The following is a 195,448-nucleotide window of genomic DNA, read 5'->3' as shown; positions in this document are numbered from 1 at the left end:
CGAGCAGCGGCCCCACCTGTCCCTAGAATACAAAACGCCCGATGCGGTGCACCGGGCGTCTCTTGCAAGCCAATTACGGCTAGGGTTCAGTCCCGCATAGGTGTCAACCTATTCCAGGACGGGTCACACCCACCCGCCATTTTTCGAACCACAAGGCGGAATCCCACTACCCATGCGAAGCCGAGCCCCAGGCATGCGAATGTCTTTTCATATTGCGAAATCATCTGAAACATTGGCGACACGCCGCACCGTTTGTCCCCTGTTTCTGCCGCACCGCCTTGGGGCAAGCCCGCAGCGCAACGACGACAACGCCTACACTCGACCCTTTGCCTCCGAAGTCACCCCCATGACGTATTGCGTCGCCATCAAGCTCAACGCCGGACTGGTTTTCCTGTCCGATTCCCGCACCAACGCGGGCCTGGACCAGATCAGCTCCTTTCGCAAGATGATGATCTACGAGAAGGCGGGCGACCGATTCATGGTGCTGCTGTCCGCCGGCAACCTGAGCATCTCCCAGTCGGTGCGCGAGATCCTGCAGTCCGAGCAGCTCACCGACCGCGAGGGCGGCGAGCCGATGACGATCTGGAACGCCAAGAGCATGTTCGACGCCGCCCGCGTGCTGGGCGCCGCCGTGCGCCACGTGCATGAACGCGACGGCGCTGCGCTCAAGCGCTCGGGTGTGGACTTCAATGTCTCGCTGGTGTTCGGCGGGCAGATCCAGGGCGAGGGCATGCGGCTCTTTCAGGTGTACTCGGCGGGCAACTTCATCGAGGCCACGTCCGAGACGCCGTACTTCCAGGTGGGCGAATCCAAATACGGCAAGCCCGTGCTCGACCGCGTGCTGACGCCCGACACGCCGCTCGACGAGGCCGCCAAGTGCGCGCTGGTGTCCATGGACAGCACGCTCAAGTCCAACCTGTCGGTGGGCCTGCCGCTGGACCTGGTGGTGTATGAGGTGGGCCAGTTCGCCACCGACAAGATCGTCTGCATCGACGAGCACAACCCCTACTTCCGCATGCTGCACAACAGCTGGGGCGAGAAGCTGCGCGAGGTGTTCGACAGCATCGAAGACCCCGCATGGCACGGCGGCCTGACCGAGGTGCCGATCAAGGTCGAACCGTCGCGCAGCCGCCCGATCAAGAAGATCACCAACCCACGCGACAAGCTCGTCTGACGTCCCTGGCGGCACGCCACCACGGCAGCAGCCACTGAAGCCCCATGCTCCCCATCGTCTTCTCGCACGCCAACAGCTTTCCGGCGGGCACCTACTCGGTGCTGTTTCGCCACCTGAAGGACCGGGGTTTCGATGTCAGCGCCCTGGACCGCTACGGGCATGCGCCGGAGTACCCGGTCACCAACAACTGGCCACACCTGGTGCAGCAGCTGGCCGACTTCGCGCAGGAGCAGGTGCAGCGCGTGGGCGGGCCGGTGTTCTTCGTGGGCCATTCGCTGGGCGGCTTCCTGAGCGTGATGGCCGCCGCACGCCACCCCGAACTGGCGCGCGGTGTGCTGATGATCGACTCGCCCCTCATCAGCGGCTGGCGCGCCAGTGCGCTGGGCATGGCCAAGCAGACGCAGCTGGTGGGTGCCGTGTCGCCCGGCAAGGTCAGCCGGGCCCGGCGCAACGCGTGGGCCAGCCCCGACGAGGCGCTGGAGCATTTCCGCAAGAAGAAGGCCTTCGCGCAGTGGGACGGCGAGGTACTGCGCGACTACATCCAGCACGGCCTGCGCGAGCAGGAGGGCCGGCACATGCTGCATTTCGACCGGGCCGTGGAGACCGCCATCTACAACACCCTGCCGCACAACCTGTCGCAGCTGCTGCGAGCGCACCCGCTGCGCTGTCCTGCGGCGTTCATCGGCGGGCGCTCATCGGCCGAGGTTCGACAGGTGGGCATGGCGATGACGCTGAGCATCACCCAGGGGCGGGTGACGGTGCTCGACGGAAGCCACCTCTTCCCGATGGAACAGCCCAAGACCACGGCCGCCGCCATCGAGGCCGCGCTGCTGAATCTCATGGCGGTCCGGACCGCCTGAGCCTCTTACCCCCTGGTCGCGCTGCGCCCGCACGGCTTCCATTCCGCGCAGAGCCAAAGTGCCGCTGAGCGAGCGCCGAGAAGCACGTTAAAGGCTGCAACGCGCATCCCGCGCCCGAAGGGAGCGCCATGGGCACTTGCCGCAGCACGGCCACCCGCTGCAGCATGGCAACCGCCTTTCGTGTGGCCAACGCACCGCATTCATCAAAAAAATGGAATCTGCGGAGAAAGTTCTCATACACTGCGGCAGCGTTACAACGTGATACAGCATGCCTTATCCCGACACAATCCGCCCCCGCTGCGTTGCTCTCGAGTCCAGCCAGGCCCCCTGCCCGCCCTGCGGCGGCCTGCGCACATGACACGTCGCCCGGCACCTCCCGGCGGGCGGTGCGCCCGCCATTCGCGCACGGTGCGCTAACGCACAAGCCGCCGCGTCGCCCCCATTGCCACTGCTGCCATGCGCCTGTTCTCCCGCCTGCATCCGTGGTCCCCAGCCTTCCTGCGGTGCTGGTCGCGCCGCCTTCTGCGTGGCTGGGTGGTGATGGTGGCCGCATTGCTCGCCCCTGCGGCCCAGGCGGCACCACCGCTGGTGCTGCACGATGGCATGCCGCCCGCGAACCTGTGGCAAGCCTTCACGGTGCTGGCCGACCGCACCGCCGCACTGACCGCCGAAGAAGCCCTGGCAAGCCCTGGCGCATTCGCCGCGCCGGCCCACACGGGCGGATCGCTCGGAGTGCACACGGGCGCCCTGTGGCTGCGCGCCACGCTGGTCAACCAGGCGGGGGCGAACACGGAGTGGGTCGTGAACATCGACTACCCCGTCCTGCACCAGGTGGACCTCTACCTGGCGCAGGGCGGCCGCATCGTGCAGCAGGCCGCCATGGGCAACATGCGTCCCTTCAGCCAGCGCCCCTGGCAATCACGCACCCCGGCAATGGGCCTGGAGATGGCCGCCGGAGTGCCCTACGAACTGCTGGTGCGCGTGCGCACGGGCGGCAGCATGGTCCTGCCCGCCACCGTGGCGCAGGCGCCGCAATTTCTCTCGGGCGCACTCGCCGAGCAGATGCTGCAGGGCCTGTTCGCGGGACTGGCCCTTTGCCTGCTGATCTACAGCCTGGGCCAATGGATCGGGGGGAGCGAGCGGCTCTTTCTGCACTACGCGCTGCTGGTCGCTGCCAGCACGGGCTTTTGCCTGCAACTCTTCGGGATCGGGGCGCAATACCTCTGGCGCGACCAGCTCTGGATCGAACTGCACATCGCCACCCTGTGCGGCTTCGCGGCACTGGCGACCACCTTCCTGTTCCTCGGGCAAGCCCTGCTGGAGGGCAAGGCGCGTGGCGGTTTCTTTCGTGCCATGCAGGGCGGCGCCGCGGTCAGCGCGGTGCTGGGCGCCGCCTTTCTGGTGGACGGGATCGACACGCGCACGGCCATGGTGCTGCTCACCGCCCTGGGTCCCCTGCCCTGGCTGATGAGCGTGCCGGTGGCCTGGGCCCGCGCGCGGCGCCGCGATCCGCTGGGTGCCACGCTGCTGCTGGCCGCCGCCGCGTTCTTCATCGCGGCGGCCACCATGGCCGGCCTGTCGCAAGGCCTGCTGCCGGCCAACGGCTGGACACTGCATGCCCTGCAGATCGGCACGGTGGTGGACATGCTGCTGTTCATGCGCGTGCTGGGGCTGCGCACGGCGGCGCTGGGCCGGGCCGCGCGCGATGCCCGCCGCGAGCGCGACGCCATGCGCTCGCTCGCGCACACCGACCCGCTCACCGGCCTGGCGAACCGGCGCGGGCTCGACCTGGCGCTGGCGGCCGCGATGGCCCGGTGCACGCCGGAGCATCTGGCGGCCGTGTACATGCTCGACCTGGACGGCTTCAAGCCGGTGAACGACAGCCACGGGCACGACGTGGGCGACCAGCTGCTGGTGGCGGTGACGGCGCGCCTGCACGAACACCTGCGCCACACCGACACGGTCGCCCGCATCGGCGGCGACGAGTTCGTGGTGATGGCCAACGACCTGGCCAGTCCCGAGCAGGCGCATGCGCTCGGCAACCAGTTGCTCGATGCGTTTCGCACCCCCATCGTGCTGGGCGATCTCGAACTGCACGTGGGCCTGACCATCGGCTACGCCCTGGCGCCGCTGGACTCCACCGAGCCGGCCCTGTTGATCAAGCTGGCCGATGCCGCCATGTACACCGGCAAGCAGAGCGGCAAGTTCTGCGTGCGGCGCAACACCGGGGACCTGGCGCTGTTGTCCTCCTGATGCCTCGCCACCCGGTCCCCACAGCCCATCCGCCCCAAACCCCTTTTTTTTCCTTCCATCGTCCAACCACCCAAGGAGCTTCACCCCATGGCCCACCGCAAGAGTCCCGCCCGCATTGCCAAGGACGCCCGCGTCGCCCACCTGAACGCACTGGCCGCCAACCAGCCCGCAGACGATCCCACGCCATGGCAGGCGCTGGCCGCGCTGGAAGACGGCCTGCTCGGGCGCATCATCGTGCCCGGCGATCCGAGATACGAAAACGACCGCCAGGAGTCCAACCCGGCCTTCCAGTCCTATCCGTGGGTCATCGTGTACTGCGCTTGCGAGACCGACGTGGCGCTGTGCCTGGCCTACGCCCGCACCTTCAACGCCTGGGTGGCCGTGCGCTCGGGCGGCCACAGCACCGCTGGCTACTCGGTCAACAGCGGCATGGTGATCGACCTCAGCCTGATGAGCGGCGTGGTGCTGGATCGCGCCCAGGCGCTCGTGCATGTGCTGCCCGGCACCCAATTCGAACAGTTCAATGCCGCGATGAACAACACCGGCTGGCACGTTCCCACCGGCGCCTGCGGCAACGTGTGCGTGGGGGGCTTCGTGCAGGGGGGCGGCTACGGCTACACCTCGCGCGCCTTCGGCATCCAGAGCGACCTGGTGGATTCGATGCGCGTGATGCTGGCCGACGGCACCACCGTGACGGCCAGCAAAACGGAGAACCCGGACCTCTTTTGGGCGCTGCGCGGCGGCACGGGGGGCAACTTCGGCGTGGTGCTGCAGGTGACCTACCGCATGGTGCCGCTCGACCAGGTGTGGGCCTGGTCCATCAGCTGGGATGCGGCGCACGCCGCGCAGGTGCTGGAGCTGTTCCAGACCAGCTACATGAAGGTGGGCGCGCCCGACACGCTCGGCTACATGATGAATCTGGGCTACCTGAACGGCAAGCCCGTGTACATGGTGCAGGGCATGTTCTGCGGTTCGCGCGAGGACGGCATGCACGCCATCGCCTCCCTGTTGGCCGTGCCGAGCGCGAAGCTGCTGGTGGACAAGACGGGCACCTACCCGGACATGAACAGCTACCTGGAGGACGAGCCCTACACGTTGCCCGACAACCTGCCCCCCCACATCTGCGAATCCAAGGCCAGCGCGTACATCGCGCAGCCGGTCACCCAGGCGCAGTGGCAGCAGCTGGTGGACTATTTCAGCACCTCGCCCAACACCTGGTCGCTCGCGTACCTGGAGCCCTATGGCGGCGCCATCAACCGCTACCCCGCGGCCGACAGCGCCTTCATCCACCGCCACATGGACTGCGACCTGGTGGTGGACGTGTTCTGGCGCGACGAAGAAGAGCGCGCCCACATGGAGCTGTGGCTGGCGGGCCTGATGGAACTGGTCAAGCCGTGGCTGTGCGGTGCCGTGTACCAGAACTACCCCGATGCCACGCTGGAGAACTTCGCCGACGCCTACTGGGATGCCCCCACGTACGCCAAGCTGCAGCAGGTCAAGCTGCAGTACGACCCGACGAACTTCTTCCACTACGCGCAGAGCATCGCGTTGCCGCCGCCTCCGAAAGACTGATCCGGCGCATGAAGCCGCGCATGCCACTCGCACGCAAGGGCGGGCGGCATGCCGGCCAGGCCGCCGGCCCGGTCAAGTCCGGTCGGCAGGCGGCTCAGCGTAGCGCACGCAGCCCGAGCCCGCGCGCTTGGCGGCATACATGGCCTGGTCCGCCCGGCCCATGAGCACCTCGATATCGCCCTCGATGGGCGGATACGTCGCCACGCCGATGCTGGCGCCCACGCGCACGTCGCGCCCCTCCACCCGCATCGGCTGGCCCAGCGCATCGATGATGCGGTGGCCCAGGCTGTTGGGGGCGCCATGGTCCACGTCGGTGTCCAGCATCACCAGGAACTCGTCGCCTCCCAGCCGGGCCACGGTGTCCTGCGCCCGCACCACGTTGCCCAGGCGCTTGGCCACGAGCCGCAGCACCTCGTCGCCCACCTTGTGGCCCTGCTCGTCGTTGATCTTCTTGAAGCCGTCCAAGTCGATGAACAGCAGCGCCACCGTGCCGGCCTGGTGGCGCGCGGCCTCCAGCGACCGTTCGCAGCGGCGGTGGAAGGCCGAGCGGTTGTACAGGCCGGTGAGCGAGTCGTGATTGGCCAGGTACTGCTGCTGGCGCGAGATCTCGATCTTGGAAGAAACGTCCTGCACCAGCGACATGATCGAGGTCACCCGGCCTTCCGCGTCGGTGAGCGCGGAGTTGAACCACTCGCAGTGCATCTCGGTGCCGTCGCCGCGCAGGAAGCAGGTTTCCACGCGGTTCTGCGATTCGCGGCCCGATTGCAGGCTGGCCAGGGCCTGGGTGAGGTTCTCGTCCATGGCCGCCGTGCCCGGCAGCGCCAGCAGCGACCGCGCCTCGACCTGCACCACATCTTCCCAGCCCATCAGCTGGATGGCGCGGCGCGAGCAGTGCAGCAGCCGCAATTCGTGGTCCATCTCCAGCACGGCCAGGGGGCTGTTGTCCATGTGCGAAGACAACCGCTGGTTGGCCGCGCGCAAGGCGTTCATGGTCACCTGCAGTTCATGCACATCCAGGGCCGTGGTGACGAATCCGTCGATCTCGCCCTGCGCGTTGCGCCAGGGCGCAAGGCAGATGGTGCGCCATTCCTCGAAGCCTTCGGGGTTGTGCACCAGGCGCTGGTAGTTCAGCCGCTCGCCGCGCAACACCCGCTCCACGAACGGCATGAAGCGCGAATGGTTGTAGTCGCCGTACAGTTCCAGCAGCGTCTTGCCGACGAGCTCCGAGGCGGGCGCGCCGAACCAGCGGGCGTATTCGTCGTTCACGTACACGACGCGCTGCTGCCGGTTCACCGCCGCCACGGTGGCGCCCACGCTGCGTGTGAGCAACCCCAGCATCTCTTCGGCTGAAAACTCGGCGGCCGCCCTCGACGCGGGCAGCGTGCGAAATCCCGGCAGCTCGTTTGGCGTCATACGGCGGGAACCTTTGACTGTTGTCGTTGGCGGCGTGGGCAACCGGGGCTAAAAGGGGCGCTGCGGCAGCCTGCCGCCGCCATCCCCCGGCATTCCGGCTTGCGCGGGGCAGCTTATCACTTTCTGTTACCAATGCCTCAGCGGATGGGCTGGCAAGCCGCCACTGGCGCGAGTGGCCGGCGCCGCGTCAATCCGCCCAGGTCACCCACCCGGTCCAGGCAGTCACCAGCACCACGATGCCGAAGCCGATGCGGTAGTACGCGAACGGCACGAAGCTGTGCGTGCTGATGTAGCGCAGCAGCCAGCGCACGCAGAGCCACGCGCTGATGAACGAGAACACCAGCCCGACCGAGAACAGGGGCACGTCGCCCACCGTCAGCAGGTGCCGCTCCTTGTACAGGCTGTAGACCCCCGCACCGATCAGCGTCGGGATGGCCAGGAAAAACGAGAAGTCGGTGGCGGCCTTGCGAGACAGCCCCAGCAGCATGCCGCCGATGATGGTGGCGCCGCTGCGGCTCGTGCCCGGCACCATCGCCAGACACTGCGCCAGCCCCACCTTGAGGGCATCGAGCGGCGTCATGTCGTCCACCTCGTGAACGCGCACCGCGCGGGGCGAACGGCGCTCGGCCCACAGGATGACGAAGCCGCCCAGGATGAACGTGCTGGCCACCACCACGGGCGTGAACAGGTGCTCCTTGATGAGCTTGCCGAAGATCAGCGCCAGCACCACGGCGGGCAGGAATCCGATGATCACGTTGAGTGCGAAGCGCCGCGCCTGCCGCTGCGTGGGCAGCGCCACCACGGTGGCCCGGATCTTCTGCCAATAGACCAGGATCACCGCGAAGATCGCCCCGGTCTGGATGGCGATGTCGAAGACCTTGGCCTTGGCATCGTCGAACCCGAGCAATGAACCCGCCAGGATCAGATGCCCGGTGGAAGAGATGGGAAGAAACTCGGTCAGGCCCTCGACCACCCCCATGATGGCGGCCTTGACCAACAATACAACGTCCACTGGCGCTCCTTGAAATGACAGCCGGGATTATCGGCGCGCCGCAACAGCGGCGGCCGGTTCCGGGGGCCGATCGCACGAAGGCCGTTTCACCTCGGCGCGAGCATCAATTCAATTGGTGGTCAGCAAGAAGATATATCGTTTTCGGTTATGCGTGTTGTTTTCTAAAGTCTGGGTCATGTCGAACTTCCACACCACGACGACGCCATGACAAACACCCCTGCACGCATTCCTTTCCATCTTGCTTTTCCCGTCCGCGACATCGCGCAAGCCCGCGCTTTCTACGGGCAGCTTCTGGGCTGTCCTGAAGGCCGAAGCGCTCCGGAGTGGGTCGATTTCGACTTCTACGGCCATCAGATCGTCGCCCACCTGGCCCCCGAAGAATGCGGCCACAGGGCGAGCAGCGCCGTGGACGGGCATGACGTACCCGTTCGGCATTTCGGCGCCATCTTGCCCATGGACACATGGCAGGCCCTGGCAGACAAGCTGGCTGCAGTGCAAACAAAATTCGTCATCGAGCCGTACATCCGCTTCAAAGGCGAACCTGGCGAGCAGGCAACCATGTTCTTCCTGGACCCCTCGGGCAATGCCATCGAGATGAAGGCCTTCGCAGACCTGGGTTCGCTCTTCGCCAAGTGAGAACGCGATGAACCCTTTCCTCACCACCCGCGCCGGCGTGGCTGCGGTGCTCATGGCGCTTGCAGCTTCGGCCTCTGCGCAAACCGATACCTTGAAAAAGATCAGGGAGTCGGCGACGGTCACGATGGGCGTTCGCGATGCATCCGGCGCCATGTCGTTCACGACGGGGCCGGGCAAATACACCGGCTTCCATGTGGAGATCTGCGAACGCGTCATTGCCGACCTCAAGAAGGCCGTGCAACTCGACCGGCTGGAGGTGAAGTACCAGCTGGTGACACCACAGAACCGCATTGCGCTCGTTCAAAACGGCACGGTGGACCTTGAATGCGGCACCACGACCAACAACCTCGCACGCCAAAAAGACGTGGCATTCGCCCCAACGCTCTATGTCGAGGGGGTTCGCATCGCGGTCAGGTCGGGCTCCACCATCCAGTCGACGGCCCAGTTGGCGGGCAAGACGATCGCGGCCACCTCGGGCAGCACCTCGGTTCAGGTGCTGCGAAAGCTCAAGAGCGACGCCTCGGAACTCCTGGCCAAGGACAACAGCGAAGGATTCCTGCTGCTGGAGACTGGCCGCGCCGACGGTTTCGCGGCGGACGGGCAGATTCTTGCAACGCTGATCTCCAAGAGCAAAACCCCCGGGCAATACAAGCTGCTGGACCAGGTTCTGAGCACCGAACCCATCGCCATCATGTTGCCCAAGGGGGATCCGGCATTCAAGAAGGTGGTCGATCAGAGCATCGTGTCACTCGCCAGGAGCGGGGAAGTGGCGCGCCTCTTTGACAAATGGTTCATGAAACCGATCCCGCCGCAGAACGCCACTGTCGGGCTGCCAGCGACCGAAATGACCCGAGCCGCCTGGGCCGACCCCAACGACAAACCCATGGAAGAGTACGAGGCACGCTGAATGCGTGAGCACCCTATGACACAAAACAGCAAATCGGTTCCGACCCGCGACTATCACGCCGTGGTGGCGGTCGCACAGAAATACGTTGATGGCCTGCGGATCGGCAGCATCGAGGCGATTGCCCAGGCCTTCCACCAGGACGCGGTGATGTACGGCTTCACCCATGGTGAACTGCTCGGAGGCCCGGTGGCCAACCTGTTCGACTTCGTGCAGAAGAATGGAAAGGCCCCGGAGATCGCGGCCCGACTGGACGTTCTGGCCATCACGCCCACCACGGCCGTGATCCGGGTCGACATGGAAAAGGATGCCATCGGTGCCGACTACAACGACTATCTCACGCTCATCAAGATCGGGGGCGATTGGAAAGTCATCGCAAAGGTTTACCACCAGTTCGGCTGAGACTCAACGGATGCCGCGCCACCGCGGCATTCACGCTATGGCGTTTTAGGGCGACGGGAGGCCTGGATGTGTGCCTTGGTCCCGGCCGGCGCCTTCACGCGGCCGATCTGCGAAGCCTCTGCCAGGCTCCGCGAGAAGTGGGCCACGACCGGCGAACCGGTCTGGGCCCGACGCTGGAGCAACCCGATCTCCCGATAGAAGGTGTGTTCCTGCAGCGAGATCACACGCACGCCATCGGGCAACGGCAGATGGGCTTCCACCAGCGGAACCACCGCAACGCCCACCCCTTTCGATGCGAGATGAATGAGTCCGGGAATCTCATCCAGTTCGATGGCCTCATTGACCGCCAAGCCCTGGCGCCGCAGGAAACCTTCGACCATGCGGCCACCGAACGAGGCCCGGTCGTAGCGAAGAAATGGCCGCTCCTGGATCAGGGTGCGCCAATCCTTGCGGGCCGTCCCCTCCTTCGGACCGACCAGCACGAAGGGCTCGTGGACCAGCGCTTGCCACGCCATGTCGGAGGGCATGCCGAAGGGAGGGCGGATCATCACCGCCGCATCGATTTTTCCCGCATCGAGATCGTCCATCAACCGCATGGAAACACCGGGCGAGACGTGCACGCGGACCAGAGGAAACAGACGCCTCAGGCCCTCCAGCGCACGTGCCACGAGCGTCGGCTGCGCCGAGGCAATGGAGCCGATGCGCAGAACCCCTTGCGTGACGCTTTCATCGGAGGGATCGCCGAGCTTTGAAAAGAGCGCGCAGATGACCTCCGCACGCTCGACAGTCGTTTGTCCGGCCGCATTCAGCGTTGCAGAGCGGCCGGTCCTGTCGAACAGGGGAAATCCCAACGCGTCTTCGAGCCGCTTGATCTGGCTGCTGACGGCCGACTGGGTCAGTCCGATCTGCTCCCCCGCTGAAGCGAAGGTTCCGTACTTGCAGACCGCGATGAGGGTCTTGAGTTCAGGGATCATCGACGAAGCATCCCAGAAATCGATGGAAATCCAAAGAATTCGATGATTTTTTTGTGGCTCAGATAGAAGGCCGCGGCAAGGCTCTCCTAAAAGTAGCCGTGCGATGGCACCTGCACCTCTTCGTCGTTCGCCGCACTGCCGGCCCCCACGGGCTCCTGCACCACCACCTGGTTTCGCCCGCCTTGCTTGGCCATGTACATCGCGGCATCGGCGCGGGCGAAGAACTCGAGGGCGGTTTCGCCCAGCACGTACTGGGTGACACCGATCGACACCGTCACCCGGCCCCGCAGACGGGGGTTTTCCCAAGCGTGCGACTCCACCTGCACGCGGATGCGCTCGCAGGTGTTCAGCGCGGGCAGCAAGGGCGTCGCGGGAAAGATCACCAGGAATTCTTCGCCGCCGTACCGGCCGAAGTAATCGTCGGCCCGCACGGCGCCCTGCCCCAGCTTGGCAAAGGTGCGAAGCACTTCATCCCCTTCCAGGTGGCCCATTTCGTCGTTGATCCGCTTGAAGTGATCCAGATCCACCACGGCCATGCAAAGCGGAATGCCGCTTTCGTCCGCCAACTGCTTTTGCTCTTCGAGGGCGGCCAGGACGGACCGCCGGTTCAGGCATCCCGCCAGAGCGTCGCGGCGCGCGCTTTCGGTAATGGAGCGCACTTCGCTGCTTTTCTTTTGCAGCAACCGGTGCAACATGCGCACACGCCCCATCAACAGCACATAGGCGGGTAATGCCAGTGCCAGCGACACGATATGCAGCACTTCCAGGCGCAGCAAGGCGGTATTTTCGTTCTGGGCATAGTGCAGACCGCTGATCGCGCCGTAGACCGCGAGGATACCGACGCACACCGCCAGTGCCATGTTGCGCGACAGGGTGAACAGGCCATAGGCCATGACCACGAACAAAAACGGCGCCAGGGCGATCTGCGTGACGGGCTCCAGATAAAAAACCAGAAGCAATGCGCCCGCCGAGCCGATCACGATGGGCAACCGCATTTGGCGGTCGGCGAAATGCTCGTGGACACCCAAATAGAAAAGGCCCATGAAAGCGACCACCAGCAATGCGATGAGGGCCGCGACCATCAGCACCGTGGAAAAACCCACCACGCCCAAGGCAAAGTAAACCAGCACGCAAGCCAGATACAGCAAGCACAGCAGGACCGGCACCATCCGCGTGCGGGGGCGGTCCATGCGCCGCCGCAGCATCAAGGCAACCCCCAGCTCCGATTGGGGTGAATGCGTGGAGGGCTCGAGCTCGTGCAACTCTTCGCTCATTGGAAACGCATCCGTATTTTCAAAGCGCATGCGCCGGCGGGCACGTAACGTGTCCCATAAATCCCTAAAACCCATGGAAGTGTTTCCTTACGATCGAACCGATGCTCGCGCCTTGACCAGTGATAAGCAAAATTTCATTGCCAATATTACATATTGGTTCATTCAGGACAATAGTCGAAGCGCAATAGATAGGCTTTCTTGATGTCCCATTCAGGAAATCGAGAGTGTGGGCGGTTTAAAACGGACCTTGCATACAAGCCTTTACCCAATAAGGCAGTAAGACAGCAGCCCGTCGCACGGCAACGCGCCCCCGGCGCGGGCTCCGAGCCTAACCGGGTCGCGCGTTCTCATTTCAGCGAATGCGAACCGAATTGCGCGGTAAACACCCGTTGGCGCTTGGAAAGAACGGCAGCTTAAAGGCCAAAGGAGGTTGCTTGGTTTCCCCCGTCAGCGGTTCCAACCGGTGAGAAGCGGTCAAAAACCATATGAAAAATATATACTTCACATACGTTTCGTATAGAGGTGACCGATGGGAATCGTCAAAATTTCGGATCTGATGCATGAAAACCTGCGCGTCGCAGGCAACGCACTCAGCCGATCGATCAATGCGCAGGCCGAGCATTGGATGCGCGTCGGCATGCTCACCGAGCTGTATCCGGAGTTGAACCACCGGGAAATCTGCCAGCTGCTGATCCGCGCCGAGCTCGCCGGGGGACTGGACATCTCGGTGGCTGCCACGGCCTCCTCGGGCAAGCCCGCCCCCTCCTCGCCCGGGCAACACTGATGGCCCGCGACATTCGCATCAAGTCGGCCGAGCAGATCGCGATGGCCCGGCAGGCCGGGCAACTGGCCGCGGAGGTGCTCAGCATGGTGGCACCCCACGTCGTGCCCGGCGTGAGCACCGAAGCGCTTGACCGCATCTGCCATGACCACATCGTGAATGTCCAGGGCGCCATTCCAGCCAATGTGGGCTACCAGGGGTACCCCAAGACCATCCTGACCTCCGTCAACCAGGTGGTTTGCCATGGCATTCCCTCGGCCGACAAGATCCTGAAGCGGGGCGACATCATCAACATCGATGTCGCCGTCATCAAGGATGGCTGGTTCGGCGACACCAGCCGCATGTACTTCGTCGGTGCCCCCAGCACCTTGGCGCGGCGCCTGGTGGACACGACCTACGAAGCCCTGCGGGCAGGCATCCAGCAAGTCCGGCCCGGAGCGACGCTGGGCGATATCGGCCATGCCATCCAGTCAGTCGCCCACCGGGAGCATTTCAGCGTGGTGCGCGAATACTGCGGACACGGAATCGGTCAGGTCTATCACGAAGACCTGCAAGTGCTGCACTACGGCCGGCGCGGAGAGGGGCTGCGGCTCGAGCCGGGCATGGTGTTCACCATCGAGCCGATGCTCAACGCCGGCCAGCGGGAGACCCGGCAACTGTCCGACGGGTGGACCGTGGTGACGAAGGACCGATCCCTGTCCGCCCAGTGGGAGCACATGGTGGCGGTCACGCCCGAGGGGTACGAGGTGCTCACCGCCTGGCCCGACGGGACTGGCACCTACCCGCCGCTGGTGGCCGGCGAACGAGCCCCTTGATCCCAGGCCTGCAGCGGCTTACCTCAGGATGGGCGTGACGCCGGGCAACTCGCAGGCGTAGATCGCATTGCGCAGGGCGGCGATGACCTCATAGCGTGGAAAGCTCCTGCGCCAGGCCAGCACGATCCGGCGCACGGGTGGCGGCTGGCCGGTCTCCTGCTGGATGGGCAGGTAGCGGATCTGGCTGTCGTCGTTGCGGCGGCGTTTTTCGGCAGGATGCTCGTCATCCTTGCGCCGTTTGTAGCCCGAATGCATCTGGTCCTGCGGCACCGACAGCCGCGGCACGAGGGTGATGCCCATGCCGCGCGAGACCATGTGCTTGATGGTCTCCAGCGAGTAGCCTTCGAAGGTGTGGCTCACCCCTTCTGCGTCGCCCAGCGCTGGCGCGGCCTCGGGGCTCAAAGCCTCCAGATGTTCCCGCAAACTCTCGTCGGCCTCCAGCAGCAGCAGGGTCTCGCCCTGCAGCTCGGTCGTGGAGACGCTTTCACGCCCGGCCAGGATGTGCGAGGCAGGCACCGCGGCGATCAGGGGTTCGTCGTACAGGGCCGCCTTGGCCAGGCCGGTGGAGCGAAAGGGCTCGGCCATGATGGCGCAATCGATCTCCCCCGTGCCCAGCATTTCGATCAGCCGCTCCGTGAAGCTGCCCTTGAGAATGAGCTCCATCTGCGGCGTGCGGGCCTTGGAGTGGTGCACCAGCTCGGGCAGCAGATACGGACCGACGGTATAGGACACGCCGATCTTGATCGTGCCGGCCAGCGGGTCCTTGCCGCGCTGGGCGATTTTCTGAATGGCGGCCGCATGCTCGAGGATCCGCCGGGCTTCGTAGACGATCTCCTCGCCCACCGGCGTGACCGACACCTGTCCCGCCGTGCGCTCGAACAGCTTGAGTTCCAGTTCCTCTTCCAGCTTCTTGATGGCCATCGACAGCGAGGGCTGGGAGACATTGCAAAGGTGGGCTGCGCGGCTGAAACGCTTTTCCTGCGCAAGGGCGACGATGTACTTGAGTTCGGTGAGCGTCATTGTCTGGGGCGAAAAAGGAACGGCGACGGGGTGGCACGGTTTAACACCAATCCATGAAGCAAGTATTACGCCGATTTCATTACGCCGACTGAATACACCGATCCGGGTACCGCGCCATTGCCTGAGCCAGGACCAGGGGTGTGCCGGGGAGAGGGCCGTACCTTCCTGACCACCGCCGGTTTCCCACCGCTTCGCCGTGCGCTCACAGCGCGCTCACTGCGCCTCTGCCCCACCCTCCCAGGGGGCCTGCCATCCGCCACCCAGCGCCTGCACCAGCGTGGCGGCCGCCAGTTGGCGGTTCACCTGCAGCTGCAGCAGCGCGCGCCGTGCCGACAGCGCGGTGACCTGCGCCGTCACCACCTCGGTGTAGCTCACCTGGCCCTCGCGGTAGCGGTTCAGCAGTTGCTGCTCGGTGAGGTTGGCGGCCGACACGGCCTCCTGGCGCAGGGGCTCCTGCGCCTGCAGCGTGCGCAGCACGGTCAACTGGTCCTCCACGGCCTGGAAGGCGGTCAGCACCGTCTGGCGATAGGTGGCGGCGCGGGCGTCTCGGGCGGCCTCGGCCCCGTCCACCCGGGCGGCGATGGCGCCGCCGTCGAACACCGTCTGCGCCACCGACAGCCCCAGCGACCACAGCGCGCCGGAGGCGCTGAACAGATCGCCCACGCTGGTGCCGCTGCGGCCCAGCGAGGCCGTGAGGCTCAGGCTGGGGTAATAGGCCGAGCGCTGCACGCCGATCTGCGCATTGGCCGCGGCCACTGCGCGCTCGGCCGCGGCGATGTCGGGGCGGCGCTGCAGCAGGGTCGACGGAATGCCTGCGGGCACCTCGGGGGCCCGCATGTTCCAGGGCGCGGGTGGCAGCGTGAACGAGGCCGGTGCCACGCCCGTCAACACGGCGATGGCGTGTTCGTAGCGGGCGCGGTTTTGCTGCATGGTGGCGAGGTCCGCGCGCGCGTTGGCCAGTTGGGTGCGGGCCTGCAGTACGTCGGAGTTGGCCACCACGCCAGCGGCGTAGCGGTTCTGGGCGATCTGCAGACTGCGCTCGTAGCCCTGCACGGTGGCCTGCAGCAGGTCGATTTCGGCATCGGCTTCGCGCAGCTGGAAATAGGCCGACACCAGCGAGCCCACGGCAGACAGCCGGGCAGAAGCCAGATCGGCTTCGCTGGCCTGGGCATTGGCGCTGGCGTTGTCCACTGCACCGCCCAGGCGCCCCCACAGGTCGGGTGCCCAGTCCGCACCCAGTGCCGCCTGGGTGGTGGTACCGCGGCGGGTGGAGCCCTCGCCGCCCGCGCGCGAGCCGCTGCCCGACAGGCTGACCGAGGGCAACAGGCCGGCGCGCTGCTCGCGCACCAGCGCCTGCGCCTGGGCGTAGGCCGCCACGGCGGCAGCGATGTTCTGGTTGGACAGTTGCACCTGCGAGGCGAGGCGGTTCAGGTCGTCGTCCTGGAACAGCGTCCACCAGTCGCCGCGGTCGATCGCATCGGCGGGCGCGGCGGGCTGCCAAACCGCCCCCGCTTCCTTGAAGGCGGTGGGCAGGGGCAGTTCGGGGCGCTGGTACACGGGCGCCACGGAGCAGGCGGCCAAGGGCAGCAGCGCGCCCAGGCAGGCCACGCGCACGGCGCGGGGTGCCCAGGCAAGGGAAGGAAAAGCGGATTTCATGGTTGTTGCAGTGGAGACGCAGCGGCACCTGCAGGCGGGGCCGCGCGGCTCAGTTGGTGTTCGTTGGCGGAGCGGCGGCGCAGCTTGTCCAGCAGCACGTAGACCACCGGGGTGGTGAGCAAGGTCAGCAGTTGGCTGGCGATCAGGCCGCCGATGATGGCCACTCCCAGCGGCTGGCGCAACTCGGAGCCCTGCCCGAAGCCGATGGCCAGCGGCAAGGCGCCCAGCGCGGCCGCCAGCGTGGTCATTAGGATGGGACGAAAGCGCAGCATGCAGGCCTCACGCACCGCCTCCAGCGCCGACAGGCCCCGGGCGCGCTCGGCCTCCAGCGCGAAGTCGATGATGAGGATGGCGTTCTTCTTCACGATGCCGATCAGCAAGAAAACACCGATGAGCGCGATGATGGTGAACTGCATGTTGAACAGCAGCAGCGCCAGCACCGCCCCCACGCCGGCCGAGGGCAAGGTGGTCAGCACGGTGATGGGGTGGATCAGGCTTTCGTACAGCACGCCCAGCACAATGTAGATCACCACGATGGCCGCCAGGATCAGGAAGAACTGCTGCGACTGCGATTGCTGGAAACCGAGCGCCGTGCCCTGGAAACTGCCGCGCACGTTGGTGGGCATGGCGATGTCGGCCTCCGCCTGCTCGATGACCTGCCGCGCCTGGCTCAGCGAGGTGTTCCCGTCCAGGTTGAACGAGATCGTCGTGGCCAGTTCGCCGTCCTGGTGGTTGATGGAGGTGGGCGAGGCCCGCTCCACCACCTTGGCGATGGCGCTCAACGGAACCATGGTCGATGCCGTGTTGCTCAGCACCTGCCCCGTGGAGGCGCCGCGCTGGCCCGGATTGGCGGCCGTGCCGGTGGCCCCGGTCGGGTTGGACACCACGAAGATGTCGGCCAGCGCCGGCGGGCCCTTGGTGTATTCCGGCGCCCACTCCATGATGACCGAGTACTGGTTCAGCTCGCCGTAGATGGTCGCCACCGAGCGCTGGCCGAAGGCGTTGTAGAGCGCGCTGTCGATGGCCGATGCGCTCACGCCCAGGCGCGAGGCGCTGGCCCGGTCCACCTCCACATAGGTCTCCACGCCGTTGTCGGCCTGGTCGGTGTCCACGTCGGTCAGCAGTTCTTCCTGCTTCAGGCGCTCGGCCAGGCGCGTGGCCCACAGCCGCATGTCGGCCAGGTTGTCGCTCTTGAGGGTGTACTGGTAGGTCGAATTGCTGGAGCGCCCGCCCATGCGCAGGTCCTGCACCGGGCTCAGGAACACCTGCAGGCCGGTGATCTGCGCCAGCTGCGGCCGCAGGCGGCCGATCACGGCGTTGCTGCTGTCGGCGCGTTCACCCACGGGCTTCAGGTTCACGAACAGAAAGCCCCCGCCCGCCCGCCCGCCACCGGAAAAGCCCACCACCGTGTCCACCGCCGGATCGTTGCGGATGATGCCCACCGCCTGGCGCAGCTTGCGCGCCAGGGCGTCGGAGGAGATGCTCTGGTCGGCCCGCAAGCCGCCGTTGAGCTGGCCGTTGTCCTGCTGCGGAAAGTAGCCCTTGGGAATCTTGGTGAACAGGTACACGTTGAGCCCGATCACCGCCAGCAGCACCAGCATGACCAGCGCCTTGCTCGCCAGCGCCCAGTCCAGGCTGTGGGCGTAGCCGCGCAGCATGCCGTCGTAGCCCCGCTCGGCCCAGCGCGCGAAGCGGCCGGGGGGCTTGGCCTGGGCGGGGTCTTCCGAGCGCAGCAGCCACGCGCACATCATCGGCGTGGTGGTGAGCGAGATCACCAGCGAGATCGCCACCGCCACCGACAGCGTGACCGCGAATTCGCGAAAGAGGCGCCCCACCTGCCCGTCCATGAACAGCAGCGGGATGAACACCGCCACCAGCGACAGGCTGATCGACAGCACCGTGAAGCCCACCTCGCGCGCGCCCAGCAGCGCCGCGGCCATGCGGTCCATGCCGGCCTCGATGTGGCGGCTGGTGTTCTCCAGCACCACGATGGCATCGTCCACCACGAAGCCGGTGGCCACCGTGAGGGCCATCAGGCTGAGGTTGTTCAGGCTGAAGCCCAGAAAATACATGATGCCGAAAGTGCCCAGCAGCGACACCACCGTGGCCACCGCCGGAATGACCGTGGCGCGCGCCTTGCGCAGGAACAGGCCCACCACCAGCACCACCAGCGCGATGGAGACCATGAGCGTGAACTCGATCTCGCGCAGCGACGAGCGGATGGAATTGGTGCTGTCCGACGCCACCGATACCTGGATGTCCTGCGGCAGCTGCGCCTGCAGGTCGGGCAGCAGCGCACGCACGCCGTCCACCGTGTCGATGATGTTGGCGCCCGGCTGGCGCGTGATGAGCACGATGATGGCCGGGTCGCCGTTGAACAGGCCCAGCGTGCGCGTGTTCTCCACGCCATCGACCACGCGCGCCACGTCGCCCAGGCGCACTGCGGCGTTGTTGCGCCAGGCGATCACCAGCGAGGCGTAGTCGGACGCCTTGCGCGACGGCGAAGGCGTGTAGATCTGCAGGCGCTTGCCGTCGCCTTCGATGGCGCCCTTGGGGCGGTTGGCGTTGGAGGCCTGGATGGCTGCGCGCACGTCTTCGGTGCTGATGCCGTAGCGGTTGAGCGCGAACGGCAGCAGTTCCACGCGCACCGCGGGCAACGAGCCTCCGCCGATCTCGACCTCGCCCACGCCCGCCACCTGCGAGATGCGCTGGCTCACCACGTTGGAAACCGCGTCGTAAATCTCGCCCGGCGTGCGCGTCTTGGAGGTCAGCGTGAGGATGATGACGGGCGCATCCGCCGGATTGCGCTTGCGGTAGGTCGGGTTGCTGCGCAGCGTGGCCGGCAGGTCCACGCGCGATGCGTTGATGGCCGCCTGCACCTCGCGCGCGGCGCTGTCGATGTTGCGGCTCAGGTCGAACTGCAGGCTCACGCGGGCCGAGCCGGTCGAGCTGCTGGACGTCATTTCGTTCACCCCCGCGATCACGCCCAGCCGGCGCTCCAGCGGCGTGGCCACGCTGGTGGCCATGGTCTCGGGGCTGGCGCCCGCGAGGCTGGCCGACACCGAGATGGCCGGATAGTCCACCTGCGGCAGCGGGGCCACCGGCAGCACGAAGAACGCGGCGATGCCCGCCAGCGCCATGCCGATGGTCAGCAGCACGGTGGCGACCGGGCGCTCGACGAAGGGGCGCGACAGGTTCATGGCGTGGGCCCGGAGGGCGCCGCGCCGGACTGCGCGGGCGCGGCGGCCGTGCCCCGGCCCGTCCAGCGGCGGCCCAGCCGGTCGAAGGCCAGGTAGATCACCGGCGTGGTGAACAGCGTGAGCATCTGGCTCAGCACCAGGCCGCCGAAGATGGCCAGGCCCAGCGGCCGGCGCAGCTCGGCCCCCTCGCCCCAGCCCAGCATGAGCGGCAACGCGGCGAACAGCGCGGCCAGCGTGGTCATCAGGATCGGGCGAAAGCGCAGCAGCGCCGCCTGGTGGATGGCCTCTTGCGGGGCCATGCCTTGCTGGCGCTCGGCGTCGATGGCGAAGTCGATCATCATGATCGCGTTCTTCTTGACGATGCCGATCAGCAGGATGATGCCGATGATGCCGATCACCCCCAGGTCGTTGCCCGTCACCATGAGCATCAGCAAGGCCCCCACGCCGGCCGAGGGCAGCGTGGACAGGATGGTCAGCGGGTGGATGTAGCTCTCATACAGCACGCCCAGCACGATGTACACGCACACCATGGCCGCGAGGATGAGCCACAGCTGGCTGGACAGCGACTTTTCGTAGGCGCCCGCTGCCCCGAGGAACTGCATCGACAGCCCCGCCGGCACGCCGATCTCCTGCGCCGCCGCGCGGATGGCATCGACCGCGTTGCCCAGCGACACGCCCTCGGCCCGGTCGAAGCCCAGCGTGGCGGCCGGGTACTGCGCCACGCGGGTGACCTGCAGCGGCGCGAGCTGCTCGCGGATGGTGGCCACGGCGGACAGCGGCGTGGGCGTGCCGCCGCCCGTGCGCAGCTGCAGGGTGCCCAGCGCCTCGGGGCTGTCCAGATGCTCCTGCTGCGCCTCCAGGATCACGCGGTACTGGTTGGTCTCGGTGAAGATGGTGGAGACGATGCGTTGGCCGAACGCGCTGTAGAGCGTGTCGTCCACCGAACTGGCCGTGACCGACAGGCGTGAGGCCGTGTTGCGGTCGATGTCCACGTAGGCCGACAGGCCCTGCGCGCCCGCATCCGACGTGGCGTTGCGCACCTGGGGCACCGTGCGCAGGCGATCCACCAGCTTGTTCGTCCATTCGTTGACCTGCGCCGAATCCACCCCGCCGATCGACAGGCGGTACTCGGTGGGCCCGGTCTCGGCGTCGATGGTCAGGTCCTGCGTGGGCTGCAGGTACAGCGTCACGCCGGCCACGGCGCGCACCCGGTCGCGCAGGCGCTGCATGACGGCCTCCTGCCCGTCGCGGTCGGCCTTCAGGTTGATGAGCATGCGCCCGGCGTTCAGCATGGTGTTGTTGGCCGCGTCCACCCCGATGAAAGAGCTGAGCGACTGCACGTTCGGGTCGGCCAGGATGGCGCGGGCCGCGGCCTGCTGCAACTCGCTCATGCGGGCGTACGACACGTCCTGCGAAGCCTCCACGCGCGCCTGCAGCTGGCCCGTGTCCTGCGTGGGAAAGAGCCCTTTGGGAATCACCACGTACAGCAGCGCCGTGAGCGCCATGGTGAGCAGCGCCACCACCAGTGTGGCGCCCTGGCGGCGCAGCACCCACTGCAGCCAGATGTCATAGCGCGCGATCACGCGGTCGAAGCCGCGCTGCACTGCGCCGCCAAAGCCGCGCCGCTCGCCGTGCGGCGGCTCGGGCTTCAGCCAGCGCGCGGACATCATGGGCACGAGCGTGAGCGACACCACGGCCGAGATCAGGATGGTGAGCGCCAGGGTCACCGCGAACTCGCGGAACAGCCGCCCCACCACGTCGCTCATGAACAGCAGCGGAATCAGCACCGCGATCAGCGACACCGTGAGCGAGATGATGGTGAAGCCGATCTGCGTGGCGCCCTTGAGCGCGGCCTGGAACGGCGGCTCGCCCTCCTCGATGTAGCGGGCGATGTTCTCGATCATCACGATGGCGTCGTCCACCACGAACCCGGTGGCGATGGTGAGCGCCATCAGGCTCAGGTTGTTCAGGCTGTAGCCCAGCAGGTACATCACGCCGCAGGTGCCGATGAGCGAGATCGGCACCGCCAGGCTGGCGATCACCGTGGCGCGCAGGCTGTGCAGGAAAAAGAAGATCACCAGCACCACCATCAGCACGGCCAGCACCAGTTCCATCTCCACGTGGTGCACCGATGCGCGGATGCCGGTGGTGCGGTCCGACAGCACCTCCACCTTCAGCGAGGCGGGCAGCCCGGCCTGCAGCTCGGGCAGCTGCTTCTTGATGTTGTCCACCGTGGCGATCACGTTGGCGCCCGGCTGGCGCTGCACGTTCAGGATGATGGCCGGGGTCTCGTTGGCCCAGGCGCCCAGGCGGTTGTTCTCGGCGCTGTCCACCACGCGGGCCACGTCGGTCATGCGCACGGGCGCGCCGTTCTTCCAGGTGACGATGAGGTTCTTGTAGTCGGCCACCGTCACCAGCTGGTCGTTGGCGTTGATGCTGTAGGAGCGCTGCGGCCCGTCGAAGCTGCCCTTGGCACTGTTGGCGTTGGCCGAGGTGATGGCCGTGCGCAAGGTGTCGAGCCCGATGCCGTACGAGGCCAGCGCCTTGGTGTCGGCCTGGATGCGCACGGCCGGCCGCTGCCCGCCGGCCAGGCTGACCAAGCCCACGCCGGGCACCTGGCTCATCTTCTGCGCCAGGCGCGTGTTCACGAGGTTCTGCACCTCGGTGAGCGGCAGCGTGTCGGAGCTGACGGCCAGCGTGAGCACCGGCGCATCGGCCGGGTTCACCTTGGCGTATACCGGCGGCGCGGGCAGGTCGGTGGGCAGCAGCGACGATCCGGCGTTGATGGCGGCCTGCACCTCCTGCTCGGCCACGTCGAGCGCCAGCCCCAGGCCGAACTGCAGCGTGACGATGGACACGCCCGAGGCGCTGGTGGACGACATGCGCGCCAGCCCCGGCATCTGCCCGAACTGGCGCTCCAGCGGCGCACTCACGGTGCGGCTCATGACCTCGGGGCTGGCCCCGGGGTAGAGGGTCTGCACCTGGATGGTGGGGTAGTCCACCTCCGGCAGCGCCGACAGGGGCAGCAGCTTGAAGCCGACCAGACCGGCCAGCACGATGGCCACCATCAGCAGCGCAGTGGCGACGGGTCTTTCGATGAACGGACGCGACGGACTCATGGGTGGGGCCGGGCGGTCATCAAGGGGTCTGCGGGGCGGAGGCCCCGGGCTGGGCGCCCTCCTGCGGCGGGCGCTGGCGGCGCTCGCCTTCCGGTCCACGGCCCTCGCCACGGGGGCCGAAGCCCCGGGCCTCGCCCTCCCCGCGCGGACCCGAGGCCCGTGCGCGGCGCGGCTGGGCGCCCGCGGCGCCGCTGGCCGCGGAGGCAGGGCCGCGCGCGCCCTGCAGCTGCACGGTGGCACCGTCCTTCAAACGGTCGCCGCCTTCGGTCACCACGCGCTCGCCGGCCTTCAGGCCCTCGGTGACGGCCATCAGCCCCACCGTCGCCTGGCCACGCTTGACCTTGCGCAGCGACACCGTGCGGTCTTCGTTGATGACATAGACGAAGTCGCCATTGGCGCCCGTGCGCACCGCCGTCACCGGCACCACCACGGCCGGCACCTCGCGCAGCAGGAGCTGCACGTTCACGAACTGGTTGGGAAACAACGCACCGTTGGCGTTCTCGAACCGGGCCTTGGCCTTGACCGTGCCCGTGGTGGTGTCCACCAGATTGTCCAGCGTGGAGAACTGCCCCTTGCCCACCTCGGTGGTGCGGGTGCGGTCGAACGCCGTCACAGCCAGCGGCTGCGCGCCCTGCTGCGAGGCCTGCACGTCGGTCACGCGGTCCTGGGGCACCGAGAACTGCACGTCGATCGGCGTCATCTGCGTGATGGTGGCGATGCCCGTGGCCTCGCCGGCACTCACGTAGTTGCCGGCGTCCACCGTGCGCAGGCCGATGCGGCCGGTGGCGGGCGAGGTGACGCGAGTGTAGTCGAGGTTCAGGCGCGCGGTCTTCTCCTGGGCGAGGTCGGTCATCACCGTGCCCTGCAGCTGCTTGACCAGCGCGGCCTGCGTGTCCACATCCTGGCGCGCGATCGAGTCCTGCGACAGCAGCGTGCGGTAGCGCTCCAGGGTGATGCGGGCATTGTCGAGCTGCGCCTCATCGCGCTGGCGCGTGCCCTGCGCCTGCATCAGGGCCTGCTCGTAGGGACGCGGGTCGATCTGCGCCAGCACCTGGCCCTTCTTGACCATCTGCCCTTCGGTGAACAGCACCTGGGTGAGCACGCCCGACACCTGCGGGCGCAGGGTGACCGTGGTGACCGGCGTGACCGTCCCTAGCGCGTCGATGACCACCGGCAGCGACGCCTGCCGTGCCGTGGCCTCGCCCACCGTGACCATGGCCCGCCCACCGCCGCCGAAACCGGGCCCGCCCGGTCCTCCGGGGCCGCCAGGGCCCGCCGGTGCGCCTGGCCCCCCGGGACCGCCCGCGCCCCGCATCGCTCCCGCCGGGGCGGTGCTGCGCTGCACCAGATACCAGGCGCCGCCGCCCAGCAGGGCCACCACGGCCAGCATCAGCAGCGTGCCGAGCCAGCGCGACCGCCGCGAGGGCGACCGGTGGGCGGAAGGCGGCGGGTTGGGAACGGGCGCGTCGTGTGGTTGTGGATTCATGGAAATGGCTGGCGTGGCGTGTCGCGGAAAAGGTCCGTCCCGGGCTGCGGGCGGGGCAGCACGGGGGGCACGCCGAATCGTAGGGGCTCTGCGTACCGATTGTCTGGCTGCTGTGCGAAGAAAGGTAAATCTGTCGCCCGGCGCAGCGGTTCGCGCCGCGCGGCGGGCGGTTCGTCGCATGGCGCTGGCCGGACCGGGCGGCCGGGCGCACAGTGCGGCCATCCCTTCCCACCCCGATCCCCAAGGAGCCTCCATGCCCGCTTTCCACACCCCCGACGATCTCGCCCCCCTGGACGGCTTGGACGACCTGGACCGCCTGGCCCGCAAGCGGGCCGGCGCCAAGATGGGCTGGCTGCTGCACGCCTGCGTATACCTGTGCGTCAACCTGGCGCTGGCCGCCCTCGCCGCCTACCAGGGGCGCCACTGGGCAGTGTTTCCCGCACTGGGCTGGGGCCTGGGCCTGGCGATCCATGGCGCGGCCGTGTGGCTGGCGCTGCCGGGCGGGCGGCTGCACGCTCGCCTGCTGGAGCGCGAGCGCGCCGCCCTGCGCCAGGCCCTGCAGCGGCGCTAACCGGGCGCACGGCCGCCGCCAGGAGTGCCCCCACAATCGGCCCACCAGAAGCTTTTCCTTTCTCCAGCGCCGCCATGCAGCACTTCAGCCTTCGCCAATCCATTCGCCACGGGCTGGTGATCGCCGCGTTCTGCGCCGCCATCGCCGGCATCCAGCTCGCCTACGGCCGGGGACCGTGGGACGTGCAGCTCGTGTACTCCCTGGCCATCGGCCTGCCGAGCTGGCTGCTGATCGACATCGGCCGCCTGTGGCTCTCGCGCCATAGCCCCATCCCGTGGCCCCTGGGCTGGCGCGGCTGGGCGCTGGTCGCGGTGGGCGGCTCCATCGGCTTTCAGTTCGGCTCGGCCCTGGGCGATGCCTACCGCGAGAGCATGCATCCCGGCCTGACCCTGGCGTCGGCAGGCGGCCCCAGTTCGGCCATGGTGACGACGGTGCTGGCGTGCCTGGCGCTGTCGTTCTTCTTCTACGCCCAGGGAAAATCGCGCTTTCTGGAAGGCAAGATCGCCGAGGTCGAACGCGACGCCGCCGAGGCGCGCCTCAAACTGCTGGAGGCGCAGCTGGAGCCGCACATGATGTTCAACACCCTGTCCAACCTGCGCGTGCTGATCGCCGCCGACCCGCCCCGCGCCCAGGCCATGCTGGACCACCTGATCGACTACCTGCGCGCCACACTCGGCGCCTCGCGCGCCACGCTGCACCCGCTGGCCGACGAATTCGCCCGGCTGCGCGACTACCTGGAACTGATGTCGGTGCGCATGGGCCCGCGCCTGGCCTACACGCTCGACCTGCCCGAGGCGCTCGCCCGCGTGCCCGTGCCGCCGCTGCTGCTGCAGCCGCTGGTGGAAAACGCCATCCGCCACGGCCTGGAGCCGAAGGTGGAAGGCGGCAGCATCCACATCGCCGCCCGGCCATTGCCCGACGGCCTGCTGGAACTGCGGGTGCAGGATTCGGGCGCCGGGCTGGCCTCGGGCAGCACCGCACCGCCCGGGCCACCCGGACCAGTGCGCCAGAGCTTCGGGCTGCAGCAGGTGCGCGAGCGGCTGCACACGCTGTACGGCGAGCAAGGTACTATTAATTTGATAGCACAACGCCCTAGTGGAACATGTGCCAGGGCCGTATTTCCCTTGAATCCCCCGCTGCCATGAACCTGCCGCTCTCCCGCGCCCCCCGCGCCCTGATCGCCGAAGACGAACCGCTGCTGGCCGCCGCCCTGCGCCAGGAGCTGGCCCAGGCCTGGCCGGACCTTCAGATCGCCGCCACCGTGGGCGACGGGCTCGCGGCCGTGCAGCAGGCGCTGGACCTGCGGCCCGACGTGCTCCTGTTCGACATCCGCATGCCGGGCCAGAGCGGCCTGGAGGCAGCCGCCGAGCTGGCCGATGCCTGGCCTGCCGACACGCCCTTTCCCGCGCTGGTGTTCGTGACCGCCTACGACCAGTACGCCGTGCAGGCCTTCGAGGCCCAGGCCGTGGACTACCTGCTCAAGCCCGTGCAGCCCGAGCGGCTGCGCAAAGCCGTCCAGAAGCTGCAGTCCACCCTCGCACGGCAGGCCGCACCTGCCGCGCTGGACTTCGAGGCCACGCTGGCCCGCCTGCGCGCACTGGTGGCGCTGCCCGGGGCCGCCGCGCCGGGCGTGGCCGGGGCGGCGGCGCACCCCGCCCCGCTCACCGTCATCCAGGCCAGCAGCGGCGCGCAAATCCACCTGGTGCCGGTGACGGACGTGGTGGTTTTCGAGGCGGCCGACAAGTACGTGCGTGTGCTGACCGCCACGCAGGAGTACCTGATCCGCACGCCCCTCAAGGAACTGGCCGCCCAGCTCGACGCGAGCACCTTCTGGCAGGTGCACCGTGGCACCCTGGTGCGCGCCAGCGGCATCGCCAGTGCCGTGCGCGACGAATCGGGCCGGTTGCACCTGCGCCTGCGCGAGCGGCCCGAAACCCTGGCGGTGAGCCGGCTCTACGCCCACCGCTTCAAGGCGATGTAGCGCCCGAACGCCACGGAAGCCGAGGCGAAGCGACCCGGCAGCAAGCGCAGCCGGCCCGCCGAATCAAAAAGTCAGCGGTTGGCCGCGAGCAGCAGCCCGCCAGCGCCCATGAAGAATCCGCCCGTCGCCTTGTTCAGCCGCACCACGCCGCGCTGCGAGCGGATCACCCGGCGGATCTGCCGCCCGCCCGTGGCGTACACGGCGGTGGAGACGAACTCGGCCATCAGGTACACCGAGCCCAGCACCAGGAACTGGTGCGCCGCGGGCTGGGCGGGGTCGATGAACTGGGGAAACACCGCGGCGAACAGGATGATCGCCTTGGGATTGGTGATGCCCAGCAGGAACTCCTGCAGGATCAGCGAGCGGATCGGCACCGCAGCCGCCGAGGGCGCGGCCTCGCTGCCCTCCACCAGTTCCAGCCCGCCGAACTCCCGGCTGCGCCACGCCTTCCAGCCCAGCCAGAACAGGTAACACGCCCCCACCCATTTCACGACCGTGAAGGCCGCCTCGGAGGCCAGCAGCATCGCGCCCAGACCCACGGCGGACACCGTCAAAAAGATGGCGAACGCCGCCGCACGACCGATGGTGGCCACCAGCGCCGTGCCCACACCGGCCCGGATGCCGTTGTTCAGGCCGCAGAAATTGTTGGGGCCGGGCGTGAGCGCGATCGCCACAGCCACGGGTGCGAAAAGAAGGGCGTCCATACCAGGCTCCTGAATGGCAACGGAAGGGAAAGAAACAAGCAGGAAAAGTGCGCAGAAGGATCGCAGTGTAGGCCGGGAAGGCCCCGGCTGCGAGCCCGCGCGGCGGCGGGCGGTGCACGGCGTTGCCGGGCCCCCTCAGGGCAAATCGATGACCGCGTTCCACGGCACGCCCGCGAGCGCATCGTAGTGCGCCACCAGCACGGTGCCCGGCCCGCCCTGCGCCGCCCGCTGCGCCAGCACCTGCTGCAGGTACTGCACCGACGGGCGGTCCAGGCCGGCCACCGGCTCGTCCACCAGCACCAGCGGCGCCCCGCACGCGAAAGCGGCCGCCAAAAGCGCCTTGCGCCGCGTGCCGGTGGACAGCTGCTCCATCGCCTTGGGCAGGTGGCTCTCCAGCCCGAACCCCGCCACATGCGCCTGCAGCGCCGAGGCGTCCCACGCCGGATGGCGGCTGGCCAGCGCACCGAACCATGCCGCCGGGCTGGTGCCATCGAGCGCCGTCGCGCGCGGGTCGGCCCAGAACACCGCGCCCACCTCCTTCTCGGCCCGGTCGCTGCACACTCGCCCGCTCCGCCAGACGGTGCCGCCCTGGGGTTGCAGCTCCCCGGCCAGCAGGCGCAGCAGCGTGGTCTTGCCCGAGCCCTCGTCGCCCCGCACCAGCGTCGCGCCCGGCGCGGCATGGGCGGTGAAGCCGTCGAATACGGCCGGGCCCTGCGCGTGGGCAAAGCGCAGGCCGTCGCACAGCAAGGTGGCAGAGGGTGTCGTCGAGTCGGGCATGGCGGGGTTCACAGGAGCGAAGGGTGATCGAGGGAGCCGCCCACGTGCGTGGGCGCTGCACATTCTGTGGCAAAGCGCGGCTGAACCTGCCCGAAAATGCCCCCTGCCGCGCCGCGCCCGGCGCTTCCTTCCAAGAACCTGAAACCCCATGACCCTGCGCTACCTGGAATTCGACTACAGCGAGGACGACGAAGGCACCGGCACCTGGGATGCCATGGCCAGCGTGACCGAAGAGCACTTGCAGGCCCTGCACGCGGAGATCGCACAGGTGCTGGGCTGGGCCCACGCCACTTTCCCGAACCAGAACGGCGCCATCGAGGACGGCGCCGCCTGGGACTACGACCTGCAGGCCGTGCGGGAGGTCTCCACCGTGCAGTCCCTGGTTTTCGACGAGGCCACCTTGCGCCTCGTGTCCACCGCCGGCACGCCCGCGGCACCGCGGCATACGGTGACGCTCTCGATCAGCGGGAACGCGGCGTTCTGCGAGGAATTCCGACCGCGCTTCGGAGGCGAGTGAGCACCCGATGAAGCCGTGGGCGCGGGCCAGCGATCCCCGGCCGCCATCCCCATTGCGCATGCCGCTATCATCCCGCGGCCTGCGAAGACGGGCAGAAAAAAAGGGAGGTGAATCGTGAGCGTGGCATTCAAAGACCCGTGCGGTTCGCCATGTCACGGCATCACGAATCGAATTTCAATGACATGGAAACAATGGCTGCGGAGCGAGCCCGCAGAACCCGTGGTCAACGGGCGAATGCAATATGGACCAGGAAAGGGAATGATCAAACAGGTCTTCGAAGGCCTCGATGCTTCGCAAAAGAGGGTCCGAAAAATCGCGACCATCGACCCGATCAGGAAGAAGATCATCCTGATCCAGCCCGGGGATAAGGTGCTCTATCAATCCGGACTCAGGGAAAAGGGTGTTGCGGGTTATGTGTATGTATTTGCCCATGCCACAGCAAAAAGCATTCAGGGAATGATCCATGGCATGGAAGTGGCCGACACGATCCGGCGCAGCGGCCTCTGGCACGGAGAGCCGGTTTTGATCGACGCATGCAATGCGGGAGCCACGTCCGATGGCATCGCAAGTGAATTGGCCCAAGTGTTGCGAACGCAAGTCACGGCGCCCACGACAACCACCTGGAATTACCCGCTGGGCGGTTCTGCGGTGGGGCAAGGGGCCTTCGAGAAGCTCCCGGGCGTATTGGCGATGCTCCCCATGCCCGACCTGTTGCGTCCAGGCGTATGGCGAACCTGGGGGCCCGATGGACAACCCATTGCAACGGCCCCGACCTCTCCGCGCGATACCGGCGATCTGCTGAAAGGGGCATTGATGCAGGAAATGAGGAAGCGCCGATGATTCGCCGGTGGAAAAAATGGGGGGCAGGCACCCGAATCGCTCTGGTCCTTTCCTTGCTGGTCGGCGCCTGGACCGCGTGGTGGTGGATCGATAGCGCCGTCACCTGCGACCAGCAGGATGAATACTCGTATCACGGCTTTTGCCTGATGGAGTTGCAACGCCGCGCCGAAAGCGGCGACAACCCGGCGCAGTGGGCTTACGGCAATTACCTGGCAGGCATTCCGCCCTTCGACCAAGCCTACGAGTGGCATCTGAAAGCCATGCACGGCGCGCGCATCGGCCTGGAGTTGCGTCGCAGCATGGACGCCTACTGCGACAAGGTTTCCGGCTTCGACGCGCGCGCGGTGGAGTCCGTCATGCAGCGCGTGGTCCGCACCAGTCCCGATGCCCATTTGCGGCTGTTCCAGTTGTATCTTTCCCCGCCCCCCTGCAGCGCGTTCAGCCTGGATCAAGCCAGCGCACAGATCCCCTTGCTCACCCAATGCGCCCACCTCACCCTGGCCGAATACTTCCGGGCCGTGGAGCGGGAGCGCTACACCCTTTCGGCGGCAACGCGGGCGGCCATCCGGGGCAACCTGGATCGCTGCGAAAACGAACTCGCCCACCCCCCGCCGGAAGCCCCCACGGTGCGTGAGTTCATGCCATTGCAGCCGAATGACATCGAGGCGCTTCGGCGCAGCCTGGACAAGACTGCTCCGTGACCCGGGCCTAGTCGAAATTCGGTCACCCCGTGACGGCCAGCACCACGGCCGACTCGTCCACCGCCATCGCCACGCGTGCACGGGCCCGCAGGCCGCTCGACGGGGGCGCGAACCCCACCATGTGCACCCCGGCATCGAGCGTGGCCGAGACCTCGTCGCCTGCCGGCCCGCGCGACACGCGCGATGCCCTGGCCGGCCAGGCGTTGTCGGCAGCCGATGCCGGCAAACCGGCCTGAACGCGCACGGCCGCGGCCTTGCACAGCGCGAGCACGGGCAGGCCCGGACGCAGCGCCAGCAGCTCGGCGCTTTCTCGCGTGATGCGCGCGCGCAGCGCCAGGCCGGGCGCCGCCTCGCCCTGCAGGTGCACACGCACCAAGGGTCCCAGGAGCTCCAGCGCCCGCACGGTGCAGGGCCACTGGTTGCGCAGGCTGGTGCGCAACGCCAGCCGGGCCAGTGCCGGCGCGCCACCCGGGCCGGGCGCCAGCCGCGCGAGCACTTCGCGGCGAGCCTCCTCCAGCGCATCGGCCGCATTCAGCAATTCGAGCCCCGCCGGGGTCAAGTGCGCGCCACCACCACCGGTGCCGCCCACGGCGCGCGCCACCAGGGGCACCCCCGCCAGGTTGGTGAGCGCATCCACTGCCTGCCAGGCCGCCTTGTAGCTCACACCCACGGCCCGCGCGGCCTGCGAGATCGATCCGCCCACGCCGATCTGGCGCAGGATGTCGATGCGCCGGTCCGCCATGCCCTGGCCCAGCGCATCGGAGAGGGAAAGCCGCTTTGTCATGGGCGCATCATGCCGCGCTGTCCCGGGCCGCCCGGAAAACCCGTCGCTATACTCGACCGCTATTCATCCAAGGAATAGCGCCATGCGATTTGCCTCCCCCCTTATCCGACTGCTGGCCGCTGCCGGCATGGCCCTGGCGGGCCTGGCTTCGGCCCATGCCGGAGAGGTGCCCGTCGCCGTCGCGGCCAATTTCACGGCGCCGATGCAGAAGATCGCCGCGGCGTTCGAGCAGGCCACCGGCCACAAGGCCGTGCTGTCGTTCGGGGCCACCGGCAAGTTCTATGCGCAGATCAAGAACGGCGCACCGTTCCAGGTGCTGCTGTCCGCCGACGACACCACGCCCGCGCGGCTGGAGCAGGAGGGCCAGGCCGTGCAGGGATCGCGCTTCACCTATGCCGTGGGACGGCTGGTGCTGTGGAGCCCGCGCGAGGGCTACGTGGACGACCAGGGCCAGGTGCTCAAAACAGGCGACTTCACCTATCTGGCCGTCGCCAACCCCAAGCTCGCGCCCTATGGCCTGGCGGCCGTGCAGACGCTGGAAAAGCTCGGCCTGGGCGAGCGGCTGCAGCCGCGCTTCGTGACGGGCGAGAACATCGCGCAGACCTACCAGTTCGTGGCCACGGGCAATGCGCAGTTGGGTTTCGTGGCGCTGTCGCAGGTCATGGAAGGCGGCAAGATCGCCAAGGGCTCGGCCTGGCAGGTGCCGGAGGCGCTGCACGACCCCATCCGGCAGGATGCCGTCCTGCTCGCTACGGGCAAGGACCAGCCCGCCGCCATTGCCCTGATGAAATTCCTGCGCAGCGACGCGGCGCGCGAGGTGATCCGGGCCTACGGCTACGGGCTCTGAGCCCCTGCACGCCCCTGTCAGAGCCGCCGGACCCGACACCCTGCCGATGCCCTTTACTGCGCAGGACCTGGCCGCCATCGGCCTCACGCTGCGGCTGGCCGCGCTCACCACGCTCACGCTGCTGGTGCTGTGCACGCCACTGGCCTGGTGGCTGGCGCACACGCCGTCGCGCTGGCGCGGACCGGTCTCGGCGGTGGTGGCGCTGCCGCTGGTGCTGCCCCCCACGGTGATCGGTTTCTACCTGCTGCTCACCCTGGGGCCCAACGGCCCGGTGGGCCGCGCGATGCAGTCGATGGGCCTGGCCACCCTGCCCTTCACCTTCGCCGGTCTGCTGGTGGGATCGGTCGTGTACTCGCTGCCGTTCGCGGTGCAGCCGCTGCAGCGGGCATTCGAGGCGGTGGGAGCGCGGCCGATGGAGGCCGCCGCCACGCTGGGCGCGGGCCCGTGGGACCGCTTCTTCACCGTGGGGATGCCGCTCGCGCGGTCGGGCTTTCTCTCGGCGGGGGTGCTGAGCTTCGCGCACACGGTGGGAGAGTTCGGCGTGGTGCTCATGCTGGGCGGCAACATTCCCGGCGTGACGCGCGTGGTGTCGGTGCAGATCTACGACCACGTGGAGGCCATGGAATACCTGCAGGCCCATTGGCTGGCGGGGAGCATGGTGGTGTTTTCGTTCGTGGTGCTGCTGTTGCTGCAATGGCTGCAGCCCCCACGGCCCGGCAGGGGCGCGGCATGACGGCCGGTGCGGGAATGTTGCCCTGCACGGGCGAAGGCACCATAGAGGCCCGCCTGCGGCTGCAGCGCCCGGGCGGCTTCGCGCTGGACGTGGACCTGTCCCTTCCCGGCCGGGGCGTCACGGCGCTCTACGGTCCCTCGGGCTGCGGCAAGACGACCTGCCTGCGGGCCCTGGCGGGCCTGGAGCGGGCCCAGGGGCGCGTGGCCGTTCATGGGCAGGTGTGGCAGGACGACGCACAGCGCCTGTGGCTCCCGACCCACCAGCGGGCGCTGGGCTATGTGTTCCAGGAATCGAGCCTTTTCGCACACCTGGACGTGCGCCGCAACCTCGAGTACGGCCTGCGGCGCACGTCCCCGGCGCGCAGGAAGGTGTCGCTGGAGCAGGCCGTCGAACTGCTCGGGCTGCAACCCCTGCTGGCCCGCCAGCCAAGCACCCTGTCGGGCGGCGAACGCCAGCGGGTGGCAATGGCCCGGGCCCTGGCCGCCAGCCCCCGCGTGCTGCTGATGGACGAGCCCCTGGCCGCCCTGGACGCGCAGCGCAAGGCCGAAGTGCTGCCCTACCTGGAGCGCCTGCAGCGCGAACTGGACATTCCCGTGCTGTACGTGAGCCATGCGCAGGATGAAGTGGCCCGGCTGGCGCAGCATCTGGTGCTGCTCGGCGGCGGCCGGGTGCTGGCGAGCGGCCCCGCGCCGGCCCTCCTGGCGCGGCTGGACCTGCCGCTCGCCCAGGGCGACACAGCGGCGACCGTGGCCGAGGGCAGGGTCGACGATTACGACGCGGCGGACCAGCTCATAAACGTTCGCCTGCCCGGGGGCGGCGCATTGCTGGTGGCCACCGCCCATCCCCACCCGCCGGGCACGGCCGTGCGCTTTCGGGTGCAGGCGCGCGATGTGACGCTGGCGCTGGCCGCGCCGGTGCACAGCAGCGTCCTGAACGTGCTGCCGGCGCGGGTGGTGGCGCTGCGCGAGGAGGGGCCGGGGCTGGCCATGGTGGCGCTCGATGCCCAGGGCACGCCCCTGCTCGCCCGCGTCACCCAGCGCTCGGCACGCACCCTGGGGCTGGTTCCGGGCCTGCCGGTTTTCGCGCAGATCAAGGGCGTGGCGCTGCTCGTTTGACCCCTGCCGCGCAGGGGCGGAATGGCCCCCTGCACGCCGGAGAAGGCACTATCGGGCCATGCGTTCCCAATGCCTGCCGAATAGGCGCTGTCCTACAAACCCAAGCGCCACTCCCGCGCAGCGACGACCCCGCGGGACGTGCCCCAATGGGTTTTGTGAATCGGTTGCGCTGGCGCGCCCTGCGCCGCGGAGCGCCCACTCCCCCAAGGATCCAAGCCCGTGCCTTTGCCCCACACCGCCCTGCTGACCGCCCACGACGCCTATCTCCTTCGCGAAGGAACGCATTCACGCCTCTACCAGGCCATGGGCTGCCATCTGCGCAGCGAAGGCGGCGGCGCGGACTTTTCCGTCTGGGCACCCAACGCCGCATCGGTCTCGGTCATCGGCGACTGGAACGGCTGGAACCCCGAGGCGGATGTGCTTCACGCGCGGCCCGATGGCAGCGGCATCTGGGAGGGAGCCTCCCCCCACGCCGCGCACGGCCAAGCCTACAAATACCGCATCGTGTCGCACAACGGGGGCCGCGTGCTCGAAAAGGCCGACCCCTTCGCCGTGTGTGCCGAATTGCCGCCCAACACCGCATCGCGCATCTGGTCGCTCGACTACGAATGGGGCGACAGCGACTGGATGGCATCGCGCGGGCCGCGCAACGCGCTGGATGCGCCGATGTCCATCTACGAGATGCACCCCGGTTCCTGGCGCCGCCGAAACGGCCAGTTCATGAACTACCGCGAACTGGCCCATGAACTGGCGGACTACGTGACGTCCCTGGGCTTCACGCACGTGGAGCTGATGCCCATCACCGAACACCCGTTCTACGGCTCCTGGGGCTACCAGACCACCGGCTACTTCGCGCCCACCTCGCGCTACGGCACCCCGCAGGACTTCATGTACTTCGTGGACCACCTGCACCAGCGCGGCATCGGCGTGCTGCTGGACTGGGTGCCCTCCCACTTTCCGGTGGACGCCCACGGGCTGGCGGAGTTCGATGGCACCCACCTGTACGAGCATTCGGACCCGCGCCAGGGTTTCCACCCCGAATGGAGCTCGGCCATCTTCAATTACGGCCGGCACGAGGTGCGCAGCTTTCTCATCTCCTCCGGCCTGTTCTGGCTCGACAAGTACCACCTGGACGGGCTGCGCGTGGATGCGGTCGCGTCCATGCTCTACCTGGACTACGCCCGCAAGGACGGCGAGTGGATACCCAACCGCCACGGCGGCCGCGAGAACCTGGAAGCCATCGAGTTCATGCGACTGCTGAACCGCGCGGTCTATCGCGACCACCCGGACACGGTCAGCATCGCGGAGGAATCCACCGCATGGCCGATGGTCTCGCGGCCCGTGGAGATGAACGGCCTGGGCTTCGGCATGAAGTGGAACATGGGCTGGATGCACGACACGCTGGCCTACCTGAAGGAAGACCCGGTCAACCGTCGATACCACCACCACAAGCTCACGTTCTCGCTGGTGTATGCCTTCAACGAGAACTTCGTGCTGCCGCTCTCGCACGACGAAGTGGTGTACGGCAAGGGCTCGCTGATCAACAAGATGCCCGGCGACGAATGGCAGCAGTTCGCCAACCTGCGCGCGCTGTTCGGCCTGATGTGGTCGCACCCGGGCAAGAAGCTGCTCTTCATGGGCGGCGAGTTCGGCCAGCGCCGCGAGTGGACACATGAAGGCGAACTCGAATGGTGGGTGTGCGACAGCCCGTTGCACGGTGGCGTGCAGCGCCTGATCCGCGAACTCAACCGCGTCTATCGCAGCGAGCCCGCTCTGCATGAAGTGGACTTTTCGGCGGAGGGTTTTCAATGGGTGGAGGCCGACGACGCTGGGCAGAGCGTGATCGCTTTCCTGCGCAAGCCCAGCCATCGGGCGGCGCAGGAAGACGGCGCCGGTCCGGTGCTGGTGGTCTGCAACCTCACGCCCGTGCCGCGCACCAACTACTTGGTGGGCGTGCCGTCCTCCGGCTACTGGCAGGAGTTGCTCAACAGCGATGCGCGCGAGTTCGGCGGCGCCGGCTGGGGCAACCTGGGCGGCGTGGAGGCCGCGCCTGTGCGGTCGCACCAGTGGGAACAATCGCTGTGCCTCACGCTGCCGCCGCTCTCCACCCTCATCTTCCGACAGGAGCCTGTGCGCCATGCCAAAGCCTGACACCCTGCCCTCTTCTTTCCGCCCTGCGGCCAATGCCTCTCCGGCGTCGCCAGCGAGCCCGTCCACCCTGGTGACCCCGGTCGGCGGCGCAGACGGCCGCGTGCGCGCCGTGGTCGAAGCCGTGCTGCCCTGCGTGGATGGCGGTCGCTTTGCCGCCAAGCGCGTGGCCGGCGAACCGGCCCGCATCACCGCGCACTGCTTCACCGACGGCCACGACGTCTTGCGCGTGGCGCTGCAGTGGTGGCGCGATCGGGATGGCAACGCCACTGCGGCCCCCGCAGACGCCACCGAAGTGGCCATGGAGGCCAGCGGCAACGACGAATGGGTGGCCGACTTCACGCCGCCCGAGCCGGGCCTGTACCGTTACACCGTGTCCGCCTGGGTGGACCCGTTCGAATCCTGGCGCCGGGAACTCGAACGCCGCGTGGACCCGCAGGACATCCGCATCGCCGCGCGCGTGGGCGCGGCGGAAGCCCTGGCGGCCGCCCAGCGTGCCAGCGCCGCCCAGGACCGCAGCGACCTGAGCGATTGGGCCCAGGCCCTGGAACGCGGCGCCCAGGCCGAGGGCGATGCAGAAATGCTCAAGGCCCTGGCGTTGGACGAAGCCGCCGCCGCGGCGATGCGCCGCCACCCTGATCGCCGCCTCGAGGTACGCTACCCCGACGCCCTGCCGCTGCGGGCCGACCGCGAGCGGGCCTGTTACAGCACCTGGTACGAGCTGTTCCCCCGCTCCGCCGCACCCACCGCGGGCGTGCACGGCACGTTCCGTGACGTCGAGGCGCGGCTGGCCGATATCGCGGCCATGGGCTTTGACGTGCTGTATTTCCCGCCCATCCATCCCATCGGGCGGGAGCAGCGCAAGGGCAAGAACAATGCCCTGGCCGCGGGGCCCGACGACGTGGGCAGCCCTTGGGCCATCGGCGCGAAGGAGGGTGGGCACAAGGCCATCCTGCCAGAGCTGGGCACCGTGCAGGACTTTCGCCGTCTGGTCGTGGCCGCCAAGGAGCAGGGCCTGGAAGTGGCGCTGGACATCGCCTTCCAATGCGCACCGGACCACCCCTACGTGAAGGAACACCCCGACTGGTTCCGCTGGCGCCCCGACGGCACGGTGCAGTACGCCGAGAACCCGCCCAAGAAATACCAGGACATCTATCCCTTCAACTTCGAATGCGACGACTGGCGCGGCCTGTGGAGCGAACTCAAAAGCGTGTTCGAGCACTGGATCGGCGAGGGCGTGCGCATCTTCCGGGTGGACAACCCGCACACCAAGGCCTTTCCGTTCTGGGAATGGGTGATCGCCGAGATCCAGCGCGACCACCCGGACACGATCTTCCTGGCCGAAGCCTTCACTCGGCCCAAGGTGATGCACGGGCTGGCCAAGCGGGGCTTCACCCAGTCGTACACCTACTTCACGTGGCGCAACACCAAGCACGAGCTGACGGAGTACTTCACCGAGCTGTCCACCGGACCGGGCCGCGAGTATTTCCGGTCCAACGCCTGGCCCAACACGCCGGACATCCTGCACGAGCACCTGCAGGGCGGCGAGCCGGCCGTCTTCATGGCACGGCTGGTGCTGGCCGCCACGCTGGCCGCCAACTACGGCATCTACGGCCCGGCCTATGAACTGCTGGAGCACCTGCCGCGCGGGCCGGGCAGCGAGGAATACCTCGACTCCGAAAAGTATCAGCTGCGCCACTGGGACCTGGAGCGCCCCGGCAACCTGCGCGCCTTCATCACCCGCGTGAACCAGATCCGGCGCGAGAACCCGGCCCTGCATGCGGACCACAGGCTGCGCTTCCTGCATGTGGACAACGACCAGTTGCTGGCTTACATGAAGCACTCCCCCGACGGCCAGAACATCGTGGTCACCGTGGTCAACCTGGACCCGCACCACCCGCAGTCGGGCTGGCTGCGGCTGTCGGCGACGGACATCGCAGCCACCGACCCCTCCACGTCCGACATGCCGGCCTCGCAGCCCGCACCCCTGCCCACCGACTGGCAGATGCACGACCTGCTGAGCCAGCAGCGATTCGTCTGGCAGGGCGATGCGCACTACGTGCTGCTGGATCCGCACCGCTCGCCCGCCCACGTGTTCGTCGTGCGCCGGCGCGTCGGCCGCCACGACGACTTCGACCATTTTGAATAAAAAGAAGAGCCGCCCATGAACGCACCTTTGGTCCATCCCCTGCCCGAGCCGGAGCCAGCCGTCACCCCCGAAAACACGGAGATCGACACCAGCGACGATCCCCAGTGGTACCGGGACGCGGTCATCTACCAACTCAACGTCAAGGCCTTCTTCGACACCAACGGCGATGGGGTGGGCGACTTCAAGGGCGTGACCGCCAAGCTCGACTACGTGAAGGACCTCGGGGTCAACACGATCTGGCTGATGCCGTTCTACCCATCGCCGCTGCGCGACGACGGCTACGACATCTCTGAGTACGAAGACGTCCACCCGCAGTACGGCACGCTGGACGACTTCCGCGAGATGCTGGATGCGGCCCACCAGCGCGGCCTGCGCGTGATCACCGAGCTGGTCATCAACCACACCTCCGCCGAGCACCCCTGGTTCCAGCGTGCGCGCACCGCGCCGCCCGGCTCGCCCGAGCGCGACTTCTACGTGTGGAGCGACACCGACCAGATCTACCAGGGCACGCGCATCATCTTCACCGACACCGAGACGTCGAACTGGGCCTGGGACCCGGTGGCCAAGGCCTATTACTGGCACCGGTTCTTCAGCCACCAGCCGGACCTGAACTTCGACAACCCGCTGGTGATGGAGGCCGTGCTCAAGACCATGCGCTTCTGGCTCGACATGGGCGTGGACGGCTTCCGGCTGGACGCGATCCCCTACCTGATCGAGCGCGACGGCACCAGCAACGAGAACCTGCCCGAGACGCACGCGGTGATCAAGCGGCTGCGCGCCGCGATCGATGCCGAATACAAGAACCGCTTCCTGCTGGCCGAGGCCAACATGTGGCCAGAGGACGTGCGCGAGTATTTCGGCGATGGCGACGAATGCCACATGGCCTACCACTTCCCGCTGATGCCGCGCATGTACATGGCCATCGCCCAGGAAGACCGCCACCCCATAGTCGAGATCCTGCAGCAGACGCCCGACATTCCCGACGGCTGCCAGTGGGCGATCTTCCTGCGCAACCACGACGAGTTGACGCTGGAGATGGTGACCAGCAAGGAACGCGACTACATGTACACCATGTACGCCGCCGACATGCGCGCGCGCATCAACCTCGGCATCCGCCGCCGCCTGGCGCCGCTGATGGAAAACGACATCGACCGCGTGAAGCTCATGAACGGCATGCTGCTGTCCATGCCCGGCTCGCCCATCATCTATTACGGCGACGAGATCGGCATGGGCGACAACGTGTTCGTGGGCGACCGCAACGGCGTGCGCACGCCGATGCAGTGGAACCCCGACCGCAACGCCGGCTTCTCGCGCGCAGACCCGCAGCGGCTGTATCTGCAGCCCATCATGGATGCCGTGTACGGCTACGAGGCGCTGAACGTCGAGGCCCAGGCCAGCGACCAAAGCTCGCTGCTCAACTGGACCCGGCGCATGCTGGCCGTGCGCAAGACCAGCCGGGCCTTCGGGCGTGGCCGGCGCATCTTCCTAAAGCCGGGCAACCGCAAGATCCTCGCCTACATCAGCGAACACGGCGACGACGTGATCCTGACCGTGTTCAACCTGTCTCGCGCCGCCCAGCCGGTGGAGCTGGACCTGTCGACCTACAAGGGACGCGCGCCGCTGGAAATGCTGGGCCGCGTCACCTTCCCGCCCATCGGCGACCTGCCCTACCTGCTCACGCTGCACTCCTACGGGTTCTACTGGTTCCGCCTGTCCACCGAGGCGCAGGTGCCGTCCTGGCACCAAGACGGGCTCGACCTGCAGGAGCGCCCGGTGCTGGTGCTGTTCGACGGCTGGACCAGCTTCTTCCGCGAAAACGTGATGCCCTGGCGCATCGGCATGGCCGAACGCATGCGCGTGCAATTCGAGTCCGACACGCTGCCGCGCTACATCGAACTGCAGCGCTGGTACGCCGGCAAGGGCACGGCCATCGAGCGCGCCCGCATCCAGGACCACACCGTGTGGAAGACCGATGGCGGCTACGAATGGATGCTGCCGATCCTGAATGTCGAGGCCCCGTCCGCGCCACCCGCCTCGTACTTCGTTCCCCTGGCCCTGGCCTGGGAAGAAGGCGATGAAGAGCGCATGCGCCGGCTCTCGCCCGGCGGCGTGGCCCGCGTGCGCCAGCAGGCCAACGTGGGCGTGATGGGCGACGCGTTCCACGACGAGGCCTTCTGCCGCGCCGTGGTGCGAGCCATCGGTGCCAACGAGCAGTTGGGAACCGACCGCGGCGGCACGCTGCGTTTTCGCAGCACCGTGGCCTTCGCCGGAATGGCGCAGGGGCTGGACGACCTCACCGTGGGGCGCCCGGGCGCGCAGAGCAGCAACACCGTCGTCACCCTGGGCGAAAAGCTGTTCCTCAAGGGCTACCGGCACGTGCGCAACGGGGTCAATCCCGAGTTGGAGGTGGGCCGCTTCCTGACCGAGGCCGCGCGCTTCGAGCATTGCGTGCCGGTGGGCGGCGCGGTCGAGTACGTCGCGGGCGACGGCACGACCATGACGCTGGCCCTGGTGCAGTCCTACGTGTCCAACCAGGGCGACGGCTGGGAATACACCCTGGGCTACCTGGAGCGGTTTCTGGAAGACACGCGCATCGCCTCGGGCGCCACAGCGGACGTGCATGGAGGCTTCCTCGCGCTGGTGCGAACCCTCGGCCGCCGCACCGCCGGCCTGCACCGGGCACTCGCGCTGCGCACCGGCAACCCGGCGTTCGATCCGGAGCCGGCCACCGCGCAGGACGTTCAGGCCTTCCATGAGCGCGCCCTGGCCGAGGCGGCCGACACGCTGGCGCTGCTGGAGCAACGCATGGCCGATCTGCCCCCCGCCGCGCGCACCGATGCCCAGGCCCTGCTGGCCCGGCGCGCCACCCTCATGGACCGCATCGGCCAGGGTACCGGCGTGACCCCGTCCGGCCACAAGACGCGCTACCACGGCGACTACCACCTGGGCCAGGTGCTGGTGACCGACAACGACTTCGTCATCATCGACTTCGAGGGCGAACCCGGCCGCACCTTCGAGCAGCGTCGCGCCAAGAGCTCGCCCCTGCGCGACGTGGCCGGCATGCTGCGCTCGTTCAACTACGCCCGTTGGGCCGCGCTCAAGCGCATGACCCAGTCCACCGAGGAGATGCTGCGCCTGGACGAAGCGGCCCAGCAATGGGAGCGCGAGGCGCGCGCCGCGTTTCTCGAAGCCTATGCCGCCGAGGCCAGTGCCCCGGCCACCCAGCACCCGGGCACCCACCTGGAGGTGGCCCCCGTGCCGGACGGCGCCATCGTGGCGCTGTTCGAGATCGAGAAGGCGCTGTACGAGCTGCGCTACGAACTCGGCAACCGCGTCGATTGGGCGCAGGTGCCGCTGCAGGGGCTGCTGGCGCTCATCGGCGCCGCGGCCTCGCCCTCGCCCGCCCCTGCGGCACCGTAGGCGCCCGTCACCCGGCCCGCCAACGACCGTCCACGTTCACCCGATCAATTGAGGGCACCCTCCATGGAAAATTTCAGCATTCATCTGGAACCGGCCCGCGCCATGCTGCTGCAGGTCAGCGCATTCCTGCCGCGGCTTCTCATCGCCCTGCTCGTCGTCGCAGCCGGCTGGCTGGTGGCCAAGGCGGCGCGCTTCGCCGTGACCCGCGGGCTGCGCGCGATCAACTTCCAGGTGCTCACGCAGCGCGCCGGGCTCGACGGCTTTCTGAAGCAAGGCGGCGTGCAGGGCGACACCACCAGCATCTTCGGCATCCTGGTCTATTGGCTGGTCATCCTCGCCTCGCTGCTCATCGCCTTCAACGGCCTGGGCCTGAGCTACGTGACCGCGCTGCTCAGCCGCGTGGTGTGGTTCGTGCCCAACCTGTTCATCGCGCTCATCATCCTCGCGCTGGGGGCGTACTTCGGCCGCTTCGTCGGGGAGATGGTGGCCGCGCAGGGCCGCCGTAGCGGCCTGAAGGAAACCGTGCTGCTGGGCAAGCTGGCGCAGTACGCGATCGTGGCCTTCGTCGTGCTGATCGCGCTCGACCACCTGCGCATCGGCGGCGACATCGTGCGCCAGAGTTTCCTCATCGTGCTGGGCGGCGCGGTGTTCGCCCTGGCGCTGGCCTTCGGCTTAGGGGGCAAGGACCGCGCGGCCGAGTGCATCGAGCACTGGTGGCCACGCAAACGCGGCCCGGGCGACGGCCCCGCGGGCGACGACCAGCGCATTCCATGACACCGGCCCGGCCGCGTCAACGGCGCTGCCCACCAGGCTGCTGAGACGGTACGTTCCACGCCCCCTGGGCACCCCACCCCCGCGCTGTGCCGCGGGGTTTTTTTGCCCTGCTTGTCATGGCGCGGTGCGCAGGGCCAAGCCGCACGGGAAAACCCCACCCCCCAGCGTCAGGCTTTTTTCAGCAGCCCGGGAGTACGATCGGCGCCACTGCCGGCCCTGCGTCCACACGCAGCGGCCGGGCCGCCGTATTTCAATAATTCCCCAAGTTCTCCAGGAGACAAACCGTGTCAGGACTCCTCAAATTGGCCATGGGCATGGACTGGATTTCCACCAAGCTCAGCAAGGTGGCCGGATGGGCCGTGCTCGCCGCCGCTCTGATTTCCGCCACCAACGCGATCATCCGCTACGGCCTGGACATGAGTTCCAACGCCTGGCTCGAGATCCAGTGGTACCTCTTCGCCACCACCGTGATGCTGGGCGCGCCGCTGGTGCTCAAGCTCAACGAGCACGTGCGCGTGGACATCATCTACGGCCGGCTGCGCGGCAAGAAGCCCGTGCTGGTGGACCTGTTCGGCCTGATCGTCTTCCTGCTGCCGGTGATGGGCCTGCTCACCTGGCTGACGGCGCCGTTCTTCTGGCACATGCTGGTGTCGGGCGAGATGTCCGGCAACATCGGCGGCCTGATCCGCTGGCCCGCCGCGCTGCTGATGCCCCTGGGCTTCGGCGCGATGTTCCTGCAAGGCGTGGCCGAGATCATCAAGCGCGTGGCCTACCTGCGCGGCGACATCCAGATGAACACGCACTACGAGAAGCCGGTGCAGTAAGCACCCGCCCGCCCCTGCCCCACCGACTTCTCTCAGGACGACACCAGAATGCACATGGAAAACTTTGCCCCGATCATGTTCGCGGGGCTGATCGTGATCATGCTGATCGGGTTCCCGGTCGCGTTTTCGCTCGCGGCCCTGGGCCTGTTCAGCGGCTTCTTCGCCATCGAGATGGGCTGGTTCCCGGCCAACTTCATGGCCAACCTGCCGATCAACATGTTCGGCATCCTGTCCAACGACCTGCTGCTGGCCATTCCGTTCTTCACGCTCATGGGCGCGGTGCTCGAGAAATGCGGCCTGGCCGAGGACATGCTCGACTCCATGGGCCAGCTGTTCGGCCCGGTGCGCGGCGGGCTGGGCTACTCGGTCATCATCGTGGGCTTCATCCTCGGGGCCATCACCGGCACCGTGGCCGGCCAGGTGATCGCCATGGCCATGATCTCGCTGCCGGTCATGATGCGCTACGGCTACAACATGCGCTACTCCACCGGCGTGCTGGCGGCCTCGGGCACCATCACGCAGCTGGTGCCGCCCTCGCTGGTGCTGATCGTCATGGCCGACCAGCTCGGCCGCTCGGTGGGTGACATGTACAAGGGCGCCTGGGGCCCCGCCATCCTGCAGGTGCTGATCTTCGCCATCTACACCTTCCTGCTGGGTCGCTTCCGCCCCGAGTACGTGCCCGGCCTGCCCAAGACGGCGCGCACGCTGCACGGCTGGGCCCTGTGGGGCAAGTGCCTGCGCGGCATCATCCCCTCGGCCATCCTGATCTTCGCGGTGCTGGGCTCCATGGGCGGCCTGCCCTTCATGGACCACGCCATCGCCACGCCGACCGAGGCCGGCGCCATGGGCGCGGTGGGCTCGCTGATCCTGGCGGCCATCCACAAGCGGCTCACGTGGCAGCTCATCAAGGAAGCGATGGACGGCACCATGCGGCTCACGGCCATGGTGGTGTTCATCCTGATCGGCTCGCGGGTGTTCTCGCTGGTGTTCCAGGGCGTGGATGGCGCCATCTGGATCGAGCACCTGCTGAGCGACCTGCCGGGCGGCCAGATCGGCTTCCTGATCGTGGTGAACATCTTCATCTTCTTCCTGGCGTTCTTCCTCGACTTCTTCGAGATCGCCTTCATCATCCTGCCGCTGCTGGGCCCCGTGGCGCACAAGCTGGGCATCGACCTGGTGTGGTTCGGCGTGCTGCTGTGCGTGAACATGCAGACGAGCTTCATGCACCCGCCCTTCGGCTTCGCGCTGTTCTACCTGCGCGGCATCTCGGACACACTGTTCAAGGAAAAACGCATCGACAGACCGGTCAAGTCCAGCGACATCTACCTGGGCTCCATCCCCTGGGTGATCATGCAGCTGATCCTGGTGGCGATCGTGATCTTCTTCCCGCAGACGGTGACCGTCTTCCTGGACAAGGAGCAGGTGGTCGACCTGGACAAGGTGCAGCTCGAGATGCCGGCCGACTCGTCCGCCGAGCCCACCATCAACATGGATGATCCGTTCGGCACCGGAGAAAAGCCCGCAGCGGGCAGCTCCGCCCCGGCCGCCGAACCCGGTGCCGAGCCCGCCATGCCGGTGCCCGAGCCAGCACCGGACGCCGCACCCGCCGAAGGCGCGGCCAGCACGCCGCAATGACGGGCAACTCCCCGAACGTGCCCCCTGCGGATGCAAAGGACGCACCGGGCGGTCCCCAGGGCGCCTGGCTGGAAAGCGCCGCCTACCCGCCCGCGGTGCGCGGGCTGGCCGTGGCCATCGTCGTGGCGCTCGCCGCGTTCGCGGCCTGGTCCGTGCCCGCGCTGCACGGCGCGCAGTGGTCCTTCACCAGCTTGGCCACCTTCTGCCTGGCCGGGGTGCTGATCGCCTGGGTGGGCTGGTGGATGGTGTTCAGCCGCACGCGCTTCACGGGCGACGCCCTGCTGCAATCGTGGCTGTGGGACAAGAAGGTGCACATCCGCGAAGTGGCCACCTTCAAGATCGTGCACTGGCCCTGGCTGAGCGGCATCGTCGCGCCCCGCATGCTCGTGCGCCGGCGCAACGGCAGCATCGCCTGGGTGCATTCGGCCGACCCGGCCTTGTTGGTGGCCTTCGGCGAGGCGGTGGTGCGGCAAGGCAGCGACAAGGCCCTGGCGGCCACCCCGCCCGCGTGAACCCCTGCCCGCCCCCAACGGCCCACGGTCGCCGATAGACCGCTCGAGAAAGCCCCCAGCAAAAAGCCCCGCCCGGTTGCCCGGCGGGGCTTTTTCACTTCGGCCAGGGCGTTGCAGCCCCGGCAGCACTCACAGCTTTTGCTGCTGCATGAAGCGGTCGAACGTGCCTTCGGTGAAGCGGAACCAGGCGTTCTGGTCGGCCAGGAACTTGGAGTAGTCGGGGTAGATTTTCTTCCACTCGGGGTTGCTGTTGTTCAGGTCCGAGTAGATCTGCTGGGCCGACTTGAAGGCCGCGTTCATCACGTCCTGCGTGAAGGGGCGCAGCTTGGTGCCGGAGCCCACCAGTTGCTTGATGGCCACGGGGTTGCGGGCATCGTACTTGGCCAGCATGGTCACGTGGGCGTGCGAGGCGGCTGCTTCCACCACAGCCTTGTATTCAGCCGGCAGACCTTCCCAGGCCTTGGTGTTGATGTAGAAGTCCAGCTGCGGGCCGCCTTCCCACCAGCCGGGGTAGTAGTAGAACGGCGCGACCTTGTTGAAGCCCAGCTTCTGGTCGTCATACGGTCCCACCCACTCCAGCGCGTCGATCGTGCCCTTTTCCAGCGCGGGGTACAGGTCGGCACCAGGGATGGACTGGGGGATCACGCCGAACGGCTCCAGCACCTTGCCCGCGAACGGGTTGGTGCGGAACTTCAGGCCCTTCAGGTCGGCGACCGACTTGATTTCCTTGCGGAACCAGCCGCCCATCTGCGCGCCGGTGTTGCCGCCCGGCAGGTTGATGATGTTGTACTTGGCGTAGAACTCGCGCATCAGCTTCAGGCCGTTGCCCTCGTACATCCATGCGTTCATCTGGCGTGCGTTCAGGCCGAACGGCACGGCGCAGCCCAGGCAGAACGTCGGGTCCTTGCCGTAGAAATAGTAGGGGGCCGTGTGGGCCATTTCGACGGAGGCGCTCTGCACGCCGTCCACCACGCCGAAGGCGGGCATCAGCTCGCCGCCGGCATGCACCGAGATCTGGAACTTGCCGCCCGTGGCTTCGCTGACCTTCTTGGAGAACACCTCCGCCGTTCCGTAGATGGTGTCGAGCGACTTGGGGAAGCTCGAAGCGAGGCGCCAGCGGATGTTGGCCTGCGCATGCACGGCAGGGGCCGCGCCCGCGGCCAGCACGCCGACGATGCCGGCGTGCTTGATGATTGAACGACGATCCATGAGGATTGATCTCCGAGATATTGTTGGCAGAACCCGGCGCTGGTGGGCACCGTGCGCCCAGGGCAAGAAACCGTGTGGGCCGAGGACGATTGTAGGAACATGCCCCCAGGGGGTTTTGCGGGTTTTCCCGTGAAAGAACCCACCCGTTTCGCCCATTCAGGGTTCTGCAAGCATCGGGCGCGCGCCCTTCGCGGCGATCGACAGCGGGCGCCTCGGGGCCAGGGCATCAGCGCCGGTGCCGCGCCTGCGAAGGTCCACCCACCCCGGGCCGTCTCGGAACGGGTCCGGCGGTCTCAGGCCGCAGCGGACGGTGCCACGAACCGCGCACGCACGGCCCGCTCGATGCCTGCCGCATCCAGCCCCTGCAGGGCCAGCAGCCTGGCGGGGTCGCCATGCTCGATGAAGGCATCGGGCAAGCCCAGTTGCAGCAACGGCCGCACCACGCCCGCGGCGTTGAGGGCCTCACACACGGCACTGCCCGCGCCGCCCAGCGTGGTGCCTTCCTCCAGGGTCACCAGGGCATCGTGGTTCGCGGCCACTTCCAGCAGCAAGGCCGTGTCGATGGGCTTGGCCCAGCGCATGTTGACCACCGTGGCGTCCAGCGCCTCGCCCGCCTGCAGCGCGGGGTACAGCAGCGTACCGAAGGCCAGGATGGCAACGCGCCGGCCCTGCGGCGCCGTGCCCGTGCGGCGCACCTCGCCCTTGCCGAACGGCAACCCTTCCAGGCTGGCCAGGGGCACCACGCCCGCACCGCTGCCGCGCGGGTAGCGCACGGCCACGGGGTGGTCCTGCTCGAAGGCGGTGGTCAGCAACTGGCGGCACTCGCGCTCGTCGGCGGGACAGGCCATGCTCATGTTGGGAATGCAGCGCACGAACGGAATGTCGTAGGCGCCGGCATGCGTGGCGCCATCGGCGCCGACCAGGCCCGCGCGGTCGAGCGCGAACACCACGGGCAGGTTCTGCAGGGCCACGTCGTGGATCAACTGGTCGTAGGCGCGCTGCAGGAAGGTCGAGTAGATCGCCACCACGGGCTTGACGCCCTCGCAGGCCATGCCGGCGGCGAACGTCACCGCGTGCTGCTCGGCGATGCCCACGTCGTAGTAGCGGCCAGGGAAGCGCTTTTCGAACTCCACCAGCCCCGAGCCTTCGCGCATGGCGGGCGTTATGCCCACCAGCCGCTCGTCCTTGGCCGCCATGTCGCACAGCCACTGGCCGAAGACCTGGGTGAAGGTCTGCTTCGGGGGCGTGGCGGGCTGCGTCAGGCCCACGCGGGGGTCGAACTTGCCGGGGCCGTGATAGGCCACCGGATCGGCCTCGGCCAGCTTGTAGCCCTGGCCCTTCTTGGTAACGACGTGCAGGAACTGCGGGCCCTTCAGGCCCTTGATGTTTTCCAGCGTGGGAATGAGCGAGTCGAGGTCGTGCCCGTCGATGGGGCCGATGTAGTTGAAGCCGAACTTCTCGAACAGCGTGGCCGGCACCACCATGCCCTTGGCCTGCTGCTCCAGCCGCTTGGCGAACTCCAGCAGCGGCGGCACGGGCTTGAGCACGGTCTTGCCCACGTTCTTGGCGGCGGCGTAGAAATGGCCGCTCATGAGCTGCGCCAGGTAGCGGTTCAGCGCACCCACGGGCGGGCTGATGCTCATGTCGTTGTCGTTCAGGATGACCAGCAGGTTGGCATCGGCCACGCCGGCGTTGTTCAGCGCCTCGAAGGCCATGCCCGCCGTCATGGCGCCGTCGCCGATGATGGCCACGGCATGGCGGTTCTCGCCCCGCTGCTTGGCGGCCAGCGCCATGCCGAGCGCGGCGGAGATGCTGGTGCTGGAGTGCGCCGTGCCGAAGGTGTCGTACTCGCTCTCGGCGCGCTGCGGAAAGCCCGACAGCCCGCCGAACTGGCGCAGCGTGCCCATGCGGTCGCGCCGGCCGGTCAGGATCTTGTGGGGGTAGGTCTGGTGGCCCACGTCCCACACGAGGCGGTCGCGCGGGGTGTCGAACACGGTGTGCAGCGCCACGGTCAGCTCCACCGTGCCCAGGTTGGAACTCAGGTGCCCGCCGGTCTTGGAGACGCTGTCCAGCACGAAGGCGCGCAGCTCGGTCGCCAGGTCCTTCAACTCGGCGCGCGACAGGCGGCGCAGGTCGGCCGGGTCGTTGATGGTCTGCAGCAGGGGAAAGGAATTCGTGGACATAGGCTATTTTTTGAGGAGCTGCTTGCGCCATGCAGGCAAGCGCTGCAGACCGTTCATTGTGCGGGCCGGTGCGCCGGGGCCACCGGGGAGGTCTGCGGGGATGGCGGCACAGGGCACGCAGCACGCCGCCATCATCAGTGCGAGCGGTTCACCACCATGTCGGCCAGCGCCGCCAGCGCGCGCGTGTCGGGCAGGCCGCTCGCGGCCAGCGCGGCGTGCGCCTCGACCCGCAGCTCACCGGCGTGCGCCTGGGCGCGTTCGAGCCCGAGCAGCGATACGTAGGTGGGCTTGTCGCTCGCGGCGTCCTTGCCGGCGGTCTTGCCCAGCGTGGCCGAATCGGCCGTCACGTCGAGGATGTCGTCCACCACCTGGAAGGCCAGCCCCAACGCGGCGCCGTACTGCGACAGCGCAGCCAGGGCGGCCGGCGCGGCCTGCCCGCAGGCCGCACCCATCACCACGCTGCCCTGCAGCAGCGCGCCGGTCTTGAGCCGGTGCATCTGGCGCAGTTCGGCCTCGCTCAAAGCGCGGCCCACGCTGGCCAGGTCGATGGCCTGGCCGCCGGCCATGCCGTCGGCGCCGGCGGCCTGGGCCAGCATGCGGCACAGCGTGGCCTGCATCGCGGGCGGCACCTGCGGCCCCTCCGGCGTGAGCAGGCCGAAGGCCAGCGCCTGCAGCGCATCGCCGGCCAACAGCGCGCGGGCCTCGCCGAAGCGCACGTGCACCGTGGGCTTGCCGCGGCGCAGCACGTCGTTGTCCATGCACGGCATGTCGTCGTGCACCAGGGAATAGGCGTGGATCAGCTCCACCGAGCAGGCCGCGCGCAGGGCCGCTTCGTCCAGGCCGCCGACGGCCTCCGAGGCGGCCAGCACCAGCAGGGGCCGCAGGCGCTTGCCGCCGTCGAGCACGGCGTAGCGCATGGCCTCGCCCAGGCCCGCGGGCGCATCGCTGCACACCCAGCGCGACAGGGCGTCCTCCACGCGCGCCAGTTGCGCGTGGCTCCATGCGCCGAGGTCGAACGGGGCATGAAGCGCGGTGGGCGCGGTGGATGGGCCCAGAGGGGTGGGTACTACCGCCATGGTGGGGGTCACTCCTGCGTCCATGGTTGCAGCGCTCCTTCGTCCAATACCTTGATCTGGTCCTGCACCGCTTCCAACCGGCCGCGGCAAAAGGCCAGCAGCTGCGCGCCGCGCTGGTAGCCCGCGAGCATCTGGTCCAGAGGCAGCTGGCCCGACTCGATGCGCCCCACGAGTTGCTCCAGCTCTTCCAGCGCGGCTTCGTAGCTGGCGGGTTCGGGGAGTTTCGGGGGAACGGCGGAGGCCTTGGGCATGGAACGGGGAGCGGCGAACGCGCAGGTAAAACGGGCGATTTTAGGCGCACCCTCCTTCGGGCGGGCGGCGGCGGGTGGGCGGCATGTGGAAAATGGCTGGCGCCTTGGCGACACCATCGGCGCGCAAGCCTTGCCCGGCGCGCTCAAGCATGTCCGGCCAATACACATACGGGGGGAGCGGAAATAACCCCACCGGCTACAATCCCATTCCCTTCGGGCCGGCTTGCATGCCGGTTTCTTTTTTTCCGTGTGCACTTCACGCACCCTCCCTGTGGGGAGTCTTTAGGTCAGGTCACCCATGTCTGATTTAAGTCTTCAACTGCAGCAGGCCGCAAGCCAACTACCAGTTTCAAGCTACTTTGACGAAGCGCTGTTCCAGCGCGAGCTGGAGACCATCTTCCAGCGCGGGCCCCGCTATGTGGGGCACCAGCTTTCCGTGCCCGATGCGGGCGACTACTACGCCCTGCCGCAGGAAGGCGAGGGCCGTGCGCTCGTGCGCAACGCGCAGGGCGGCGTCGAGCTGATCTCCAACGTGTGCCGCCACCGCCAGGCGGTGATGCTCAAGGGCCGTGGCACCCTGCAAGGCCACGGCAAGGGCCACGCGGGCGGCAACATCGTGTGCCCGCTGCACCGCTGGACGTATTCGCCCGGCGGCCAGTTGCTCGGCGCCCCGCACTTCGCGCAGGACCCCTGCCTGAACCTCAACAACTACGGCCTGCGCGAGTGGAACGGCCTCCTGTTCGAGGACAACGGCCGCGACATCGGCGCCGACCTGGCCGGCATGGGGCCACGCGCTGAACTGAGCTTCGACGGCTTTTCGCTCGACCGCGTGGAAATGCACGAGTGCAACTACAACTGGAAGACCTTCATCGAGGTCTACCTCGAGGACTACCACGTGGGGCCCTTCCACCCGGGCCTGGGCAACTTCGTGACCTGCGAGGACCTGAGCTGGGAGTTCCAGAAGCATTATTCGGTGCAGACGGTCGGCGTGGCCTCCACCTTCGGCAAGCCCGGCTCCGACGTCTACCGCCAATGGCACGACGTGCTGCTGCGGTACCGCGAAGGCAAGCTGCCCGAGCGCGGCGCGATCTGGCTCACCTACTACCCGCACATCATGGTGGAGTGGTATCCGCACGTGCTCACCGTCTCCACGCTGCATCCCGTCAGCCCGACGAAGACGATGAACATGGTGGAGTTCTACTACCCTGAGGAAATCACCGCCTTCGAGCGCGAGTTCGTCGAGGCCCAGCAGGCCGCCTACATGGAAACCTGCATCGAGGACGACGAGATCGGCGAGCGCATGGACGCCGGCCGCCGCGCCCTCCACGGGCGCGGCGACAACGAGGTCGGCCCCTACCAGAGCCCGATGGAAGACGGCATGCAGCACTTCCACGAGTGGTACCGCGCCGCCATGGGCGATGCGGTGCCCCCGCGCTGACGTCTATCCGATTGCTATAAAAACAATAGCTACCGCCGCATGATCCACTAGGGCATGCGGCCTTTTTCACTCCAAACCCCCTCATTCCCATGCAAGCGCTCTGGATGGTGTTGGCCGCGTTCCTCTTCGCCAGCATGGGCGTGTGCGTCAAGGTCGCGTCGGCCTACTTCAACTCCGCCGAACTGGTGTGCTACCGCGGCATCATCGGCATGGCGATCCTGTGGGCGCTGGCGCGCTCGCAGCGGGTCAAGCTGGGCACGCATTACCCGGGCATGCACGCGTGGCGGAGCCTGGTGGGGGTGGTCTCGCTGGGCTCGTGGTTCTACGCCATCGCACACCTGCCACTGGCCACCGCGATGACGCTCAACTACATGAGCAGCGTGTGGATCGCGGCGTTTCTGGTCGGCGGCGCGCTGCTGGCCTGGCGGCCCTCGAGCAGCAGCTCGCGCCCACCGCTGCAGGGCACGCTGGTGTTCACCGTGATGGTGGGCTTTGCCGGCGTGGTGATGATGCTGCGCCCCAGCCTCGACCAGCACCAGATGTTCGCCGGCCTGATCGGGTTGCTGTCGGGCCTCACCGCCGCGTTCGCCTACATGCAGGTCATGGCGCTGTCGCGCCTGGGCGAGCCCGAAACGCGCACGGTGTTCTATTTCGCCGTGGGTTCGGCGGTGGCCGGCGGCGCGGGCCTGCTGCTCACGGGCATGTCCGACTGGCCGGGCTGGCCCAGCCTGTGGCTGCTGCCCATCGGCGTGCTGGCCGCCGGCGGCCAGCTGTGCCTGACGCGGGCCTATGCCAGCGCGCGCACCTCGCGCGGCACGCTGGTGGTGGCCAACCTGCAGTATTCGGGCATCGTGTTCGCGGCGCTGTACAGCGTGCTGCTGTTCGGCGACGACATCCCCGCCATCGGCTGGGCCGGCATGGCGCTCATCGTGGTGAGCGGCATCGTGGCCACCGTGCTGCGGGCGCGCGCGGCCCCCGGGGCGCCGGCCGAAGAGCACTGAGGCCGCCGGCCCGGCGCTGCCGCAGCCGCGTGGCCCCAGGCCGCGCCCGCCCGTCAGGCCTGTCCGACGCACGGCCCCGCCGCGCCGGACCACAATAAGGGCCTGTCCGCCACCGATTGATTCAGTCCCATGCCGTACACCACCCTGATCTCCGCCGCCGAACTGCAATCCCTCATCGCCAGCGGCGCGCCGCGGATGGTCTTCGACTGCACGTTCGACCTGACGCAGCCCTCGCTGGGCGAGCAGCAATACCGCGAATCGCACATTCCCGGCGCGCTCTACGCGCACCTGGACCGCGACCTGAGCGCCAAGCACGGCGCGCCCGGCGCGGGCGGCACCATCGTCGCCACCGAGGCGGACCAGCCCGCATCGGGCGGGCGCCACCCCCTGCCCAACCGCGACCGGCTCGAAGCCTGGCTCTCGCGCATCGGCTTCACCAACGGCATGCAGGCCGTGGTGTACGACCGCAACGGCGCCAACTACTGCGGCCGCCTGTGGTGGATGCTCAAGTGGGCCGGCCACGATGCGGTGGCGGTGCTGGACGGCGGCCTGCAGGCCTGGACTGCGGCGGGCGGGGACCTCGCCAGCGGCGACGAGCCGGCACATTTCCAGTCCAACTTCAAGCTGGGCGAGCCCCTGCGCCAGCTGGCCACCGCGGCGGACGTGCAGGCCGCCCTGGGGCAGGACCGCCAGACGGTGATCGACGCCCGCGCGCCCGCCCGCTACCGCGGCGAGGTCGAGCCGCTGGACCCCGTGGCCGGGCACATTCCCGGCGCGCTGAACCGCCCGTTCTCCGAGAACCTCGGGCCGGATGGCCGCTTCAAGCCCGCCGCGCAACTGCGCGCCGAGTTCGAGGCCCTGCTCGGCGCCCGCGCGCCCGGCACGGTGGTGCACCAGTGCGGCAGCGGGGTGAGCGCCATCCCCAATGTCTTGGCCATGGAACTGGCCGGTTTCGGAAAAACCACGCTGTTTGCCGGCAGCTGGAGCGAATGGTGCAGCGCTCCTGACCGCCCCGTGGAGCGCGGCTGACCCCTGCGGGAGGGCCGGCCGTGCAGCAGGCGGCCCCCTCTCCAGGGTGGGACAGCCGCTGCGGATTTTGTAAGGCAACTTCCTACACGGGCGGTGCGCCGACCAGACACGCTGCACATCCAAACCCCGACTTAATTTTTGATTGGGCTGAATTCACAATCCATTTCAACGGATCGCGAAACCATGCAAACCGCATGAACCCCGCCAGATCGGTTAAAGGAAAAGGATTCACCATGACCTCCGAACAACTTCTCGCTGAAATCCGCGAAGCCAACCTCACCTACCTGATGTTGGCACAGACCCTGATCCGCCAGGACAAGGCGGAAGCTGTTTTCCGTCTGGGCCTGAACGAAGACGCCGCCGACATCCTCGCCTCGCTGTCGGCAGCGCAGGTGCTCAAGCTGGCCTCCCGCAACACGCTGCTGTGCAGCTTCCGGGTGGACGACAACCTGGTGTGGAGCTTGCTCACCAACCACAACACCCCGAAGAAGGTCGGCAACGAAGCGACCAACACGCTGCACGCCAACATCCTGATGGCCAGCCGCGTGTCCGAAGTGCTCTGAGCGCAGCACCCGCTGCCCTCACCGCCTCGCCCGCCTGCCGCCGCCCACCCTTCTTCGAAAGCCAGCCATGTCCGCACCCGTCAAGAGCGTCCTCAACGAATCCAAGCAGATCGAACGCGCCGCCATGCTGATCCAGATGGGTGCCCGCATGCAGGTGCTGGAGTCGGAAACCACGCTGTCCTACGAGCGCCTGATCCGGCTGTACAAGGAGATCGCCGGCAAGTCGCCTTCCAAGGGCCAGCTGCCCTTCTCGACCGACTGGTTCCTGACCTGGCAAGAGAACATCCACAGCTCGCTGTTCCTGAACATCTACGAATACCTGTCCAAGGGCGTGGACCTGGATTCGGTGGAACTGCTCACCAAGGCCTACCGGCTGTACAACGAGCAGGTCACCACCGCCGAGATCGAACCCCTGCTGTCCTTCACCCGCGCCTGGCGCCTGGTGAAGTTCGTGGACGCCGGCATGCTGACCCGCACTGCCTGCTCGCAGTGCAGCGGCCAGTTCGTCACCGAGCTGTACGAAAACGCCCGCAACTACACCTGCGGCCTGTGCAACCCGCCCGCCCGTGCCGGCAAGAGCAAGTCGGCCGGCGCGCTGATGCTGCATTGAGCCCCTGCTCCACCAGGCTTTGAGCCAAAAAGCCTTCCAGCACATATTCCACTAGGGCATTTCGCTACAAAATCAATAGCAAACCAAACATTCAAAAACCCGGCCCTGGCCGGGTTTTTTCATGGGCGCGCCGTGACGGTCGGGACGCCACCGCCCACAGCCCCCATCCGCCCACCGGCCCGTCAGCGCATCGCCAGCAGGATGCGGATGTCCGAGTCCACCGGCAGCGCGTAGTCGTAGGCCGCCATGACCGCGTTGCCCTCGGGGCTCACCAGCTTGAGGCTCACGTACACCGTCTGCGGGGTGGCCGCGTACGTGCCCACCACCACCGCCTGCGCCGCCTGGGCGCGGCTCACCTCGCGCACTTCGCGCGAGAGCAGCAGTTCGCCCTCGCCGGGCCGCATGACCAGGTTCTCGCGCAGCTTCAGCTCGGTCACGCGCACGCCGCGCTGCACCAGCCGCCCGGCGATCTGTTCGGAGCACAGGCGTCCCAGCCGGGACGACTCGTTCAGCCGGTCCAGGTGCACCAGCGTGGAGACCAGCACCGGCTGGCGCGGATCGAGCGGCGCGCCCTGCAGCAGCATGTCCGCGGCCTTCTGGTTGAATTCGAGCAGGTCGGTCTGCACGCCGCCCGCGGCCGCGCTGCCGTAGTAGAACCGCGCGCAACCCGGCAGGGCCACCGCCGCGGCGCCCGCCAGCGCGCCGGCCAGCACGGTGCGGCGCCTCATGGCACCACCCGCCACGTCTTGACCGGCGTGGCCGCCACCGCCGGCACGCGCGGCAGGTACAGCGCCACGTCGCCCTGGTCGATGGAGTAGACGTCGCTGGTGCGCGCCAGCACGCGCTCGTCCGATTCGATGGACGTGGTCACCAAAATTTCGGTGCGCGCCGTGCCGCTGGCCAGCAGCACGTCCGGCGCCGGCACGTAGGCGCCCGACGCATCGCGCACCACCGCCACGCCCTCGGACAGCCGCACCCGCGGCGGCGCGTACACACCGCCGCCCTGGTGCTGCACCACCTGCGTGGACACCGCCATGCGTACGCCGGTCGGCTGGGTCGAGACGGTGATGCCGCGGTCCACCAGGCGCGTCACCAGCAGCGAGCGAAAGCCCGCGTCGAAGCCGTCGCCCTGCGCGGGCAGCAGATAGATCGGGTACTCCCCAGGCGGCCAGTCGCGCAGCCGCACCGCCGTGCGCTCCGCCACGTCGCGGGCCAGCACGTCCCAGTGCTGCACGGCGCGCGCGGTTTTCTGCGTGGAGGGCGCGTGCAGTTCGTCGCGCGGCAGATCGGGCGCCGCACAACCGGCCAGCAGCGCGGCAACGGACAGCAGGCACCCGCCCGCCAGCCGGCGTGCAGGTGCCAGACGCCCCACGCCAGCGGATTCGCGGCCCTGCGCCGAGGCCCGGGCGGCCGGGCGTGCACGTTTTTCGAGAGATTCCATAACCGCAAATGCTAGCGGCCGCCCGCGCAAGGCATCGGCCGAACAGCGCGGCTTTTCCCCCGTTGCCAGGGGGCTTGAGGCCTCTTCACCCGGGGTTTCCCGCACGCGCCGGCCCCGCTGCTGCGGTGCTCGCCTACGCGGCGTTCGAGCGGCGTTGCGACAAAATCCGCGCATGTCCCGCCCCGCCGCCCCCCTGCCCCCCACGCCGCCCCTGGCGCGCCAACTTCCACCCACCTCCGCGACGACAGGGCAGCTTCCGGCCGGCGACCCGCCCGACCACTCCGACACCTCCCCATCCAACCCCGCATCCGCCCCCACCGCCGCGCCCGAGCCCAGCGACGATGTGCCGCCCGAACCCCTGGCCGCCGGGACCCCGGAGGGATCGGCCACGCCGCCCGCCTCCACGGCCCCTTCCGCACCCGCCGCGCTGCCGGCCTCGCCCGCAGCACCGCACGCCGAACCATCCCCTTCCCCTTCCCCTTCCCCTTCCCCGTCGCCCACCGGCCCTTCGGCGGCCGCGGCCGCTGCCGCCGCGGCCCTGCCCGGAGCGCCGGGCTTCATGCTGAACATGCCGATCGACGTGCGCAACATGTCGCTCGCGCTGCTGGCCCTGTTCGCCACCGTCGCGCTGCTGCACTGGGCCAGCGCCGTGTTCATTCCCCTCATGCTGAGCGTGCTGCTCACCACCGCGCTGCACCCGGCGGTCACCGCCCTGCACCGCTGGCACATCCCGCGCTGGCTCGGGGCCGGGGTGCTGCTGATGGGCATCGTCGGCAGCCTGGGCGGCGCGGCCTGGTCGCTCAGCGACGGCGCGGCCGAGCTGGTGGATTCGGTGCCCGTGGCCGCGCGCAAGGTGCGCGATGCCATGCGCCAGCGCGTGGGCGGGCCCAGCCCGCTGGACACCATGCAGAAGGCCGCCACGCAGATCGAGCAGGCCGCCACCGAAAGCATTCCGCCGCAGACGCGCCGCGGCGTGCAGCGCGTGGTGATCGAGCGCGCGCCCTTCAACATCCGCGACTACGTGTGGAGCGGCACCATGGGCCTGGCGTCTGCCGCCGGCCAGCTCACCGTGGTGATCTTCCTGACCTTCTTCGCGCTCGCATCGGGCAACCTGTTCCGGCGCAAGCTCATGCGCATCGCCGGCCACAGCCTGGAGCGGCGCAAGGTGACCATGGCGGTGCTGGACGACATCACCGGCCAGATCCAGCGCTACCTGCTGGTGCAACTGCTCACCAGCGTGCTGGTGGGCGTGGCCACCGGCGCGGTGTACGCCCTGCTCGGGCTGGAAAACCCCGCCGTCTGGGGCGTGGTGGCCGGGGTGCTCAACCTCGCGCCCTATATCGGCTCGGTGGTGGTGACGGGCGCCTCGGCGCTGGTCGCCTTCCTGCAGTTCGGCACCGTGGACATGGCGCTGGCCATCGGCGGCGCATCGCTCGTCATCCACACCCTGGTGGGCAATCTGCTCACCCCCTGGCTCACCAGCAAGACCAGCCGCATGAGCCCCGTGGCCGTGTTCGTCAGCGTGCTGGTGTGGGGCTGGCTGTGGGGCCTGTGGGGCCTGCTGCTGGGCATTCCGGTGATGATGGCCGTGAAGGCGATCTGCGACCGGGTGGAGGATCTGCGGGCGGTGGGGGAACTGCTGGGGGATTGAAGGGAAGGGAGGTCTGACGCGCCCGGCCAAAGCCAAGCACCGCAGCCGGGCCGGGCCTGTCTTCGATCAGGCCATCCGCCTGTCGCCGGGGTTGCGTTCGCCCGCGTGAATCTCCATGATGGGGGCGCCGGTGTGCATGGCGCCATCGGCACATCCACGCATCGCTCGGACCCATCGATCGATGCCTTCCCCCGCAGGCGTGTCGCACGCCAGCCCACAGGAGCAAAAAACCATGCCCATCGAACTCTGGCTCGCCTTCGTCGCGGCCTCGGCCGTGATGCTGATCATCCCCGGCCCGACCATCCTTACCGTGATCAGCTATTCGATGTCGCACGGCCGCCGCGCGAACGTGCCGCTGCTGCTGGCCGTGGCGCTGGGCGATTCGACCGCGCTGTTGATGTCGCTGCTGGGCCTGGGCGCGCTGCTGGAAACCTCCGCCTTCTGGTTCACCGCGGTGAAGTGGGTCGGCGGGCTGTACCTGCTGTATCTGGGCATCCGCCTGCTGCGCGCGGGAATCTCCGCCACCGAAATCGCCGCACCCGCCGCTCCGGCATCCCGCTGGCGCCTGTTCCTGAACACCTACCTGGTGACCGCGTTGAACCCGAAGGGCATCGTTTTCTTCGTGGCCTTCCTGCCCCAGTTCCTCAGCCCCGCCGCCAGCGCGACGCAGCAAATGGGAATACTGGGCGTCACCTTCGTGGTGCTGGCCGCCACCAATGCGACGCTGTATGCCGTGTTCGCTGGCAGCGCACGCAAGCTGCTCGCATCGCCACGGGCACAGCGGCGCTTCCATGTCGCGGGCGGCTCGCTGCTGGCGGCAGCGGGGGTCTGGGCGTTGACGGCGCGGCGGCCTGGGTGAGGTCAGGGGCCATCCATCAGGGCGGGCAGAGCATCCATCAATGCTTTGCGTCGCAGGCCGGAGGTGGCGATGGATCGGCGCATTCTGGAGGAATGTTCTCGAAAGCCACGTCATTGCCGACCTGTACCGCATTGTTGGGCGGACTCAACCACCAATGGATTTCTCCATTCATCCAAAGATCAACGACCTGACTTTCACCCAGGAGTGTTTTGGAGTTCACGCGGTACAACCGCACCACGTAGGGCATCTTGTAGTCGTGATGAATGATGCGCTGAACGAGAGACGCTTTGTGAAACTCAAGGCGATAGACGCGCTGAGGGCTGTTTTCACTGTCAAAAAAAGTGGGCGTCGCAGCGTACCAAGCCAGAAAAACAAGTGCATTCAATGCCAAGCACCAGACGATGCATGGGATTTTCCTGAAATCATTCAGCTTCATTGCCAATCCAATTTGATGGGAAACGGAAGGCGAACACGGTGCACGTCTGAGAGCACAACGAAGTCTGCACCTCGGCGATGTTGAATGCGCCACCGGCGGAAATCTTCGTTCTGCACAAAGTAAACATCTCCATGGATCTTGGACGCCTCTTGATTCACCCATTGATCAGAGATGGGGATGCCTCGGCCTACGTTCACACGACTCACTCCTTGAAATCCCCAAAAGCCGAGAGGCTGTGAAAGAAAAGGGGTTTCACCATCGTTGAAGTCATAGCTATCGCGAAGGTAGAAGCCCAATTCATCGATAACGACAGTGGTTTTTCCAAAGCTATTCTTTGCGACAAGTCCTGACACCGCGATCTTGAGCGTGGCTTCTCCCATGGCTCCATAGAAATCATCCAGCGGATCACTGAGTTGGCCACAGTGCACATAGTTGGTTTGGCACGTGCCATCAATTACTTTGGCAGGCTGCGCCAGGTTGCCAAACCTCCATGGCTGAGAGGCCCCTACCGTTTGGTCATTGATGCGCTTTTTCAGCAAGAGCAATGCCGACGGCGTTGCCCATTCTTTCTGAAGCTTCACCATCGCAGCGCGAACCCGTGCAAAGCCGAGAGCCCAATTCATGGTGACGGTACTCTCATCCAGGCGCAAGGAGCCCAACTGGGACAGCTCAAAGGGATCGCGTCCACGCTTCATCAGTTCTGGCATCTCAAAAGCCGCCCCGCGAAACCACCGCTCCATCAATGCCGCCGCCACTGGCCATCCCATTCGCGAGCGCATCACGCCAGGAATATCGTCGAGCTGAAACAGCCGCACCTTCGGCGGCAGCTTTTTCTCCAGCTGCGCACGCAGCCGCTCCTGGTCTATCTTGACCATGTCCTTCATGCAACCTCCCTCGTCCGTGATCGCCTGTTTTTTTGAACTGCGGATTCTCGGAGGAAAGAAGGCGCGCGGCGCGATGCCAGCCGACTTTCTGGTTACGTCACGTAACTTAAAAGCAATTCACTTTCATCAGGTCGTTCGGTGACCGACTGCGAGCCCCATGGCGCACGGGTCCGCCAGCCGGGGCACCCCGCCCCCGCTATGCCGGCGCCACCGGAGCGCGCGCCGCCAGCTGTGTAGCCAGGGCCTGCAGCAACGCCAATTGCCGGCACACCAGGGCCAGTTGCGTCTGCACCAGCCGCAGGGTGTCCGGTGCGGCATCGGCGGCCTGTTCCAGCGCGGTGGCCAGCGTTTCGCCGTGGGCTGGGTCGCCCTCCAGGGCGTCGCGGGTGCGCAGGGCGCGGGCGACGGCTTCAAGGCGCTCGACGGCGTAGCGGGCGCCCTCCTGTACTAGTGGGTCGTCCACGCCTTCGGCGAGTTGGCCGCGGTGCGCGCCCAGCGCCGAGAGGTAGTTGAGCAGGGTGTGCGACAGCACCAGCATGCGCATGCCGGCCTGCGAATGCGAGCGCACGTGGCGGGGCTCGCGCAGCATGTGCGACAGGGCGGTGGAGAAGGCGGCGTCGGCGTTGTGGGCGGTGCGGCGGGCCAGGCGGTAGTCGAGGTCGTCGTCCTTGCCGGTGGCGTACTGCGACATGATCTCGCGCAGGTACTGCCCGTTGGCCTGCAGGGCCTGCGCAGCCACGGCGGCCAGGCGCCGGCCCTGCCAGTCGGGCAGCACGACCATCATGGCGGCGGTGGCGATGGCGCTGCCGATCAGCGTGTCGAGCAGGCGCGGCAGGATCAGCGCGTGGGCCTCGCCGGTGGCCTGGTTGAAGCACATGAGCACCAGCAGCGTGATGGCGGCGGTGGCCGTGAGGTAGCGCGTGGTGCGGGTGACGAAGAACAGCACGCCCGCCGCCACTGCGAAGAGCGCCTGCAGCGGCGGGCTGGGAAAGAGCTTGAGCAGCGCCCAGCCGACCACCAGGCCGATGGCGGTGCCGGCGACGCGCTGCGACACGCGCGTGACGGTGGCGCCGTAGGTGGGTTGGCACACGAACAGCGTGGCCAGCGGAATCCAGTAGCCGTGCACGGGGTCGATGAGCTGCATGGCGATGCAGCCGGCCGCGAGCGCCAGCGACAGGCGCGTGGCATGGCGGAACAGCGGCGTGCCCGGGTGCAGCTGCGCGCGCACGCGGCCCCAGGCATCGGCCAGCGACCGGGGCGATCGGTCCAGCAAACTGCTGTCGCCCAGGCGTTCGCCGCCATCGGGGTGGGTGGCGGCGTCGAGCTGGCCGGAGAGCGTGGCGAGGTTGCGGGCCAGCGCGCGCAGGCTGCGCAGGGGGCGCTGCCAGGCGCTCTGGCGCTGGCTTTCCAGGTGGGCGATGGAGTCGTGCAGGTCGGCCATGGCACGCTCGCCGGCGGGGTCGCGCACGAAGGGCTCGTGCGTCTGCAGGGCCTCGGCCAGGCGGGTGCAGTCCACGCCCTGCAGTTGCAGCACGCGCTGGCAGCGGTAGAGCACGTCGCTGTGGAACAGCACGTCGGCCCAGTCGTTGTAGTGGTGGTGCGACGAGCTGGCGCGCTCGTGGATGTCCTGCGCGATGAAGTACAGATTCAGGTGGCGCAGCAGCCGGCCGGTGGGGGGCGGCGCCTCGCGGCGCGCGCCCAGGCGGCTGAAGATGCTTTCCTTGGTGGTGTTGAGGGCGGACACCACGCGGCCGTTGGTCTGGGCGAGCGCCAGGCGCCGGCGCTCCACGTCCACGCCGCGCACGGGCTCGAACAGGCTGGCCTTCAGGCGCAGGTAGGCGCCGAGCACGCCGTAGAGCTTGGCGAGGTTCTGGCGCACGGGCTGGTGCGGGAACAGCGCGCACCACAGCAGCGACAGCAGGCCGTACCAGGTGGCGCCGGCCAGCAGCCAGGTGGGCACGCTGAAGCCCAAGGCCGGGCCGCCCCCGCGCTGGGAGCCGGGCGCCACGCTGATGGCGGTGTAGAGCGCCAGGATGACGGTGGCCAGCGCGATGGCGCGGTAGCGCTCGCCCACGGCGCCGAGCATGGTGAAGCCGAAGGTGGACACGGCCATGCCCGCCACGAACCACAGGGGCCACGGCATCAGGGCCTCGACCGAGAACGCTGCGGTGGCGAAGCAGGCCAGCGTGACGAGCAGCGCCCGCAGCCGGCCGCGCCAGTTGTCGTCGGTCTCGGCGATGGCGCTGGCGATGATGCCCAGGAAGATCGGCGTCACCAGCGGCACGCGGTCCAGCCACCAGCACACGGCCATGGCGCCGCTCAGCGCGATGAACACGCGCACGCCGTACACCAGCGCATCCTGCGCCCACAGGCGCCTTGCCCACCCTGCCATTGCCGTTTTCAAGATCGCATCAACCCTGGAGAGAGATAGAAAAATTCAGCCGTGCCTGTTTCGCGCAGTACCCGCGCCGGCATCCGCCCGGCTCCCGCCGCACGGCGCGCCGAACGCAGGCACTCCCAAGCAGATTCCGTACCACGGCAAGCGCGGGGATCCGCCCCAGCGCCCGCCAGGGCCCAGGCCACCGCGCGGGTCGCTGCGGGCCGGCACGCCCGCCCCGCCGTCAGCCGGTGTTGCGCAGCCCCGCCGCGATGCCGTTGATCGAGATGTGGATGCCGGTCTGCACGCGCTCGTCGCCCTGCCCGCCGCGCCAGCGGCGCACCAGTTCGACCTGCAGGTGGTGCAGCGGGTCGATGTACGGAAAGCGGTGGCGGATCGACCGGGCCAGGGCGGTGTTGTGCGTCAGGCGGTGCTTGTCGCCGGTGATGCGGGTGAGCGCATCGGCGGTGCGCTGCCACTCGGCCTCGATGGCGCCGAAGACCTTCTTGCGCAGGCGCGTGTCGGCCACCAGTTCGCTGTAGCGCGAGGCCAGGGCCAGGTCGCTCTTGGCCAGCACCATGTCCATGTTGGACAGCAGCGTGCCGAAGAACGGCCACTGGCGGTACATCTTCTGCAGCAGGGCCATCTGCGCCTTGGGGTCCTGGCCGGGCTGCCTGACAAAGGCTTCCACCGCGGCGCCGAAGCCGTACCAGCCCGGCAGCGTGAGCCGGCACTGGCCCCAGCTGAAGCCCCAGGGAATGGCGCGCAGGTCTTCGATGCGCTGACTGGGCTTGCGCGAGGCCGGGCGCGAGCCGATGTTCAGCTCGGCGATCTCGCGGATGGGCGTGGAGTTGAAGAAGTAATCGGTGAAGCCCGGGGTGTCGTACACCAGCGCGCGATAGGCGCCCATGCTGGCCACCGACAGCTGCGCCGCCGCCTCCAGGAAGTCCTTGGTGGCGGGCTTGGTGGGCTGCAGCAGCGTGGCCTCCAGCGTGGCGGCGACCAGGGTCTCCAGGTTGCGCCGGCCGATCTCGGGGTTGGCGTATTTGGAGGCGATGACCTCGCCCTGCTCGGTCAGGCGGATCTGCCCGCGCACGGTGCCGGGCGGCTGCGCCAGGATGGCCTGGTAGCTCGGGCCGCCCCCGCGGCCCACGGTGCCGCCGCGGCCATGGAACATGCGCAGCTGGATGCGGTGGCTGGCCGCCAGTTCGTCGAACAGCTCCACCAGCGCGATCTCGGCGCGGTACAGCTCCCAGCTGCTGGTGAAGATGCCGCCGTCCTTGTTGCTGTCGCTGTAGCCCAGCATGATGTCCTGCTCGGCGCCGCTGGCCTGCACCATCGCGGCGAAGCCGGGCACGGCGTACAGCTCGCGCATGATGGGCGCGGCGTTGCGCAGGTCTTCGATGGTCTCGAACAGCGGCACCACGATGAGGTCGGTGGTGGCGGCGCGGGCGCCGCTGCCCGGCACGGGCGGCACGGCATCGAGCGTGCCGTGCATCAGCCCCACTTCCTTTTGCAGCAGCAGCACTTCGAGCAGGTCGCTCACGGTTTCGGTGTGGCTGATGATGTAGTGGCGGATGGCCTGCGGGCCGAAGCGCTCGCGCATCTGCCGCGCCGTCTCGAAGATGGCGATCTCGCCCGTGGTGTGCTCGGAATACGTGGCGCCCACCACGCGCAGCGGCCGGGCATCGGCCAGCAGGCGCAGCAGCAGCGCGCGGCGGTCGGCCTCGGGCAGGGCCGCGTAATCGGGCTCCACGCGCGCCGTGGACAGCAGCTCGGCGATCACCTTCTCGTGCTGGTCGGAGCTTTGGCGCAGGTCCACGGTGGCCAGGTGAAAGCCGAACACCTCCACCGCGCGCACCAGCGGGTGCAGGCGCTCGGCGGCCAGCGCCGCGCCGCGGTGCGAACGCAGCGAGGCCTCGATCACGCGCAGGTCGGCCAGGAAGGCCTCGGCATCGGGATAGGGGTTCTGCGGCGCGACGGCATGGCGCGCGGCCTCGCCGCCGGTCAGGTTGCGCAGCGTGGCGGCCAGCCGGGCGTAGATGCCGGTGAGCGCGCGGCGGTACGGCTCGTCCTGGCGGTGCTCGCTGTGGTCGGGCGAGCGCTCGGCCAGGGCCTGCATGTCGGGCGAGACCTGCACTAGCCGGGCCGACAGCGACAGCTCGCCGCCCAGAAAGTGCACCTCGGTCAGGTAGTGGCGCAGCGCCACCTCGGCCTGCCGGCCCAGCGCCAGCGAGAGCGTGGCCGCGCTGACGTTGGGGTTGCCGTCGCGGTCACCGCCGATCCACTGGCCCATGCGCAGGAAGCTCGCCACGGGCTGGTTGCCCAGTTCGCGCTCCAGATCGGCATAGATCTTGGGGATCTCGCGCAGGAAGGTCGATTCGTAGTACGACAGCGCGTTCTCGATCTCGTCGGCCACGGTGAGCTTGGTGTAGCGCAGCAGGCGCGTCTGCCACAGCTGGGCCACGCGGGCGCGCAGCCGCGCCTCGTTGGCCGCCAGCTCGCGCGGGGTGAGCGCGTCCTTGGCGCTGTTGTACAGCTGCGCGCGCACCTGGATGTCGCCGCGCTCGGCCAGCAACTGGGCGATGTCGCGCTCGGCATCCAGGATGCTCTTGCGCTGCACCTCGGTCGGGTGGGCGGTGAGCACCGGCGCCACGTAGCTCCTGGCGAGCGTCTGCGAGATGGTGCGCGGCGCGATGCCCGCCCAGCGCATGCGCGCCAGGGCCACCTCGATGCTGCCCTCCTGCGCGCTGCCGGCGCGCTCGTGCACGGTGCGGCGGCGGATGTGGTGGCGGTCCTCGGCCAGGTTGGCCAGGTGGCTGAAATAGGTGAAGGCCCGGATCACGCTGACCGTCTGGTCGCCCGACAGGCCCTTGAGCAGCTTCTTGAGCGCCTTGTCGGCCTCCTGGTCGGCATCGCGTCGAAAGGCCACCGACAGCTTGCGCACCTGCTCCACGAGGTCGTAGGCGGCGACCCCTTCCTGCTCGCGGATCACGTCGCCCAGGATGCGGCCCAGCAGCCGGATGTCCTGGATCAACGGCAGGTCCTTGTCGGTCCTGCGGGGGGCGGCCGGTGCGGGCGCGGCGTCGGTCTTGCGGGGGGGCGCGTTCATGCGGAAAGGGTCTCCTGCGCGCTCGGGCGCATCATGGACAGAGGGCGGCGGCTGCTGCGGGCCCATGCTAGCATCCCCGCTGCCCGCGCCGCCCGGCGCACCCGCCCCGCGCACCCCCGGCCTTGCGCCCGTGCCCGGCGGCCCTCCTACCGCGATGAACCCCTTCGAAACCCCCACCCATTTCCCCTTCGTGATCGCCACCCGCGAAAGCCGCCTGGCCCTGTGGCAGGCCGAGCATGTGCGCGCCCTGCTGCAGGCACGCGGCCACACCGTGACGCTGCTCGGCATGACCACCAAGGGCGACCAGATCCTGGACCGCACGCTCAGCAAGGTGGGCGGCAAGGGCCTGTTCGTGAAGGAGCTGGAAGTGGCGCTGGAGGAAGGCCGCGCGCACATCGCCGTGCACTCGCTGAAAGACGTGCCGATGGAGCTGCCTGACGGCTTTCACCTGGCCGCCGTGATGGAGCGCGAAGACCCGCGCGATGCCTTCGTCTCGAACCGCTTCGCGCGCCTGGCCGACCTGCCCCAGGGCGCGGTGGTGGGCACATCCAGCCTGCGCCGCCAGGTGCTGCTGCAGGCCCTGCGGTCCGACCTGAAGATCGAGCCGCTGCGCGGCAACCTCGACACCCGTCTGCGCAAGCTCGACGAGGGGCTGTACGACGCTATCGTGCTCGCCGCCGCGGGCCTCAAACGCCTGGGCCTGGACGACCGCATCCGCGCCACGTTCGAGCCCGCCGAGATGCTGCCCGCCGCCGGCCAGGGCGCGCTGGGCCTGGAGGTGCGCAGCCACCGGCAGGACGTGATCGCCGCGCTGGCACCCCTGGCCCACCTGCCCAGCTGGCTGGGCGTGACGGCCGAGCGCGCCGTGAGCCGCGCCATGGGCGGCAGTTGCTCCATGCCGCTGGCCGCGTACTCGCACTGGCGGGCCGACGGCACGCTGCAGCTCGACGCCGCCTGGGGCGACCCGCACGGCGTGCTGCCGCTGGTCCGCGCCACCGTGTCCGGTGCGGTGCAGACGTTGGCACAGGCCGACGCGCTGGGCAGCGACGCCGCGGCGCAGCTGTGTGCCCAGGGCGCGCAGCCCGCAGGCTGAATCCACCACCGGCCGCCACGCCACCGGGAACAGCCTTGCGCATTGACACCCGCACGCCCCCCGCCCGCCGCGCCATCGTCACGCGGCCCGAGCGCGATGCCGCGCAGTGGGTCGTGGCCCTGCACGCGCGCGGCATCGAGGCCACGGCCCTGCCCCTGATCGCCATCGCCGGCTGCAGCCACCCCGACGCGGTCGCCGCGCTGCGCCGGGCGCGCGAGGGCTTTGGCGACTACCGCGCGGTGATGTTCGTGAGCGCCAATGCCGTGCGCTATTTCTTCGAGTCCAATCGGCCTCCAGCGCATGATCCACTAGGGCGTACCGCTATAAAAACAAGAGCATGGTCCCCCGGCCCCGGCACCGCCCAGGCGCTGCGGGACGGCGGCCTGCCCGCCGCGCAGATCGACCAGCCCGCGGCCACGGCCGGGCAGTTCGACTCCGAATCGCTGTGGGAGCGGGTGCAGCCGCAGGTGCAGCCCGGCGACCGCATCCTGATCGTGCGCGGCGCGCAGGGCGAGGCCGACGGCCCGTCGGACGCCGCCCAGGGCGGCACCGGGCGCGAATGGCTGGCCCAGCAGATCGCCGCGGCCGGCGGACAGGTGGAGTTCGTCGCCGCCTACGAGCGCGCCGCGCCGCAGCTCACGCCCGCGCAGCAGGCCCTGGCCACGCAGGCCGCCACGGACGGCTCGCTCTGGCTGTTCAGCAGCTCCGAGGCCATCGCCCATCTCGCCGCCGCGCTGCCCGGCCAGGACTGGCGCGAGGCCCGCGCGCTGGTCACCCACCCCCGCATCGCGCAGGCCGCCGACGCCCTGGGCTTCGGGGCCGTGCGCCAGTGCCGGCCCGCCCTGGACGACGTGGTCGCCTCGATAGAATCGCACCCATGAGTTTTGAGCCCGCTTCCGCCCCCGCCGCCCCACCGCTGGCCGCCCCGCCCTCCGGTGCGGCCGTGCCCGCAGCGCCCGCGAAAGGCGCCAGCGGCAACCGCTACGCGCTCTGGGCCCTGGGGTTCGTGGCCGCGGCCGGCCTGCTGGGCAGCGTGCTGCTGTGGCAGCGCCTGAACACCATCCAGGAGCAACTGGCGCGGCAGACCGCCGACTCCGGCACCCAGGCCATCGAAGCCCGCACCCTCGCCCACCAGGCGCTGGACGTCTCGCGCGAAACCGCAGCGCGGCTCACCGTGAACGAAACCCGCGTGAGCGAAGTGGCCCTGCAGCGCGCCCAACTCGAAGAACTGATGCAAAGCCTGTCGCGCTCGCGCGACGAGAACCTGGTGGTGGACATCGAATCCGGCATCCGCCTGGCCCAACAGCAGGCCCAGTTGACCGGCAGCCTGGAGCCGCTGGTGGCCGCCCTCAAGAGCGCCAACCAGCGCATCGAACGCGCCGCCCAGCCTCGCCTCGCGCCCCTGTCGCGTGCCATCGGCCGCGACCTGGAACGCATCGGCGCCGCCCAGGTGACCGACACCGCCGGCCTGCTCGCGCGGCTCGACGATCTGGTGCGGCAGGTGGACGAGCTGCCCCTGCAGAACGCCGTCGCCCAGGCCGCCGCCACGCGCCGCATGAACGCCCAGGTGCCCGCGGGCGACGCCGCCGCGCCGGCTGCGGCCCCCAGCCCCTGGTGGCAGTCCGCGCTGCAGCGCGCGTGGGAGGTCGTGCGCGACGAGGCCCGCGGCCTGCTGCGCGTGAGCCGCATCGACCGGCCCGAGGCCATTTTGGTGTCGCCCGACCAGGCCTTCTTCCTGCGCGAGAACCTGAAGCTCAAGCTCATGAACGCCCGCCTGGGCGTGCTGGCCCGCCAGCTCGATTCGGCCCGCGCCGACCTGGCCGCCGCCAGTGCCGCGCTCAACCGCTACTTCGACCCCGCGTCGCGCCGCACGCAGATGGCCGCCACGGTGCTGCAGCAGGCCCAGTCGCACATCCGCACGGCCGAGCTGCCGCCGCTGGACGAAACCCTGTCCGCCCTGGCCACGGCCGCGGCGGGCCGCTGAGCCGCCGGAGGACCGCCCACCCATGCGCGCCGCACTCTGGTTTCTGGCACTTTTTGGCGTGGCCGTCGCGGCCGCGCTGTTCGCGGGCAACAACCAGGGCACGGTGACCCTGTTCTGGCCGCCCTACCGCGTCGATCTGTCGCTCAACCTCGTCCTGCTGCTGCTGGTCGGTGGCTTCGCCACGCTGTATGCGGCGCTGCGCGCCCTGGCCGCGCTACTGGAGCTGCCCCGCCAGGCGCGGCGCTGGCGCGCCCAGCAAAAGGAGCGCTCCATGCACGCGGCGCTGCTCGATGCGCTGTCGCAGCTGCTGGCCGGGCGCTTCATCCGCTCGCGCAAGGCCGCCACCGCCGCCCTCGCGCAGGAAAGCGCGCTGGAGGCATCGGGCGAGGCCGTGCCGCACGGCCGCCAATTGCGCACGCTGGCCCATCTGGTGGCCGCCGAAAGCTCGCACGCCCTGCAGGACCGCGCCACGCGCGAGGCGCATTTGCAGAACGCGCTCAACAACATTCCCGACCGCGCGCCGGTCACCGAGCTGGAGCTGCGCGAAGGCGCGCACCTGCGCGCGGCCCGCTGGTCGCTGGACGAGCGCGATGCCAACGCCGCGCTCGAACGCCTGGCCGCCCTGCCCCAGGGCGCGGCCCGGCGCACGCTGGCGCTGCGCGCGCGACTGAAGGCCACGCGCCTGGCCCATCAAACGCAGGAAGCCCTGGAGACCGCGCGGCTGCTGGGCAAGCACCGGGCGTTTTCGCCCGCCGCGGCGCAGAGCATCGTGCGCGGCCTGGCCATGGAGCTGCTGAACGGCGCGCACGACCCGGCCCAGCTGCAACAGGTCTGGATGTCGCTGGAGCCCGCTGAACGCGCCATGCCCGAACTGGCCATCCATGCGGCGCAGCGCCTGAGCACCCTGGGCGGCGACGCCGGCCAGGTGCGCCAGTGGCTGCTGCCCGTGTGGGAACGCATGGTGGAACTGCCGCACGCCATTCCCGACCACCAGGCGCTCAAGCTGGTGCGCGCGCTGGAAAACAACCTGGACGCGCTCGACGCCGCCTGGCTCGCCCGCATCGAATCGGCCCAGCAGGCCAACCCCCGCGATGCGCGCCTGCAGTACCTGGCCGCCATGGCCTGCCTGCGGCGCCAGCTGTGGGGCAAGGCGCAGCAACTGTTCACCCAGTCCACGGGGCAATTGGGCGATGCCAGCCTGCGCTGCAGCGCGTGGCGCCACCTGGCCGAACTGGCCGAGCAGCGCGGCGACGCCGTGGCCGCGGCCACGGCCTGGAAGAACGCGGTCCTGGCGTCCTGACGCAAGGCCGGGCCCAGGCGCCGTGCCTGGGCTTGCGCCTTCCCCCCTCTCTCTCTACGGCAGCCCTTGGCCGTGGCCGCGTTACGCCAGCGCGACCGCCGGCGCCGCATCCAGGTTCCAGGCGCCCTCTTCCCACGCCCACACCACCTGCGGCGCAATCGCCTGCAGAAAATGCCGGTCGTGCGACACCACCAGCAACGCGCCGGTGAACGACGCCAGCGCGGACTGCAGCGCCGCCACGGCCCGCGCATCGAGGTGGTTGGTGGGCTCGTCCAGCAGCAGCATCTGCGCCGGATCGCCGCCCCACAGCGCGCAGGCCAGCGCGGCCTTGATGCGTTCCCCGCCGCTCAACGTGCCCGCCGGCCGCTGCACGCAGGCGGCGTCCAGCCCCAGCTGCGCCAGCCGGGTGCGCAAGGCGGCGGGCGACAGCGGCGAGCCGGTCTGCGCCAGCCGCTCCAGCACGCTCAGCCCCGGCGGCAGCAGCGCCGCGCTGTGCTGGTCCAGCCAGGCGGTGCGCACCATGCACTGCACCCGGCCCGAGGTGGGCGCGAGGTGCCTCGCCACCATGCGCAGCAGCGTGGTCTTGCCGCAGCCGTTCGGGCCGGTGATGGCGATGCGCACCGGCCCGCTCCACACCCCGTCGAGCGCCTGGGCCGGGCCGCTACGCCGTGGCGACCACGGCAGGGGCGGCACGGCACGCTCCAGCCGCAGCACCGGCTTGGCCAGCGGAATGGCGCTGTCCGGCAACGGCAGTGCCAGGGCCGCAGCGGGCGCCACCCGGCCGGCGGCCTCGCGCACGGCGGCATCCAGCCGCTCCCCCGCCTCTTCGCGGCGCACATGTTCTCGCCCCGCGAAGGCCTCCGCACGGCTTTTTTGAAGGCCCAGCAGCAGGGGCGACTGGTTCGCGTCCTGGGCTGCCGCGCGGCCGCGGGCGGCCCGCCGCATCTGCGCGTCGTGCTGGCGCCGCAAATCGCGTTGTGCGGCATCGCGTTCGGCGCGCGCATGGTGCAGCGCGGCCTGGGCCGCCTGGGCCTCGGCATCGCGCTGCACCGCATAGACATCCCACGCACCGCCGTAGTGGCGCAGGCCTTGCGGGGTGAGCTCGGCGATGCGGTCCACCGCCTCCAGCAGCGCGCGGTCGTGCGTGGCCACCAGCACCGCGCCCCGCCAGTCCGCCAGGGCCGACAGCAGCCAGCGCCGGGCGGGCGCATCGAGGTGGTTGGTGGGCTCGTCCAGCAGCAGCACGTCGGCACCCGAAAGAAAAGCGCCCGCCAGCGCCACGCGGGCCCGCTCGCCGCCGCTCAGGCAGGCCGCTTCGCGATCCGGGGACAGGTGGCCCAGCCCCACGCCGTCGAGTGCGCGCTGCCAGCGGGCCGCGCAGTCCCACTGCCCATCCGTGAGCAGCAGGTCGGCTTCATCGCCCTGCCCGGCCTCCAGGCGGGCCAGCGCCCCCAGCACGGAGTCGATGCCCGCCAGCGCCGCCACGGTGGCGCCCGCGCGGTGCTGGTCCACCGCGTGCAGGCGGCCCGGCCGCTCCACCGTGCCCGAAGCCGGCGCCAGCGCGCCGGCCGCCAGGGCGAGCAGCACGCTCTTGCCCACGCCGTTGTCACCCACCAGGCCGGTGATGCCGGGGGCGAGGTGGAGTGTGGGCGGCTCGGCCCAGAGCGCTTCGCCGTCGGGCCGCCGCCATTGCACCCGTGCCAAGCGCAGCAGCGCGCCCTCCCGCGCTGGCGCGCAAGCCGCCAGAGAGGAAGACGTGGAAGAAGAGGAAAGGGAAAGGGATGCGGTGCGCGCTGCACCGCGGGGCGGACGGGCGTCCGCGTTGAATGTCGCCATGGTCGAGCTCCAAGCCATCGAATCGGCCGCCTCCCCGGATCGTTGGGGGAAAGCGGAACGGACGGAGGGGGCTTACAGGCGCATGGGTGAAGAACCTCGGTGGCGGCGATCGGAGCGATCGAAGGGCCGGACTATACGGCCGCAGGACCAGCAACGCAAATTCACTTAGGTGAAATTGATTACGAATAGTACAATTTTCAGATCCACCCGACGGAGACCTCCATGAACGCCGTGCAAAGACCGAAACCCGACCTGTCCACCCTGCCCCCGCCCGCCGCCGTGCAGCAGCTGCACCACTACGCCTACAAGGCGCGCGACGCCGAGGAAACGCGGCAGTTCTACGAAGACATCCTGGGCCTGCCGCTCTACCACATCATCCAGAGCGACCACGTGCCCAGCACGGGCGAGTACTGCCCCTACACGCACTTCTTCTTCCGGCTGAAGGACGGCTCGTTCATCGCCTTCTTCGACCTGGGCGACGACGTGAAGGCCGAGCCTTCGCCCAACACCCCGCTGTGGGTCAACCACATCGCGTTCCGCGTAGACACGGTGCAAGAGCTGGAGAACACCAAGGCCCGCCTGGAGGCACATGGCGTCGAAGTGCTCGGCGTGACCGATCACCACATCTTCAAGAGCATCTACTTCTTCGATCCGAACGGCATCCGCCTGGAGCTGTCGGCGCAGCTGGCCGATGCGCAGCAGATGGAAAAGGACAGCACGGTGGCCCACCAGCGCCTGAACGAGTGGACCGCGCGCAAGCAGCAGTGGCGCAAGGAGCGTGCCGAGGGCAAGAGCGCCGCGCCGCTCAAGCCCGCTCAGAACGACCGGCCGGAATACGCCAAGGGCTGACCGGCCCGCGTCACGGCACCTCGGCCTGGGGCCGGGGCCGGGGCCGGGGCCGGGGCTGGCCGCTCAATCGTCCAGCGTTTCGCGCCCGCGCATGACCTGGTGGCGCTCCCAGTAGTGCTCCAGCGTCGCCTTGAAGCGCTGCTTGTCCTTCTTGAGGCCCGGCAGCTTGAGCTTCGTGCTCTTGGCGCGCAGCAGGCTTTTTTCCGGGTGCGTGATGGTGAGCGAATCGCCCAGGATGCTGTCCTTGAAGGCCATGGCCTTCACCGCGTCCCAGGGCACCGTGGTGCCATCGGCGGATGTGGTGATGCCTTCGTGGCTCACCTGCACCGTGTGGCCGCCCTTCAGCGCGAACGACCGGGCCGGAAAGTACTTGAGCACCACCGCCAGTTCCTCGGCGGTGGCCGGCTCGTAGCGATAGGCCAGGCTGCGTTCATGGCCCTGCGCGAAGGCCTGCTCGTAGTCGCTCCACAGGCGTTGCTCGATGGCGTCTGCCGTGAGGATGTCCTGCGCCCAGGTGCGCTCGGGCGGCCGCACCACGATGGCGCCGTAGTCCGATTCGGGCAGCACCCAGCCCACGTTGCGGATGCGTTCGGGCATCAGCGGGTGGGTGTCGAACGGATGGGGCACGTTGGCCGTCTGCATCGCGGTGCGGAACTCCGCCGACTGCGCATAGGGCGGCAGCCCGCTCGAGATGAAGTGTGCGATGCCCAGATCGCCCGCCAGTTGCTCTTCCTTGTCGAACAGGTCGCTCTCGATCTTGTGGCGGTACCTGGCATAGGCCGCGATCTTGACCAGCGACTGCCCGATGGCCTGGGGCGACACCAGCTGCGCGGCGATGCGGTCGGCCTGGAACTCGCGCGCCCGGCTGTCGCGGGCCAGCGCCCATTCGAAGATCAGGCGGTACAGGCCCAGCAGCGGGGACACCACCGCCGTCAGGCCCGAGGTGCGCATGGCATGGTGGTACTGGTCGTACTGCACCAGTTTCGGCCCCAGGCGCGCGCTGCTTTCGGTGTCGCCGCCGCCCAGGTGGGCCAGCTCGTGGGCGAACACCGCGTCCGCCTCGGACTGGTCGAGCAGGCGCAGCAGCGGAATGCTGACGAACAGCGTGCGCCCGGTGAGCACCTGCCCCGCCACGTGGATGGGCGCTTCGGTCACGAAGAAATTGGCGTCGATGCCGGCCACGATGTGCTGCGGCGGCGCGGTCTGCAGCCGCGCGGCCATGTGGCGGATGCGCTGCCACAGCAGCGGCGCGTCGGCCTCCTGCACCAGCTCGCCCTCGACCTCGCTGTGGCGGTTCACCCGCTTGAAGATGCCCACCACCGCCAGCACCACGGCCACCGCCACGCCGATCGCCACCGCCATGATGAGCTTGGGCGAATAGCGGTGCCAGAAATACGCCGTCACCCAGAACGACAGCCAGGCCACCATCGCGCCCTGCACCACCACCTCCAGCGCGCTCGCGGCGGTCATCAGGCGCCAGCCGGCCACGAAACTCGCATGCTGCAGCCGGCGGTTGACGAAGGCCAGCGCCCCGAGCGCCAGCGCGGCCACCAGCACCAGCGCGCCGGCCACCAACGTCCACAGCGCCACGGTGCGCGCCACGAAGAACTGCCAGTTGTTGGAATACGGCGGGCACATGGCCTCGCGGTATTCCTGGGCATCGGGCGTGCGGTCGGTGCAGATGGTGGAGGGTGGATGGGCCCGGTAGTAGTCCTTCTGTTCCTGCCGGTCCGCCGGGGACAGGTCCGTGGCGGCGTCGATGCGCGATTCGATGGCGACGAGGAACCTGGCGTCCAGATCGCGCTGCACATGGTTCGCGAAGAACAGGGTGACCAGCGGCACCGCGAACAGCGACAGCACCGACCAGAGAAAGGCTTTGCCGAGACCGGCGCGCAGCGAGGGATGAAGGGCCATGGGTGCGGATTTGTTGGAATGGGAATGGGACCTTGGCGGCACGGCACGGAGCCGGCCGCCCCTGGCGGGCGCGCCCGATGGCTCCGGGGCCGACGATTATCGGCAGCCATCTTGCTCACATCCCCTTGCAGCCTTCGCCAAAAGGTAACAAAGCGATAGCAGATCCGGCCCGCCCGCCGGGCCCAGCGCCCGCGGAGCGCCGGTGCTGCTGCCTTAAAATGCCCGGTCCCCTTCCTGACCCGAAGCCCAGGCAGCCGCCTGCCCGTTGGCCTCTTCTTGCACCCACCAGACCCCATGAGCTCGCCCCTGAACCAACCCGGCCTTGAAAGCCTGTCCAAATCCTTCGAGCCCGCTGCCATCGAGGCCCATTGGGGCCCCGAGTGGGAACGCCGGGGCTATGGCGATGCGGGCTACCGTGGCTCGCGCCAGGCCCAGGCGGGCGAGCCCGCCTTCTCCATCCAGCTGCCGCCGCCCAACGTGACGGGCACGCTGCACATGGGCCATGCGTTCAACCAGACCATCATGGACAGCCTCACGCGCTACCACCGCATGAAGGGCTTCAACACGGCGTGGATTCCGGGCACCGACCACGCGGGCATCGCCACGCAGATCGTGGTGGAGCGCCAGTTGCAGGAGCAGGGCATCAGCCGCCACGACATGGGCCCGACACCGCCCGAGGCGCGCAAGAACTTCGTCGCCAAGGTCTGGGAGTGGAAGGAACACAGCGGCAACACCATCACCACGCAGATGCGCCGCATGGGCGACAGCGTGGACTGGAGCCGCGAATACTTCACCATGGACGACAAGCTCTCCAAGGTGGTCACCGACACCTTCGTGCGCCTGTACCAGCAGGGCCTGATCTACCGCGGCAAGCGCCTGGTGAACTGGGACCCGAAACTGCAGTCCGCCGTGTCCGACCTCGAAGTGGAAAACGAAGAGAAGGACGGCTCGCTCTGGCACATCGCCTACCCGCTGACCGACGGCAGCGGCAGCCTCACGGTGGCCACCACCCGCCCCGAGACAATGCTGGGCGACGTGGCGCTGATGGTGCACCCCGAGGACGAGCGCTACACCGCGCTCATCGGCAAGACGGTGACGCTGCCGCTGGTGGGCCGCGAGATCCCCATCATTGCCGATGCCTACGTGGACAAGGAATTCGGCACCGGCGTGGTCAAGGTCACGCCCGCGCACGACCCCAACGACTACCAGGTCGGCCAGCGCCACAACCTGCCGATGATCATCGTGCTGACCCTGCAGGCCACCATCAACGAGAACGCGCCGGCCAAGTACCAGGGCCTGGACCGCTTCGTGGCCCGCAAGGCCATCGTGTCCGACCTGGAGGCCGCGGGTGCCCTGGTCGAGACCAAGAAGCACAAGCTGATGGTGCCCATCTGCACCCGCACGGGCCAGGTGGTCGAACCCATGTTGACCGACCAATGGTTCGTGGCCATGGGCAAAGTGAGCGAAAAAGACCCGACCGGCAAGAGCATCGCGCAGAAGGCCATCGACGCCGTGGCCTCGGGCGAGGTGCAGTTCGTGCCCGAGAACTGGGTCAACACCTACAACCAGTGGATGAACAACATCCAGGACTGGTGCATCAGCCGCCAGCTGTGGTGGGGCCACCAGATCCCGGCGTGGTACGACGAAGCGGGCAACGTGTACGTGGCGCGCGACGAGGCCGAGGCCCAGGCCCAGGCCGGTGCGGGCAAGGTGCTCACGCGCGACGAGGACGTGCTGGACACGTGGTATTCCGCCGCGCTCGTGCCCTTCTCCTCGCTCGGATGGCCCGAAGCCCTTGACGATCAGAACGCCACCAAGGACTACGACCTCTACCTGCCCTCCTCCGTGCTGGTGACGGGCTACGACATCATCTTCTTCTGGGTCGCCCGGATGATCATGATGACCACGCACTTCACCGGCCGCGTGCCGTTCAAGCACGTGTACATCCACGGCCTGGTGCGCGATGCGCAGGGCAAGAAGATGAGCAAGTCCGAGGGCAACGTGCTCGACCCGGTGGACCTGATCGACGGCATCGCGCTCGACCCCCTACTGGAAAAGCGCTCCACCGGCCTGCGCCGCCCAGAGACGGCGCCCCAGGTGCGCAAGAACACGCAAAAGGAGTTCCCCGAGGGCATTCCCGCCTACGGCGCCGACGCGCTGCGCTTCACCTTCGCGGCGCTCGCCAGCCTCGGCCGCAGCATCAACTTCGACAGCAAGCGCTGCGAGGGCTGCCGCAACTTCTGCAACAAGCTCTGGAACGCCAGCCGCTTCGTGCTGATGAACTGCGAAGGCCGGGACTGTGGCCTGCAGGAGCACACCCCGGCCGATTGCGAAGGCGGCGGCTACCTGGCCTTCAGCCAGCCCGACCGCTGGATCGTCTCGCTGCTGCAGCAGGTCGAGGCCGAGGTGGCCAAGGGCTTTGCCGAGTTCCGCCTGGACAACGTGGCCAACACGATCTACGACTTCGTCTGGAACGAGTTCTGCGACTGGTACCTGGAAATCGCCAAGGTGCAGATCCAGACCGGCACGCCGGCCGAGCAGCGCGCCACGCGCCGCACGCTCATCCGCACCCTGGAAACCATCCTGCGCCTGGCGCACCCGCTGATCCCGTTCATCACCGAAGCCCTGTGGCAGAAGGTCGCGCCCGTGGCCGGCCGCGCGGGTGAATCGGTCAGCATCGCCGCTTACCCCCAGGCGCAGCTGGAGAAGGTCGACGAAGCCGCGATCGCCCACGTGGCGCGCCTGAAGGCCTTCGTGGACGCCTGCCGCACGCTGCGCGGCGAGATGAACGTCTCGCCCGCCACGCGCCTGCCGCTCTATGCCGTAGGCGATGCGGCCTTCATGCGCTCGGCCGCGCCCGCGCTGCAGGCCCTGGCCAAGCTCAGCGAGGTGCAGGTGTTCGAAGACGATGCCGCCTGGGCCGCTGCCGCGCAGGCCGCGCCCGTGGCCGTGGTGGGCGACGTCCGCCTGTGCCTGCACATGGAGATCGACGTGGCGGCCGAAAAGGCCCGCCTGTCCAAGGAGATCGCCCGCATCGACGGCGAGATCACCAAGGCGCAGGCCAAGCTGTCCAACGAGGCCTTCGTGGCCAAGGCACCGCCCGCCGTGATCGACCAGGAGAAAAAGCGCGTGGCCGATTTCGGCGCCACGCTGGCCCGCCTGCGCGACCAGCTGGCCCGGCTGGCTTGATAGCGCGGGCTTCGCCCCCACGTTCACCCTTTACGACACCGACTGACCGACCCCAAGAAGGACCATCGATGACCGACAACACTTCCACGATCCGCAAAGCCGTGTTCCCCGTGGCAGGCCTGGGCACCCGCTTCCTGCCCGCCACCAAGGCATCCCCCAAGGAAATGCTCCCCGTGGTGGACAAGCCCCTGATCCAGTACGCGGTCGAAGAAGCCTATTCCGCCGGCATCCGCCACATGATCTTCGTGACCGGCCGCAGCAAGCGGGCCATCGAAGACCATTACGACACCGCCTACGAGCTGGAAAACGAACTCGAAGCCGCCGGCAAGAACGACCTGCTGCAGCTGGTGCGCTCGGTCGCCCCCAGCGACATGGACTGCGCCTTCGTGCGCCAACCCCGCTCGCTGGGCCTGGGCCACGCCGTGCTGTGCGCCGAGCCGCTGGTCGGCCGCGAGCCCTTCGCCGTGCTTTTGGCCGATGACCTGATGGTCGGCCTGCCCGGCGGCCAGCCCGTGCTGGCGCAGATGGCCACCGCGTTCCGCAAGCAGGGCCGCTCGCTGCTGGCCGTGCAAGAAGTGCCCGCCGACCAGGTGCGCCGCTACGGCATCGTGGCCGGCGAGCCCGCCGGCGGCCCGCTGATCCGCATCGACCGCATCGTGGAAAAGCCCGCACCGGAAGACGCCCCCTCGCGCATGGGCGTGGCCGGCCGCTACATCCTCACGCCCGGCGTGTTCGACGAGATCCGCAACCAGCCCCAGGGCGTGGGCGGCGAGATCCAGCTGACCGATGCCATCGCCCGCCTCATGGCGCGCGAGGCCGTGTACGCCTTCCGCTACGAAGGCAAGCGCTACGACTGCGGCAGCAAGGAAGGCTTTCTGGAAGCGACGGTGGAACTGGCGCTGCAGCACCCTCAGGTGGGTGCCGCCTTCCGCGAATACCTCAAGACCGTGGAGATCTGAAACAGGCGCGGGGCCCGGTGCGGCCCTGCACTGAGGGCACTGCGAACACAAATTGGCCCGGTCACCGCTGCGTCGGCGCGGTGCCGGGCCGGATCAGCTCCTGAGACGGAAAGGCCGCCCTGCTGGCGCTCAGCGCCGGCGCAGCAGGTGGATGAATTCGTCGCCCACCGTCTGCTGCTCGACCAGCTCGTTGCCCGTCTGCTTGGCGAAGGCCTGGAAGTCCCGCAGCGAACCGTTGTCGGTGGAGACCACCTTGAGCAACTGGCCGCTCACCATGTCGGCCAGGGCCTTCTTGGCCTTGAGAATGGGCAGCGGGCAATTGAGACCGCGGGTGTCGATTTCCTTGTGGATGTCCATCACATGCTTCCTGGGCGAATGAGCCCCATTCTAAGCAGCGGAAGGGGCTGCGCCGCTGTGGAACAGATCCACGAATTCGGGTTCGATGCCTTGGGTTCGCAGCCAATCCGCCAGCGCGTAGCCGGTGCCGGCCGGCCAGCACTTCACGGCCTCCGGCGCCAGCAGGCGGTAGTCCACCAGTTCGGGCGACAGCCGCACCTCGCCGTGCGCCACCGCGTGGTAGGCGATGATGACCTGGTTCATGCGCTGGAAGTCGTACACGCCGATGAGCGCCAGCGCGCTCACATCGAGGTTCGTCTCTTCCTTGATCTCGCGCGTGATGCCCTCCTGGGGCGTCTCGCCCGCCTCCATGAAGCCCGTGATCAGCGCGTACTGCTTGCCCGCCCAGGCCGCATTGCGCGCCAGCAGCACCTGCCCGTCGCGCACCACCACCGCCGCCAGCACGGGCGTGGGGTTGTTCCAGTGCGTCCAGCCGCAGGCCGGGCAGCGCAGGCGCTCCACATCACCACCATCCTCGGCCACCGTGATGCGCGCCAGGGGCGTGGCGCAGTGGGTGCAGAAACGGGTTTCGTACATAGGCGCTACATTTTCAATAGCAGACAAGGCAATGGATACCCCGGCATGCGGCCTTTTTGAGCCTGAAAGCCGGTGCGGCGCCCCATCCAAGGTATCCCAGCGGCTGGCTCACGCCGGGAACACGCCCGTGGACAGGTAGCGGTCGCCCCGGTCGCAGACCACGAAGACGATGGTCGCATTCGATTCGCGCCGCGCGATCTCCTGCGCGGCCCAGCAGGCGCCCGCCGCCGAGATGCCGGCAAAGATGCCCTCTTCACGCGCCATGCGCCGGCACATGTCCTCGGCGTCGTCCTGGCCCACGTTGATCGTTTCGTTCACCGCGCTCGGGTCGTAGATCTTGGGCAGGTATTCCTGCGGCCATTTGCGGATGCCGGGGATGCGCGAGCCTTCCTTGGGCTGTGCGCCGATGATCTGGATGGCGGGGTTCTTTTCCTTCAGGAAACGCGACACGCCCGTGATGGTGCCCGTGGTGCCCATGGCGCTCACAAAGTGGGTGATGCGCCCTTCGGTCTGCTCCCACAGCTCGGGGCCCGTGGTCTCGTAATGGATGCGCGGGTTGTCGGGGTTGGCGAACTGGTCCAGCACCACGCCCTTGCCCTGCTTGACCATGGTCTCGGCCAGATCGCGGGCGTATTCCATGCCGCCGCTCTTGGGGGTGAGGATCAGCTCGGCGCCGAAGGCCTTCATGGTCTGCGCGCGCTCCACCGACAGGTCTTCCGGCATCACCAGCACCATGCGATAGCCCTTGATGGCCGCGGCCATGGCGAGCGCGATGCCCGTGTTGCCCGAGGTGGCCTCGATCAGCGTGTCGCCCGGCTGGATGTCTCCGCGCTCCTGCGCCCGGCGGATCATCGACAGCGCAGGCCGGTCCTTGACCGACCCGGCCGGATTGTTGCCCTCCAGCTTGCCCAGCACCACGGTGCCGCGCTCTGCGTTCTCTTGCGCGCCGATGCGCTGCAGCGCGACCAAGGGGGTGTGTCCAATCGCGTCTTCGATGGTGGGATAGGTCTTCATAGCGCGCTACTGTGCCATAATTCGCGGCTTCGATCTTCGCGTCGCCCGGGTGGTGGAATTGGTAGACGCAGGGGACTCAAAATCCCCCGCCGCAAGGCGTGCCGGTTCGATTCCGGCCCCGGGCACCATGGCTTTCTTGCCATGAATGCACAGCAGCTTGTTCCTTGCTGCATCTTGCACACTCTGAATGAATGGCCCGCCTTCGCGGGCTTTTTGCTTTCCGCAGTCCGGTGCTCTCGACAGTGCAAAGCCATGCACGGTGCTTCTATCCGCGACTCAAAACAAAAAGCCCCGATGCGTCGCCGCATTAGGGCTTTTCAAGCGCAGAGGCGAAACGCCTCCGCAGGCATTACTTCACGGCATCCTTGATGTTCTCTTTGGCGTCGCCGTAGTTCTTCTGGGTGGTGCCCTCGACCTGCTTGGCAACGCCCTTGGCTTGCTGCTCGGGGCTGTTGATCAGCTCGCCGGTCTTTTGTTGAACCTTGCCTGCCACGTCCTTCAATGCGCCCTTGACTTGATCGGTATTCATGGTGATTCCTTTCGGTGAGGTAAGTGCAAAACAAAATGGCTTTGCATGACCTGAAGGCTAAGACTCGATCCGCAGGGCCCGCGCGGGCCGAAACCATCCGTTGGCGTCAGCAACTGCCTACACAAGAAAAAACCCGCAGCGCGGGTGGCGTGCGGGTCGGCAGATTTCGAAAGCAGTTTTCAATTAAAACTGGATCGCGGCACTGATTGTTCGATGCAGTACCGGGCTCAAGCGGCTGAATGGCTCATTTGGTCCACTTGCGCTGCACCTTGGGTTTGACCCGGATGTCCACGGCCTTGCGCACTTCGGGGCGTCCGGTTTCCGCATTGGTGTCCACCACATCTTCGAGGGCGATCTTCTCCACCTCGGAGTCCGTCTGTTCTTCCAGCTTCTCGAGCACGGCACCCACGCGCTTTTCCGCGTCCGACACCTCCCGCTCGGTGCCGCCGCGATTCATCGGAGGCTCCCTGCGGCGCTGCCGCTCGCGAACTGCACATGCGGTGGTTCATCCGCCTGTTCAGGCGGGGGCGCGGGCACATCGGGCTCGACGGGCAGGTCGGCCTTGCCAGGGGCGGGAGGGTGGGAGGCCATGGAAGGTCAGGAGGTGATGGTGGAGGGGTGGGTGGGGGCAGTGCCGGGTGCCGGCGTCGGGATGCGAACCGAGATGCTCTGTTTCCTGCAGCTCAGAGACCGCTCATGACCGATGCGGCCAGGTAGGCGATTCCGAGGCTGGAAAACAGCATGAATCCGGCGAGGACAGTCAGAGTTTCTTTCATATGTTCAATCCTTCAATAGGAACAGACCATCGGAAGCAAGCTATGACTGGCATCCACGACGCTGGGGGCACAAAAGAGGGCGAGAAGGATCTCCTCGCTTCAGCAGGTGGCTTTGGTGCGTCCGCCGCCGGACTTCCTGCCACCACCGGAATCCTTGTTCACCGTGGCCCAGGCCCGGCGTTCGGCCTCTGGCTTGCTGAGACCGCGGTGTTCATAACTGTCTTCGATGTGTTCGGCTTGGCGTTTTTGCTTGTCTGTGTACGCCGACTTGTCACCTCTTGGCATGGCTGCTCCTCGGATGGGTTTGTCGTGCCGCTTGGAGTTCAACACGCCATGAAGCAGCACAGGCGATACCTTAAAACCGCCTCCTGCGGGTCGTCTGTAGGACGAAGGCGGTTGAAAGGCGTGCCTTGCCTCGGCCTGGCCATCAAAAAACCCGGCGGCCCCTCCATGGCTGGAGGGGCTGCGCCGGGCGTGGACACCGGCGTGGGCCGGGTCAGGCAGGGGGAACGACGGGCCTTCAGCTCTCCTGTCGGCGGATCAGTTGGCGGCCGGTATCGGTGATGGCCAGATCGCCGGCCTGATTCTTGGCCACGTAGCCGCGTTCGTAGAGCCGTCCCGACAGGTGGTGCGTGAGCGCCTCGGGCACGCTGATGGCACGGCCCAGCTCCAGTTGCTTGAGCGCTTCGAGCTCATCCACCGTGGGGTCGAAATGCGGTGCGTGATAAACGGTTCCCATGAAGCTTTCTCCTTGTTGGTTGCACAGACGCTGCAGTCCTCGGGCCCATGGCCTTGCGCTTGAGCTGCAGCTGACCCAAAGGGTAGCCGCGCCGCCACCCGCACGCAATCGGCCGGCGGCACGGAAGGCACCCGGGGGCTCAACTCGCGGCCATGTCCTGCAACCAATCGGCGAAGGCGGCCAGCACGGGCGGCTGCGGCTGCGCTGGGGTGATGAGGTAGTAGGCGCGTTCGCCGCGCAGGGGCCGCTCGCAGGCCAGCACCAGTTCACCCCGGGCCCGCTCGGCCTCGATCAGCAGCGGAGGCATGAGCGCGACGCCCAGCCCGTGCGAAGCGGCCACGGCCAGCATGGAGAACAACTCGTAGCGCGGCCCGTCGAGCGCGCGCGGCGCCTGCACGTCCATGGCCTCGAACCATTGCCGCCATCCGTAGGGGCGCGTGGTCTGCTGCAGCAGCGGCAGGCTCGCCAGCGCCTGGGGTTCGAGCGGCTGCCCGCCGGGCAACAGGCGCGGGCTGCACACGGGCACCACGTCTTCCTGCAAGAGCCGCAGGGCCTGCGTGCCCGGCCAGTTGCTGACCTGCTCGGGCGTGCCGGCATACAGCGCGGCGTCGAATCCGGTGTCGGCGAACAGGAAGGGCCGCGTGCGCGTCTCGATGTGCACGACGATGTCCGGATGCGCCTGGGCCAGCAGGGGCAGGCGCGGGATCAGCCAGCGCGTGGCGAAGGTGGGCACGGCGGCCAGCGCGATCGACCCGCCCTGCCCCTGGTGCGCCATCACGTCCAGCGTGTCGCGCTCCAGCCCCTGCAGCCAGCGGCCCACCTGCCGCGCGTAATGGGTGCCCGCCGGGGTGAGTGCCACGCCGTGCCGCGTGCGGCGAAACAGCGCCACGCCCAGGAAATCCTCCAGCGCCATGATCTGCCGCGACACGGCGCCCTGGGTGAGCGCCAGTTCCTGGGCCGCGCGGGTGTAGCTTTCATGGCGGGCCGCAGCCTCGAAGCAGGCCAGGGACTGGGTGGAGGGCAAGGTTCGGCGCATGGCGCGATTGTGCCGAAACCCGCACCCGACTGGCTATTCAGATATGAATTGATCGCATGTCTGGATGCAGCATCCTCGCTTGCACCGCACGATCCATGCGCCTACCATCGCACCAACCCGGCCACCCATGCGCTTTTCGCACACCGGAGCCGATCCGAACCCACCTTCCCCGGAGACCCCCCCATGGCCCACGCCGCCTTCCAATGGAGCGACCCGTTCCTGCTCGACCAGCAACTGACCGACGACGAGCGCATGGTTCGCGACGCCGCCGCCGCCTTCTGCCAGGACAAGCTCGCCCCGCGCGTGCTGGAGCAGTTCCGCCATGAAAAGACCGACATCGCCATCTTCCGCGAGATGGGCGAAGTGGGCCTGCTGGGCCCCACCATTCCCGAGCAGTACGGCGGCCCCGGCCTGAACTACGTGGCCTACGGCGTCATCGCCCGCGAGGTCGAGCGCGTGGACTCGGGCTACCGCTCGATGGCCAGCGTGCAAAGCTCCCTCGTGATGGTGCCGATCCACGAGTTCGGCACCGAGGCGCAAAAACAGAAGTACCTGCCCAAGCTGGCCAGCGGCGAGTGGATCGGCTGCTTCGGCCTGACCGAGCCCGACCACGGCTCCGACCCGGGCAGCATGGCATCGCGCGCCAAGAAGGTACCGGGCGGCTATTCGCTGTCGGGCGCCAAGATGTGGATCACCAACAGCCCCATCGCCGATGTGTTCGTGGTCTGGGCCAAGGAAGTGTCCGAGGCCGGCGCGGTCGGCCCGATCCGCGGGTTCGTGCTCGAAAAGGGCATGAAGGGCCTGAGCGCCCCGGCCATCCACGGCAAGGTGGGCCTGCGCGCCAGCATCACCGGCGAGATCGTGATGGACGAAGTATTCGTGCCCGAGGAAAACGCCTTCCCTGAAGTGCAGGGCCTCAAAGGCCCCTTCACCTGTCTGAACAGCGCCCGCTACGGCATCGCCTGGGGCGCCCTGGGCGCGGCGGAATTCTGCTGGCACACCGCGCGCCAGTACACGCTGGACCGCAAGCAGTTCGGCCGGCCCCTGGCGGCCAACCAGCTCATCCAGAAGAAGCTGGCCGACATGCAGACCGAGATCGCCATCGGCCTGCAGGCCTGCCTGCGCCTGGGCCGCATGAAGGACGACGGCACCGCCTCGGTCGAGGCCACGTCCATCATCAAGCGCAACAGCTGCGGCAAGGCGCTGGACATCGCCCGCATGGCGCGCGACATGATGGGCGGCAACGGCATCAGCGACGAGTTCGGCGTGGCGCGCCACCTGGTGAACCTGGAAGTGGTCAACACCTACGAAGGCACGCACGATGTGCACGCGCTGATCCTGGGCCGGGCCCAGACCGGCATCGCTGCCTTCGCGAACTGAACCGGCGGACCGACCCACGCGCCCCGGCCTGGACCGCCAGGGCGGGCGCTGCCGGGCGGTTCATGGCCTTTCAGACCTCCAGCACAATCAGTACTAGGGCGTATTGCTACTTTTTTCATAGCAAAGCGATTTCTGCATGACCACGACCCCCCAAGCCCCGGCGGGCGCCCTCGCCGGCATCCGCGTGCTCGATCTGTCCCGCGTGCTCGCCGGCCCCTGGTGCACCCAGGTGCTGGCCGATCTGGGGGCGGACGTGGTCAAGGTGGAGCGCCCCGGCGTGGGCGACGACACGCGCCACTGGGGCCCGCCGTTCCTGAAGGACGACGCGGGCAACGACACGGCACAGGCCGCCTACTTCACGGCCTGCAACCGCAACAAGCGCTCGGTCACCATCGACATGGCCACGCCCGATGGGCAGGCGCTGATCCGCCAGATGGCCCAGCAGGCCGACGTGGTGGTGGAGAACTTCAAGGTCGGCGGCTTGCGGCAGTACGGGCTGGACCACGCCAGCCTGCGCGCGGCCAACCCGCGACTCATCTATTGTTCGGTGACCGGCTTCGGCCAGGACGGGCCTTATGCCGAGCGCGCCGGCTACGACCTCATGATCCAGGCCATGACGGGCCTGATGAGCATCACCGGCCGGGCCGACGGCGAGCCCGGCGCCGGCCCGCTGCGCGTGGGCGTGGCCGTGATCGACCTGTTCACCGGGCTGTACGCCAGCAACGCCATCCTGGCCGCGCTTCACGTGCGCGAGCGCACCGGCGAAGGCCAGCACATCGACATGGCGCTGCTGGACGTGGGCATGGCCGTGCTCGCCAACCAGGCCTCGGGCTTCCTGGCCACCGGGCAGGCGCCGACCCGCCAGGGCAATACGCACCCCAGCCTCGTGCCCTACCAGGACTTTCCCACCGCCGACGGCGCCATGCTGCTGGCCATCGGCAACGACGGGCAGTTCGCGCGGTTCTGCGCGGCGGCCGGCCGGCCGGAATGGGCGCAGGACGCCCGGTTCGCCACCAACCCGCTGCGGGTCAAGCACCGGGCGGAGCTGGTCCCCGCCCTGCAGGAGGTCACCCGCACCCGCACCACGGCCGACTGGATCGCCCTGCTGCAGGACAAGGCCGTGCCCTGCGGCCCGGTCAACACGCTGGCCGAGGCGTTCGACGACCCGCAGGTGCAGGCCCGGGGCCTGCGCGTGGAGCAGGCCCGGTGGCCGCAGGGCGAGCCCGGCGACGGCATCGGCCGCATCGCCGGGGTGGCCAGCCCGCTGCGGCTGTCGGCCACGCCGCCGGTGCTGCACCGGGCGCCGCCGGCCCTGGGGCAGCACACCGACGAGGTGCTGGCGGGCCTGGGGCTGGACGCCGAACGCATTGCGCAACTGCGCGCGGCGAACGTGGTTTAGCCCGTCCCAGGCCGATGGCATCGGCCTCCCCCGAAAAAGCCTTGCCTTCGCGCAAGGCTTTTTTCATGGCGCGCTCCGCTGGGTGGAAAGTTAAAAATGATTTTTATGATAAAAATGATATTTCAATACACTCCATCCATCCGATAGTCCAGGGCGCTCCTCACGAAGGGGTGCCCTCCCACTCCCTCAGGGATCTTCCGATGAAGCTCAGCCGAAAACTCCCGCTCGTTTTTACATTGGCCCTCTTGCTGCTCTTCGCCGCTGCGCTGTTCGGCCTTGGCCGGCTGAACACGGCCCTGACCACGTACCAGACCACGGTCTCCACCCATACCCAGCAAGAGCGGATGGCCGCCGACGTGCTGGGCGACTTCCGGGTCCAGGTACAGGAGTGGAAAAACACACTGCTGCGGGGCAAGGACGATGCGCAGCTGTCGCGCTATTGGGCTGCCTTCGCGAAAAGCGAAGGGGCCGTGCAAGCCCAGGCGCGCAAGCTGCTGGGCGACTTGCCCGCGGGCGATGCGCGTGAGCGGGTGGGCCAGTTCCTGACGGCACACGAACGCATGGGGGTGGCCTACCGCAAAGGGTTCGAAACATTCAAGGCATCGGGCCGGGACCCGGCCGCGGGCGATCAAGCCGTGCAGGGAATGGACCGGGAACCGGCGCAACTGCTGGAGCAGACGGGCGACCTGATCAGCAAAGCCAGCGCGGCCGTGTCCCTGGAGGCTGCGACGGCGGCGCGCCAGGCCAACTGGATCAGCCTGACCGTGATGCTGGTCGTGTGCGGGGCCAGCGTCTTCGGCGCGGTGCTGTTCAGCCGCACCGTCACGCAACCGCTGGGCAACGCGGTGCGCATTTCGGAAGCCGTGGCCTCCGGCGACCTGACCCAGGCCACCCACACCCGCGGACAGGATGAAATCGCCCAGTTGCTGAACGCACTCCATGCGATGCAGACCAGCCTGTCTCAGGTGGTGAGCAAAGTGCGCGATAACGCAGACAGCGTGGCGAGCGCCAGCAGCGAGATCGCGCAGGGCAACAACGACCTTTCGGCCCGCACCGAGCAGCAGGCCAGCGCCCTGGAGGAAACCTCGGCCTCCATGGAGGAACTCAGCTCCACAGTGACGGCCAACGCGGAAAACGCCCGGCAGGCCAACCAGTTGGCCCTGAACGCATCGACCGTGGCCTCCAAGGGCGGCGATGTGGTGTCGGAAGTGGTGAGCACCATGCGCGGCATCAACGACAGCAGCCGCAAGATCGCCGACATCGTGGGTGTCATCGACGGCATCGCCTTCCAGACGAACATCCTGGCATTGAACGCCGCCGTGGAAGCAGCGCGGGCCGGCGAGCAAGGGCGCGGCTTCGCGGTGGTGGCCAGCGAGGTGCGCCAATTGGCCCAGCGCAGCGCCGAGGCCGCCAAGGAAATCAAGACCCTGATCCATGCCAGCGTCACGCGCATGCAGCAGGGATCGGTGCTGGCCGACGAGGCGGGCACCACGATGGGCGAGGTGGTCGCCTCGATCCGGCGCGTCACCGACATCGTGGCCGAGATCAGCGCCGCCAGCAGCGAACAAAGCGCCGGCGTGTCCCAGGTGGGCGAGGCCGTCATGCAGATGGATCAGGCCACCCAGCAGAACGCCGCGCTGGTGGAACAGAGCGCCGCGGCGGCGGACAGCCTGAAGCAGCAGGCGCAGCAACTGGTACAGGCCGTGGCGGTCTTCCGCTTGCGCCCCCACGGCGATCCCTCGGGCTCCCGGCCGGGGGGCACCTTGAAGGCCGCGTGAGCTGTGAGCCCGGAAGGACTCCAGGCTATGGAGCCCCCGCCTGATACCCATTGCCGCTCTCGCTGGCAAGAAGATTGCGTCGCACTCCCTCGAATCGGAGCGCGGGCGCAACACGGGAAAATATTAGGACCGGGCCTACACCATCACGCTCTAAAATTTGTAAACACGCGTATCCAATGCGAAGGAGGCAGCGATGAAGGCAGTGCAGCAGGAAATTGACGAGCGGACCAACCTCACCGGAACCAACAAATTCGAGTTGCTGCTCTTTCGGTTGGGCATCGACGAAAACCTGGGCAAGTCCGAGCTGTTCGGCATCAACGTCTTCAAGATCCGCGAGATCGTGGCGATGCCCAGCATCACGCCCATCGCCGGCGCCACGCCGCACTCGCTGGGCGTGGTCAATCTGCGCGGTCAGATCATTCCGGTGCTCGACCTGCCCTCCATCGTCGGCTGCAAGCCGCAGACCGGACTGAACATCATGCTGGTGACCGAATATGCGCGCACCACGCAAGCCTTCGCCGTGGAATCGGTGGAAGACATCGTGCGCCTGGACTGGAAGCAGGTGCTCTCCGCCGAAGCCAGCGGCACCGGCGGCCAATTGGTGACCAGCATCGCCCGGCTGGACGGCAACACCGACGGCTCCCGCCTGGCGCAGGTGCTGGACGTGGAAGCCATCTTGCAGATGGTCTCGCCGTCCGATGAGCACAAGGTCGATCCCGAGAAGGTCGGCCCCCGCCTCAAACTCAAGCCCGGCACCATGATCCTGGCCGCCGACGATTCGTTCGTGGCCCGCTCGCTCATCGAGAAGGAACTGCAGGCCCTGCACGCACCTTACGAAATGACCAAGTCGGGCAAGGAAGCGTGGGACCGGCTGAACGCCATCGCCCGCGCCGCCGAGGCCGATGGCAAGACCGCCGCCGACCGCGTCGCGCTGGTGCTGACCGACCTGGAAATGCCCGAGATGGACGGCTTCACGCTCACCCGCAACATCAAGCAGGACGCGCGCCTGAACAAGATTCCGGTGGTCATCCACTCCTCGCTGTCGGGCTCGGCCAACGAGGACCATGTGCGCAGCGTGGGGGCCGATGGCTACGTGGCGAAGTTCGTCGCGGAAGACCTGGCCGAGACCATGCGCCGCGTGCTGCCCAAGTAAGTCAATCAATCCAGCCCTCACGGCGCCGCAGGGGCCTCGCCGCCGCTCAGCGCGGCCTCGGGTAGCCGTTCTCCACCCAGGCCGCTGCGCTGGCGCTGGTGAGCACGAAGCCGGGCGACACGCCCACGCGGGCCAGCAGTTCGTCGTCCAGCGCCGAATGCGCGCTCAGCGTCGCGGTGGGATGCTCATCGTCCGGCTCGATGGCCAGCGACACGCGCACGCGCTCGTCCCGCACGGTGACCGTGACGCTCTTGTTCAACTGGGCATGCAGTTGCTGCTCATGGCGGCGCAGCACCTCCGACGCGGTCTTGACCAGCGTGTGGAACGCCGAGACATCCAGCGGCTTGGGATTCTTCTTGTCACGCCCCATGGTCCAGGGGCCGACCAGCGCGGGCTCGGACTCTCCCCGCAGCGTCATCTCGACGGCCCAGCCGTCGTCGTCTTCGTTCTTGACGACGCGCGCGGTCCAGCGCTCGTCGCTCCACAGGCGGGGTTCCTGCACGGGGGTGGATTCTGAGTCTTCGGTCATGTCGTCCAAGTTGGGGCCTTCGGCCGCATTCAGCCCGTCCGAAAGCAAAGCCGCAGAGTGTAGAGCGGGACGCGTGGCAAACCGCCGGCGGCGCAGCCCATATCCATCCACCGACCAGGCCGTCGCATAGACTGCCCGGATGATCCTGGAAACCGCTCCGCTCACCATCCGCCCCGGGCAGAACGCCGCCTTCGAGCAGGCCTTCGCCGAGGCGCAGGGCCTCATTGCCGGCATGCCCGGATACCTTTCGCACGAACTGCACCACTGCGTGGAGCGCCCGCAGGAATACCTGCTGCTGGTGCGCTGGACCACGGTCGAGGCGCACGAACAAGGCTTTCGGCAGTCGCCGCAATACCAGGCGTGGAAGTCGCTGCTGCACGGCTTCTACGATCCGTTCCCGACCGTGCTGCATTACGCCCCCGTGGCCGGCCTGCAAAATGCCTCTGCCGCGCCCCGCCCCGCCGCCATGTGAAGACGGGGCAAAGCCTGACAATGGCGCCCGCGCAAGGTCAACCAAAATGGTCATCAGCGCGTCACACACGGGCGCGGCGTGTCGCCTGACCGCCGCCGTCACCCATCGGCCGCCAGACGATCCCTGCAGCGCGGCCACCAGCCAGCGAGGCCTTTCCATGTTCCACCCCGCCCTCCGAATCCTTGCCGCCGGCACCCTGGCCGTGCTGGCCACGGGCTGCGCGGTGCCCGGCGACCCGTACTACGAGTCCGCCTATCCGTCCGCCAACTATCCGGCAGCGCCGTCCTATCCCTACCCGGCCAACGGCTCGACGTCGATCACGGTGTACGAACAGCCCGCCTACGGCTACAGCCGGCCCGCCTACCCCGTCTATGTGCCCACGCCGGTGCCCGCGTATGGCTGGGACCGCCGTGACGATCGCCGGGACGACTGGCGTGAACGGCAGATGCGCGAAGACCGCGAGCGCGCCTGGCGCGACCGCCGGGACCGCGAGGCCCGGGAAGCGCGCGACGCCGACCGCCGCCGCGACCGGGACCGGGACGGCCAGCGTGCGGATGCCGACCGGCGCCGTGCCGAGATGGACCGCCAGCGCGCCGAGCTGGACCGCCAGCGTCGCGAACAGGCCGACCGCCAGCGTGGCGAAGACCGCCGCCCGCCGGGCGCGCAAGACCAGCGGCCGGCACCGGGCTGGCGCCTGGAGCAAAATCCCCAGAACCGGCCCTGACCGCCCGGCCCCACCGACCTGAACCGACCGATCGTCCACGGGAAACGGCCATGATCCAGCGCCCTGCCTTCCTAGCCCCTCGCTCTGCCGCATGGCGCCTCGGCGCCGCGCTGGCGGTGGCGGCGTGCGCTGCAGCCCCCTTGGCCACCCATGCCCAGGTGATGCGCTGCACCGACCCCGCCTCCGGCAAGGTCACCTACACCGACGGTGCCTGCGACAAAGGCACGGCCGCACGCGAGGTCGAGGCCCGCAAGAGCCGCGAGGAAATCGAGGAGGAGCGGGCCCAGGCCCTGCAGGCGTTGCAGCTCAAGCAGCAACGCCAGCAGATCGAGCGCCAGGAAGCCCAGCAGGAGGCACGCCAGGACCGCGAGCGCGCCGCCGCGCGGGCCCCGGCCGATCCGTCCAGATCGCCCGAATGCGCCCGCTCGCGCCGCAACCTCGACCGGGTGGCCAACGAATCGGGCGGGGGCAACTACGACGGCCAGGCCCGCCTGACGGCCGCCCAGCGCCAGATGGACCTCGACTGCCTCGGCCCGCAGGGCTATGCGGAGATCGAGCGGTCACGCAGTTACAGCGGCGGCAGTGGCGACTACTATGCGCCTCCCGCCGTCGTGGTGCTGCCGCCCCGGCGCCCGGTGGTGGTCCAGCCGGCGCTCCCGGTGCCCTCCGCCCCGATTTCGCACTGCAACGTGTTCCGCTGCTACGACCAGCAAGGGAACGTTCACCCGCGCTGATGCGTGCGGGTGGGCGCGTCAGGTCGCGCGCAGGCCCTGGGCCACGGTCGGGTAGCGCAGCATCACGCGCAGTTCCTTGCGCAGCCGCGTGGCATCCAGCCGGCGGGACTCGCCCATGAAGCTCAGCAGCGGTGCGGGCAACTGCGCCTTCGCATCGCTGCGCGCGATGCGCGGCGGGCGCGGTAACCCGTACAGATCCGCGGCCAGATCGAAGTAATCGCCCATCTTGATGTCGCTCGCATCGCTCACGTGGTACACGCGCTGCGGCTGGCCGCGCCACAGGGCCGCCACGCAGGCGCGGGCCAGGTCGTCGGCATGGATGTGGTTGGTGTAGACGTCGTCCTCGGGCAGCAGCACCGGGGTACCACGGCGCAGGCGGGCTTCAGGCGTACCGCCTTCCCGGTCGGGCGCATAGATACCGGGAATGCGCAGGATGCTGGCGCGCACGGCGCTGCGGCCCAGGTGGCGCACGGCACGCTCGGCATTCACCCGCCGTTGCGCGCGGGACGTGGCGGGCGCGACGGGACGCGCCTCGGTCACCCACGCGCCGCCGCAATCGCCATACACCCCGCTGGTCGAGCCGTACACCAGCGCGCGCGGCAAGCTGCGCAGGCGCAGCGCCCGCGCCAGGGCGACCGTGCGGCCGTCATACCCTTTGGCGGCACTGGGCGCATCGCCCGGCGGGGGTGCCAGGTGCAGAACGCGGGTGGCCAGGCCGGACAGCCGGCGCAGGCTGGGCGCATCGTCCAGGTTGCCCGGCAGGGGCGTGATGCCGGCGGCGCGCAGCGGCGCCATGCGTTCAGGACTGGAAGTCAGGGCCAGCACCCGGGGCCGGGGCCCGCCGGCCGATGCGCCCAGCTCCCTGGCGGCCCGCAGCCCCACGTCGCCACAGCCGATGATGAGCACGCGCTGGCGGCGAAAGCGCGCCGGCAGGGCCCCGAGGGGGCTTTGGTTTGAGGGCAAAATCGGATCCGTTTGGCGAGAAGAACCTCCAAGGATACCCACTCCATGACCCCCGCAGAGACGGCCCAAGCCGCCCACCAGATCACTGTACAGCCCAGCGGCCGGGCATTTGCTGCCCAGCCCGGCGAATCCATTCTGGCCGCCGCCATCCGCAGCGGCGTGGGCCTGCCCTACGGCTGCAAGGACGGGGCCTGCGGCTCGTGCAAGTGCAAGAAGCTCAGCGGCTCCGTGGCCCACGGCGAGCATCAGTCCAAGGCCCTGAGCGCGGCCGAGGCCGACGCGGGCTTCGTGCTCACCTGCTGCGCCCAGCCGCTGACCGACGTGGTGCTCGAATCGCGCCAGGTGACCGATGAAAGCGCCTACCCCATCAAGAAGCTGCCGGTGCGCGTTTCCACGCTCACGCGGGTGTCGCACGACGTCATGCAGGTGCGCCTGCAGTTGCCCGCGGCGGACACGTTCCGCTACCACGCCGGCCAGTACATCGAATTCATCCTGCGTGACGGCGCGCGCCGCGCGTACTCCATGGCCAACGCGCCCCACACGCAGGCCGACGCGCCGGGGCTGGAACTGCACATCCGCCACATGGCGGGCGGACGCTTCACCGACCACGTGTTCGGCGCCATGAAGGAAAAGGAAATCCTGCGCGTGGAAGGCCCCTTCGGCAGCTTCTTCCTGCGCGAGGACAGCCCAAAGCCCATCATCCTGCTGGCCTCGGGCACCGGGTTCGCCCCGATCAAGGCGCTGCTCGAACACATTCAGGCCAAGCGCATCGAGCGCCCGGTCACGCTCTACTGGGGTGGCCGCCGTCCCGGCGATCTGTACATGGATGGCTGGGTGCGCGAGCGCATGGCCACGATGCCCCAGCTGGCCTATGTGCCCGTGGTGTCCCATGCCTTGCCGGAAGACGCCTGGGCGGGCCGCACGGGCTTCGTGCACCAGGCGGTGATGGACGACCATGCCGACCTGTCGGGCCACCAGGTCTATGCCTGCGGCGCCCCCATCGTGGTCGATACGGCACGGGTGGTGTACAGCGCGGAGCGCCAGCTCCCCCCCGATGAGTTCTACGCGGATGCCTTTACATCCGAGGCCGACAAGCACGGGGCGAGCGAGCCTTCCGCCCAACCCTCCGGAGCCACCTCAGGCTGACGCGGTCCGGGCGCCAGCTTGCAGCAAGGAGCGCGCTCCCGTTGCGCGGCCTTCAGCGGCGCCAGCCCGGCCGGCCGTAATAGCCGCGCCCATAGCCGCCCCGGCCATAGACGCCGAAGAAGCCGATGGTCGGCGCCACCACCACGGGCGGCGGCGCCACGTACACGGATTCGGTCTGGTAGTAGCCCGGCCCGCCGTAATAGCCGGACCCGGCGTAGTAGCCCGGGCCGACCGGGGCCACGACGCAGCCGGTGAGCAGGCTGGTGGCCACCGAAGCGGCGGCGAGGGTGATGAGGCGGATGGACATGGTGGCTCCTTGGTGCGAGGTCCGAGACGCCATTCAACGCCCCGGACCTTAAGCGGTCACTTCCGCACGGTATCGCAGAAGTAACAACCGGTAATAGCCATCCACCGGCATTGATGGACGGTCTTCAGCGCGACAGCGCGCGGCAGGCCTCGGCACAGCGGCGGCAAGCTTCGGCGCAGGCTTGGCAGTGGGCCATGCCGTGCCGGGCGCATTCGTTGGCGCAGCTGTCGCACAGGCGGGCGCACAGGGCGCAGATCTCCGGCGCGTGGGCGCTTTCGCGGGCCATGGCGGCGGCGGCCACGCGGCACAGCGCGGCGCAGTCCATGTCCAGGGCGATGCACTGCACCATGCAGCGCGGCTCGGGCTCGCGCAGGCACGCGGCGGCACAGTAGTCGCACGCATCGGCACATTCGTTGCAGGCGCGAATGCACTCGGCATAGCGCGATGCGGTGACGGTGTCGTGCGGGGCGGCCTGCGGCATGGAATGTCCTTTTTCCGCCAGTGCGGCGGCGCGTGATGGGGTGCAAACTGGGAAACGGCTTCGACGTTTATAGAAATGCCCCCTCGCGGGCCCTGTAGGACGGCGCTGCGACCTCGCACCGCCGGACCCCTTTCAATTTTTTGCACAATGGCAGCATGAATCGCAGAAACCTCCTTCTCTCGGCCGCCGCCCTCGCCACGGCGTTTGCATCCCCGCTGGGCTACGCGCAGGATGCGCCGATCCGCCTGATCGTGCCGTACGCACCCGGGGGGCCGCTGGACGTCACGTCCCGCGCGCTGGCCGAGCGGGTGCGCGACACGCTGGGCACGGTGATCATCGACAACAAGGCGGGCGCGGGCGGCAACATCGGCGCCGATGCCGTCGCCAAGGCCGCGCCGGACGGTCTCACCATCGGCCTGGCCGCCACGGCGACGCATGCCGTCAACCCCTGGCTCTACAGCCGCATGCCTTACGACGCGGCCAAGGACTTCGCCGGCATCACGCAGATGGTGAGCGTGCCCAACGTGCTCGTCATCAATGCGGCCAAGGCGGCGGAACTCAAGATCAACACCGTGGCCGATTTGATCGCCTACGCCAAGGCCAACCCCGCCAAGCTGAACTACGGCAGCGGCGGCAACGGCAGCGCAGGCCACCTGGCGGGCGAAATGTTCAAGCAGCGCGCCGGCATCTACGCCCTGCACATTCCCTACCGCGGTGCCAGTCCCGCGCAACTGGCGCTGCTGGCCGGCGAAGTGGACTTCAACATCGACAACCTGGCCGCCGCCGCGCCCAACATCCGCTCGGGCAAGCTCAAGGCGCTCGCAGTGACCTCGCCGCAGGCCAGCGCCATGCTGCCGGGCGTGCCCCCGCTGTCGGCCACGTTCAAGGGCTTTGCGATTGAGACGTGGTGGGGCCTCGTGGCACCAGCCGGCACGCCCAAGCCCGTCATCGCCAAGCTGAACAAGGCCTTCGTCGCCGCGCTCAATGCGCCGGAGACCAAGACGCGCTTCGCAGCCCTCATGGCCGAGCCCGTGGGCACCACGCCCGAGCAGTTCGATGCCTTCATGGCGTCGGAGCGTGCCAAGTACCAGCAGGTGGTGAAGGCTTCCGGCGCGAAGGTCGACTGACCAGGCCAGGGCCCGCAGCCGCCCTTGGATCGAAACGGCCGCCAGCGCATACCCATCGTGGGCCGGCAGCTATATTTTCAATAGCAAATCGTTTCAGGCGGCGGCGCGGAACTGCCGCCGGTAGGCGGAGGGCGCAATGCCCACCGCCGCCGAGAAATGCTGCCGCAGCGAGACGGCGGAGCCGAAGCCCGACGCCACGGCCACGGCATCGATCGACTGATCGCCCCCTTCCAGCAGGCGCTGCGCCAGCGCGATGCGCTGGTTCTGCAGCCATTGCCCCACCGTGGTCCCGGTGGACTGGCGAAAGCGGCGCGTGAAGGTGCGCGGGCTCATCACGGCACGCTCGGCCAGCGCCTCCAGCGTGTGCGCCTCGTGCAGGTGTTCGCCCAGCCACTGCAGCAGCGGCGCGAGCCGATCCCCCCGCACCGAGGGCGCCACCGGCTGTTGGATGTACTGCGCCTGGCCCCCCTGCCGGTGCGGGGCCACCACCATGCGGCGCGCGGCGCAGTTGGCGGCCTCGGCACCGTGCTGCTGGCGCAGCAGGTGCAGGCAGCAGTCGATGCCCGCTGCGGTGCCGGCCGAAGTCAGCACCGTGCCATCTTCCACATACAGCACCTCAGGCCGCAGCGCCACCTGCGGGTAGCGCTGCGCAAAGGCCTGTGCCAGCGCCCAGTGGGTCGTGGCGGCGCGGCCGTCGAGCAGCCCCGCCTCGGCCAGCACGAACGCCCCCAGGCACAGACCCACGATGCGCGCCCCCCGACGGTGCGCGGCCCGCAGCGCCGCGAGCAGTTCGGGGGGCGCGGGTGCCAGGTTCTCGTGCCAGGACGGCACCACGATGATCTGCGCACGACGCAGCACCGCGAGGCTGTGCGCCACTTCGATGCCGAACCCGGCGGACGTGCGCATCGGGCCGGGCGCCACGCCGCACACCCGCAGCCGGTAGCGCGGTGCACCTTGCGCCGTGCGATCCTCGCCGAACACCAGGCAGGGCACCGAAAGGTGAAAGGGGCTGATGCCGTCGAAGGCCACGACGGCCACGGTGTCGGGGGCGGGCTGGGAGATGGTGCGCATGATGGCCCGATTCTATCGATCGGTGTCAATCCAGCCACTTTCAGCGATGGCGCGGAAGGCGAACAATCACCTCTGACCCTTCCGCCGCTTCAGGCAACCACCCTTCAAAAGGACTTCGAGAATGCCCACCACCCCCACCCCTCCCCGCCGCGCCCTGGTCGTCATCGACGTGCAGAACGAGTACTTCGCAGGCGGCAACCTGCCCATCGAATACCCCCCTGTGGCGGACACGCTGCCCAACATCGCCCGCGCCATGGACGCCGCTCAAGCCGCCGGCGTGCCAGTGGTCGTGGTGCAGCACACCGCGCCCACGGGCGCGCCCGTGTTCGACAAGGCCACGGACCGCTGGCAACTGCACCCGGAAGTGGCGCGCCGGCCTGCCGACCACCGCATCGAAAAACAGCTCGCCAGCGTCTTTGCGAACACCGACCTGGCCGACTGGCTGGCTGCCCGCGGCATCGATACGCTGACCGTGGTGGGCTACATGACGCACAACTGCGACGCCAGCACGGTGTTCGAGGCCGCGCACCGGGGTTTGGCCGTGGAGTTCCTGAGCGATGCCAGCGGCGCCCTGCCCTATGCCAATGCGGCCGGCCGCGTGAGCGCAGAGGAAATCCACCGCGTGTTCAGCGTGGTGTTCCACAGCAACTTCGCGGCGGTGGCGACGACCCGGGACTGGCTGGCGGCCGTGCAGGCCGGCCAGGCCCTGCCGAAGGGCGATGTGTATTCGTCGAACCAGCGCGGGCGCGAGGCCGCCTGAACAGTAGCGCAGTAGCGGCGAACACCGACCCGTCGGCGCTCCCTGCGGAGCGCGGAGGGGGGGTTGTTCAGGGCCAGAAGGGGCCGAGCCGCTCGATGCGCTGCGACTGCACGGCGGCCAGGCGGGCGGGCTCGACGCGCCCCGGTGCGATCTCGGCCAGGGGCTGCAGCACGAAGGCACGCTCGCCCATGCGCGGATGGGGTACGGTGAGTTCCGGGGTGTCGATGCGCTCGTCGCCGTACAGAAGCACGTCCAGGTCCAGCGTGCGCGGCGCGTTGCGGTAGGGGCGCTCACGGCCGGCCGCCTGCTCGATGGCCTGCAGGGCATGCAGCAGGTCGACGGCGGCCAGCGGGGTGGACAGTTCGGCCACGGCATTCCAGTAGTCCGGCCCCCCGGCATCCACCGGTGCGCTGCGGTAGAGCGACGACACCCGCAGCAAACGGCTGCCGGGCCATTGCGCCATCGCATCGAGCGCGCCGAGCAGCGCTGCCCGCGCATCGCCCAGGTTGGCGCCCAGGCCGATCCAGGCGGAGACCGGGGTGCCGGGGCCGCCCGCGGGAAAGGACACCGCCGCCATGCCGTGCCCCGCCCCGTTCAATCGCCCGAAGGGCCGGACGAGGCCGCGGGGGCCGCGCCCTCGCCGCCACCACCGCCCGAGGGCTTGCGGCGGCGCCGGCGGCGCTTCCTGGGGGCGGCCTGGCCGTCGCCGGCCGGGTCTTCGCCGCCATCGTGTTCATGGTCCTGGCCGTCCTGCCCTTCCTGATCGCCCCGGGAGGGGGCTGCGGCCGGGCGAGCCTCGCCAGGGGAGGCTGCAGCGCCGTCCGCCTCCGCCGCAGGCCGGGGCACGCGGCGCACGACGGGCTGGGCCTTGCGCTGGCGGGACTTCTGCTCTTCGCGGGCCTGGTCAATCATGTCGTCGCGGCGCATGTCGTCGGCGTGCTGGAACTCCTGCCACCATTCGGCCAGCGCCTCCTCGACCTCGCCCACATCGGCGCGCAGGCGCATGAAGTCGAAGCCGGCGCGAAAGCGTGCCTGAGCCACCATGCTGTAGGGCGTGGAGCCCACGCGCTTGTCGAAGCGCGGCTGCATGACCCAGATCTCGCGCATGTCGGCGGCCAGCTTGCCGCGGCCCGATACGTCGCCGATGCGCCGCTCGAACACGTCGTCGATGGCGTCCTGCAGCGCGGGAAACGGCTGCTCGCGCTGCGCGATGCGCCGGTCCCAGCCGGTCTTCACGTCCTGCCACAGCACGCAGGCCAGCAGGAAGCTCGGCGCCACGGGCTTGCCCTCGCCCACGCGGCGGTCGGTGTCGGCCAGGGCGGCGCTCACGAAGGAGGAGTCGGCACGCTCGACCACCACGTCCAGCAGCGGGTAGATGCCGGTCGCCATGCCCAGCTTCTTGAGCTGCGCGATCGTGGCCAGCGCGTGCCCCGTCTGCAGCAGCTTGAGCATTTCGTCGAACATGCGGCTTTGCGGCACGTCGGCCAGCAGCGCCTGCGACTCGATCAGCGGGCCCGCCGTCTTGGGCTCGATGGTGAATCCCAGACCCGCGAGCTTCGCCGAGAAACGCACGGCGCGGATGATGCGCACCGGGTCTTCGCGGTAGCGCGTGGCCGGGTCGCCGATCATGCGCAGCAGCTTTTTCTTCGCGTCCTGGATGCCCTTGTGGTAGTCCACCACTACCTGCGTTTCGGGGTCGTAGTACATCGCGTTGACGGTGAAGTCGCGCCGCGTGGCGTCTTCGTCCTGCGGACCCCAGACGTTGTCGCGCAGCACACGGCCGCTGGCGTCCACGGCGTGCTGCATGCCCACCAGCTGCTGCTTGCTGGTCTTTTCGTTGCCGCTCACCTGCTGCTCGATGGCGGTGTTGTCCAGGTAGGCACGGAAGGTGGAGACCTCGATCACCTCGTGCTCGCGGCCGCGGCCGTGCACCACGTGCACGATGCGAAAGCGCTTGCCGATGATGAAGGCGCGGCGGAACAGGCCCTTGACCTGCTCGGGCGTGGCGTTGGTGGCCACGTCGAAGTCCTTGGGCCGCAGGCCCAGCAGCAGGTCGCGCACGGCGCCGCCCACGATGTAGGCCTCATAGCCCGCCGCCTTGAGCGTGCGCACCACGTCGGCCGCGCGGCGGTCCACCAGTTCGGGGTTGATGCCGTGCACCGAGGCAGGCACTTCCTCGCGCTTGCCGAAGCGGTTCTTTCCGCGGCCGGCGCCGGGGGCGCCCTTGCCCAGCAGTTTGTCGATGAACTTCTTGATCATGGTTGGGTGGGAAAGAGATCCAATATGCGCCAGCCACGCTGCTGCGCGAGCGCCCGCAGGCGGGGGTCGGGGTTGGTGGCCACCGGGTGATCGACGGTTTCGAGCAGCGGCACGTCGTTCATGGAGTCGCTGTAGAACGTGCTCTCCACGCCGCTCCAGGCCAGGCCGCGCGCCGCCAGCCATTCTTCCATGCGCCGCACCTTGCCTTCGCGCATGGTCGGCGTGCCCTCGATGGCGCCGGTGTACCAGCCCTGCGCGTCGCGCGCAAGGCCCATGGAGAGCAGCTCGTCCACGCCCAGCGCCTGGGCGATGGGGCTGGTCACGAACTCGTTGGTGGCCGTGATGATGACCACCTGGTCACCCGCCGCCTGGTGCTGGCGCACCAACTCCAGCGCCTGCGGATGGATGGCGGGGCCGATCACCTCGCGCATGAACTGCGCATGCGCCGCTGCGGCGGCCTCGGGCCCGCGCTGGCGCACGGCCTCGATGGCAAAGCGCACGTAGTCGTGCACGTTCAGCGTGCCGGCCTGGTAGTGGGCGTAGAACTCGTCGTTGCGGCGGCCGAACTCGACCGGGTCGTGCCAGCCGATGCGGATGGTGAACTCGCCCCACTCGTAGTCGGAGTCGAGCGGCAGCAGCGTGTGGTCGAGGTCGAACAGGGCCAGCCGAGGGCGTTGCGCCGGGGGTTCAGGGTTCATGCGGTGTGGGGTGTGGAAAAAGGGGGCGGGCGGAGGGAGGCAAAGCCGGCAGCGTGCGCCGCTATTCGGACTCCAGCATGGCCCGCAGCAGGGGAATGGTGATGGCGCGCTGGGTGCGCAGGGCGAAGCTGTCCAGTTGGTCCAGCAGCTGCATGAGGCTGCCCAGATCGCGCGAGAAGCGCTTGAGCATGTAGTCCATCACATCGTCGCCCAGGAAGATACCGCGCGCGTCGGCCTCCTGGCGCAGCACCGCGCGGCGCTCGGCCTCGCCCAGCAGGTGCAGCTGAAAGATGTGGCCCCAGCCCAGGCGGCTGCGCAGGTCGTCGCGCAGCGGCAGGTCGGCCGGCGGCGTCTGGCCGGCAGCCAGCACCCAGCGGGGCTCGCCCACGGCGGGGCTGATGGCATTGACGAACCAGTTGAAGGCGGCGGCCTGCTGGGCCGTGTTGTACAGGTGCACCTCGTCCAGCAGCACGGCGGACCAGCGGTCGTCGAACGCCGTGGGCTCGGCCACCGAGGCATCGAGCCAGCCGACCGAGGCGCCCTGCTCGCGCAGGGCCTCGCGCACGGCCTCCAGCAGGTGGGTCTTGCCGCTGCCCGACTCGCCCCAGAGATAAGTGGGCACCGGCGAGCGCAGCACCTCGACGGCGCCGTCGCCCACGGCCAGCCGCAGGTGCTGCAGGGCCGCCTCGTTGGTGCCGGCAAAGAACCGGGACAGCGTGGGCCCGGTGGCCAGGCCGATGTCGAGCGCGAGCTGCTTCATGCGCCGCGCCCCGGCATGGCGCACCACACGCGCCGCGCACCCGGACCGCAGCGGCAGGCGCGGTGCGGGACGAAGGGCGGCAGTGGGGGGCGAGGCGGCATGGAAGTGGGAATGGCAAAGGGCCGGATGGCAGGGCGCGCGGGACACGCCGGCGCGAATTTTAGTCTGCCGCGGCGACCCGTCCGGCCACGGCGCCACGGGCCACCCGCGGCCACGCCATCCGCCGGCCCGCGGGGGCATTGGCGGGCAAGGCGGGCGGGGCCTTTAAAATCCGCCGCTCCAGCCCGCCGCGCGGGCCCACCAGCACTCACGAACCCTTCCATGAGCTCCTCCGACTCCTCCACTCCCATCTCCTACAAAGACGCTGGCGTCGACATCGATGCCGGCGACGCGCTGGTCGAGCGCATCAAGCCGCTCGCCAAGAAGACCATGCGCGAGGGCGTGCTGGCCGGCATCGGCGGTTTCGGCGCCCTGTTCGAGGTGCCCAAGCGCTACCAGGAGCCGGTGCTGGTGAGCGGCACGGACGGCGTGGGCACCAAGCTCAAGCTGGCCTTCGAATGGAACATGCACGACACCGTGGGCATCGACCTGGTGGCCATGAGCGTGAACGACGTGCTGGTGCAGGGTGCCGAGCCGCTGTTCTTCCTCGACTACTTCGCCTGCGGCAAGCTGGACGTGGACACGGCCGCGGCCGTGGTGGGCGGCATCGCCCGGGGCTGCGAACTGTCGGGCTGCGCCCTGATCGGCGGCGAGACGGCCGAAATGCCCGGCATGTACCCCGCCGGCGAGTACGACCTGGCCGGCTTTGCGGTCGGTGCGGTCGAAAAATCCAAGATCCTCACCGGCAAGACCGTGGCAGCCGGCGACGTGGTGCTGGGCCTGGCCTCGGCCGGCGTGCACTCCAACGGCTTCAGCCTGGTGCGCAAGTGCATCGAGCGGGCCGGCGATTCGGCCCCCGCCACGCTGGACGGCAAGCCGTTCAAGCAAGCCGTCATGGAACCCACGCGCCTGTATGTGAAGAACGTGCTGGCCGCGCTGGCCAAGCACCCCGCGCCGCAGGATGCGGCATCGGCCGGCGGCATCAAGGCCCTGGCCCACATCACGGGCGGCGGCCTGCTGGAGAACATTCCGCGCGTGCTGCCCGAGGGCCTGGCCGCCCACCTGAAAGCCGGCAGCTGGCCACAGACCGAGCTGTTCGCCTGGCTGCAAAAGACGGCCGGCATTGACGACATCGAGATGAACCGCACCTTCAACAACGGCATCGGCATGGTGGTGGTGGTCTCGGCGTCCGAGGCCGAAGCCACGGCCGCCACGCTGCGCTCGCTGGGCGAGACGGTCTACACGATCGGCACCATCGCCGAACGCGGCGACGGCGCGCCCGTGGTGGTGGGCTGACCCCCTCAGCCGCACCCCGCCGCCCATGATGGAGCCGCTCGCACCGCACGACGTTCCGCCCTCCGCCGCCGGCCCCGTGCGGGCGGCTCCCACCGAGCCCGGCCCGGCCGGTGCCGGCGTGCCTGTGGGCACCGCAGCGGCGGCCCCTTCCCAGGTCTTGGCCAATCCCCCCGCCCGGCACCGCGGCGTGGTCACGGCCAGCTACGTGCTCATGGCCGCAGCCCTGCTGCTGGTGATGTGGCAGGGCCTGCTGCCCGGCCTGCTGTGCGCCTGCCTGGGGTTTCTGCTCACGCGCTGGCTGGCGCCGCGCCTGGCCTGGCCGCCGGGGCGCAGCGTGCACCGGCCGTCCGGCAGCGGCGCCACGGCGGGCCAGGTGATCGCGGCGGCCGTGGTCATGCTGGCGCCGCTGTCGCTCATCGTGCTGGCGGCCTCGCATTCGCGCAGCTACATCGTCGAGGCACCGCAGCAGTACCGCGAACTGCTCGACTTTCTCGCCCGCACGGTGCTGGAGCTGCGCCTGAAGCTGCCGCCCGACATCGCCTCGCACCTGCCCGAAGGCGCGGTGGAGATCCAGCGCACCATCGCCGGCTACCTGGGCGCCAAGGCGGGCGCGCTGGCCATGGCCGGCCGCGCGTGGCTCAGCGGCCTGCTGCATGCCTACGTGGGCCTGCTGATCGGGGCCCTGGCCGCCGTGCGCACGCTGGACGGGCCCCGCGGACCGCTGGCCGAGGCGCTCTCGGCGCGCATCACCTGGTTCGGCGAGGCCTTCCGCCAGATCGTGGCGGCGCAGTTCTGGATCGCGGCGTTCAACACGCTGCTGACGGCGGTCTTCCTGCTGGGGGTGCTGCCGCTGTGGGGCATGCAGCTGCCCTACACGCCCGCGCTGATCACGCTCACCTTCCTGGCGGGGCTGGTGCCGATCGTCGGCAACCTGCTGTGCAACGCGGTCATCACCATCGTGGGGCTGTCGGTGTCGCCGGCCGCGGCCATCGCCTGCCTGGCGTTCCTGATCCTGATCCACAAGGCCGAATACGTCATCAACGCCAAGGTGGTCGGCCAGCGCACCCACATGGGCGTGTGGGAACTGCTGGCGGTGATGTTCGTGGCCGAAGCGGTGTTCGGCCCGGCCGGTCTGGTGGCAGCGCCGCTGTTCTACGCGTACCTCAAGAAGGAACTGCAGGCAGCGCAGCTCGTCTAGTGCGTGTTATGCACTTTTCTCAGTGAGAGCAAAGCCGTGAGTAGCGTTTGCGGATGCCCCGCGAGCCGTACCCAAGGGACGTCAGCGATGAAGAATGGAGCTTCGCGGCACCCTATCTGCCCCTGATGGACCGGCACGCTCCCAGCGAGGGCACGATCTGCGGGAAGTCTTCAATGCCTGCGCTGGCTGTTACGCGCGGGACCGCCCTGGCGGATGCAGCCCCATGGTCCCGCCGCCCTGGGAGGTGGTCTATCAGCACGCCGGCGCTGGTTGGACGCGGGTTGCTTCGAGGCGATGGTCTCGAACTGCGCTCCATCATTCGCGTGGCGCAGGGTCGCCAAGGCCAGCCCAGCGCCGTGGTGATGGATGGGCGCACGTGCAGTCGAGCACGGCAGCAAGGTCCATATGGCCGTGGACACGCTGGGCCACCTGCTGGCGGTGCCTGTCACGCCGGCTGGCGAACAGGAGCGTGCCCAGCTGCAGCGCCTGTGCAAGGACGTGACGCAGGCCACGGGCCGCACAGTGCAGCGTGCCTGGGCGGACCAGGGCTTCGTCTTGCTGCCCCGGCGCTGGGTGGTGGAGCGCAGCTTCGTCTGGCTGGCGAGATTCCGCAGGGCTCTCGCGGGACTGCGAGCGACTGCCCAAAGTGCCCGGCGGGCTACAGTTCCTTGTCTTTGCGATGCTCATGCGGCCCACCACCGCAAAATTGCTGGCTCGGGCAGGAAGTTCATCACACGCTTCAGGCCGCGCGTTCAGGCAGATCGTCCAGGCAGCGCGGACCTGCGCCTGGCAGCGGAGCCCCGCCCTGCCACCCGCGCCTCCATCGCGGCCCGCCCCCCACGCGCAAAGCCCATGTCACAAAACCGCCCCACGGGTTTGTGCCGAGCCAGCGCCTTCCACTCCAGCATTACGCTTGTCCGGCGCGCCACGCAGCCCGTGGGATGGCGTGCAGCGTCCCACGGCCCCAATCGCTTGCCTCAAAGGGTTCCCATGACCATCGCAAGAAAACTGGCCCTCCTCCTGCTGAGCGCCATTCTCGGCATCGCGGTGATGACGGCGTGGTTCCTGATCTCCGAGCGACAGCTCATCCTGCAAGAGCGCCAGACCGGCGTGCGCCAGGTGGTCGAGGCGGCGCACGGCATCGCTACGCACTTCCATGACCTGAGCACCAAGGGCGGGCTCTCCGACGAAGAGGCCCGCAAGCGCGCGGCCGCTGCCATCCAGGCACTGCGCTACAGCGGCAACGAATACGTCTGGATCAACGACATGCACCCTCGCATGGTGATGCACCCGGTGCGCCCCGAGTTGAACGGCAAGGACCTGACCGACAACAAGGACCCCAACGGCAAGCCGCTGTTCATGGAGTTCGTGCGCACCGTACAGGCCAGTGGCGCAGGCTTCGTGCCTTACCTGTGGCCCAAGCCCGGCAGCGAAGCGCCGGTCGAGAAGACGTCGTACGTCAAGGGTTTCGCGCCCTGGGGCTGGGTGATCGGATCGGGCGTGTACATCGACACGGTGAACGCCGCCATCTGGCAACGCGCCCTGGGGTTCGGATTGGTGGCGGCGCTGCTGGGGGCTGCGCTGCTGGTGATAGGCACCTTGATATCGCGCAACCTGCTGCGCCAATTGGGCGGCGAGCCCGGGTACGCACGCACCATTGCCCGCAGCATTTCGGAGGGCGATCTGTCGGTGGCGGTGGACACGCGCCAGGGCGACCACTCCAGCCTGCTGCTGGACATGCAGGCCATGCGCGATAGCCTGCACCGCATCGTGCAGCGCGTGCGCGACGGCACCGAGCACATCGCTGGCGCGTCGCAGCAGATCGCCGCCGGCAACCACGACCTGTCGGCCCGCACCGAATCGCAGGCCAGCGCGCTGGAGCAGACCGCCGCCTCCATGGAGGAGATGACCTCCAACGTGAAGCAAAACGCGGACAACGCCCGGCAGGCCAGCGTGCTGGCGCAATCGGCGTCCGACGTGGCGCGCCGGGGCGGCACGGTGGTGGACAAGGTGGTGCAGACCATGGGCTCCATCGATGCGTCGTCGCGCAAGGTGTCCGAAATCACCGGGGTCATCGAAGGCATCGCGTTCCAGACCAACATCCTTGCCCTGAACGCAGCGGTCGAGGCGGCGCGGGCCGGCGAACAAGGGCGTGGCTTCGCGGTGGTGGCCACCGAAGTGCGCAGCCTGGCGCAGCGCTCGTCCGAGGCGGCCAAGGAGATCAAGGCGCTGATCAGCCACTCCGCCGAGCAGGTGAAGGCCGGCACCCAGCTGGCGCAAGAGGCCGGCACGACCATGCAGAACCTTGTGGACAGCGTGCTGCGCGTGTCCGCCGTGATCAAAGACATCAGCCAGGCCAGCCGCGAGCAGACCGATGGCATCGAGCAGATCAACGAAGCCATCTCGCAAATGGACCAGGGCACGCAGCAAAACGCCGCGCTCGTCGAGCAGGCCACCGCCGCTGCCGCCTCGCTGCAGCAGCAGGCCAACGAACTCAAGCAGGTGGTAGCGGCCTTTCACCTGCACCGGGCCGCGGAAGGCTCGGAAGGTTCAGGGCAAGGCACGGCCCAGGCTGCGCTGCGTCGGCTGGGGCCGGCCCGTCGGCAGTTGAACTGACGCCAGCGCTCCCTGCGGTGGTGGCACCGGCCCACACCAGGGTGTCCAAGAAACGTTATTTGCTATTTTTTTAATAGCACTCAGCACATATAGATCTAAGGCATCAGCCTCTTTTTACCATCAATCCCTCATGGCGCAGGTGGGAACTGCCGCACCACGAACGCCCAGATCAGCGCGGAGGCGTCCGGGCCGTCCGGATCGCTGTAGGGCACGCTGGCCAGGCCGCCGCTCCAGGCATGCCCCAGGCCCAGGATTTCGCGCAGCGCCACCACGGTGCGGCCCTGCCGCTTGAACTCGGTCAGGCGCGTGGCGTGCCGCTTGCCGCGCTGCTGCATGCGCGCGGCGCCGGCCTTGGCGCCCAGCGCCTGCGCCCACAGCTCGGCGGTCGCGCAGGCATTGCGGGGCGATACCACGCCGTCGGCCTCGCCGTGCAGCACCAGCAGCGGAGGCAAGGGCAGCGGGCCTTCGGGCGGGGGCGGGCCCATGCCCAGCACCCGGGGCGCGGGCTCGGGCAGCAGGGCTTCGCGGCGCCCGCTCATGGCGGCCAGCGCCTGGGCGGACGACTCCGCCGTGCCCGGCGCCACGCCCGAATGCATGGCCACCGCGCAGAACCGTTCCGGATAGCGCGCCGCCAGCAGCACCGCCATGCATGCGCCGGCAGACAGGCCGGCCACCGCCACGCGCGTGAGATCGACCGGATGGCGCCGCGCCACCTGGTCCACCGCCGCCATGAGCGTGGCCGCTTCCGCGTGGGCCTTGCCGTTGCGGTGCGAGAACCAGTTCCAGCATCCCTGCGCGTTGGCGATGCGCTCCTGCTCGGGGTACAGCACCAGAAAGCGCTCGCGGGCAGCGAGCCGGTTCATGCGCGAACTGGCGGCCAGATCGGCCCCCGTCTGCCCGCAGCCGTGCAACATCACCATCATGGGGAGCTTTTCGCCCGCGCCCAGGGCCAGGCCCGGGGGAATGTGCAGGTGAAAACGCCGCGCGCCGGCCGGGCCGGGGGCGATGCCGCCGATCCATTCGCCCGCCCCGGGCGGCACCTTGCGCGGCGCCCGGGCCTTGGGTGTGGCGGCATTCACCAGCGATAGCAGGGGCTTGGCGGCCGCCTTCACCCGCGCGGGGCGCGTGGCGCGGGCCAGCGCCTTCAGGTTGCGCTGGTAGGCCCGGGTGAAAACGGACAGGGAAAACAGGCGGGAGCTGCGGGGCATGGGCGGTCGTCCAATCGGCGGGGTAGCGGGTTCACCATACCAGTTTTGCTGCAGTGCAGCATTTTTTGGGCCTGCCAGAGCTGGAATTGGGCGCCACGGCCTACAAACCCGCCGGCCGCGCGCCATCGAAACATGTCCTGAAATGATCGATCCCTGGCCGCCCCGGGCCGGACGCCGGCCGCCGCCGCTTTCAAAATCAGCGCCATACTCCACCACCCATCGAAGCGCCCCCATGAAAACCTGTCTCATAGTGATCGACGCACAGGAATCGTTCCGCCAGCGGTCCTATTTCACCGCGCAGAGCCTGCCGCCCTACCTCGCCGCGCAGAACGCACTCATCGAGGGCTGCGTGGCCCGGGGCGTGCCGGTGGTGCGCATCTTCCACAGCGACGGCCCCGCCGAGGCCGGCAACCCGTTCGCCATCGAGTCCGGCCACGTGCGCCCGCTGGAGGGCCTGGCGCCGTTCGACGCCACCGCCACCTTCACCAAATCGCGCCACAGCGCACTGGTGGACACGGGCCTGGCCGTCTGGCTGACGCAGCACGGCATCCAGCGCCTGATCGTGAGCGGCATCCGGACCGAGCAGTGCTGCGAGACCACCACCCGCCATGCCTCCGACCTGGGCTGGCAAGTGGACTACGCCCTCGATGCCACGCTCACCTGGGACATGGTGCAGGCCGACGGCCGCACGCTCACCGCCGCCGACATCCGGGACCGCACGGCCACCGTGCTGCAGGACCGCTTCGCCACCGTGTGCACCGCCGCACAGGTGCTGGAGCGCGTGGCCGCCGCAGCCTGATCCCCGCCATTTCCGCCCCCCACCCCGTCCCCCCCCCCTCCGCCATCACGACGAAAGAAGACGCGCCATGCTGGAACTGCGCCCCACCTGCGAACACTGCAACACCGCTTTGCCGCCCGCCTCGCCCGATGCGCGCATCTGCAGCTTCGAGTGCACCTTCTGCGCCGACTGCGTGGACCACGTGCTCGGCAACGTGTGTCCCAACTGCGGCGGCGGCTTCGCCCCGCGCCCGATCCGGCCCGCGCACAACCACAAGGGCAACAACTTCCTGGGCAACGACCCCGCCAGCACCGTGGTGCGCCACCGGCCCGTGGACCCGGCCGCCCACGCGGCCTTCGCCGCCGCCCTGCGGCAGATTCCGCCCGCACAGCGATGAGCAGCGGCCCCGGCGCCCCCATCCACGTCTTCTTCGCGCTGCTGCCCGGCAGCCTGGTGCTGGACTGGGCCGGGCCCGCCGAGGCGCTGCGCATCGCCAACCAGGTGCTGCAGGCGCGGGGCGGGCCGCCGGGCTTCGTGCTGCACTTCGTCAACCCGGCGCCCGAATCGGTCACCTCGGTCGGCGTGTCGCTGACCGGGCTGGCGCCGCTGCCGGCCACGCTGCCGCAGCCCGCCTGGGTGGTGCTGGTGGGCCTGCCCGGGCAGCGCATCGATGTGCAGCGCAGCGAGGCGCGCGAACTGCTGCACTGGCTGCGCGGCCTGCGGCTGGCCACGGGCCGCCTGGAACTGGTGACGGTGTGCGCCGGCGCCGTGCTGGCCGCGCACGCAGGGCTGCTGGCCGAACGGCGCGCCACCACGCACCACCAGCACCTGGCCGAACTGGCCGAGGTGGAGCCCCGCTGCGACGTGGTGGCCAACCGCGTCTTCGTGGCCGATGGCGCCCTGCACACCAGCGCGGGCGTGACCACGGGCATCGACCTGGTGCTGCACCGCATCGCCGACGCCTGCGGCCCGGCCATCGCCGCCGAGGTGGCGCAGACCATGGTGGTGGCGCTGCGGCGCGGCCCGCACGACCCGGAAATGTCGCCCTTCCTGCACCACCGCAACCACCTGCACAGCGCGCTGCACCGCGTGCAGGACGCGGTCGCCCAGCAGCCCCAGGCCGACTGGAGCGTGCCCGCCATGGCCGAGGTGGCGCACGCCTCGCCGCGCCACCTGACCCGCCTGTTCCTGGACCACGCCGGCATCGCGCCGCTGCAGTACCTGCGCCGCATCCGCCTGGCCACCGCCGAGGCCGCACTGCGGGCGGGGCGCAACGTGACCGAGGCGGCGGCGCTGGCGGGATTCAGTTCGGATACGCAGCTGCGCCGGGCGTGGAAGCAGTTCGGGCGGGGTGGGACGCCGTCGCAGCTCGGGGGAGCGGGTGGCCGCGCAGGGCCGCCGGGCCTCTAGAGCGCGCGCCTGCGTCCGGGGCGGCCGCTTGCGGTGGGTTGCTGGCACGGGGTGCAGGGCAGCGCCACCCGGTCGTCGGCGAAAGGCTGTTCGCAAAGGGCGTGGGAGCGCCAAGCGGGGGCCGCTGCTGACTCGGGCCTTGTGAAGGGCATACTTTGCCAACGGCCCAGCCGCTCACCGCTGTCATCCACCATGCCACAGACCCAACCCACCCCCCTCTCCATCCGATCGCGCCTGCGGGGCGCGGTCTACGGCCTGCTCGTTGGCGATGCGCTGGGGGTGCCCTACGAGTTCTCCAATGCCGCAGAACTGCCGGAACTCCGCTTGATCGAGATGGCACCGCCCGATGGATTTCGCCGCGCCCATCCGGGAGTGCCTGCAGGCACCTGGAGCGATGACGGAGCGCAAGCACTGCATCTGCTGAAGGTTCTTCTCGATGGGGACCACGCACTGGAAAGCAGGTTCGCCGATGGCTTGCAGTCCTGGCATTCCTCCGGTGAACTGACACCCGATGGCCGCGTGTTCGACATCGGCATCCAGACGCAGGAAGCCTTGGCGAACCTCCGGCGAGGTGTGCCGCCCAGCCAGAGCGGCCCTTGCGAAGAGAGAAACAATGGGAATGGGTCGCTCATGCGGGTGCTTCCCACGGCCTTGCTTCCCGCTGCCGACGACCGGGTCCTGATCGACCGCGCGAGAAGGCAAAGCCTTCCCACCCATGGGCACATGAGGTCGCTGCTCGCGTGCGCGTTGGCGACCTTGGTATCCGCCCGCCTTTTCAGGGGCCTCTCGTTCGTGGAGGCGCTCGACGGGGCCCAGGAGCACCTCGAAGAGACCACATCCGAATCCGAGCGATTTGAACTTCGCATCCTGTTGAACGGGCGGTTTGATCCCCCGAGCGGAAGCGGGTATGTGGTGGACTGCCTTTGGTCGTCCGTTGCAGCCGTCCTTCGCACGCGCAACTTCGAAGACTGCGTGCGGTGCGCGATCGGTTTTGGCAACGACACCGATACCACTGCCTGCGTCGCGGGGGGATGGGCGGGACTGCTCTATGGCGAGCAAGGCATTCCGCTGCGATGGCGCGAGCAGCTTCAAGGAAAGCCCCTCGTCGAGCCCTTGCTCGACCGCCTGCTCGCCGCCTGGGAGTGATTCCTGCCAGAACCGGCAAGGAAAGAGAAGGCGCCAAGGCGGCGGCTCGCGGAAAGGTCCGGCGCTTCAGGAACACCGCACTTCACCACGCCGGGCGCCTGATCGGTGAGGCAAAATGCCCCACCCCGCCCGGCCCCGAAATGCCGTGCCGAATGCAACAATCGGGGCCGGGTTCGGCACCCGTCTCGGCGCCGACGAAACCACCGGAAAAGCATTTGGAGGCCATGCACCTCACGATTGATCTTTTCACGCAATCGCCAGGAAATGCTCAAAAAATGGATTGGTTCCCTATCGTCTTCATTGCGTTCAAGGTCATCGTGCTCGGAACGGGCATGTTTTTAGCCATCAAGTGGCACCACGATCAAGGCAAGAAGAAGAAGAAGAAAAAATAATGCCGGCCGGGTTGGAGGGCGCCCACCAAACGCACCCTTGACACCCCCGGTGGGTCCAACAGCATCGCCCGCAAGAGGCGTTGTTTCTAATTCGGTCCGATAAGAACGATCCGCGCCCAAAGGTTTTTTGACCCGCAGCCACCGCCGGCCGAATGGCGCTGCAACGCGAGGTTCGAAAACGAATGGGGTGCCAGCCCTTCCCCACCGACCGTGGGCGCTTCGCACTCCCACTTAGTTCGGACCGTCCACCATCAGCCTCAGGTTCTGCACTGCCGCCCCGGCAGCACCCTTTCCCAGGTTGTCCAGCACTGCACTCAACACGATCTGCCCCGTGCGCTCGTTCCATGAGACGGCCAGGCCCATGTCGTTCGAACCGTTGTGGACCTGCGGGTCCCGTTCGGTCATCGGCTCGGCCGACGACATCGGCAGCACGTGCACATGCGCCGCATCGCGGTACCGCTGCGCCAGGCATTCGTGGATGCGTGCGCCCGAAACCTGTGCGGGCAGCATTCGCGCATGCAACCCGATGGTGAGCACGATGCCCTGACGGTAGCTGCCGTAGGCCGGCACGAAGAGGGGCGGCTCGGCCAGGCCCGCGTAGGCCTGGATTTCCGGCACGTGCTTGTGCTCCAGGGCCAGGCCGTAGACCGTGAGCGAATGCGCGCTCACTCCTGCCTCGTGCGCTTCGGCCCCCGCCCGGCCCATGCCGGAATAGCCGGAAACGGCATGGATGGTCAGCGGATAGTCGGCGGGCAGCAGGCTCGCATCCGTCAAGGGCCGCAGCAGGGCGACTGCGGCGGTGGGGTAGCAGCCCGGGTTGGTGACCCGTGACGCCTTGGCGATGCGTTCGCCTTGCCGGGCATCGAGTTCCGGCAGTCCGTACACCCAGCCGGGGCTGGTGCGGTGGGCGGAGCTGGCGTCGATGACGCGCACGCCGGGGTTGTCGATCATCGCGACCGCCTCGCGCGCGGCGGCATCGGGCAGGCACAGGATGGCGATGTCGCAATCGTTGATCGCCGCCTTTCGCGCGGCCGGGTCCTTGCGCAAGCCCGCAGGCAAGGTGTGGATGCGAAATTCCGAGCCCCGGAGCCGGTTCTGCAGGTCCAGGCCCGTGGTGCCCTGGTCGCCGTCGATGAAGATTTGGTGGTTCATGGAGCGCGATCGTAGGGAGACCGCCTCGATGGCTCCAGCGAAATATCGGCAACCGCAAGTTAAGAAAAATTAAACTGTCGGCATGCGAGAACTGAGCCTGGACCACTTGCGCACCCTGGTTGCCATCGCCGATCTCGGCTCCCTGGCCAATGCGGCGCGCGCCCTTCACCTGGCGGCCCCCACGGTCACCGTGCAGATCGCGGAGCTGTAGTCGCGCCTGGGCGGCCAGTTGCTCGTTCGCGGGCGGGGGCCCGCGCAACCGACGGCCCTGGGCGAGCGGTTCATCGCGCGGGCGCGCCGGCTGCTGGCGGATGCGGACGATGCCGTCGAGGACGTTCGGCGCCAGCTCGCCGGCCAGACGGGCCGCGTGCGCGTGGGGGCCTCGACCGGCGCCATCGCGCACCTGCTGCCGCCCGCGCTCGAGCGCCTGGCCCGGCAACACCCCGGGGTCGATGTGAACGTGCAGGTGCTGACCTCCAACGAAAGCATGGCCCGGCTCGCGGCCGGCAGCCTGGACCTGGCCGTGGTGGCGCTGCCGCAGCCGGCCGTGCGCGGCGTGCAGGTCACGCCCCTGCGGCGCGAGGCGGTGGTCGCCTTCCTGCCATCGGCCTGGAAGGCGCCGCAGCGGCTCACGGCGCAATGGCTGGCGGAGCGGCCGCTCATCATGAACGACGCCTCCACCCGCCTGTACCGGCAGACCGCGGAATGGTTCTCGGCAGCAGGCGTCCATTGCCGGCCCCGGATCGAGCTCAACTACAACGACGCAATTCGCACGCTGGTCGCCGCCGGCTACGGAGCGGCGCTGCTGCCGCAGGAATCGTACGAGGCCACGCGCGATCCGCGCATCGCCATCCGCCCGCTCCGCCCGGCGCTGTGGCGGCAGCTCGGCCTCGCGGTGAGTGACCGGGGCGCCAGCGGGCCGACGCGTTTCGTGCTGGAGGCGTTGCTGCCGGAGAAGGACCCGGCGGCGTGAGCCGCACCGACTGCCGTTCGCCGGGCGGCGATGGCAACGGGGCGAAACACCGGACAGCTGCCGGGCGCCAGCACGGCGTGGCCGGTGGATACTGCGCACCGCCGCCTCTCGAGCAGCCCTCCTCCACCCGCTTTTTTGCCCCCTGCTTTTCCAGCCTTTTCATGGACCATCCGCTCACATCGCCCACTCCACGCCATCGCGCCGTGCTGTTGGCAGGCATCGCCCTCTGTATCGCCCTGGGACTGGCCTCGCGCCGGTGGCCCGGTGTGCTGTTTCCCGAAGCGCTGGGCAAGTACCCCGGCGATGCGCTGTGGGCGCTGATGGTGATGTTCGGCTGGGCCTGCCTCTGGCCGCGCATGGCCCCGGGACGGCTGGCCCTGCTGGCGCTGGCGACTTCGTTCGCGGTGGAGTTCTCGCAGCGGTACCAGGCGCCGTGGATCAACGCGATCCGTAGCACCACGCCGGGCCACCTGGTACTGGGGTCGCGGTTCAACGCGATGGATCTGGCGGCCTATGCCGTGGGCGTGGTGGTCGGCCTGGGGCTCGACGGGCTTTACCGGGCCTGGTTGCGCCGAAGGACTGAGAGACAGACGGCACGTCCCGATTGAGCGGCCGGGAGTGCGCGAAGGCCCCTGCCCGTCCGGATGCCCGCAAGCCCGGCTTACTCAGTCGAACAGCCCCGGCGTCACCGACCCCTGGCGGGCCACCGGCGCGTCGCGCGCGGCCTGCTCGGTCAGCAGGTTGCCCACGCGCACGCCCAGCAGCCGAAGCCGCTTGTCCAGCGGCACGCGCTTGAGGCACTGCCCGGCCGCCCGGCGGATGGTGGCGGCGTCTTGCGTGGGGTGGTCGATGGTGAGGTCGCGCGTGGCGATCTTGAAGTCGTCGTAGCGCAGCTTGATGCCGATGGTCTTGCCCACGTAGCCCTTGCGCTGCAGGTCGCCGGCCACGCGTTCGCACAGGTCGGTGAAGATGCGACCCAGTTCGGCGCGGTCGCGCACGGCGTGCAGGTCGCGGTCGAAGGTGGTCTCGCGGCTCATGGAGACGGGCTCGCTTTCGGTGACCACGGGGCGGTCGTCGCGGCCCCAGGCGGCCTCGTGCAGCCAGGCGCCGCTGGCCTTGCCGAAGTGGCGCACCAGCCAGTCGCGCGGGCGCGCGGCCAGCTCGCCCACCGTGTGAATGCCATGGGACTGCAGCTTGGCGTCGGCCTTGGGGCCGATGCCGTTGATCTTGCGGCAGGCCAGCGGCCAGACCCGGGTTTCCAGGTCGCCTTCGTGGACGATGGAAATGCCGTTGGGCTTGTTGAACTCGCTGGCCATCTTGGCCAGGAGCTTGTTGGGCGCCACGCCGATCGAGCAGGTCAGGCCGGTGGCGTCGAGGATGCTTTTCTGGATGAGCCGCGCGAGCGACCGGCCGCCGTCGCGCTGGCCGCCCGGCACGTGCGTGAAGTCGATGTACACCTCGTCCACGCCGCGGTCTTCCATGACGGGCGCGATGGACACGATCACTTCCTTGAACATCCGCGAAAAGCGCCGGTACGAGGGGAAATCCACCGGCAGCAGGATGGCCTGGGGACACAGGCGCGCGGCCTTCATGAGCCCCATGGCCGACCCCACGCCGAACTGCCGCGCGGGGTAGGTGGCGGTCGTGATGACGCCCCGCCCCACATAGTCCTTGAGCAGCGGGAAGGCCGCGACGGGAATCTCCGACTCGCGGCCGGCGTACTCAGCCACCAGGGCCTCGTCCTGCGCCCGCCGGCCACCACCGATGACGGCGGGCAACCCTTTGAGCTGCGGGTAGCGCAGCAACTCCACCGAGGCATAGAACGCGTCCATGTCCAGGTGGGCGATGCGGCGTGGCAGGGGTGCGGCGGGCTCTTCAGGGGCGGTCACGTCCGCCATTGTCCACGCGCTCCCCGCCAGCTGCGCGGGCCCGCCGGGATGCCCCCGCAAGCACCTGCGCGCTGGGCGATCAGCGCACGCGCAGCGCGCCCGGCTGGCCGTGGCCGGCCAGGCGGAACACGGCCACCGTGTCCACCAGTTGCTGCGCCTGCGCCTTGAGGCTTTCGGCCGCCGCGGCGCTTTCTTCCACCAGCGCTGCATTCTGCTGCGTGACCTGGTCCATCTGGCTCACGGCCTCGCCGACCTGGGACACGCCCGAACTCTGCTCGGCGGTGGCGGCGCTGATCTCGCTCACGATGTCGCTCACACGCTGGATCGACGACACGATCTCGCTCATCGTGGTGCCAGCCTCGTCCACCAGGGCCGTGCCGCGCTCGACGCGCTCCACGCTGTCGGTGATGAGGGCCTTGATCTCCTTGGCGGCATCGGCCGAGCGTCCGGCCAGGCTGCGCACTTCGCTGGCCACCACGGCGAAACCCCGGCCTTGCTCACCGGCGCGGGCGGCTTCCACCGCCGCGTTCAGCGCCAGGATGTTGGTCTGGAAGGCGATGGAGTCGATCACGCTGATGATGTCGGCAATGCGGCGCGAGCTGTCGTTGATGCCCTTCATGGTCTGCACGACCTGGCTCACGACCTCGCCGCCGCGCACCGCCACGCCGGAGGCGCTGCGCGCCAGCTGGTTGGCCTGCTGCGCGCTGTCGGCGTTGTGCTGCACGGTCGAGCCCAGCTCTTCCATCGACGCGGCGGTTTCTTCCAGCGAGCTGGCCTGCTCTTCGGTGCGCTGGCTCAAATCGGCATTGCCCTGCGCGATCTGCACGCTGGCGTTGGCCACGCTTTCGGCATTGCCACGCACCGAATCCACCACCGCGCTCAGCCGGTCGTTCATGGTGGCCAGGGCCTGCAGCAGGCGCGCGATCTCGTCGCGGCCCTCGGTGCGCACGTTGGTGCTCAGGTCACCCTGCGCCACGGCTTCGGCGTGGAAGGCATCGACAAGGTGGCCGCCTGCACGATGTTGTCGTCCGCGAGCTTGAAGCCCTCTTCCGCAGCGGCCAGCGCGGCCTTGCGTGCGGCCTCCACTTGCGGCGGCAGTTTGCCGCCCGAGGCCAGCTCGAGCGTCTTGCGGGCATCGCCGTAATGCTGGCGGGCCCGGTCAGCCAGGGTTTCGATGCGCGCGCGCTCTTCGGGCGATGCGTCGCCCCGTGCGAGCACCAAGGCCCCGCGGGCACGCATCTGGCCCAGGGATTCGGTCAGGTGCGGCAGATGGGCCAGCGCGGCCCGCTGAAGAAAGTAGCTGGCGGGCTCCGAATCCAGGGAGATGCCCGAGCTGTTGGCCACATCGTCGATCAGCCCCAATTCACCGGCCACCAAGGCGGCGTGGCGGGCATTGCTTTGGGCACCCGTGATGGACTTGGCCCCCACGCCCGCGACCAGGGTGCGCCACTCTCCGGACAACGCGTCCAGCTTGGCGGACAGCTCCCGGTCCTGCAGTCCGGCAGCGGCCGCCTGCGCACGCACGATCGCGGCTTCGACCTCGGACTGCTTGGCCTGGCGCGGCGTGTTCAAGGAGGCATCGCCGCCCAGGAAGGCCGCCGACAAACCGCGGTGCTGCTGCGTGAGCTGCACCAGCTTGAGCAGTTCCTTGGCGGGGGCGATGCCCAGGTTTTCGCGCTCCACCGTGCGCAGGGTGTCCCAGTTGAGATGCACCAAAAGGGTGGTAGGAATGGCGAACATGAAGAACGCCAGTGCACCGATCAAAAGGAACTTGCGCGAAATCCGGAGGTTGTTGATCCAATGGGTCATAGGTCTTCACTGGCAACAGCGTCACCAGTTGTAAAAATTAAAACACCACGGATTTGATAGAAACATCCAACGCCGGGCCGTAGGAGAACGCCTTATTTCGCCGATTACCGGCTAAATTTAGCGATTTCATCATTTTATTGATTCGGCCGGACGCACGCCGACAGCTGACGCATTAGGCGTACAGATACACAAAGATACCAAAAAATTTGACTTTTCACCAGATCGGTGCATGCGCATTGAGCGCACCGCGTTGGTGCCAGTCAGCGCACGGTGATGATGTCCCGGTGCATGGGGGCCAGCAGCGCCAGCAGCCGGCTTTGCTGGGTGAACGCAATGCCCTGTTCGTCCATGGCATCCTGAAGCAACTCCACCAGGACGTTGAAGTCGCGCTTTCGGATGGGCAAATCGGCATGCGCCGACTTCATGTCGGCCCCTTCGTAGCGGCATGGGCCGCCGGAGAGCACGCAGATCTGGTCCGTCAGACTGTCCTTGAGCGCCTGGGGCTTGGTCTCCTTGAACAGAGGGCCGATGCGCTCGTCCTTGAATGCCCGGTCCACCAGGCCACTCATGATGCGGGCGATGCCGGGCTTGCCGCCCAGCGCGTCGTAGAGGCCTTCCGGCGCGGCAGTGGCCGGCACCGCAGCAGACGCAGCGGCCCCGGGTGGCGTGGCACCAGCGGCAGGCTGCTGCGCCGCAGCGGGCACGGCTGTGGCAAGAGCTGCGGCGAGCGCTAGGGCAGCGGCGCGCGGCGCGCGGCATGGCGGCACCGCGAATCGGGGGGTGGCAGGGATGGGCATGGGGCCTCCTCTCGTCTTTCGGCCAGCGGCTCAGTACGCGGCCTGCACCGACAGGTACAAGCCGTTTTGCCGGCGGTAGCCCGTCACGCCCGGCACGATGAGGCCCAGGTTGACGTAGGCCAGGGTGATCGACATGTGCTTGTTGGGCGCCCAGGCGATGAACAAATCGCGCCAGTCGTCCTCGCGCAGCGCGGCGCCCAGGCCCGCCGAGGCGCCGATCGCCTGCAGGTTGTTGGGCTTGAAGCGGTATTCGGCGCCGATCGCCAGGTCACGGCGCAGCAGGTAGGCCACGGAGAATTCGGGCTGCAGGCTGCGGCGGCTGCGCCCTGGGGCCGAGCCGCCGAAGCCCAGCAGGCCGTTCTGATTGGCGTTGGTGGAGCGCAGCGTGGCGCTCAGCACCAGATTGCGGTCCAGCAGCAGCTTGGTGGCGGTCACGTAGACATCGGTGCCGCTCGTGTCGGCCCCCAGGAACTCGATGACCCTGCTGGCGGAAGCAGGGTGCAGCCGCTTGTGCTCCACGCCCACCGCCACCTGCGGCATGGCGCTGTCGGCCTCGAGCACCGCATCGCCGAGCAGGCGGACCTTGACCCCGACGATGTCCATCTTGAGGTGCAGATCGGGCTCGACGCCGAATGCCGCGATGCCGTTCAGCGCGACGGCGGGGGCGGCATCGAAATCCTGCTTCGCCACCGACACCTCCACCCGCTCGTTCCAGCCCATCGCCGCGCCGTAGCTCGTGAGGCCGTAATCGCGCGTGCGGGTGCGGGTGGTGAAGGCGCTCATGCCGATCTCGCCCTCGGTGGCATTCGAGCCCACCACCGCCCAGGGGGTGAGCCCGCCGCCGGCCGAGCCGGAGATGCTGCTCACGCCGCCCGTCAGCAGCAGCTTGCCGGTTTCAGCCCGCGCGGTGCCGGCGGCGGCCAGCAGTGCGCAAAGTCCGGTGGTGCAGGCCACCGTGGAGATCCAGTGAATGGGGTGCATGGGGGTTCGTCCGCAAAGGAGCGCCAACCTGCGCTGTAGCAGAGTGTTACCCAAATCGACGCCCGACGAAACCCCCATTCCACGAAGCAGAATGTGAAACCGTCTCCTACAGCATGCGTTCGATCAGCGCGCCCGTGAACAGCACCGGACCCGTCGGCCCCTTGTCGCCCGGCACGCCGCCCTGCGGCTCCAGGCTGATGGCCAGCGTGGGCACGTTCTTCACCGCGCTCTCCGGCGTGGCCAGCGTGAGCAGCGCCTGCGGCCCCAGCACGCCGAGCGAGCGCGGGCCACTGCCGGGTGGCAGCGCCCACAGCTGCAGCGAATGGTCGCTGCCTTCCTGGAAACCGCCCACGCGCTGCAGCACCAGCGCGTTCTTTTGCGCATCGAACGTGACGAGCATGGACGGCGCGGCCTTCGCATCGGCCAGCACCGCCACGTAGCGCACCTGCGGCGTGGCCGCCAACTGCTGGCGCAACTGCGCGATCTGCGCCCCGCTGTCCTGCTGGAGCCGCTGGTGCGTCTGCAGCCCGACGACCACGGCGGCCACCGTGGCCAGCGCGCCCAGCGCCGCAGCCCCGCGCCATAGGCGCACGCTGCGCAGCCATCCGCCAGGGCCCGCACGGTGGCCGTCGCCCTCGGCCCGCGCCGGGACGGCCCCCTGCCGCGCCGCGCGCATGGCCTCGCGTTCCTTTTCGGCCTGGACCAGGTTGTGGATGCGCAGCCACACTTCGGGCGGCGGGGCCTGCTCGGCCTGCAGCTCGGTCAGGCCGGACCAGCGCGATTGCCACACCAGCGCCGCCGCCCGCACGCCGGCATGCTCGCGCGCCAGGGTCTCGAAGCGGCGCCGCGCACCGCCGCGCAGCGTGCCCAGCGCATAGGCGGCCGCCAGTCGGTCCAGCAGTTCAGGGGATTGCGAAAGATTCATGGCAGCACCTCACGCGTAGCGCGACAGGCAGTCGCGCAACTGGCCCAGCCCCCGGCGGATCCACGTCTTGACCGTGCCCAGCGGCAGCTTCAGCTGCTCGGCCAGCTCGCCGTGGCTCAGGTCGCGCAGGTACGCCAAGCTGACCACTTCGCGGTGGCGGTGCTCCAGGCGGCCCAGGCATTGGTGCAGCGCGGTCGCCTGTTCGCTGGCCTGCGCGATGTCCGCTGGCGAGGGCTGATCCGCCTGCAATGTCTGCGCCAGCTCGTCATCGAACTCCTGCGTGAGCTGCGCCCGGTCGGCCGTGCGCCGGCGCAGAAAGTCCAGTGCCCGGCTGCGCACGATCAGGCCCATCCACGCCATCGGCGGGCTCAGGGTTTCGCGGTAGCTGCCGGCCACACGCCAGATGGTGAGGTAGGCCTCCTGCAGCACGTCCTCGGCCCACTCGCGGTTGCGCAGCACGCGCAGGGCCACGCCGAACAGGCGCGACGACGTGTGGTCGTACAAGCGCTTGAGTGCGGCATCGTCGCGTCCCGCGACCTGGTCAATGAGGGCCATCAGTTGGGTGTCCGTGAGGGAGGTGCTCATGCACGCATTGTGTGAGAAAAAGTGCGGTCTCAGCCATGCAGCGAGATACGGTGGGTGTGGGTTGGCGGATACAAAGCCCTCCTTCGGACAAGGACTCTGAATCCGATCGGCCACGGCCGGCGTATGAAGGACACCTGCGGCACGCAGCCCTTGTTCCCGACCCACCAGGAGACAGCATGCGAGACAACCGATCCAAGGCCCTTCCTTTCGGCGACCTGCGTTCCATGAAGCGCCGCGCCACCTTCGCTGCCGGCGCGCTGCTGCTGGCAGCCGGCGCGTTCTACGCCGGCAAGAGCGCGGTGGCGCAGGAAGTGCCGGCCGCGGGCGCGGCCGTGCAGGCGGTGACCGGCTGATCGCCCGGCGCCCGCAGGGGTTGCCTCGCTAGCGGTCAGCCGCAGCCCCGCCCTGCCAGGAGTCGCTGGAGTCTTCCATCGCCATCTGGGTGAAGGCTTCTTTCGCCTGGGCAGCGCGGTTGCGCTTTTTCAGATGGGCGTCGCGCATCAGCAGATACTTGTCCAGGGCCACCTGGTCCACCCATTCGCTGGCCCCCAGATGGTTGGCGCGCTGGCTGACCACCTGGACGGCGGTCAGGCTGTTCTTCGCAGAGACGCTGGAGATCTGGGTCTTCGGGTTGCCCAGGCCATCGACCTGCGATGTGAACACGTCCCTCGCATTGGACGGGCCGAAGAGCGGCACCACCAGATACGGCCCCGTGCCCACGCCCCAGGTGTCCAGGGTCAGGCCGAAGTCTTCCTTGCGATGGGGCATGCCCCAGCCGCTGGCCACGTCCACCAGGCCGAGGACGCCCACCGTGGTGTTCGTGCCGAAGCGCGCCAGGGTCGTCATGCCCTCCCCCACCCGCCCCTGCAGCATCAGGTTGACCGACGACCACGGGTTCTGCCAATTGGAAAAGAAGTTGCTCACGCCTGTCTGCGCCACGTCGGGAACCACGGTTTTGTAGGCCTTGGCAGCCGGCTGCAGGACGACTTGGTCCACGCCTTCGTTAAAGGAAAAGATCTTGCGGTTGACGGGCTCCAGCGGGTCCGGCTGCGCCAGGGAGGCGCATCCGGTACTGAGGACCGCCAAGGCGCAGACGGCATACCGGGCATTCGGCATGCGGCGATTCCAGGGTGCTGAGGGATGCAGGCGAGAGGGCATTCGTACCTCCGGTGACAGTGGGTGATGGAGACTTGAGGGATGGAGTGCATCGCATCCCATGGGCCGCCATCGTCACCGTGCCCGCATTGCTGAATCCTTACTGGCCGGGGCCGGGCGCCGATGCGTGCGTCACGCGCACTTCCAGCCCCACCGCGCCGTTGCGCGCTTCGATGGTCCAGCCATGGGCGGCGGCGATCTCCTGGCAGATCGACAGGCCCAGCCCGGCCCCTTCGTCGCGCCGGGACGCACCCCGCCAAAATCGCTCGCAAAGCTTGCCCAGATGCTCCGGCGCCACCCCCGGCCCTTCGTCGGACACCACGAACCCCCGGCCATGCACCTGCAACCGCACCACGCGATGCGGCGGGCTGTGCTGGATGGCGTTCTCCAGCAGATTTTTGAGCAGGGTGAAGAGCGCACCCCGGTCGGCATCCCAGAGTCCCACGCCCTCGTCGAAAAACAGCGCGATCTGGACCTGGCTGCGCTCGGCCACGCGGTCCATGAAATCGCTGGCCTCCAGGATCGCGGAGCGCGGGTCGCACCGCTCGATCCGGTAGTTGCGCTGCTCGCTGGCCTCGGCCAGGTGGAGCAGCTGCTGCACCTGGCGCGCCATGCGGTCGATGTCCTGGAGCAGGTAGCGGCTGTGCTCGCTGCCACCGGCCTTGCCACCGCCTTGGCCGCCCAGTTCCACCTGCGCGCGGATCAGCGACAGCGGGGTCTTCAATTCATGCGCGGCGTTCGCCAGGAACTCCTGCTGCGTCTGAAACCCCAGCTGCACGCGGTCCAGCGCCCGGTTGAAGGCATCGACCAACGGCACCAGTTCGCTGGGCAGATCCCCCAGCGCCAGCCGATCGCCCAGGGACTGCGGCGTGATGCGCTGCGCCTGCAGCGATGCGATGCGCAGCGGCTCGAGCACCCGGCGCAGCGTCAGGTGCATGGCGATCACGAAAATCACGAGGAACGTGAGGCAGGTGGCCACGATGCCCTTGCGCAGCGCCGGCAACCCGATGCTGTGCTGCAGCAGCAGAACGATGCGGTCGCTGATGGCGAACTGCACGTACCACAGCCGGTCGGGCCGCTGCAGGGGCACCGTGGCGGCATGCATCGCCACGCCGTCGCGCTGCAGCGCGAAGCCCTTGCGCTGCGGATCGAACCCCAGGCCCTCGGGCGCCAGCGGGAATCTTTTCCCGTCGGTGGTGTAGAACACCGCGCCGTGCGGATCGACGATGCGCAGCACCACCTCTTCGCTCAGGCTGGCGAAGGGCCATTCGTCGATGCGGGACCGGTCCAGGCCCACGGGCAGTCCCGCGCCGTCGAAGCGGATGATCCTGGCGATCGACTCCGCCCGCTCGATCACGCTGTGCTGCAGCATGTACCGCTCCAGCGGTTCGAGCAGCACCATGACGACGGCCATGACCAGCCCGCCGCTCAGCAGCATGCCGGCCACGTACAGCAGCAGCAGGCGCCCGCGAAAGCTACGGGGCCAGTGGCTTTTCGCGGACGGCATATCCATGGGTCCTGATGTTGGCGATCTGAACGCTCGATCCCACCGCAACGAGCTTGCGCCGCAGCCGGTGCAGCGCCACGTCCAGCGCGTTCGGCGTGACGGCCTCGGCGATGCCCCAGGCGGCGGCCTCCAGCTCCGAGCGGCGCACCACCTGGCCGGTCTTGCGCAGCAGGCACAGCATGATCTGCACCTCGGTGAGCGGCAGCGCAACGGTTTCCCCACCGCACACCAGGCACCCCCGGCCCGCGTCCAGGCGCAGGTCGCCGTACACCGGGTCCAGCGCCTTCAGATGGGAGGGCCGCCGCAGCAGCGCCCGCACCCGGGCGATCAGCTCCTCCATGGGAAACGGCTTGGTCAGGTAGTCGTCCGCGCCGGATTCGAGGCCGTCGACCCGGTCGTGCAGCGCGTCCCTGGCCGTCAGCATCAGGCAGGGCACGGTCTGGTCCCCCGCGCGCAGCCGCCGCACCAGTTGCAGGCCGTCTCCGTCAGGCAGCCCCCGGTCGATCACCAAGGCGCCGTAGGGAATGTCGCGCAGTGCGAGCCAGGCCGATTCGATGTCGGAAAAGGCATCCACGGCAATGCCGGCCCCCGCCATGGCCTGGCGGATGAGATCGGCCAGCCGTTCGTGGTCTTCTACCAGTGCGATGCGGTTCATCCTCGGGTCCATCCAAAAATACCTGGCGGCCTGCGCGCGGCGCAGGCCCCGAAAATCAGCGGGCCGTCAGCGACAGCAGCCGGTCCACCAGGGGGCCGATGCTGCTGCCATCGCCGGACACCCGCCCCTGCACGAGGTCGAGCCGCAGGCCTTCGATGGCATACCGGCACACCCTGTGCGTGGCGAGGTCCACCGAATCCGTGGCGCACATCTCCTCGACGAAATCCGACCAGATCGCCGGATACTGCGGATCGCCGAGCACGGCAGCCACCGCCCGGCGCTGGTGGCTCCGCAGGGCCGCCAGGCTCGCCCCCATGGCGCGCAGGTAGGCCCGCAGATGCCGTGCCGGGCCGCAGGGCTCGGCGGCCAGGGCGTCGTCCAGGAAGCGGCGAAAGTCTGCCACGTAGTCGTCGAAGACCTCCTCGGAAAAGCCCTTCGGCCCGCCGCGCCGGCCCCGCCGCGCGCACGCCCGGCCAGGGGTTCGCCCCCAGGGCAGGCCGCTGACCGGCCCGAAGGCCGGCCCGCCCGGCACGGGCCCGCCGGGAATGCGCGCAGCGCCACGCATCTCAGAACCGGTGGATGTAGCCGACGGTGGCGCGCGACATGCTCGAGCGCCCCACGATGGGACTGTTCTTGATCTCGTCGGGCAGGCTCGTCGCGCTGACGTCGAGGAACACCATCTGCCGGGGCCGGATCGCGTAGTCCAGCCGCAGACCCAGCTCCATCGTGGTGGCTGCCTTGCCGGTGTACTGCGCGCGGCCGGGCTGCGCCTCGTTGGGCCGCACGCCGAAGTAGTAGTCCACGTATTTTTCGTCGAGCCACTGCGCCTGCACCCGGGGCGTCAGGCCGAAGCTGCCGAAGCCGAACCGCCGGTCCACCTGCAGCTGCAGTTTCTGGCCCTTGCTTTTGCTGGACAGGTCGGACAGCCACTCGCCCGAAACGCGGGCAAAGCCAGTGTTCCAGGTGACGGCCGCGCCGCCCCAGACACCGCCATCGCGGTCGGCCATGCCGGCGAGCCGGGGCGAATCGCCGGCCTCGTAACCGCCATCCTCGTACTTGAGGCGCCCCGTCAGGCCGATGCTGCTCTGGGGGCCGAACTCCTTTTGCAGCAGCTTGACGTCGGCCGTAGCGCCGCTGACGCGAAACCAGCGGCTCTCGTAGAACAGCAGCGGCACGGCGATGTTCTTGCTCTCCGCCCCCGCGTAGGGGCGCCGCACGGCCGAGGCACCGATGCCGATGCCCCAGCTGGACGCAGCGTCCGGCGCACCGGCGGCGGATGCTGCGTCGGTGCGCCGCTCCTGCGCGGCGGCTTGCGTCGCGGCCAGAAGGCACAGGGTGGCGGTGGCGGCGCCCAGGCAGGCGCGCGGGCATTTCTTGAGGGGCGTGAGGGCGAGGGTCATGGGCGGGAACAGGGTTGCTGGAAAACCGATGTTCGGCGCCCCCGCATTACCGGCGACTTACTGGGCGCCCTGCCCGCCGCGAAAACGCCGGTGTGCCGGCACAAAACCAGGGAGGCTGGCGAGCGCCCGCCGGCGCAGGGGGCATACAGCTATATTTTTTATAGCAATACGCCCTAGTAAAACATGCACTGGAGCCCTTTTTCGCTCCAAACGCCCCTGGCGAGCCCTACCGGCAGGCAGCGGCCCGCCGCACCTCACACCGGATAGGTGCCCGGCAGCAGGATCGAGCGGTCCACGCGGTGGATGTCCGTGTGGCCGCAAAAGGCCATGGTCACGTCCAGTTCCTTCTGGATGATCTGCAGCGCGCGGGTCACCCCGGCCTCGCCGAACGCACCCAGCCCGTAGAGGAAGCTGCGCCCGATGAGCGTGCCGCGCGCGCCCAGCGCCCAGGCTTTCAGCACGTCCTGCCCGCCGCGGATGCCGCCGTCCATCCACACCTCGATCTCCTGACCCACCGCCTCGACGATGGCCGGCAGCGCATGGATCGACGAGGGCGCGCCGTCCAACTGGCGGCCGCCGTGGTTGCTGACGATCAGCGCATCGGCGCCGCTGGCCACGGCCAGGCGGGCGTCCTCGGCGTCCATGATCCCTTTGAGGATCAGCTTGCCGCCCCAGCGCTTCTTGATCCACTCCACGTCGCGCCAGTTGAGCTGCGGATCGAACTGCTCGGCCGTCCACGACGACAGCGACGACAGGTCGCCCACGCCCTTGGCATGGCCCACGATGTTGCCGAAGCTGCGCCGCTGCGTGCCCAGCATGCCCAGGCACCAGCGCGGCTTGGTCGCCAGGTTGAGCAGGTTCGCCACCGTGGGCTTGGGCGGCGTGGACAGGCCGTTCTTGATGTCCTTGTGCCGCTGGCCGAGGATCTGCAGGTCCAGCGTGAGCTGCAGCGCCGACACGCCCGCCGCCTTGGCGCGGTCGATCAGGCGTTCGATGAAATCGCGGTCGCGCATCACGTAAACCTGGAACCAGAAACCCGGCCCGGCGTGCGTGGAGACGTCCTCCAGCGAGCAGATGCTCATGGTGGACAGCGTGAACGGCACGCCGAACGCCTTGGCCGCGCGCGCGCCCAGGATCTCGCCGTCGGCATGCTGCATGCCCGTGAGCCCCGTGGGCGCGATCGCCACGGGCATGGCCGTCTCCTGCCCGACCATCCGCGTGCGCGTGGTGCGGCCTTCCATGTTGACCGCCACGCGCTGGCGCAGCTTGATGCGCTGGAAGTCTTCGCTGTTGGCGCGGTAGGTGCTTTCGGTGTAGGAGCCCGAATCGGCGTAGTCGTAGAACATGCGCGGCACGCGGCGCTTGGCGACGACGCGCAGGTCTTCGATGCAGGTGATTTTGGACAGGTCGGCCAAGGGAAACGCTCCTGGGTGTTTTTATGGAATGGGGGAAGCCACGCCCCTCCACGGCGAAGGGAGAGCGCGGCGCACGGGCATCGTAGCGGCGCCCCCGCCGGACGGGTGCTGAAGACTTTTCCCCGGCCCCTGAGATTTTTTGACGGGCCGGACGCGCGGGCCCTGCCCGGCCCTTGCCTCGCCGGGTGGCCTAACGGCGCGCCAGCGCCACGCCCAGGATGGCGACGACGAAACCCACGATCTGCAGGCCGGTGAGCGTCTCGCCGAAGATCCACCACGCCTGCAACGCCGACAGCGGCGGCACGGCCAGCACCAGCGCCGCGGTGCGCGTGGCCTCGCCGTGGCGCATGAGCCAGATCAGCAGCGTTGCGCCGCCGATGGACAGCACCAGCACGGCATAGGCCAGGTAGCCCCACAGCAGCGGCGAGCCGTCCCAGCGCGGCTCGCCGAAGACCAGCGCCATGAACACCAGCACCGTGACGGCCCCCACGTTCTGCACCGCGCTGGCACTGCGCAGGTCGCCAGCGGCCAGCGGCGACTTCTGCACCATCGACCCCACCGTGAGCGCCAGAATGCTCCCGGCCGCCGCGAGCAGCACCGGCAACGTCAGCCCGGCCGCCCCGGCACTGACCGCCAGCCGCGGCCACAGCACCATCGCCACGCCGCTGAAGCCCAGCGCGAGGCCCGCCCAGATGGCCGCCCGCAGGCGCCCACCCAGCAAGGTGACCGCGATGAGCGCGGTGAACAGCGGCTGCAGCGCACCGATCAGCGCCATCACGCCCGAGGGCAGGCCCTGCGCCATGGCCCACCAGCTCGGCCCCACATAAAGGCCGCTCATGAGCGCTCCGGCCACCAGGTGCAGAGCGATGCGGCGCGGCCCGCGCGGCCACGGCACGCGCGCCCACAGGGCCGCCGCGCCGAAGAGCACGGCCACGCCGATGAAGCGCACGGCCAGGAACCAGAACGGATCGGCGTGCGCCGACACGCCCCGCCCCACCAGGAAGCCCGTGGACCAGATGACGACGAAGAGCAGCGGCGCGATGGCGGTCATGCCGCCCTCCCGCACGCCACGGCCGGCGCCCGGCGGGGCCGCACGCACCGGCCGCCGGGGAGCTGCGCACAGGCGCCGAACGCAAAGCATGGTGTCATTTCTTGAGTCCTGCGCCCCGCACTTCGAGGCTGATCGTGTCCAGCACCTGCCCGCCGCCGTCCAGCAGCTCCACGCGGTGCCGCCCGGGCCACGGGAGCCACGCCCACTGCGCGCCCCGGCCCTGCACCCGGCCGTCGATGCGCCAGCGCAGGCCGGCGTGCGCCTGGGTCTGCACCGGGGTCGCCGCGAACTGCAGCCGCTGGCGGTCGGGCGGAATGTCCGGGTCCAGCGCCACGATGGTGCCGGGCGCGGGCGAGAGGATGCGCGGCGACGGCGCCTGCAGGCCGTCTTCGGGTGCGCTGGCGGCCGGGTTGGGACGATTTGGGCCGGACGCCGGGGTTTTCATTGGTTGTTCTGCTACGTTATCGATAGCAAAAAGGGGCTGCTGCGTGCCGGCGATGAACCACTCCTGCCGCGCGCTTTCGATCAGGCGCGCGCCGCCGGGCTCGGGGCCGAAGCGCACGGCCGCCTGCACCAGCCCCTCGGGCGGCGCGGGCGGGCGGCTGCGCGCGCCCGCGCCGGCGCGGTGCAGCCAGCCCATGATCTCGGCCCACACGGGCGCGGCGCCGCTGGTGCCGCTCACGTCGTGCATGGGCGCGCCGCTCGCGTTGCCCACCCACACGCCCACCGTGTAGCGGCGCGACCAGCCCAGCGCCCAGTTGTCGCGCATGTCCTTGCTGGTGCCGGTCTTCACGGCGGTCCAGAAGCGGGTGGCCAGCACGCTGTCGGTGCCGAAGGTGCGTGCGCGGGCATTGCCGTCCGACAGGATGTCGCCCACCAGGAAGGCGGCGCGCGGGTCCATCGCCGGCGCCGCCGCGGGCGTGGCAGTGGCCGCCCGCGGTGCGCCACCGCCTTGCACGGGCGTCACGGCCACCGGCCCGTAGCGCCCGCCGTTGGCCAGCGCCCGGTAGGCATTGGTCAGGTGCAGCAGCGGCACCTCGGCGCTGCCCAGCGCCAGGCTGTAGCCGAAATAGTCGCCGCTCTCGCGCAGCGGCAGCCCCAGCGCGCGCAACTGGCGAAAGAACGCATCGGGCGACACCATGACCAGCGTGCGTACCGCCGGCACGTTGAGCGACGCCGCCAGCGCCGTGCGCGCGGACACCCAGCCCTTGAACTGGCGGTCGTAGTTCTGCGGAATGTAGAGACCGCTGGCCGTCGGGATGTGTGCGCTCGAATCCTCGATGAGGGACGCCGCCGTCAGGCGCTGCTCGGCGAACGCCTGCGCGTACAGGAACGGCTTGAGCGTGGAGCCCGGCTGGCGCGGGGCCAGCACGCCGTCCACCTCGCCGGCCTGGCTCAAAGCGCCGGACGATCCCACCCACGCCAGCACCTCGCCCGTGGCGTTGTCCAGCACCACCACGGCGCCGTCCTCCACGTTGCGGCCCCGCAGCTCCCGCAGGTGCTGGTGCAGCGTCTGCACCGCAAAGCGCTGCAGCGGTGCGCTCAGGGTGGAGGTGACGCGCTCGCGGCGCGCTGGCTCGGCGTCCGCGGCCGGGGTGTCCGAAGGCACCGCTTGCGCCGCCACGGGCTGGCGCAGCAGGTAGCGCGCGAAGTGCGGGGCCACGCCATCGGCGCCGTCGAAGGCCCGGCGCTGCAGCGCGGCGGTGGTGAACAGGTCCAGCGCATCGCAGGACGGCACCACCGGCTTTTGCATCTCGCGCAGCACCCCGCAGGCGCGCTGCGCGACCAGGGCGGGCCGGGCATTGGGGGCGCGCACCAGCGCGGCGGCCACGGCGGCCTCGCGCTCATCCAGCCCGTGCGCGGCCTTGCCGAACAGCGTGCGCGAGAGCGCGTCGATGCCCACGATCTCGCCGCGAAACGGCACCAGGTTGAGGTAAGCCTCCAGCACCTGGTCCTTGCGCCAGCGCCGCTCCAGCACCTGGGCGGCCACGGTCTGCCCCAGCTTTTGCACCACGCTGCGCCCACCCGCGCCCTGGCGCCAGTCGCCGTCGAGCAGGCCGGCCAATTGCATGGTGAGCGTGCTCGCGCCGCGCGTGCGCTGGTTCCACAGATTGCCCCAGGCGGCGGCCGACACCGCGCGCCAGTCCACGCCGCTGTGCTCGTAAAAGCGCTTGTCCTCGCTGAGCACCAGCGCCGTGCGCAGCGCGGGCGACACCTCGGCCAGCGGCACCCACTGGCCGCGCCGCACGGTGGCATCGGTGCGCAGGCGCTGCAGCACCTCGCCCTCACGCGAGAGCACCAGCGTGTCGGAGGGGCGATAGTCCGCACGCACCTCGTTGAAGGAGGGCAAGGCCCAGGCGGCCGGGGCGGCGATGCCGGCCAGACCCAGCGCGAGCAGCGCCCGCCCCACGGCCACTGCGCCATGGCGGACGGTGGCGGTGCCGATACCGGCGCAGACATCGCGGCGGCCCCACCCATTGCGACGCCAGGTGGCGATGCTGCGCACGACCGCGAGAAAATCCATGGGCATGGGAAGAAGGAGGATGGGTCGGAGAACAGGAGAGCGGAGGCCGGCCCGCAGGCCGGCGGCGACCGGGGATTGTCGCCTCCTCCCGTGACGCCGTCCCACCCGGCGTTGCACCGGGCGATGGCCACACCCCCGGATCGCAGACGCAGGGCGGGCCCTTCCGATTCTCGCGCAGAAGCCGCCGCGCGCCGCGCAGGACCTGAACGGACCCTGGGGACTTTCGCGCATCGCGCCGCACCCTCGTGTAACCTTTGGCGCAACGCCACTTCGCTCCGGCATTGGTCACGGAGCCAGCTGACGGCTCCTCTCCGGCGGGCCTTGGTGCCATGCCCCAGGGGACCTCCCGCTTTCATGTTCGCCGTGCCCCGGGCCGCAGCCCGCGCTGCGCTGGCGGGCCATTCATGCGCTCTTCTGAACCGTGCGGCACACGCCCCGCACCTGCGCACCACCCCTTTGAAAGGCCACTGCTTTGCCTTGCTTTTCCGCACCCCGCTTCCTGGCCGCTGCCATGGCAACCGCCGCCGGCCTGGCCGGCAGCGCCGCGTTCGCCCAAGCCATGCCGCCGCGCCTGTCGGCCCCGCTGCCCACCACGCAGAACGCGATGATCAACAACACGCAGATCACGACGGACGATTTCCGGCAGGCCTACGTCAGCCCGGCGCCGCAGGTGCGGCAGCAGGCCGAGCTCTACCTCACGGGCGTGCTCGACGCCACCGAGGGGCGTGCGTGGTGCGGCTACCCCACGCTCAAGACCATCACCATCGACGAGCGCCTGTTCACCGAGTTGAAGAAGGTCGAAGGCCCAGCCCTGCAGCAGCGCGCCTCCAAAACCCTGGTCGCCATCCTGTCCAAGCAATTCCCTTGCCGGAGCCCGCGTTGACCAAGCCCATCTTCGAGAACCTCAAGTCCCATCACTATTCCTCCGACCGCATGCAGCCGACCCGATTCATGGACGGCGACAGCGTGTACCGCGAGATCGGATACGACATGGGTCAGCTGAAGCGGCAGAACGCCGGCTACGAAAACACCTGCGCGGTCCGCATGAGCCTGGCGCTGCTGAAGTCGGGCACCGGCATCACCGGGCGCCTGAAAATCAAGGAGGGCCCGCTCAAAGGCCGGTTCGTGGAGCCGGGCGCCAAATTGCTGGCCGACCAGCTCATGCAGCGCGGCGTGCTGGGCTACCCGCAGATCCTCACGCCCGACAACGTGCAGGCAAAGATCCAGGGAAAGCGCGGCGTGATCTTCTTCTGGAAGATGGCCAGCTACAACGGCGGCCACATCGATCTGGTGGAGTCCACCAACGCGGCGGCCGTCTGCAGCTCGGCCTGCTATTTCGACTCCAAGGAAATCTGGTTCTGGCCGCTGGACTGATGGGCGGCAGCGCGGGCCACTTTGCGTGGCCTCGCGCCGCGCCCGGGGTCCGTCGTGGCGACCGCGTCAGTTCTTGGTGGCCGCGTCCCAGTGCTCGGCGATCTTGCCGTTCTCGATGCGGAACATGTCGAACCAGGTCGTCGTGTATTTCTTGGTCGGGTCCTGCGGGTCCGTCATTTCGCGCACGAAGCTCAGAATGACCTTGTCGCCCTCGGCCGTGATCGCCACCAAAGGCGCCTTCACGCGCGGCTCGATGGGCGTGGGCGGCACGAACTGCGAGAAAAAGGCGATGAAGGCCGCGCGGCCCGTGGCCACCGTGGGGTTGTGCTGGATGTAGTCTTCGGCCATGTACTTGGGCGCCAGGTCCATGTGGCCCGCCTCGAACACCTCGCGCCAGAAGTTGTAGACCAGTCGCTTGTTCCACGCCAGCCGCCAGTCGTGGCTCATGAGCAGTTGCTCGTGGTCCGGCTGCTCCACCACCGGCACCTGGGCGTGGGCCGCCACCGGCAGGACGATCGCCGCCGCGAGAACGCAGCGGGCCAATAGTTGCTTCATGAAACTCCCTTTCAGAATCGATGGACACGGCGGATTTATATCTGTCGGCCGCGCCGGCGGCGCAGGCCCGTCGATCTTTGTGGTGAGGCAATGTTTCAATCCTCAAATTTGCTCAGTGCCCTGGCCAAACGTCGTGCGGTGGGGTACGGCCCCAAGGCTCTCCAGCGGGCCGTCATGGCACGATCTCAGGCGCGCGCCGGCTCGGCCTGCGGGCCGCGTTCGCGCGGCGCCACACGCGCAGCACATGCCGGGCCGCGCGGGCCAGGGCTTCGTCGAGCGCGGTGCGCCAGTCTCTGGCCACCGACGAGACCACCACGGGGCCCGCGCCGTCGGTGCGCAGCTCGATCCGGCAGCGCTTGTCCACCCCGCCCCGGGGGCCGTTCACGTCGGCCAGCTGAATGTCGGCACGCGGCACCTGCGCACTCAGGCGCCGGAGCACGAACCGCACGCGGCGATCGACGGTATCGCGCATCGCGGTGGCTTCGGGATGGCGGGACTGGAAAAAAATCTGCATCAGCGTTCTCCTTCGTTGGAGCAGTCACCTTAGCCCGCGCGCCTGCAGGGACACAGCAGTTTTCCCCTGCCAACACCCTCTGAAAAACCTGCTGCCTTGCAGCCAGCCCGTCAGCCTCAAGGTTTCGGGTGAACCGATGCAGCCATCTCAGAAAACCTGCTTCTTCCATTGGCCACCCGGCCGCACATTCAAGGCTGTTACCACCACAGGAAGCCCCCATGAATCGCCCCATGAAGCCATTGCCCCTTGTCTCCCACCTGCTCTCCTCCCTGCGCGCCCAGGCCCTGCTGTGGCTGCAGCAGGTGTCGCACGGCAGCGGCGCGTTGCGTGCACCGGTGCGCGTTCCCGTGCGGATCGACGCTGCACACCCTGCGCAGCCGACGCGCCACCGCCGCTACCGCGATTGACGCGGCCTGCTCGCCCAACACCGTTCGCCCCCACAACACTTCACAAAGGAAAACCCCCATGCGCAGCTACCCCACCAACAGCCCCGAAGCAGCGGCCCGGATCGTCGGCCTGCTGCTGATCTCGGACGGCCACGTCAGCCGTTCGGAAACGGACGCCCTGCAGCGGCTGGACATCGAAGGCGAACTCGGCCTGGCGCCCGGCGACTTCGCCCAGGTGCTGCACGCGCTGTGCGAAGACCTCTTGATGGGGGCGCGCGAGCGCCGCCTGCTGACCGGCAACCTCGACGAAGCCGCCCTGGCCGCCCTGATGGCCGAGGTGACCGAACCCGAACTGCAGCAGCGCGTGCTGCACTTCGCCTGCACGGCGGCGACCGCGGACCACCACCTGGCGGCCGCTGAGACCTGGATCATGGAAGCCGCACTCAAGCACTGGCGCATGGGCGAGGCATCCGATGCGCCCAAGGCCGCGCCGGTCGCGGCCGGCCTTTGAACAGGGCCGCGCACGGGCCCGCCGAAGGCTAGGCTGGCGCCGCCGCGTGGGCCGCCGCGACCATCTGGCGCACCAGCGGATGGTGCTGCCCGCGCCGCGACCAGATGGCGTGCACCTCCTCGCCGATGTCAGGGCAATCGCCCAGCAGGCGCAGGCCCCGCACCAGCCCCACGTCCTGCGCGCCCAGCTGGCTCACGGGGAACACCCCGAGCCCGCGGGCCGCGAAGACCGCGAGCAGCGCGCTGTCTTCGAACTCACCCACCACCTGGGGCCGCACGCCAATGTCCTCGAACCAATGGTCCAGCGTGGACCGCAACGGCGAATGGGACGTGGGCAACAGCACGGGAAGGTCCTGCAGCGACTGGGGGAACCGGTCGCGCGCGTGTTTCCTGACCAGCGAGGCCGGCCCATACCACTGCAGCGTGGACCGCGCGATCCGCTCGCTGGTCAGGCGCTGGGTGGGATTGCGCGGCGCGGCCTGCCCGGCCAGCACCACGTCCAGCTGGTGCAGGGCCAGCTCGGACAGCAGCTCGTCGAACTCGCCCTCGTGGCATACCAGGCGAAGGTGGGGCGTGGCGAGCACCGGCTCCAGCAGGGCATGCGCCGCCAGCTTGGAAATGCCGTCCGACAACCCCACCGACAGCCGGGCGACCTTGGCGCTGGCCGCCTCCCGCACCTCGTCGGGAATGCCCTGCCCCAGCTGGAAGATCTCTTCCGCCCGCGCATAGGCTGCCTGGCCCGCCTCGGTCAGCACCATGCCTCGGCCCGAGGGCTTGAGCAACTGGTGGCCCAGGTCCTTTTCCAGATCCCGCACCTGCGCGCTGATGGTCTGCACCGCCATCTCCAGGCGGTCCGCGGCGCGGGCGAAGCCGCCTTCCTTGGCGACCATCCAGAAATAATAGAGATGGCGGTAGTTCAACATGCGACCCCCGGATCGGAAAAACCGAATGCTATGTTCGATAAAAGCTGGTGTCCATCAAATGCCGCCATGGCCATACTGGGCGCTCGCCCATTCGAAAGGACAACCTCCATGTTTTATGCCATCAGCTGGTTTCTCTCTCTATCGCTTCTCGCCCTTTGGTCGCTGGCCTGCTGGGGCATGCATGCCATGGCGGTCTGGGCGGTGTCCAGCGCAGGCGCGCTGGCCGGGGGCACGTCTGCCATGAATGCCGTGGTGCTGCCGGAGTGGATCAGGGGCTGGATACCGCCCGAGCTGGCCCGGGAGTTGGCGGCCATGATCGCCTCCGCCGGCCCGATGGTTCAGGCGGCGCTGGACACCGTGCCCGCCTTGGCCGGCGCCGTCACCGTGCTGGCCTGGGCCTTGTGGGGCCTGGGCGCCGTGATCTTGCTGGCGGTTGCCTTCGGGGTCCACGTCCTGATCGCGCTGCTCAAGGGCCGGCGGACCGTGCACGGCACGCCGCGCGCCACGGTCGTCCAGTAACAGGCCCGAGCCCGGCCCCGGGCGCCCTGCGCCGGGGCCGGGCGGTGCTCACTGGTTGGAGATGATGGTGAGCAGATCGCCCCGGACGTCGGGGTTGTCGGTGTACTTCTTGTACAGCGGCGCCATGCGGCGCACATAGGGAGAGAAGTCGGACACAGTCACGAACTGCACGCCTTCCCTGGCCACATTCGCACGGGCCGAGACCACCCGCTTTTCCCACAGGTTGCGCATCAGCACGGCGGAGGCCTTGCCCGCTTTCTGGAAGGCCTGCTGGTCCTGCGCGCTCAGCCGGTTCCAGAGCTTGGTGGACACCACCAGGGCCTCGGGCGAGATGGTGTGCTGGTCCAGCAGCATGTATTTGGCCAGCTTGTAGTGGCCGGTCGATTCGTAGGAGACCAGGTTGCCCTCGGCGCAATCGATGGTGCCGTTGCGAAAGCTGTCGAGCACTTCCTTGTAGGGGACGACCACGGGGGTGGCGCCGAGCAGCTTCACCATCTCGATGGAGGTTTCCGACTGCTGCACGCGCACCCGCTGGCCGGCCAGGTCTTCGCGCCGGGTGATCGGCTTGTTGGCGCAGTAGAACGAGCGCGCGCCGCCGTTGTACCAGCCCAGGACCACGAAGCCGGAGGCCTTCAGCTTCTCGGACAGGCGCTCGCCCATGGCGCCATCGAGGTAGCGGAACATGTGGGCGGCATCGCCGAACAGGAAGGGCAGGTTGAACGCCTGCAGGCCCGGCGCGGCCTCGGCCAGCGGGCCCAGGTTGAATTCGGCCAGGTCGATCTCGCCGGCCTTCATCATCGTGACCGCCTTGCCCTGATCGCCCAGCACCGCATCGGAAAACAGCTTGATGGTGTAGCGGCCCTGGGTGGAGGCTTCCACCTCGCTGATGAAGCTTTTCATCGCCTCGGTGACCGGGTAGCCGTCGGGGTGGGTGTTCCAGGCCCGCAGCGGCGTCTGGGCCCCCGCGGGTACCGACGCCGCCATGGCCATCACCGCCGCCGATGCAAGCATCGGAAAATTCATCTTGCGCATCGTGTCCCCCAAGTGTTCGAAACATGCCTGTCCGCCAGCACGGCATCGTGCCCTGGCAGCGCATTTCGCTGAGGGGCGCGCCGGCATGGCCTGCGCATTCTCCAAGGGGGGCTCAGCCGTAGCAAGCGCTTCGCACGAGAGGTGCGACGGGCAAACCACAACCGCTCGAAAGGAGCAGTTGGCGAGGGGAGCGGGATGTGATAGCCCAGGCGCTTAACGTTGCCGCGCCGGCTTCTCGAACGGCTTCATGGAACGGTTTACTTGCAGCGCAGATCGAGCGTCTTGCGGGCGTCGATGCGGTAGTCGCAGCGTTCCACTTTCTGGGTCAATTCAACACCCACCGTGCGCGCATCGGCGTAATGGCAGCGCACGTTGACGGTGCGCCCCCGCCGCATACACGTACCCGAGCTGCCAGTGCCCCGCGTGCTCCTTCGCGACGCCGGGCACCAGGGTCGCCAGATGTTCGACCGGGCCGTCGAACACATCGACCTGCCGCAAGGGCTGGCCGGGTTGCGCGGGGCAGACCCCGGCGGCCTGCGAGGTCGGCATGCCGCCGTTGGCTGCGGCGAACAGCAGCACACCCAGGATCGGCCGGGCCCATGGCATGGGCAAGCGTGTGCAGCGCGCACAGCCCGCTCAGCGGGCGGCGGCTTCCACCTTCACCCGGGCGTTGGGCGTCTCGCCGAACATCTCGGGCGCGTACATGGCTTCCACGCGGCTCGGGGGCAGCGCGAAGTCGCCCACGTTGTTCAGCCGCACGGTGTATTCCGCCTTGATGGTGCCCTTGGGCAGGTACTCGTAATAGCTGCGGTAGGCCTCGAAGCTGCGCTCCTCGAAGGCCGCCCAGGCGCTGCCTGAACGCTTCTCGCCCTGCGTGGCGATCTCGGAATCGCGCCCCAGGCCGCTGCCCAGGATGGTGGCGCCGCCCGGGATGGGGTCGGTCAGGGCCACCCAGGTCATGTCGGCGCTGGCGTTCACCTCCAGCGTCACGCGCAGCACGTCGCCGCGCGTGTACTTGCCGGGCACGGCCTGCTCGACCGGGGTGATGGTCTTCTTGATGGCGTAGCCGGCCGCGAACGGCGCCTTGAGCTGGATGGCCGCGACCGACTGCAGCGTGAGCCATGGCTTTCCGGTGCCCTGGTGGGTGACCGCCAGGTTCTCCTTGCCGCCCGTGGGCGACCAGGGCAAGAACATGCTGTTGTTCTTGAAGTTGCCGGGCGATGCGGGTGCGCCGAACCAGGTGGTCTGGTGCGCAGCGCCCGTGGCGTCGCTCGCCTTCACGCGCTCGACCTTCGCCCAGTCCACGCTGGCGTTGCCACTGCCCAGGGCCGCGCGGGTGACGCCGGCGACGGGCGTGGCCTCGAACTTGGCGCTGAATTTCTCCAGCGCCAGGCCGCCCCACAGGTTGGCGGTGGTGGTGTGCCATGCGCCGTTCTGCTGGCGGCTGATGAAGCCGTTGGCCAGGCGACCCATGTCGTCCTTCCAGGCCGGGTCGTCCATCACCGCGAGCATGAGGCGGGCAGTGTTGACGTCACCGTTCTGCATCAGCCACCACCAGTAGTCGTCGCGCTCGGTGCTGAAGATGAGCTTGGTGCCCTGGTAGCTCAGGCGTGCCTTCAGCACCTGCGTGGCCTCGGCCAGCCGCTGGTCGCGCTGGGGCACGTCGTTCACGCGCTTGAGGATGTTCAGCCAGTCGATCACCGTGTGCGTGGGCCACTGGTTGGGCGCGATGGTGACGCTGCCCAACATGCGGCCGGAGGCCTTGCCGTAGCGCGACAGCGCCTCGATGGCCGCGATCTTGCGCATGTCCAGGTCCTTGCGCGGGCTCCAGAAGTCGCGCTGGATGCGCCCTTCCACGAACGCGGTCAGACCGCGCTCCATGGCGGCACGGGCCTCGTCCGGCAGGGCGAACTCGGGGTGCAGGCTGGCGGCTTCGTGCGCCGCCGACAGCAGGTAGGTCGTGAGCGTGTCGCTGCCCCGGTTGGCGCTGCCGGCCTGGGGCGGGAAGTAGTTGGCCAGGCCATCGGCGTCCAGGTAGGTGGGCAATTGCGCCACCACGGTCTGCCAGAGGGTGCCGTCGCGCAGGCCCACGGCCTTGCTGGTCTTTTGCTCCAGGCAGGCGAAGGGGTAGTTGGCGAACCAGTCGCGCACGCCCGGCAGGCCTTCGGCCAGCTTGGGCTGCAGCGACATCTTCAGCCCGCCGCGGCCCGGCAGCGCATCGGCCGGCGGGTTCACGTCCAGGTTGAAGCTGCCGTCCACCTGCACCAGCGTGGCCTGCTGCACCGTGAGCGGCACCGCGGGGATGATGCGCTGGGTGGCCTTGAGCGCGTCGCGCGCGCCGTTGGCGCCCGCCGTGTCGCGGGCTTCGATCTCCCACAGAATGGCCTCGGTGCGCGTCTGCGCCAGCTGCGCGGGGGCGGTCACGGTCCAGGCCACCTCGCGGGATTCGCCGGGCGGGATGTCCACGCTCTGCTTGTCCAGCTGCAGCAGGGTGGCGCGGGCGGCCACCTCGACCTTCATGGCGGCCTGGGTCGTGTTGCGCAGGGTGATCTGGGCGCGGAACTGATCGTCCTCGCGCACCAGCGGCGGCAGGCCGCTGATGATCTGCAGGTCCTGCGTGGCGCGGATCTGGGTCGCACCGGTGCCGAACAAGCCCGTGCCGGCATCGGCGACAGCCACGATCTTGAACGTGGTGAGTGCATCGTTGAGCGGCACGGTCACCTTGGCCTGGCCGTTGGCATCGAGCTGGATCGCGGGCTGCCACAGCAGCAACGTGTCGAGCAACTCGCGCGCCTGGCTGTGGCCGCCCCCGCCGCCCGCTGGCACGGCCTTGCGGCCGTAGTGGCGCCGGCCGATGATTTCCATCTGGGCGGTGGAGGTCTGCACGCCCCAGGAGCGGCGCTGCAGCATGGCATCGAGCAGGTTCCAGCTGGTGTTGGGCATCAGCTCCAGCAGCGCCTGGTCCACGGCGGCCAGGGCCACCTCGGCGCCGGCCGCGGGCTTGCCGCCGGGCAGCGTGGCGGTGATGGTGACCTGCGCCTTGCCGCGCACGGGGTAGCTTTCCTTGTCGGCCACCACCTTCACCTGGATCTGGTGAGCCTGAGTGCCCACGCGGATCTCCGCCACGCCCAGGCGGTAGGCGGGCTTGGACAGATCGACCATGGCGGTGGGCGCAACGTATTCCTTGCCTTCGTACCAGAAGGCGCTCCACCACTCGGTCGGCGCCTTGAAGCCCCAGGTGAAGAAGCTGTACCACGGCACCTCGCGCAGGCGGCCACGCAGGGCCAGCACGCTCACGTAGACGTTGGGGCCCCAGCCCTCCTCGATCTTGACCTGCACGGTCGGGTCCTGGCCGTTGAGCTGCACCACGCGCGTGTCGATGATGCCTTCGCGCTCCACGCTCACCAGCGCCGTCGCGTGGCGGAACGGCATGCGCACCTGCAGCTTGGCGGTCTCGCCGGGCTGGTAGGTTTTCTTTTCGGGCAGCAGGTCGATGCGGTCGTGGTCTTCACCGCCGAACCAGATCTCGCCCTGGCGCGTGACCCAGACGGACGAGGCCGCCTCGGACGTGTTGCCGTCCTTGTCGCGCGCGGTGGCCACGAGCTCCACTTCGCCGGCTTCTTCGAGCTTGGTCTCGCACAGCAGCAAGCCGCGCGAATCGCTCTTGCCCGTGCAGACGGTGCCCAAGTCTTTGGTTTCGGTCTTGTTGTCGTAGCTGTAGAAGCCGCCCACCATGCGCTTGCGGCTGGTGGTGGTGATGCGGGCGATGGCCTGCACCTGGAGCGGAACGCCCTCCTGCACCTTGCCATCCAGCCCCAGCGCGAGCGCCTGGAAGCGGATCTTCTGCGCGGCGGAGACCCAGCCTTCGGTCTTGATGCCCGCCACCACGGCAGCGGGCCACAGGGTCTGCGTGCTTCGCAGCGTCTGCACCTCGCCGCTCGGGTCGGCGTAGGTGGCCTCAAGCACCAGCTCCTGCGGCCGGCGCGCCAGGGGCACGTTGTCGATGGCCAGCTTGCCGGCCCCGTTCTTGTCCAGCGTCAGCGCGAGCTTGTCGGCGATGACGCGGGCGTCCTGGCCGGCGGCCGCTTCTTCGTCGTCGCTGTGGCTTTGCGACTGCGCGCCACGCTGGTTGGGCGGCATGAAGCTGAAGGCGTCGAAATCGCTCCACTGGGCGGATTTGCCGCGCACCAGCGCCGACACGCGCACGGGCAGATTGGCGGCGCCGCCACCGGCCACGTAGTTCACCTGCACGTCGGTGGGCACCGAGCGCACGCGCACCAGGGGCTTCTTGTCGGTTGGCGTGATGCGGCCTTCCAGCACGGGCAGGCGGAACTCCTCGACCCGGAACTGGCCCGACTCGAAGCTGTTGCGGCTGTGCGAGCCGCCCTGCAACTGCACCTGGTACACGCCGAGCTTGGCGGCGGGGGGCACGGCGAAGGTGTTCTCTGCGCTCAGGCCACCCGTGGCGGTCTTGCGCCAGGTGAGGTCCTGCGTGTATTGCTGGCCGCTGCCCACGTGGGTGATGACCAGGGTGTCGGGCTGCTCGTCCGGCAGGCCGAAGCCCTTGCGGTTCTCGGTGCGCAGCAGGTGCTTCATCGACACGGTTTCGCCGGCGCGCAGCAGCGTGCGGTCGAACACGGTGTGGGCGCGCTCGTCGGGGCGGGGTTCCATGCTGGTGGGCAGGTTGAAGCGCCAGGGCTCGATGCCGCGCTGCCAGTCGCTCCAGGTGAAGGCCATGTCCTGCACGCCATCGGCGCCCGGAGCGCGCGCGCTCACGAAGTAGGCCTGCTCGCCGCCATCGTCACCCTGGCAGGACGGCGGCTCGGGCGAGAGGCCGTCGAACAGCGCCACGCCCTGCGCGTCGGTGGTGCCCGTGGCCAGTTCGCGGCCGTTGCAGTCGGACACGCGCACCTTGGCGCCCGCAACCACCTGGCCCTTGTCCAGCGTGGTCACCCAGGCGGCCGAATTCTCGCGGCCGAGCTTGAAATGCACCCCCAGGTTGGTCACCAGCGCCGAAGTGCGCACGTACATGGTGCGGCCTTCGCCGTGGCGCTCGTCCAGCAGCGACTTGCCGAGCAGCGGCGAGGCGATCTCCACCACATGGAAGCCCGTGGGCAGCGGAATGCCCACCACCTCGAAGGGCCGCGGGTCGTTGTTGACCGGCTTGGGCAGGTCCAGCGTCTTCACGCCACCCTGGCCGGACAGCAGCGAGACCATGCGCGACTGCACGTACTCGCTGCTGTCGCTCTCCAGCGCAGCGGGCAGCGCGCCCTTCACGTCGCGGCGGGCGCTCTTGCGGCTCACGAGGTAGCCGTCGTAGCGGCGCACCTTGCGGTACCAGGCAATGATGTCGGCGTCGCTGCCGGGCTGCAGGGTGCTCACCTTGGCGGGCGCCGCGCCATCGGCGGGCTTGCCGGCCTCCAGGCCCTGGACCTTGAGCGCGGCCTCGACGTTGCGCAAGGTCACGGGCAGCAAGGCGGGCTCTTTGGGGCCCTCCGCGTAGCGCTCGACCACGCCGAACGGCGAGGCGGCGAACTTGGCCAGGGGCGGCATGGCGCCTGTGCCCACCTTGAGCGGGAAGCTGTCGGCATTGCGCAGCGTGCGGCCCGAGGCGTCCTTGAAGTCCTTGGGCAACTGCACCGTGAAAGCCGTCTGCGCCGTGAAGGGCGGGTCGAAGCGCACACCGTTCACCACGGTGTCGCCATCGCCTTCGCCGTCGATCCGGGGCTTGAGCGTTTCCTTGTCCGAGCGCAGGCGCACCGCCTCGGCCAGCTTGCGCGGCACGGGTGCGTTGAACGACAGGAACATCGGGCGGATCGGCAGGCAGGCCGACTGGGCGTTCTCGCGCTCGCAGCGGAAATCGGCGGCGAACGGCTCGCGCACCTTGTACTCGTAGCGCTTTTCGATGGTGTTGCCGACGCCGCTCGGCGTGGCCACGCCCTTGCCGAAGACGAGTTGCACCCGCCCGCCCGAGGTCAGTCGCCGGTTGCAGGCCAGGGTGACGTATTTGAGCGGCTCCTTGGCGGCTGTCTTGTCCAGGCCCTGGGAGGCCAGCAGCCCCTCGCGCTGGGCGCCTTCGATCAGGCGCACCGGAACCCGCTCGCCCACGCCGTCGGCCACGCACCAGACGTTGGCCTGCACGCTGGCCAGGGTCGCCGGGCCGTTCAGCTGCAGCATGAAGAACTGCTCTTCGTCGATGGGCTGATAGGTGCCGGGGCGGATGTTCTGGACGTATGGGCCGCCGGTATTGAATGCATAGCTCTTCGTGCCCGACAGCTCGGCGCCGGCGGCCGATTTGAACCCCGACTTCACCTGGGCCGTGCAGCGCACGCCGGGCGGCAGGTCGCCCTTGAAGTCGTAGACCCATTCGCGCTCGCTGGTCCAGCGGCCCGTGCCCTGGCCAGCTTCGGCGTCGGAGCAGCTCACGGAGAGCGGGGCCGGGGCCTTGGGATCGCCGAAATTGACCGCCGGGCCATCGAACTTGGCCACCGCCTGCCGGACGCGGGACACCTCGCCCTGGGGCGAGAAGCTGATGATGGACAGGGCATGGGCCTGGGCGGCCGCGCCCAGGGCCAAGGCCAGCGCCAGGGCGCGGAAGGAATGCGTTGTTGTTGTCATGGCTTTTGCAAAAACGGCGACGGGCCCGGCCCAACGGACCGGCACCCTTTCGAACCCGGCAGCGTAGCCCATCGGCAGGCGGCGAACCACCACCGCATTGACGCAGTTGTAAATGGCCTACACCGCCCGACCCTCTCGCTCCGTGAGAATGGTTTCAATTCCACCCCGGGCGCGCCCATGCCACCCCCCTCCTCCACCCGCCGCTGGGAAATCGATGCCGTCCGGGGCTTGATGCTCGCCCTGATGACCGTCACGCACCTGCCCACCCGGCTCACGCAGCCGCTCGGTCAGCCGTTCGGCTTCGTCTCGGCGGCCGAGGGCTTCGTGCTGCTCTCGGCTTACATGGCCGGCATGGTCTACGGCCGGCTCGCCTGGCGCAAGACCGTGGCGGACATGCGCCAGGCCTTCTGGCGCCGTGCCCTCAAGATCTACGGCTGCCAGGCGGCCACGCTGCTGTTCCTGTTCACGGTGATCGCCTTCATCGGCATCCGCGTGGACGAGCCCGCCATCAAGGGCATGATGACCTTCTACCTGCTGCACCCGCTGGAGGCCCTGGTGGGCGGGCTGCTGCTGGTGTACGAACCGCCGTTGCTGGACATCCTGCCGCTGTACGTGCTGTTCATGCTGGCCAGCCCCTGGCTGATGACGTTCGCGCTGCGTCGCGGCTGGGCGCCGATCATGGCCGGCAGTGTGCTGCTGTGGCTGTTGGCGCAGTTCGGTCTGTCGCGCTGGTTCTATGACGGCTTCGCGGCGGTGCTGCCCATGCCGATCCCCTTCACCGAAACCGGCGCCTTCGTGATGTGGAGCTGGCAGTTCCTGTGGGTGCTGGGCCTGTGGATGGGCGCGAGCCGCAACGACCCCGAGGCGCCGCCGTTCGAGTTCCCGCGCTGGTCGCTGTGGGTGGCCGGCGCCATCGCCGTGGTGTGCATGGTGTGGCGGCATGTCGTCGGCCAGGTGCCGTTCGGGGACGCCAACCCGCAGCTCAACCTGCTGTTCGACAAATGGGCCCTGGGCCCGCTGCGCCTGATCGACCTGATGGCCCTCACGGCGCTGACCATCCGTTTCGGGCCGGCGCTGGCGGCGAAGCTGCCGCGCCAGCACTGGCTGGAAACCCTGGGCGCGGCCTCGCTGCCGGTGTTCTGCGCCCACCTGGTGGTGGTGCTGCTCACCCTGGTGTTCATGGGAGCGGACTACGAGCGGCCCTGGCCGCAGGACATCGCCCTGCTGATCGCCTGTTTTGCCACCCTCTATGCCGTGGCCCGCGTGAGCCTGTGGGTGGACAAGCCGCCCAACGACGATGGTCGCCCGGTGCAGCCCGCACCCGATACCGGCGGCGGCCCCTCAGCCGCAGTGGCCAGCGGCGCGCTGCCGTCAGGCGGCGCCAGTGCCGGCCGGGACGGCCCGAGCGCGGCTCAGCGCCCGGTGCTCACCCGCACCAGCGCGGGGTTGCCGGTGGCCACCGTGGCGGCAGGCATGGCGGCCGTGGCGGTGGGCGAAGCGCCGCCCGCCCGTATCGCGGGGGCCGGCGCCACGAACGCGCCGATCACCGTGCGCCACAGGTCGTAGCCGGCATCGTTCATGTGCAGGCGGTCGGGGCCGAAAAGTTCTGCCCGCGGCTGCCCGGAGGCGTCGAGCATGGCCGAGAAGACGTCGATGTAATCGCTGTTGGGCACGGTGCGTACGTACTGCGCCAGCAGGGCGTTGGCCTGCTGCATCTGGGGCATCAGCGCCACGCGCGAAGGGCTGGGCTTGATGGAGATGTAGCTGATGCGGGTGTCGGGGAGTTCGGCGCGCACGGTCTGCACGAAGGAGCGGAAGCTCTCCAGGATCTGCTCGGGCGTGCGGCCCTCGGCCAGATCGTTGTCGCCGGCATAGACCATCACATGGCGCGGGCGGTACTGGAGCACCAGGTTTTTCACGAAATGGTTGCAGTCCGCCATGGTGGAGCCGCCGAAGCCGCGGTTGATCACCACGGGCAACTGGCGGAAGTCCTCCGCCACGTCGGTCCAGAAACGGATGGTCGAGCTGCCGACGAAGAGGACGCCGCCGGCCTGCGGGAGCCGTTCTTTGTCGGCTGCGGCGAAGGCATCCATGCTGGACTGCCAGCGCGCATAGGCCGAGGGCGACGTGGCGGCAGCCGACGGCGCGGTAGAGTCGGCGGGGGTCGCCTGCGCGGCGAATCCCGCACAGGCCAGAGCCAGGGTCACAAGGGAACGCGTCGGGAAAGCCCGAAGAGAATGCATGGCGACTCCAAAAAGGACTGCAGCGGCGTGTGAGCGATTGTGCTGGCCTGCGTTCCGCAAGCATACAATTTTTACAAATTTACACCAACACCGGCCGCCGGGTTTCCATCGACATGCCTTCCGCTTCCCAGGCCCCAGCGGGCCCCGTGCCGTTCTGGCACCGGCTCAACCAGTTCTTCGCTTTCCCCCTGCAGCGCAAGCCGCTGTTCTACAGCACCGTGCTGGCCGTGTGCAGCATGCTGTACGGCGTGCTGTTCTTCCTGCCGGACGTACTGGCCGTGCTGCTGATCGAGGTCGGCATCCTGCTGGCCGCGTCGCGCTACGGCTTCAAGGTGGTGGCGATGGGCTCGCGCGGCCTGCAGCGCGCCGAGGATTTCCCCGACCGGCTGGACGACGAATGGACCGCCCTGCCCTGGAAGCTGTTCGGCATCCTGCTCGTGCAGGGCATCGTGGTGGGCTGGCTGCAGCGGGTCAGCACGGGCCTGGCGGAACTCGCCTGGCTGGCCGTGAGCTTCCTGCTGCCGGCCACCATGATCCTGCTGGTGCAGACGGGCAGCCTGTTCGCATCGCTGAACCCCGCCGCTGCCTGGGGCGTGGTGCGGATCATCGGCTGGCCCTATGGGCTGCTGTGCTTTTTCCTGTTTTTGCTCAGCCAGGGCGCGGCCATCGCGCTGGCGCTGCTGATGCCGCTGTTCAAGGGCTGGCTGCTGCTGCCGCTGGGCAACTGGCTGTTCATCTATTTCGGCTGGGTGATGTGCAGCCTGCTGGGCTACGCCATGTACCAGAACCACGAGGCCTTCGGCATCGACCTGCTGCCCGGCGGCGGGCTGGACGACGATGCGCCGCCGGACCGGCGCACGCCCCGGCAGATCGCGCAGGAAGCGACCGACGCGCTGGTGGCCCAGCAGATCACCGACGGCGACCTGGCCGGTGCCCTGGGCACGGCCTACGAAGACCAGCGCATGCATGGGGATGAATTGCCCGCCCAGCGCCGCTACCACCGCGTGCTGGCGCTGACCGACAAGACCGACACCCTGCTGCTGCATGCCCAGCGCTTCATCCCGCTGCTGCTGAACGCGGGCCAGACGACCGAGGCGCTCAAGGCGTTCGTCACCTGCCGCGAGCGCGACGCCCAATTCGTGATTTCGGACCCGGGCCACACCCTGGCCCTGGCCAACACGGCGTGGAACGGCGGCGATGCGAAGCAGGCCATCGCGCTGCTGGGCGGGTTCGACCGGCGCTTCAAGGGGCATGCGCTGGTGCCCAAGGCCTACGAACTGGTCGCCCGCGTGCTGCTGCAGGGCATGAACCGCCCCGACATGGCCCTGAAGGTGCTCGCCACCCTGCAGGCGCGGCATGCGGACAGCCCCTCGGTGGCGGAGGTGCAATGGCTGCTGCGCGCCCATTTGCCGCAGCCGGCGGCAGGCGGCGAAGCGCCCTCCACGCCTTGAGGCGACGCAGGCAGGCGCCATCGATTTGCTACTGAATTAATAGCAATACGCCCTAGTACTGATTGTGCTGGAACGGGTTTTTGCTTCAAATCCAGGGTTGCCTGGCAGGCGGCCCGCCCTACCGGCCTTCGAGCAGCCGCAGCGGCGCGCTGCCGGGTGCCAGTTGCTGCAACTGCGGCAGCCAAGCCATGGCCTGCTCGCGCCGCCCGGACTGCAGCAGCGCCGTGACCAGCATGCCCACCAGTTCGCCCAGCGCCGCATGCTGCGGCGCGGTGCGGTGCAGGGCCGTGAGCAGCTTCTCGGCGTCGCTCCACTGCCCCGCACGCACGAAGCGGCGCGCCAGGCCCGCCATGTCGTCGGGCACCAGGCGGGCGCTGGGCCGGGCATGGTCCAGGTAGGTGCGGTAGCTGGCGTGCTGGAAGTCCAGCGTGGCGGCGTCCTGCCCCGGCAGCCGGAAGATGCGGCGGGCGGCACGGTGAAAATCCTCGCCCGCCGGCCACAGGCTGGCGGTCTTGAACCAGGCGCTCAGCACCGGCACATCGCGCGGGCGCAACTGCGCCGCCGCCCGCCACTGCACCAGGGCCCGCTCGAACTGCATCGCCTGGGCCGACTGCCGGGCCTGGGCCACGTGGGCATCGAAGCCGTCGTCCGGCGCGGCGGCTGCCTCGGGCGGCGGCGCCTCGATCGCCTTGCGCCGCACCAGACCGGCGCCCCACATCAGCGCGGCGCCCGTCAGCAGCCCGCCCAGGTGGGCCATGTAGGCCACGCCCCGTCCGCTGAGCCAGTGCTGCAGCAACTCGTTGGCGATCCACGCCGGCAACAGCAGCAGCGCGGGCGCGGTGACGTAGTTGAAATAAAAGAACAGCTGGTAGAAGAACCGCACGCGGCGCAGCCGGTACAGCACCGCGTACATGCCCATGAGGGCCGACACCGCACCGGACGCCCCCAGGCCGTAGCTGCCTTGGCCTGCATAGGCCCACCCGGCCATCAGCGACCCGCCCACGGCCCCCAGCAGGTAGAAGGCCAGGTACCGCCACCGCCCCAGGGCCAGCTCGACCGAAAAGCCGAAGAGGAACAAGAACACCATGTTGCCCAGCAGGTGGCCCGTGCTGGCATGCAGGAAAGCGGCGGTGATCCAGGTCACGGGCCGCGGGGGCGCGTCCTTTTCGTAGCTCTGCGCCCAGCGGCGGGTGAAGGGCTCGGGCAGCGCCGCCTCATACCGGGCGCGGGCGGCCTTCCAGTCGGCGTACTGCGGGTCGTCCGCGCGCACGACCAGGCGGGCGTGCAGGCGCTTTTGAAAGCCTTCCTCGTGCTCCATCCACCGCAGCAGCGCGTGCTCCCGGTGCGCTGCCAGCATGCGCCGCGCCTGCTCGGCATCGCGGTGGCCGGCGTCCTTGAGCCACTGCACGAAAGGCGGCAGTTCGATGCCGGGCAAGGGACTGTCCAGATAGACCTGCGCCGCCCGGTCCACGGCCTTGGCCTCCCAGCGCTGCGGGCCCCAGAAGACCAGCAGGTTGACCAGGATGATCAGCACCGTCATCCATGGCGGGTTGCGCCAGGTGGGGCGGTTGTCCAGCGGGATGGCATAGAACATGGCGGGCCTGCGTCACCTCAAGGCGGGCAACGCCGGGCCCAGCGGGCCGGCCTGCGGCGCCGCGGCGGGACAGCGCGCAACCCTCACTGGGGCACGAAGCCGCTGCGCTGGATGATGCGCGTCCAGGCCTGGGTGTAGGCCTGCTGGCGCGCCGCCAGTTGCTGGGGCGTCATCGACGCCACCGTCAGCCCCAGGGCCGTGAGCTGCCGGTTCACGTCGGGCTGGGCGACCACCTTGGCCAGCGCCTGCGAGAAGCGGGTGACGAACGCGGCCGGCGTGCCGGTGGGCGCATAGAAGCCGTAGTAGGGCAGGTCCTCGAAGCCCTTGAGCCCCAGTTCGTCGAACGTGGGCACGTCCGGCAGCGCGGCCTGGCGCTGGGTGCCCAGCACGGCCAGCACGCGCACCTTGCCGCCCTTGTGGTTCTCGATGAAGTCCTGCACCGAAGCCACCCCGGCGGGAATCTGGTTGCCCAGCATGTCGGCGATCATGGGCGCGCTGCCGCGGTATGGCGCCGCCACCAGGTCGATGCGGTACTTCTCGCCGATGAGCTTGACCAGAAACTCCGGCGTGGAGGCCGGGGCCGGGATGCCCACCGCGCCCTTGCCCCCGCCCTGGGTGGTGACCCACTGCACGTAGTCGTTGAACGACCCGGCCGGCGACGCGCCGGACACGGCAAAGGCATTCACGAAGGTGGCCACGCCGCCGACCGGCACGAAGTCGTGCACGGGGTCGTAGCCCGGGTGCTTGACCACCTGCGGCAGGATGGAGATGGTGTGGTCGTGCGACAGGAACACGGTGTGCCCGTCGGCCGGCGCGGCCTTGAGGGCCTGGGCGGCGATCTGCCCGCCCGCGCCGGGGCGGTTGTCCACCACCACCGGGGCGCCCAGCTCGTCCTTGAGCTTGTCGGACAGCAGCCGCGCGATCGCGTCGGTGCCCCCGCCCGGCGGAAAGCCCACCAGGATGCGGATCGTCGGGCCGGCCGGCGGCGTCTGGGCCGAGGCCACGGCGGCGACCGCCGTGGCGCCCACCCAGACCGCGGCGCGGGCCATGCGCAAGACCCAGTGGCGGCGCGAGGAAGAACGATGCATGGAGGGCTCCGTGAAAGTGTGCGGACGGGGTGAGGTGAGCAGCAATCAGGCCAGGCGGGCGCGGTGGCGGGCCAGTTGGGCGCGCACCTGGGCCGGCGCAGTGCCGCCCAGCGTGTTGCGGGCGTTGAGCGAGCCGCGCAGGCTGAGGGCGTCGAACACGTCCTTTTCGATCTGCAGGTGAAAGCCCTGCAGCACGGCCAGGGGCAGCTCCGACAGGTCCACGTTGTGCGACACGGCGGCCTTCACGGCATGGGCCACGGTCTCGTGCGCATCGCGGAACGGCAGGCCTTTCTTGACGAGGTAGTCGGCCAGGTCGGTGGCGGTGGCGTAGCCCTTGAGCGCGGCCTGCTCCATGGCAGGGGCGTTGACGGTGATGCCGCCTTCCTTCTTGCCCGTGGCCGGGTTCGGCTGGCCGCCGACCATCTCGGCGAAGATGCGCAGCGTGTCCTTCAGCGTGTCCACGGTGTCGAACAGCGGTTCCTTGTCTTCCTGGTTGTCCTTGTTGTAGGCCAGGGGCTGGCCCTTCATCAGCGTGATGAGGCCCATCAGGTGGCCGACCACGCGGCCCGTCTTGCCGCGCGCCAGTTCGGGCACGTCGGGATTTTTCTTCTGCGGCATGATCGACGAGCCCGTGGTGAAGCGGTCGGCGATCTTGATGAAGCCGAAGTTCTGGCTCATCCAGATGATGAGTTCTTCCGACAGGCGGCTCACGTGCACCATGCACAGGCTGGCGGCGGCGGTGAACTCGATGGCGAAGTCGCGGTCGCTCACGGCGTCCAGGCTGTTCTGGCACACGCCGTCCATGCCCAGGGTTTTGGCCACGCGCTCGCGGTCCAGCGGGTAGGTCGTGCCGGCCAGGGCGGCGGCGCCCAGGGGCAGCACATTGACGCGGCGGCGCACGTCAGCCATGCGGTCGGCATCGCGCGCGAACATCTCCACGTAGGCCAGCATGTGGTGGCCGAAGCTCACCGGCTGCGCCACCTGCAGGTGGGTGAAGCCGGGCAGGATCACCTCCACGTTCTGCTCGGCCACGTCGACCAGCGACACCTGCAGTTTCTTGAGCAGGTCGGCGATCAGGTCGATCTCGCCGCGCAGCCACAGGCGCACGTCGGTGGCCACCTGGTCGTTGCGGCTGCGGCCGGTGTGCAGGCGCTTGCCGGCGTCGCCCACCAGTTGCGTGAGGCGCGCCTCGATGTTCAGGTGCACGTCTTCCAGGTCGAGCTTCCACTCGAAAGCACCGGATTCGATCTCTTCTTTGATCTGCGCCATGCCGCGCTGGATGGAGGCGTGGTCGGCGGCCGAGATGATGCCCTGCGCGGCGAGCATGTCGGCGTGCGCGAGGCTGCCGGCGATGTCGGCCTGCCACAGGCGCTTGTCGAAGAACACGCTCGACGTGTAGCGCTTGACCAGGTCGCTCATGGGCTCGGAAAACAGCGCCGACCAGGCCTGGGCCTTGGTGTCGAGCTGGTTGTGGGAGGGGGCGGACGCTGGGCTGGAGGCGGGGCTGGTGGACATGGAGGGCAATAATCCGGTGGTTCAGACACCCGGAACACCCGGATGCCGCAATGCAAGAGACGCAAATTTTATCGACCCGGCCGCAGGCCCTGACCGAAGACCCCCGCCAGCCCCTGGGCCGGCGGGTGCTGGTGTTCGACGCCTGCCATGTCGGGGTGATCCTGCGCGCGGTGCTTTTCGTGGAGGCAGTGCTGGGCGTGGGCGCCCTCTTCAACACCGCCACGCCCCTGGAATGGCTCGGCCGGCTGTCGCTGCTGACGGGCGGCGCCCTGCCCGCCACGCTGGCCTGGCTGGTCACCGCCTGCAGCCTGAAGACCGTGCTGCAGCGCCTGCCGGTGGCGTTGCAATACACGGCGGGCGTGGCGCTGGGCACGCTGTCCGGGCTGTATGCCTGCGGCATGCTCGCGCTGGTGGGCGTGGCGGCCGACCCGCCCTGGCTGGCCAGTGCCGCCAGCGGCGCCCTGCTGTCGGCGGCGCTGGTGGCGGCACTGGTGCTGCGCGCCCGCGCCCGCACGCCCGCGGCCACCACGGCGCGGCTGTCGGAGCTGCAATCGCGCATCCGCCCGCATTTTTTGTTCAACACGCTCAACAGCGCCATCGCCCTGGTGCGGGCGGAGCCGGCCAAGGCCGAGGCGCTGCTGGAGGACCTGAGCGACCTGTTCCGCCACGCGCTGGTGGACCAGGGCGAGTCGGCCACGCTGGGCGAAGAGATCACCCTGGCGCGCCGTTACCTGGACATCGAGCAGGTGCGCTTCGAGGAACGGCTGCGCGTGCAGTGGTCGCTGGACGCCCGCGCCGACGGTGCCCGCCTGCCCCCGCTGCTGCTGCAGCCGCTGGTGGAAAACGCGGTCAAGCACGGCGTGGAGCCGAGCGCCACGGGCGGGCGGCTGCGCATCGTGACCGAGCTGCGCGGCAGCCGCGTGATCGTGGTCATCACCAACACCGTGCCTGCCGCGCCGCAGCGCGAGGGCGGCAGGCCGCGCGGCCATGGCATTGCGCTGGCCAACGTGCGCGACCGCCTGCGGCTGCTGCACGACGTGCAGTGCGAGTTCAGCGCCGGCATGCAAAATGGCCGCTACCAGGTGCGCATTTCGTTGCCCGCGCGGTCCTGACCTTTCCCCCTTCGCCCCTGCCATGCACATCCTGATCGTTGACGACGAAGCCCTGGCCCGCAGCCGCCTGCGCACCCTGCTGGCCGACTGCGACGCGCGACACACCGCCGCCGAGGCCGCCAACGCCGCCGACGCGCTGGCGCAACTGCAGCCCTCGGGCGGCCGCGCCTTCGACACCGTGCTGCTGGACATCCACATGCCCGGGCAGGACGGCCTGGCCCTGGCCCATGCCATGCGCACCCTGCCCTACCCGCCGGCCATCGTCTTCGTGACGGCCCATGCGGACCACGCCGTGAGCGCGTTCGAGCTGGACGCGGTGGACTACCTCACCAAGCCCGTGCGGCGCGAGCGGCTGGAAAAAGCCCTGGGCAAGGCCCTGCGCGCCCGGCACCCGGGCGCCACGCCCGCGCCCACGGCGCCCATTCCCGATGGCGAGACCCTGCTGATCCAGGACCGGGGCCGCACCGAGCGCGTGCCGCTGGCCGAGGTGCTGTACTTCAAGGCCGAGCAGAAATACCTGACGGTGCGCACCGCCGTGCGCAGCTACATCCTGGACGGCTCGCTGAGCGAGCTGGAGGCACGCCACGGCGACCGATTCCTGCGCATCCACCGCAACGCGCTGGTGGCCCGCCGCGCGGTGCGGGCGCTGGAAAAGCACTACGACCCCGAGGAGGGCGAAGGCTGGGCCGTGCGGCTGCACGGGCTGACCGAATTGCTGGCCGTGTCGCGCCGGCAGGTGGCGGCCGTGCGCGAAGAACTGGCCGGCTGAAGACTGAAGGTGTTTCAGGCCGCCAGCACAATCAAACCGCCGGCATACCGCTATTGATTTAATAGCAAACTCAGGTCCTGACGCGCCGCCGCACCGGGGCCGCACGGCCGGTCAGTGCGCGTGGGCCATGCCGCTCACCAGCGTGACCACCGTCATCCCCGCCACCAGCCAGGCGATCTGCGCCACCGTCTGGCCCGCGCTCAGGCGCTTTTGCAGCTGCGGGATCAGGTCGGCCAGCGCCACGTAGATGAAGCTGCTGGAGGCGATGGCCAGGAAGTAAGGCAGCCAGTCCTGCAGTTCGCCGACCAGGAAATACCCCACGACCCCGCCCAGGGCGGTGACCGCACCGGCCAGCGACACCTTCAGCAGCGCCATGCGGCGGTTGGCGCTGGCCTGGCGCAGCACCACCAGGTCGCCCATGTGGTGCGGCACCTCGTGCGCCAGCACCGACAGCGCCGCCACCACGCCCAGGCGCAGGTCGGCCATGAAGGCCGAGGCGATCAGGATGCCGTCGCCGAAGCAGTGCACGCTGTCGCCCGTGAGCAGTGCCCAGCCGCCGCCGCGCCGCGCTTCGCCTTCGGCATGGGCGTGCGCATCGCCGTTCGCGTGGTCATGGGCGTGGCCGTGCCCCTGCGTATGGCCATGGGCATGCCCGTGCGAATGCGCATGGCCGTGTCCGTGGCCGTGCTCGTGCCCGTGGTGCCACAGCTCGGCCTTGTCAAGCAGAAAGAAGAACACCAGCCCCACCAGCAGCGTGGCGAACAGGTCGTGCGCGCCGGCCTGGCTCTCGAACGCCTCGGGCAGCAGGTGCATGAAGGCCGTGGCCAGCAGCGCGCCGGCCGCCAGGCTCAGCAGGTGCTGCGGCCCCACGCCGCGCCGGCCGTCGCCCAGCCCCGCGCGCATCAACAGGGCGGCCACCCACACGCTGCCGATGCCGGCCGCCAGCGTGGCCAGGATGATTGCTACCAAAGTCATGGCTTCTCGTGCTTTCCCTGCAAGGCCTGTCGGCCTTTTGTATCGAATCGATTCGGCGCGCACGGCGCGCAAAAAAAGCCCCGAAGGGCTTTGGCGGGACCGCTGGGGCAGGAACGCCGCCGGCGATGGTCTCTCAGGCCACGCCGTGTGTCTTGAACCACTGCAGCGCCCGCTTCCATCCGTCCTCGGCCGCTTCCTTGCGGAAGCTGGGCCGGTAGTCGGCATGGAAGGCATGGGGCGCGTCGGGGTACACGACGAACTGCGACGCCTTGGCGGCGGCGGAGCCGGTCTGGAGAGCCGCTTTCATCTTATCAATCGTGTCAAGGGGGATGCCGCTGTCTTTTTCGCCGTACAGGCCCAGCACCGGCGCCTTGAGGATCGGGGCGATGTCCACCGGGTGCTTGGGCGTGAGCTCGCTGGCCTGTCCCACCAGCCGGCCGTACCAGGCCACGCCCGCCTTGACGGGGCCGTGGGCCGCGTACAGCCACGTGATGCGGCCACCCCAGCAAAAACCGGTGATGCCGACCTTCTTCAGGTCGCCGCCGTTCTCGCCCGCCCACTTCACGGTGCCGTCCAGATCGGCGAGCACCTGCGCGTCAGGCACCTTGGAGACCAGCTCGCTCATCAGCTTGGCGGCTTCGGTGTACTGGAGCGGGTCGCCCTGGCGGGCATACAGCTCGGGGGCGATGGCCAGGTAGCCGGCCTTGGCGAAACGGCGGCAGGTGTCGGCGATGTATTCGTGCACGCCGAAGATCTCCTGGATCACCAGCACCACCGGCAGGTCGGTCTTGCCGGCGGGCGCGGCGCGATAGGCCGGCACCTTGAAGCCGTTGACCTCGATGCTGACCTTGCCCGCCGTGAGCCCGTCTGCGGGCGTCTGGATCGCGGTCTGCGCCATCACGGGCATGGCCGCGGCGGCATAGCCCACGCCGAAACCGGCACCCAGGGCGACACGCATCGCGGTTCGGCGGGTGGCTCCCGCCTCGGTGCTCTGGCCCGGCAAGAGGGCGTCGAAATCGGTCTTGAGGTCATCACGCAGCATGGTCTGGCTCCTGGTTGGGTGAAAGGATCGGCAGCGCAAGAGTCTAGGGCCTGCGGCGCGTGGCAGCATGACCCGCGGGGCTGAACGGGTTTGCCGCCGTTCGCCCAGGGCCGGTGCAGCGAAGGTGTAGTGATGGCGTGGCTTTTATTTCTGTCTTGACAGAAATAAAAGAAAACCTAAACTGCCCCCATGCAACTGACCGACATCGCCCAACGCTTCGTGGTCCATTGGGGAGAGATGGGAACCGCCTGGGGCGTGAACCGCACCGTGGCCCAGATCCATGCGCTGCTCTTCTTCCATGGCCGCCCGCTGCATGCCGAGGAAATCTGCGAGACGCTGGGCGTGGCCCGTTCCAACGCCAGCAACAGCCTCAAGGAGCTGCTCAACTGGAACCTGATCCGCACCACCCACGTGCTGGGCGACCGGCGCGACTATTTCGAAACCTCCACCGACGTGTGGGAGCTGTTTCGCACCGTGGTGCGCGAACGCAAGGAACGCGAGTTCGACCCCACCGTGCGCATGCTGCGCGAACTGGTGGCCCGCCCCGACTTCGCCAGCGAAACCGCCGATGCCCAGGACCGCGTGCGCGAGACGCTGCACCTCATGGATTCGCTGGGGGTGTGGGCCGACGAAATGCTGCGCCTGTCCCCCGCCACGCTCGACAAGGTGCTGCGCCTGGGGGCCAGCGTGCAGAAGTTCGTGCGCGGCGGAGCGGCCGACAAGGCATCCCCGGGCTAGGCCTTTTTTTGCCCTGATGTTTCTGTTTTGAATGAAATTTCGGAAGGATTGAACATGAATGCCGCAGCCACCCCCAACCCCGCCATCTATCCCCTCACCCTCTACTTCGACTCGCGCTGCCGCCTGTGCGCCGCCGAGATGGGCAACCTGATGCTGCGCAACACCGGCGGCCTGCTGCGCTTTGCCGACGTGTGGGCGCCGGACTTCGAAGGTCCACCGGCGGGCACCACGCGGGACGACCTGCTCACCCTGATCCATGCGCGCCAGGCCGACGGCCGGCTGCTGCGCGGCGTCGCGGTGTTCCGCGCGGCCTACGAGGCCGTGGGCCTGGGGTGGCTGACCGCCGCCACGCGCTGGCCCGTCATCGGGCCGCTGGCCGACCGGGTGTACCCGGTGCTGGCTCGCAACCGCTACCGCCTGCCGCAGTGGCTGGTGCACGGCCTGTTCGAGAAGGCCAGCGGCGCGGCCGCCCGCCGGGCCGCTGCCCGCCGCTGCGGGCCGGGCGACGACCAGTGCCGGCTCTGACGACGCCCCTTACACCTTTCACGGAGCAGTTCCATGCACATCCTTCTCACCGGCTCCACCGGATTCATCGGCCGCGCGGTGCAACGCGCGCTCGAACGTGCAGGCCACACCGTGCATGGCGGCGTCTCGCCGCGCCGCGCGGCAGGCCGCCCCGGCCAGGTCGCCATGGATTTCGCACACGACACGGCGCCCGCCGCGTGGCTGCCGCGCCTGGCAGGCATCGACGCCGTGGTGAATGCCGTCGGCGTGCTGCGCGACACCCGCGCACGCCCCATCGACGCCTTGCACCAGCACACACCGGTGGCCTTGTTCGACGCCTGCGCCCAGGCCGGCGTGCGACGCATCGTGCAGATCTCGGCGCTGGGCATTGCCGGCAGCGCCACACGCTACGCCACCACCAAACACGCGGCCGACACCCACCTGCTCGGTCTGACCGCACAAGGGGCCGTGTCGGGCGTGGTGCTGCGGCCCAGCATCGTGTTCGGCCGGGGTGGCGCCAGTAGCGCGCTCTTCATGAACCTGGCACGCCTGCCGGTGCTGGTGCTGCCCGGGCCGGTGCTGCAGGCCCGCGTGCAGCCCGTGGCGGTTCACGATCTGGCCGATGCGGTGGCTGTGCTGATGGGCACCGCGCTGGACACGACCGGACTCATCGAATGCAGCGGGCCCGAGGCGGTGCCCATGGCCGAACTGATCGCCAGCCTGCGCCAGCAATCGGGCCACGCTCCCGCCCGCGTACTGCGCCTGCCGGATGCGCTCAGCCACCTGAGCGCCCGCCTGGGCGACCAGGTGCCGGCCCTGCCCTGGTGCAGCGAAACGCTCGCCTTGCTGGGCAGCGACAACACGGCAGACCCGGCCGCGCTGCGGCGCCTGCTGGGCCATGAAGCGACGCACTACCGCCATCTGGTCGAAAGCGCCTGGGCGCCGTCCGCACGATGAACGCCGAAACCACCCGCTGGCTGCGCGCCAGCCTCGTCCTGGTGTGGCTGGGCACCGCACTGGCCAGTGCCATCGAATCGCAAGGCCAGGGCCGCGATCTGCTGGTGCGTGGCGGGCTGCAGAGCGAAGCCTGGATCCAGGCGCTGGTGTGGGGCGGCATCGCCGCCGACACGGCCATCGGGCTCGCGCTGTGGCTGCGCCCCGGCCGGGCCACCGATGCCCTGGCCCTGGCCTTGATGGGCGTGATGACGGTGGTCGCCACGGTGCTGCTGCCCGCTCTGTGGCTGGACCCGCTGGGGCCACTGCTCAAAAACCTGCCCATTGCCGCCATCCTCGTCGTCCTGCTGAAAGCGCCACGCACATGAACACCTATCTCGCACTCAAATGGATCCACATCCTGTCCAGCGTGCTGCTGGTGGGCACGGGCTTCGGCTCGGCGTTCTACCTGTTCTTCGCCAACCGCAGCGGCAGCGTGGCCGCCCAGGCCGTGGTGTCGCGGCTGGTGGTGCGGGCCGACACGTGGTTCACCACGCCGGCCGGCATCGTGCAGCCGGTCACCGGCGTCGCCATGGCGATGATGGCCGGCTGGCCGCTGTCCACGCCATGGCTGGCCACCTCGATCGCGCTGTATGCAATAGCCGGCCTGTGCTGGCTGCCAGTGCTGTGGCTGCAGTGGCGCATGGCTGCCATGGCACGGGACGCCGCCGCGCAAGGCACGCCGATGCCGGCGCTCTACACCCGCTACGCACGCTGGTGGGAGGCGCTGGGCTACCCGGCTTTCGTGGCCATGCTGGCCGTGTTCTTCCTGATGGTGCACAAGCCCGCGCTGTGGGGCTGATCGCCGTTCAGGCGATGGCGTCGGCGCCCGCACGCGCGGGCGTTCGCGGCTCGATCCCGGCATAGGCGCAGCGCGCCAGTGCCTCGGCCAGCACCTGCGACGGGTTGACCAGGCGGGCGCCCGCCGCGGCCTCGTCCAGGGCCAGTGGGATTTCGGTGCAGCCCATGATGAGGGTCGACACCCCATCGCGTTCGCGCAGCGCCTGTGCCACCGCCGCGAAGCGGTGACGGGCCAGCGCATAGTCGCCGGCCTTCACGCCGTCGTAGATGCCCTGCATGAGCTGCTCGCGCTCACCGGACTGCGGCAGCACGCAGGCCACCCCGTGGCGCTGCAGTTCGGCCTGGTACAGCCCGCTGTCGTACGACCCTCGCGTGGCCAGCAGCGCCACGCGCGGAACCTGCGCAGCCGCGAGCCCGGCCGCCACTTCGCGCATGCCGTGCAACACCTGCAATTGCGGAAACCGCTGCTGCAGCTCCCCATGCCACGCATGGGCCGTGTTGCATGCGATCGCCACGGCCTGCACCCCCAGCGCCACCAGCCGGCCCGTGGCCTGCGCCATCGGCTCTGCCGGCTGGTGGGCGCCGGACGTGCGGTCGCCCAGGGCCGCCGTGCGATCGGGAATGGGCACCTGCGCCAGCCAGTGCTCCGGATAGGCCTGGTCCCGCACGGGAATGCCGAGCGCGGCCATGCGCCGCGTGCACGCCTCCACGAAGAGCCGCACGAAGTCGGCCCCGGCGGCCGGCCCCATGCCGCCCAGGATGCCCACCATGTGGGGCACCGGGGAGATCGGGGGGATCGACGGTGTCATGGACAACCTCTGGAAAGCGCTGGCGCAGGGGGCGATCAGTTGGCGGGCTTGTCGCTTTGCGCCACCAGGTTGTCGCGCAGTTCTTTGGACATGGGCAGGCCCAGGTTCTGGCCCTTGGGCGGCACGGGCGACATGAACCACTTGGTGTAGAGCTTCTCGAACTCGCCGGATTTCATCATCCCGCCGATCACGCCGTTCACCAGCGCCTGGAACTGCGGATCGTCCTTGCGCAGCATGCAGGCATAGGGCTCGATCTGCAGCGAATCGCCCACCACCACCCAGTCCGCGGGGTTGCGCGCATTGCCCTTCAGGCCGAACAGCAAAATGTCGTCCATGGCGAACGCCTCGGCCCGGCCCGAATCGACGAGCAGCATGGAATCGTCGTGGTCCTTGCCGAGCACGATGTCCATCTCGAGGTTGTTCTCGCGGCTGTACTTGCGGATCACCTGCGCATTGGTCGTGCCGCTGGTGCTGGCGACCTTCTTCTTGGCCAGGTCGGCGTAGTTCTGCACGCCCGAGGTCTTCTTGGTGAGCAGCCGGGTGCCGGTGTAGAAATAGTTCACGGCGAACTGCACGTCCTTGCCGCGCGCGGAGTTGTTGGTGGTGGAGCCGCATTCGAGGTCCACCGTGCCGTTGGTGATGAGCGGAATGCGGTTCTGCGACGTGACAGCCTGCAGCTCCACCTTGATCGCCGGGTTCTTGAGCTTGGCGCGCACCGCATTCACCACCGCGTTGGAGATGTCCACCGAGAAGCCGATCGGCTCGCCCGGCCCCGCCAGGTAGCTGAAGGGCACCGACGATTCACGGTAGGCCAGCGTGATCTTTCCCGAGTCGGCGATCTTCTGCAGGGTGTCGGCGTGGGCCGCGGTGGCCGCAGCGCACACGCCGCAAGCGAGGACGGCGGCAGACAGGAATGGCTTCATGGGGAACTCCTTGACGGGAACAAAAAGGGGAATGGAACGGTGCAGGTGCCCAGGCACTTTAGGAACTCGGCGCGGCTTTGAACAATTCATTCGGCAGCATGGGCCATGACGAAAAGTTATGCCATCCGCATCGGCCAGGGGGTCCCCATGCAATCTTCGCGCCCGGCGCCGGCGCATAACTTCCCGGCATGCCTGCCCCGCGGTTTGGCATTGTTCAAAGGCCGCGCGCGTCCCTAGAGTGCCCAGGACGGACAACCAACGGGAATCGAGCGATATGGATGCATGTGTGATGGGTGCGGGCATCGTGGGCCTGGCCACGGCCTACGCGCTGCAGCGCCAGGGGATGCGCGTCATGGTGATCGACCAGGGCCCCGTGGGCGGCGGCGCCAGCGGCGGCAATGGCGCCCAGCTGAGCTACAGCTACGTGCAGCCCCTGGCCGACCCCGGCCTGTGGGCGCAACTGCCCAAGCTGCTGCTGTCGCGCGAATCGCCGCTGCAGGTGCGGCTGCAGCGGGACCCGCACCAGTGGCGCTGGGCCCTGCAGTTTCTGGCGGCCTGCAACGGCGCCACCTCGCGCCGCACCACGGCGCAACTGCTCGCGCTGGCGGCCCGCAGCCGCGCCGGGTTCGAAGCCATGCGCGCCCGCGAAGCGCTGGAATGCGACTTCTCCAGCACCGGCAAGCTCGTGCTGTACGGCACGCGCGATGGCCTGGCCGCGGCCGAGCGGCAGATGGAACTGCAGCGGGCCTGGGGCAGCGAGCAGGCCTCGGTGTCCGCCCAGCGCTGCGTGGAGCTGGAACCCGCGCTCGCCCACCATGCGCCCCACATTGCCGGCGCGATCCACACGCCCAGCGAGTGCGCGGCCGACTGTCAGAAGGTGTGCGATGGGCTGCATGCCCTGCTGGCGCAGCGCGGCGTGCGCTTCGAACTGGGTGCGCAGGTACAGGGGTTCGACCGGGTACAGGGGCGCATCGCGGCGGTGCGCACCAGCGCCGGCACCATCGAGGCCGACCGCTTCGTGCTGGCGCTGGGCAGCGGCAGCGTAGCCGTGGCCCGGATGGTGGGCGTGCATCTGCCCGTCTATCCGATCAAGGGCTACAGCATCACCCTCGACGCCCCGGCCGATGCACCCTGGGCGCCCCGCATGAGCGTGACGCACGCAGGGCGCAAGGTCGTGTTCGCCCGCCTGGGCCAGCGCCTGCGCGTGGCCGGCATGGCAGAGCTGGTGGGCAACGACCGCCGCATCCACCCCGAACGCATCGACAGCCTGCGTGCCACGGTGCGCACCGTGCTGGGGCACGAAGCGCCCGCCGCATCGCTGCACCCCTGGACCGGCATGCGGCCCGCCACGCCCACGGGCCTGCCCATCGCCGGCCGCGCCGCCGAGGCCGACAACCTGTGGCTCAACACGGGGCACGGGGCGCTGGGCTTCACCTTGGCGTTCGGTACCGCGGCCATCGTGGCCGAGCAGATGCTGCAGGCCTGCGCGCCCGCCTGAGTCACGGCGGAGGGAGGCCGGCGCGCGTTCGCCGCCGCGTTCGGCTTGTCATTCGCTCTCTGCCAGGCCGGCGGACGCCAGCGTCTGCGCCACCGCATCGCGCATGCAGCGCACCATGGTGTCCGCCAGGAGTGATGCGGGCCGGCTCACCCTGCGCAGCGCCTTCACGGGTACCGCGATGCGCGGCGCGAGCGCCAGCACGTCGACCCGCGTGCGGTCGGCCGACGCCGCGGTGCACACATCCACCAGCGCCACGCCCAACCCGTGGTGCGCGAGCGCGAGCGCCGCGTGGTAGGTCTGCACCGTGAAGGCCGCCTGCAGGCCCACGTCGGCCTCGCGGCTGGCGTGGTTCACCATCGTGCCGAGCGGGTCGTTCGCCTCCAGGCGGATCACCGGCGTGTGGGCCAGATCGGCCAGGTGCACCACGCCGGCATGCACCACGTCCGCACCCAGCGTGCCCTTGGGAGCGATGCACACCACGCGCCCTTCCGCCAGCGTCTCCTGCACCAGCGAGGGGTGCACCAGCGCGCTGAACACGAAGCCGATGTCGGCCTCCTGCAGCACCAGGGCCGAGACGATCTGCGGCGAGTGCAACGCATCGATGCGCACCACCACGTCCGGGTGCTGCGCACGGAAGGCCTGCAGCGCGCGCGGCATCACCTCGTGGCTCAGGGCCAGCACGCTCAGCACATGCAATTCGCCTTCGCGCTGCTGGCCGCGCAGGCTGTTGGCCAGGCGCTGCACGTCGTCGAGCTGGTTGAACAGCCGCTCGATGTGCGGGTACAGGGTCTGCGCCTCGCGCGTGGGCACGAGCCGCCCCTTCATGCGATGGAACAGCGCGAACCCCAGCTGCAGTTCGGCATGCGCGAGGATGCGGCTCACGGCCGGCTGGGTGACGTTGATGAGCCGCGCGGCCGCGCTCACGCTGCCGGTAAGCATCACCGCATTGAAGACTTCGATGTGGCGCAGGCGCATGGCAAAGGCAGGCTTTTTCGAGAGAAGGGCATCTGACCATATTGCATCAAAAAGCATCTGCACCCGCTGTGCGCAGGACGCAATTGGAAACAAATGTCGCGGTGCGGTCATGGGGTGCGGATAGGCTCGCCGCGGTGCGTGACAACCCACGGCCCCGGTGGCCCTGGGAGGCCTGCCGTCTCTCGACCCCGTCGGCGCGCCGCGTTGCCCATTCCCCTGGATTCCATCCAGCCCGCTTCCCTTCCTTCAGAAAGAGACAAGGCACATGGCAGATTCAAGTGGCAGCGCGTGGGTTGCCCGGTTCCCGACCAGTACCTCCACCAGCGATCTGATCGCCAGTTTCCGCACCAAGGTGGACACGTTCATCGCCGCGCTGGAAGCCGGGGGGGCCTCGGTCTCCATCTCCGCCACGCTGCGCCCGCCGGAGCGTGCCTACCTCATGCATCACGCCTGGCGCATCGCCCGCGAAAACGCGGACGCCGCCACGGTGCCCGCGATGGCGGGCGTGGACATCGAATGGGTCCACCGCGGTGCCACGGGCGCGGTCAATGCGGGCGCGGCGCGGGTCGCCGCCAACCAGATGGTGGCAGGCTATGGCATCGTGTATGCACCCGCCCTGACCTCGCGCCATTCCGAGGGGCGCGCCATCGACATGACGATCACCAACTATTCAGGGAAGGCCTTCAAAGATGCCACAGGCACCAGCACCACTGTCACCACCGCTGCGCAACTGCATGCCCTGGGCGCGACCTACGGGGTCTACAAGCTCACGTCCGACCCGCCGCACTGGTCCGATGATGGCCACTGAGCGCATCCTCCCCCGCAGCCCCTTGAGCGGTACGGCAGGCCAGATACCCGACGGCCGTTTTTTCAGCCGGTCCACGGCCTCGGTCCTTCTGGCGCTGGCGGGGCTGCTCCTCGGCGGCACCTGCGCGCAGGCCGACACCGCGCAGCCCGTGCCTTCGGCATCGCCCGTGTCATCGCGCGTGGGCCTTCTCGACGCCCGCCGGCCCGACGCGCCCCGGCTGGTGCTGGGCCAGCCCCAGCCTGAAGGCGAGGCACTTCACTACCTTCGGCTGTCTCCGCCCATGGACAAGAAGCCGGAGTGCTGCGTTCAGGCGGGCGCGGCGGTGCAGGACGCCTCCATCCTGCAATACCGCGGTGAAGACGCGGTCCCTGTGGATGAACGGGATGCGAAATTCCAGAAGGCGCCCGAAGAAGGCTTCGTGGGCCTGCTGCTGGCGAAGAACGCCGTGGTCTCACGCACCCATGCCCACCGCGTGGTGCTGCGATGGCCGGACCGCAAGGCCCGCCTGCGCGTGGACCACTGCCTGTCCAGCGAAGGCATGCACGTGAAGGTCGCAGAGAGCGGCGCCAAGGGGCGATGGGTGCCGAAGGCGCATTACTACCTTCCGCTGGGAGCGGACGTGACGCCGGACTGTCCAGCCTCGTGAAGCGGCTTTCGACCTGGCATCGAAAAGGAACGCTCCGAGTCGCACTTTGCCTTTGAACGCATCAGGGCTCAGCGCCATTGGCATGCTCGTCTGTGTGGCCGTCGGTTTGGGCGCGCTCTGGACGGCTTTGCCGAGCCCCCGTGCGCAGCCGGTACACGTGGACTCTGAAGGCATTCAGCGGCATGCGGACAGTGGAGCAGCCGACACCATGGGCTGCGAAACGCTGTCCCTCACGCCAAAAGACGTAGCCATCTATTTCTCGACCGCCACGGAAGTCTCTGCCGCGACATTCCATGCCGAATCGATCATCCTTCCGTGCAGCTTCTCCGGCACGCTCATGAAAGGCGGGGCGAAATACGCGTGGCGCATCCACGCAGCCGGAGCGGGTTACCTGACGGCCGAGGCCACCGGCCAGACGCAGCGGTTTCTCTGCCAGGCCGCGTGCGAAAAGGCGCTGCCTGCGTTGATGGGGCAGTAAAGCCGGAGTCGGGCCGGCCCTGACCGGCCCCAGCCCGCCCGCCTCAGTGCGCCTTGTCCCAGTTCGGCCCCACGCCGACTTCGGCCAGCAGCGGGACCTTCAGGTCCGCCACGCCTGCCATCAACCGGGGGATCTCGCGGCGCACCCAGTCCACTTCGCTCTCGGGCAGCTCGAACACCAGTTCGTCGTGCACCTGCATGATCATGAGCACGCCCGGCTTTTCGGCGTCCAGCACGTCCTGCACGGCGACCATTGCCTTCTTGATGAGGTCGGCGGCGGTGCCCTGCATCGGCGCGTTGATGGCGGCGCGTTCGGCGCCGCTGCGCCGCGGGCCGTTGGGCGAGTTGATCTCGGGCAGGTACAGGCGCCGGCCGAAAACGGTCTCCACATAGCCCTTGGTCTTGGCCAGGGCCTTGGTGTCGTCCATGTACTGCTTCACGCCGGGATAGCGCTGGAAATAGCGGTCGATGTAGGCCGCGGCGGCCTTCGGTTCGATGCCCAGGTTCTTGGCCAGGCCGAAGCTGCTCATGCCGTAGATGAGCCCGAAGTTGATGACCTTGGCGTAGCGCCGCTGCTCGCTGCTGACCTGGCCGACCTCGACGCCGAACACCTCGGCCGCCGTGGCGCGGTGTACGTCCAGCCCTTCGGTGAAGGCATGCAGCAGCGAGGCGTCGCCGCTCAGGTGGGCCATGATGCGCAGCTCGATCTGGCTGTAGTCGGCGCTGGCGATCACACGCCCGGGCGGCGCCACGAAGGCCTCGCGCACGCGCCGCCCTTCCGCCGTGCGGATGGGAATGTTCTGCAGGTTGGGGTCGTTGCTGGACAGGCGCCCCGTCACCGCCACGGCCTGGGCGTAATGCGTGTGCACGCGGCCGGTGGAGGGATGGGCCAGTTGCGCCAGCTTGTCGGTGTAGGTGCCCTTGAGCTTGGACAGGCTGCGGTGCTCCAGCAGCTTGGCGGGCAGCGGGTAGTCCTCGGCCAGCTTTTCCAGCACCTCTTCGTCGGTGCTGCGCGCGCCGGTGGCGGTCTTCTTGACCACCGGCATGCCCAGCTTGTCGAAGAAGATCTCGCCCAGTTGCTTGGGGCTGCCCAGGTTGAAGGGCTGGCCCGCGATCTCGTACGCCTCGGTCTCCAGTTGCAGGATGCGCTGGCCCAGCTCATGGCTTTGCTGCGCGAGGATGGGCGCGTCCACCAGCACGCCGTTGCGCTCGATGCGGTAGAGCGCCTCGCTGCTGGCCATCTCCAGTTCGTAGATGCCGCGCAGCTTGTCGTCGGCCTGCAGCTGGGGCCACAGCACGCGGTGCACGTCCAGCGTCTGGTCGGAGTCTTCGCACGAATACTCGGCCGCCAGTTCGATCGACACCTGGCTGAAAGGAATCTGCTTGGCACCCTTGCCGCACAGGTCTTCGTAATGGATGCCGCTGCGGCCCAGGTGCCGCTCCGCCAGGCTGCCCAGGCCGTGCGGCCGGTGCACTTCGAGCACGTAGCTCTGCAGCATGGTGTCGTGGGCGTAGCCCTGCACTTCGATGCCGTGGTTGGCCAGCACATGGCGGTCGTATTTGACGTGCTGGCCGAGCTTCTTGCGGGCGCCGTCCTCCAGCCAGGGCTTGAGCCGCGCCAGCACTTCGTCGCGGGGCAGTTGCGCCGGGGCGTCGGGGTAGTCGTGCATGAGCGGCACGTAGGCGGCCGTGCCGGCCTCCACGCTCCAGCTGATGCCGACGACCTCGGCGCGCATCTCGTCGAGCGAGGTGGTCTCCGTGTCGATCGCCACCAGTTCGGCCGCCTGCAGGCGCGCGAACCAGGCATCGAACGCCTCCCAGGTGAGCACGGTGTCGTACTGCAGGTTGCTCACCTTGGCCGCGGCCACTTCGGCGGGCTCGTCGAACAGGCCGGGCGTGGGATCCATGGCGGCGCCACGTCCCCTGGACGCCTTGGCGGCCCCTTCCTCCAGCAGTTCGGGGGCGGTTTCCTGGATGTCGATGGCCCGTGCCAGGCCCTTGAATCCGTACTGTTCGTAGAAGGCCTTGAGGGCCGCGGCGTCCTGCGCGCCGGTGGTGAGCGCGTCCAGCGACGGCAGGCCGGCCACATGCCCTTCCAGGTCGCAGTCGGTGCGGATGGTGACCAGCTGGCGCCCGGTGGGCAGCCAGTCGCGCGCGTTGCGCAGGTTCTCGCCTGCCACGCCCTTGATCTCGGCGGCGCGCTCCATCAGCGCATCGAGCGAGCCGTATTCCATGAGCCACTTGGCGGCCGTCTTCGGGCCCACCTTGGGCACGCCGGGCACGTTGTCCACGGTGTCGCCCACCAGGGTCTGGTAGTCCACCATCAGGTGCGGCGGCACGCCGAACTCGGCCGTCACGCCGGCGATGTCGCGCTTCTTGCCGCTCATGGTGTCGATGATGGTGATATGCGCATCCACCAACTGGCTCATGTCCTTGTCGCCGCTGGAGACGATCACCTCCACGCCCTGCCGCGCCGCGGTGACGGCGAGCGTGCCGATCACGTCGTCGGCCTCCACGCCCGGCACGTCGAGCACGGCCCAGCCCAGCAGGCGCACGACCTCGTGGATCGCGGGGATCTGGCTGCGCAGGTCGTCGGGCATGGGCGCGCGCTGCGCCTTGTATTCGGGGTAGATGTCGTCGCGGAAGGTCTTGCCCGATGCGTCGAACACGCAGGCCGCATAGTCGGCGCGCACTTCGCGGCGCAGGGCCTGCATCATGTTGACCATGCCGCGGATGGCGCCCGTGGCCGGGCTGGCGGGGTCGCCCGGCACGGCCCGCAGGTCGGGCATGGCATGGTAGGCGCGGTACAGATAGCTGGAGCCGTCCACCAGCACCAGGGTCTTGGGTTTGCTCATAGCCGCAGATTGTGCCCCGCGCTGCGCGCCCCCCAGGTGCAGCGCTCTACAATCCGCCCCATGCGCGCTGCCCACACCCTCCTCCTGCTGGCCCTCATCGCCGGCCCCGCCCTGGCCCAGACCCCCGATCAAAACGCGGCCCAGCGCACGACTGATCAGCGCGAGCAGCTACCAAATCAGGAGCAAGCGGCAGGCCGCCAGAACCAGCGCGTCGAGCGCATCCAGGTCGAAGACGAAGGCAGTCGCGTGAACGAGCTGCGGGTGGGCGGCCAGACGCAGAGCATCACCGTGCAGCCCAAGACCGGCAGCATGCCCGAATACGAAGTGCAGCCCGGCGAAGGCGCCCGCACCCGCCCACGCAACGGCGCCGAGACCAACACCGCCCCGCGCGTGTGGAACGTGATGAAGTTCTGAGCCCCCGGCCGCCCGCCACGGCGCGGCCACCGGGCGATCCGGCGCGCGGCGGCTTCGGCTGCCTTCCCTGCGTTCGCACTTCCGTGCCTTTTTCCTCTCCCCTCCCTTTTCCTTTTCTTCGTTTGCGCTGAGCGATGGCCGTCTTCACCGAAGTCTCCAAGAAAGAGGCGCGCGACCTGCTGCGCCGTTTGCAACTGGGCACGCTGGTATCGCTGCGCGGGATCGAGGGCGGGATCGAGAACACCAACTACTTTCTCACCAGCGACCAGGGCGAGTACGTGCTCACGTTGTTCGAGCGGCTCACCGCCGATCAGTTGCCGTTCTACCTGCACCTGATGAAGCATCTGGCGCACGCCGGCATTCCCGTGCCCGATCCGCGGGCCGACAAGCACGGCGACATCCTGCACAGCGTGGCCGGCAAGCCGGCCGCGGTGGTGAGCAAGCTGCGCGGCATGAGCCAGCTGGCGCCCGAAGCCTCGCACTGCGCCGCCGTGGGCGCCACGCTGGCGCGCATGCATCGGGCCGGGCACGGTTACGAACGCCGCCAGCCCAACCTGCGCGGGCTGGCCTGGTGGAACGAGACCGTTCCCGCCGTTCTGCCCCACGTGGGCGAGGAACAGGCCGCGCTGCTGCGCTCCGAGTTGGCCTACCAGAACCATGTGGCGGCCTCCGCCGGCTATGCCGCTTTGCCCCGCGGGCCGGTGCATGCCGACCTGTTCCGCGACAACGTGATGTTCGACGGCGAAGAGCTGACCGGCTTCTTCGACTTCTACTTCGCGGGCGTGGACACCTTCCTGTTCGATCTGGCCGTGTGCCTGAACGACTGGTGCATCGACCTGCCCACGGGCGCGCACCACGACGCGCGGGCCCGCGCGATGCTGGACGCCTACCAAAGCGTGCGCCCGCTCACCGCCGACGAGCGCACCCTGCTGCCCGCCATGCTGCGCTCTGGCGCGCTGCGTTTCTGGATCTCGCGGCTGTGGGATTTCCACTTACCGCGCGAGGCCTCGCTGCTGACGCCGCACGACCCCACGCACTTCGAGCGCGTACTGCGCGAACGCCTGGCACACCCCGTGCATGCCTGAACGGACGCGGGCGGCCCGCCGCCGGCCGCATGTCCCTGGCCCGTGCACGGCTTGGGGCCCCTCCACCACAATCCACCCATGAAACTCCACATCGTTCCCGCCCGTGCCGGCCTTGACTGGGTCCGGCTCGGCATCCGCGTCTTCTGGCGCCAGCCGATGGCGCTGGCGGCCCTGTTCTTCATGACCATGGCCGCGATGTCGCTGGCCACCCTGCTGCCCCTGATCGGCCCGGCCGTCGCGCTGGCCCTGCTGCCCTCGGCCACGCTGGCCATGATGGTGGCCGCGGGCGAGGCCACACAGGGGCGCTTTCCCACGCCGGCGCTGCTGCTGGTGGCGTTTCGCACCGGGCGCCAGCGGCTGCGCGACATGCTCATCCTGGGCGCCCTGTACGCCGTGGGCTTTCTGGCGGTGATGGCGATTTCGGCCCTGGTGGACGACGGGCAGTTCGCCCGCGTGTACCTGGGTGGCGAGCAGCTCACGCGCGAGGTGGCCGAGGCGGGGGACTTCCAGGCCGCCATGTGGCTGGCCCTGGCGCTGTACGTGCCGCTGTCGCTGCTGTTCTGGCATGCGCCGGGCCTGGTGCACTGGCACGGCGTGCCGCCCGTGAAGGCATTGTTCTTCAGCATGGTGGCGTGCCTGCGCAACTTCAGCGCCTTCACCGTCTATGGCCTGGTGTGGACGGGCGTGTTCCTGGGCGCGGGCATCGTGGTCAGCATCGGCGTCACGCTGCTGGCGCTCCTGGGCCTGGGCAGCGGCGTGGCAGGCGGCATCATGGTGGCGACCGCGCTCATGCTGGCGGCGATGTTCTTCACCTCGGTGGTGTTTTCGTTCCGCGACTGCTTCGAGCCACCGGAGCGGCGCCTGGTCCCGACTCCGTCCGAAGCCGCCGCCGAGCCGCCCGGCCCGCTCTGACGCGCATGCCCTTCGGGGCCCGGCCACGGGGCCAAAGCCCCCCGGGCCACCCCCGGCCGGACGAGCGCAGTCCGGTCCGGCCGACGGGCCCGCACCCGCCCGTCGATCGCTCCGATCCCCTGCATGGGGCGCGATGCAGCGGTCAATGCAGCCGCCAGCGTCACATGGCTGTCACCATTCCTTCAAATCGCTGTCACGGGCGATTCCTAGCATCCGGGCAGTGGAAGCGGCATTGCGTCGTTTCCGCGTTTGGCTCGCCGGCCTGCCGCTCCCCACGGCCGTTGCCGGCGGCGTATCGCACCCCTCTCCTTTCCGGAACAAAACGATGTCCCACACCCCGATGCCCACCCGCCGCAAGGCCCTGCAATTCCTCGCCGGCGTGCCAATGCTGCCGCTGGGCGCCAGCGCCTCCGCATCCTTCCTGACCGCCTGCGGCGGCGGCAGCGATGGCGCCACGTTCGCATCGGCCAGCTTCAGCTCGATGGCCGCGCCCACGCTGTCCAACCCGGCTGCCATGGCAACCACGTCCGTGGGCTCCACGATGAGCGTGAAGTTCAGCGACAACTCGGTGCAGAACTACCAGCTGGCCTACCAGCCCTTCTTCGTGACGGGCGACATGGTGTCCGACGGCAAGGGCGGCAAGATCCTCGCGGGCGGCTATGTGGACATCAACAACAAGGCCATCACCGACACCACCGTGGCCGGCAAGGAACGCCAGTTCTTCTCCGACTCGCCGGACGGCACCTCGCTGCTGACCGTGGCCAATGCCAAGGTGGACGGCGTGAAGGGCAACCCCGTGTTCGCCGTGGTGCAGTTCGAATACACCACCTGGGCGCAGGACGGCAAGACCGACATGTACGGCAAGCTGCCCTCCCCCATCGCCGTGCTGAGCCTGGACCAGGACCCCGCCACTGGCAAGCTGTCGCTGGTCAAGTACCACAACGTGGACACCTCCAAGGTGCACGGCCTGTGGATCACCTGCGGCGCGAGCCTGTCGCCCTGGGGCACCCACCTGTCCAGCGAAGAGTACGAGCCGGACGCCTTCACCATCGCCTCCAACGCGCAGTTCAAGGCCTACAGCAAGAACCTGTACGGCAGCGAGACGGCGGCCAACCCCTACCACTACGGCCACATGCCCGAAGTGACGGTGAACGCCGACGGCACGGCCAGCATCAAGAAGCACTTCTGCATGGGCCGCATCTCGCACGAGCTGGTGCAGGTCATGCCCGACCAGCGCACCGCGCTCATGGGTGACGACGCCACCAACAGCGCCTACTTCGTCTTCGTGGCCGACAAGGAAAAGGACCTGTCCTCCGGCACGCTGTATGCCGCCAAGGTCGGCGCGGGCTTCTCCATCGACCCCGCTGCCACCACCGCCGCGCCGCTCACCTGGATCAAGCTGGGCTCCGCCACCAGCGCCGAGATCGAGGCCCTGGCCGGCAAGCTCAAGCCCACGGACATCATGACCGTGGCCAGCGCCGACCCCAAGGACACGACCTTCACCAAGATCGTCGCCAACGGCAAGACCGAGTGGATCAAGCTGAACGCCGGCATGGAAAAGGCCGCCGCCTTCCTGGAAACCCACCGCTACGCCGCCCTGCTGGGCGCCAGCCTGGGCTTCACCAAGATGGAAGGCACCACGGTCAACGCCAAGGACAAGATCGCCTACTCGGCACTGCAGAACATCCAGACCTCGATGGTGGCGGGCAACGCGGCCAACGTGCCGGGCAACGGCATCTCGGTGCCCAAGCAGCTCGTGGCCGGCGCCGTGATGGCGCTGAACCTGCGCGGCGGCCAGAAGGACACCACCGGTGCCGCGATCAACAGCGACTGGATGCCCGTGGACACCAAGGCCCTGCTGGCCGGCGAAGACATCACGGCCGACGCCCTGGGCAACACCGCCAACCCGAACAACATCGCCAACCCGGACAACCTCAAGTTCTCCGAAAAGCTGCGCACGCTGTTCATCGGCGAGGACAGCAGCCAGCACGTCAACAACTTCCTGTGGGCGTACAACGTGGACACCAAGCAGCTGTCGCGCCTGATGTCGGTGCCCGCGGGCGGCGAATCCACCGGTCTGCATGCGGTGGACGAGATCAACGGCTTCACCTACATCATGAGCAACTTCCAGCACGCTGGCGACTGGGGCAGCATCCACAGCAAGGTCAAGGACACGCTGGACCCGCTGGTGCGCGCCAACTACAAGGACAAGTTCGGCTCGGCCGTGGGCTACCTGACGGGCACGCCGTCGCAGATGAAGCTGAGCTGAGCGCAGCCGCTCCTCCGGCCCCGGACCCGTGCCAGCGCGGCACGGCCGGTGCCCACCCAAAAGCGAGGCCTTGGCCTCGCTTTTTTCATGGGTTTGGCACACGGCGGCACCCATGGCGCACCGCTACAGAAGATTGGAGCAAAAACCGGCTCCAGCACATATTCTTCTAGGGCATACAGCTACAAAAACAATAGCAAATAGCCTCTCCCATGGAGACCCGCCCTTCTCGGCCGCTCCGCGCATGGCGGTACGGGGCGAAGGGTTGTCTTCAAATGATAATAAATCGCATTCTTATAATGCCCGCTCACTCAGGCGCACCGGGCGCCGTGCTGCCGACCGGCGGCCGGATGCCCCCACCTTGCCGCCTGTTCCCGCTGCCGCTTCCACCGGCCGCTGCCCCGGGCCCGAGCCCGGCGGCACGCGGCCCGGCGCCCTGCCTCCGGCAGGCTGGAAAGCGTCCGCCCGGTCCGTTTTTACCCAACCTGGAGATGCCCATGACGACCCCCTTGTTCAGAACCGCCGCCCTCGCCGCCCTGCTGGCCGCCAGTCCGCTCGGCGCCGTGGGCGTGGCCCAGGCACAAGGCACCGCCGTCCAGGCTTCCCAGCCCGCCACCGCCAATGCCGTGGCCGCCCACTACGCCACGCTGGTGCACGCCAACTACGAAGACACGCTGAACGCCGCCAAGGCCATGCAGGCCGCCATCAAGGCCTTCACGGCCAAGCCGTCGGTGGAGACGCTGGCCGAAGCCCGCAAGACCTGGCTGGCCGCGCGCGAGTTCTATGGCCAGACCGAGGCGTTCCGTTTCTACGGCGGCCCGATCGACGACGACAAGGGCCCCGAAGGCCAGATCAACGCCTGGCCCATGGACGAGTCGTACGTGGACAGCGTCGAAGGCAAGCCCGACGCCGGCCTGGTGAACAACCGCCAATTCGCCATCACCAAGAAGAACCTCGCCGCGCAGAACGAGCGCGGCGGCGAGGAGAACATCGCCACCGGCTGGCACGCCATCGAATTCTTCCTGTGGGGCCAGGACCTCTCGGAAACCGGCCCGGGCGACCGCAACTTCGAGGACTTCGTCGATGGCAAGGGCAAGAACGCCGACCGCCGCCGCCAGTACCTGACGGTGGTCACCGACCTGCTGATCGACGACCTCACCTTCCTCGTCAAGGCCTGGGACCCGAAGGCCAAGAACAACTACCGCGCCAAGTTCGCCAAGGGCGGGCAGGAATCGGTGCGCAAGATGCTGGTGGGCCTGGGCTCGCTCTCGCGCGGTGAGCTCGCCGGCGAGCGGCTGGAGGTCGCGCTCAACAGCCAGGACCAGGAAGACGAGCACTCCTGCTTTTCCGACAACACGCACCGCGACGCGGTGACCAATGCGCAGGGCATCCAGAACGTGTGGCTGGGCCAGTACCGGCGCGCCGACGGCAGCCAGGTGCAGGGCCCCTCGCTGCGCGACCTGGTGGCCGCCAAGGATGCGGCCCTGGCCGAGAAGACCACGCAGCAGATCGCCGCGTCGGTGAAGGCGGCCGAGGCCATCCAGGCGCCGTTCGACCGCGAGATCATCGGCGAGAAGGACGCGCCGGGCCGCCAGCGCATCCAGAAAACCATCGACAGCCTGAGCGCCCAGTCCAAGGACCTGGTCGCCGCCGCCAACGCCATCGGCATCACCCGGCTGACCCTTGTGCAACCCTGATCCCGCGATGCGTTTCCTGAAAGCCTTCCACCGCCGCCGCACCTGGCGCCTCGCGACCGCCAGCGCAGGCCTGGCGGCGGCCGCCACGGGCCTGGTGGCCAGCGGCCATCCGGACCCGCTGGGCGAGAAGCCCGGCGGCGACACCACCGTGTTCGCCACCGGGCGCAACGCCTTCTCGTTCCCCGCGGCCAACCTGCCGGACGACGAGCGCACGCGCTTCGTCATCGGCAACTCGTTCTTTCGCCGCAACTGGGTGGAGGCACCCGCCTCGACCAAGGCGCGCGACGGCCTGGGGCCGCACTTCATCGCGCGCTCGTGCGGCGGCTGCCATGTGCAGGACGGCCGCGGCGCGCCGCCCGAGATCTTCAACCGCCTGGGCGAGACCAAGGACCCCACGGTGGCACTGCTGATCCGCCTGTCCATCCCCGGTGCCGACGGCCACGGCGGGCCGCTGCACGAGCCCGTGTACGGCGACCAGTTCAACAACGCGGGCATCACCGGCGTGAAGCCCGAGGGCCGCGTCACCCTGCGCTACCAGACCATCCAGGGCCAGTTCGCCGACGGCACGCCCTACACCCTGCTCGACCCGAAATACGGCTTTGCCGACTTAGGGTACGGGCCGATGCACCCGGACGTGATGGTCAGCCCGCGCATCGCGCCGCAGATCATCGGCGTGGGCCTGCTGGAGGCCATCGACGAGGCCGACATCCTGGCCAATGCCGCCGACCAGGCCAAGGCGCCCGGCCCCATCAAGGGCGTGCCCAACCGCGTGTGGGATGCGCCATCGGCCCGGATGATGATCGGCCGCTTCGGCTGGAAGGGCAACGTGGCCACCATCGCGCACCAGACCGGCGGCGCCTTCGTGGGCGACATGGGCATCACCTCGCGCCACTTCCCGCACGAGGCCTGCACGCCCGCGCAAAAGGACTGCCTGGCCGCGCCCAGCGGCAAGAGCGCGGGCCGCCAGGGCCAGCCGGGCGTGGAGATCGACGACAAGACCTTTGACGACGTGGTGTTCTACCAGGCCACGCTCGCCCCACCCGCCCGCCGCAAGGTGAACGACGTGCAGGTGCAGCGCGGCCAGGCGCTCTTCGCCCAGGCCCAGTGCGCCGCCTGCCACCGGCCCAGCTACGTCACCAAGGAAGGGCCGTTCCCGCGCCTGACCAGCAAGGCCGTCTCGGGCCAGCGCATCTGGCCCTACACCGACATGCTGCTGCACGACATGGGCGAAGCCCTGGCCGACCACCGACCCGACTTCGCGGCCAACGGCCGGCAGTGGAAGACGCCCCCGCTGTGGGGCACGGGCCTGATCCAGGACGTGAACGGCCACACCCGCCTGCTGCACGACGGCCGCGCGCGCGGCGTGCTCGAAGCCATCCTGTGGCACGGCGGCGAGGCCGAGGAAGCCAAGCAGAACGTGCTCAAGATGAACAAGGCCGAGCGCGACGCGCTCGTGCAATTCGTGGAGTCGCTATGACGAAATTCCCTGCTCTGCGCCCCCTGCCCCGCCTGGCCGCGGTGGCGCTGTGCGCCCTGGCCGGCGTTGCGGCCACCGCGCAGACCAACTGGCGGCACGACGCCGTGCCGTTCTACGACACCACGCACGCCCTGCAAAGCCTCTACGGCCATTGGGCCCTGCCCCGCGCGGGCGACTTCGCCACCGCGGCGCAGGCCCTGCCGCCCGCGGTGCGGGCCCTGTGCGATGCGCCCCCGGCACAGGCCGGCGTGGCGCTGGACGCCGCCCGCGGCGCCTGGCGCAGCACCATGCTCGCGTGGGAGAGCCTGGGCGCCGTGGCCGTGGGCCCGGTGATCGCCCGGCGCACGCAGCGCCAGATCGACTTCGCACCCACCCGGCCCCCGCTCATCGAGCGCGCCATCAAGACGCAGCCGCAGGGTGCCAAGGCGTTCGAGCGCGTGGGCACGCCCGCCAAGGGGCTGCCGGCGCTCGAATGGCTGCTGTGGACGCAGCCGGCCCAGCCCTCCACGCCGGCCTGCCGGTATGCGGTGGAGGCGGCGCTGGACGTGGAGCGCGAGGCGGTGGCGCTCAAGGCGGCGTTCGACGGCGCCGCCACCACCGACTGGGCCGCCGAGGACGAGCAGGAGCGCTCCACCCAGGCCATGGGCGAGTTCATCAACCAGTGGGTGGGCGGCATCGAACGCCTGCGCTGGGCCCACATGGAAAAGCCGCTGCGTGCCGCCCAGGGCAGCCGCGCGCCGGACTACCCGCGCGCCGCCAGCGGCCTCACGCCCGAAGCCTGGGCCGCCGAATGGAAGGCCTTGCGCACGCTGGCCGTGCTGCCGCAGGGCGCCGCGCTGCCCAAGCCGGGCGAGGCCCTCGTGCCGCTGGAAACCTACCTGCGCGGTCGGGGCCTGAACCCTCTGGCCGACCAATTGCTGCAGGCCACGCAGCGCATCGACACCGCCTTTGCCGCCCTGGCGCAGCCCGGCAAGAACACCGGGCCGCAGGTGCTGCAGGCGGCCAAGGAACTGACCGCGCTCAAGCGCCTGGCCGAGGCCGAGATCGCGCCGGCGCTGCAGGTCAGCATCGGGTTTTCGGACGCCGACGGGGACTGACGCCATGCCAGCCAAGCGACCGGAACGCATCCCTGCCGCCTCGGCACCGCTGTCGCGCCGGCAGGCGCTGCGGCTCGGCGCAGGCCTGGGGCTGGCCGTGCCGCTGGCCGCCGCCTGGGCCGGACCGGCCGCCGCCGCGGGCTCGCTGCGCCTGGCAGCGACATGGCAGCAGGAAGACAGCAGCTACCGCATCGGTGTGCTGCAGGCCCGGCCCGGCCAGGACGCACCGCTGCGCGCAACGCACACCCTGGACATTCCCACCCGTGCCCACGGCCTGTGCCCCCTGCCGGACGGCAGCATCGTGGCGGCGTCGCGCCGGCCCGGCGACTGGCTGGTGCGCTGGTGGCCAGGCACCCCGCGCGAACCCGTTTGGCAGTGGACGGACGGCACCCGCTCGTTCAACGGCCACGTGATCGCATCGCCGGACGGACGCCTGCTCTACACCACCGAGACCGATGCCGACACCGGCCAGAGCCTCGTCGTGCAGCGCAGCGCCGAGCGGCTGGAGGCGGTGAGCGAATGGCCCACGCAGGGCATCGACGCGCACGAACTCCTCTGGGACCGCCATACGCTCGCCGATGGCGCGCCCACCTTGATCGTCGCCAACGGCGGCGTGCCCACCGCACCGGAGACCGGCCGCGTGAAACGCGCGCTGGAGACCATGGACTCGTCCGTCGTGCGGCTGCATGGCCGCACCGGCGACGTGCTGGGCCAATGGCGGCTGGACGACCGGCGGCTGAGCCTTCGGCACCTGGCCTGGAGCGCCGATGGCCGCGTGCTGGGCATCGCCCTGCAAGCCGAGCACGATGGCCAGCCGGACCGGGAGGCGGCGCCCGTGCTGGCGCTTTTCGATGGCAAGGCGTTGCGGGCCACCGCGCCCGTCCCCGCGCAGGGGCCTGGCGGCCCACGGGGCGGTTTGCAAGGCGGTTTGCGGGGGTATGGCGGCAGCATCGCCGCCACCCCCGAGGGATGGGCCGTGAGTTGCCCGCGCGCCCAGGGCATCGCCACCTTCAGCCCGCAGGGGGACTGGCAGCGCCTGGTGGCGCTGCCCGAGGTCTGCGCACTCGCCGTGAACGGCACCGCGCTCTGGGCTGCCGGACTGGACCACACCCTCGAAGACGCCCGCGGCGCCGCACCGCAGCCCCATCTCCACCGCAGCGGCCTGGCCAAGGCGCGTGTGGACAACCACTGGTACGTCACCGGGTAAACCCTGTGCCATCCCCTCAAAGCGATGTTGCATTGCGGAACATAAAAATAAAAACTATCGGAGTCATTACAAAACGACAAAAAGGAAACGCCTTTCCTTACACTCCGCCGGTTATCACGGGGTGCCCATGTCCTTTCTTCCTCCGCAACGCAAACACCTGATCGCGGCCCTGGTGGCTGGGGCCCTGCACTGCCATGCAGTGATGGCGGCGGACATCGTGCTTGCACCGCCGCCCAATGGCGGCTTCACGGTGACCAACACCGACAAAACCCAGATCCGCCTGCGCGTGGACGAGGCGTCAGGCGCCGTCACGGTGCCCGGACTGGCGTCGGCGCCGTTGCAGGCGACGCCGGTATGCCATGGCCCCGGGGGCGCCCTCGGCAACTGTGCGGGCGTGGTGGGGGCCACCGGCGCGACAGGTGCCACGGGCGCTACGGGCCCGGCCGGCGCCACCGGGGCGACCGGCATCGCGGGTCCGACCGGCCCCACGGGCATCGCCGGCCCGACGGGGACCACCGGCCCGTCCGGCGCCACCGGGGCCACGGGCAGTGCCGGGCCCACCGGGGCGACCGGTGTGACAGGGCCCACGGGCACCACCGGAGCGACGGGGGCCCTCGGCCCCACGGGCAGCGCGGGAGTGGCCGGGCCCACGGGCCCCACGGGATCGGCAGGCGCCACGGGCGCCACAGGCTCCACCGGTGGCACCGGCCCTGCGGGCCCGACCGGCGCGGCAGGCTCGGTGAGCACGGGCGTCACCGTGCGCGAGATCACGCTGCAACCGGTGAATGCACAGGCCTGCGCCGTCACCTCCTGCTGCAATGCGGGTGAGAAGGTGCTGGGCGGCGGCCATTCCGCAAGCACCGGCCAGACATCGCCCGAAGACATCGGCGTCTATCTGGGCGAGAGCCGCCCGGTGGCCAATTGCGGCGGCAATGCGGGCACCTTCGGTTGGACGATCCGCGCCCTCAACTCCTATCGCTCGGACCTGCAAAGCTGCACGGCCTACGCGATCTGCGCCCAGTAACGGCGCTGGCTTCACCCACGGCCCGCATCGCCCCATGACCGCCCAGCCCACCGTGGCACCCCTTGCGCCCAACGACTTCCCGCCCATGCGGCGGCTGGCGCACGGCATGGCCGAAGTGGCTGCGGCGCTGCAAGAGGTCCATGCATTGCCGGACAGCCTCTGGGGCCCGCATTTCAATCTGGCGAAGCACAACGGCGGCTGGCACGTGGCGGCCCTGCGCAGCACATCCCGCTCGCCGCTGCCTGCCGCGCCAGGCGAGTTCGCCGCGGACTTCTTCCAGGACGAAGCCACGATGGCGCAATGCCCCGCCATTCGGACCCTGGTGGCCGGCATCACGGAAGGCGCGCCGCTCAAATCGGTGCGCGTGCTGCGCCTGGCGCCCGGTGGCACCATCCTGGAACACGCCGATGCCGGCGTGGGGCTGCGGGATGGCGAGGTGCGTTTGCACCTGCCGCTGCAGACGCATGACGAAGTCTTTTTCCATGTGGGTGGCCAGCGGGTGCCCATGCGCACGGGCGAGTGGTGGTATGCCGATTTCTCCCTGCCGCACCGGGTTTGCAACCGGGGCACGGTCGAGCGGCTGCACCTGGTGGTGGATTGCGAGGCGACGCCCCGCCTGCGCCAAGCCATCGCCGCGGGCGATACCGGGCGGCCCTACCCGCCCGAACAGGACCCGCAGTGGCGGTTCGCGCGGTTTCGGGAACAGGTCTTCGACGAACCGGCGCTGCAGGACCGCCTGCTGGGCATCCACTCGCGGGAGGCATTCGCGCAGGCCTGCATGGAAATGGGCCAGGCCCGTGGATGGGCCTTCACCGAGGCGGAAGTCCTGTCCGCCATGGCCTCCGGGCGGCAGGCATGGATGCAGCAATGGGTCGTCTGAATTTCGAGGGCTGGTCGCCCATCCGCATCTACCCGGGGGCCGGCGGCGAGACGCTGGTCGACTGGATGCGCACGCCGCCCGAGGTCACGCGCACGCCCTTCTTCTCGGACGGGGTGCAGGATGCGATGCATCACCCCTTCCACCAAGGGTTTCGCCGGCAGACACCGCTGTCCGATCTGCTCGACTGGGCGCAGGCTTCGCCAGGCCTGGCGCCCTCGGGCATCGTCTTTCACGTGTCGCGCTGCGGCTCGACGCTCGTGACGCAGGCCTTCGCAGCGCTGGACAGCCACGTCACCCTCTCGGAGCCTCCGCTGCTGGACGATCTGATGCGCGCGAACGCCCTGCTGCCCGGCATGGATCGGGCACTGGCGGTTCCCGCGGCCAGGGCGGTGGCAAGCGCCTGGTCGCAGCCGCTGCGGCCGGGCCACGGGGCAAGGCGCAGCCACCTCGTCATCAAATGCGATTGCTGGGCCACAGGCTATGCGGACCAGATCGCGCAAGCCTGGCCCGACACGCCGTGGCTTTTCCTGTACCGGGACCCGCTGGAAGTGCTGGTGTCCCAATTGCAGCAGCGCGCGGCCTACCTGATCGCGGGCGGGCCCCTCGGCGTCAACCCCGCCGGCATCGCGTTCGACGATGCCTTGCACATGGGGCCCGAAGCCTATTGCGCCCGCAGCCTGGGCGCCCTCTACGAAACCATGGTGCAGCAGTTCCGGCCGGAGCGCACGCTGCTGCTCGACTACCGGCAGCTTCCATCGGCCATCCTCACGAAGGTCGCGCCGCATTTCGGCATGGCGCTCGACGCTGCGGCCACCGAGCAGGCCGAACTCACCTTCGCTGTCCATGCGAAGCACCCCAACCACCCGTTCGCACCCGACGCGCAGCGCAAGCACAGCCAGGCTTCGCCTCGCCTGCACGAACTGGCCATGCAATGGATCGATCCCCACTACCGCGCCCTGGAAGCCATGCGCGCGGCGGCAGGCAAGGCCTCCATGCACGCCGGCGGGACCCCTTCCGAAGCCCTTGAAGCCGGTTGACCACGCAATGACTTTTTCGCCCCCCTCCCCTGCGCGACTCGGCCGACGTGGCTTCCTGGGCGCCTCCGTGTCCACGGCAGCGACCGTGGCCTGCGCCGCTGCGCCGGCCCTGGCAGCGCCGACGGACCGGCAGCCCCCGGCGCGACACGGCATCCGGCGGACGGTCGGCGTCCTGCTGCCGGAATCGTCGCGCTACCCCACCCTTTCCGCGGAGTTCCTGGCCGGCCTGGAAGCGGGCGCCGACGCCTCGGAACACTCCCCGCGTTGGCTGCCGCTGCCCTACGGGCGAAGTCCCCAGGCCGCGCTGCGGCAGGCACGTGCCGCCGTCGGCTCCGGCGCGGTCGACGCGCTGGCAGGATGGCTGCCGATGCAGTCGGCCCGGGATCTGGTGCCGCTCCTGGAAGCGAACCAGATCCCTTTTCTGGCCAGCGACACGGGGGCCGACCGGCTGCCCACGCACCTGGCCGACCGTTCGCCCTGGCTGATTGCCCACTCGCTGGATCTGTGGCAGTCCTGCGCGGTCCTGGGGCGGGAAGCGCCACGGCGCTGGGGCACACGCGCGTTGCTGTGCATGGGCTTTCTGGAAAGCGGCTACGACTTTCCGCATGAATTTCGCCGCGCGTTCGAGGCCGCAGGCGGCACGGTGTCGGCAATGCACGTCTCCGGCCTGCCCGACGGCTCCGACGAGTTCGCCGGCTTGCGTTCGGCCTGGCATGCCGCCCGCGCAGACTTCGTGGTGGCCCTGTATTCCGGCGCGCAGGCCTTGCGCTTTCAGCGGCAGTGGAGCCAATTGCAGCCGCACAGCCAGTTCCCCGTGGTGGGCACCCTCTTCTCGCAGGGGCCGGCAGAAGCCGTCGGGTCGAGGCCGAGAGGCTGGACCAGCGTGGCCTCCTGGAACGCCGGGTCCGACGCCTGCCGGTCGATCGCCGCCCGTTGCGCGCTTTCGGGCTCCGATCCGCTGGCGGAGCTGAGCGGCCCGGCCCTGCTCGGCTTCGAGGCCGGGCAGCGCTTCGCGCAGTGGCAAAGCAACGGCGCGGGGGTCGAGCAACTGACCATCCTGCGAACGCCTTCGGAAAGCGGCCCCCGTGGAGACCCGCCCCATGGCTTGGCGAGCGGCGATCGCAACGGCACCCACTGGCTTCGCGCCGGCACACCCGCAACGGGGGGGAGCACCGAAATGGCATGGGCCACGCGCGGTCCCGGCGCGCCGCTCGGAGCCCCCGGCTGCAGCGGCTGGACCACCCCTTATCTCGTGACTTAATGGAAGAACATCATGGCTGCAGACCCATTCATCGGTGAAATCTCTGTGTTCGCAGGCAACTATGCGCCCCGAAACTGGGCTTTTTGCTGGGGCCAATTGATGGCGATTTCCAGTAATGCCGCCTTGTTCTCGTTGCTGGGCACCACCTACGGAGGCAATGGCCAGACCACCTTCGCGCTGCCCGATCTGCGCGGCCGTGTACCGCTGGGCATGGGAATGTCGCCCAGCGGAAGCAATTACGTGCTGGGGCAGATGGCTGGACAGGAGAGCGTCACGCTCAACATCAACAACATGCCGATGCACAACCACACCACGTCCGTGGCAGTGAGCAGCGGCGCGGGCAACTCGGCAGCGCCCAACGGCCGCTACCTGGCCGCTTCCGACCGGCGCGATAACCAATACACCAACCAGGCCCCCGACGGCAACCTGGCCGGCGTCACGACGGGGCTGGCCGGGAGCAGCCTGCCGCACGACAACATGCAGCCCTATCTCTCCCTCAACTTCATCATCGCACTCGCAGGGACCTTTCCGTCCCGAAATTGAGGAACGCCGCGGGGCGGCGCATGCCACCCCGCCCCGCGGTGTCCAATCAATCCACCACGGTCAGCTTGGCCACCGACAGCGCCAGCCATTTGGTGCCATGCCGGGGAAAGTTCACCTGTGCGCGCGCATCGTCGCCGGTGCCCTCCAGCGCCAGCACCTTGCCCTCGCCGAACTTGGTGTGGAACACGCCCAGTCCCACGCGCAACCCGTGCGACGGCGCGGCCTTCTGCGCCGGGACCGGTGGACTGGCGAACGATTCCGACCTGGACCCGAATCCGCCTCTCGCGCTAGATCCATATGCACCGCCCGCTCCTGAATTAGGAGCAAACGTGCCGAACCCCTGCTGCTTGGGCGTGATCCATTTCAACGCGGCTTCGGGCAGTTCGTCGAAGAACCGGCTCTTGATGTTGTAGCGCGTCTGGCCGTGCAGCAGCCGGGTCTGCGAATGGCTCAGGTACAGGCGCTTTCGCGCGCGGGTGATGGCCACGTACATCAGGCGGCGCTCTTCCTCCAGCCCTTCGCGGTCGCTCATCGCGTTCTCGTGGGGGAACAGGCCCTCTTCCATGCCGCCGATGAACACGGCGTCGAACTCCAGGCCTTTGGAGGCGTGCACGGTCATGAGCTGCACGGCATCCTGGCCGGCCTGCGCCTGGTTGTCGCCCGCCTCCAGCGCCGCATGGGTCAGGAAGGCGGCCAGGGGCGAGAGTGTCTCGCCGGTATCGCTGTCCACGATGCCCGCCACGCCGCCGGGCAGCGGCTCGTCGGTCGTGGGCAGCGACGGGTCCAGGCCTTGGCTCGCCGGGCTTTGCGTGAGCGGCGTGCCGTGCTCATCCACCGGCAGCGCGATGGCGTCGCGCCCGAAGCCTTCCTGCGTGACGAAGCTCTCGGCCGCGTTCACCAGCTCCTGCAGGTTTTCGATGCGGTCCGCGCCTTCCTTTTCAGAGCGGAAGTGCTCCAGCAGGCCGCTCGACTCCAGCATCTGCTCGATGATGCCGCGCAGGGTCATGCCCTGCGTCTGCTCGCGCAGCACGTCGACCAGGGCGACGAAGCTGCCCAGGTTGGCGCCGGCCTTGCCCGGCACCGCGGTGACGGCATCGTGCAGCGAGCAGCCCGCGCTGCGCGCCGCGTCCTGCAGCACCTCGACCGTGCGCGCGCCGATGCCGCGCGGCGGGAAATTGACCACGCGCAGAAAGCTCGTGTCGTCGTGCGGGTTCTCCAGCACGCGCAGGTAGGCCAGCGCGTGCTTGATTTCGGCCCGCTCGAAGAAGCGCAGGCCGCCATACACGCGGTAAGGCACCGCGGCATTGAACAGGGCCGACTCGATCACCCGGCTCTGCGCATTGCTGCGGTACAGCACGGCCACTTCCTTGCGTTCGAAACCATCGCTGCGCACGAGCTGGCGGATCTCCTCCACCATCCACTGCGCCTCGGCCAGGTCGGTGGTGGCCTCGAACACACGCACCGGCTCGCCAGGGCCCTGCGTGGTGCGCAGGTTCTTGCCCAGGCGCTTGCTGTTGTGGCTGATGAGGGCGTTGGCCGAATCGAGGATGTTGCTGTAGCTGCGGTAGTTCTGCTCCAGCTTGATCTGGCGCTGCACGTCGAACTCGCGCACGAAGTCGGCCATGTTGCCCACGCGCGCACCGCGAAAGGCATAGATGCTCTGGTCGTCGTCGCCCACGGCGATCACGCTGCCGCGCGCCTGGAACTGGCCGTCCGCCACGTCGCCCGCGAGCTGCTTGAGCCAGGCGTACTGCAGCTTGTTGGTGTCCTGGAACTCATCCACCAGGATGTGCTGGAAGCGCCGCTGGTAATGCGCGCGCACCGGGTCGTTGTCGCGCAGCAATTCGTAGCTGCGCAGCATCAGTTCGCCGAAATCGACCACGCCCTCGCGCTGGCACTGCTCTTCGTACAGCTGGTACAGCTCGACCTTCTTGCGGGCATCGGCATCGCGTGCGTCCACGTCGCCCGGGCGCAGGCCCTCTTCCTTGCAGCCGCTGATGAAGTACTGCACCTGCTTCGGGGGAAAGCGCTCCTCGTCGATGTTGAACTGCTTGCACAGCCGCTTGACGGCCGAAAGCTGGTCCTGCGTGTCCAGGATCTGGAAGGCCTGAGGCAGGCCGGCCAGCTTGTAGTGCGCCCGCAGCAGGCGGTTGCACAGCCCGTGGAAGGTGCCGATCCACATGCCGCGCACGTTCACCGGCAGCATGGCCGACAGGCGCAGGACCATCTCCTTGGCGGCCTTGTTGGTGAAGGTGACGGCCAGAATGCCGCCGGGCGTGGCGTAGCCGTTTTGCAGCAGCCAGGCGATGCGGGTGGTGAGCACCCGGGTCTTGCCCGAGCCCGCGCCCGCGAGGATCAGGGCATGCCCGGCAGGCAGCGTGACCGCGGCCAGTTGCTCGTCGTTCAGGTTCTGCAGCAGGGGCGAGGCGGCATCGGACTGGGGCGCGGGGCCGGCGTCGCCAGCACCGAAAGGCGCTGGCGCGCCGGAAAACAGGTCGTGTGGGAGCATGGCGCCATTGTAGGAACCTCCACCGGCCGCCCTCCGCCGTGGGGCTGCTCGGCGCTACCCCCCACTGCGCGGGCGGGCCGGCAGCGGGGGCATGCGGCGCAGGCCGTCCACCGCATCGGCCTCGAAGTCCTTCCACAGCGCGTCGCGGCGCTGCAGGGTCTGCGCCACTTCGCCATGCCGCTGCTGCGCCACGGCGGACACCAGCGCGTTGCACAGGAAGAACGCGGCGGTGTAGGAGTCGAACGGGGACGCGTTCGCCGTGCCCACCAGCAGGCTGTGGTGGGCGCAGGCCACGATGGGCGCCGCCGCGCTGTCGGTGATCGCCACCACGGTGCATCCCTGCTGCCGGAAATGCTGCGCGGCCAGCAGCGCGCCGTTGGAATAGCGGCGGATGGTGAACACCAGCAGCATGTCCTGCGGCTCGGTCCACAGCAGCCGGTCCACCGCGAAGGGCGCGCCAGCGCCCAGTTCCAGCACCTGCGGCCGGCACATGTTCAGGTGGGTGGTGAGGTAGGAGGACACCGGCACGCTGTTTTTCTCGGCCATCACGAAGACACGCCCCTGGCAGCCGCTGATGGCCTGCACCACCGCCCCGAACACGCCCATGTCCAGGCCCTGCCGGGTGGCGGTGAGGTTGTGCTGGTCGTGCAGCAGCGCATCGTCCACGCACTCGGCCAGGGTGCGGTCGCTGCCGATGGTGGCTCGGGTGCGCTGGGCGGGCGTCTGCAGCAGCACGGTCACCTCGCTGCGGGCTTCGCGGCGCACCTCGGCCAGGCTGGCATAGCCCAGCTTGGCGAACAGCCGCACCACGGTGGAGGCGCTGGTGCCCGCGCGCGCGGCCATGGCGCTGGCCGAGTCGAGCAATCCATCGGGGTAGTGGCGCTGCAGGTCGTCCGCCAGCGCACGTTCGCTGGCCGTCAGGGTGGGGGCGTGGAGGACGAGCCGTTCGGTCAGGAGCATGGCAGGGATGGAGAAATCGACGGGGATGGGTGAGCGTAATCCAGCGCAGCCCCGCATGGCGAAGCACCGCGAGCACATTGCAATGACTGTTTCATGAATATATGATTATTGAAATATTCATTTCACTCGCGATGCCCATGACCACCACCATCGAAGCCGACTCCCCTGCCACCGGCCAGGCCCTGCCGCCGGCTGCGCAACCCCTGCTGGCCTGGCTGGCATCGCAGGAAAGCGCCATGTTCGATCTGCTGCGGCAGGTGGTGGACACCGACAGCGGCAGCGGCCATGTGGCAGGCCTGCAGCAGGTCGCGGCCCTGCTGCGCGGGCGACTGGAAGCGGCTGGCATCGCGGTGCAGACCCTGCCGCAGCCGGGCTGGGGCGAATGCCTGCTGGCCCGCATTCCGGGCAGCAACCCAACGGCCGCAGGCCACCTGCAACTCATGGGCCACATGGACACGGTGTTCCCCCTGGGCACGGCCGCCGAGCGCCCCTGGCGGGTGGAAGCCGGCAAGGCCTTCGGGCCCGGCGTGGCGGACATGAAATCCGGCCTGGTCATGAACGTCTTCGTGGCCGAGGCGCTGGCCCGGTTCGGCGGCAACGCCTCGCCCGTGCACCTGTTCTTCTCGTGCGACGAAGAAGTGGGCTCGCCCGCCTGCCGCACGGTGATCCGCGAAATTTCCCAGGGCGCGCGCGCCGTGCTCAACGCCGAGCCCGGCCGCATCACGGGCAACGTGGTGGTCGAGCGCAAGGGCTCGTACCGCATCGATTTCGAGGTGCAGGGCGTGGCCGCGCATGCCGGCATCAACCCCGCGCAGGGGGCCAGCGCCATCGAGGCCCTGGCGCGCAAGACGGTGGCCCTGCACGCGCTCAACGGCTGCGAGCCGGGCGTGACGCTCAACGTCGGCTTCATCCAGGGCGGCATGGCCTCCAACGTCGTCGCGCCGCTGGCGCGGGCCCATCTGGACCTGCGCTACACGGCCGAGAACGACCTCGAGGCCGTGCTGGCCCGCATCCGCGCGGTGATCGAAGAAGAATCGCTGCCCCGCACCAGTGGCCGCATCGTGGAGCAGACCGGCACGCTGCCCATGGCCAAAACCCCGGCCGACCTGCTGGCCGCCTACCAGCGCAGCGCGGCGCAGGTTGGCTTCGCGGTCGAGGGCGAATTCACCGGCGGGGCCGCCGACAGCGGCATCACCTCGTCGATGGGCATTCCCTCGCTGTGCGCGCTGGGCCCGGTGGGCGGATACGCCCACAGCGAGCGCGAGTTCTGCGACCTGACCACCTTCGTGCCACGGGCCCAGGCGCTGGCCCTCACCCTGCTCGCGCTGGGCTGACGGCGGGCCAGGCCGCGCCCTGTTTTCACCTTTGTCTTTTCATTTGCCATTGCCCCTGCCATGCCTGTTCGCAACGCCCCTTCCTCGCCTGACGCCTGCCACCTGACCCGCCGCCAGATCCTGGCCTCCAGCCTCGGGCTGGGCCTGGCCGGCCTGCCCGCCGTGGCCAGCCACGCGGCAGAGACCTACCCCGCGCGCCCGATCACGCTCGTCGTGCCCTTCCCGCCCGGCGGCTCTGTGGACGTGATGGCGCGGCAATACGCCGAGCCGCTCGGCCGCATCCTGGGCGTGCCCATGGTCATCGACAACAAGCCCGGCGCGGGCGGATCGATCGGCGCGCAGTTCGTGGCCCGTTCCAAAGCCGACGGCTACACGCTCGTGGTCTCGTCGCAAAGCAGCCACCTGGCCAATCCGCTCGTGCAGCCCAACCTGGGCTACGACCCCATCAAGGACTTCGACAACATCGCCATCCTGGGCCGCCAGCCCAACGTGCTCGTCGTGCACCCCAGCCTGCCGGTGAAGACCTTCGCCGAGTTCGTGGCCTACGCCAAGCAGCGCCCGGGCCAGCTCAACTTCTGCAGCGCCGGCGCCGGCAGCATGGGACAGCTCAATGTCGAAATGATGCAGCTGGCCATCGGCACACAGGCCGTGCACGTGCCCTACCGCGGCGGCTCTCCGCTCATCACCGCCGTGCTGGCCAACGAGGTGCAGTTCACGCTCGACAACCTGGTCATCTTCCTGCCGCACATCCAGGCCGGCAAGCTGCGCGCGCTGGCCGTGGCGTCGCCCCAGCGCCTGCCGCAGCTGCCCGACGTACCCACCTTCGCCGAGCTGGGCCAGGCCCCGCTCAACCAGACGTCGTGGACCGGCATCGCCGCGCCCGCCAACACGCCGCCCGCCATCGTGGCCACGCTGCACAAGGCCATCCGCACGGCAGCCATGGAACCCTCCATGCTGGAAAACCTGCGCGGCCGCGGCGTGATCGCGCCGGAGGACATGGCACCGGCCGGCTTCGAGAAGATGATGGCCGAGCGCCTGGTGGCCTACGGCGACGTGGTGCGCCGCGCCAACGTCAAGCCCGAGTAAGCCGCGCACCCGGCATCCCGCCCCGCCCACGCCGCTTCGGGGCCGGGGCTCCACATGCGCGGGCGGCACCCAAGCCCGGCGCATCTGTGGGAACATGGCGCGCAACACCACTGCCGCTGCTCCGCTGCCCATGCGCCCACCCCTTCACTCCCTGACCGCCCTGGCCCTGCTGGCCACGTTCGGCGGCGCCCCGCTGCTGGCCCAGGCCCAGGCGTCCTGCTCCAGCGACGGCGTGGCGCAGCCCGTGGCGCTGTACGAGCGCTTCATCAACGCCGACTGCGAATCGTGCTGGGCCGGGCCGCCTGCGCACGTACCCGGCGCCAGCGCGCTGGTGCTCGACTGGATCGTGCCCGGTGGGTTGGCGGACGATGCCCCCCTGTCCGCCGCCGCCACGCGCGATGCCCTGCAGCGACTGCAGGACCTCGGCCGCAGCGTGCCACCATTTTCAGACACCCACACCGCCGAGGTGCAGCCCCTGCCCGGCCGGCTGCGCGTGGCCAACGGCCTGGCGATGAACGACTACCTCGGCACCGGCATCGCCTTCCAGCCCGCGCCCCGCAATCTGCTGCCGGCTGGCAGCTACGCGTACACGCTGGTGCTGGTGGAGCGGGTGCCCGCGGGCACCGCAGGGACGCCGGTCGAACGGTATGTGGTTCGAAATGCCCTCCAGGGCAATTGGAACGCCGGCATTCCGCTATCGAAAAAGGAGCAATCCGCCTGGATCGACAACCGCTCCATGCGCACCCCGGAAGGCACCGACGCCGAGCGCCTGTTCGTCGCCGGCTGGCTGCAGGATGCGCAGGGCCGCATCGTGGCCGCGGCGCAGTCCCGCTGCGCAGCAGGGTCTTGAGCGGCGGGTAGAATCAGTCACCGGGCCCAAGTTTCTTGACGCCCGGTTTTTTTGTGCCTGCGCACAGCAGGGTCCGGTGCCGTCCATTGCGGCGGCACCCGCAGAGCCGGTCAGCAAGCCAAGCGCCCACCGTGGCGGAAATCCTTCCGCCGCGTCCTTCAATGGAGCTTGGAAATCTGATGGAAATCTTCGACTACGACAACGTCCTGCTGCTGCCGCGCAAATGCCGCGTGGAAAGCCGCTCCGAGTGCGATGCCAGCGTGACGCTGGGCCAGCGCAGCTTCCGCCTGCCCGTGGTGCCGGCCAACATGAAAACGGTGGTGGACGAGAAAATCTGCCGCTGGATGGCGCAGAACGGCTACTTCTACGTCATGCACCGCTTCGATCTGGACAACGTGCAGTTCGTGCGCGACATGCATGCGGCGGGGTGCTTCGCCTCCATCTCGCTGGGCGTGAAGCAGCCCGACTACGACACCGTGGACCAACTGGCCGCCGCCGGCCTCGTGCCCGAGTACGTCACCATCGACATCGCCCACGGCCACGCCGACACGGTGAAGAACATGATCGGCTACCTCAAGGACAAACTGCCTGGCGCGTTCGTCATCGCCGGCAACGTCGGCACGCCCGAGGCCATCATCGACCTGGAAAACTGGGGTGCCGATGCGACCAAGGTGGGCATCGGCCCGGGCAAGGTGTGCATCACCAAGCTCAAGACCGGCTTCGGCACCGGGGGCTGGCAGCTGTCGGCGCTCAAATGGTGCGCGCGCGTCGCGACCCGGCCCATCATCGCGGACGGCGGCATCCGCGACCATGGCGACATCGCCAAGAGCATCCGCTTCGGCGCGACCATGGTCATGATCGGCTCGCTGTTCGCAGGCCATGAAGAGTCCCCGGGCCAGACGGTGGAAGTGGACGGCGCGCTGTTCAAGGAATACTACGGCTCTGCCAGCGACTTCAACAAGGGCGAGTACAAGCACGTGGAGGGCAAGCGCATCCTCGAGCCCATCAAGGGCACGCTGGCCAGTACCCTGGTGGAGATGGAGCAGGACGTGCAAAGCTCGATCAGCTACTCCGGCGGCCGCAAGCTCATGGACATCCGCAAGGTGAACTACGTGATCCTGGGTGGCGACAACGCAGGCGAGCATCTGCTCATGTGAAAGACCGCCGGACGGCCGGCGATCAGCACGTGATGACGGCAATTTTTTCTGCGGGACTTGCAGACGCCTCAAATCTTGGTGCATAATTCAAGGCTCTGCAGCAATGCAGACAACTTTTCAAAAAGTGGGTTCTTAGCTCAGTTGGTAGAGCAGCGGACTCTTAATCCGTAGGTCGAGTGTTCGAGTCACTCAGGACCCACCACTTATACAAGCCGCAAGGCAAAAAAAGCCGACGCTATCAAACATAGCGCCGGCTTTTTGCATTTCCGCCGCCGCTTCGTGGAAAGCACCCAGCACCTCTGCATTCCATGCACGCCACGGCGTCCTGTCGGGCAATCCCTCCGGCAGTGGGCGCGTTCTGCCTACAGCCGCCGCCGCTGCGTGCGCCTTAGGTTCATGTCTTCCCCCTTCTTTTCTTCAGGAGACCGACATGAACCAAGCCGCAGGTGTGCAACCCGATCGCATCGACGTCAACGACGCCGCCCTCGTCACCCAATGGGCCGACAAGCTCGCAGTGAGCGAGCTGCAATTGAAAGAGGCCGTGCAAGCCGTCGGCGACAAGGCGGCCGATGTGGAGATGCACCTCAAGGGTTCACGCAGCATCACCAACGATGACCGCGTGGAACAGCTCGGCGCTGATCGCTGAACCCCGCCGATCGCCCTCAATGACCCAAAAGACCCTGGCCGATCTGGCCGAGAAGATGCGCGACATCGACATCGCCATGCTGTCCACCCACACCGACGGCGGCACCATTGCCGGCCGGCCGATGAGCAACAACCGCGAGGTCGATTACGACGGCACGTCGTGCTATTTCACCTGGGAGCAATCCCGCATGGTGGCCGACATCGAACGTGCGCCCCAGGTATCGCTCGCCTTCCAAGGCGCCAAGGCCTTCCTGGTGGCCGTGCAGGGGAACGCCGAGCTGGTGCGTGACCGAGCCGCCTTCGCCGAGCACTGGACGCCCGACTTGGACCACTGGTTCAAGGATGGCATCGATACCCAGGGGCTGGTGATGATCCGGGTGAAAGCCTCCCGCATCCACTACTGGGATGGCGAAGACGGCGGCGACATCACCGTCTGATGCCATTGCGCCGCCTGGCGCGCCCGGGGCGGACCTGCACACGCAGGGCGCGTACAGCAGCCCATCAGCATGCAGGCCCAGGAGGGCATCAGCCCCCGTCGCCCGCCGTGCCGGTGATCGGCAGCACGATGCCGGTGATGTAGCTGGAGCACACGGGCGAGGCCAGGAACACGTAGGCCGGCGAAATCTCTTCCGGCTGCGCGGGCCGGCCCAGCTGGGTCTTGCTGCCGAATTCGGCAATGCCCTCTTCGCTGCGGTCCGCCGGATTCAGCGGTGTCCACACGGGGCCGGGCGCCACGGCGTTGACGCGGATGCCTTGCTCGGCCAGGTTGCTGGCCAGCGCTTTGGTGAACGCATGGATCGCGCCTTTGGTGGCGGAATAGTCCAGCAGTTCCTTGCTGCCGCGCAGCCCGGTGACCGAGCCGGTGTTGATGATCGCGGCCCCGCGCTGGAGGTGCGGCAGCGCCGCCTGGGCCATGTGGAAATAGCCATAGACATTGGTCTTGAAGGTTTCGTCGAAGCGCTCCTCAGTCAGATCCGCCAGGGATTCGGCATGCTCCTGGAAGGCCGCGTTGTTGACCAGCACGTCCAGCTTGCCGAACGCCGACACCGTCTTGCGCACGGCACGCTGGCAGAACGCTGCGCTCTTCACATCGCCGGGGATCAGGATGCAGCGGCGCCCCTCCTGCTCGACATGCTGGCGCGTGGCCTCGGCATCTTCGTGTTCGTTGAGATAGACGATGGCCACGTCGGCGCCTTCGCGGGCGAATAGGACGGCCACCGCCCGGCCGATGCCGGAATCGCCGCCCGTGACGATGGCGGAGAAACCGTCGAGCTTGCCGCTGCCCCGGTATTGGGGCGCCTCGAACTGCGGCGCCAGTTCCATGTCGGCCTCACGCCCCGGCTTTTCCAGGTGCTGCCGCGGCATGGGTGGCACGGGGGCTGCACGGCCGGCGCCGGGGGCGGCGGTCTTGGCCGCAGCGCCCTTCTTGGCTGGGGCGGCAGGTCGAGAGGGTTTGGCCTGGTCCTTCGCGTCCTGCTCGCGCTGAATTCGCACCTGCTTGCGTGCGACCGCTTCGGTGTCCGGGCTCTCCGCCGTGCGGGCGTTGCCCCGGGCTTTGGTGGCACCGGGTGTGCCGTTGCGGGTCTTGGCTTTGGAGGAGGGAGAGGTGGGCATGAAAGGCTCCTGAGGGAATGGCGGACCGTGGCACGGCGCGCCCGCTGAAGGGTGGGCCGGCCGACGAAGACACCCAAGGCTGCGTGCGCAGCCCGGGCGATCGCGTCGGAAAACGCGCCGTCCGAATGCAAGCGGTCCCTCGGGGACGGCCTTGCGATCGACGGGGTGCCCGCTTCGGGGACGCACCACCCCCTGGACCCAGCGCGTTTCAGGCCCAATAAAGCACGCGGCGATAATGCAGCGCACATGCCCTCCCTGCGCCACGTCCGCTTCCTCGCCCGCCTGATCCTGGCGTGGTTCGTGGCGTCGCTCGGCGTGGCGGTGGCGGCACCGCTGATGCATCCGCAGCGCATCGAATGGGTGTGCTCGGCAGGTGGCGAGCCGCGGTGGATGGTGGCCGGCGCGGGCGAAGATGCCGCCGTGCCTGCGCACCATGGCCTGGAGTGTCCGCTGTGCCTGCCGACGGTACTGCCGCCGCCCTCGACCCAGGCGAGCGCGCATGCCCAGGCGCTGCCGACGCACCTTCCCGCGCCGCTCTACCGCGCTCCGCAGACCACGCTGGCCGGTGCGCCCTTTCCCCCTCGGGCACCGCCGCTGGCGGCATGAACACCGGGCCGGTCCCCACCGTGCTGACCGGCCCGTCGCCTTGCCCCCGCCACCCCGTTAACGGACCGCTGCGGGCATTGGCCTTCTGCGCAGCCCCGCGCATGCCGTTGATCCGTTTTCCGCATTCAAGGAGCTTTCATGCCCAAGACCCCCTTTTCCGCTTTCGCCATCGCCATGGCCCTTTTGACGGCCACGGCCGCCCATTCCCAAGTCACCGTGCAGGACGCCTGGGTGCGCGCCTCGGTGCCGAACCAGAAGGCCACCGGCGCCTTCATGCGGCTGAACGCCGCGAAAAGCACGCGCCTGGTATCGGTCAGCTCGCCCGCCGCGCCGCTGGCGGAAATCCACGAGATGAAGATGGAAGGCGACGTGATGAAGATGCGCGAGGTGCCCGCGATCGACCTGCCCGCGGGCAAGGCCGTGGACCTCAAGCCCGGCGGCTACCACGTCATGCTGATGGATTTGCCCAAGCCCGTGAAGGAAGGCGACACGGTGCCGCTCACGCTGGTCTTCGAAGGCCAGGACGGCAAGCGCGAGTCGCTGGAGGTGAAGGCCCAGGCGCGCGCGGTGAGCGCCAGCCAGGCACCGGCGGCCCACGGCGACCACAAGCACTGATCTGGCGAGCGGCATGGCGTGCAGCGCGCAGCACGCCATGCCTTTTTTGGGCCTCGCGCGCTCGGCCAAGGCACGGGCCAGGGCCGCGGACCGGCACAATACCGCGCTCGCCCACGATGCCGCCCCACCCCTTGCCTACCGCCTTGCGCCCTTCCCACCCCTTTCGATCGTCCGCTGTGTGGTGGTGCCTGCTGGCCTGGTGGATGGCGGGCGCCGCGCACGCAGGCATCCGCATCGCCGACGACCGGCAGCAGACCGTGGAGCTGCCACGGCCGGCGGCGCGCATCGTGTCGCTGCAGCCCTCGCTCACCGAGACGCTTTGCGCCCTGGGCGCCTGCGATCGCCTCGTCGGCGTGGACCGGCACTCCAACTGGCCCGAGTCGGTGCGCCAGCTGCCGCAGGTGGGCAGCCTGGCGGACGCGCACGTGGAGCGCATCATCGCGCTGCGGCCCGATCTGGTGCTGGTGCGCCCGCGCAACCGCGTGGTCGAGCGGCTGGAGGGCCTGGGCATCAAGGTACTGGCGCTGGACGCCAAAACGCATGCGGACATGCGGCGCAACATGGAGGCGGTGGCACAGGCCATCGGCAAACCGGGCGCGGGCGAAGCGCTGTGGCACCGCACCGACGTGCGGCTGGACGAAGCCCGCGCCCGGGTGCCGGCCGCGTGGCAGGGCCGGCGCGTGTACTTCGAACTGCACGGCGGCTCGGCAGCGGCGAGCGAGGCCTCGTTCATTGGCGAAACGCTGGCCCGCCTGGGACTGCGCAACGTGGTGCCCGGCAGCCTGGGCGCGTTTCCCAAGCTGGGCCCGGAATATGCGGTGCGGGCCGAGCCCGACCTGCTCATCACCAACGAAGGCCGCGGCACGCCGCCGATCGCCGCGCGCCCGGGCTGGGGCACCATGGAGGCGGTGCAGCGCGGTCGGTTCTGCCGCATCGCCGAATCGCACTTCGACGTGATGGTGCGGCCGGGTCCGCGCATCGACGAGGCAGCGCGGGAAATCCTGGATTGCCTGGCATCGGTGGACCGGCGCTCCACGCCACCGTGAGGGCCGTGGCCGCCATGGCGGCAGCGATGGCACGGACAGGCAAGATCGCTATCAAAAATATAGCGATATGCCCTAGTATCAATTGTCCTCCAGGCCATTTTGGCACTGAGAACGCCGCTGATTCAGCGGTGGCAGCTCACTTTTCCATAGCGGCTGGAAGGTCCTCCACGCCATCCGCCCTCCAATAGCGCGCCTGCCACAACTGTGCCAGCCGCTCGGCCTGGTGCAAGGGCACGCGGGCCACGTCGAAGTCCACCACGCAGGCCTCGCGCGCCACCGCCGGCCGGCCCGGCTGCTCGCGCGTTCGGGCGTCGGTGAGCAGCCAGAGCCACCCTTGCCGCTCTCGCGCGCCCTGCAGCACCTGGGCCGCCAGGTCCACCGCGCCGTGCAGCGGCGTGCCGCCCCCGCCGCCGATGGGCGATACCCAGCCGTCGCTCCAGGCGGGCGCGCGTTGGGGCGGCACGCGCAACTGCACGCCGCTGCCACCGAAGCACAGCAGCGCCACGTCGTCGCGGTGGCGGTAAGCCTCGCCCATCAGCGCCAGCAGCACGCCCTTGGCGCGCGCCAGGGCACCGCTCGCCACCATGGAGGCCGAGCAGTCCAGCACGAAGCAATGCAGCCGCCCCGTGCGGACCTGTACGGGCTGGTGGCGCAGGTGTTCCCGCTGTAGTTGGACGGCAGCACCCCGCGCCATGAAGGTGCGCGGCCAATCCCAGGGCCCCGGCTCGCTGCCGCGCAGGTCAGGCGTTCCATCGCCCCGCCCCCGGTCTCCCTGGCGCGCCGCGGCACGCCCGGGGCGGGGGCTCAGGCTTTTTTTGGTGCGCTGTCCTGTCCGCCGCGCGGCACCAGCGGCCGCACGGGTTTGAAGGCCTGGGTGCCCACGGGCTCGGGGGGCAAGGCGCCCCAGTCCGCAGCCCCGGTGGAAAGGGCGCCGCCGCTGTCGGCAGGGCCATCTCCCTCGCTCCCATCCCCTGGTGTGGCGCTTTCGCTCGGGCGGCCCTCCCGCTGCGTGCCCGGGGGCTTCTCCACGCTCGGCCCCAGGGCCGGCAGGGGCGGTGGAGGCGCCTCGGCATCCGCGTGGCGGCGGTGCGCGAGCACCAGTTCCGCGACCGGCGTCACATGGCGGGCCTCCACGGCGCAGGCGCCCTCCCACGCGGCCAACGCGCGGGCGGCGCGCAACATCACGATGTCCGCGCGCAGCCCGTCCACGAGGGCGGCGATGCAGCGCTCGCCGACATCGGCCAGCACCGCATCCGGCCACGGCAGCGCGCCGGGCTGGGCGATGCGCTCGCGCGCCGCGCGCAGGCGCTGCGACAGGTCGGC

The 195,448-nt window shown here is 68.9% G+C and carries 177 protein-coding genes, 2 tRNA genes and 3 pseudogenes (1 of these 182 cut by a window edge); 103 read left to right on the top strand and 79 right to left on the bottom strand.

Annotated elements, in window-relative coordinates; translation table 11 throughout:
* The first annotated feature begins 346 nt into the window (after positions 1-346).
* The 4 genes from AVKW3434_RS11540 (at position 347) to AVKW3434_RS11525 (ending at position 5,859) form a co-directional block, all read left to right on the top strand.
* Positions 347-1,174: a proteasome-type protease gene (locus AVKW3434_RS11540; protein ID WP_284394794.1), complete on the top strand. Its 828-nt coding sequence runs from the start codon at positions 347-349 to the stop codon at positions 1,172-1,174.
* A gap of 44 nt (positions 1,175-1,218) precedes the next feature.
* Complete coding sequence (locus AVKW3434_RS11535) at positions 1,219-2,034, top strand: alpha/beta fold hydrolase (protein ID WP_284405952.1); 816 nt, start codon at positions 1,219-1,221, stop codon at positions 2,032-2,034.
* 456 nt (positions 2,035-2,490) lie between these two features.
* The gene (locus AVKW3434_RS11530) at positions 2,491-4,287 is read left to right on the top strand and encodes a diguanylate cyclase (RefSeq protein WP_284405951.1); all 1,797 of its coding nucleotides are present in this window, start codon (positions 2,491-2,493) and stop codon (positions 4,285-4,287) included.
* A gap of 87 nt (positions 4,288-4,374) precedes the next feature.
* On the top strand, positions 4,375-5,859 hold the full coding sequence (locus AVKW3434_RS11525; RefSeq protein ID WP_272564340.1) for an FAD-binding oxidoreductase: 1,485 nt from the start codon (positions 4,375-4,377) through the stop codon (positions 5,857-5,859).
* 72 nt (positions 5,860-5,931) lie between these two features.
* Here AVKW3434_RS11525 and AVKW3434_RS11520 read toward each other — a convergent pair whose 3' ends face one another.
* Together AVKW3434_RS11520 and AVKW3434_RS11515 are read right to left on the bottom strand one after the other, a co-directional pair.
* Positions 5,932-7,272: a diguanylate cyclase domain-containing protein gene (locus AVKW3434_RS11520; protein ID WP_284405950.1), complete on the bottom strand. Its 1,341-nt coding sequence runs from the start codon at positions 7,270-7,272 to the stop codon at positions 5,932-5,934.
* Positions 7,273-7,459: 187 nt separating this feature from the next.
* Complete coding sequence (locus tag AVKW3434_RS11515; protein WP_284394799.1) at positions 7,460-8,284, bottom strand: undecaprenyl-diphosphate phosphatase; 825 nt, start codon at positions 8,282-8,284, stop codon at positions 7,460-7,462.
* Positions 8,285-8,488: 204 nt separating this feature from the next.
* Between AVKW3434_RS11515 and AVKW3434_RS11510 the strand changes: the two genes are divergently transcribed.
* Genes AVKW3434_RS11510 through AVKW3434_RS11500 form a run of 3 tightly spaced genes read left to right on the top strand, consistent with a single transcriptional unit; the run spans position 8,489 to position 10,226 of the window.
* A complete protein-coding gene (locus AVKW3434_RS11510) occupies positions 8,489-8,920 on the top strand; it encodes a VOC family protein (RefSeq protein WP_284405949.1) in 432 nt (143 codons plus the stop codon).
* Positions 8,921-8,927: 7 nt separating this feature from the next.
* Complete coding sequence (locus AVKW3434_RS11505; RefSeq protein ID WP_284405948.1) at positions 8,928-9,827, top strand: amino acid ABC transporter substrate-binding protein; 900 nt, start codon at positions 8,928-8,930, stop codon at positions 9,825-9,827.
* On the top strand, positions 9,828-10,226 hold the full coding sequence (locus AVKW3434_RS11500) for a nuclear transport factor 2 family protein (protein WP_284405947.1): 399 nt from the start codon (positions 9,828-9,830) through the stop codon (positions 10,224-10,226).
* 35 nt (positions 10,227-10,261) lie between these two features.
* Here the strand turns inward: AVKW3434_RS11500 and AVKW3434_RS11495 are convergent, their stop codons facing one another.
* Entirely contained in the window at positions 10,262-11,200 is a 939-nt protein-coding gene (locus tag AVKW3434_RS11495; protein ID WP_284405946.1) for a LysR family transcriptional regulator, read from the bottom strand.
* Positions 11,201-11,286: 86 nt separating this feature from the next.
* Positions 11,287-12,474 carry a GGDEF domain-containing protein gene (locus AVKW3434_RS11490; protein WP_272564349.1) on the bottom strand — a complete coding sequence of 396 codons (1,188 nt, stop codon included), beginning with the start codon at positions 12,472-12,474 and terminating at the stop codon, positions 11,287-11,289.
* A 529-nt stretch (positions 12,475-13,003) separates the two neighbouring features.
* Between AVKW3434_RS11490 and AVKW3434_RS11485 the strand changes: the two genes are divergently transcribed.
* Positions 13,004-13,258: a ParD-like family protein gene (locus AVKW3434_RS11485; RefSeq protein WP_272564350.1), complete on the top strand. Its 255-nt coding sequence runs from the start codon at positions 13,004-13,006 to the stop codon at positions 13,256-13,258.
* Positions 13,258-14,070 carry a type I methionyl aminopeptidase gene (gene map / locus AVKW3434_RS11480; protein ID WP_284405945.1) on the top strand — a complete coding sequence of 271 codons (813 nt, stop codon included), beginning with the start codon at positions 13,258-13,260 and terminating at the stop codon, positions 14,068-14,070. Before AVKW3434_RS11485 ends, map begins: the two co-directional genes overlap by 1 nt.
* 18 nt (positions 14,071-14,088) lie before the next feature.
* Here the strand turns inward: map and AVKW3434_RS11475 are convergent, their stop codons facing one another.
* The 5 genes from AVKW3434_RS11475 to AVKW3434_RS11455 all read right to left on the bottom strand — a co-directional run bounded on the left by AVKW3434_RS11475 (position 14,089) and on the right by AVKW3434_RS11455 (position 24,551).
* Complete coding sequence (locus tag AVKW3434_RS11475) at positions 14,089-15,090, bottom strand: hydrogen peroxide-inducible genes activator (RefSeq protein WP_284405944.1); 1,002 nt, start codon at positions 15,088-15,090, stop codon at positions 14,089-14,091.
* A 213-nt stretch (positions 15,091-15,303) separates the two neighbouring features.
* The gene (locus AVKW3434_RS11470) at positions 15,304-16,746 is read right to left on the bottom strand and encodes an efflux transporter outer membrane subunit (protein ID WP_284405943.1); all 1,443 of its coding nucleotides are present in this window, start codon (positions 16,744-16,746) and stop codon (positions 15,304-15,306) included.
* Complete coding sequence (locus tag AVKW3434_RS11465; RefSeq protein ID WP_284405942.1) at positions 16,743-19,946, bottom strand: efflux RND transporter permease subunit; 3,204 nt, start codon at positions 19,944-19,946, stop codon at positions 16,743-16,745. The genes AVKW3434_RS11470 and AVKW3434_RS11465 overlap by 4 nt, the downstream gene beginning before the upstream one ends.
* Complete coding sequence (locus AVKW3434_RS11460; RefSeq protein WP_284405941.1) at positions 19,943-23,065, bottom strand: efflux RND transporter permease subunit; 3,123 nt, start codon at positions 23,063-23,065, stop codon at positions 19,943-19,945. Before AVKW3434_RS11460 ends, AVKW3434_RS11465 begins: the two co-directional genes overlap by 4 nt.
* 19 nt (positions 23,066-23,084) lie before the next feature.
* Positions 23,085-24,551, bottom strand: coding sequence for an efflux RND transporter periplasmic adaptor subunit (locus AVKW3434_RS11455; protein WP_284405940.1), 1,467 nt, complete (start codon positions 24,549-24,551; stop codon positions 23,085-23,087).
* A 253-nt stretch (positions 24,552-24,804) separates the two neighbouring features.
* Here AVKW3434_RS11455 and AVKW3434_RS11450 point away from each other — a divergent pair, with 253 nt between their 5' ends.
* The 3 genes from AVKW3434_RS11450 to AVKW3434_RS11440 all read left to right on the top strand — a co-directional run bounded on the left by AVKW3434_RS11450 (position 24,805) and on the right by AVKW3434_RS11440 (position 27,103).
* The gene (locus AVKW3434_RS11450) at positions 24,805-25,122 is read left to right on the top strand and encodes a 2TM domain-containing protein (RefSeq protein ID WP_284405939.1); all 318 of its coding nucleotides are present in this window, start codon (positions 24,805-24,807) and stop codon (positions 25,120-25,122) included.
* A 74-nt stretch (positions 25,123-25,196) separates the two neighbouring features.
* Positions 25,197-26,267: a sensor histidine kinase gene (locus AVKW3434_RS11445; RefSeq protein ID WP_284405938.1), complete on the top strand. Its 1,071-nt coding sequence runs from the start codon at positions 25,197-25,199 to the stop codon at positions 26,265-26,267.
* The gene (locus AVKW3434_RS11440) at positions 26,264-27,103 is read left to right on the top strand and encodes a LytR/AlgR family response regulator transcription factor (protein WP_284405937.1); all 840 of its coding nucleotides are present in this window, start codon (positions 26,264-26,266) and stop codon (positions 27,101-27,103) included. The genes AVKW3434_RS11445 and AVKW3434_RS11440 overlap by 4 nt, the downstream gene beginning before the upstream one ends.
* 71 nt (positions 27,104-27,174) lie before the next feature.
* Here the strand turns inward: AVKW3434_RS11440 and AVKW3434_RS11435 are convergent, their stop codons facing one another.
* Together AVKW3434_RS11435 and AVKW3434_RS11430 are read right to left on the bottom strand one after the other, a co-directional pair.
* A complete protein-coding gene (locus tag AVKW3434_RS11435) occupies positions 27,175-27,807 on the bottom strand; it encodes a LysE family translocator (RefSeq protein WP_284405936.1) in 633 nt (210 codons plus the stop codon).
* A 135-nt stretch (positions 27,808-27,942) separates the two neighbouring features.
* Positions 27,943-28,584, bottom strand: coding sequence for an ABC transporter ATP-binding protein (locus AVKW3434_RS11430; protein ID WP_284405935.1), 642 nt, complete (start codon positions 28,582-28,584; stop codon positions 27,943-27,945).
* Positions 28,585-28,732: 148 nt separating this feature from the next.
* Here AVKW3434_RS11430 and AVKW3434_RS11425 point away from each other — a divergent pair, with 148 nt between their 5' ends.
* The 3 genes from AVKW3434_RS11425 (at position 28,733) to AVKW3434_RS11415 (ending at position 30,642) form a co-directional block, all read left to right on the top strand.
* Positions 28,733-29,101: a hypothetical protein gene (locus AVKW3434_RS11425; RefSeq protein WP_284405934.1), complete on the top strand. Its 369-nt coding sequence runs from the start codon at positions 28,733-28,735 to the stop codon at positions 29,099-29,101.
* A 258-nt stretch (positions 29,102-29,359) separates the two neighbouring features.
* The gene (locus AVKW3434_RS11420) at positions 29,360-29,941 is read left to right on the top strand and encodes a DUF8616 domain-containing protein (protein WP_284405932.1); all 582 of its coding nucleotides are present in this window, start codon (positions 29,360-29,362) and stop codon (positions 29,939-29,941) included.
* A 53-nt stretch (positions 29,942-29,994) separates the two neighbouring features.
* A complete protein-coding gene (locus AVKW3434_RS11415) occupies positions 29,995-30,642 on the top strand; it encodes a hypothetical protein (protein WP_284405931.1) in 648 nt (215 codons plus the stop codon).
* A 22-nt stretch (positions 30,643-30,664) separates the two neighbouring features.
* Here AVKW3434_RS11415 and AVKW3434_RS11410 read toward each other — a convergent pair whose 3' ends face one another.
* Positions 30,665-31,426 (bottom strand): TOBE domain-containing protein, encoded by a 762-nt coding sequence (locus tag AVKW3434_RS11410; protein WP_284405930.1) that lies wholly within the window; start codon positions 31,424-31,426, stop codon positions 30,665-30,667.
* Between the two features lie 82 nt (positions 31,427-31,508).
* On the opposite strand from AVKW3434_RS11410, the gene modA reads away from it, so the two are divergent.
* From modA to AVKW3434_RS11360, 10 genes are all read left to right on the top strand, one after another.
* Entirely contained in the window at positions 31,509-32,273 is a 765-nt protein-coding gene (modA, locus tag AVKW3434_RS11405) for a molybdate ABC transporter substrate-binding protein (protein WP_284405929.1), read from the top strand.
* Positions 32,274-32,319: 46 nt separating this feature from the next.
* Positions 32,320-33,006, top strand: a complete 687-nt coding sequence (gene modB, locus AVKW3434_RS11400; protein WP_284405928.1) for a molybdate ABC transporter permease subunit — start codon at positions 32,320-32,322, stop codon at positions 33,004-33,006.
* A gap of 14 nt (positions 33,007-33,020) precedes the next feature.
* Positions 33,021-34,121 (top strand): molybdenum ABC transporter ATP-binding protein, encoded by a 1,101-nt coding sequence (gene modC / locus AVKW3434_RS11395; RefSeq protein WP_502869062.1) that lies wholly within the window; start codon positions 33,021-33,023, stop codon positions 34,119-34,121.
* A gap of 225 nt (positions 34,122-34,346) precedes the next feature.
* A complete protein-coding gene (glgB, locus tag AVKW3434_RS11390) occupies positions 34,347-36,272 on the top strand; it encodes a 1,4-alpha-glucan branching protein GlgB (protein WP_284405958.1) in 1,926 nt (641 codons plus the stop codon).
* A complete protein-coding gene (locus AVKW3434_RS11385; RefSeq protein ID WP_284405927.1) occupies positions 36,259-38,418 on the top strand; it encodes an alpha-1,4-glucan--maltose-1-phosphate maltosyltransferase in 2,160 nt (719 codons plus the stop codon). Before glgB ends, AVKW3434_RS11385 begins: the two co-directional genes overlap by 14 nt.
* A 15-nt stretch (positions 38,419-38,433) precedes the next feature.
* A complete protein-coding gene (treS, locus tag AVKW3434_RS11380; protein ID WP_284405926.1) occupies positions 38,434-41,838 on the top strand; it encodes a maltose alpha-D-glucosyltransferase in 3,405 nt (1,134 codons plus the stop codon).
* A 63-nt stretch (positions 41,839-41,901) separates the two neighbouring features.
* Positions 41,902-42,612, top strand: coding sequence for a mechanosensitive ion channel family protein (locus AVKW3434_RS11375; protein ID WP_284405925.1), 711 nt, complete (start codon positions 41,902-41,904; stop codon positions 42,610-42,612).
* A 284-nt stretch (positions 42,613-42,896) separates the two neighbouring features.
* A complete protein-coding gene (locus tag AVKW3434_RS11370; RefSeq protein WP_272564385.1) occupies positions 42,897-43,436 on the top strand; it encodes a TRAP transporter small permease subunit in 540 nt (179 codons plus the stop codon).
* Positions 43,437-43,484: 48 nt separating this feature from the next.
* Positions 43,485-45,071 carry a TRAP transporter large permease gene (locus tag AVKW3434_RS11365; protein ID WP_284394825.1) on the top strand — a complete coding sequence of 529 codons (1,587 nt, stop codon included), beginning with the start codon at positions 43,485-43,487 and terminating at the stop codon, positions 45,069-45,071.
* Entirely contained in the window at positions 45,068-45,583 is a 516-nt protein-coding gene (locus AVKW3434_RS11360) for a hypothetical protein (RefSeq protein ID WP_284405924.1), read from the top strand. Before AVKW3434_RS11365 ends, AVKW3434_RS11360 begins: the two co-directional genes overlap by 4 nt.
* Before the next feature lie 129 nt (positions 45,584-45,712).
* Here AVKW3434_RS11360 and AVKW3434_RS11355 read toward each other — a convergent pair whose 3' ends face one another.
* The 4 genes from AVKW3434_RS11355 to xseB form a co-directional block, all read right to left on the bottom strand.
* Positions 45,713-46,792, bottom strand: a complete 1,080-nt coding sequence (locus AVKW3434_RS11355) for a TRAP transporter substrate-binding protein (protein ID WP_272548513.1) — start codon at positions 46,790-46,792, stop codon at positions 45,713-45,715.
* Positions 46,793-47,085: 293 nt separating this feature from the next.
* Complete coding sequence (gene dxs, locus AVKW3434_RS11350) at positions 47,086-48,975, bottom strand: 1-deoxy-D-xylulose-5-phosphate synthase (RefSeq protein WP_284405923.1); 1,890 nt, start codon at positions 48,973-48,975, stop codon at positions 47,086-47,088.
* 134 nt (positions 48,976-49,109) lie between these two features.
* Positions 49,110-50,051, bottom strand: coding sequence for a polyprenyl synthetase family protein (locus AVKW3434_RS11345; protein ID WP_502869061.1), 942 nt, complete (start codon positions 50,049-50,051; stop codon positions 49,110-49,112).
* Positions 50,052-50,059: 8 nt separating this feature from the next.
* Entirely contained in the window at positions 50,060-50,302 is a 243-nt protein-coding gene (xseB, locus tag AVKW3434_RS11340; RefSeq protein ID WP_272564389.1) for an exodeoxyribonuclease VII small subunit, read from the bottom strand.
* Positions 50,303-50,600: 298 nt separating this feature from the next.
* Here xseB and AVKW3434_RS11335 point away from each other — a divergent pair, with 298 nt between their 5' ends.
* From AVKW3434_RS11335 to flhC, 5 genes are all read left to right on the top strand, one after another.
* Complete coding sequence (locus AVKW3434_RS11335; RefSeq protein ID WP_284405921.1) at positions 50,601-51,740, top strand: aromatic ring-hydroxylating oxygenase subunit alpha; 1,140 nt, start codon at positions 50,601-50,603, stop codon at positions 51,738-51,740.
* Positions 51,741-51,829: 89 nt separating this feature from the next.
* Entirely contained in the window at positions 51,830-52,741 is a 912-nt protein-coding gene (locus AVKW3434_RS11330; protein WP_284405920.1) for a DMT family transporter, read from the top strand.
* A gap of 129 nt (positions 52,742-52,870) precedes the next feature.
* The gene (locus AVKW3434_RS11325; RefSeq protein WP_284405919.1) at positions 52,871-53,770 is read left to right on the top strand and encodes a sulfurtransferase; all 900 of its coding nucleotides are present in this window, start codon (positions 52,871-52,873) and stop codon (positions 53,768-53,770) included.
* A 233-nt stretch (positions 53,771-54,003) separates the two neighbouring features.
* Positions 54,004-54,333 carry a flagellar transcriptional regulator FlhD gene (gene flhD / locus AVKW3434_RS11320; RefSeq protein WP_092740590.1) on the top strand — a complete coding sequence of 110 codons (330 nt, stop codon included), beginning with the start codon at positions 54,004-54,006 and terminating at the stop codon, positions 54,331-54,333.
* Between the two features lie 67 nt (positions 54,334-54,400).
* Complete coding sequence (gene flhC, locus AVKW3434_RS11315) at positions 54,401-54,943, top strand: flagellar transcriptional regulator FlhC (RefSeq protein WP_272564393.1); 543 nt, start codon at positions 54,401-54,403, stop codon at positions 54,941-54,943.
* 182 nt (positions 54,944-55,125) lie between these two features.
* On the opposite strand, the gene AVKW3434_RS11310 is transcribed toward flhC, so the two are convergent.
* Positions 55,126-55,671, bottom strand: a complete 546-nt coding sequence (locus tag AVKW3434_RS11310) for a FlgO family outer membrane protein (RefSeq protein ID WP_284405918.1) — start codon at positions 55,669-55,671, stop codon at positions 55,126-55,128.
* Positions 55,668-56,384, bottom strand: a complete 717-nt coding sequence (locus AVKW3434_RS11305; protein ID WP_284405917.1) for a hypothetical protein — start codon at positions 56,382-56,384, stop codon at positions 55,668-55,670. Before AVKW3434_RS11305 ends, AVKW3434_RS11310 begins: the two co-directional genes overlap by 4 nt.
* Before the next feature lie 172 nt (positions 56,385-56,556).
* Between AVKW3434_RS11305 and AVKW3434_RS11300 the strand changes: the two genes are divergently transcribed.
* Complete coding sequence (locus AVKW3434_RS11300; protein ID WP_284405916.1) at positions 56,557-58,035, top strand: AI-2E family transporter; 1,479 nt, start codon at positions 56,557-56,559, stop codon at positions 58,033-58,035.
* Positions 58,036-58,267: 232 nt separating this feature from the next.
* Positions 58,268-58,894 (top strand): LysE family translocator, encoded by a 627-nt coding sequence (locus AVKW3434_RS11295; RefSeq protein WP_284405915.1) that lies wholly within the window; start codon positions 58,268-58,270, stop codon positions 58,892-58,894.
* Between the two features lie 37 nt (positions 58,895-58,931).
* Here AVKW3434_RS11295 and AVKW3434_RS11290 read toward each other — a convergent pair whose 3' ends face one another.
* From AVKW3434_RS11290 to ppc, 4 genes are all read right to left on the bottom strand, one after another.
* Positions 58,932-59,330, bottom strand: a complete 399-nt coding sequence (locus tag AVKW3434_RS11290) for a hypothetical protein (RefSeq protein WP_284405914.1) — start codon at positions 59,328-59,330, stop codon at positions 58,932-58,934.
* A complete protein-coding gene (locus AVKW3434_RS11285) occupies positions 59,327-60,214 on the bottom strand; it encodes a DUF6402 family protein (RefSeq protein ID WP_284405913.1) in 888 nt (295 codons plus the stop codon). Before AVKW3434_RS11285 ends, AVKW3434_RS11290 begins: the two co-directional genes overlap by 4 nt.
* A 196-nt stretch (positions 60,215-60,410) precedes the next feature.
* Positions 60,411-62,606 carry a YccS family putative transporter gene (gene yccS / locus AVKW3434_RS11280; protein ID WP_284405912.1) on the bottom strand — a complete coding sequence of 732 codons (2,196 nt, stop codon included), beginning with the start codon at positions 62,604-62,606 and terminating at the stop codon, positions 60,411-60,413.
* 229 nt (positions 62,607-62,835) lie between these two features.
* The gene (ppc, locus tag AVKW3434_RS11275) at positions 62,836-65,703 is read right to left on the bottom strand and encodes a phosphoenolpyruvate carboxylase (protein WP_284405911.1); all 2,868 of its coding nucleotides are present in this window, start codon (positions 65,701-65,703) and stop codon (positions 62,836-62,838) included.
* Between the two features lie 154 nt (positions 65,704-65,857).
* Between ppc and hemC the strand changes: the two genes are divergently transcribed.
* Genes hemC through AVKW3434_RS11255 form a run of 4 tightly spaced genes read left to right on the top strand, consistent with a single transcriptional unit; the run spans position 65,858 to position 70,080 of the window.
* Positions 65,858-66,796: a hydroxymethylbilane synthase gene (gene hemC, locus AVKW3434_RS11270; protein ID WP_284405957.1), complete on the top strand. Its 939-nt coding sequence runs from the start codon at positions 65,858-65,860 to the stop codon at positions 66,794-66,796.
* 35 nt (positions 66,797-66,831) lie between these two features.
* Positions 66,832-67,677: a uroporphyrinogen-III synthase gene (locus tag AVKW3434_RS11265; RefSeq protein ID WP_502869059.1), complete on the top strand. Its 846-nt coding sequence runs from the start codon at positions 66,832-66,834 to the stop codon at positions 67,675-67,677.
* On the top strand, positions 67,674-68,780 hold the full coding sequence (locus tag AVKW3434_RS11260) for a uroporphyrinogen-III C-methyltransferase (RefSeq protein WP_284394854.1): 1,107 nt from the start codon (positions 67,674-67,676) through the stop codon (positions 68,778-68,780). The genes AVKW3434_RS11265 and AVKW3434_RS11260 overlap by 4 nt, the downstream gene beginning before the upstream one ends.
* 22 nt (positions 68,781-68,802) lie before the next feature.
* Positions 68,803-70,080 (top strand): heme biosynthesis protein HemY, encoded by a 1,278-nt coding sequence (locus tag AVKW3434_RS11255; RefSeq protein ID WP_284405910.1) that lies wholly within the window; start codon positions 68,803-68,805, stop codon positions 70,078-70,080.
* An 81-nt stretch (positions 70,081-70,161) separates the two neighbouring features.
* Here the strand turns inward: AVKW3434_RS11255 and AVKW3434_RS11250 are convergent, their stop codons facing one another.
* A complete protein-coding gene (locus AVKW3434_RS11250; RefSeq protein ID WP_284405909.1) occupies positions 70,162-71,916 on the bottom strand; it encodes an ATP-binding cassette domain-containing protein in 1,755 nt (584 codons plus the stop codon).
* A gap of 222 nt (positions 71,917-72,138) precedes the next feature.
* Here AVKW3434_RS11250 and AVKW3434_RS11245 point away from each other — a divergent pair, with 222 nt between their 5' ends.
* The gene (locus AVKW3434_RS11245; RefSeq protein WP_284405908.1) at positions 72,139-72,765 is read left to right on the top strand and encodes a VOC family protein; all 627 of its coding nucleotides are present in this window, start codon (positions 72,139-72,141) and stop codon (positions 72,763-72,765) included.
* Between the two features lie 63 nt (positions 72,766-72,828).
* Here AVKW3434_RS11245 and AVKW3434_RS11240 read toward each other — a convergent pair whose 3' ends face one another.
* Positions 72,829-74,679: a M48 family metallopeptidase gene (locus AVKW3434_RS11240; RefSeq protein WP_284405907.1), complete on the bottom strand. Its 1,851-nt coding sequence runs from the start codon at positions 74,677-74,679 to the stop codon at positions 72,829-72,831.
* A gap of 294 nt (positions 74,680-74,973) precedes the next feature.
* On the opposite strand from AVKW3434_RS11240, the gene AVKW3434_RS11235 reads away from it, so the two are divergent.
* Positions 74,974-77,868 (top strand): valine--tRNA ligase, encoded by a 2,895-nt coding sequence (locus AVKW3434_RS11235; RefSeq protein WP_284405906.1) that lies wholly within the window; start codon positions 74,974-74,976, stop codon positions 77,866-77,868.
* Positions 77,869-77,936: 68 nt separating this feature from the next.
* Positions 77,937-78,827: a UTP--glucose-1-phosphate uridylyltransferase GalU gene (gene galU, locus AVKW3434_RS11230; protein ID WP_284405905.1), complete on the top strand. Its 891-nt coding sequence runs from the start codon at positions 77,937-77,939 to the stop codon at positions 78,825-78,827.
* 129 nt (positions 78,828-78,956) lie between these two features.
* Here the strand turns inward: galU and AVKW3434_RS11225 are convergent, their stop codons facing one another.
* The 3 genes from AVKW3434_RS11225 to cysM all read right to left on the bottom strand — a co-directional run bounded on the left by AVKW3434_RS11225 (position 78,957) and on the right by cysM (position 80,774).
* Positions 78,957-79,184, bottom strand: coding sequence for a sulfurtransferase TusA family protein (locus AVKW3434_RS11225; protein ID WP_272548545.1), 228 nt, complete (start codon positions 79,182-79,184; stop codon positions 78,957-78,959).
* Between the two features lie 30 nt (positions 79,185-79,214).
* The gene (locus tag AVKW3434_RS11220) at positions 79,215-79,760 is read right to left on the bottom strand and encodes an NUDIX hydrolase (protein ID WP_284405904.1); all 546 of its coding nucleotides are present in this window, start codon (positions 79,758-79,760) and stop codon (positions 79,215-79,217) included.
* Positions 79,761-79,868: 108 nt separating this feature from the next.
* On the bottom strand, positions 79,869-80,774 hold the full coding sequence (gene cysM / locus AVKW3434_RS11215) for a cysteine synthase CysM (protein ID WP_284405903.1): 906 nt from the start codon (positions 80,772-80,774) through the stop codon (positions 79,869-79,871).
* 43 nt (positions 80,775-80,817) lie between these two features.
* Here cysM and AVKW3434_RS11210 point away from each other — a divergent pair.
* Positions 80,818-80,902, top strand: a tRNA-Leu gene (locus AVKW3434_RS11210).
* Positions 80,903-81,123: 221 nt separating this feature from the next.
* Here AVKW3434_RS11210 and AVKW3434_RS11205 read toward each other — a convergent pair.
* The 5 genes from AVKW3434_RS11205 to AVKW3434_RS11185 form a co-directional block, all read right to left on the bottom strand.
* Positions 81,124-81,303 carry a CsbD family protein gene (locus AVKW3434_RS11205; RefSeq protein ID WP_284405902.1) on the bottom strand — a complete coding sequence of 60 codons (180 nt, stop codon included), beginning with the start codon at positions 81,301-81,303 and terminating at the stop codon, positions 81,124-81,126.
* 244 nt (positions 81,304-81,547) lie between these two features.
* Positions 81,548-81,760, bottom strand: a complete 213-nt coding sequence (locus AVKW3434_RS11200) for a hypothetical protein (protein ID WP_272564447.1) — start codon at positions 81,758-81,760, stop codon at positions 81,548-81,550.
* 418 nt (positions 81,761-82,178) lie between these two features.
* Positions 82,179-82,364: a hypothetical protein gene (locus AVKW3434_RS11195; protein WP_284405901.1), complete on the bottom strand. Its 186-nt coding sequence runs from the start codon at positions 82,362-82,364 to the stop codon at positions 82,179-82,181.
* 235 nt (positions 82,365-82,599) lie between these two features.
* Entirely contained in the window at positions 82,600-82,818 is a 219-nt protein-coding gene (locus tag AVKW3434_RS11190; RefSeq protein WP_284405900.1) for a hypothetical protein, read from the bottom strand.
* A 139-nt stretch (positions 82,819-82,957) separates the two neighbouring features.
* Positions 82,958-83,854: a LysR substrate-binding domain-containing protein gene (locus AVKW3434_RS11185; protein WP_284405899.1), complete on the bottom strand. Its 897-nt coding sequence runs from the start codon at positions 83,852-83,854 to the stop codon at positions 82,958-82,960.
* 183 nt (positions 83,855-84,037) lie between these two features.
* Between AVKW3434_RS11185 and AVKW3434_RS11180 the strand changes: the two genes are divergently transcribed.
* The 4 genes from AVKW3434_RS11180 (at position 84,038) to AVKW3434_RS11165 (ending at position 89,564) form a co-directional block, all read left to right on the top strand.
* On the top strand, positions 84,038-85,234 hold the full coding sequence (locus AVKW3434_RS11180; protein ID WP_284405898.1) for an acyl-CoA dehydrogenase: 1,197 nt from the start codon (positions 84,038-84,040) through the stop codon (positions 85,232-85,234).
* Positions 85,235-85,370: 136 nt separating this feature from the next.
* On the top strand, positions 85,371-86,633 hold the full coding sequence (locus AVKW3434_RS11175; protein ID WP_284405897.1) for a CaiB/BaiF CoA transferase family protein: 1,263 nt from the start codon (positions 85,371-85,373) through the stop codon (positions 86,631-86,633).
* A 200-nt stretch (positions 86,634-86,833) separates the two neighbouring features.
* Positions 86,834-88,411: a methyl-accepting chemotaxis protein gene (locus AVKW3434_RS11170; RefSeq protein WP_272564453.1), complete on the top strand. Its 1,578-nt coding sequence runs from the start codon at positions 86,834-86,836 to the stop codon at positions 88,409-88,411.
* 193 nt (positions 88,412-88,604) lie between these two features.
* Complete coding sequence (locus tag AVKW3434_RS11165) at positions 88,605-89,564, top strand: chemotaxis protein (protein ID WP_272564454.1); 960 nt, start codon at positions 88,605-88,607, stop codon at positions 89,562-89,564.
* A gap of 46 nt (positions 89,565-89,610) precedes the next feature.
* Here AVKW3434_RS11165 and AVKW3434_RS11160 read toward each other — a convergent pair whose 3' ends face one another.
* Positions 89,611-90,093 carry a hypothetical protein gene (locus AVKW3434_RS11160; RefSeq protein ID WP_284405896.1) on the bottom strand — a complete coding sequence of 161 codons (483 nt, stop codon included), beginning with the start codon at positions 90,091-90,093 and terminating at the stop codon, positions 89,611-89,613.
* Between the two features lie 139 nt (positions 90,094-90,232).
* On the opposite strand from AVKW3434_RS11160, the gene AVKW3434_RS11155 reads away from it, so the two are divergent.
* From AVKW3434_RS11155 to AVKW3434_RS11145, 3 genes are all read left to right on the top strand, one after another.
* On the top strand, positions 90,233-90,565 hold the full coding sequence (locus tag AVKW3434_RS11155) for an antibiotic biosynthesis monooxygenase family protein (RefSeq protein ID WP_284405895.1): 333 nt from the start codon (positions 90,233-90,235) through the stop codon (positions 90,563-90,565).
* A gap of 157 nt (positions 90,566-90,722) precedes the next feature.
* Positions 90,723-91,289, top strand: a complete 567-nt coding sequence (locus AVKW3434_RS11150) for a hypothetical protein (protein ID WP_284405894.1) — start codon at positions 90,723-90,725, stop codon at positions 91,287-91,289.
* A 50-nt stretch (positions 91,290-91,339) separates the two neighbouring features.
* Positions 91,340-92,023 (top strand): DUF4124 domain-containing protein, encoded by a 684-nt coding sequence (locus tag AVKW3434_RS11145; protein ID WP_284405893.1) that lies wholly within the window; start codon positions 91,340-91,342, stop codon positions 92,021-92,023.
* A gap of 18 nt (positions 92,024-92,041) precedes the next feature.
* Here the strand turns inward: AVKW3434_RS11145 and AVKW3434_RS11140 are convergent, their stop codons facing one another.
* Positions 92,042-92,986 (bottom strand): NAD-dependent epimerase/dehydratase family protein, encoded by a 945-nt coding sequence (locus AVKW3434_RS11140; RefSeq protein ID WP_284405892.1) that lies wholly within the window; start codon positions 92,984-92,986, stop codon positions 92,042-92,044.
* Positions 92,987-93,031: 45 nt separating this feature from the next.
* Here AVKW3434_RS11140 and AVKW3434_RS11135 point away from each other — a divergent pair, with 45 nt between their 5' ends.
* Positions 93,032-94,132, top strand: coding sequence for a CDP-6-deoxy-delta-3,4-glucoseen reductase (locus tag AVKW3434_RS11135; protein WP_284405891.1), 1,101 nt, complete (start codon positions 93,032-93,034; stop codon positions 94,130-94,132).
* A 52-nt stretch (positions 94,133-94,184) separates the two neighbouring features.
* Here AVKW3434_RS11135 and AVKW3434_RS11130 read toward each other — a convergent pair whose 3' ends face one another.
* Complete coding sequence (locus AVKW3434_RS11130; RefSeq protein WP_284394909.1) at positions 94,185-94,439, bottom strand: hypothetical protein; 255 nt, start codon at positions 94,437-94,439, stop codon at positions 94,185-94,187.
* 124 nt (positions 94,440-94,563) lie between these two features.
* Positions 94,564-94,920 (bottom strand): four-helix bundle copper-binding protein, encoded by a 357-nt coding sequence (locus tag AVKW3434_RS11125; protein WP_272564461.1) that lies wholly within the window; start codon positions 94,918-94,920, stop codon positions 94,564-94,566.
* A 155-nt stretch (positions 94,921-95,075) separates the two neighbouring features.
* Between AVKW3434_RS11125 and AVKW3434_RS11120 the strand changes: the two genes are divergently transcribed.
* Positions 95,076-96,047: a tripartite tricarboxylate transporter substrate binding protein gene (locus AVKW3434_RS11120; protein WP_272564462.1), complete on the top strand. Its 972-nt coding sequence runs from the start codon at positions 95,076-95,078 to the stop codon at positions 96,045-96,047.
* Positions 96,048-96,140: 93 nt separating this feature from the next.
* Here the strand turns inward: AVKW3434_RS11120 and AVKW3434_RS11115 are convergent, their stop codons facing one another.
* On the bottom strand, positions 96,141-97,118 hold the full coding sequence (locus AVKW3434_RS11115; protein WP_284405890.1) for a GlxA family transcriptional regulator: 978 nt from the start codon (positions 97,116-97,118) through the stop codon (positions 96,141-96,143).
* Between the two features lie 121 nt (positions 97,119-97,239).
* On the opposite strand from AVKW3434_RS11115, the gene AVKW3434_RS11110 reads away from it, so the two are divergent.
* Positions 97,240-97,878: a cysteine hydrolase family protein gene (locus AVKW3434_RS11110; RefSeq protein WP_284405889.1), complete on the top strand. Its 639-nt coding sequence runs from the start codon at positions 97,240-97,242 to the stop codon at positions 97,876-97,878.
* A gap of 67 nt (positions 97,879-97,945) precedes the next feature.
* Here the strand turns inward: AVKW3434_RS11110 and folK are convergent, their stop codons facing one another.
* The 4 genes from folK to hda all read right to left on the bottom strand — a co-directional run bounded on the left by folK (position 97,946) and on the right by hda (position 101,595).
* A complete protein-coding gene (folK, locus tag AVKW3434_RS11105) occupies positions 97,946-98,455 on the bottom strand; it encodes a 2-amino-4-hydroxy-6-hydroxymethyldihydropteridine diphosphokinase (RefSeq protein WP_284405888.1) in 510 nt (169 codons plus the stop codon).
* A gap of 17 nt (positions 98,456-98,472) precedes the next feature.
* On the bottom strand, positions 98,473-100,137 hold the full coding sequence (pcnB, locus tag AVKW3434_RS11100) for a polynucleotide adenylyltransferase PcnB (protein WP_284405887.1): 1,665 nt from the start codon (positions 100,135-100,137) through the stop codon (positions 98,473-98,475).
* The gene (locus AVKW3434_RS11095; RefSeq protein ID WP_284405886.1) at positions 100,134-100,835 is read right to left on the bottom strand and encodes a histidinol-phosphatase; all 702 of its coding nucleotides are present in this window, start codon (positions 100,833-100,835) and stop codon (positions 100,134-100,136) included. Before AVKW3434_RS11095 ends, pcnB begins: the two co-directional genes overlap by 4 nt.
* 61 nt (positions 100,836-100,896) lie before the next feature.
* Positions 100,897-101,595, bottom strand: coding sequence for a DnaA regulatory inactivator Hda (gene hda, locus AVKW3434_RS11090; RefSeq protein ID WP_272548576.1), 699 nt, complete (start codon positions 101,593-101,595; stop codon positions 100,897-100,899).
* 321 nt (positions 101,596-101,916) lie between these two features.
* Here hda and purM point away from each other — a divergent pair, with 321 nt between their 5' ends.
* From purM to AVKW3434_RS11070, 4 genes and pseudogenes are all read left to right on the top strand, one after another.
* Positions 101,917-102,990 (top strand): phosphoribosylformylglycinamidine cyclo-ligase, encoded by a 1,074-nt coding sequence (gene purM / locus AVKW3434_RS11085; RefSeq protein WP_272564468.1) that lies wholly within the window; start codon positions 101,917-101,919, stop codon positions 102,988-102,990.
* A 25-nt stretch (positions 102,991-103,015) separates the two neighbouring features.
* Entirely contained in the window at positions 103,016-104,188 is a 1,173-nt protein-coding gene (locus AVKW3434_RS11080) for an AI-2E family transporter (protein WP_284405885.1), read from the top strand.
* 53 nt (positions 104,189-104,241) lie between these two features.
* A pseudogene (locus tag AVKW3434_RS11075) lies at positions 104,242-104,918 on the top strand (transposase); the annotation flags it as partial.
* 260 nt (positions 104,919-105,178) lie between these two features.
* Positions 105,179-106,804 carry a methyl-accepting chemotaxis protein gene (locus AVKW3434_RS11070; protein WP_284405884.1) on the top strand — a complete coding sequence of 542 codons (1,626 nt, stop codon included), beginning with the start codon at positions 105,179-105,181 and terminating at the stop codon, positions 106,802-106,804.
* A gap of 128 nt (positions 106,805-106,932) precedes the next feature.
* Here AVKW3434_RS11070 and AVKW3434_RS11065 read toward each other — a convergent pair whose 3' ends face one another.
* Entirely contained in the window at positions 106,933-108,012 is a 1,080-nt protein-coding gene (locus tag AVKW3434_RS11065; RefSeq protein ID WP_284405883.1) for an extracellular catalytic domain type 1 short-chain-length polyhydroxyalkanoate depolymerase, read from the bottom strand.
* Between the two features lie 232 nt (positions 108,013-108,244).
* Between AVKW3434_RS11065 and AVKW3434_RS11060 the strand changes: the two genes are divergently transcribed.
* From AVKW3434_RS11060 to AVKW3434_RS11040, 5 genes are all read left to right on the top strand, one after another.
* The gene (locus AVKW3434_RS11060; protein ID WP_284405882.1) at positions 108,245-108,811 is read left to right on the top strand and encodes a cysteine hydrolase family protein; all 567 of its coding nucleotides are present in this window, start codon (positions 108,245-108,247) and stop codon (positions 108,809-108,811) included.
* 67 nt (positions 108,812-108,878) lie between these two features.
* Positions 108,879-109,187: a DUF1272 domain-containing protein gene (locus AVKW3434_RS11055; RefSeq protein ID WP_284405881.1), complete on the top strand. Its 309-nt coding sequence runs from the start codon at positions 108,879-108,881 to the stop codon at positions 109,185-109,187.
* Positions 109,184-110,200: a GlxA family transcriptional regulator gene (locus AVKW3434_RS11050; RefSeq protein WP_284405880.1), complete on the top strand. Its 1,017-nt coding sequence runs from the start codon at positions 109,184-109,186 to the stop codon at positions 110,198-110,200. Before AVKW3434_RS11055 ends, AVKW3434_RS11050 begins: the two co-directional genes overlap by 4 nt.
* Before the next feature lie 192 nt (positions 110,201-110,392).
* Positions 110,393-111,346 carry an ADP-ribosylglycohydrolase family protein gene (locus AVKW3434_RS11045; RefSeq protein ID WP_284405879.1) on the top strand — a complete coding sequence of 318 codons (954 nt, stop codon included), beginning with the start codon at positions 110,393-110,395 and terminating at the stop codon, positions 111,344-111,346.
* Positions 111,343-111,738 (top strand): hypothetical protein, encoded by a 396-nt coding sequence (locus tag AVKW3434_RS11040; RefSeq protein WP_284405960.1) that lies wholly within the window; start codon positions 111,343-111,345, stop codon positions 111,736-111,738. Before AVKW3434_RS11045 ends, AVKW3434_RS11040 begins: the two co-directional genes overlap by 4 nt.
* A 231-nt stretch (positions 111,739-111,969) precedes the next feature.
* On the opposite strand, the gene argC is transcribed toward AVKW3434_RS11040, so the two are convergent.
* On the bottom strand, positions 111,970-112,890 hold the full coding sequence (argC, locus tag AVKW3434_RS11035; RefSeq protein WP_284405878.1) for an N-acetyl-gamma-glutamyl-phosphate reductase: 921 nt from the start codon (positions 112,888-112,890) through the stop codon (positions 111,970-111,972).
* Positions 112,891-112,972: 82 nt separating this feature from the next.
* Here argC and AVKW3434_RS11030 point away from each other — a divergent pair.
* Positions 112,973-113,863, top strand: a pseudogene (locus AVKW3434_RS11030) (LysR family transcriptional regulator).
* 161 nt (positions 113,864-114,024) lie between these two features.
* Positions 114,025-114,471: a ribosomal maturation YjgA family protein gene (locus AVKW3434_RS11025; protein WP_284405877.1), complete on the top strand. Its 447-nt coding sequence runs from the start codon at positions 114,025-114,027 to the stop codon at positions 114,469-114,471.
* 57 nt (positions 114,472-114,528) lie between these two features.
* Here the strand turns inward: AVKW3434_RS11025 and AVKW3434_RS11020 are convergent, their stop codons facing one another.
* The 7 genes from AVKW3434_RS11020 to AVKW3434_RS10995 all read right to left on the bottom strand — a co-directional run bounded on the left by AVKW3434_RS11020 (position 114,529) and on the right by AVKW3434_RS10995 (position 120,849).
* Positions 114,529-115,761, bottom strand: a complete 1,233-nt coding sequence (locus AVKW3434_RS11020) for a DNA polymerase Y family protein (protein WP_284405876.1) — start codon at positions 115,759-115,761, stop codon at positions 114,529-114,531.
* Between the two features lie 70 nt (positions 115,762-115,831).
* Positions 115,832-116,728 carry a methyl-accepting chemotaxis protein gene (locus AVKW3434_RS24280; protein ID WP_502869056.1) on the bottom strand — a complete coding sequence of 299 codons (897 nt, stop codon included), beginning with the start codon at positions 116,726-116,728 and terminating at the stop codon, positions 115,832-115,834.
* A complete protein-coding gene (locus AVKW3434_RS24275; RefSeq protein ID WP_502869055.1) occupies positions 116,710-117,561 on the bottom strand; it encodes a nitrate- and nitrite sensing domain-containing protein in 852 nt (283 codons plus the stop codon). The genes AVKW3434_RS24280 and AVKW3434_RS24275 overlap by 19 nt, the downstream gene beginning before the upstream one ends.
* Before the next feature lie 260 nt (positions 117,562-117,821).
* Complete coding sequence (locus AVKW3434_RS11010; protein ID WP_284405875.1) at positions 117,822-118,358, bottom strand: group I truncated hemoglobin; 537 nt, start codon at positions 118,356-118,358, stop codon at positions 117,822-117,824.
* A gap of 30 nt (positions 118,359-118,388) precedes the next feature.
* Complete coding sequence (locus AVKW3434_RS11005) at positions 118,389-119,339, bottom strand: DUF3034 family protein (RefSeq protein WP_284405874.1); 951 nt, start codon at positions 119,337-119,339, stop codon at positions 118,389-118,391.
* A gap of 106 nt (positions 119,340-119,445) precedes the next feature.
* Complete coding sequence (locus AVKW3434_RS11000) at positions 119,446-120,264, bottom strand: anti-sigma factor (protein WP_284405873.1); 819 nt, start codon at positions 120,262-120,264, stop codon at positions 119,446-119,448.
* 9 nt (positions 120,265-120,273) lie between these two features.
* Positions 120,274-120,849 (bottom strand): RNA polymerase sigma factor, encoded by a 576-nt coding sequence (locus AVKW3434_RS10995; protein WP_272564487.1) that lies wholly within the window; start codon positions 120,847-120,849, stop codon positions 120,274-120,276.
* A 176-nt stretch (positions 120,850-121,025) separates the two neighbouring features.
* On the opposite strand from AVKW3434_RS10995, the gene AVKW3434_RS10990 reads away from it, so the two are divergent.
* A complete protein-coding gene (locus tag AVKW3434_RS10990) occupies positions 121,026-121,202 on the top strand; it encodes a hypothetical protein (protein ID WP_284405872.1) in 177 nt (58 codons plus the stop codon).
* 28 nt (positions 121,203-121,230) lie between these two features.
* On the opposite strand, the gene AVKW3434_RS10985 is transcribed toward AVKW3434_RS10990, so the two are convergent.
* The 8 genes from AVKW3434_RS10985 to pbpC form a co-directional block, all read right to left on the bottom strand.
* Positions 121,231-121,965: an MlaA family lipoprotein gene (locus AVKW3434_RS10985; protein ID WP_284405871.1), complete on the bottom strand. Its 735-nt coding sequence runs from the start codon at positions 121,963-121,965 to the stop codon at positions 121,231-121,233.
* 139 nt (positions 121,966-122,104) lie between these two features.
* Positions 122,105-123,511, bottom strand: a complete 1,407-nt coding sequence (locus tag AVKW3434_RS10980) for a sensor histidine kinase (RefSeq protein WP_284405870.1) — start codon at positions 123,509-123,511, stop codon at positions 122,105-122,107.
* The gene (locus AVKW3434_RS10975) at positions 123,480-124,166 is read right to left on the bottom strand and encodes a response regulator transcription factor (protein ID WP_284394963.1); all 687 of its coding nucleotides are present in this window, start codon (positions 124,164-124,166) and stop codon (positions 123,480-123,482) included. The genes AVKW3434_RS10980 and AVKW3434_RS10975 overlap by 32 nt, the downstream gene beginning before the upstream one ends.
* 55 nt (positions 124,167-124,221) lie before the next feature.
* Positions 124,222-124,731: a hypothetical protein gene (locus AVKW3434_RS10970; RefSeq protein WP_284405869.1), complete on the bottom strand. Its 510-nt coding sequence runs from the start codon at positions 124,729-124,731 to the stop codon at positions 124,222-124,224.
* Position 124,732: 1 nt separating this feature from the next.
* Entirely contained in the window at positions 124,733-125,566 is an 834-nt protein-coding gene (locus AVKW3434_RS10965) for a MipA/OmpV family protein (RefSeq protein ID WP_284405868.1), read from the bottom strand.
* A 254-nt stretch (positions 125,567-125,820) separates the two neighbouring features.
* Positions 125,821-126,981: an alpha-hydroxy acid oxidase gene (locus AVKW3434_RS10960; protein ID WP_284405867.1), complete on the bottom strand. Its 1,161-nt coding sequence runs from the start codon at positions 126,979-126,981 to the stop codon at positions 125,821-125,823.
* A 190-nt stretch (positions 126,982-127,171) separates the two neighbouring features.
* Positions 127,172-128,032, bottom strand: a complete 861-nt coding sequence (locus AVKW3434_RS10955) for a DMT family transporter (RefSeq protein ID WP_284405866.1) — start codon at positions 128,030-128,032, stop codon at positions 127,172-127,174.
* Between the two features lie 94 nt (positions 128,033-128,126).
* Positions 128,127-130,442, bottom strand: coding sequence for a penicillin-binding protein 1C (gene pbpC, locus AVKW3434_RS10950; RefSeq protein WP_284405955.1), 2,316 nt, complete (start codon positions 130,440-130,442; stop codon positions 128,127-128,129).
* A 625-nt stretch (positions 130,443-131,067) separates the two neighbouring features.
* Between pbpC and AVKW3434_RS10945 the strand changes: the two genes are divergently transcribed.
* Both AVKW3434_RS10945 and AVKW3434_RS10940 read left to right on the top strand, forming a co-directional pair.
* Positions 131,068-131,439 carry a Rap1a/Tai family immunity protein gene (locus AVKW3434_RS10945; RefSeq protein WP_284405865.1) on the top strand — a complete coding sequence of 124 codons (372 nt, stop codon included), beginning with the start codon at positions 131,068-131,070 and terminating at the stop codon, positions 131,437-131,439.
* The gene (locus tag AVKW3434_RS10940) at positions 131,436-131,930 is read left to right on the top strand and encodes a T6SS effector amidase Tae4 family protein (RefSeq protein WP_284405864.1); all 495 of its coding nucleotides are present in this window, start codon (positions 131,436-131,438) and stop codon (positions 131,928-131,930) included. Before AVKW3434_RS10945 ends, AVKW3434_RS10940 begins: the two co-directional genes overlap by 4 nt.
* 66 nt (positions 131,931-131,996) lie before the next feature.
* Here AVKW3434_RS10940 and AVKW3434_RS10935 read toward each other — a convergent pair whose 3' ends face one another.
* Together AVKW3434_RS10935 and AVKW3434_RS10930 are read right to left on the bottom strand one after the other, a co-directional pair.
* Positions 131,997-132,485, bottom strand: a complete 489-nt coding sequence (locus AVKW3434_RS10935; protein WP_272564504.1) for a nuclear transport factor 2 family protein — start codon at positions 132,483-132,485, stop codon at positions 131,997-131,999.
* A 172-nt stretch (positions 132,486-132,657) separates the two neighbouring features.
* Complete coding sequence (locus tag AVKW3434_RS10930; RefSeq protein WP_284405863.1) at positions 132,658-132,999, bottom strand: HPF/RaiA family ribosome-associated protein; 342 nt, start codon at positions 132,997-132,999, stop codon at positions 132,658-132,660.
* Between the two features lie 230 nt (positions 133,000-133,229).
* Between AVKW3434_RS10930 and AVKW3434_RS10925 the strand changes: the two genes are divergently transcribed.
* A complete protein-coding gene (locus AVKW3434_RS10925) occupies positions 133,230-133,406 on the top strand; it encodes an arylamine N-acetyltransferase family protein (RefSeq protein WP_284405862.1) in 177 nt (58 codons plus the stop codon).
* Between the two features lie 58 nt (positions 133,407-133,464).
* Positions 133,465-133,896: a TerB family tellurite resistance protein gene (locus AVKW3434_RS10920; protein ID WP_284405861.1), complete on the top strand. Its 432-nt coding sequence runs from the start codon at positions 133,465-133,467 to the stop codon at positions 133,894-133,896.
* Positions 133,897-133,924: 28 nt separating this feature from the next.
* On the opposite strand, the gene AVKW3434_RS10915 is transcribed toward AVKW3434_RS10920, so the two are convergent.
* A complete protein-coding gene (locus AVKW3434_RS10915; protein WP_284405860.1) occupies positions 133,925-134,818 on the bottom strand; it encodes a LysR substrate-binding domain-containing protein in 894 nt (297 codons plus the stop codon).
* A gap of 108 nt (positions 134,819-134,926) precedes the next feature.
* Here AVKW3434_RS10915 and AVKW3434_RS10910 point away from each other — a divergent pair, with 108 nt between their 5' ends.
* Positions 134,927-135,337, top strand: coding sequence for a hypothetical protein (locus AVKW3434_RS10910; RefSeq protein ID WP_284405859.1), 411 nt, complete (start codon positions 134,927-134,929; stop codon positions 135,335-135,337).
* Positions 135,338-135,385: 48 nt separating this feature from the next.
* Here the strand turns inward: AVKW3434_RS10910 and AVKW3434_RS10905 are convergent, their stop codons facing one another.
* The 3 genes from AVKW3434_RS10905 to AVKW3434_RS10895 form a co-directional block, all read right to left on the bottom strand.
* Positions 135,386-136,369 (bottom strand): TRAP transporter substrate-binding protein, encoded by a 984-nt coding sequence (locus AVKW3434_RS10905; protein ID WP_284405858.1) that lies wholly within the window; start codon positions 136,367-136,369, stop codon positions 135,386-135,388.
* Positions 136,370-136,699: 330 nt separating this feature from the next.
* On the bottom strand, positions 136,700-136,975 hold the full coding sequence (locus tag AVKW3434_RS10900; protein ID WP_284405857.1) for an STY0301 family protein: 276 nt from the start codon (positions 136,973-136,975) through the stop codon (positions 136,700-136,702).
* Positions 136,976-137,005: 30 nt separating this feature from the next.
* Positions 137,006-142,987, bottom strand: coding sequence for an alpha-2-macroglobulin family protein (locus tag AVKW3434_RS10895; protein ID WP_284405856.1), 5,982 nt, complete (start codon positions 142,985-142,987; stop codon positions 137,006-137,008).
* Here AVKW3434_RS10895 and AVKW3434_RS10890 point away from each other — a divergent pair.
* Positions 142,916-144,205: pseudogene (locus AVKW3434_RS10890) on the top strand (OpgC domain-containing protein); the annotation flags it as partial. The gene AVKW3434_RS10895 and the pseudogene AVKW3434_RS10890 overlap by 72 nt on opposite strands.
* A 194-nt stretch (positions 144,206-144,399) precedes the next feature.
* Here AVKW3434_RS10890 and AVKW3434_RS10885 read toward each other — a convergent pair.
* Positions 144,400-145,230, bottom strand: coding sequence for an SGNH/GDSL hydrolase family protein (locus AVKW3434_RS10885; protein WP_502869054.1), 831 nt, complete (start codon positions 145,228-145,230; stop codon positions 144,400-144,402).
* 113 nt (positions 145,231-145,343) lie between these two features.
* On the opposite strand from AVKW3434_RS10885, the gene AVKW3434_RS10880 reads away from it, so the two are divergent.
* The gene (locus tag AVKW3434_RS10880) at positions 145,344-146,681 is read left to right on the top strand and encodes a tetratricopeptide repeat protein (protein ID WP_284405855.1); all 1,338 of its coding nucleotides are present in this window, start codon (positions 145,344-145,346) and stop codon (positions 146,679-146,681) included.
* Positions 146,682-146,799: 118 nt separating this feature from the next.
* Here AVKW3434_RS10880 and AVKW3434_RS10875 read toward each other — a convergent pair whose 3' ends face one another.
* The 3 genes from AVKW3434_RS10875 to argH form a co-directional block, all read right to left on the bottom strand.
* Positions 146,800-148,275, bottom strand: coding sequence for a rhomboid family protein (locus AVKW3434_RS10875; RefSeq protein ID WP_284405854.1), 1,476 nt, complete (start codon positions 148,273-148,275; stop codon positions 146,800-146,802).
* An 83-nt stretch (positions 148,276-148,358) separates the two neighbouring features.
* Positions 148,359-149,324, bottom strand: a complete 966-nt coding sequence (locus AVKW3434_RS10870) for a Bug family tripartite tricarboxylate transporter substrate binding protein (protein WP_502869060.1) — start codon at positions 149,322-149,324, stop codon at positions 148,359-148,361.
* An 84-nt stretch (positions 149,325-149,408) separates the two neighbouring features.
* Positions 149,409-150,878, bottom strand: coding sequence for an argininosuccinate lyase (gene argH / locus AVKW3434_RS10865; protein ID WP_284405852.1), 1,470 nt, complete (start codon positions 150,876-150,878; stop codon positions 149,409-149,411).
* 50 nt (positions 150,879-150,928) lie between these two features.
* Here argH and AVKW3434_RS10860 point away from each other — a divergent pair, with 50 nt between their 5' ends.
* Together AVKW3434_RS10860 and AVKW3434_RS10855 are read left to right on the top strand one after the other, a co-directional pair.
* Entirely contained in the window at positions 150,929-151,990 is a 1,062-nt protein-coding gene (locus AVKW3434_RS10860) for a sensor histidine kinase (RefSeq protein WP_284405851.1), read from the top strand.
* Positions 151,991-152,012: 22 nt separating this feature from the next.
* A complete protein-coding gene (locus tag AVKW3434_RS10855; RefSeq protein WP_284405850.1) occupies positions 152,013-152,759 on the top strand; it encodes a LytR/AlgR family response regulator transcription factor in 747 nt (248 codons plus the stop codon).
* Between the two features lie 111 nt (positions 152,760-152,870).
* Here AVKW3434_RS10855 and AVKW3434_RS10850 read toward each other — a convergent pair whose 3' ends face one another.
* Together AVKW3434_RS10850 and AVKW3434_RS10845 are read right to left on the bottom strand one after the other, a co-directional pair.
* Positions 152,871-153,734, bottom strand: a complete 864-nt coding sequence (locus AVKW3434_RS10850) for a ZIP family metal transporter (RefSeq protein ID WP_284405849.1) — start codon at positions 153,732-153,734, stop codon at positions 152,871-152,873.
* Between the two features lie 133 nt (positions 153,735-153,867).
* A complete protein-coding gene (locus AVKW3434_RS10845; protein WP_272564527.1) occupies positions 153,868-154,776 on the bottom strand; it encodes a dienelactone hydrolase family protein in 909 nt (302 codons plus the stop codon).
* 189 nt (positions 154,777-154,965) lie between these two features.
* On the opposite strand from AVKW3434_RS10845, the gene AVKW3434_RS10840 reads away from it, so the two are divergent.
* Genes AVKW3434_RS10840 through AVKW3434_RS10820 form a run of 5 tightly spaced genes read left to right on the top strand, consistent with a single transcriptional unit; the run spans position 154,966 to position 157,813 of the window.
* A complete protein-coding gene (locus AVKW3434_RS10840) occupies positions 154,966-155,514 on the top strand; it encodes a GbsR/MarR family transcriptional regulator (RefSeq protein WP_284405848.1) in 549 nt (182 codons plus the stop codon).
* A 54-nt stretch (positions 155,515-155,568) separates the two neighbouring features.
* Positions 155,569-156,039, top strand: a complete 471-nt coding sequence (locus AVKW3434_RS10835; RefSeq protein WP_284405847.1) for a thiol-disulfide oxidoreductase DCC family protein — start codon at positions 155,569-155,571, stop codon at positions 156,037-156,039.
* Between the two features lie 33 nt (positions 156,040-156,072).
* A complete protein-coding gene (locus AVKW3434_RS10830; RefSeq protein ID WP_284405846.1) occupies positions 156,073-156,975 on the top strand; it encodes an NAD-dependent epimerase/dehydratase family protein in 903 nt (300 codons plus the stop codon).
* Positions 156,972-157,340, top strand: coding sequence for a DoxX-like family protein (locus AVKW3434_RS10825; RefSeq protein ID WP_284395022.1), 369 nt, complete (start codon positions 156,972-156,974; stop codon positions 157,338-157,340). The genes AVKW3434_RS10830 and AVKW3434_RS10825 overlap by 4 nt, the downstream gene beginning before the upstream one ends.
* Positions 157,337-157,813, top strand: a complete 477-nt coding sequence (locus AVKW3434_RS10820) for a DUF2269 family protein (RefSeq protein ID WP_272564534.1) — start codon at positions 157,337-157,339, stop codon at positions 157,811-157,813. The genes AVKW3434_RS10825 and AVKW3434_RS10820 overlap by 4 nt, the downstream gene beginning before the upstream one ends.
* Positions 157,814-157,820: 7 nt before the next feature.
* Here AVKW3434_RS10820 and AVKW3434_RS10815 read toward each other — a convergent pair whose 3' ends face one another.
* A complete protein-coding gene (locus AVKW3434_RS10815; RefSeq protein ID WP_284405845.1) occupies positions 157,821-158,621 on the bottom strand; it encodes an aspartate/glutamate racemase family protein in 801 nt (266 codons plus the stop codon).
* A 35-nt stretch (positions 158,622-158,656) separates the two neighbouring features.
* Complete coding sequence (locus tag AVKW3434_RS10810) at positions 158,657-159,544, bottom strand: amino acid ABC transporter substrate-binding protein (RefSeq protein WP_284405844.1); 888 nt, start codon at positions 159,542-159,544, stop codon at positions 158,657-158,659.
* Between the two features lie 274 nt (positions 159,545-159,818).
* Between AVKW3434_RS10810 and AVKW3434_RS10805 the strand changes: the two genes are divergently transcribed.
* A complete protein-coding gene (locus tag AVKW3434_RS10805; protein WP_284405843.1) occupies positions 159,819-161,042 on the top strand; it encodes a D-amino acid dehydrogenase in 1,224 nt (407 codons plus the stop codon).
* Positions 161,043-161,090: 48 nt separating this feature from the next.
* Here the strand turns inward: AVKW3434_RS10805 and AVKW3434_RS10800 are convergent, their stop codons facing one another.
* Positions 161,091-162,017 (bottom strand): LysR substrate-binding domain-containing protein, encoded by a 927-nt coding sequence (locus AVKW3434_RS10800; protein WP_284405842.1) that lies wholly within the window; start codon positions 162,015-162,017, stop codon positions 161,091-161,093.
* Positions 162,018-162,282: 265 nt separating this feature from the next.
* Between AVKW3434_RS10800 and AVKW3434_RS10795 the strand changes: the two genes are divergently transcribed.
* From AVKW3434_RS10795 to AVKW3434_RS10785, 3 genes are read left to right on the top strand one after another with little or no spacing between them, the layout of a single operon-like run.
* Entirely contained in the window at positions 162,283-162,825 is a 543-nt protein-coding gene (locus tag AVKW3434_RS10795) for a hypothetical protein (protein ID WP_272564540.1), read from the top strand.
* A 22-nt stretch (positions 162,826-162,847) separates the two neighbouring features.
* Entirely contained in the window at positions 162,848-163,471 is a 624-nt protein-coding gene (locus AVKW3434_RS10790; RefSeq protein ID WP_284405841.1) for a hypothetical protein, read from the top strand.
* Between the two features lie 46 nt (positions 163,472-163,517).
* Entirely contained in the window at positions 163,518-163,949 is a 432-nt protein-coding gene (locus AVKW3434_RS10785; RefSeq protein WP_284405840.1) for a hypothetical protein, read from the top strand.
* Positions 163,950-163,992: 43 nt separating this feature from the next.
* On the opposite strand, the gene polA is transcribed toward AVKW3434_RS10785, so the two are convergent.
* Positions 163,993-166,803 carry a DNA polymerase I gene (polA, locus tag AVKW3434_RS10780; RefSeq protein WP_284405839.1) on the bottom strand — a complete coding sequence of 937 codons (2,811 nt, stop codon included), beginning with the start codon at positions 166,801-166,803 and terminating at the stop codon, positions 163,993-163,995.
* Between the two features lie 60 nt (positions 166,804-166,863).
* Here polA and AVKW3434_RS10775 point away from each other — a divergent pair, with 60 nt between their 5' ends.
* The 13 genes from AVKW3434_RS10775 (at position 166,864) to AVKW3434_RS10715 (ending at position 181,703) form a co-directional block, all read left to right on the top strand.
* The gene (locus AVKW3434_RS10775; RefSeq protein ID WP_284405838.1) at positions 166,864-167,217 is read left to right on the top strand and encodes a hypothetical protein; all 354 of its coding nucleotides are present in this window, start codon (positions 166,864-166,866) and stop codon (positions 167,215-167,217) included.
* 134 nt (positions 167,218-167,351) lie between these two features.
* Complete coding sequence (locus AVKW3434_RS10770) at positions 167,352-168,302, top strand: homoserine kinase (RefSeq protein WP_284405837.1); 951 nt, start codon at positions 167,352-167,354, stop codon at positions 168,300-168,302.
* Between the two features lie 78 nt (positions 168,303-168,380).
* Entirely contained in the window at positions 168,381-169,214 is an 834-nt protein-coding gene (locus tag AVKW3434_RS10765) for a BPSS1780 family membrane protein (RefSeq protein ID WP_284395042.1), read from the top strand.
* A 325-nt stretch (positions 169,215-169,539) separates the two neighbouring features.
* Complete coding sequence (locus tag AVKW3434_RS10760; RefSeq protein ID WP_272564549.1) at positions 169,540-171,483, top strand: PhoX family protein; 1,944 nt, start codon at positions 169,540-169,542, stop codon at positions 171,481-171,483.
* Positions 171,484-171,977: 494 nt separating this feature from the next.
* Complete coding sequence (locus AVKW3434_RS10755; RefSeq protein ID WP_284405836.1) at positions 171,978-173,177, top strand: imelysin family protein; 1,200 nt, start codon at positions 171,978-171,980, stop codon at positions 173,175-173,177.
* A 7-nt stretch (positions 173,178-173,184) separates the two neighbouring features.
* Positions 173,185-174,654, top strand: a complete 1,470-nt coding sequence (locus AVKW3434_RS10750) for a di-heme oxidoreductase family protein (RefSeq protein ID WP_272564551.1) — start codon at positions 173,185-173,187, stop codon at positions 174,652-174,654.
* Entirely contained in the window at positions 174,651-175,751 is a 1,101-nt protein-coding gene (locus tag AVKW3434_RS10745; protein ID WP_284405835.1) for an imelysin family protein, read from the top strand. The genes AVKW3434_RS10750 and AVKW3434_RS10745 overlap by 4 nt, the downstream gene beginning before the upstream one ends.
* Positions 175,752-175,755: 4 nt before the next feature.
* On the top strand, positions 175,756-176,958 hold the full coding sequence (locus AVKW3434_RS10740) for a DUF1513 domain-containing protein (RefSeq protein WP_284405834.1): 1,203 nt from the start codon (positions 175,756-175,758) through the stop codon (positions 176,956-176,958).
* Positions 176,959-177,085: 127 nt separating this feature from the next.
* Positions 177,086-177,982 carry a hypothetical protein gene (locus AVKW3434_RS10735; RefSeq protein WP_284405833.1) on the top strand — a complete coding sequence of 299 codons (897 nt, stop codon included), beginning with the start codon at positions 177,086-177,088 and terminating at the stop codon, positions 177,980-177,982.
* Between the two features lie 34 nt (positions 177,983-178,016).
* Positions 178,017-178,862, top strand: a complete 846-nt coding sequence (locus tag AVKW3434_RS10730; RefSeq protein WP_284405832.1) for an aspartyl/asparaginyl beta-hydroxylase domain-containing protein — start codon at positions 178,017-178,019, stop codon at positions 178,860-178,862.
* Positions 178,850-179,899, top strand: coding sequence for a sulfotransferase family protein (locus AVKW3434_RS10725; RefSeq protein ID WP_284405831.1), 1,050 nt, complete (start codon positions 178,850-178,852; stop codon positions 179,897-179,899). The genes AVKW3434_RS10730 and AVKW3434_RS10725 overlap by 13 nt, the downstream gene beginning before the upstream one ends.
* Before the next feature lie 7 nt (positions 179,900-179,906).
* Complete coding sequence (locus tag AVKW3434_RS10720) at positions 179,907-181,160, top strand: ABC transporter substrate-binding protein (protein ID WP_284405830.1); 1,254 nt, start codon at positions 179,907-179,909, stop codon at positions 181,158-181,160.
* Between the two features lie 12 nt (positions 181,161-181,172).
* Positions 181,173-181,703, top strand: a complete 531-nt coding sequence (locus AVKW3434_RS10715; RefSeq protein WP_284405829.1) for a phage tail protein — start codon at positions 181,173-181,175, stop codon at positions 181,701-181,703.
* A 46-nt stretch (positions 181,704-181,749) separates the two neighbouring features.
* Here the strand turns inward: AVKW3434_RS10715 and AVKW3434_RS10710 are convergent, their stop codons facing one another.
* Complete coding sequence (locus tag AVKW3434_RS10710; RefSeq protein WP_284405828.1) at positions 181,750-184,212, bottom strand: UvrD-helicase domain-containing protein; 2,463 nt, start codon at positions 184,210-184,212, stop codon at positions 181,750-181,752.
* A 54-nt stretch (positions 184,213-184,266) separates the two neighbouring features.
* The gene (locus tag AVKW3434_RS10705) at positions 184,267-185,172 is read right to left on the bottom strand and encodes a MurR/RpiR family transcriptional regulator (protein WP_284405827.1); all 906 of its coding nucleotides are present in this window, start codon (positions 185,170-185,172) and stop codon (positions 184,267-184,269) included.
* 137 nt (positions 185,173-185,309) lie between these two features.
* Here AVKW3434_RS10705 and AVKW3434_RS10700 point away from each other — a divergent pair, with 137 nt between their 5' ends.
* The 7 genes from AVKW3434_RS10700 (at position 185,310) to AVKW3434_RS10670 (ending at position 190,681) form a co-directional block, all read left to right on the top strand.
* On the top strand, positions 185,310-186,506 hold the full coding sequence (locus tag AVKW3434_RS10700) for a M20 family metallopeptidase (RefSeq protein WP_284405826.1): 1,197 nt from the start codon (positions 185,310-185,312) through the stop codon (positions 186,504-186,506).
* A 60-nt stretch (positions 186,507-186,566) separates the two neighbouring features.
* On the top strand, positions 186,567-187,592 hold the full coding sequence (locus AVKW3434_RS10695; protein WP_284405825.1) for a Bug family tripartite tricarboxylate transporter substrate binding protein: 1,026 nt from the start codon (positions 186,567-186,569) through the stop codon (positions 187,590-187,592).
* Between the two features lie 130 nt (positions 187,593-187,722).
* Entirely contained in the window at positions 187,723-188,442 is a 720-nt protein-coding gene (locus AVKW3434_RS10690; RefSeq protein ID WP_284405824.1) for a hypothetical protein, read from the top strand.
* 179 nt (positions 188,443-188,621) lie between these two features.
* Positions 188,622-189,599, top strand: a complete 978-nt coding sequence (locus tag AVKW3434_RS10685) for a GMP reductase (RefSeq protein WP_284395067.1) — start codon at positions 188,622-188,624, stop codon at positions 189,597-189,599.
* A 126-nt stretch (positions 189,600-189,725) separates the two neighbouring features.
* Positions 189,726-189,801: transfer RNA gene (locus AVKW3434_RS10680), tRNA-Lys, on the top strand.
* A gap of 228 nt (positions 189,802-190,029) precedes the next feature.
* On the top strand, positions 190,030-190,245 hold the full coding sequence (locus AVKW3434_RS10675; RefSeq protein WP_272564590.1) for a DUF3606 domain-containing protein: 216 nt from the start codon (positions 190,030-190,032) through the stop codon (positions 190,243-190,245).
* Positions 190,246-190,264: 19 nt separating this feature from the next.
* Positions 190,265-190,681 carry a pyridoxamine 5'-phosphate oxidase family protein gene (locus AVKW3434_RS10670; RefSeq protein ID WP_284405823.1) on the top strand — a complete coding sequence of 139 codons (417 nt, stop codon included), beginning with the start codon at positions 190,265-190,267 and terminating at the stop codon, positions 190,679-190,681.
* A gap of 88 nt (positions 190,682-190,769) precedes the next feature.
* Here the strand turns inward: AVKW3434_RS10670 and AVKW3434_RS10665 are convergent, their stop codons facing one another.
* Positions 190,770-191,858 carry an SDR family oxidoreductase gene (locus AVKW3434_RS10665; protein ID WP_284405822.1) on the bottom strand — a complete coding sequence of 363 codons (1,089 nt, stop codon included), beginning with the start codon at positions 191,856-191,858 and terminating at the stop codon, positions 190,770-190,772.
* A gap of 246 nt (positions 191,859-192,104) precedes the next feature.
* Here AVKW3434_RS10665 and AVKW3434_RS10660 point away from each other — a divergent pair, with 246 nt between their 5' ends.
* The 3 genes from AVKW3434_RS10660 (at position 192,105) to AVKW3434_RS10650 (ending at position 194,125) form a co-directional block, all read left to right on the top strand.
* Positions 192,105-192,464: a hypothetical protein gene (locus tag AVKW3434_RS10660; RefSeq protein ID WP_284405821.1), complete on the top strand. Its 360-nt coding sequence runs from the start codon at positions 192,105-192,107 to the stop codon at positions 192,462-192,464.
* A gap of 138 nt (positions 192,465-192,602) precedes the next feature.
* On the top strand, positions 192,603-193,079 hold the full coding sequence (locus tag AVKW3434_RS10655; RefSeq protein ID WP_284405820.1) for a copper chaperone PCu(A)C: 477 nt from the start codon (positions 192,603-192,605) through the stop codon (positions 193,077-193,079).
* Positions 193,080-193,210: 131 nt separating this feature from the next.
* Positions 193,211-194,125, top strand: a complete 915-nt coding sequence (locus AVKW3434_RS10650) for an ABC transporter substrate-binding protein (protein ID WP_502869051.1) — start codon at positions 193,211-193,213, stop codon at positions 194,123-194,125.
* Positions 194,126-194,261: 136 nt separating this feature from the next.
* Here the strand turns inward: AVKW3434_RS10650 and AVKW3434_RS10645 are convergent, their stop codons facing one another.
* Together AVKW3434_RS10645 and AVKW3434_RS10640 are read right to left on the bottom strand one after the other, a co-directional pair.
* Entirely contained in the window at positions 194,262-194,819 is a 558-nt protein-coding gene (locus AVKW3434_RS10645; RefSeq protein ID WP_284405819.1) for a vWA domain-containing protein, read from the bottom strand.
* Between the two features lie 110 nt (positions 194,820-194,929).
* On the bottom strand, positions 194,930-195,448 hold the 3' portion of the coding sequence (locus AVKW3434_RS10640; protein ID WP_284405818.1) for a magnesium chelatase ATPase subunit I. Its footprint extends 624 nt past the window's final position; the window shows 519 of its 1,143 coding nt (coding positions 625-1,143); the start codon falls outside the window, past its right edge — the gene reads right to left on this strand; the stop codon is at positions 194,930-194,932.

Source organism: Acidovorax sp. SUPP3434 (assembly GCF_030159015.1).
Lineage (GTDB): Bacteria > Pseudomonadota > Gammaproteobacteria > Burkholderiales > Burkholderiaceae_C > Paracidovorax.
This window is presented reverse-complemented; position numbering and strand designations above follow the sequence as displayed.

What these genes read in the sequence shown, in the direction of transcription:
- ppc (WP_284405911.1), bottom strand. Translation starts at nt 65,703, where the DNA reads ATGAACGCGCCCCCCCGCAAGACCGACGCCGCGCCCGCACCGGCCGCC.
- AVKW3434_RS10860 (WP_284405851.1), top strand. Translation starts at nt 150,929, where the DNA reads ATGCAAGAGACGCAAATTTTATCGACCCGGCCGCAGGCCCTGACCGAA.
- AVKW3434_RS11000 (WP_284405873.1), bottom strand. Translation starts at nt 120,264, where the DNA reads ATGAATCTTTCGCAATCCCCTGAACTGCTGGACCGACTGGCGGCCGCC.
- xseB (WP_272564389.1), bottom strand. Translation starts at nt 50,302, where the DNA reads ATGCCCAAGGCCTCCGCCGTTCCCCCGAAACTCCCCGAACCCGCCAGC.
- AVKW3434_RS10665 (WP_284405822.1), bottom strand. Translation starts at nt 191,858, where the DNA reads ATGCCCACCTCTCCCTCCTCCAAAGCCAAGACCCGCAACGGCACACCC.
- galU (WP_284405905.1), top strand. Translation starts at nt 77,937, where the DNA reads ATGACCGACAACACTTCCACGATCCGCAAAGCCGTGTTCCCCGTGGCA.
- AVKW3434_RS10765 (WP_284395042.1), top strand. Translation starts at nt 168,381, where the DNA reads ATGAAACTCCACATCGTTCCCGCCCGTGCCGGCCTTGACTGGGTCCGG.
- AVKW3434_RS10925 (WP_284405862.1), top strand. Translation starts at nt 133,230, where the DNA reads ATGAAGCCATTGCCCCTTGTCTCCCACCTGCTCTCCTCCCTGCGCGCC.
- AVKW3434_RS11220 (WP_284405904.1), bottom strand. Translation starts at nt 79,760, where the DNA reads ATGTACGAAACCCGTTTCTGCACCCACTGCGCCACGCCCCTGGCGCGC.
- AVKW3434_RS11135 (WP_284405891.1), top strand. Translation starts at nt 93,032, where the DNA reads ATGACCCCCGCAGAGACGGCCCAAGCCGCCCACCAGATCACTGTACAG.
- AVKW3434_RS11200 (WP_272564447.1), bottom strand. Translation starts at nt 81,760, where the DNA reads ATGAATCGCGGCGGCACCGAGCGGGAGGTGTCGGACGCGGAAAAGCGC.
- AVKW3434_RS11125 (WP_272564461.1), bottom strand. Translation starts at nt 94,920, where the DNA reads ATGCCGCAGGCCGCCCCGCACGACACCGTCACCGCATCGCGCTATGCC.
- AVKW3434_RS10910 (WP_284405859.1), top strand. Translation starts at nt 134,927, where the DNA reads ATGTTTTATGCCATCAGCTGGTTTCTCTCTCTATCGCTTCTCGCCCTT.
- AVKW3434_RS10875 (WP_284405854.1), bottom strand. Translation starts at nt 148,275, where the DNA reads ATGTTCTATGCCATCCCGCTGGACAACCGCCCCACCTGGCGCAACCCG.
- AVKW3434_RS10725 (WP_284405831.1), top strand. Translation starts at nt 178,850, where the DNA reads ATGGGTCGTCTGAATTTCGAGGGCTGGTCGCCCATCCGCATCTACCCG.
- AVKW3434_RS10845 (WP_272564527.1), bottom strand. Translation starts at nt 154,776, where the DNA reads ATGCTGCGTGATGACCTCAAGACCGATTTCGACGCCCTCTTGCCGGGC.
- AVKW3434_RS11165 (WP_272564454.1), top strand. Translation starts at nt 88,605, where the DNA reads ATGAAGGCAGTGCAGCAGGAAATTGACGAGCGGACCAACCTCACCGGA.
- AVKW3434_RS11225 (WP_272548545.1), bottom strand. Translation starts at nt 79,184, where the DNA reads ATGGACATCCACAAGGAAATCGACACCCGCGGTCTCAATTGCCCGCTG.
- AVKW3434_RS11110 (WP_284405889.1), top strand. Translation starts at nt 97,240, where the DNA reads ATGCCCACCACCCCCACCCCTCCCCGCCGCGCCCTGGTCGTCATCGAC.
- AVKW3434_RS11300 (WP_284405916.1), top strand. Translation starts at nt 56,557, where the DNA reads ATGTCCCGCCCCGCCGCCCCCCTGCCCCCCACGCCGCCCCTGGCGCGC.
- AVKW3434_RS11530 (WP_284405951.1), top strand. Translation starts at nt 2,491, where the DNA reads ATGCGCCTGTTCTCCCGCCTGCATCCGTGGTCCCCAGCCTTCCTGCGG.
- AVKW3434_RS11325 (WP_284405919.1), top strand. Translation starts at nt 52,871, where the DNA reads ATGCCGTACACCACCCTGATCTCCGCCGCCGAACTGCAATCCCTCATC.
- AVKW3434_RS11540 (WP_284394794.1), top strand. Translation starts at nt 347, where the DNA reads ATGACGTATTGCGTCGCCATCAAGCTCAACGCCGGACTGGTTTTCCTG.
- AVKW3434_RS10760 (WP_272564549.1), top strand. Translation starts at nt 169,540, where the DNA reads ATGTCCCACACCCCGATGCCCACCCGCCGCAAGGCCCTGCAATTCCTC.
- AVKW3434_RS11430 (WP_284405935.1), bottom strand. Translation starts at nt 28,584, where the DNA reads ATGCCCGACTCGACGACACCCTCTGCCACCTTGCTGTGCGACGGCCTG.
- AVKW3434_RS11330 (WP_284405920.1), top strand. Translation starts at nt 51,830, where the DNA reads ATGCAAGCGCTCTGGATGGTGTTGGCCGCGTTCCTCTTCGCCAGCATG.
- AVKW3434_RS11190 (WP_284405900.1), bottom strand. Translation starts at nt 82,818, where the DNA reads ATGGGAACCGTTTATCACGCACCGCATTTCGACCCCACGGTGGATGAG.
- AVKW3434_RS11295 (WP_284405915.1), top strand. Translation starts at nt 58,268, where the DNA reads ATGCCCATCGAACTCTGGCTCGCCTTCGTCGCGGCCTCGGCCGTGATG.
- AVKW3434_RS10815 (WP_284405845.1), bottom strand. Translation starts at nt 158,621, where the DNA reads ATGACACCGTCGATCCCCCCGATCTCCCCGGTGCCCCACATGGTGGGC.
- AVKW3434_RS11065 (WP_284405883.1), bottom strand. Translation starts at nt 108,012, where the DNA reads ATGCCCCGCAGCTCCCGCCTGTTTTCCCTGTCCGTTTTCACCCGGGCC.
- flhD (WP_092740590.1), top strand. Translation starts at nt 54,004, where the DNA reads ATGACCTCCGAACAACTTCTCGCTGAAATCCGCGAAGCCAACCTCACC.
- AVKW3434_RS10965 (WP_284405868.1), bottom strand. Translation starts at nt 125,566, where the DNA reads ATGACCCTCGCCCTCACGCCCCTCAAGAAATGCCCGCGCGCCTGCCTG.
- AVKW3434_RS11385 (WP_284405927.1), top strand. Translation starts at nt 36,259, where the DNA reads ATGCCAAAGCCTGACACCCTGCCCTCTTCTTTCCGCCCTGCGGCCAAT.
- AVKW3434_RS11505 (WP_284405948.1), top strand. Translation starts at nt 8,928, where the DNA reads ATGAACCCTTTCCTCACCACCCGCGCCGGCGTGGCTGCGGTGCTCATG.
- AVKW3434_RS11455 (WP_284405940.1), bottom strand. Translation starts at nt 24,551, where the DNA reads ATGAATCCACAACCACACGACGCGCCCGTTCCCAACCCGCCGCCTTCC.
- cysM (WP_284405903.1), bottom strand. Translation starts at nt 80,774, where the DNA reads ATGAAGACCTATCCCACCATCGAAGACGCGATTGGACACACCCCCTTG.
- pcnB (WP_284405887.1), bottom strand. Translation starts at nt 100,137, where the DNA reads ATGATCAAGAAGTTCATCGACAAACTGCTGGGCAAGGGCGCCCCCGGC.
- AVKW3434_RS10730 (WP_284405832.1), top strand. Translation starts at nt 178,017, where the DNA reads ATGACCGCCCAGCCCACCGTGGCACCCCTTGCGCCCAACGACTTCCCG.
- AVKW3434_RS10755 (WP_284405836.1), top strand. Translation starts at nt 171,978, where the DNA reads ATGACGACCCCCTTGTTCAGAACCGCCGCCCTCGCCGCCCTGCTGGCC.
- AVKW3434_RS11235 (WP_284405906.1), top strand. Translation starts at nt 74,974, where the DNA reads ATGAGCTCGCCCCTGAACCAACCCGGCCTTGAAAGCCTGTCCAAATCC.
- AVKW3434_RS10735 (WP_284405833.1), top strand. Translation starts at nt 177,086, where the DNA reads ATGTCCTTTCTTCCTCCGCAACGCAAACACCTGATCGCGGCCCTGGTG.
- AVKW3434_RS11155 (WP_284405895.1), top strand. Translation starts at nt 90,233, where the DNA reads ATGATCCTGGAAACCGCTCCGCTCACCATCCGCCCCGGGCAGAACGCC.
- AVKW3434_RS11465 (WP_284405942.1), bottom strand. Translation starts at nt 19,946, where the DNA reads ATGAACCTGTCGCGCCCCTTCGTCGAGCGCCCGGTCGCCACCGTGCTG.
- AVKW3434_RS11290 (WP_284405914.1), bottom strand. Translation starts at nt 59,330, where the DNA reads ATGAAGCTGAATGATTTCAGGAAAATCCCATGCATCGTCTGGTGCTTG.
- purM (WP_272564468.1), top strand. Translation starts at nt 101,917, where the DNA reads ATGAGCTCCTCCGACTCCTCCACTCCCATCTCCTACAAAGACGCTGGC.
- AVKW3434_RS10855 (WP_284405850.1), top strand. Translation starts at nt 152,013, where the DNA reads ATGCACATCCTGATCGTTGACGACGAAGCCCTGGCCCGCAGCCGCCTG.
- AVKW3434_RS11420 (WP_284405932.1), top strand. Translation starts at nt 29,360, where the DNA reads ATGATCAAACAGGTCTTCGAAGGCCTCGATGCTTCGCAAAAGAGGGTC.
- AVKW3434_RS11180 (WP_284405898.1), top strand. Translation starts at nt 84,038, where the DNA reads ATGGCCCACGCCGCCTTCCAATGGAGCGACCCGTTCCTGCTCGACCAG.
- AVKW3434_RS10695 (WP_284405825.1), top strand. Translation starts at nt 186,567, where the DNA reads ATGCCTGTTCGCAACGCCCCTTCCTCGCCTGACGCCTGCCACCTGACC.
- AVKW3434_RS10670 (WP_284405823.1), top strand. Translation starts at nt 190,265, where the DNA reads ATGACCCAAAAGACCCTGGCCGATCTGGCCGAGAAGATGCGCGACATC.
- AVKW3434_RS10885 (WP_502869054.1), bottom strand. Translation starts at nt 145,230, where the DNA reads ATGCATTCTCTTCGGGCTTTCCCGACGCGTTCCCTTGTGACCCTGGCT.
- AVKW3434_RS11095 (WP_284405886.1), bottom strand. Translation starts at nt 100,835, where the DNA reads ATGAACCCTGAACCCCCGGCGCAACGCCCTCGGCTGGCCCTGTTCGAC.
- AVKW3434_RS11240 (WP_284405907.1), bottom strand. Translation starts at nt 74,679, where the DNA reads ATGGCCCTTCATCCCTCGCTGCGCGCCGGTCTCGGCAAAGCCTTTCTC.
- flhC (WP_272564393.1), top strand. Translation starts at nt 54,401, where the DNA reads ATGTCCGCACCCGTCAAGAGCGTCCTCAACGAATCCAAGCAGATCGAA.
- AVKW3434_RS10955 (WP_284405866.1), bottom strand. Translation starts at nt 128,032, where the DNA reads ATGACCGCCATCGCGCCGCTGCTCTTCGTCGTCATCTGGTCCACGGGC.
- AVKW3434_RS10800 (WP_284405842.1), bottom strand. Translation starts at nt 162,017, where the DNA reads ATGCGCCTGCGCCACATCGAAGTCTTCAATGCGGTGATGCTTACCGGC.
- AVKW3434_RS11060 (WP_284405882.1), top strand. Translation starts at nt 108,245, where the DNA reads ATGAAAACCTGTCTCATAGTGATCGACGCACAGGAATCGTTCCGCCAG.
- AVKW3434_RS10900 (WP_284405857.1), bottom strand. Translation starts at nt 136,975, where the DNA reads ATGCCATGGGCCCGGCCGATCCTGGGTGTGCTGCTGTTCGCCGCAGCC.
- AVKW3434_RS10745 (WP_284405835.1), top strand. Translation starts at nt 174,651, where the DNA reads ATGACGAAATTCCCTGCTCTGCGCCCCCTGCCCCGCCTGGCCGCGGTG.
- AVKW3434_RS11500 (WP_284405947.1), top strand. Translation starts at nt 9,828, where the DNA reads ATGCGTGAGCACCCTATGACACAAAACAGCAAATCGGTTCCGACCCGC.
- hda (WP_272548576.1), bottom strand. Translation starts at nt 101,595, where the DNA reads ATGAAGCAGCTCGCGCTCGACATCGGCCTGGCCACCGGGCCCACGCTG.
- AVKW3434_RS10690 (WP_284405824.1), top strand. Translation starts at nt 187,723, where the DNA reads ATGCGCCCACCCCTTCACTCCCTGACCGCCCTGGCCCTGCTGGCCACG.
- AVKW3434_RS11535 (WP_284405952.1), top strand. Translation starts at nt 1,219, where the DNA reads ATGCTCCCCATCGTCTTCTCGCACGCCAACAGCTTTCCGGCGGGCACC.
- AVKW3434_RS11510 (WP_284405949.1), top strand. Translation starts at nt 8,489, where the DNA reads ATGACAAACACCCCTGCACGCATTCCTTTCCATCTTGCTTTTCCCGTC.
- AVKW3434_RS11055 (WP_284405881.1), top strand. Translation starts at nt 108,879, where the DNA reads ATGCTGGAACTGCGCCCCACCTGCGAACACTGCAACACCGCTTTGCCG.
- AVKW3434_RS10820 (WP_272564534.1), top strand. Translation starts at nt 157,337, where the DNA reads ATGAACACCTATCTCGCACTCAAATGGATCCACATCCTGTCCAGCGTG.
- AVKW3434_RS10710 (WP_284405828.1), bottom strand. Translation starts at nt 184,212, where the DNA reads ATGCTCCCACACGACCTGTTTTCCGGCGCGCCAGCGCCTTTCGGTGCT.
- AVKW3434_RS11130 (WP_284394909.1), bottom strand. Translation starts at nt 94,439, where the DNA reads ATGTCCATCCGCCTCATCACCCTCGCCGCCGCTTCGGTGGCCACCAGC.
- AVKW3434_RS10720 (WP_284405830.1), top strand. Translation starts at nt 179,907, where the DNA reads ATGACTTTTTCGCCCCCCTCCCCTGCGCGACTCGGCCGACGTGGCTTC.
- AVKW3434_RS10685 (WP_284395067.1), top strand. Translation starts at nt 188,622, where the DNA reads ATGGAAATCTTCGACTACGACAACGTCCTGCTGCTGCCGCGCAAATGC.
- AVKW3434_RS10980 (WP_284405870.1), bottom strand. Translation starts at nt 123,511, where the DNA reads ATGCCGTCCGCGAAAAGCCACTGGCCCCGTAGCTTTCGCGGGCGCCTG.
- AVKW3434_RS11375 (WP_284405925.1), top strand. Translation starts at nt 41,902, where the DNA reads ATGGAAAATTTCAGCATTCATCTGGAACCGGCCCGCGCCATGCTGCTG.
- AVKW3434_RS10880 (WP_284405855.1), top strand. Translation starts at nt 145,344, where the DNA reads ATGCCTTCCGCTTCCCAGGCCCCAGCGGGCCCCGTGCCGTTCTGGCAC.
- AVKW3434_RS10675 (WP_272564590.1), top strand. Translation starts at nt 190,030, where the DNA reads ATGAACCAAGCCGCAGGTGTGCAACCCGATCGCATCGACGTCAACGAC.
- AVKW3434_RS11195 (WP_284405901.1), bottom strand. Translation starts at nt 82,364, where the DNA reads ATGCCAAGAGGTGACAAGTCGGCGTACACAGACAAGCAAAAACGCCAA.
- AVKW3434_RS11525 (WP_272564340.1), top strand. Translation starts at nt 4,375, where the DNA reads ATGGCCCACCGCAAGAGTCCCGCCCGCATTGCCAAGGACGCCCGCGTC.
- AVKW3434_RS11355 (WP_272548513.1), bottom strand. Translation starts at nt 46,792, where the DNA reads ATGGATCGTCGTTCAATCATCAAGCACGCCGGCATCGTCGGCGTGCTG.
- AVKW3434_RS10645 (WP_284405819.1), bottom strand. Translation starts at nt 194,819, where the DNA reads ATGGCGCGGGGTGCTGCCGTCCAACTACAGCGGGAACACCTGCGCCAC.
- AVKW3434_RS10920 (WP_284405861.1), top strand. Translation starts at nt 133,465, where the DNA reads ATGCGCAGCTACCCCACCAACAGCCCCGAAGCAGCGGCCCGGATCGTC.
- AVKW3434_RS11260 (WP_284394854.1), top strand. Translation starts at nt 67,674, where the DNA reads ATGAGTTTTGAGCCCGCTTCCGCCCCCGCCGCCCCACCGCTGGCCGCC.
- modB (WP_284405928.1), top strand. Translation starts at nt 32,320, where the DNA reads ATGCCCTTTACTGCGCAGGACCTGGCCGCCATCGGCCTCACGCTGCGG.
- AVKW3434_RS11070 (WP_284405884.1), top strand. Translation starts at nt 105,179, where the DNA reads ATGACCATCGCAAGAAAACTGGCCCTCCTCCTGCTGAGCGCCATTCTC.
- AVKW3434_RS10700 (WP_284405826.1), top strand. Translation starts at nt 185,310, where the DNA reads ATGACCACCACCATCGAAGCCGACTCCCCTGCCACCGGCCAGGCCCTG.
- AVKW3434_RS10850 (WP_284405849.1), bottom strand. Translation starts at nt 153,734, where the DNA reads ATGACTTTGGTAGCAATCATCCTGGCCACGCTGGCGGCCGGCATCGGC.
- AVKW3434_RS10990 (WP_284405872.1), top strand. Translation starts at nt 121,026, where the DNA reads ATGCGAGACAACCGATCCAAGGCCCTTCCTTTCGGCGACCTGCGTTCC.
- AVKW3434_RS10810 (WP_284405844.1), bottom strand. Translation starts at nt 159,544, where the DNA reads ATGAAGCCATTCCTGTCTGCCGCCGTCCTCGCTTGCGGCGTGTGCGCT.
- AVKW3434_RS11115 (WP_284405890.1), bottom strand. Translation starts at nt 97,118, where the DNA reads ATGCGCACCATCTCCCAGCCCGCCCCCGACACCGTGGCCGTCGTGGCC.
- AVKW3434_RS11045 (WP_284405879.1), top strand. Translation starts at nt 110,393, where the DNA reads ATGCCACAGACCCAACCCACCCCCCTCTCCATCCGATCGCGCCTGCGG.
- modA (WP_284405929.1), top strand. Translation starts at nt 31,509, where the DNA reads ATGCGATTTGCCTCCCCCCTTATCCGACTGCTGGCCGCTGCCGGCATG.
- AVKW3434_RS10830 (WP_284405846.1), top strand. Translation starts at nt 156,073, where the DNA reads ATGCACATCCTTCTCACCGGCTCCACCGGATTCATCGGCCGCGCGGTG.
- AVKW3434_RS11080 (WP_284405885.1), top strand. Translation starts at nt 103,016, where the DNA reads ATGATGGAGCCGCTCGCACCGCACGACGTTCCGCCCTCCGCCGCCGGC.
- AVKW3434_RS10995 (WP_272564487.1), bottom strand. Translation starts at nt 120,849, where the DNA reads ATGAGCACCTCCCTCACGGACACCCAACTGATGGCCCTCATTGACCAG.
- AVKW3434_RS10770 (WP_284405837.1), top strand. Translation starts at nt 167,352, where the DNA reads ATGGCCGTCTTCACCGAAGTCTCCAAGAAAGAGGCGCGCGACCTGCTG.
- AVKW3434_RS11255 (WP_284405910.1), top strand. Translation starts at nt 68,803, where the DNA reads ATGCGCGCCGCACTCTGGTTTCTGGCACTTTTTGGCGTGGCCGTCGCG.
- AVKW3434_RS11310 (WP_284405918.1), bottom strand. Translation starts at nt 55,671, where the DNA reads ATGAGGCGCCGCACCGTGCTGGCCGGCGCGCTGGCGGGCGCCGCGGCG.
- AVKW3434_RS11245 (WP_284405908.1), top strand. Translation starts at nt 72,139, where the DNA reads ATGAACGCCGTGCAAAGACCGAAACCCGACCTGTCCACCCTGCCCCCG.
- AVKW3434_RS10660 (WP_284405821.1), top strand. Translation starts at nt 192,105, where the DNA reads ATGCCCTCCCTGCGCCACGTCCGCTTCCTCGCCCGCCTGATCCTGGCG.
- AVKW3434_RS10835 (WP_284405847.1), top strand. Translation starts at nt 155,569, where the DNA reads ATGAATGCCGCAGCCACCCCCAACCCCGCCATCTATCCCCTCACCCTC.
- AVKW3434_RS11345 (WP_502869061.1), bottom strand. Translation starts at nt 50,051, where the DNA reads ATGGCGGTAGTACCCACCCCTCTGGGCCCATCCACCGCGCCCACCGCG.
- polA (WP_284405839.1), bottom strand. Translation starts at nt 166,803, where the DNA reads ATGAGCAAACCCAAGACCCTGGTGCTGGTGGACGGCTCCAGCTATCTG.
- AVKW3434_RS11150 (WP_284405894.1), top strand. Translation starts at nt 90,723, where the DNA reads ATGTTCCACCCCGCCCTCCGAATCCTTGCCGCCGGCACCCTGGCCGTG.
- AVKW3434_RS11285 (WP_284405913.1), bottom strand. Translation starts at nt 60,214, where the DNA reads ATGAAGGACATGGTCAAGATAGACCAGGAGCGGCTGCGTGCGCAGCTG.
- hemC (WP_284405957.1), top strand. Translation starts at nt 65,858, where the DNA reads ATGAACCCCTTCGAAACCCCCACCCATTTCCCCTTCGTGATCGCCACC.
- AVKW3434_RS10870 (WP_502869060.1), bottom strand. Translation starts at nt 149,324, where the DNA reads ATGGCCCGCGCCGCGGTCTGGGTGGGCGCCACGGCGGTCGCCGCCGTG.
- map (WP_284405945.1), top strand. Translation starts at nt 13,258, where the DNA reads ATGGCCCGCGACATTCGCATCAAGTCGGCCGAGCAGATCGCGATGGCC.
- AVKW3434_RS10840 (WP_284405848.1), top strand. Translation starts at nt 154,966, where the DNA reads ATGCAACTGACCGACATCGCCCAACGCTTCGTGGTCCATTGGGGAGAG.
- AVKW3434_RS11120 (WP_272564462.1), top strand. Translation starts at nt 95,076, where the DNA reads ATGAATCGCAGAAACCTCCTTCTCTCGGCCGCCGCCCTCGCCACGGCG.
- AVKW3434_RS10975 (WP_284394963.1), bottom strand. Translation starts at nt 124,166, where the DNA reads ATGAACCGCATCGCACTGGTAGAAGACCACGAACGGCTGGCCGATCTC.
- AVKW3434_RS11050 (WP_284405880.1), top strand. Translation starts at nt 109,184, where the DNA reads ATGAGCAGCGGCCCCGGCGCCCCCATCCACGTCTTCTTCGCGCTGCTG.
- AVKW3434_RS10935 (WP_272564504.1), bottom strand. Translation starts at nt 132,485, where the DNA reads ATGAAGCAACTATTGGCCCGCTGCGTTCTCGCGGCGGCGATCGTCCTG.
- AVKW3434_RS11175 (WP_284405897.1), top strand. Translation starts at nt 85,371, where the DNA reads ATGACCACGACCCCCCAAGCCCCGGCGGGCGCCCTCGCCGGCATCCGC.
- AVKW3434_RS10985 (WP_284405871.1), bottom strand. Translation starts at nt 121,965, where the DNA reads ATGCCGAATGCCCGGTATGCCGTCTGCGCCTTGGCGGTCCTCAGTACC.
- AVKW3434_RS10825 (WP_284395022.1), top strand. Translation starts at nt 156,972, where the DNA reads ATGAACGCCGAAACCACCCGCTGGCTGCGCGCCAGCCTCGTCCTGGTG.
- AVKW3434_RS11145 (WP_284405893.1), top strand. Translation starts at nt 91,340, where the DNA reads ATGATCCAGCGCCCTGCCTTCCTAGCCCCTCGCTCTGCCGCATGGCGC.
- AVKW3434_RS10915 (WP_284405860.1), bottom strand. Translation starts at nt 134,818, where the DNA reads ATGTTGAACTACCGCCATCTCTATTATTTCTGGATGGTCGCCAAGGAA.
- folK (WP_284405888.1), bottom strand. Translation starts at nt 98,455, where the DNA reads ATGGCGGCGGTGTCCTTTCCCGCGGGCGGCCCCGGCACCCCGGTCTCC.
- AVKW3434_RS10945 (WP_284405865.1), top strand. Translation starts at nt 131,068, where the DNA reads ATGGCAACCGCCGCCGGCCTGGCCGGCAGCGCCGCGTTCGCCCAAGCC.
- AVKW3434_RS11020 (WP_284405876.1), bottom strand. Translation starts at nt 115,761, where the DNA reads ATGGCGGACGTGACCGCCCCTGAAGAGCCCGCCGCACCCCTGCCACGC.
- treS (WP_284405926.1), top strand. Translation starts at nt 38,434, where the DNA reads ATGAACGCACCTTTGGTCCATCCCCTGCCCGAGCCGGAGCCAGCCGTC.
- AVKW3434_RS11410 (WP_284405930.1), bottom strand. Translation starts at nt 31,426, where the DNA reads ATGACAAAGCGGCTTTCCCTCTCCGATGCGCTGGGCCAGGGCATGGCG.
- AVKW3434_RS10705 (WP_284405827.1), bottom strand. Translation starts at nt 185,172, where the DNA reads ATGCTCCTGACCGAACGGCTCGTCCTCCACGCCCCCACCCTGACGGCC.
- AVKW3434_RS11335 (WP_284405921.1), top strand. Translation starts at nt 50,601, where the DNA reads ATGTCTGATTTAAGTCTTCAACTGCAGCAGGCCGCAAGCCAACTACCA.
- AVKW3434_RS24275 (WP_502869055.1), bottom strand. Translation starts at nt 117,561, where the DNA reads ATGACCCATTGGATCAACAACCTCCGGATTTCGCGCAAGTTCCTTTTG.
- AVKW3434_RS11025 (WP_284405877.1), top strand. Translation starts at nt 114,025, where the DNA reads ATGGACCATCCGCTCACATCGCCCACTCCACGCCATCGCGCCGTGCTG.
- AVKW3434_RS11440 (WP_284405937.1), top strand. Translation starts at nt 26,264, where the DNA reads ATGAACCTGCCGCTCTCCCGCGCCCCCCGCGCCCTGATCGCCGAAGAC.
- AVKW3434_RS11460 (WP_284405941.1), bottom strand. Translation starts at nt 23,065, where the DNA reads ATGAGTCCGTCGCGTCCGTTCATCGAAAGACCCGTCGCCACTGCGCTG.
- AVKW3434_RS11445 (WP_284405938.1), top strand. Translation starts at nt 25,197, where the DNA reads ATGCAGCACTTCAGCCTTCGCCAATCCATTCGCCACGGGCTGGTGATC.
- AVKW3434_RS11495 (WP_284405946.1), bottom strand. Translation starts at nt 11,200, where the DNA reads ATGATCCCTGAACTCAAGACCCTCATCGCGGTCTGCAAGTACGGAACC.
- AVKW3434_RS10750 (WP_272564551.1), top strand. Translation starts at nt 173,185, where the DNA reads ATGCGTTTCCTGAAAGCCTTCCACCGCCGCCGCACCTGGCGCCTCGCG.
- argC (WP_284405878.1), bottom strand. Translation starts at nt 112,890, where the DNA reads ATGAACCACCAAATCTTCATCGACGGCGACCAGGGCACCACGGGCCTG.
- AVKW3434_RS11475 (WP_284405944.1), bottom strand. Translation starts at nt 15,090, where the DNA reads ATGACGCTCACCGAACTCAAGTACATCGTCGCCCTTGCGCAGGAAAAG.
- AVKW3434_RS11005 (WP_284405874.1), bottom strand. Translation starts at nt 119,339, where the DNA reads ATGCACCCCATTCACTGGATCTCCACGGTGGCCTGCACCACCGGACTT.
- AVKW3434_RS11360 (WP_284405924.1), top strand. Translation starts at nt 45,068, where the DNA reads ATGACGGGCAACTCCCCGAACGTGCCCCCTGCGGATGCAAAGGACGCA.
- AVKW3434_RS10740 (WP_284405834.1), top strand. Translation starts at nt 175,756, where the DNA reads ATGCCAGCCAAGCGACCGGAACGCATCCCTGCCGCCTCGGCACCGCTG.
- AVKW3434_RS11365 (WP_284394825.1), top strand. Translation starts at nt 43,485, where the DNA reads ATGCACATGGAAAACTTTGCCCCGATCATGTTCGCGGGGCTGATCGTG.
- AVKW3434_RS11305 (WP_284405917.1), bottom strand. Translation starts at nt 56,384, where the DNA reads ATGGAATCTCTCGAAAAACGTGCACGCCCGGCCGCCCGGGCCTCGGCG.
- AVKW3434_RS10905 (WP_284405858.1), bottom strand. Translation starts at nt 136,369, where the DNA reads ATGCGCAAGATGAATTTTCCGATGCTTGCATCGGCGGCGGTGATGGCC.
- AVKW3434_RS11450 (WP_284405939.1), top strand. Translation starts at nt 24,805, where the DNA reads ATGCCCGCTTTCCACACCCCCGACGATCTCGCCCCCCTGGACGGCTTG.
- AVKW3434_RS10895 (WP_284405856.1), bottom strand. Translation starts at nt 142,987, where the DNA reads ATGACAACAACAACGCATTCCTTCCGCGCCCTGGCGCTGGCCTTGGCC.
- AVKW3434_RS11185 (WP_284405899.1), bottom strand. Translation starts at nt 83,854, where the DNA reads ATGCGCCGAACCTTGCCCTCCACCCAGTCCCTGGCCTGCTTCGAGGCT.
- AVKW3434_RS11170 (WP_272564453.1), top strand. Translation starts at nt 86,834, where the DNA reads ATGAAGCTCAGCCGAAAACTCCCGCTCGTTTTTACATTGGCCCTCTTG.
- AVKW3434_RS11490 (WP_272564349.1), bottom strand. Translation starts at nt 12,474, where the DNA reads ATGAGCGAAGAGTTGCACGAGCTCGAGCCCTCCACGCATTCACCCCAA.
- AVKW3434_RS11485 (WP_272564350.1), top strand. Translation starts at nt 13,004, where the DNA reads ATGGGAATCGTCAAAATTTCGGATCTGATGCATGAAAACCTGCGCGTC.
- AVKW3434_RS10805 (WP_284405843.1), top strand. Translation starts at nt 159,819, where the DNA reads ATGGATGCATGTGTGATGGGTGCGGGCATCGTGGGCCTGGCCACGGCC.
- AVKW3434_RS10655 (WP_284405820.1), top strand. Translation starts at nt 192,603, where the DNA reads ATGCCCAAGACCCCCTTTTCCGCTTTCGCCATCGCCATGGCCCTTTTG.
- dxs (WP_284405923.1), bottom strand. Translation starts at nt 48,975, where the DNA reads ATGTCCACGAATTCCTTTCCCCTGCTGCAGACCATCAACGACCCGGCC.
- argH (WP_284405852.1), bottom strand. Translation starts at nt 150,878, where the DNA reads ATGTCCACCAGCCCCGCCTCCAGCCCAGCGTCCGCCCCCTCCCACAAC.
- AVKW3434_RS11425 (WP_284405934.1), top strand. Translation starts at nt 28,733, where the DNA reads ATGACCCTGCGCTACCTGGAATTCGACTACAGCGAGGACGACGAAGGC.
- AVKW3434_RS11435 (WP_284405936.1), bottom strand. Translation starts at nt 27,807, where the DNA reads ATGGACGCCCTTCTTTTCGCACCCGTGGCTGTGGCGATCGCGCTCACG.
- AVKW3434_RS10795 (WP_272564540.1), top strand. Translation starts at nt 162,283, where the DNA reads ATGGCAGATTCAAGTGGCAGCGCGTGGGTTGCCCGGTTCCCGACCAGT.
- AVKW3434_RS10775 (WP_284405838.1), top strand. Translation starts at nt 166,864, where the DNA reads ATGCGCGCTGCCCACACCCTCCTCCTGCTGGCCCTCATCGCCGGCCCC.
- AVKW3434_RS10930 (WP_284405863.1), bottom strand. Translation starts at nt 132,999, where the DNA reads ATGCAGATTTTTTTCCAGTCCCGCCATCCCGAAGCCACCGCGATGCGC.
- AVKW3434_RS11010 (WP_284405875.1), bottom strand. Translation starts at nt 118,358, where the DNA reads ATGCCCATCCCTGCCACCCCCCGATTCGCGGTGCCGCCATGCCGCGCG.
- AVKW3434_RS11250 (WP_284405909.1), bottom strand. Translation starts at nt 71,916, where the DNA reads ATGGCGACATTCAACGCGGACGCCCGTCCGCCCCGCGGTGCAGCGCGC.
- AVKW3434_RS11520 (WP_284405950.1), bottom strand. Translation starts at nt 7,272, where the DNA reads ATGACGCCAAACGAGCTGCCGGGATTTCGCACGCTGCCCGCGTCGAGG.
- AVKW3434_RS11205 (WP_284405902.1), bottom strand. Translation starts at nt 81,303, where the DNA reads ATGAATACCGATCAAGTCAAGGGCGCATTGAAGGACGTGGCAGGCAAG.
- AVKW3434_RS10970 (WP_284405869.1), bottom strand. Translation starts at nt 124,731, where the DNA reads ATGCGTGGCGCTGCGCGCATTCCCGGCGGGCCCGTGCCGGGCGGGCCG.
- yccS (WP_284405912.1), bottom strand. Translation starts at nt 62,606, where the DNA reads ATGGCAGGGTGGGCAAGGCGCCTGTGGGCGCAGGATGCGCTGGTGTAC.
- AVKW3434_RS10715 (WP_284405829.1), top strand. Translation starts at nt 181,173, where the DNA reads ATGGCTGCAGACCCATTCATCGGTGAAATCTCTGTGTTCGCAGGCAAC.
- AVKW3434_RS11470 (WP_284405943.1), bottom strand. Translation starts at nt 16,746, where the DNA reads ATGAAATCCGCTTTTCCTTCCCTTGCCTGGGCACCCCGCGCCGTGCGC.
- AVKW3434_RS11160 (WP_284405896.1), bottom strand. Translation starts at nt 90,093, where the DNA reads ATGACCGAAGACTCAGAATCCACCCCCGTGCAGGAACCCCGCCTGTGG.
- modC (WP_502869062.1), top strand. Translation starts at nt 33,021, where the DNA reads ATGTTGCCCTGCACGGGCGAAGGCACCATAGAGGCCCGCCTGCGGCTG.